Consider the following 226125-nt stretch of genomic DNA (forward strand, 5'->3'; position numbering starts at 1 on the left):
GCAATCATACCGATGCGCTTCGGGGTCAAATCGGCGAACAGGATAAACAGGCTGGTCACCAGCACGAAAGAGCAGATGAAGCTGACCTGTTCCGCCAATTCGGGCGACAGGAAACGATCGAACAACACCTTGAAAGTGGGCGAGAAAGCCGCGTCGCCGACGATACCGCCGAGGATGGCCACGGCGTTCAGGCCGATCTGCACCACGGTGAAAAAGATGCCAGGGGTTTCTTGCAGCTTGAGCACTCTGGCGGCGTTGACGTTACCTTCGTCAGCCATCAGCTTCAGTTTGATCTTGCGCGAGGCGGCCAGAGAGATTTCCGACAGTGAGAAGAACGCACTCACCGCGATCAGAAAAAGAATCAGTAAAATACTGTTTAACATAATCTATCCATACGTGCCGACGGGATGCCGGCGCTCTTGAGGAAGGGTAGTACATAGTAAAAAAAGCAGCGATAACAACCAGAAGGGAAGCTATCGGGCCGCAGAAGCGGCCCGCATAGTATAGCAGTTGCCCCACAGGGGCCGCCAGCGGTTAAAAAAGTGCCGCCGGCCGGCATCAAATCAGCCCTGCGGCGGCAGGCAAACGCCGATGCCGCCCAGCCCGCAGTAGCCTTCCGGGTTCTTGTACAGGTACTGTTGGTGATCGTCTTCCGCGTAATAGAACGGCAGAGCCGGTGCGATCTCGGTGGTGATGGCGCGCTTATCGCCCGCCGCATCCATCGCCTGCTGGAAGCGTTGCAGGCTGCTTTCCGCCTCGGCCTGCTGCTCTGGGCTCAGCGTATAAATCGCCGAGCGGTACTGCGTGCCGACGTCGCCGCCCTGGCGCATGCCCTGCGCCGGATCGTGATTTTCCCAGAACAGCTGCAGCAGCTGTTTGTAGCTGACGACGTGCGGATCGAACACCACGCGCACCACTTCGGCGTGGCCGGTCTGGCCGCTGCACACTTCGCGGTAGGTCGGGTTCGGCGTGTAGCCGCCGCTGTAGCCGGCGGCGGTGCTGTAGACGCCCGGCTGTTGCCAGAACAGGCGCTCAACGCCCCAGAAACAGCCCATGGCGAAAACTGCCACCTCCATGCCGGCCGGCACCTGAGTCATCGAGTGTTCGGTGACGACGTTGAGCGTTGCGACAGGCATTGGCGTGGTGCGGCCAGGCAGCGCGCTTGCCTTATCGACGGTTTGTGATTTATCAAAAAATGGCACCACGGTTGACTCCTGTTGTCACAGTAAGAATTGACCCTACATGGCGGCGGTTCGGTTGTATCTCACCGCGTCTTTGCCCACAATAAGCGGCAAGTTGGATTTTGTATAAGCTTAACGCAGTATTTTGAGCGCCAAAAGTGAAGAATTCGCCTGTTGCGCGGCGGTGGCAAAGCGCGGCGGGCGGCGTCCGGAAGAAGGTTGAAGAGGGCTGCCGTCATGATAGCGCGGAGTCTGCCCTGGCCCCGGAGCGAACACCATAACAGGACAGTAAAATCAATAAGGAGAACACGTGCCAAAGTACCCGGTCATGTGCTTGATATCTGTGTTGCTTGCGGCACCTGCAGCCTATGCGGCGAACGTGCGGCTGCAGGTGGAGGGGTTAAGCGGAGAGTTGGAAAAAAACGTCCGGGTGCGGCTGTCGTCGATCACGCCTGAAGAGGTCGGCACCGACGGCCGCTTCCGCGCACGGGTGGATGAGGCGGTGCGCCAGGGGCTGCGCGCGCTCGGCTATTACCAGCCAACCATCGAGTTTACGCTGGACGATCGGCCGGGGATGTCGCGTCCGGTGCTGCATGCCAAGGTCAATCCGGGCGAACCGGTGCGCATCGCCGGCGCCAACATCGTGCTGGAAGGTGGCGCGAAGACCGATGAGGACTACCTGGCGCTGGTAAAGAAGGATCGGCCGACCATCGGTGAGATCCTCAACCACGGCAAGTATGACAGTTTCAAAGGCTCGCTGACCGGCCTGGCGCTGCGCAAAGGCTACTTCGACGCCGACATGACCAAAAGCCAGCTCGGCGTGGCCGAAGATCTGCACAAGGCGTTTTGGGATATCGATTTCAACAGCGGCGAACGTTACCGCTTCGGCAAGGTGAAATTCACCGGTTCGCAAATCCGCGAAGACTATCTGCAAAATCTGGTGCCCTTTCATCAGGGGGATTACTACAGTTCGGAGGATTTGGCCGAGCTGAACCGCCGTTTGTCCGCCACCAACTGGTTCAACTCGGTGGTGGTGTCCCCTGATTTCAACGATGCCAAAGAGAACAAGATTTTGCCGTTGGACGCGCTGGTGACGCCGCGCACGCGCAACACCGTCGAAACCGGTATCGGTTATTCCACCGACGTCGGCCCGCGGGTGAAAGGCACCTGGAAAAAGCCCTGGCTCAACGATCGCGGGCATAGCCTGGAAACCAGCGCCAGCGTGTCGGCGCCGGAGCAGCAGCTGGATCTGACTTACAAGATCCCGCTGCTCAAGAACCCGCTGGAGCAGTATTACCTGCTGCAGGGCGGGCTCAAGAACGTCGATCTTAACGACACCAAATCCGTGACCTCCAAAGTGGTGGCCTCGCGCAACTGGGATCTCTCCAGCGGCTGGCAGCGGGCGATCAACCTGACCTGGCGCTGGGATAACTTTACCCAGGGCAACGTCAGCAACACCACCATGCTGCTGTACCCCGGCGTCAGCTTCAACCGCACCCGTTCGCGCGGCGGGCTGATGCCGACCTGGGGCGACAGCCAACGCTATTCCATCGACGTGTCCGACACTTCCTGGGGCTCCGGCGTGGACTTCGCGCTGATGCAGGCGCAGAACGTCTGGATCCGCACCCTGGCCGACAAGCATCGCTTTGTAGCGCGCGGGCAGGTGGGCTGGATCGAAACCAACGACTTCGACAAGGTGCCGCCGGATCTGCGCTTCTTCGCCGGCGGTGACCGCAGCATTCGCGGCTACAAGTACAAAGACATTTCGCCGCGCGGCGACGACGGCAAGCTGACCGGCGCCTCCAAGATGCTGACAGGCTCGCTGGAGTATCAATACAACGTGACCGGCAAATGGTGGGGGGCGATGTTCGTCGATTCCGGTGAAGCGGTGAACGATATCAAGCAGAGCAACTTCAAGACCGGCGCCGGCGTAGGCGTGCGCTGGCAGTCGCCGGTGGGGCCGGTGAAGCTGGATATCGCCGCGCCCGTGGGGGACAAGGACACCCACGGGATGCAGTTCTACATCGGTTTGGGGCCTGAACTATGAGCCTGGTTAAAAAGATTTGCCTCGGATTTCTGGTCATTCTGCTGTTGCTGATCGGCGGCCTGGCCTTCCTGGTGGGGACCACCACCGGTTTGCATATGGTCATCAACGGCGCGGCGCGCTGGGTGCCGGGGCTGGAGATCGCCGGCGTCAGCGGCGGCTGGCGCGATCTGACGCTGAAGGGCGTGAAGTATCAGATGCCGGGCGTGACGGTCAACGCCGGGCAGTTCCATCTCTCCCTCGATCTCTCCTGCTTTAAACGCAGCTCGCTGTGCGTCAACGCTTTGACCGCTCAGGACGTGGACGTGGCGGTGAACACCAAAGAGATGGCGCCCTCCGCGCCGGTGGAGGAGAGCAGTGAACCGACCACCAATCTCAGCACCCCTTATCCGATCACCCTGCGCCTGCTGGCGCTGAATAACGTCAAGGTCACCGTCGACGACACCGCCATTTCTCTGGCCGAGTTCCGCACCGGCGCGCAGTGGCAAGAGCGTGCGCTGACGCTGATGCCAACCAAGATCGGCTCGTTGCTGATTGCCTTGCCGAAAACGCCGCAAAATCCGTTGCCGGAAGCGGTGCAACCGGCGGTCGAGGTGGCGAAAAAGGTCGGTGAGCAGGTTACCGACGCGGCGAAACCGGCGCCGCAGCCGGAGGAGAAGCCGCTCGGCGAAACGCTGAAGGAACTGTTCGCCAAACCGCTGTTGCCGGATCTGCCGGACATCCGCCTGCCGCTGGATATCACCGTGAAAGAGATCAGCGGCGAACAGCTGCGCTTGACCGGCGATACTGACGTGCTGATCACGAGCCTGTTGCTGCAGGCCAGCACGCAGGATCAGCATATCCAGCTGGACAACTTCGACGTGAAGTCGCCGCAGGGCACGCTGTCGGTGCAGGGGCAGGCGACCCTGACCGGCGACTGGCCGGTGGCGCTGACCGCCAACAGCGCGTTGAATATCGACCCGTTGAAGGGCGAGAAGGTGAAGCTGAACATCGACGGCGGGTTGCGTGATGAGCTGAAGGTGGCGCTGAATCTGTCCGGCCCGGTCGGCGCCCAGCTCGATGTGCAAACCCGGCTGGCCGAAGCCGGCCTGCCGCTGGCGCTGACGCTGCAGAGCAAGCAGCTGAAATGGCCGCTGAGCGGCGAGGCGCAGTATCAGGTCAACGATTTCCGCCTGCGCTTTAACGGCAAGGCGACCGACTATGCGCTGTCGACGCGCGCCAATCTGAAAGGCCAGGATCTGCCGCCGGCGGTGCTGACGCTGGACGGCAAAGGCAACGTCGAGCAGTTCAAGCTGGAGCGCCTGCGCCTGGCGGCGCTGCAGGGCAATACCGATCTCACCGCGCTGGTGGACTGGAGCAAGGCCATCAGCTGGACCTCGCAATTGACGCTGAGCGGCATCAATACCGCCAAGCAGTGGCCGGAATGGCCGGCGAAACTCGACGGCAAGATCACCACGCGCGGCAGCCTGCACGGCGGCAGCTGGCAGCTGCAGGTGCCGGTGCTGCAGCTGGACGGCAACGTGAAGCAGAACAAGGTCACGGCGCGCGGCACGCTGAGCGGCAACGCCGCCGGGCAGTGGAAAATCCCCGGCATCGATCTGACGCTGGGGCGCAACCAGCTGAATGTCAAAGGACAGCTGGACGAGAAGAACTGGAACCTGGACGCCAACATCGACGCGCCGCGTCTGGACGGCGCGCTGCCGGGCCTCGGCGGCACCGCCAAAGGGCTGCTGAAGCTGCGCGGCAATCTGCAGGCGCCTCAGCTGCTGGCGGATTTGACCGCCTCCGGCTTGCAGTGGCAGGCGCTGCGCATCAACCGCGTGAAGATCGACGGCGACGTGCGCTCCACGGATCAGATCCAGGGGCAGCTGGCGGTACGCGTCGAGCAGCTGAAGCAGGACGCGCTGGAGGTCAGCCTGCTGACCCTCGACGCCAAAGGCAGCGAGAAGCAGCATCAGCTGCAGTTGAAGATCGACGGCAAACCGGTCTCCGGCCAGCTGGCGCTGCAGGGCAGCTTCGATCGTCAGCAGCAGCGCTGGCGCGGCAATCTGAACAATACCCGCTTCGATACGCCGGTGGGGGAGTGGCGCCTGACGCGCGCCATCGCGCTGGACTACCTGAACACCGCGCAGAAGATCAGCGTCGGGCCGCACTGCTGGCAGAACCCGAACGCCGAGTTGTGCGTGCCGAAGACCATCGAAGCCGGCCAGAGCGGCCAGGCCAGCGTGGTGCTCAACCGGTTCGACCTGGCGATGATCAAGCCGTTCCTCGGCCCGGAGACCGCCCTGAGCGGCGTGTTCACCGGCCGGGCCGACGTCAGCTGGAAACCGGGCGGCGCGCTGCCGGAGGCGAAGGTCACGTTGGCCGGCAACGGCGTCAAGGTGGTGCAGCAGGTGCAGGGCAATGCGCTGCCGATCGCCTTCGATACGCTGACCCTCAACGCCGGCCTGAACAACGGCCGCGCGCAGGCCGACTGGCGGATCAAACTGACCAACAACGGCCAGTTCGACGGCAATATCCAGGTGGCGGATCCGCAGGTGCGGCGCACCATCAGCGGCAATGTCAATATCACCAACATCTCGCTGGCGCTGATCAACCCGGCGCTGATGAAGGGCGAAAGCGCGGCGGGCATGCTGAACGCCAACCTGCGCCTGGGCGGCAGCGCGCAGAAGCCGCTGGTGTTCGGCCGTCTGGCGTTGGATCGGGCGAAGGTGCAAGGACACTGGATGCCGTTCGATATGACCGACGCGCGGCTGGCGGTGAATTTCAACGGCATGACCTCGACGCTGGAAGGGCTGCTCAGCACCACGCGCGGCCAGCTGAATCTGGCGGGCGATGCCGACTGGCGTGACATCAATGCCTGGCGTGCGCGCATTGCCGCCAAGGGCGACAAGCTGCGGGTGACGGTGCCGCCGATGATCCGCATCGACGTATCGCCGGATCTGGTGTTCGAAGCCACGCCGCAGCTGTTCTCGCTCAACGGCAAGGTCGACATCCCTTGGGCGCGCATCACGGTGCAGGAACTGCCGGAAAGCGCGGTGGGCGTCTCTTCCGACGAGGTGATGCTGGACGATCAGCTGAAGCCGATTCAACCGAAGACCGCCTCGATCCCGATCAACAGCAATCTGATGATCCACGTCGGCAACGACGTGCGGCTGGACGCCTTCGGCCTGAAAGCCCGCCTGAAGGGCGATTTGAAAGTGGTGCAGGACAAGAAAGGGTTGGGCCTCAATGGCCAGATTGACATCCCTTCCGGTCGCTTCCATGCTTATGGTCAGGATTTGATCGTGCGTAAAGGGCAGCTGATGTTCTCCGGCCCGCCGGATCAGCCGCTGCTCAATATCGAGGCGATCCGCAACCCGGAATCCACCGAGGACGACGTGACCGCCGGCGTGCGCGTGACCGGCCTGGCGGATGCGCCGAAGCTGGAAGTGTTCTCCGATCCGGCCAAATCGCAACAGGAAGCCCTGTCTTATCTGCTGCGCGGTCAGGGCTTAAGCAGTTCCGGCGCCGACGGCAACGCCATGACGTCGATGTTAATCGGCATGGGGGTTGCACAAAGTGGTCAACTTGTGGGTAAAATCGGCGAGGCATTCGGCGTGAGTAATTTGGCTCTGGACACCCAAGGGGTTGGCGACAATTCCCAGGTTGTCGTGAGCGGCTATGTCCTCCCAGGCTTACAAGTAAAATATGGGGTGGGCATTTTCGACTCGCTGGCCACGCTGACGTTGCGTTATCGCCTGATGCCTAAGTTGTATCTTGAAGCGGTGTCTGGGCTCGACCAGGCATTAGATTTGCTCTATCAGTTTGAGTTTTAGCGATGCGAATAATTGTCTACGGCAGTTTACGGCGCAAACAGGGAAACAGCCATTGGATGACCAACGCCCAATGGCTCGGCGAGCACGAGCTCGAAGGCTATCAGATTTATAATCTGGGCCATTACCCGGCGGCGATCCCTGGAGAGGGCACGATACATTGCGAAGTGTATCGTATTAACTCATCGATTCTGGCAGAGCTGGACGAACTGAAAAGCAACACCAAGGACTATAAGCGCGAGCTGATTCAGACGCCTTATGGGAGTGCGTGGATCTACCTGTATAAACACAGCGTGGACGGTTACCCGCGAATTACCAGCGGTGACTGGCTGAAACGCCTCGAAGATCAGTAATAAAAAAACACCGCTCAATGAGCGGTGTTTTTTCATCGGACGGCGGCGAAAATTACTTCTTGGCAGCGCGTTCGAAGGAGGCGATGATTTCCGCTTTAGCTGCGGCAGCGTCTGCCCAGCCTTCCACTTTCACCCATTTGCCTTTTTCCAGATCTTTGTAGTGCTCGAAGAAGTGAGCGATCTGGGCTTTCAGCAGTTCCGGCAGGTCGTTCACGTCTTTCACGTGATCGTACTCTTTGGTCAGCTTGCTGTGCGGTACCGCAACCAGCTTGGCGTCTTCACCGGCTTCGTCGGTCATCTTCAGCACGCCAACCGGACGGCAGCGGATCACGGAGCCCGGCTGCAGCGGATATGGGGTTGGGACCAGCACGTCAACCGGATCACCATCCAGAGACAGAGTGTGGTTGATGTAGCCGTAGTTGCATGGGTAGAACATCGCGGTGGACATGAAACGGTCAACGAACAGCGCGCCGGTTTCTTTGTCGATTTCGTATTTGATTGGATCGGCGTTGGCCGGGATTTCGATTACTACGTAGATGTCTTCCGGCAGGTCTTTGCCAGCTGGGACCAGATTCAAGCTCATGTCGGTTTCCTTTAATCATCAAACCAGAAATGGAGTGGCGGCTATTATAGCGGACTCTTTTGCGATTTCCTGCCCTTTTCATCGTCGAAAACCCAGTGTCTCTGCGCGCGGAGAATTTCCAGATTAATCCCGCCGCGGCATGAAGTTTTGCCTCCGCCTGCCGATAACTTCAACAAACAATAATGAGCCAGCAAAGCTGGCTCCGCGTTTTGCCACCCCTACTACGTCTGATCTCACTATTCTGAAGCCGGGAAGAACTCATGCTAAAAAAGATTACGGTGAAGGCTGGGCTGATCGCCCTGCTGAGCCTGATGACCATGCTGCTGATCATGGTCAGCGTTATTGGCGTCAACGCGATTAACGAAGGATCGCGCTCGATCCATACCTTAAACCAGATCCTCGGCGAAGAGCTGGGCTCGCTGGCCAACAGCTCCAACCTGACGCTGCGCGCCCGAACCGCCGCCTCGCTGGCGGTGCGCCAACGGGAGATCGGTCAGACTGATGTCTCCGACGCCACCGTGGGCCGCATCTACGGCTACCTCGAGCAGTCGAACAAGGAAATGGCGCGCTTTGTCGGCGTCGGCACCGTGACCGAGCGCGGCCGCGAACTCTCCAATCGTCTGCAAAACAGCTATCGCGCCTACCTCGAGCAGGGCGTGAAGCCGATGGCCGCCGCCATCAAGGCCGGTAAAATCGATGAGTATTACCATATTCAGGAGACCCGCATCTCTGCGTTGAGCATCGCGTTTGAAAAGGATCTCAGCGATTTCCGCAGCTTCGCCATGAAGCTCGGCGAAAAGCAGGTGTATGACGCGGAAAACAACGCCAGCACCAAGATCTCGCTGATCGTGGTGGCGGGCCTGCTCAGCGTGCTGCTGGCGGTGCTGGCCTGGTTCGCGCTGCGCGTGATCATTTTGCGCCCGTTGGATGAGTCCATCGCGCAGTTGGAACACATCGCCGGCGGCGATCTGACCCATGAGATCCGCGGCGAGGGCGATACCGAGATGGGCCGCCTGGTGCGGGCGATGCAGCGCATGCAGCAAGCGCTGGCCAATTCGGTCAGCAAAGTGCGTGACGCCAGCAGCCAGATCGACACCGGTTCACGCGAACTGGCGGCCGGTAACCTGCATCTGGCGCAGCGCACCGAAGAATCGGCCGCTTCGCTGGAAGAGACTGCCGCCAGCATGGAACAGCTGACCTCGACGGTGAAAATGAATGCCGAGAACTGCGAGCAGGCCAATCAGCTGGCGCTGAGCGTGTCCGATATCGCCAACCAGGGCAGCGACGTGGTCAGTCAGGTCATGAGCAAGATGCAGGCGATCACCGACAGCTCGCGCCGTATCGCCGACATCATCAGCGTGATGGACGGCATCGCCTTCCAGACCAATATCCTGGCGTTGAACGCAGCGGTGGAAGCGGCGCGCGCCGGCGAACAGGGCCGCGGTTTCGCGGTGGTGGCCGGCGAAGTGCGCAATCTGGCGCAGCGTAGCGCCCAGTCGGCGAAAGAGATCAAAGGGTTGATCGAAGCGTCGCAGAACCGGGTGCAGGAAGGCGAGCAGATGGTGGAGTCGGCGGCGCAGACCATGAGCGGTATCACCGGTGAAGTGGGCCGGGTGACGGCGTTGATGCGTGAGATCTCGGCGGCGACGCGCGAACAAAGCAGCGGTATCGAACAGGTGAATCTGGCGGTGGCGCAGATGGATCAGGTGGCGCAGCAGAATGCGGCGCTGGTGGAAGAGTCGGCGGCGGCGACGCGCTCGCTGGAAGATCAGGCTCAGCTGCTGGCGCAGAGCATGGCGGCGTTCAAGCTGTAAGGCGATAAGGGTTCGGCGCGGCGCCGAACCCTTGCCAGTAACGCGTTACTCGTCCGGGTTTTCGGCGATGAAGCGTTCTGCGTCTTCTACCATCGACTTGGTGCCGACGAAGAATGGCGCGCGCTGGTGCAGTTTCACCGGCGTGATGTCCAGAATGCGATTTTTGCCATCGCTGGCCTTGCCGCCGGCCTGTTCGGCCAGGAACGCCATCGGGTTGCATTCGTACAGCAGGCGCAGCTTGCCTTGCGGGTGGCTGGCGGTGCTTGGGTAGATGTAGATGCCGCCTTTCAGCAGGTTACGGTGGAAATCCGCCACCAGAGAACCGATGTAGCGCGAGGTATAAGGGCGCTGCGTCGCTTCGTCCTGCTCCTGGCAGTACTTGATGTATTTCTTCACGCCGAGAGGGAACTTGATGTAGTTGCCTTCGTTGATGGAATACATGTTGCCGCTCGCCGGGAAGCGCACTTTCTCGTGAGAGAGGCAGAACACGCCCAGAGACGGATCGTACGTGAAGGCGTGGACGCCGTAACCGGTGGTGTACACCAGCATGGTGGACGAGCCGTAAACCACGTAACCCGCTGCGACCTGGGCGCTGCCCGGCTGCAGGAAGTCTTCTTCGGTCACCGGCGTGCCGACCGGCGTGATGCGACGATAGATAGAGAAAATCGTACCGACCGAGACGTTGACATCGATGTTGGACGAACCGTCCAACGGATCCATCAATACGACATACTTGGCATTTTCAGCTCGCTCGCCGTCGAATATCACGATTTCATCTTCTTCTTCGGAAGCGATACCCGCAACTTCACCACGCGCTTTCAACGCCGCTTTCAGTTTTTCGTTCGCGTACAGGTCCAGTTTCATCTGAACTTCGCCCTGTACGTTGGACACCCCGCTGGTTCCCAGAATATCAACCAGGCCGGCCTTGTTGATGTCGCGGTGGATGATTTTGGCGCCCAGTTTAATTGCAGAAAGTAACGCGGTCAGCTCGCCGGTGGCGTGAGAGAAGTCGTGCTGTTTCTCGACGATAAATTCGCCTAACGTTTTCATGACACAATCCCTGAATCTACGGATGGATAGCGGCCTGTTAACAAACCGCCAACGTTTTCGCGTGCAGTGTAGCCCAAAGATGCGCGCCATTCATAGGCAAATCCATTTCTTCTGGACGATTCTGAGCGTTAGAATATGCCGACATTCGATGCACTCACATGAGAAACCTATGCGCATTCACATTCTTGGGATCTGTGGCACCTTTATGGGCGGGCTGGCGATGCTGGCGCGCTCACTGGGGCATGACGTCACCGGTTCGGACGCCAACGTCTATCCGCCGATGAGCACGCTGCTGGAGAACCAGGGGATCGATCTGATTCAGGGTTATGATCCCGCCCAGCTGGATCCGGCGCCGGATCTGGTGATCATCGGCAACGCCATGACGCGCGGCAACCCGTGCGTGGAGGCGGTGCTGGAGCGTGGTATCCCTTACGTTTCCGGCCCGCAGTGGCTGCACGACGCCGTGTTGCGCGATCGCTGGGTACTGGCGGTCGCCGGCACCCACGGTAAAACCACCACCGCCGGCATGGCGACCTGGATCCTCGAGGCCTGCGGCTACCAGCCCGGCTTTGTCATCGGCGGCGTGCCGGGCAACTTCGACGTATCGGCCCGCCTCGGCGGCAGCCCGTTCTTCGTGATCGAGGCCGACGAGTATGACTGCGCGTTCTTCGACAAACGCTCCAAGTTCGTGCACTACAGCCCGCGCACGCTGATCATGAACAACCTGGAGTTCGACCACGCCGATATTTTCGACGATCTGAAAGCCATCCAGAAACAGTTCCACCACCTGGTGCGTCTGGTGCCGGGCAAAGGCAAAATCATTCTGCCGGACAACGACAGCCACCTGAAGCAGGTGATGGCGATGGGCTGCTGGAGCGAACAGGAGCTGGTGGGCGAAGAGGGCGCCTGGCGCGCGCAGAAGCTGACGCCGGACGCCAGCCATTACGCGGTGTTCCTCGACGGTGAGCAGGTCGGCGAAGTGAAGTGGGCGCTGGTGGGCGAGCACAACATGCATAACGGCCTGATGGCTATCGCCGCGACTCGCCACGTCGGCGTGCAGCCGGCGGATGCCTGCCGCGCGTTGGGCGATTTCATCAATGCCCGTCGCCGTCTGGAGCTGCGTGGCGAAGCCAACGGCGTCACGGTTTACGACGATTTCGCGCACCACCCGACGGCGATCCTGGCCACTCTGGCCGCGCTGCGCGGCAAGGTCGGCGGTACGGCGCGCATTCTGGCGGTGCTGGAACCGCGATCCAACACCATGAAAATGGGCATCAGCAAAAACGATCTGGCGCCTTCGCTCGGCCGTGCCGACGAAGTGTTCCTGTTCCAGCCGCACCACATTCCGTGGCAGGTCGCGGAAGTGGCGGATGCCTGCGTGCAGCCGGCGCATTGGAGCGCGGATCTCGACACGCTGGTGGACATGGTGGTGAAAACCGCACAGCCGGGCGACCACATTCTGGTGATGAGCAACGGCGGTTTCGGCGGTATTCACGATCGCTTGCTGGACGCGCTGGCGAAAAAGCAGGAACCGAAGGTGACCTACTGATCGCTTAGCCGCATAAGCCAACCTAAGGGCCGCATTCGCGGCCTTTTTTACGCCCATAAAAAAGCCCTCGCGAGCGAGGGCAACGGGGTTCGTCGGATAGGACGACGAGAGGGTCTCTGGGAAATCGGCGTTTGCGTCAGAACTCGGCAGTGGCAGTGACGAGGGTAATCAGCTCTGCAAAGCCGTTCCCAGAGTTGTTATTTGTAAATCTCGGCGGTGGCGTGGTAGTTGCCTTCGTTACGGGCTTCGATCACGCGGTAGGCGGTCGCGCCTTTCGCGTCGGCTTTCTCCGACAACGCCTGGCGAATGTCGGTCGGCGCGCCGTCGATGCCGCTGACGGTAATGGTGCCGATAGATTGCAGATTGGCGGTCTGATCGTTAGTCACCAACTGGGCGGCAGACGCGCCGAAGGAGATGACGGACAGCAAACCGAGTGCAGCAACAGTAGTTTTCATGTTCATGATAGCGATCCTTGGTCATAACAGCCTGGAAGGGCTTGGCAGCGATTTTTATTCTTGAAGGCCGTTATGACAGCGTTTGATTCCAGAGATGTATTGCCCGTTGCCGGGTAATGCCGTTACTTATTTGTAGATTTCAGCGGTCGCGTGGAAGTTGCCGTCGTTGCGCGCTTCGATCACGCGGTAAGCGGTCGCCCCTTTGGCGTCGGCTTTGTCGGACAGTGCCTGGCGAATGTCGGAAGGCGCAGCGGCGACGCCGCTCACGGTGATCACACCGGCGGGCTGCAGTTTTGCGGCCTGGGTTGCATCAACAGATTGTGCTGCGAATGCACCAAAGGAAAGCATGGACAGAACGCTCAGGGTTGCAACGGTAGCTTTAATTTTCATCATCTCACCTCATCGTATTCTTTTATCAGTTCCAACGAACTGTGATTCAGTTCACGAAAATGAGTATACAGCTAGTAACGTGAAAAATTAATAGTTCGCTAACAGTTGCTAGTGAAACTTTAACCTCATGATCCTTATTTTTTATAACCGTAAGGAATAAAAAACGCTCATAAAACGATCTTTTGATGTTAAATTTATGTAATTTCAATAAGGTAAGTGATTTTGACCAAAAGTGCGGAAGATCACAGTGGGTACTGCTGGTTACATGGAGATGTCATGGAAATGTGTTGTTGCGGGATAAAAAAGCAGTGTTAAACGCGGTTGAAGGCTGGGAAGGTAACGCGAGGGTTAAAGAAGCGCTAACAAAATGCGGTTTACAGCCGCACTTTGTTAGCGCCAGGTTTCACAGCTCTTGTTCGAACACGCCCAAGATCGCTTCATGCAGCTTCTGAGCGGTAAAGCCGTTGGACGGGGTGACGAAAATCGTGTCGTCGCCGGCAATTGTGCCGAGGATGCCCTGGGATTTACCCAGTGAGTCGAGCAGGCGGGCGATCAGCTGTGCGGCGCCCGGGCTGGTGTGGATCACCACGACGGCATCGTTATGGTCGACGTCGAGCACCAGATTCTTCAATGGGCTGGTGGTGGTCGGCACGCCGAGTTCGGCAGGAAGGCAATACACCATTTCCATTTTGGCATTGCGCGTACGTACCGCGCCGAACTTGGTCAGCATGCGCGATACTTTGGATTGGTTAATGTTTTCGAAGCCTTCTTCTTGCAGCGCCAAAACGATCTCGCCTTGAGAACTGAATTTTTCTTCTTTCAATAACGCTTTGAACGTCTTGATCAGATCTTCCTGTTTTGCGGGATTACGCATTTTGCACCGTGGAATGTTGATAGTGGAAGTCATGATTATGCATATAGATGAATTTTTATGCAACAAAGGCCGCCCCAAAGAAAATAAAAATGACCGGACGGCGAGGAAAGGGCGGCATTTTAACAAAATCCGGCCGCGATGAATATGCCCTTTTGACGACGGAAAATCGGCCTGCGGTGGTAAATAAAATGTTATTAAAATGATGTTGTTCTGATGTTGCGTAAGGGTGTAATGTAACGGCCGGTTAACTTGCTCGTGAATAACCTCGCACTATTTTTGATTAGTGTGCGCTATGCCCTTCATGCGTAAGCGATTTAATCTAAAATGGGCGCGACAGCGGCCGTTTTATTACACCTGCAGGCAAGAATTGGCTAATTTATTGTTTTGAAAGGTGTAATAACGTAAGGTCCGTAACCAACACATTCACGGCGCTTTATATATTTAAGATAATAAAGGAGTATAGGATGAAAGTTGCAGTTCTCGGTGCTGCTGGCGGTATCGGCCAGGCCCTCGCCCTTCTACTCAAAACCCAGCTTCCTTCAGGTTCTGAACTCTCTCTCTACGACATTGCCCCCGTTACCCCAGGCGTTGCCGTCGACTTAAGCCACATCCCAACCGCAGTTAAAATCAAAGGCTTCAGCGGCGAAGACGCGACTCCGGCTCTGCACGGTGCGGACGTGGTGCTGATTTCCGCCGGCGTGGCCCGTAAGCCAGGCATGGATCGCTCTGACCTGTTCAACGTTAACGCCGGCATCGTGCGTAACCTGATTGAGCAAGTGGCGAAAACCTGCCCGAAAGCCTGCATCGGCATCATCACCAACCCGGTTAACACCACGGTCGCCATCGCGGCGGAAGTGCTGAAAAAAGCCGGCGTTTACGACAAGAACAAACTGTTCGGCGTGACTTCGCTGGATATCATCCGTTCCAATACCTTCGTGGCCGAGCTGAAAGGCAAGCAGCCTGAAGAACTGAACGTGCCGGTGATCGGCGGCCACTCTGGCGTGACCATCCTGCCTCTGCTGTCGCAGATCCCTGGCGTGAGCTTCACCGATCAGGAAGTGGCGGATCTGACCAAACGTATTCAGAACGCCGGCACTGAAGTGGTGGAAGCCAAAGCCGGCGGCGGGTCTGCAACGCTGTCCATGGGCCAGGCGGCCGCCCGTTTCGGTCTGTCTCTGGTGCGTGCGCTGCAGGGCGAGAAAGGCGTTGTGGAATGCGCTTACGTTGAAGGCGACGGCAAATACGCTCGCTTCTTCGCGCAGCCGCTGGTGCTGGGCAAGAACGGCGTTGAAGAACGCAAAGATATCGGCACCCTGAGCGCCTTCGAGCAGAAAGCACTGAACGAGATGCTGGACGTGCTGCATAAAGATATCGAACTGGGCGAGAAGTTCATCAATAACTGATCGACACCGATAGTCAGCCGATAAACGCCGCCGGACGCTGTTCCGGCGGTTTTTTTTGCTCCGCGTTCACGATTTGATGCGTGCTTTGCGATCCAGCAGGCAATCGCTGTGCGGATCGTAATAGCGGCTTGGCCAGATCTCCGAAGGGTGGATGCCTATCGCTTCGGCGATCAGCCATTCCCCCTTTGGCCACGGGCGCGACAGCGCATTGGCCAGCGTCGATGAGCTTAATCCGGCCTTGCGCGACACTGCCGCCAGCGTGGTGCCCTGCTTGCGTAGCGCCGCGATGATATCTGCCGGATGCCAATCTGGGTTCCTTGAATTCATGTTTACATTCCTTTTCTGATTAGCCAAAGTTGCGTTAGTGGTATAACTAACGGGTCATGGTTAAGCGTTTGAACAACGTGAAACGCTTATTAGGAAACAAGAATACCATTAAATTTCCTAAAAAATACCCAAGTAATTTCCAAAAAACGACATTGTCCACTATTGCCCAGAGATGATGGCTATGAAAAACGAGTGGTTTGCCGCCAAGGAACTGACAGGCATCGCAGGATTACCCTCCTCACCACAGGGAATCAATCTGATGGCCCGACGCGAAGGCTGGATCAGCCGCAGGCGTAAAGGCGTGCAGGGAAAAGCGTTGGAGTATCATATCGACAGCCTGCCTCCAGGCGTGCGTAACCTGCTGGCGCTGAAAGAAGACGGGGCGACATATGACGTAGAACGCCAGGATCCGTTGGCGGTCTGGATCGAGTATTACTACCATTTGACGGAGAGCGAGCGCGAGAAAATGGTGGCTTTCCTGATGCGGGAAGGGATTGGCGGCCTGCTGGCGCGTATCGACGAAGAGAGCAATACCTAGGCAGGCCCGCGTGGGCGGGCCTGATGAATGTATTGCGAAATTAAAATTTCTTAAAAATCGCGTTGTACCGCCAAATGGGCCAGGCCTTCCAGCGCCGTGCGGTGCTCCGAGGCCGGCAAGACCTGCAGCGCGGCGATCGCTTTGTCGGCTTCTTCCTCGGCGCGTTTGCGGGTGTATTCCAGCGAACCGCATTGCTGCATCGCCTGCAGCACCGGCTCCAACAGGTGGCGGCCGTTGCCTTGCTCAATCGCGCCGCGGATCATGTCACGCTGGGCGTCGTCGCCGTTGTGCATCGCGTGCAGCAGCGGCAGGGTCGGTTTCCCTTCGTTCAGATCGTCGCCGGTGTTTTTGCCCAGCGTGCTGCCGTCGGCGCTGTAGTCGAGCAGATCGTCGATCAGCTGGAAAGCGGTGCCGAGGTAGCGGCCATAATCTTGCAGCGCCTGTTCTTGCTCAGCGCTGGCGCCGGACAGGATCGCCGACGATTGCGCCGCCGCTTCAAACAGACGGGCGGTTTTGCTGTAGATCACCCGCATATAACTTTCTTCGCTGATGTCGGGATCGTGCACGTTCATCAACTGCAGCACTTCACCTTCGGCGATGACGTTGACCGCCTCCGACATCAGCGCCAGCACGCGCAGGGATTCCAGGCTGGTCATCATCTGGAAGGCGCGGGTATAGATAAAGTCGCCGACCAGCACGCTGGCGGCGTTGCCGAACGCTGCGTTGGCGGTGGCTTTGCCGCGGCGCATGTCCGATTCGTCGACGACGTCGTCATGCAACAGCGTGGCGGTATGAATGAATTCGATCAGGGCGGCTACGGTGACGTGCTTGTTGCCTTCGTAGCCCAACGCCCGCGCCGCCAGGACGGCGATCATCGGCCGGATGCGCTTACCGCCACCGCTGATAATGTAATAGCCAAGCTGATTGATGAGCGTGACATCGGAATTCAGCTGTTCGAGAATTGTTGCGTTCACGGCCGCCATATCTTGCGCGGTTAACTCGGTAATTTGCTCTAGGTTCATTGTGTTTTTTTCAGCTGTGTTTCTCTTCACCGCGTTGAGATCGCTGCTCACATCGGTACATGGCGGTAACTGTCCCTATGATTGTACTTGAAAAACGGTTCAGATAAACGCCACGAAAGAAACTGCGCTTTTTTTCTTCTTTTTTCTCCTTCTGGTCTTATTCTGCTCTTGTCATGCGCCGCTTTTTTGCGTAGAATTCGCGCCCTATTGTGAATATTTATAGCGCGCTCTGAACTAACACAGTCGGGCACGCGGAAAGCGGAGTTTTATATGTACGCGGTTTTCCAAAGTGGTGGTAAACAACACCGAGTAAGCGAAGGTCAGACCGTTCGCTTGGAAAAGCTGGACATCGCAACTGGTGAAGCGGTTGAGTTTGACCAGATTCTGATGATCGCTAATGGCGAAGATATCAAAATCGGCGTTCCTTTCGTCGATGGCGGCAAGATCAAAGCTGAAGTCGTTGCTCACGGTCGTGGCGAGAAAATTAAAATCGTTAAGTTTCGTCGTCGTAAACACCACCGTAAGCAGCAGGGCCACCGTCAGTGGTTCACTGACGTTAAAATCACCGGCATCAGCGCTTAAGTTAGGAGAGCGGATTAATGGCACACAAAAAGGCTGGCGGCTCGACTCGTAACGGTCGCGATTCAGAAGCTAAACGTCTGGGCGTAAAACGCTTTGGCGGCGAAGCAGTACTGGCAGGCAGCATCATCGTTCGTCAGCGCGGCACCAAATTCCACGCTGGTACCAACGTGGGTTGCGGCAAAGACCACACTCTGTTTGCTTTGAAAGACGGTAAAGTCAAATTCGAAGTTAAAGGCCCGAGCAATCGTAAATTCATCAGCATCGAAGCTGAATAATTTTTCGAGCCTTACGAAATAGATGTAAGCCCCGCAATTCGTTGCGGGGCTTTTTACATTTATGGGTTGCCTGAGGGTTGGCCCGTCAGCGTTGGCGAAGGTGATATGGATACGAAGCAGCAGGTCGGCGTTGGTATTTCTTTGGCGTTAACCACGGCGGTTTGCTGGGGCGCGTTGCCGATCGCGATGAAAGAAGTGTTGGTGGTGATGGAGCCGTTTACCGTTGTCTGGTATCGCTTTACCATGGCCGCCATCGGTTTGGGCCTGATCCTTGCGGTGCGCGGCAAGCTGCCGCCGCTGACGATGTTCCGCCAGCCGCGTTGGCTGCTGCTGTTGGCGATCGCGACGGCGGGGCTGCTGGGCAACTTTGTGTTCTTCAGCTCCTCGCTGCAATACCTGAGCCCGACGGCGTCGCAGGTGATTGGCCAGCTGTCGCCAGTCGGTATGATGTTCGCCAGCGTGCTGATTTTAAAAGAGCGCATGCGCATCACCCAGGTCATTGGCGCCCTGATGCTGATTTGCGGGCTGATGCTGTTTTTCAACGTCAGTCTGATAGAGATCTTCACCCGGCTGACGGACTACACGCTGGGCGTCATGCTGGGCGTGTGTGCGGCGATGGTCTGGGTGAGCTATGGCGTGGCGCAAAAGGTGTTGCTGCGCCGGCTGGCTTCGCCGCAGATCCTGGTTATGTTGTACACTTTATGTGCGATTGCGTTGTTCCCTCTGGCCAAACCCGAGGTGATTTTCCAGCTTAGCGGCTGGCAATTGGCGTGCCTGCTGTTTTGCGGCGCCAACACGCTGATCGGCTATGGCGCGCTGGCAGAAGCGATGGCGCGCTGGCAGGCGGCGCAGGTGAGCGCGTTGGTTACGCTGACCCCGCTGTTTACCCTGCTGTTTTCAGATTTATTGGCGCTGGCTTGGCCCCAGGCATTCGCCATGCCGACGCTGAACATCGTCGGCTATGTCGGTGCGTTTGTGGTTGTGGCGGGCGCCATGTTTTCCGCAATTGGTCACCGGTGGTGGCCGCGACGGGCAGACCCCCCCCTGGTTGCTCCTTTGAAGCAGCCCGGTGAATGATTTACGGAGACGGTAAATGAAGTTTGTAGATGAAGCAGCGATTCTGGTCGTTGCAGGCGACGGCGGCAACGGGTGCGTCAGCTTCCGCCGCGAAAAATATATCCCGAACGGTGGGCCTGACGGCGGTGACGGCGGCGACGGCGGCGACGTCTACCTGCTGGCGGACGAGAACCTTAACACCCTGATCGACTACCGCTTTGAGAAGTCTTTCCGCGCCGAACGCGGCCAGAATGGCCAGAGCCGCGACTGTACCGGCAAACGCGGTAAAGACGTCATCATCAAGGTACCGGTCGGCACGCGCGTGAAGGATCAGGGCACCGGCGAGATCCTCGGCGACATGACCCGCCACGAGCAGAAGCTGATGGTCGCTAAAGGCGGCTGGCACGGTCTGGGCAACACCCGTTTCAAATCTTCGGTCAACCGCGCGCCGCGTCAGAAGACGCTGGGTACCGCCGGCGAAGCGCGTGACCTGTTGCTGGAGCTGTTGCTGCTGGCCGATGTGGGCATGCTGGGGCTGCCGAACGCCGGCAAATCGACCTTCATCCGCGCGGTGTCCGCCGCCAAGCCGAAGGTGGCCGATTATCCGTTTACCACGCTGGTGCCGAGCCTGGGCGTGGTGCGCATGGATCACGAGCAGAGCTTTGTGGTCGCCGACATTCCGGGGCTGATCGAGGGCGCCTCCGAAGGCGCCGGCCTGGGTATTCGTTTCCTGAAACACCTGGAGCGTTGCCGCGTGCTGCTGCACCTGGTGGACATCGCGCCGATCGACGAATCCGATCCGGTGGAAAACGCCAAAGTCATCATTAACGAGTTGAACCAATACAGCGAAAATCTGGCGCAGAAGCCGCGCTGGCTGGTGTTCAACAAAATTGATGTGATTGGTGAGGAAGAAGCCGCCGAACGCGCCAAGGCGATTGTGGAAGGCATGGGCTGGGAAGGGAAGTACTACATGATCTCCGCCGCCAACCGCGAAGGCGTCAACGCGCTGTGCTGGGACGTGATGAACTTCATCAACACCCAGCCGAAAGCGATGGCGATCGAAGAAAGCGCACCGGAAAAAGTCGAATTCATGTGGGATGACTACCACCGCGAGCAAATCGCGGAAGTGGAAGCCGAAGCGGAAGATGACTGGGATGACGACTGGGACGAAGACGACGACGAAGGCGTCGAAATCATTTACCAGAAGTAATTCGGTGATAAAGGGCTCAGCAACGCTGGGCCCTTATTATTTGAGCGCCTTTTCCGGCAGCCAGCACTGGGCATTCAGGCCGCGCGCATCGCGGCGGTTTTCCAGCGTCAAACGCCCCTGGTGCAGTTGCGCGATGCGGATCACGATATTCAGGCCCAGTCCGCTGCCGCCGTAGCGTTGATCCATGCGGCGAAACGCCTGCGTCAGCTCCCCGACCATTTCTTCCTTGATTCCCGGGCCATCGTCGATGACCTGCAGCAGATAGCCGTTGTCTTGCGGCGTTAACCGCACCTGTATCGCGCCGCCTTCCGGGCCGTAACGGTGAGCGTTTTCGACCAGGTTGCGCAGCAGAAGCCGCAGCAACACCGGATCGCCGTTCACTGTGGCAGCAGCCGGCAATTGCCAGCCCAGCGTCTGCCCGCGTTGGGCGGCCATTTCGTCGAGCTCTTCGCGCAGCGGCTGGATCACATCGGCCACCCAATCGAAATGCTGATAATGGCCGCTGGCGAAGTCTTGCCCGGCGCGCGACAGCATCAGCAACTGCTCGACGGTATGCATCAGCTGATCGATGCGGGCGATCAGCGCCTGGCTGCCCTTGACGCCTTGTTTTTCCATCAATTCCAGATGCAGGCGGATGCCGGCCAGCGGCGTGCGCAGTTCGTGGGCGGCGTCGGCGGTGAACAGGCGTTCCTGTTGAATGGTGTTGTCCAACCGTGAGAACAGCTGATTGAGCGCATTGGTGACGGCCACCATTTCCTGGCTATCGCTGGTGATCGGCAGCGGCGTCAGGTTATCGGCAGAGCGCTTTTCCAGCCGCTGTTGCAGTTGGTTGAGTGGGCGGATGATCCAGCTGATAGCCCAGAATGACGCCAACAGGGTGACGATCATCATGATCAGCGAAGGCGCCAACAGCGATGCGATGGCCTCGGCGATCTCGGTATCGACGCGTTCGGTACGCACTTTGGCGGACAGGGTTTCGTCCACCAGGAAGCTGATCTGCTCCTGGCTTTCGTGCCACAGCCAGAAGGCGCTGATGAGTTGCGTGACCAGCAGGATCAGCGCCAGCATCAGCAGCAGGCGGCGGCGCATGCTGATCATGACGAGGGTTCCAGGCGGTAGCCGATGCCGCGCACGGTGCGAATGCGATCCTTGCCCAGTTTGCGGCGCAGGTTGTGAATATGCACTTCCAGGGTGTTGGAACCTAAATCATCTTGCCAGGTGTAGAGATCCTGCTGCAGGAGTTCGCGGTTGACCGTCTGCCCGGCACGCATGATCAGGCGCGCCAGAATGGCGAACTCTTTCGGCGTGACCTCCACCGGCTGCTGTTGCAGATAGACCTGCTGGCTGGAGAGATTCAACTGCAGGTCATCCACCTGCATCAGATTGTCGCTGTGGCCCTGGTAGCGCCGCAGGAGAGCGCGCACGCGCGCCTGCAGCTCAACCAGCGCGAAGGGTTTGACCAGGTAGTCGTCGGCGCCGGCGTCCAGCCCATCGACGCGGTCTTCCAGGGCGTCGCGGGCGGTCAGGATCAGCACCGGCAGATCGATCTGCTGGCGGCGCCACTGCCGCAGCAGCGCTGCGCCGTCCATGTCCGGCAGGCCGAGATCCAGGATCACCATGCTGTATTGGCTGGTGATGAGCAGGCTGCTGGCCTCCGCCGCTGTGGCGGCGCAGTCGCACACGTAGCCTTCACCGGTCAGCGCCAGCGCCAGCCCTTGTTGCAGCAGTTCATCATCTTCAACGACCAGCAGCTTCATGGCGATCCTCAGTTGTTTTGGTAAATATCCCGATACAGGCGGCTTTCGAAACGCACCAGCGGTGCGCGGCGCTGTTTCTGATCTTCCGGCGGCACGGCGTAGCCGGAGAGATACTGCACGAAGGCCATGCGCTGGCCGCTGGCGGTAGTGATGAAGCCCGCCAGGTTGTAGACGCCCTGCAGCGCGCCGGTCTTGGCCGACACCTTGCCGTCTACGCCAGCCTCATGCAGGCCGCCGCGGTAGCGCAGGGTGCCATCATAGCCGGACAGCGGCAGCATCGAGATAAAGTTCAGCTCGTTGTCGTGCTGCGCGATGTACTGCAGCGCCTGCATCATGGTCGCCGGGGCCAGCAGGTTGTGGCGCGACAGGCCGGAACCGTCGGCGATGATGGTGTTGCCCAGATCGATGCCGGCCTTCTGGCGCAGCACCTGCCGTACCGCATCGGAACCGGCTCGCCAGGTGCCCGGCACGCCGAAGCGTTCGTGGCCGATGGTGCGGAAGACGGTATCGGCGATCATGTTGTCCGATTTCTTCAGCATGATTTTCAACAGATCGTGCAGCGGCGCCGACTGGGTTTGCGCGATCACCGTGCCGGTGATGCCGGGGCGCGTCTGGCGTTTCAAATGCCCGTCGATCTGGATGTCGGCCTGCTTCAGCTCGTCTTTCAGGATGGCGCCCGCATAGCTGGCGCCGTCCTGGATGGCGAAGGCCAGCGGCAACGGCTCGCTGCGCTGCGTCAGGCAGCCGGTCAGGGTAAAGCGGTTCAGCTCGCCCGGCACCACGTCCAGCTCGCAGTACTGCGCGTCTGCGGAGCCGCGCGCCAGGGTGCGCACCTGGCTAAACATATTAACCGGATAATAGGAGGCGACGCGGATAAACGCCATGTCGCCCGGATTCGGCGCGCTGTACAGCGAGACCGAGAAACAGTTGCGATCGACAATGGCGGCAGCCGGCGGCGCGCTGAAGCACTGCGTCAGATCGTTCCACGGCCAGCCGGGCGCCTTGTCATGGCTGGCGAAGACCGAGGTATCGACCAGCACGTCGCCGCTGATTTGGCGCACGCCCTGCTTCTTCAGGACGGCCACCATATTGCGCAGGCTCTGGCGTTTGAAGGTCGGATCGCCGCTGAAGCGGGCGATCAGGTTGCCGCGCAGCACGCCGTCGCGGATATCACCCTGGCTCTCCAGCGTGGTGGTGAAACGGTAATCGGGCCCGAGTTGCAGCAATGCCGCCAGCGCCGTCAGCACTTTTTGGGTACTGGCCGGCAGCGCCATTTGCTGAGAGTGGTAATCGATTGTCGGCGCACCGGCGCCGATCTTCTGAACGACCAGGGCAAGGTTGGCCCCATCAGGCAGATATTGTGTGTACTCTTCAACCGGGGCCGCATTCGCATTCAGAACAAATGCGCAAGCCAATGCACTGACAATTCGTGAAAAACGCATAATCTCGGGATAACAGCTGGATAACGTGCCGTCATACTACGGTGCAATCAGGGAAAAAGTAAACGATGACCCTCAAGGAACTCTAGGCTAAAATGCGTATCAAAATGCAAAACCGATCTTGGCTTGGGCTCCGTTCCGAGTCAGGTTTCTTTTGTTTGTCGCCTGGAGGCGGGGGGCGGTATGCCAACCGTGTTTTCATACGAATACGTCAGGATGACGGTTATTTGAACAGGAAAGATTTAGAGGTATTTATACGATGAACCAAATTCCGATGACCTTGTTTGGCGCTGAAAAACTGCGCGAAGAGCTCGAATATCTGAAAAGCGTGCGCCGCCCGAAAATCATTGCGGATATCGCTGAAGCGCGTGAACACGGCGACTTGAAAGAAAATGCCGAGTACCATGCCGCCCGCGAACAGCAGGGTTTCTGCGAAGGCCGCATTCAGGAAATCGAAGCCAAACTGTCCAATGCGCAGGTGATCGATATCACCAAGATGCCGAACACCGGCCGAGTGATCTTCGGCGCCACCGTATCGGTGATGAATCTGGATAGCGAAGAAGAAGTGACTTACCGCATCGTTGGCGACGATGAGGCCGATTTCAAGAAAAATCTGATTTCGGTAAACTCGCCGATGGCGCGCGGCCTGATCGGCAAAGAGCAAGACGATGTGGTGGTGATCAAAACCCCAGGCGGCGACGTGGAATACGAGATCCTGAAGGTCGAGTATCTCTGATTGGGACCATTGGTCATTAATGCGCCAACGTTTTGTAAAGATAGGAAAAAGGCCGCAAGCGGCCTTTTATCTTGGTCAGGCGCATGGCACCTTTTCGTTAACCTGATGGTTATTAACGCGGTAGACTGATCTTGCGCTCTTTCGACGGGCGGTAAAGAATAAGCGTACTGCCGATAACTTGCACATTGCAGGCGCCCGTTTCACGCACGATAGCGTCGGCGATCAGGGTCTTGGTTTCGCGATCTTCAGCGGCGATTTTTACCTTGATCAGCTCATGATGCTCCAGAGCCTGTTCAATTTCAGCCAGCACCCCTTCGGTAAGACCGTTATTGCCCAGCATCACCACCGGTTTTAACGGATGCGCCAGGCCTTTCAGGTGCTGTTTTTGTTTATTATTCAGATTCATTGTCTTTTTTGCTTAAGTTGGGATTGAAAACGGTACATTCTACCGCCATCTCATGTATATCACCAAATCGGTCTTCACCGGTGTGAGTCTACGTGAGCAGCGACCCTGACATAAGACTCTTTTTATGATAGTTGGAAAACGAGATGGCTAATAAAAAGCGTTCGGCTAGCTCCAGTCGCTGGTTACAAGAACACTTTAGCGATAAATATGTACAGCAGGCGCAGAAAAAGGGACTGCGTTCCCGTGCCTGGTTTAAACTTGATGAAATACAGCAGAGCGACAAACTGTTCAAACCGGGCATGACCGTGGTTGACCTGGGCGCCGCACCGGGCGGCTGGTCGCAGTATGTGGTCACCCAAATCGGCGGTACCGGGCGCATCATCGCCTGTGATATTTTGCCAATGGATCCTATCGTTGGCGTCGATTTCCTTCAGGGCGATTTTCGTGATGAACTGGTGCTGAAGGCACTGTTGGAACGAGTAGGCGAGAGTAAGGTTCAGGTGGTCATGTCCGATATGGCCCCGAATATGAGTGGCACCCCGGCGGTCGATATTCCAAGGTCGATGTATCTGGTGGAGTTGGCGCTGGATATGTGTCGTGATGTCCTCGCACCAGGCGGAAGTTTCCTGGTGAAGGTGTTCCAGGGAGATGGCTTTGACGAGTACCTACGGGAAATTCGCTCCCTGTTTACGAAGGTTAAGATTCGTAAGCCAGACGCTTCCCGCGCCCGTTCGCGCGAAGTGTACATTGTAGCGACAGGGCGCAAACTGTAGTACCCTAACGCTGTTTGTTAACACAGTTGTAAGATGAGGTTAATCCCTTGAGTGACATGGCGAAAAACCTAATTCTCTGGTTAGTCATCGCGGTAGTGTTGATGTCTGTATTCCAGAGCTTTGGGCCCAGCGAGTCGAATGGCCGTAGGGTGGATTACTCTACCTTCATGTCCGAACTGACCCAGGACCAGGTTCGCGAAGCGCGAATCAACGGACGTGAAATTAACGTTACCAAGAAAGACAGTAACAAATACACGACCTACATCCCTGTCAACGATCCTAAGTTGCTGGATACGTTGTTAACGAAGAATGTGAAAGTTGTCGGCGAGCCGCCTGAAGAGCCGAGCCTGCTGGCTTCTATCTTTATCTCCTGGTTCCCGATGCTGTTGCTGATCGGGGTCTGGATCTTCTTTATGCGGCAAATGCAGGGCGGTGGCGGCAAGGGCGCGATGTCCTTCGGCAAGAGCAAGGCCCGCATGCTGACGGAAGACCAGATCAAGACCACTTTCGCCGATGTCGCCGGGTGTGACGAAGCGAAAGAAGAGGTGAGCGAACTGGTGGAATACCTGCGCGAACCGAGCCGTTTCCAGAAGCTGGGCGGCAAGATCCCGAAAGGCGTGCTGATGGTTGGCCCGCCGGGGACCGGTAAAACGCTGTTGGCGAAAGCGATCGCCGGCGAAGCGAAGGTGCCGTTCTTCACCATTTCCGGTTCCGACTTCGTCGAAATGTTCGTCGGCGTGGGCGCATCCCGCGTGCGTGACATGTTCGAACAAGCTAAGAAAGCCGCGCCGTGCATCATCTTCATCGATGAAATCGACGCCGTCGGCCGCCAGCGTGGTGCCGGCCTGGGTGGCGGTCACGATGAGCGCGAGCAGACCCTGAACCAGATGCTGGTTGAGATGGACGGTTTCGAAGGCAACGAGGGCATCATCGTCATCGCGGCCACCAACCGTCCGGACGTGCTTGACCCCGCGCTGCTGCGCCCGGGCCGTTTCGACCGTCAGGTCGTGGTCGGGCTGCCGGATGTGCGTGGCCGTGAGCAGATCCTGAAGGTGCACATGCGCCGCGTGCCGTTGGCTGCCGACATCGACGCCTCCGTCATTGCGCGCGGTACGCCGGGCTTCTCCGGTGCCGATCTGGCCAACCTGGTCAACGAAGCGGCGCTGTTCGCCGCCCGCGGCAACAAGCGCGTGGTGTCGATGGTGGAGTTCGAGAAAGCCAAAGACAAGATCATGATGGGTGCGGAACGCCGCTCCATGGTAATGACCGAAGCGCAGAAAGAGTCGACCGCGTATCACGAAGCGGGCCACGCCATCATTGGCCGCCTGGTTCCTGAACATGATCCGGTACATAAAGTGACGATCATTCCTCGTGGCCGTGCGCTTGGCGTGACCTTCTTCCTGCCGGAAGGGGATGCGATCAGCGCCAGCCGTCAGAAGCTGGAGAGCCAAATCTCCACCCTGTACGGCGGCCGTCTGGCGGAAGAGATCATCTACGGGCCGGAAAAAGTCTCTACCGGTGCGTCGAACGACATCAAAGTGGCGACCTCCATCGCCCGCAACATGGTGACCCAATGGGGCTTCTCCGAGAAGCTGGGGCCGCTGCTGTATGCGGAAGAAGAGGGTGAAGTGTTCCTGGGCCGCTCCGTGGCCAAGGCGAAGCACATGTCGGATGAAACCGCGCGTATCATCGACCAGGAAGTGAAGTCGCTGATCGAACGCAACTACACGCGTGCTCGCTCGCTGCTGATGGAAAACATGGACATCCTGCACTCGATGAAGGATGCGCTGATGAAGTATGAAACCATCGATGCGCCGCAGATCGACGATCTGATGAACCGCAAAGACGTGCGTCCGCCGGCGGGCTGGGACGATGCGAACAAAGGCAACAGCTCCGACAACGGCGGCACCCCGAAAGCCCCGACGCCGGTAGATGAGCCGCGCACCCCAACGCCGGGCAACACCATGTCCGAACAGCTCGACAAGTAACAACGGCTGTGTAATAACATCAAACCCCGGTACGCCGGGGTTTTTTTTTGCCCGGCGGGCAGTGAACCAGGCAACAGTAAGGTGGACCAACCATGCAGTTAACCGTGCGCGACATGACGCTCAATCTCTCCCATCCGCAGGTGATGGGCATCCTCAACGTGACGCCGGATTCGTTTTCCGACGGCGGCCGCCACAACACCCTGAACCAGGCGCTGGTGCATGCGCATGCGCTGATTTCGGCCGGCGCCACGATGATTGATATCGGCGGCGAATCGACAAGGCCGGGGGCGGCGGAGGTGAGCGAAGAGGAAGAATTGGAACGGGTCGTGCCGGTGGTGGAAGCGCTGGCGCAGCGCTTCGAGGTCTTTATCTCGGTCGATACCTCGAAGGCGGGCGTGATCCGCGAATCGGCGCAGGCCGGCGCCCATCTGATCAACGACATTCGTTCGCTGCAGGAGCCGGGCGCCCTGGCGGCGGCGGCGGAAAGCGGCCTGCCGGTCTGTCTGATGCACATGCAGGGGCAGCCGCGCACCATGCAGCAGGCGCCGCACTACGACGATCTGATCGCCGACGTTCAGGCGTTTTTCGAACACCATATCCGGCGCTGTAACGAGGCGGGGATAACAAATCAGAAATTGCTGCTCGACCCCGGCTTCGGTTTCGGTAAAAATTTGTCGCACAACTATCAGCTTCTGGCTCGGTTGTCGGAGTTTCATCGTTTTAGTTTGCCGCTGTTGGTCGGCATGTCGCGCAAATCGATGATTGGACAACTGCTGAACGTGCCGCCGGATCAACGGGTTATCGGCAGCGTGGCCTGCGCGGTGATCGCGGCGATGCAGGGTGCGCAGATTGTCAGAGTGCATGACGTTAAAGAAACCGTCGAGGCGATGCGTGTCGTCGAGGCAACACTTTCAGCTAAGGGACAGTAGAGACATGAGCGAGCGCAAATATTTTGGCACCGACGGCATCCGTGGCAAGGTCGGGGACAGCCCCATCACGCCGGACTTCGTGCTGAAGCTGGGCTGGGCGGCCGGTAAAGTGCTGGCGCGTCACGGTTCCCGCAAGATCATCATCGGTAAGGATACGCGCATCTCCGGCTATATGCTGGAGTCCGCTCTGGAAGCCGGTCTGGCGGCAGCCGGATTGTCCGCCTCCTTCACCGGGCCGATGCCTACGCCGGCGGTGGCTTATTTGACGCGTACCTTCCGCGCCGAAGCGGGCATTGTCATTTCCGCCTCGCATAACCCGTTCTACGACAACGGCATCAAATTCTTCTCGATCGACGGCGCCAAGCTGCCGGACAACGTCGAAGAGGCAATTGAAGCCGAGATGGAAAAACCGCTGACCTGCGTGGAGTCCGCCGAACTGGGTAAAGCCAGCCGCATCATCGACGCCGCCGGCCGCTATATCGAATTCTGCAAAGGCACCTTCCCGAGCGAGCTGAGCCTGAAAGGGCTGAAAATCGTGGTCGACTGCGCCAACGGCGCGACTTACCACATCGCGCCGAGCGTGCTGCGCGAGCTGGGCGCTACGGTGATCGCCATCGGCGTTGAGCCGGACGGCATGAACATCAACGAGAAATGCGGCGCTACCGATGTGCGTCAGCTGCAGGAGCGCGTGCTGCAGGAAAAAGCGCACGTTGGCCTGGCGTTCGACGGCGACGGCGACCGCGTGATGATGGTGGATCACCTGGGCAATAAGGTGGACGGCGATCAGATCCTGTACATCATCGCCCGCGAAGGCCTGCGTCAGGGGCAGCTGCGCGGCGGCGCGGTCGGCACCCTGATGAGCAATATGGGGCTGGAGCTGGCGCTGAAACAGCTGGGCATTCCGTTCGCTCGCGCCAAAGTGGGCGACCGTTACGTGCTGGAGAAGCTGCAGGAGTTAGGCTGGCGCATCGGTGCGGAAAACTCCGGCCATGTGATCTTGCTGGACAAAACCACCACCGGCGACGGCATCGTGGCCGGGTTGCAGGTGCTGACCGCCATGGTGCGCAACCACATGAGCCTGCATGACCTGTGCAGCGGCATGAAGCTGTTGCCGCAGATCCTGGTCAACGTGCGTTTCGCCGGCGATCACAATCCGCTGGAGTCCGAAGCGGTGCGCAAGGTCACCGAGCAGGTGGAAGCCGAGCTGGCCGGCCGCGGCCGGGTGCTGCTGCGCAAATCGGGCACTGAACCGCTGATCCGCGTGATGGTGGAGGGTGAGGACGAGCAGCAGGTGACCGCGCTGGCGCATCGCATCGCCGATGCGGTGAAATCCGCAGGTTAAAACAGACAGTTAGCCGCCGGGCTTGGCATCGCTGAGCCCGAACAGGCGATTGTTGGCGTTTTTTTCCGCAAACGCGCCGGCGGCTGCAAATTGCCCTTGCGCGGGTTGGCGGCTTTGGTTAGTATTCACACCCGCTTCAGTAGGCAGTTTATAAACACGCCTGCTTGATGAGTGTGAAGCATTTGGCATGCGGTGAGGCCGCAAGGATACGGGTACTACTATGTACGAAGCTCTTCTGGTAATTTTCCTGCTGATTTCAATCGGGCTGGTTGCTCTGATTATGTTGCAGCAAGGTAAAGGCGCTGATATGGGAGCCTCTTTCGGAGCAGGTGCATCAGGCACGTTGTTCGGTTCGAGTGGTTCCGGTAACTTTATGACCCGCATGACTGCTGTATTGGCGACGCTGTTCTTCGTCATCAGCCTGATTCTGGGCAACCTCAGCAGCAACCAAAGCAAGAAAGGCAGCGAGTGGGAAAACCTCGGTCAGCCGGTGAAAACTGAGCAGACAACCGCGCCGGCAGCACCTGCCAAGCCGAGCAGCGACATCCCGCAGTAAGCCGCAAAAAGTTTGTAAACGGTGGTTGTGAACTCGAAAGAACAACGGCCGTTAGCAGTAAGAATCAGTACCGAGGTGGTGGAATTGGTAGACACGCTACCTTGAGGTGGTAGTGCCCTAACGGGCTTGTGGGTTCGAGTCCCATCCTCGGTACCAAATCCCAGAGATAACTTGCAATTTTGCGATTATCGGCGTAGTATTTGCCACGTTTTCGGACGCGGGGTGGAGCAGCCTGGTAGCTCGTCGGGCTCATAACCCGAAGGTCGTCGGTTCAAATCCGGCCCCCGCAACCACTTTCCTTTAAGTGTTTATTTTCAAATACACTTTTCGATTGAAACCCGCTTTTCTCGATCAACATTTGAAAATGACACTTGCTCGAAAGTTGTACCGAGGCCGCCTAGCGGCAAACAGGGTCCAGTTGCATAAAGCCCCGATTTTTCGGGGTTTTTTGTTATTTGGCAACAGAATCACTGGGCTATTTAGCCCTTTTTTTATGTCTTGGGGGTGGGCTTGTCCACATTAGAGCAACAGTTAACAGAGATGCTTTCGGCACCCGTAGAAGCGTTGGGCTTTGAGCTTGTAGGCATCGAATTCATTCGTGCGCGCCAATCGACGCTCCGCATCTATATTGATAGTGACAACGGCATCAATGTTGATGATTGCGCTGATGTCAGCCACCAGGTCAGCGCTGTATTGGACGTCGAAGATCCAATCACGGTCGCTTACAACTTGGAAGTCTCCTCTCCTGGCCTTGATCGCCCGATGTTCACCGCAGAGCACTATACGCGTTTCCTCGGTGAAGAAGTCAGCCTGGTCCTGCGCATGGCGGTACAGAACCGTCGCAAGTGGCAGGGTATTATCAAGTCTGTCGAAGGCGAGATGATCACGGTTACTGTGGAAGGGAAAGATGAAGTGTTCGCGCTGAGCAACATCCAGAAAGCGAACCTGGTACCCCACTTTTAAAGTTTGGAAGAGGCAACTAGGATGAACAAAGAGATTCTGGCTGTTGTTGAAGCAGTTTCCAATGAAAAATCCCTTCCGCGCGAGAAGATTTTCGAAGCGCTGGAAACTGCATTAGCCACCGCAACCAAGAAAAAATACGAGCAGGAAATCGACGTGCGCGTCAGCATTGACCGCAGAACCGGCGATTTCGATACCTTCCGCCGTTGGGTCGCCGTAGACGAAGTGACGCAGCCGACGCGTGAAATCACGCTGGAAGCCGCTCAGTTTGAAGATCCGAGCATCGAGCTCGGCGGCTACGTCGAAGATCAGATCGAATCCGTAACCTTCGACCGCATCACCACCCAAACCGCCAAGCAGGTTATCGTGCAGAAAGTGCGCGAGGCCGAGCGCGCGATGGTGGTTGACGCTTTCCGTGAACATGAAGGCGAGATCGTCACCGGCGTGGTGAAGAAAGTGAACCGTGACAGCATCGCGCTGGATCTGGGCAACAACGCCGAAGCGGTGATTGGCCGTGAAGACATGTTGCCGCGCGAAAACTTCCGTCCGGGCGACCGCATTCGCGGCGTACTGTACGCCGTGCGTCCTGAAGCCCGCGGCGCGCAGTTGTTCGTCAGCCGTTCCAGCCCGGAAATGCTGAAAGAACTGTTCCGCATCGAAGTGCCGGAAATCGGCGAAGAAGTGATTGAAATTAAAGCGGCAGCCCGCGATCCTGGTTCCCGTGCGAAAATTGCAGTGAAAACCAACGACAAGCGCATCGACCCGGTCGGCGCCTGCGTAGGTATGCGCGGTGCGCGCGTTCAGGCCGTGTCGAGCGAGCTCGGCGGCGAACGCATCGACATCATCCTGTGGGATGATAATCCAGCGCAATTCGTCATCAACGCCATGGCGCCGGCCGACGTCGCGTCGATCGTGGTAGATGAAGATAACTGCACCATGGATATCGCCGTTGAAGCCAGCAACCTGGCACAGGCGATCGGCCGTAACGGCCAAAACGTGCGTTTGGCTTCCCAGCTGCTGAAACAACACCGCGGCGACGATCGTTGGGAACTGAACGTGATGACGGCGGACGACCTGCAGGCCAAGCACCAGGCCGAGGCTCATGCCGCTATTGATACCTTCACCAAGTATCTTGATATCGACGAAGATTTCGCCACCGTACTGGTTGAAGAAGGCTTCTCCACGCTGGAAGAGCTGGCCTACGTGCCGATCAAAGAGCTGTTGGAAATCGACGGTCTGGATGAAGATACGGTTGAAGCATTGCGCGAACGCGCCAAAGCTGCATTGACCACGCTGGCCCTGGCACAAGAAGAAAGCCTGGGCGACAACAAACCGGCCGACGATTTGCTCAACCTGCCGGGTCTTGAGCGCAGCATGGCCTTTAAACTGGCCGCGCGTGGGGTTTGTACGCTGGAAGATCTTGCCGAGCAGGGTGTTGACGATCTGGCTGATATTGAAGGGCTTAGCGACGAGCAAGCCGGCGAGCTGATCATGGCTGCGCGCAATATCTGTTGGTTTGGCGACAACGCGTAATAACTGTAGCAGGAAGGAACAGCATGACGACAGATGTAACCGTAAAATCGCTGGCAGCAGAGATTCAGACTCCGGTTGATCGCCTGGTACAGCAGTTTGCTGATGCAGGGATCAACAAGTCCGAGTCGGACTCTGTTACCCAGCAAGAAAAAGAAACATTGCTGGCGCACCTGAACCGTGAACACGGCAGCGCGCCGGGTAAACTCACTTTGCAGCGCAAAACGCGCAGCACCTTGAATATCCCGAGCACCGGCGGTAAAAGTAAATCGGTGCAAATTGAGGTCCGCAAGAAACGCACTTATGTAAATCGCGATACGCAGGAAGCCCAGTTGGCTGAAGCGGCAGAGCAGGCACAGCGTGAAGCGGAAGAGCAGGCACGGCGCGAAGCGGAAGAGCTCGCAAAACGCGAAGCGGAAGCGAAGCGCGCAGCCGAAGAGCAAGCCAAACGTGAGGCCGCGGAGATTGCTAAGCGTAATTCAGCGGAAAAAGAAAAAGTGACCAATCAACATACCGACGAAATGACCAAGCCAGCTCAGGCGGAAAAAGCACGCCGTGAAGCCGAAGCCGCTGAACTGAAACGCAAAGCGGAAGAGGAAGTGCGCCGCAAGGTTGAAGAGGAAGCCAAGCGCGTGGCGGAAGAAGCCCGTCGCATGGCCGAAGAGAACGGCGAGAAGTGGGCCCAGGCAGACGCGGCAAGCGCCGCGGTTGAAAGCGCCGACTATCACGTGACCACCTCTCAGCACGCCCGTGCCGCTGAAGATGAAAACGACGCCAAAGTTGAAGGCGATCGTCGCAGCCGCACCCGCGGCGGCAAAGCCACCAAGCAGAAGAAAGGCAACAAGCTGTCCGAATCCAAAGCGGATCGCGAAGAAGCGCGCGCCGTTACCCGTGGTGGTAAAGGCAAACGCAAGCCTAGCGCTCTGCAGCAGGGCTTCAACAAGCCGGCGCAGGTGGTTAACCGCGACGTGGTGATCGGTGAAACCATCACCGTGGCCGAGCTGGCCAACAAGATGGCGGTAAAAGGTTCTCAGGTCATCAAAGTGATGATGAAGCTGGGCGCCATGGCCACCATCAACCAGGTTATCGACCAGGAAACCGCGCAGCTGGTTGCCGAAGAGATGGGCCACAAAGTTATCCTGCGTCGTGAAAACGAGCTGGAAGAAGCGCTGATGAGCGACCGTGATACGGGTGCTGCGGCCGAGCCGCGCGCGCCGGTCGTGACCATCATGGGCCACGTTGACCACGGTAAAACCTCTCTGCTGGACTACATCCGCTCCACCAAAGTGGCGGCGGGCGAAGCCGGCGGCATTACCCAGCACATCGGTGCCTACCACGTAGAAACCGAGAACGGCATGATCACCTTCCTGGACACCCCGGGCCACGCCGCGTTTACCTCGATGCGTGCTCGCGGTGCTCAGGCGACTGACATCGTGGTTCTGGTGGTGGCGGCCGACGACGGCGTGATGCCACAGACCATCGAAGCTATCCAGCACGCGAAAGCGGCGCAGGTGCCATTGGTGGTTGCGGTGAACAAAATCGACAAGCCGGAAGCCGATCCGGACCGCGTTAAGCAGGAACTGTCCCAGTACGGCGTGATGCCGGAAGAGTGGGGCGGCGAAGCGCAGTTCGTCCACGTGTCCGCGAAAGCCGGTACCGGTATCGACGAGCTGCTGCAGGCTATCCTGCTGCAGGCCGAAGTTCTGGAACTGAAAGCGGTACGCAGCGGCATGGCGAGCGGCGTGGTGATCGAGTCCTTCCTGGATAAAGGCCGTGGCCCGGTGGCTACCGTGCTGGTTCAGGAAGGTACGCTGAACAAGGGCGACATCGTCCTGTGCGGCTTCGAATACGGCCGTGTGCGTGCGATGCGCGACGAGCTGGGCCGTGAAGTGACCTCCGCCGGTCCGTCCATCCCTGTGGAAATCCTGGGTCTGTCCAGCGTGCCTGCAGCGGGTGACGAAGCGACCGTGGTGCGTGACGAGAAGAAAGCGCGTGAAGTGGCGCTGTACCGTCAGGGCAAGTTCCGCGAAGTCAAACTGGCGCGTCAGCAGAAGTCCAAGCTGGAAAACATGTTCGCCAACATGACCGACGGCGAAGTGTCCGAGCTGAACATCGTACTGAAATCCGACGTTCAGGGTTCTTGCGAAGCGATCAGCGACTCGCTGCTGAAACTCTCCACCGACGAAGTGAAGGTGAAGATTGTCGGCTCCGGCGTAGGTGGTATCACCGAAACCGATGCGACGCTGGCTGCGGCTTCCAACGCCATCATCCTGGGCTTCAACGTGCGTGCCGACGCTTCTGCGCGCCGCGTGATCGAAGCGGAAAGCCTGGATCTGCGTTACTACTCCGTGATCTATAACCTGATCGACGAAGTGAAGCAGGCGATGAGCGGCATGCTGGCGCCGGAATACAAGCAGCAGATCATCGGCCTGGCCGAAGTGCGCGACGTGTTCAAATCGCCTAAGTTCGGCGCTATCGCCGGCTGTATGGTTACCGAAGGGACCATCAAGCGTCACAACCCAATCCGCGTACTGCGCGACAACGTGGTTATCTATGAAGGCGAGCTGGAATCCCTGCGTCGCTTCAAAGATGACGTTAACGAAGTCCGTAACGGCATGGAATGTGGTATCGGCGTTAAGAACTATAACGACGTGCGCGTCGGCGACATGATCGAAGTGTTCGAAATCATTGAGATCCAACGCACCATCGCTTAACGATTGCACATCTGCTTATATCTGTTTACGGGGGGCCTTTGTGCCCCCCGATTTGTCTGGAGAATCCAAAATGGCAAAAGAATTCAGCCGCGGTCAACGCGTGGCGCAAGAGATGCAGAAAGAGATTGCGATCATTCTGCAGCGTGAAGTGAAAGATCCGCGCGTCGGCATGGCGACCGTTTCCGGCGTGGAAGTGTCCCGTGACCTGGCGTACGCCAAGGTTTACGTCACCTTCCTGAACGTGCTGACCGAGAACCACGATCCGGATCTGGTCACCAACGGCATCAAAGCGTTGCAGGACGCTTCCGGTTACATCCGCACCCTGCTGGGCAAAGCGATGCGCCTGCGCGTGGTGCCGGAGCTGACCTTCGCTTACGACAACTCCCTGGTGGAAGGCATGCGCATGTCCAACCTGGTGACCAACGTGGTGAAGAACGACGCCGAGCGCCGTTCCGCCTCAGGCGATGACAAGGAGGACTGATGAGTCGCCCTCGTCGCCGCGGCCGTGACATCCACGGCGTGCTGTTGCTGGACAAGCCGCAAGGGTTGTCGTCCAACGATGCGCTGCAAAAAGTAAAACGCCTGTACAACGCCAACCGGGCGGGCCATACCGGCGCGCTCGATCCGTTGGCGACCGGCATGCTGCCTATCTGCCTGGGTGAAGCGACCAAGTTTTCGCAATATCTGCTCGATTCCGATAAACGTTATCGGGTGATCGCCAAACTGGGGCAGCGTACCGATACCTCCGACGCCGACGGTCAGATCGTGCAGGAGCGCCCGGTGAACTTTACCCAGGCGCAGCTCGACGCGGCGCTGGACACCTTCCGCGGTGACATCCAGCAGGTGCCGTCGATGTATTCGGCGCTGAAATACCAGGGCAAGAAACTCTACGAGTATGCGCGCCAGGGGATTGAAGTGCCGCGCGAAGCGCGCAGCATCACGGTGTACGAGCTGCAGTTTATCCGCTGGGAAGGGGATGAGCTGGAGCTGGAGATCCACTGCTCAAAAGGCACCTACATCCGCACCATCACCGACGATCTCGGCGAGCTGCTGGGCTGCGGCGCGCACGTGATTTATCTGCGCCGCCTGCAGGTGGCGACTTATCCGATCGCGCGCATGGTGACGCTGGAACAGCTGAATGCTTTGCTGGCGCAGGCGCAGGAACAAGCGATCGCGCCCGGCGAGCTGCTCGATCCGCTGCTGATGCCGATGGACAGCCCGGTTGAGAACTATCCGGAAGTGAATTTGCTGCCGGTGGTGGCGGGCTACGTCAAGCAAGGGCAGCCAGTGCAGGTGGCCGGTGCGCCGGCCTCCGGCATGGTGCGTATCACCGAGGGTGAAGAGCGGAAATTCATCGGCGTTGGCGATATCGCCGAGGATGGTCGCGTGGCGCCGCGCCGCCTAGTGGTCGAACATTTCGACTGACGGCGGGGCACTGCGTCGCCTTGCGATCGCACTGCGCTAAGAGTAGAATGGCGCAGCTTATGCATTGGGTTGCTGAATTAGAGATCGGCGCCTGTTTTTATTATCTATAATCTGGAGTATTACAATGTCTCTAAGTGTTGAAGCTAAAGCTCAAATCGTAGCTGATTTCGGTCGTGGTACTAACGACAGCGGTTCTACCGAAGTTCAGGTTGCCCTGCTGACTGCGCAGATCAACCATCTGCAAGGCCACTTCTCCGAGCACAAAAAAGATCACCACAGCCGTCGTGGTCTGCTGCGTATGGTTTCTCAGCGTCGTAAGCTGCTGGACTACCTGAAGCGTAAAGATGTAGCACGTTACACCAGCCTGATCGAGCGTCTGGGTCTGCGTCGCTAATCTAGCAAGTTTCAGTGGAAAGGGGCCTATTTTGGCCCCTTTCTTCTAGGAAGCATAAGCAAATCAGGTTAATGTATTACTGATGTTTCCAAACAGGTTCTTCCGTTACAGAGGTTCGCGCGGCTAATGAGAGGCTTTATCTCCCGCCTGAGATAAGGATTGTCATTAGTCGCGAGGATGTAGTGAGAAGGCAAATCGAGTCACAGGCGTGTCGAGTCGTCAATGCGATTGCGCGCCGCTAATCAAGGATATAATTTTGCTGACACCGATCATTCGCAAATTCCAGTATGGCCAGCATACCGTCACCATCGAAACCGGTATGATGGCTCGTCAGGCCACCGCCGCCGTTATGGTGAGCATGGATGACACCGCCGTCTTCGTTACCGTCGTTGGCCAGAAAAAAGCCAAGCCGGGCCAGAGCTTCTTCCCGCTGACCGTTAACTACCAAGAGCGTACCTACGCCGCCGGCCGTATCCCGGGCAGCTTCTTCCGTCGCGAAGGCCGTCCAAGCGAAGGCGAGACCCTGACTTCCCGTCTGATCGACCGTCCGATCCGTCCACTGTTCCCGGACAGTTTCCTGAACGAAGTTCAGGTGATCGCGACCGTGGTTTCCGTTAACCCGCAGGTGAACCCGGACATCGTTGCGATGATCGGTGCTTCCGCGGCCCTGAGCCTGTCCGGTATTCCGTTCAACGGCCCAATCGGCGCCGCGCGCGTGGGTTACATCAACGACCAGTACGTGCTGAACCCGACGACCGACGAGCTGAAAGAAAGCCGTCTGGATTTGGTGGTTGCCGGTACTGCCGGTGCGGTGCTGATGGTTGAATCCGAAGCGGACGTGCTGAGCGAAGATCAGATGCTGGGCGCCGTGGTGTTCGGCCACGACCAGCAGCAAGTGGTTATCGAAAATATCAACGCGCTGGTTGCCGAAGCCGGCAAACCGAAGTGGGATTGGCAGGCGCCTGCGGTCAACGAAGCGCTGCACGCGCGCGTGGCTGAACTGGCCGAAGCTCGCCTGGGCGACGCTTACCACATCACCGAAAAACAAGAGCGTTACGCTCAGGTTGACGCGATCAAAGACAGCGTGGTTGAAACCCTGCTGGCGCAGGACGAAACGCTGGACGCCGGTGAGATCCAGGACATCCTGGGCAACCTGGAGAAAAACGTGGTGCGCAGCCGCGTACTGCGTGGCGAGCCGCGTATCGACGGCCGTGAAAAAGACATGATCCGTGGCCTGGACGTGCGCACCGGCGTACTGCCGCGCACCCACGGTTCCGCGCTGTTCACCCGTGGCGAAACTCAGGCGCTGGTTACCGCGACCCTGGGCACCGCGCGCGACGCACAGAACCTGGACGAGCTGATGGGCGAGAAGACCGACAGCTTCCTGTTCCACTACAACTTCCCTCCGTACTCCGTAGGCGAAACCGGCATGGTCGGTTCTCCTAAGCGTCGTGAAATCGGTCACGGTCGCCTGGCGAAACGCGGCGTATTGGCTATGATGCCTAAACCGGAAGATTTCCCGTACACGGTTCGCGTGGTGTCTGAAATCACCGAATCCAACGGTTCTTCTTCCATGGCTTCCGTGTGCGGCGCGTCTCTGGCGCTGATGGACGCCGGTGTGCCAATCAAGGCTGCCGTTGCGGGTATCGCGATGGGCCTGGTGAAAGAAGCCGACAACTACGTGGTTCTGTCCGACATTCTGGGTGACGAAGATCACCTGGGCGACATGGACTTCAAAGTGGCCGGTAGCCGCGACGGTATCACCGCGCTGCAGATGGACATCAAAATCGAAGGCATCACCCGCGAAATCATGCAGGTGGCTCTGAACCAGGCCAAGGGCGCGCGTCTGCACATCCTGGGCGTAATGGAACAGGCTATCAGCACCCCGCGCGGCGATATCTCCGAATTCGCACCGCGTATTCATACTATCCGCATCAACCCGGATAAAATCAAAGACGTGATCGGTAAGGGCGGTTCCGTTATCCGCGCGCTGACCGAAGAGACTGGCACTACCATCGAAATCGAAGATGATGGTACAGTTAAAATCGCTGCGACCGACGGTGAGAAAGCGAAATTCGCTATCCGTCGCATCGAAGAGATCACGGCAGAGATCGAAGTGGGCCGTATCTACCAGGGTAAAGTGACCCGTATCGTTGATTTCGGCGCATTCGTCGCTATCGGCGGTGGTAAAGAAGGTCTGGTGCACATTTCTCAGATCGCCGACAAGCGCGTTGAGAAAGTGACCGACTATCTGCAGATGGGTCAGGAAGTGCCGGTTAAGGTACTGGAAGTTGACCGTCAGGGCCGCGTGCGTCTGAGCATCAAAGAAGCGATGGCGCCGGAAGCAGGTTCACCTGCGCCTGAAGCAGAATAACTGTATAGATAGTTTTACAGCTCCCCGCCACGGGGTTGGGGGCTGTTCGTATCGCGCGGGTAGGATGCCCGCGTTTTAGCAAACGGAGGACAGGACGTTCATCCAATGTTTGTCTTCGGGAGTGGGAAATGAAGCCTTTCTTGCGCTGGTGTTACGTTGCGACAGCACTCATGCTGGCAGGATGCAGCAACCATGATTGGCGTAAAGACGAAGTTTTGGCAATCCCGTTGCAGCCAACGTTGCAGCAGGAAGTGATCCTGGCGCGCATGGAACAAATTCTTGCCAGCCGGGCACTGACGGATGACGAACGCGCACAGCTTTTATATGAGCGCGGTGTGCTGTATGATAGCCTCGGGTTACGTGCATTAGCGCGCAATGATTTCTCGCAGGCGCTGGCGATACGTCCCGACATGCCGGAAGTTTTCAACTACCTGGGCATTTACTTAACGCAGGCAGGCAATTTTGATGCTGCCTATGAAGCGTTTGATTCTGTACTAGAGCTTGATCCAACTTACAATTACGCGCGTTTAAACCGGGGCATCGCACTGTATTATGGCGGCCGCTTCCCGTTGGCGCAGGATGATCTGCAGGCGTTTTATCAAGACGACCCAAACGATCCCTTCCGTTCGTTATGGCTGTATCTGGTGGAGCGAGAAATCGATCCCAAGAAGGCCGAGGTAGCGCTTCAGCAGCGCTATGACAAAGCGGACAGAGGGCAATGGGGATGGAATATTGTCGAATTCTACCTGGGCAAGATCAGCGAAAAAACGCTGATGGAACGCCTCAAGGCAGATGCAACGGATAACACTTCGCTCGCTGAGCATCTCAGTGAAACTGACTTCTATTTGGGTAAACACTACCTGAGTCTGGGGGACAAGGACACCGCTTCGGCGCTGTTCAAACTGACGGTGTCTAACAACGTTCACAACTTCGTTGAGCACCGCTATGCATTGTTGGAATTGGCGCTTTTGGGCCAAGAGCAAGACGACCTATCGGAATCGGACCAGCAATAGCTGACGAACACCTATCAGCCTGATGGACATTGGTTTTTAACCAAAGTTATCGCCTTAACGGGCGAGGGCTTTTTTGTTCGTTTTATAATCTAATTTGAGCCGGTTCACACTTTTCAATGAAAATGACTGAAAATTTTCTCGACGAGTTATGTAGACTGGCTGCCATTATTAATGAGGCACGTGTACATGACGACTGAGTTTGAAACCTCTTTTGCCGATCTGGGGCTGTCTGCTCCAATCATTTCCGCCCTGAACGATCTGGGCTATGAAAAACCATCTCCGATCCAGGCTGAGTGTATTCCTCACCTGTTGAACGGCCGCGACGTGCTGGGCATGGCGCAGACCGGTAGTGGTAAAACTGCAGCGTTCTCGCTGCCGCTGCTGCACAACCTGCAGGCAGACCTGAAAGCACCTCAGATCCTGGTGCTGGCGCCGACCCGCGAACTGGCGGTTCAGGTTGCTGAAGCGATGACCGATTTCTCCAAACACATGAACGGCGTCAACGTGGTAGCCCTGTACGGCGGCCAGCGTTACGACGTGCAGCTGCGCGCTCTGCGCCAGGGCCCGCAAATCGTTGTGGGTACCCCAGGCCGTCTGCTGGACCACCTGAAGCGCGGCACCCTGAACCTCTCCAATCTGAGCGGTTTGGTGCTGGATGAAGCCGACGAAATGCTGCGCATGGGCTTTATCGAAGACGTAGAAACCATCATGGCTGAGATCCCGGCTGAACATCAGACCGCGCTGTTCTCCGCCACCATGCCGGAAGCGATCCGTCGCATCACCCGCCGCTTCATGAAAGAGCCGCAGGAAGTGCGCATCCAATCCAGCGTCACCACCCGTCCGGACATCAGCCAGAGCTACTGGTCGGTCTACGGCATGCGTAAAAACGAAGCGCTGGTGCGTTTCCTGGAAGCCGAAGACTTTGACGCGGCGATCATCTTCGTCCGTACCAAGAACGCGACCCTGGAAGTGGCCGAAGCGCTGGAGCGCAGCGGTTACAGCAGCGCCGCGCTGAACGGCGACATGAACCAGGCGCTGCGTGAGCAGACTCTGGAGCGTCTGAAAGACGGTCGTCTGGATATCCTGATCGCGACCGACGTTGCGGCCCGTGGCCTGGACGTTGAGCGCATCAGCCTGGTTGTCAACTACGACATCCCGATGGACTCCGAGTCTTACGTTCACCGTATCGGCCGTACCGGTCGTGCGGGCCGCGCTGGCCGCGCGCTGCTGTTCGTGGAAAACCGCGAACGCCGCCTGCTGCGCAACATCGAACGCACCATGAAGCTGACCATCCCGGAAGTGGAACTGCCGAACGCAGAACTGCTGGGCGAGCGTCGTCTGGCCAAGTTCGCCGCGAAAGTTCAGCAGCAGCTGGAAAGCAGCGATCTGGACCTGTATCGCGCACTGCTGACCAAACTGCAACCGGAAGAAGAGCTGGATATGGAAACTCTGGCCGCAGCGCTGCTGAAAATGGCACAGGGCGAACGTCCGCTGATCCTGCCGCCGGATCCGGTCTTCAAGCCGCGTCAGCGCCGCGAGTTCAACGACCGTGACGATCGTCGCGGTGATCGTGGCGACCGTCGTGACAGCCGTGACGGCGATCGTCCGCGTCGCGAACGTCGTGACGTTGGCGAAATGCAGTTGTACCGCATCGAAGTGGGCCGTGACGATGGCGTTGAAGTGCGTCACATCGTTGGCGCTATCGCTAACGAAGGCGACATCAGCAGCCGTTACATCGGTAACATCAAGCTGTTCGCTTCCCACTCCACCATCGAGCTGCCAAAAGGCATGCCGGGCGAGATCCTGAATCACTTCACTCGCACTCGCATCCTGAACAAGCCGATGAACATGCAGCTGCTGGGCGATGCACAGCCGTTCGAACGTCGCGAGCGTCGTGACGGTGGCAACGGCGGCGAGCGTCGCGGCAACGGTCGTCCGTTCAACGGCGAACGTCGCGAAGGCGGCCCACGTCGCTCCTTCGGCGAACGTCGTGAAGGCGGCAACGGCGGCGAGCGTCGTGGCGGTAACTACAACCGTGACGGCAAGCCGGCGCCACGCCGTGATGACGGCGCACCGGCGGCACCACGTCGTCGTTTCGGCGACGCGTAATCGCTGATTCGCCGTTCGCGGTGAAGCGCTCTGAAAAACCAGCCTGCGGGCTGGTTTTTTTATGCCTGAAAATTGCCGTCAAACGCCCCTGAATGGCGTATCATTCATAAGGTTTTTTCTTACGGATGATATGCACGGGAGATGCCATGAGTTGGCAGCAGTTCAAATCTCAATACCTGGTGCGCTTTTGGGCGCCGCTGCCGGCGGTGATCGCCGCCGGGATCCTCTCTACCTACTACTTCGGCATGACCGGCACCTTCTGGGCGGTGACCGGCGAATTCACCCGCTGGGGCGGCCATGTGCTGCAGTGGTTCGGCCTGCACCCCGAGCAATGGGGCTATTTCAAGGTCATCGGCCTGCAGGGCACGCCGCTGGAGCGCATCGACGGGCGCATGATCATCGGCATGTTCGCCGGCTGCATCGCCGCCGCGTTGTGGGCCAACAACATCAAGCTGCGTCAACCGCAGCACCGCATTCGCATCGTGCAGGCGCTGCTGGGCGGCATCATCGCCGGCTTCGGCGCGCGGCTGGCGATGGGGTGCAACCTGGCGGCGTTCTTCACCGGCATCCCTCAGTTCTCGTTGCACGCCTGGTTCTTCGCGCTGGCGACCGCAGCCGGCTCTTACTTCGGCGCCAAATTCACGCTGCTGCCGATGTTCCGCATTCCGGTCAAATTGCAAAAGGTGAAGGCCGCCGCGCCGCTGACGCAGAAGCCTGAGCAGGCGCGCCGCCGCTTCCGGTTGGGCATGGCGATCTTCGGTCTGGCGGTGGCCTGGTCGCTGTGGACGCTGTTCGATGCGCCGAAGCTCGGCATCGCCATGTTGTTCGGCATCGGCTTTGGCCTGCTGATCGAGCGCGCGCAGATCTGCTTCACTTCGGCGTTCCGCGATCTGTGGATCACCGGCCGCACCCACATGGCGAAAGCCATCATCATCGGCATGGCGGTGAGCGCCATCGGCATCTTCAGCTATGTGCAGCTCGGTGTGGCGCCGAAGATCATGTGGGCCGGCCCGAATGCGGTGCTGGGCGGTTTGCTGTTCGGCTTCGGCATCGTGCTGGCCGGCGGCTGCGAGACCGGCTGGATGTACCGCGCCGTGGAAGGGCAGGTGCACTACTGGTGGGTGGGGCTGGGCAACATCATCGGCGCTACGCTGCTGGCCTATTACTGGGACGACCTGGCACCGGCGCTGGCGACCGACTACGACAAGATCAACCTGCTCGATACCTTCGGCCCGATCGGCGGCCTGCTGGTGACTTACCTGCTGCTGGCGCTGGCCTTCGCCGCCATGCTGTGGTGGGAGAAACGCTTTTTCCGCGCCCGGCCTGAGGCGCAGGTGGTGAATTTGAGGAGCATGCCATGAAAGAGACGACGATAGTGCCGGACTACCGGCTGGACATGCTGGGTGAGCCTTGCCCGTACCCGGCGGTGGCGACGCTGGAGGCGATGCCGCAGCTGAAGCCGGGGGAGATCCTGGAGGTGATCAGTGATTGCCCGCAGTCGATCAACAACATCCCGCTCGATGCGCGCAACCACGGCTACAAGGTGCTGGATATCCAGCAGGACGGGCCGACCATCCGCTATCTGATCCAGCGTTAACGCCGAGGCGGTGGGGTTCCCACCGCCTTTTCGCTTTTTAGCCCTTCACGATGTCGCCTTTCACGCCGGCGACGATCTCGAACGAACGCAGCCGCGCCTGATGATCGAAGATCTGGCCGTTGACCATGATCTCGTCGGCATCGGTTTCACGCAGCAGCGTTTGCAGCCCGTGACGCACCGTTTTTTCATCGCCGACGATCGACATCCGCAGCGCCTGTTCGACGCCGTACTGCTCGCCGGCGGTCCACAGCGCGTGGATGTTATCCACCGGCGGCGGCAGCGGGCCGGGCGAACCGCGGCGCAGATTGATGAACTGCTGCTGCATCGAGCTGAACAGGAAGCGCGCGTCGCGGTCGCTGTCGGCGGCGATCACGTTGACGCACACCATGGCGTGCGGCTGCGCCAGCTGTTTGGAGGGTTTGAAGTTCTCGCGGTACAGCTGCAGCGCCTGGAACAGCATATCCGGAGCGAAGTGCGAAGCGAAGGCGAACGGCAGGCCGAGCTGCGCCGCCAGCTGCGCGCTGTAGAGGCTGGAGCCGAGCAGCCAGAGCGGCACATGCAGCCCCTGGCCCGGCACCGCCTGCACCGGCTGGCCGGGCTGCGCGTCGCAGAAGTAGTTTTGCAGTTCCTGCACGTCGCGCGGGAAGGTATCCACATCGCCGGACAGGTGGCGGCGCAGCGCCATCATGGTGCGTTGATCGGTGCCGGGCGCGCGGCCCAGCCCCAGATCGATGCGGCCGGGGTAGAGCGATTCCAGCGTGCCGAACTGCTCAGCGATCACCAGCGGCGCATGGTTCGGCAGCATTACGCCGCCGGAGCCGAGGCGAATGCTCTGGGTGCCGGCGGCCAGATAGCCCAGCAGCACCGAGGTGGCGGCGCTGCCGATGCCGGTCATATTGTGGTGCTCGGCCAGCCAGTAGCGCTGGTAGCCCCAGCGTTCGGCGTGTTGCGCCAGATCCAGCGAACAGTGGAAAGCGTCGCGCGCCTTGGCCCCTTGCGGGATTGGCGATAAATCCAGTACCGAAAGCGGTACGGCAGTGTGTTCAGTCATGACATCGTCCATCAGAGAGTGGATCGCTTAAAGGGCGATTGCAGGAATCTGCATACTAAAAGGCCGAAAAAAGATGCTTTTTAGTGTTAAAAGCATAATCCAATTTATAGTTATAAAAGAGGAGATATGTGCTTGTGATATCCTCATGAGTGCAATGGTGTTTTTTGGAGCAATTTGAGACATGGAAATGATGATCCCCGCCCGCCGCTTACCGTTCCGGGAGCCGATATAATGAAAAAAAAGACGCTGTTTACCCTGTTGCTGATGATGGTGGCGATCGCATTGGCGATCCTGTTCCGCGCGCACAATCAGGATCTGTTACTGCAGGGTGAAGTGGATGCCCCCGAAGTGATCGTCGCATCCAAGGCGAAAGGCCGGGTTGTTGAACGCCTGATCGAACGCGGCGATGACGTGAAAAGCGGCCAGCTGATCATCCAACTCGACAGCCCCGAACTAATGGCGCAACTGCGCTCCGCGCAGGCGACGCGCGACGAGGCCAAAGCGCAGCTCGAGCTGTCGCTGCACGGCACCCGTGAAGAGAGCATCCGCAACCTGCGCGCCAACCTGGCGCAGGCCGAGGCGCAGTACCGCAATGCGCAAAACGACTACAACCGTAACCTGAGCGTGGCCGGCAAGGGCTATATCTCGAAGTCCGAGCTGGACGCTTCGCGCCGGTCGCGCGACACCGCCTTCCAGCAGGTGCAGGCCGCCAAGGCCAACCTGGATGAAGGCATCAACGGCGACCGCGTCGAGCAGCGGCAGCAATATGCGGCGGCGCTGCGGGCGGCGGAAGAGAACCTGCTGCAGATCCAGGCGCAGAGCGACGATCTGCAGGTGAAAGCGCCGGTGGACGGCGAAGTGGGGCCGATCCCGGCCGAAGTGGGCGAATTGCTGAACGCCGGCAGCCCGCTGGTGACGTTGATCCGGGTGCCGGACGCTTACTTCGTGTTTAACCTGCGTGAAGACATCCTGGCCCACGTGCGCAAAGGCGACAAGGTCAAGCTGCGGGTGCCGGCGCTGAAGGACAAAATGATCGACACCGAGGTGCGCTACATCGCGCCGCTGGGGGATTACGCCACCAAACGCGCCACCCGCGCCACCGGCGACTTCGACCTGAAAACCTTCGAAGTGCGCCTGTATCCGTCACAGCCGGTGGACGGCCTGCGTCCGGGGATGAGCACCTTATGGCAATGGAAAGAGTAAGGGCCGGCTGGCGCTGCTTCAGTCACGCGTTCGACAAAGAGTGTCGCGTCGCCTTTCGCAGCCCGGTGGTGCACTGGCTGAGCTGGATCTTTCCGCTGATCCTGTTTGCGCTGATCAGCAGCAACTTCTCCGAAGGCACGCTGCTCGATCTGCCGGTCTCGGTGGTGGACAGCGATCACAGCCCGCTGTCCAAATCGCTGACGCGCCGGCTGGACGCCGGTTCGCACGCCCACGTCGAGGCATACGGCGGCGGGCTGCCGGAGTCGCTGAGCCGCCTGCGCAGCGCGCAGGATTACGCGTTGCTGTATATCCCGCCGGACTTTGAGGCCAATGCGCTGTCGGGCAAACAGCCGAGCGTGGTGATGTACTACAATGCGCTGTTTTACGGCGCCGGGCTGTACTCCACCCAGGACTTCGGCGGCCTGATGAACGAAATCAACGCCAGCACCCGCAGCATCATCGCCACCGAGATGGGCAAGACGCTGCCGCCGTTGGCGGACGTGACGCTCTCCTACGGCAGCCTGTTCAACGCCAGCGGCAGCTATATCTATTACCAGCAGTTCGCCGCCACCATCCACCTGCTGCAGCTGTTCGCGGTGACCTGCATGATCTATGTGCTGGCACGCAGCAAGTCGCTGCTGCAGGCCAAGCCGTTCAGCCTGGCGCTGCTCGGCAAGCTGGCGCCGTACACGCTGTGTTTCACCACCCTGCTGATGGTGGAGATCGCGGCGCTGGTGGGCATCTTTGACGCCCGCGTCAGCGGCAACCCGCTGTTTATGCTGATGATCGGCCTGTTCTATGTGATGGCGGCGCAGAGCATCGGCCTGCTGCTGTACACCTTTACCGGCAGCACCATCACCGCCTACAGCCTGATCGGTATTTTGGTCAGTATCGCGATGACCTTCTCCGGCATGGCGGTGCCTGAGCTGTCGATGCCGCTGCCGGCGCGCATCATTTCCAACATCGAACCGCTGACCCACGCGCTGTACGCGATGTTTGACGTGTTCCTGCGGCAGGTGCACGCCAGCGCCATCTTCAGCGTGTGCGCGCTGCTGGCGGTCTATCCGCTGGTGGCCGCGCTGCTGGTGCGCAATCGCCTGCCGGCGCGGCTGGCAAAAGAGGGGAGCGCCGGATGAAGCTTTATTGGCAAACCTTCGTTAAGGTGCTGCTCGGCATGCTGGAGCGGCCGGTGTGGCTGATGCTGATCCTGTCGCTGTGCATCATGAGCCTGGTGTACGCCAACCGCACGGTGTGGGATCTGCCGGTGGGTGTGATCGATCAGGATCACAGCACCGCCAGCCGGCAGCTGATCCGCCAACTGGACGCAACCTCCAAGATCGCGATTGAAACCTACGACAGCCTGGAACAGGCGCAGCGCGATCTCAGCTGGCGCAAGCTGTTTGCGGTGATCATCATGCCGGTGGATCTGGAGAAGAAAATTCTCAGCGGGCAGAACATTGTGGTGCCGATGTACGGCGACGCCACCAACCGCCTGGCCAACGGCCAGATCCAGCAGGACGTGGTGGCGGCCTATCAGCAGCTGCTGACGCAATACAACAACGGGCTGCTGCTGCGCAGCGGCTTCAGCGAACGGCAGGCGCAGATACTGCTGACGCCGATACTGGGGCAAACGCTGGACGTGTTCAACCCCGGCATCAGCTTTGCGGCGATCATCTTCCCCGGCCTGCTGGTGATGCTGTTGCAGCACTCGCTGCTGATCGCCTGTATCCGCGTCAATATCGCCATGAAGAGCATGCCCGGCGGCAAGGCGCCGCTGGCGGCGCACCTCGGCGGGCTGACGGCGCTGCTGCCGATCTGGCTGTTCCTGTCGATCGTGCTGTTCGTGCTGTGGCCGTGGGTATTGGGCTATAGGCAGACGGCGAACATCGCCGAGCTGCTGCTGCTGACCTTCCCGTTCCTGCTGGCGGTATTGGGGCTGGGCAAGCTGGTGACCGAGTGCCTGCGCAGCGTCGAGATGATCTACCTGACGCTGGCGTTCATCACCACGCCGATCTTCTACCTGTCCGGCACTATCTGGCCGCTGCAGTCGATGCCGGCCTGGGTGCGCGCCATCTCGTACAGCATCCCCTCCACCTGGGGCACCAAGGCGATCGCCGGCGTCAACCAGATGGGGCTGTCGCTGAATGAGGTGTGGGGCGACGTCGCCATGATGCTGATACTCGGCGTGGTCTACACCCTGCTGGGCTTCGGCGTCGGCTTCTTGCGCAACAGCGTGGCGCTGCGCGGGATGTTCAGGAAACGGCGGGCGTAGGGGATAAATAAAGGCGCCATTTTCGGCGCCTTTATTATTTCGTATTATTGATATGTCTAAGGTGATTTATTTATCTGGGCGTCTGCTCTTATTTTTAATTTGATTTGTTATGTTGATTTTGATAGTTGTAATTGTCGACCTGCTTAGGGAGTTAATGGTTGACGTTAACTTTATCTATAACGTGTTATTTAAAGGATGGAATAATATTTCAACAATAAGAGCGCTTGATTTTGATGAGATGAAATTGATTGGCGGTTGTGGCGATGGAAATAACGGCGGCGATCGTGACAGGCCAAGCAGAGGTGCGCCAAACTCTTGTGCCAATCAGGTTGGAATGGGCATTATCATTGGTGCATTTGCCGGTTTTTCCGGCGGCCCGCCAGGGATGATTGGTATGGCCGTTGCCGGTGGCTTAATGGGGGCGGTCTCTTGCGCAGATAACAGCCCTGCCGGGAATAATAAGAATAACGGTGGCGCCTTGGGTGGGAATAAAAACGCCAATAGCGTTAATGGGTAATGTCGCTGGTGATGAGTAAATCGCTTTTAGAGTGTCAAAAATAGAGGGTGGGTTATGGTTAACAGACGTCTTTTAAACCCGCTATGTAATATGATTGCGCTAACGTTGAGTATGTTACTTGTCTCGTTCTCCTCACTGAGTATTATTTCATACGGAGAACATTTGGTAGATGCGGCCATCGCGGTTTTCACTTATTTTGGTATCAGAAGCTGCTGCCTGATGTGTGTAAGTTTATTCCATTGGTTCCACGGTGGAGATGAGCGCATTAATCTTGATAAATAAACAGAGCCGGCAGCGCCCGCTGCCGGCTCTATCCTCGTTAAGACACCAACTCCAGCCCCGCCACCCGGCGCCAGTAGCCGTTGCAGTCGGCGTGGTCGCTCAAGGCCAGCGGCTGCTCACCGCGCTCGTTGGCGCGGAAGGCGTCGATCTGCGCCAGCGTCTCGGCGCCCTGCGGCGACAGCCGCACGATGTCCACCAGCCCCTGCATGCTCGGCAGCTCGTTGCCGAGGTTGTAGCAGTAACCGCTCATGGTCTGGATGCCGTTGAGCACGAATACCTGCTGTTGTTCTTGGGAGCGCATCATGCGGCCCTGCGGATATTTGATGCAGCAGGTTTCGCACTCGTCCTTGCCGCGGTTCTCCGAGCGGGCGGTGAAGCAGCGCGCCGAATAGGCTAGCGGCAGATGGCCGTAGCTCAGCACCTCCACCTCGAAATCGTGGCGGAAGCCCAGCTCGTCGCACTGCGTCAGCAGGTTGGCCAGCCAGTCGCGCGACAGCTCGACCGGCATGCACCAGCGGATCATGCCCTGGCGGCGCAGCAGGCGCAGGGTATAGGCGTTGTAGCAGTTCAGCGCATGGCCGGCGACGAACGGCAAGCCGTGTTCCGCCGCCATGTTCACCGCGCCCAGATCGTTGGCTTCCAGCAGGAACTCGCCGTTCTCCACATAGCGTTTCAGCTCATTCAGCTCGGACGGCGCCTGCAGCAGCGCCAGCGTGGAGATAACCACCTGTTTGCCGCTGCGGGCGATCTCGCGCGCCAGCGCCAGCCAATCGCTGACCTTCATCTCGCGCCGTTTGGTGCAGACGCTCTCGCCAAGGTAAATGATGTCGGCGCTGCTCTCCGCCGCCTGTTGATAGAACGCCGTGATGTCGGTTTTCGGCCAGTAGTAGAGTACCGGCCCCAGTGCGTATTTCATGTTTCCTCCGGCTACTGCCATTTGCGGTGATAGGCGCCCAGCGTGGTCTGGGTGCCCTCGGACATCGCGCCCAGCGTCTCCATCCAGGCGGCGTCGGCGCGGTAGGCGGCCGGATCGGCCTGACAACGGTCGATCGCCTGGCGCCAGACGCGCGCCACCTGGCTGACGTAAGCCGGGCTGCGCTGGCGGCCTTCGATCTTCACCGAGGCGATGTTGGCGGCCAGCAGCTCTGGCAGCAGCTCCAGCGTATTGAGGCTGGTGGGCTCTTCCAGCGCGTGGTAGCGCACGTCGTCCACCAGATAGCGGCCCTTGCACAGCGTCGGGTAACCGGCGTTTTCATGGTCCTGGTAGCGGTCGATCAGCACGTCGTTCAGGCGCGACTCCATACCCTGCGGGGTTTGCTGCCAGCGCACGAAGCGCGCCGGCGAGCAGGCGCCGACGGTGTTCGGCGACTCGCCGGTCAGGTAGGAGGAGAGGTAGCAGCGCCCCTCGGCCATGATGCACAGGCTGCCGAAGGCGAACACTTCCAGCGGCACCGGGCTGGTGCGCGCCAGCTGTTTCACCTGATGCATCGACAGCACGCGCGGCAGCACCACCCGGCCCACCTCGAAGTTGCGCTGGTAGAAACGGATCGCCTCTTCGTTGGTGGCGGAGGCCTGCACCGAAACGTGGCGCTCCAGCTGCGGGTAGCGCTGGGCGGCGTATTCCAGCATCGCCAGATCCGCCAGAATCAGCGCATCGGCGCCCAGCTGGGCGGCCATATCCACCGCGCGCTGCCAGCGGGCGTAGCCGTCGGGATGGGCGAAGGTGTTGATGGCGATATGCAATTTGCGGCCGTGGCGATGCACGTAATCAACCGCTTCCTGCAGCTTTTTCTCGGTGAAGTTGAGGCCGGCGAAGTGGCGCGCGTTGGTATCGTCTTTCAGCCCGATGTAAACGGCGTCGGCGCCGTTATCTACCGCGGCCTTCAGGGCCGGCAGGTTGCCGGCGGGGCAAAGCAGCTCCATAGATTTATCCTGGCTTAGCCGTGCGCCCGGCCGGGCGCACGCTGTCTTTAAAGGTTGCCGGCGGCGGTGTTCTGCCGGCAAACGCGAATCGGGGAGGCCATTTTAGGCGAAGGGGTGCGCACAGGTTTTGATTTGGGGCAGCTTATGGCGTATTGATAAACATGGCGGTGAAATGCACTATTTGTTGATATAGACCGCTGAAGCCGCGCGCCAGTGTGGCAAAATAGCGGTAGTCCGTATTGAAAGGAGTGGATGACCGTGTTGGAACAACTACGAGCACGCCTTGTGCGCCAGGGGCCGTCGCTGCTGCGCATCCCGCTGAAATTCACGCCGTTCGCCCTGCAGCGCCAGCTGCTGCAACAGGTGCTGAGCTGGCAGTTCCGCCAGGCGTTGGCGGATGGCGAACTGGAATTTCTCGAATCGCGCTGGTTAAAGATCGAAGTTCGCGATCTGGCGCTACACTGGTTTATGACGGTAGAAAACGACAAACTGGTGGTCAGCCAGCACGCCGAAGCGGACGTCAGCTTCAGCGGCGACGCCAACGATCTGATCCTGATCGCGGCGCGCAAGCAAGATCCGGATACGCTGTTCTTTCAGCGTCGGCTGCAGATTGAAGGGGATACCGAATTGGGCCTGTATGTGAAAAATTTGATGGACGCCATCGAGCTGGAAAGCATGCCTGCGCCGCTGCGCATGGGGCTGCTGCAGTTGGCTGATTTTGTCGAAGCAGGGCTGCAGGAGGGCACGGCGTCGGCTTCCCGTGTGGCGGTATCATGCTGATCCGCGTAGAGATCCCGGTAGACGCGGCGGGCATCGATGCCTTGCTGCGCCGCGCCTTTGGCCGCGACGACGAAGCCGATCTGGTGCAGCAGCTGCGCGAAGACGGCCTGCTGACGCTGGGCGTGGTCGCCACCGACGACGAAGGCGGGGTGGTGGGGTACGCCGCGTTCAGCCCGGTAGACGTGGCCGGCGAAGACCGCCAATGGGTGGCGCTGGCGCCGCTGGCGGTTGACGAAAGCCTGCGCCGTCAGGGGCTGGCTGAAAAGCTGGTGTACGAAGGCTTGGACTCGCTGAACGAATTCAGCTACGCCGCGGTGGTGGTGCTGGGCGATCCGGCCTATTACGGCCGCTTCGGTTTCAAACCGGCCGCTGCCTATGGCCTGCACTGCCGCTGGCCGGACACGGAAAGCGCATTCCAGGTGTATCCGCTGGCGGAAGACGCCCTGAATGGCGTCAGCGGCGAAGTGGCTTTTTCGGCGCCGTTTAATCGCTTTTAACCACCGGCAACAAATACTCCAACGACAGCGGCGGGTGATTCACCAGCCGCTCTTTTTGTATTTTGCTCAGCTGTTTGACGCGGTATTCCAGCTTCAACGCCGTTGAGCGATCCCCCACCTGGCAGTGAAACGCCAATGTCAGCTCCCCTTTGCCGCGCAGCGCCTTGGCGCCTTTGCCGGCCTGATGCTGCGCCAGGCGGCGCGCCACGTCGGTGGTGATACCGGTATACAGCATGCCGCTCGGTAAACGCAGCATATAGAGGTGCCAGGGAGTGGGGGAGGTGTCGGTCATCGTATGCCGTTTTGGTGGCCAGGGTCGGCGTATGATGGCATGTTCGCCGCCACAATCCCATCCCCGGCCGCCGGTGCCTTACCGCTTTACCCCTTTTTTCCCGCCAGCTCGAAGCGCGGCGAAACGATGCCGTACAGCGTCCAGCCGAGGAAGGTGGCGATGGCGCCCCACATCATCGCTTCCTCACCGGAGCTGTAGAGCGCGTAGAAGCTGTACAGCGCGCCGATGCCGGCGATGATATTGGCGATGCGCGCCTTGTTGTCCGGCACCTTCGCCACTTTCTGAATAATGACCAGCGCCGCCATCGACAGGATGTACGGGATGATGTTGGTCACCACCGCCAGGTTCACCAACACGTTGAACTGCTTGTTCAGCGACGGGCTAATGGTCATCAGCGACAAACCGCTCTGGATGACGACGATGGTCAGCATGCCTTTAACCGGCGCGTCGGCCTTGCTCAGCCTGGAGAAGATTTTCGGGAAGAAGCCGCTGTCGGCGGAGGATTTGAACACCTGCGCGATGGTGAACTGCCAGCCGAGCAGCGAGCCGACGCAGGACATGACCATCAACGCCATGATGATCTTGCCGACCGTCGGGTTGAACATGTGGGAGAAGGCCAGCCCGAACGGGGCGGTGGAGTTGGCCAGATCCATGTTCGGCACGATGCCGGCGATCACGTTGGTCGAAACGATATAGATCACCGCCGCGCTGAGGGTGCCGCCCAGTACGGCGATCGGCACGTTGCGCTCCGGGTTTTCCACCACGTCGGTGTTGGCGCAGGCAGATTCCAGCCCCAGGAATGCCCACAGGGTCATTGAGATCGAGGCGCCGATGGCTTCGAAGGTCGGCACCTGATGCGGGTTCCAGGCGGCGACGTAGGCGCTGCCGCTGAACCAGTACCAGCCGATGACCGAGATGCCCACCACCGGAATGATCACGCCCCAGACGGTGATGCCGCTGATTTTGCCGGTGATGCGCGCGCCGCCGAAGTTGGCGACGGTCGCAAGCCACAGCACGCCGATGGTGGCGATACAGATCCCGAGCGGGCTGAGCGTGGTGTCAAACAGCTCGGTGCCGTAGCCGACGGCGGAAATGGCGATGGCGATATTGGCGATCAGCAGCGAAACGCCGTAGGTGTAGTTCGCCATAAAGTTGCCTGATTTACCGAAGGCGTATTCGGCGTAGCCGCCCATGCCGCCGGATTTACGGCTGAACATGCCGCATTTGGCGAAGGCGTAGGCCAGCGCCATCGAGCCGACGGCGGTCACCAGCCAGGAAACGATCGAAATCGTGCCCACTTCGGCCAGCTTGGTCGGCAGCATAATTATGCCGGAACCCATCATATTCACGGCGGTCAGGATCGTTAATTGCACGACCCCCATTTTATTATTGGACTTACTCATGATCATTTTCTCTTTTAGGATGCGATCCGGGCGGCGAAAATAATCGCCGCCCCGTAAGGTGATTAATTTTTCATGACGTAGCCGTAAGCGCGGTTCCAGCCGTCCTCATCCTGTTGGATATAAACGCCCTGCAATTCCGGCGCGAATCCCGGCAATAAATTGATGCCTTCTTCCAGTGCCAGGAAATAACGCTGCGCGGCGCCACCCCAAATTTCGCCGGGCACCACGCACAGCACGCCTGGTGGGTAAGGCAGGGCGCCTTCGGCGGCGATGCGGCCCTCGGCCTTGGCCAGCGACACCAATTCCACATTGCCGCGCACGAACTCGGTATTGGCGTCCTGCGGGTTCATCACCACGCGTGGGAAATAGCTTTTGCGGAACATCTCTTTTTGCAGTTCTTTAACGTCATAGCTGACGTAAAGGTCGTGCATTTCCTGGCACAGCTGGCGGATGGTGTAGTTTTTGTAGCGCTGCTGGTGGTTTTTATAGACCGCAGGCAGCACCTCGCTGAGCAATGAGTTTTGCTCGATGTGCTTCTCGAAGCGGGCGATCAGGGCCACCAGATGCTGCATCTTGGCGATGTCTTCCGCCGGCGTCAGCAGGAACAGGATCGAGTTGAGATCGCATTTTTCCGGCACGATGCCGTTTTCACGCAGGTAGTTGGCCAGAATGGTCGCCGGGATGCCGAACTCGCTGTAGCTGCCGGTGGCGGTATCGATGCCCGGCGTGGTGAGCAGCAGTTTGCACGGATCGACGAAGTACTGCGATTCGGCATAGCCTTCAAAAGCGTGCCATTTCTCGCCGGGCACGAAGTTGAAGAAGCGCAGATCGTTGGCCATCGCCGCGGTGTCATAGGCCTGCCACGGCTTGCCGTCGATTTGATCCGGCACGAACGGTTTGATCATCGTGCAGGTATCCAGCAGCATTTTGCGCGCTTCGATGCCCACGCGCACACATTCTTGCCACAGGCGCTGGCCGCTCTTGCCCTCGTGCATCTTGGCGTTGACGTCCAGCGCGGCGAACAGCGGGTAGAACGGGCTAGTGGAGGCGTGCAGCATAAAGGCGTTGTTGAAGCGCTTGTGGTTGCAGTAGCGGCTCTGCCCCTTGATATGCTTGTCTTTTTTGTGGATCTGCGAGGTCTGCGAGAAACCGGCCTGCTGTTTGTGCACCGACTGGGTGACGATGATGCCGGGATCGTTTTCGTTCAGCTCCAGCAGCAGCGGCGAGCAGTCTTTCATCATCGGAATGAACTGCTCATAGCCCACCCAGGCGGAGTCGAACAGGATGTAGTCGCACAGGTGGCCAATTTTGTCGACCACCTGACGGGCGTTGTAGATGGTGCCGTCGTAGGTGCCGAGCTGGATGATCGCCAGGCGGAACGGGCGAGCCTCGTTGGCGCGTTCCGGCGCCACTTCGCGGATCTGTTGGCGCAGGTAGCGTTCGTCGAAGCAGTGCGCGTCGATGCCGCCGATAAAGCCGAACGGGTTACGGGCGGTTTCCAGATAAACCGGCGTAGCGCCGGCCTGGATCAACGCGCCGTGGTGGTTGGATTTATGGTTGTTGCGGTCGAACAGCACCAGGTCGCCGCGCGTCAGCAGGGCGTTGGTCGCCACCTTGTTCGAGGCCGAGGTGCCGTTGAGCACGAAGTAGGTCTTGTCGGCGTTGAACACCTTGGCGGCGTGCTGCTGCGCGGCGCAAGGCGCGCCTTCGTGGATCAACAGGTCGCCCAGTTTGACGTCGGCGTTGCACATGTCGGAGCGGAAAATCGTTTCGCCGTAGAAGTCGAAGAACTGGCGGCCCGCCGGGTGTTTGCGGAAGAACTCGCCGCCCTGGTGGCCGGGGCAGGCGAAAGTGGCGTTACCCATTTCTACGTATTGCGTCAGCGTGTTGAAGAATGGCGGCAGTAGCTCGCTCTCATATTTGGCGGCGGCGGCCTCCAGCTGTTTGCCGTAGAACTGGGTATTCTTGCCGCACAGCTCAAACACGCCGTGCAGCGCCGGCAAGACGGCATTATCCAGCTCTTCTTCGCAGCAGACGGCGACGAACAGCGGAATGTTCAGGCCGTGTTCTTCGATGCGCGCCACCATGCCTTGCGCGACGTCGTCTACCGACAGCACGATGGCGGCGACGTCATTGAAATCGCTGTGATGCACATCGACAATGTCGCGTTCAGTTTCAAAGCAGCCGAGGGTTTGGGTGTTGGCGGCAATTTTTAATTTTTTCATTTTTCTCATTCTTCAGGCAAAGGCATTCCGCCGGCAAATAATTCCATTTGCCGTTAACGCCTTCACGAAAATAAAGGTGTGCGAGAACCCAGTGATGCCGAAAGGCATTAACTGTGTTCGCTGTTTTATTTATATTGGATACGCTTGGCCGAAATTAAAAATGTATTGCGCGCCCTTCCCGCTTAGCGAGAAAAAGACATTATCACCGGAGTGCGGAGAATAAAGTGAAACGCAAAGACACTCTTAACAACGGCGTAAGAGCGAGGGGGAGGGTTATCTGTAGTTGAAGAATGCGAAGCTAAAGCAGCTGCGATGAGCCATCATCATAATATGGGTTGTACGCCTGATGTGCGCCATTTTTCGGTTATTGTTTTCCATTTTCTAATCCACCTTGCTGAGTGAAAAGATGGCGCTATTTTAGCGCAAGATGCACTAAAAATCGTGATGAGAATCACATAAATGCCGGTTTTGATAAATAACTATTCACCGGTTATGCAATGTGTTGCATAAGTATCATCCAGACGCAGAGGTTGGCATGTAAATGAATTGCTAATGTTCGCGGGCCTTGAGCGCTTAATTTTAATGCCGCTCGAGAAGGAATAAAAAAAGCGGTCAAATAACCGACTGTATAACGATCAAATAAATCCGCATTGTGTTATTTATGTTATCAATCTGCTTTATGCTGGATTGGGTAAAAATTCAAATATAATGGTTTTGTATTCACATGCGATTTTTGATGATTATCGTTATTTGTGACTCGCCTCAACAACGCAGGGTAAGATGAGGCGAGTGAACAGGGAGGCGATTGACCTTGAATACCCCAGAACAACGGCAGCAGATTGCGGATTTTATCGGTAAACAACACGTCTTGACGTTGTGCGCCGGCGACGGCCTCGACATGTGGTGCGCCAACTGTTTTTACGTGTTCGACGCTGCGACGATGGCGCTGTGGCTGATGACCGAACCGCACACCCGCCACGGCGGGCTGATGCTGAACAACGGCCGGGTGGTCGGCACCATCGCGCCGAAACCGAAAAGCATCGCGCTGATCCGCGGCGTGCAGTACCGCGCCGAGGCGATGCTGCTGAGCGGCGAAGAGGCCGAGGCGGCGCGCGCGCGTTACTGCAAGCGCTTCCCGATCGCCAGGGCGATGAAGGCCTCGGTTTGGCGGCTGGATCTGCACGAGGTGAAGATGACCGACAACACCCTCGGCTTCGGCAAGAAGCTGCACTGGGCGCGGTCTATACTTTAAGTCGACGTATTGATTACAACGGGAGATCGCATGGCGCGAGCACTGTTAGTCGGCGCAACCGGGCTGGTGGGGTGCGAGTTGCTGCAGCGGTTGCAAAGCGATCCGCAGATAACGGCCATCGTGGCGCCGACGCGCACGCCGCTGCCGCCGCACGGCAAGCTGACCAACCCGGTCGGCGATGCGCTGTTCGAGCTGCTGAGTAGCCTGCAGCAACCGGTCGATCTGGTGTTCTGCTGCCTGGGCACCACCCGCCGGGCGGCGGGCAGCGCCGATGCCTTCCGCTACGTCGATTATCAACTGGTGGTGGAGAGCGCGCTGACCGGCCGCCGCTTGGGGGCGCAGCACTGTCTGGTGGTGAGCGCGCTGGGCGCCAACGCGGATTCCACCTTCCTGTATAACCGCACCAAAGGCGAGATGGAGCAGGCGCTGCGCGAACAGCGCTGGCCGCGCCTGACGCTGGTGCGGCCTTCCATGCTGGTGGGGGATCGCCCGGCGCCGCGCCTGATGGAGCGCCTCACGTTGCCGCTGTTCAGGCTGCTGCCCGGCAAATGGCGGGCGGTCGCCGCCAAAGACGTGGCGCAGACGCTGTTGCAGCAGGCGTTCACGCCGGGTGAAGGGGTCAGGGTGCTGGAGTCGGACCGGCTGCACTGCTACCGAGGCTGACGCTGAGGTGGTCGAACGCCAGCTCCAGCCCGGCGGGCAGTTCGTGGTCCAGCAGCCACAGATCGAGATGATGGCTGATGTGCGTCAGCAGCGTGCGTTTGGGCTGCAGCAACCGCTGCGTCTCCTGCGCGCGGGTCAGATCGTTGTGGTTGCGCGGCGCCTGCGGCTGAGGCGGCAGGCTGCAGTCGAGCACCAGCAGATCCAGCGCCACGTTCTGCAGATAGCCGACGGTGGCCGGCGGCAGGCCGACGGTGTCGGTCAGGTAGGCCAGCGCAGCGCCCGCCGCCTGGATCAGATAGCCGTGGGTCAGTTTGGAGTGTTGCAGCGGCAGCGGGGTGATGCGCATGCCGCCCAGTTCGACGGTGGCGAAGGGCGCCAGCGGCGGCTGAAATGCCAAAATGCCGGGGTGTTTGAACAGGTCGTCGCAGCCCTGTTCATCCGGCGGGCCATATACCGGAATGGAATTTCCGCACCCCCAACGCAAAGGAAATAACCCCTGAACGTGATCCATGTGGTAATGTGTCAGTAAAAAACGTTGAATTTGCCCCGCCGAAAACCGCCGCTCCAAAGCCGGTAATCCCGCATCCAATAAGGTCGTTTCCCCCTGATAGTTGAGCATGGCGCTGCACGCTCGCCGCCGAAATGCCGGCTCGCGCCGCGCCCGTTGGCAGATAGGGCAGTCGCAGCCGAACACCGGCACCTGCTGCGCGCCGCCGGTGCCGAGAAAGGTCAGTTGCATCGCTCCCCTCCGTTAAAGGTACTTCTGCGCAAAGCGGTTAATGTCGCGAAAATCCGCCAGCCGCGCCTGCAGCGTGGCGTGATCCCAGTGCCACCACTGGCTGCGTTCGATGCGTTCTATCAGCGCGTCGTCAAAGCGCATGCCGATCTTCTTGGCCGCCACGCCGGCGACGATGCTGTAGGGCTCCACGTCTTTGGTGACCACCGCCGCGCTGCCGATCACCGCGCCGTTGCCGACGCTGACGCCCGGCATCAGGATGGCGTTATGGCCGATCCACACGTCGTGGCCGACGGTGACGTGGTGCTCGCGCCGCCAGTCGAAGAACGCCGCGTCATCTTCCCCCAGCCCGTATTCGGAAGCGCGGTAGGTGAAGTGGTGCTGCGCGATGCGCTGGTAGGTCGGGTGGTTGCCGGGATTGATGCGCGCATAGGAGGCGATGGAGACGAACTTGCCGATAGTGGCGTAAAAGATCTGGTTGTGCCCGGCGGTGTAGGAGTAGTCCCCCATCTCCACCTCTTCCAGGATCGCATCGTCGGCTAGGTGCACATACTGGCCGAGCCGGGTGCGGTTAAGGGTCACGTTGTCGCCGATTTTCGGCTGGGCGAAGTCGTTCATGGCGTCGCGTCCTGAGTTTGTCGGGTAGAGGTCGGCAGCAGCGCCAGCAGCGCCGCCAGGGTGTCGTCGAGTGGGCCGTCGTTGTGCAGCACCCGGCAGCCGGCGGGCAGGCTCTGCTGATATTCCGCCGCCCGCGCCAGCCGCTGCTCGATCTGTTCGGCGCTTTCCCGCCCGCGATCCTGCAGGCGCTGGCGCAGGATCGCGGCGCTGACCTGCAGGCACACCGGCAGCAGCTGCGCCCCGTAGCGCTGCTGCGCCTGCGGCAGGTGGGCGCGCGAACCGTTGACCGCCACGTCGATCCCCTGCAGCAGCCAAAGATCCACTTCGATCCCGAACGCGTAGCGCTGCTGGTGGGCCTGCCAGTCGAGCGCGAACAGCCCCTTGGCGCGGCGGCGCAGAAATTCGGGTTCGCTCAGCGCAATATGATTCTCGCAGCCGGCGTCCGCCGGCCGGGTGATATAGCGGTGCGCCACCAGCGGCGCGCGGTCGGCGTCGGCCCGCAGTGCGGCCAGCAGGCTGTCCTTGCCTGCGCCGGAAGGCCCCATCAGATAGATGAGCCGCGCCATCAGAACACCTGCCTGCCCTGACGCCACACGTTCTGCACGTAAACGTGCTCGCCGTGCGGCCGCGCCAGCACCAGATCCGCCCGCAGCCCTTCGGCGAGGGTGCCACGATCCTGCAGATCCAGCGCCCGCGCCGGGTTGCGGGTGATCATGCGCACCGCCTGGGGCAGATCGTAGGCGTTGCGCTCGTCCGCTGCGAGGCGAAACGCCGCGTCCAGCAGGCTGGCCGGGTAATAATCGGAAGAGAGAATATCCAGCACCCCCAGCGCCGCCAGGTGGTGCGCCGCCACGTTGCCGGAGTGGGAACCGCCGCGCACGATGTTTGGCGCGCCCATCAGCACCTGCAGGCCCTGCTGGTGCGAGGCGCGGGCGGCCGCCTCGGTGGTGGGGAACTCGGCGATGGCGCTGCCCAGCGCGCAGGATTCGGCCACGTGCGCGGCGGTGGCGTCGTCATGGCTGGCCAGCGAGATGCGGCGCGCGCGGCAGTGGGCGGCGATCGCCTCGCGGTTCGGCGCGGCCCAGCGGGCGGACAGGGCGACCTGCTGCTCCTCGTACTCGCTCATCTGCTGGTCGTTGAGGTGGTATTTGCCCTGATAATATTCGCGATACTTTTCGCGTGAGGCGAACTGGCGCTGGCCCGGCGAATGGTCCATCAGCGACACCAGCGACACGCCCGGCTTGTCCATCAGCTGTTCGAACAGCGGCAGGGTGCTCTCGTGCGGCAGCTCGCATCGCAGGTGCAGCCGATGCTCGGCGCGGTTCACCCCGGCGCGCTGGCTGTGGATCACCGCGTCGATCATCTTCTGCAGGTTTTCCAGCCGGTGGCCGCCGTCGCGCACGTCGCCGATCGCCACCGCGTCCAGCACCGTGGTGATGCCATTGGCCACCATCAGCGCATCGTGGCTGCTCATCGCCGAATGGGCCGGCCAGTCGACGTTCGGGCGCGGGGTGAAAAACTTGTCCAGGTTGTCGGTATGCAGCTCGATCAGCCCCGGCAGCAGCCAGCCGCCGTCGCCGTCCAGCGCCTGCGGCAGCCGGCTCGGGCCGTCGGCGAAGCTGCGGATCACGCCGTCCTGCATCTCAAGCGAGCCTTGCACCACCTGGTCATCCAGCACCAGCTTAACGTTATTGACGATCATCAGAGGGCCTCCAGCGCCTGCGGCGCCTGCATGTCATAAAGCCGGTCGGCGACCTGTCGGCGGACGCCTTCATCATGGAAAATGCCGACGATCGCCGCGCCGCGCGCCTTGGCGCGTTCGATAAGCTGCACCACCGCCGCGCTGTTGCGGCTGTCGAGCGAGGCGGTCGGTTCATCCAGCAACAGGATCGGGTAGTCGACGATAAAGCCGCGCGCGATGTTTACCCGCTGCTGCTCGCCGCCGGAGAAGGTGGACGGCGCCAGCGGCCACAGGCGCTGCGGCACGTTGAGCGCAGCGAGCAGCGCTTCGGCGCGTTCACGGCACTCGACGCGCTCGACGCCCTGTTCCAGCAAGGGTTGCATCACCACCTCCAGCGCGCTGATGCGCGGGATCACCCGCAGGAACTGGCTGACCCACCCCAGCGTATGGCGACGCACCGCCAGAATCTGGCGCGCATCGGCGCTGACCATGTCCAGCCAGTCGCCCTGATGGTTGATCCAGATATGGCCGCTGTCCGGCAGGTAGTTGGCGTACAGCGAGCGCAGCAGGGTGGATTTGCCGCTGCCAGAGTGGCCGTGCAGCACCACGCATTCGCCGCCGTGGACCGTCAGATTGGCGTCGTGCAGCACCGGCAGGCGGGTGCCGTATTGCTGATGCAGCACAAAGGTTTTACTGAGATGTTCAACTCGGATTTGCATAGTCATCTGTTATCGCCTTGGGTTACGACAGCACCGAAGAAACCAGCAACTGGGTGTAGGGGTGGTGCGGATCGTCCAGCACCCGATCGGTCAGGCCGCTCTCCACCACTTCGCCCTGTTTCATCACCAGCAGGCGATGGGCCAGCAGCCGCGCCACGCCGAGATCGTGAGTGACGATCACCGCCGCCAGCTGCATCTCCACCACCAGGTTGCGCAGCAGATCGAGCAGGCGCGCCTGCACCGACACGTCCAGCCCGCCGGTCGGCTCGTCCATAAACACCAGCCTGGGGTGGGTGACCAGATTGCGGGCGATCTGCAGCCGCTGCTGCATGCCGCCGGAGAAGGTGGTCGGCAGATCGTCGAGGCGCGACAGCGGGATTTCGACGTCTTCCAGCCACTGGCCGGCCTGGCGGCGAATGTCGCCATAGTGGCGTTGGCCGATGGCCATCAGCCGCTCGCCGATGTTGCCGCCGGCGGAGACCTGCGGCCGCAGCCCGTCGAGCGGGTGCTGGTGCACCACGCCCCAGTCGGTGCGCAGCAGGCGGCGGCGATCGCTCTCCGCCATGGCGTACAGGTCGTGCTCCTGCTCCGCCTGCGGGCGGTAAAGGATCTGCCCGCGCTGCGGCGCCAGCCGCGCCGAGATTGACTTCAGCAGCGTGGTTTTGCCGGAGCCGGATTCGCCGACGATGCCCAGCACTTCACCGGGGTAGATGTCGAACGACACGTCGCTGAAGCCCTTGCCGGGGGCGTACAGGTGGGTGAGCCGGTTCACCGACAGCAGCGGAGTGGTGCTCAAAGGGGTGGAAGTCATCAGTGCTACGCCTCTTGCGAAGATTGCGCCAGCTGCTGCCGGCAGTAGTCGGTGTCCGAACAGACGAACATGCGGTTGCCCCGATCGTCGAGCACTACCTCGTCGAGATAGCTGTGGCGCGAGCCGCACAGCGCGCAGGGTTCGTCCCACTGCTGCACGCTGAACGGATGGTCGTCGAAGTCCAGGCTCTCCACCTTGGTGAACGGCGGCAGGGCATAGATGCGTTTCTCGCGCCCGGCGCCGAACAGCTGCAGCGCCGGCATCATGTGCATTTTCGGGTTGTCGAATTTCGGGATCGGCGACGGATCCATCACGTAGCGATCGTTGACCTTAACCGGGTAGGCGTAGGTGGTGGCGATATGGCCGTAGCGCGCGATGTCCTCATACAGCTTCACCTGCATCACGCCGTACTCCTCCAGCGCGTGCATTTTGCGGGTCTCGGTTTCGCGCGGTTCGATAAAGCGCAGCGGCTCCGGGATCGGCACCTGATAGATCAGGATCTGGTCTTCGCGCAGCGCGGTTTCCGGAATTCGGTGACGGGTCTGGATCAGCGTAGCCTCCGGCGTGCGCTCGGTGGTTTCCACCCCGGCGACGCGCTGGAAGAAGCGGCGGATCGACACCGCGTTGGTGGTATCGTCGGCGCCCTGGTCGATCACCTTCAGCACGTCGGCGCGGCCGATGACGCTGGCGGTGAGCTGAATGCCGCCGGTGCCCCAGCCGTAGGGCATCGGCATCTCGCGGCCGCCGAACGGCACCTGATAGCCGGGGATCGCCACCGCCTTCAAGATGGCGCGGCGGATCATGCGCTTGGTCTGCTCGTCCAGATAACCGAGGTTATAGCCGGTCAATACTTCACTCATCGCGGGCCTCCTGACGCTCGCTGTATTCCTGTCGCAGCCGCTTGAGCAGCTCCAGTTCGGCCTGGAAGTCGACGTAGTGCGGCAGCTTGAGATGGGAGACGAAGCCGGCGGCCTCGACGTTGTCGGCGTGGGCCAGCACGAACTCTTCGTCCTGCGCCGGGCCGGCGACGCCTTCGCCGTAGTCGGGGCTCTGCAACGCGCGGTCCACCAGCGCCATCGCCATCGCCTTGCGTTCGGCGCGGCCGAACACCAGCCCGTAACCGCGGGTGAAGTGCGGCGGATGGTCCTTGGGATCGACGAAGCCGTTGACCATTTCGCACTCGGTCAGCAGGATTTCGCCGATATCGATGGCGAAACCGAGCTCTTCAGGCACGATCTCCACCGAAACGTGGCCGGTGCGGATCTCGCCGGCGAACGGGTGGTTGCGGCCGTAGCCGCGCTGGGTGGCATAGCCGAGCGCCAGCAGAAAACCTTCGTCGCCGCGCACCAGCTGCTGCAGGCGCGCCGAGCGCGAGCAGGGGTAAACCGGCGGGTTGCGGGTGATGTCGTCCGGCGCGCTGCCGTCGTCCTGTTCCTCCCGCGCCAGCTGCTGGCGACACAACAGATCGAACACGTGGCTGCAGTTGTCCGGCAGCGGTTCGTCGGCCTGCGGCGCGCGCGGCGCTTCGCCTTCCGCCAGCAGCGCGAAGTCCAGCAGCCGGTGGGTGTAGTCGTAGGTCGGCCCCAGCACCTGCCCGCCGGGCAAGTCCTTGTAAACCGCCGAGATGCGCCGCTCCAGCCGCATGTTTTCGCTGGCCAGCGGCTCGCTGACCGCCAGGCGCGGCAGGGTGGTGCGATAGGCGCGCAGCAGGAAGATCGCCTCCACCAGATCGCCGCTGGCCTGTTTGATGGCCAGCGCCGCCAGCTCGCGATCGTAGATGCCGCCTTCGGTCATCACCCGATCCACCGCCAGCCCCAGCTGCTGTTCGATTTGTTCCGCGCCGAGCGCCGGCAGCGCCTCGTCGCCGCGCCGCAGCTGTTCCTGCAGCTGGTGGGCGGCCTCAATGGCTTTTTCGCCCCCTTTTACCGCTACGTACATCAGCACACCTCCACGCGGGTGGTCCGCGGGATCGCCAGCAGGCGATCGCCGCAGGTCAGCAAGATATCCAGCCCCAGCGGGAAGTGCTGCGGGCGGTTGACGAGATAATCCAGCAGCGCCGGCGGCAGGCGCGGCGCAATCAGGCGTTGGCTCTCGATGCCGGGGCCGGTCAGGCGCAGCGCGGCGCCGTTCTCCAGCTCGGCGAGCTGCACGATGACCGTGGCGCCGCATTCCGGCGAGATTTCAGTGCCGTGCGGCAACGCCTGCAGATCGGCGGCCTGAACGTGCTCATCGAACAGGGCAAAGCAGACCTCCTGCGCCGTGGCGGCCAGCGGCGCGCCGCTGTGAAAACGAATGTTTGTTAGCACTTGCTCACTTTTAAGCGCAGCGCACAGCTGCAGCGGCGTTTCCTGATCGGCCAGCGTCAGCAGCGCGGCGGTGCTGGCGGCGTTCAGCGGCGCCCAGGCCGGGCCGTTCGGCAGCGTCACCCGATGGCCCGGTTCGCTTAAGGCTTTAAGAATCAAACGGAAAGCGTACTGCGATTGGTCTATCGGTTGCTCAAAACCGGTCAATAAACTCATGGCTTAATCCCCTCGCACCAGCGTAAAGAAGTCCACCCGGCTGGCGGCGATCGCCCGGGCGCGCAGCTGGCGCTGTTCGTGCTGCAGCGCGGCCAGCGGCGCGATCAGCTGTTGTTGCAGGCGTTCGCCGTGCTCCGGCTGTTGCAGCAGCGCATCGGCCAGCGCGCACAGCTCGGCGTGCGCCTTGTCGCGCCCGGCGATGTAGCTGTAGCCGTAGCCGCCGTTGCCCAGCTGCACCACCGCGCGGGTGACCGTCATGTCCCCCAGCACGAAGCGGCGGCCGGTGGCGCCCATGCGCCCCTGCAGCTGGGCCAGGCCGATCTCCGGCGCGCGGATGCTGCGGTAACCCGGGCTGAGGTTCAGCGCCTGCCAGTGGCTGCGCAGTTGCTCGGGCCGGCTATGCGCCAGCACCGACATCCAGCGTTGTCTCGACTCTAAGGCGTGCATTCAGTGCTCCATCGTCAGTTCAATCATGTCGGCGCGGGCCAGGCTGACGGAGTATTCCGCCACGTCTTCGCCGCCGCTGCGGACGTTAAGGGTGCGCACGCACAGCAGCGGCGCGTGGGTGGCGATCTCCAGCAGCCGGCTCTCTTTAGCCTGCGCGCGGCGCGCGCTGATGCGCGTCTGGCGGCGGGCCAGCGGCTGCTGGAGGTGCTGTTCGATAAACTGGTGCAGCGAACCGCTGTGGAACTGCTGCAGCGCCGGCCACCAGTCCAGATCGGGCAGATAGTGGTCGATGACGCTCATCGGCACGCCGTTGACCCGGCGCAGGGTGCGCAGGTGGATCACCATTTCGCCTTCTTCACGCGAGAGCGCGCTGGCGACATGCCCATTGCACGGGCGCAAGACAGCGAGTAAGCGCTCACTGGTGGGGTGACTGCCCTGTTCGAACAGGTTCTGGCTGAAGCGGGTATTGGCATGCAGCGGGTAGTCGTAAGGCCGCATCAGCACCAGAATGCCGACGCCGTGGCGGCGCTGCAGCCAGCCGCGTTCTACCAGCTGATCCACCGCGCGGCGCAGGGTGTGGCGATTGACCTGATAACGCTCGGCCAGCTGCTGTTCCGAAGGCAGATAGTCGCCGCTGCGGTACTGCGTGCGCAGCTCCTGTTCCAGCTGTGCGGCGATCTGCTGATAGCGGGTGGGGTAAGTGGTCGGATGTCTAGATAACTCCATCATAATAAAAACCTCGTCATACCGATGGCGGTGCGATGAAGGCGAAAGCAGTGCGTTTCATCGGGCGTCTACCCTATGGTTTTCAAGTTGGCATCATGGTGCCGGGCGCAGATGACAATCGCGTTACGCGTCGGTGGCGAACAGATGAACTATTTTGGACAGCCCGGGCGTGCACGGGCGGCGGCGGCGCGCTATGCTGGCGCCACTGTTGACTCACTCTGGCCGCTACCATGCCGCAACCTCTGAACGCCCCTGAACACGCCCCACGCGCCTGGCCGCTGTGGAAACCGATCCTTTTTCTGCTGGTGGTGGCCGTCGGCCTCTACTACGTCAAATGGCAGCCTTACTACGGCAAGGCCTTCGTGGCGGCGGACAGCCACTCGATCGGCAAGTCGATCCTGGCCGACGGCGCCGCGAGCCCCTGGCTGGCGGCCTGGCAGTACGCGCTGGTCTACTTCACCGCGGTGTGGAAGGCGGCGCTGCTCGGGGTGCTGTTAGGCTCGCTGGTACAGGTGCTGATCCCGCGCGACTGGCTGGCGCGCACGCTCGGCCACCGGCGTTTTTCCGGCACCGTGCTGGGGGCGCTGATCGCGCTGCCGGGCATGATGTGCACCTGCTGCGCCGCACCGGTTGCCGCCGGCATGCGCCGCCAGTCGGTGTCCAGCGGCGCTGCGCTGGCCTTTTGGCTCGCCAACCCGGTACTGAACCCGGCGACGCTGGTGTTTATGGGGTTTGTGCTCGGTTGGCCGTTCGCCGCCATCCGCCTGGTGGCGGGCGTGGTGATGGTGCTGGGTATCGCCTGGCTGGTGCAGCGCGTGACCGCCAACGATCCGCAACCCGCCGCGCCGCAGCCGCCGCTGATGATGGCGCAGAGCGATGAGCAGCCGTTCCTCGCCCGCTGGGGCAAAGCGCTGTGGGCGCTGTTTTGGTCGACCATCCCGATCTACGTGTTGGCGGTGCTGGCGCTGGGGGCGGCGCGGGTCTGGCTGTTCCCGCACGCCGACGGCGCCGTCGACAATAGCCTGCTGTGGATCATCGCGCTGGCGATCGTCGGCTGCCTGTTCGTTATCCCCACCGCGGCTGAAATCCCGATCGTGCAGACCATGATGCTGGCGGGCATGGGCGCAGGCCCGGCGCTGGCGCTGCTGATGACCCTGCCGGCGGTCAGCCTGCCTTCGCTGCTGATGCTCAACAAGGCCTTCTCCGCCCGGGCGCTGTGCCTGACGGCGGCGCTGGTGGCGCTGTGCGGCGCACTGACCGGCGTGGTGGGGATGGGGTTGGTGTAACTGATTCGTGACTTGACGCTATCTCAAGGGAGGAGATGGAGATGGAACAACGGAATAAACCTGAAAGGGACGTACAGGCGATGTTGCTGGAGCAAGCGCTGCGTGAGAGGGTGGATGCCGCCTTTGAACGTTTAAGAAACGGCACCGCGGTTTACCTCAGCCATTCGGAGGCAGAAAAACGAATGGCTATATTTAAAGCGAAAATGCGGGAACGTTATCGGCGAGGGGGCTGAGGGGGATTCGTTCAGGGCAGGGCTGGCAGGTTCTACGGAAAGAGCAATATATTAGATGGTGGTCGGTTTGAGCGAGGCGCAGCTCTCAGCATGTCTACTCCACGGCATTTAAAATATCATAGAATTGATTAGCATTGTTAATTATTATCAAGGGTGGTTCATATTAACTACTCAAGCTGCAATTAGAGAGGTATCCCCATACCATCAGGTGTGGGGAGTTATAATTATTTTCTTCTATTTCTTAGTATAATCATAAATGTTAATGCGAAACCAAAAATCCCAACAAAACTAGAAATGATTTTAAGCAACAACTCTCTATTATTTAAGAGATCACTAAACAAACCACCTTGGAAAAAAGGATAAAGTACACCCATGAATCCAATTAAAATTCCATAAAGGATCATTACTCTATCTTTTAACGAGTAAAATTGTAGTTTTTTCTCGAGAGACCTGTTTCTGAAAGGTGATTGTCTTTTTGATTCAATAATACAAGATAAATCCATCTTGTTAGAAAGATTATTCCAGGATTTTATAAGTGCATCCAAGTATATTGTTGATTTCAAATCATCCCAGAAGTTACTTTGTCCAAATGTTTGCATGATATCCATATCGAAAGGGATGTTGCCAATGTGTGTTACAGAGTTGGTTGTATATTCCTTGTCTGATGTAGTCTTGTTAATTAACCTGAATATAGGGTTGCTTGTGTCATTCTGCATCTGATTGATCAGATTATCAGTCGTTATTTTTGAAATATTATCCTCTTCTTCTACACAGATGGTAATATCGCTGCATCGGTGTGAGGCTGATATTAATTCATCATATCCTGCGCGGCTATCGAAGAAAATAAAATCATATGATTTTTCATTTTTTATTGCACGCAATAACCCTTGAATGTAGTTTAGTGCATCATTTTTTGTATCTGGCATCAAATCAGAGAATTGGAGTAACTCATCCACTCTACTTACTGATGGAATTACATCGAAAGATCTGTATCGAGCGATTGCGAATTTTTTTCTACGACCTTCGAATAAACAAGGCTCACCTTTATTTATAAAAAAGTCTGCAACAGACATCTCCCATGGCTCACACAATTTTATTTTTTCATTTTTATGATAGTAAAGAAGCGAGGTTAGCCCTCTGACAAATACATCTAGGTCTATAACTAATACATTGTAACCTGCGTTACCTAGTGTTTCAGCAAGAACTGCGGTGAGTAACGTTTTACCTGTCCCGCCTTTCCCGCTTACAATGTTTATCACTTTCATACAACGTCCTTAAAACATGTGAAGGCTGCCATGATTATAAATTGAATGAAGAATGAAAATAAAACAGTCGTATATATTATATTTAGATAGTCGTCATATGAAACGATGAAGGTACCATATCTTAAGTAATAGACTGGAACGCTTATGAATGCCAGCCAGATAATCCCTAAAGATACCTTCCCCCAAAATTTGCTAACGAGGTCTTTTGCGGATTTCTTTTTTATAAAGAATGCAAAAATAATAAACACCCATAATTGTCCAGAGAAGTAAGCTGCACAGAATGCCCCTAGAACTTTGGGCGTTGCGATAAGGTAGGTGACTATTTCATCCCATAGTTTGTCAGTTTTTAACTCCACATTATCCTCAGTTTTTTTGTAGAGATTCAGTAATTAGTATTGTTCACATCAATGTGCGCAGATCATTGCACATACTAATACTACCAAAAAAAAGTATGAAAGGGAGTCCATCTGTATGTTTTTAGTGAAAGTAGCTGGTATGTACTTTGTTGTGTAAAGTATAGGACTCATCAAAGATTAATGATGCAATTAAAATGCACTGACCAGCTCCAATGGATTGTAAGCAACGTCTGCTCTTGGTTGGCCCAGAAGCACCCGTAAGATTGGTTCTATGCTGCAACTGCGACAAGTCCTTAAGCTAGGGGGAATACATGTTGAAACGTGTGTTGCTGGCTCAACGCAACCGATGCACCACCTGGTTGCTGCTGCCGCGCCAGATCAGCGCCGGGTCTTTCAAATCCTGCACGAACTTGCCATCGATCAGCACGTTGATCCTGTCCACCACCTGCATTTGCTGTGCGTCCAGCTCCGCCAGCCGGTAGCCGGTCCACAGCCAGATATCCTTGCCGGGGCACTCGGCGCGCACCCGTTTCACCAGTTGCAAGATACTCGGCACGTTGGCCGGGTGCAGCGGATCGCCGCCGGAGAGCGACAGCCCCTGGCGCGGCACGCGCGTATCGTTCAGATCGGCGATGATGCGGTCTTCCAGCGCCGGGGTAAACGGCTGGCCGGAGTTGAGCCGCCAGGTGCTTTTGTTGTAGCAACCGGGGCACTGGTGCACGCAGCCGGCGACAAACAGTGTGCAGCGGGTGCCGGGGCCGTTGACCACGTCGATTGGGTAATACTGGTGATAATTCATGTGAGGCCTGCCCATCAGGCTATTTTACTGGCCATCTTGCCTCCGGGCAGTGCTGCCAATCCTCACGTACTGCGTGTACGCTGCGGTTGGTGCGCGCTGGCCGAAGGCAAACTGGCTCGACAATCACGCCTGATGAACAGGCTTCTGCATAGGCTGCGCGGCGCTTTTCAGCCGAGCTGCCCATTACCGAGGTGTTTCACCCGGCGTTTCACCTCTTCCTGCTTACCGGCGTTGAACGGCCGGGCATCGGGGCTGCCGAGATAGCCGCACACCCGGCGGGTGACCGAGACCTTGGCCGAGTCGTGGTTGCCGCATTTCGGGCAGGTGAAGCCTTTGCTGGTGCAGGAGAATTCACCGGTGAAGCCGCATTCGTAGCACTCGTCGATCGGCGTGTTGGTGCCGTAGTAAGGCACCCGGGTGTAGCTGTAGTCCCATACGTCTTCCAGCGCCTTCAGGTTGTGCTGCAGGTTCGGGTATTCGCCGTAGCAGATGAAGCCGCCGCTGGCCAACGGCGGGTAGGGCGCTTCGAAGTCCAGCTTGTCGTAGGGATTGACCTTCTTCTCCACGTCGAGGTGGAAGCTGTTGGTGTAATAGCCCTTGTCGGTGACGCCCGGCACCACGCCGAAATCGGCGGTGTCCAGCCGGCAGAAGCGATCGCACAGGTTTTCGCTCGGCGTGCTGTAGAGGCTGAAGCCGTAGCCGGTCTCGTCTTTCCAGGCGTCGACGGCGGCGCGCAGCCGCGCGACGATCGCCACCGCTTTGGCGCGCAGCGCTTCGTCGTCATACACGTGGTTTTTGCCGCCGAACAGCGCGTTGATGGTCTCGTGCAGGCCGATGTAGCCCAGCGAAATCGAGGCGCGGCCGTGCTTGAAGATATCGGCGATATTGTCGTCGGCCTTGAGCCGCACGCCGCAGGCGCCTTCCATGTACAAGATTGGCGCCACCCGCGCCTTGATGCCTTCCAGCCGGGCGATGCGCGTCATCAGCGCCTTTTTCGCCAGCTGCAGGCGCTGATCCAGCAGCGCCCAGAAGCGCGACTCATCGCCCATCGCTTCCAGCGCGATGCGCGGCAGGTTGAGGCTGATGACGCCGATGTTGTTGCGGCCGTCGTGCACCAGCTCGCCATCCTGCTCGTAGGTGCCGAGGAAGCTGCGGCAGCCCATCGGCGTTTTGAACGAGCCGGTGACCTTCACCACCTGATCGTAGTTGAGGATGTCCGGGTACATGCGCTTGCTGGCGCACTCCAGCGCCAGCTGCTTGATGTCGTAGTTCGGATCGCCGTACTGGTGGTTGAGGCCGTCGCGGATGGCGAACACCAGTTTGGGGAACACGGCGGTCTTGCGGTTTTTGCCCAGCCCGGCGATGCGGTTTTTCAGGATCGAGCGCTGGATCAGGCGCGACTCCCAGCTGGTGCCGAGGCCGAAGCCGAAGGTGACGAACGGCGTCTGGCCGTTGGCGGTGTGCAGGGTGTTGACTTCGTACTCCAGCGACTGGAAGGCGTCGTAACACTCTTTCTCGGTGCGCGCCATGGCATAGCCTTTGGCGTCCGGGATCTGCCACTCTTCCGCCACCTGTAGGTGTTTACGGAAGCTCTCGTCGACGAACGGCGCCAGAATTTCATCGATGCGGTTGATGGTGGTGCCGCCATAAATATGGCTGGCGACCTGGGCGATGATCTGCGCGGTCACGGCGGTGGCGGTGGAGATCGACTTCGGCGGCTCGATTTCGGCGTTGCCCATCTTGAAGCCGTTGGTCAGCATGCCTTTCAGATCGATCAGCATGCAGTTGAACATCGGGAAGAACGGCGAGTAGTCGAGATCGTGGTAGTGAATTTCGCCGCGTTCATGGGCCAGCACCACGTCGCGCGGCAGGATGTGCTGCTTGGCGTAGTGTTTGGCGACGATGCCCGCCAGCAGGTCGCGCTGGGTGGGGATCACCTTGCTGTCCTTGTTGGCGTTCTCGTTCAGCAGCGCGCGGTTGCTTTGCTCGACCAGGCCGCGAATCTCCTGATTCAGGCGGCCGCGCAGCTCGCGCGCCACGTCGCGATCGTGGCGGTATTCGATATAGGCGCGCGCCAGCTGTTTGTACTCGCCGGCCATCAGCTGGTTTTCCACCGCCTGCTGGATCTCGTGGATATCGACGCGCGGCTGCTGCTCCATGCGCTGAGCGACCACGCGGGCGACGGTGGCGCAGTAGTCGGCGTCGACCACGCCCACCGCCAGCGCGGCGCGCTCGATGGCCTGCGCAATGCGCGCTTCGTCAAAAGGTACCTGGCAACCGTCCCGCTTAATCACTACTGGTTTCACGTTGTACTCCTTGTTCCCCGAGGGAGCGTTCATACCCGCCAGGCGTGGCGAGCAACCGTCAAATTTCGCTTATCCACAGGGCAAAGCCGCAGCGCGCAAGGGCTGTGGCGACGTGTGGATGATTTTGTGGATAACTACTATATATAGGTGTTCGCAATTCTTAATGCACTATATATAGATATTGGCGCGATTCTTTTGATGTAGAACAAGGAAAACGGAAGAGCGTGTGCAAGCTGAACAGTCGTCAATCGCCCGTTGGCCGATCGCGAAAATGTTCCAGCAGAAAATCGACCCAGACGCGCACCCGCGGCGGCAGATCCGCCGAGGCGTAATAAAGCCACAGCTGCACCGGGCGCGGCCAGCATTGCGCCAGCACCGGCCGCAGCGTGCCTTGTTCGAAGTGCTTTTCAACGTACCAGCGCGCCAGGTTGACGATACCGAGCCCGGCCAGCGCCGCATCCAGCAACATCTCCGGCCGGCTGACCACCAGCCGGCCGTTCAGATCCAGCGCCAGCGTTTCGCCCTGATGGCGCAGCTGCCATTTGACGTGGCGGCCGTTGCCCGGGTTGCGGTGCAGCAGGCAGTCGTGGCGCAGCAGATCGTGCGGCGTTTGCGGCTCACCGCGCCGCGCCAGATAGTCGGGCGAGGCCGCCAGCACCATATGCATCGGGTAGAGCGGGCGGGCCACCAGCCGGCTGTCGGGATCGACCCGGCTGCCGATGCCGACGTCGAAGCCTTCGCCCACCAGGTTCACCACCCGGGCGTCCAGCGACAGATCGAGATCGATCTGCGGATAGCGCGCCAGAAATTGCGGGATCAACGGCATCAGCATCTGGCGGCCGAAGCCGGGGATCATGCTGACGCGCACCACCCCGGCCGGCGCCTGCCGTTCGCCGCCGGCGCTCTCCAGCGTGGCCGCCAGCGCCTGCCACAGCGGCGCCACCTGCGCCAGCAGCGCCTTACCCTCGTCGGTCAGCAGCACGTTGTGGGTGTTGCGCTGAAACAGCCGCAGCGCCAGCTTCTCTTCCAGCGCACGGATGTTTTTGCTGACCGCCGCCGGCGTGACGCCCAGCTGGCGAGCAGCGGCGGAGAAATTTTGCGCCTGCGCGGCGGCGAGGAAGGCCGGCAGCAGGCGGTGCACGTCAAAGGGCAGCGACATAGTGGTTGATACTTTTGGTTGAAATTGAAGTGACCTTTAACAGCCTACACCCGAAGCGGCGGAAATGGAAAAATGCCCTCATCTTCTTATGACCGAGGAATCGTTATGTCGCGCATTTTAGTGTTAACCGCCCACCGCACCCCCGACGAGTCGCGCATCAACAAAGCGCTGATCGAGGCCGTACGCCCGCTGCCTAACGTGACCGTTCACGAACTGATCCGCGCGTACCCGGATTACCGCATCGACGTGGCGCGCGAACAGGCGCTGCTGCAGAGCCATGATGCGGTAGTGATGTTGTTCCCGTTTTATTGGTACAGCTCGCCGGCGATCCTCAGCGAATGGCAGGATGCGGTATTAACCTACGGTTTCGCCTACGGCAGCGAAGGCACCCAACTGTACGGCAAGCCGCTGCAGCTGGTGGTGAGCACTGGCGGCAACGCGCAGGCCTATACGGCGGAAGGGTACAACCGTTATCCGGTGCAGGATCTGCTGCTGCCGTTCCACGCCATGGCCAACCTGACCGGCATGGATTATCTGCCGCCGCATCTGGTGCAGGGTGTGTTCGACATGAGCGATGAACGCCTGGCGCAAGAGGCCGCCGGCGTGGCGGCGCTGCTGGGGAAATGGTAGGGCGCAGCGTTCGCCGCGCCCTGCGGGGTTAGTCTTCGAGCAGCCACCACACCGCTTCGAACGGCCGCAGCGTCAGCGCCTGCGGCTGGTCTGCCGAGTCGCTGTAGTTGCTCATCAGCGGGCGCCACTGGGCGGAAGGCTCCACGCCCGCCGCCGCCCAGGCCTGCGGCTCGCGGCTCAGGTTGGCCGCCACCAGCAGGCGCTGGCCGTTCCAGCTGCGCTGATAGCACCACAGCGCCGGGTGTTCCGGCGCCAGATCCTGATAGTCGCCGTGGGTCAGCAGCGGGTACTGCTTGCGCAGGGTGATCAGCTGGCGATAGGCGTAAAACACCGAGTCGAGATCGGCCAGCGCCGCGTCGGCGTTGAGCTGCGGGTAGTTCTCGGCACAGCCGATCCACGGCGTGCCGGTGGTGAAACCGGCGTGTGGCGCGGCGCTCCACTGCATCGGCGTGCGGCCGTTGTCGCGTGATTTGTCGGCCAGGATCGCCAGCAGTTCGGCATCGCTGCGGCCCTGGGCGCGCAGTTCGGCGTACATGTTCAGGCTTTCCACGTCGCGATACTGTTCAATGGCGCGGAAGCCGGGGTTGGTCATGCCGATCTCTTCACCCTGGTAGATATAAGGCGTGCCCTGCATGCCGTGCAGCACCATCGCCAGCATTTTGGCGGCCGGCAGCCGCAGTGCGCCTTCATCGCCGAAGCGCGACACGATGCGCGGCTGATCGTGGTTGCACCAGAACAGCGCGTTCCAGGCGCGGTTGTGCATTCCTTGCTGCCAGTGGCGGAAGATCTGCTTCAGCTCCACATAATCCGGCGCCGCCCGCGTCCATTTTTCGCCGCCGGCGTAGTCCACCTTCAGATGGTGGAAGTTGAAGGTCATCGACAGCTCTTCGCCGCTCTGCGCCGCGTATTGCTGGCAATGCTCGAGCGTGGTGGAGGACATCTCGCCCACCGTCATCAGGCCGCGCGGCTGAAACACCTCGCGGCTCATCTCCTGCAGGAACTCGTGGATGCGCGGGCCGTCGGTGTAGAAGCGGCGGCCGTCGCCCTGGCTGTCGGACGGGAAGTCCTGCTGCTTGGACACCAGGTTGATCACGTCGAGGCGCAGGCCGTCGACGCCTTTGTCCGCCCAGAACTGGCACACTTTCTTCAGCTCTTCGCGCACCGGCGGGTGTTCCCAGTTGAGATCCGCCTGCTCGGCGGCGAACAGGTGCAGGTAGTACTGGCCGCTGTCGGCGTGCCACTGCCAGGCGTTGCCGCCGAACTTGGAACGCCAGTTGTTCGGCGGCGTATCGCCTTCGCCGTCGCGCCAGACATAGAACTGGCGATACGGGCTGTGGCGATCCTGTGCGGCCTTGAACCACGGGTGCTCGGTCGACGTGTGGTTGAACACCATGTCCATCACGATGCGAATGCCGCGCTGGTGGGCGGCGGTGACCAACTGCTCGAAGTCCGCCATCGTGCCGTAAGCCGGATCGATGGCGCAGTAGTCCGCCACGTCATACCCGTTGTCCACCTGCGGCGATACGTAGACCGGCGTCAGCCAGATGGCGTCGACGCCCAGTTCCTGCAGATAGTCTAGCCGCCGGGTCACCCCGGCCAAATCGCCGTAGCCGTTGCCGGTGCTGTCCTGAAAACTCTTCGGATAAATTTGGTAGATGACGCCGTTCTGCCACCAGGGGGTTGGGTTGCTCATAGTTCAATACCTTTGAATCGTGACAACGAGCCTGCGCGAGCAGGCTCCTACATTCATATTGCGTGAATCAAACCGGCAGCTCGCCGCGCGCGGCCTTGCGTTTGTAGACCATGATGGTCAGCACCAGCGGGATGACGATCGCCACCAGAATCGCCAGCGAGTAAATCAGCCAGAACTGCGGCTTGATAGACAGAATGCCCGGCAGACCGCCGACGCCGATGCCGTTGGCCATCACGCCGTCCAGCCCGCAGATAAGGCCGGCGATCGCGGAGCCGATCATCGCGCACAGCATCGGGAAGCGGTATTTGAGGTTGATGCCGTACATCGCCGGTTCGGTCACGCCGAGGTAGGCGGAGATCGCCGCCGGCACCGAGATTTCACGCTCGTTGGCCTTGCGGCTGATGATGATGATGCCGAGCACCGCCGAGGCCTGCGCGATGTTGGACAGCGCAATCAGCGGCCATACCGGGGTGCCGCCCATGCTCTGGATCATCTGCATGTCGATAGCCAGCGTGGTCTGGTGCACACCGGTGATCACCAGCGGCGCATACAGGAAGCCGAACAGCGCGGCGCCCACCGGCGCGAAGCTGCCGGTCATCACCGCTTTCACCGCCCAGGCGACGCCGTCGCCGATCATGCGGCCGAACGGCCCGATCAGCGCGTGCGCCAGGAACACCGCCAGCAGCAGCGAGACCACCGGCACCACCACCAGATAGAGATAGTCGGGAACGATCTTTTTCAGCCGGGTCTCGATCCAGCCCAGCGCCATCCCTGCCAGGATCGACGGGATTACCTGCGCCTGATAGCCGACTTTCTGGATCACGAACCAGCCGAAGTTCCACACTTCCGGCGTTTGCTGGCCGAGCAGGTAGGAGTTCATCAGCTGCGGCGACACCAGGGTGACGCCCAGCACGATGCCGAGCACCGGGGTGCCGCCCATCTTTTTCACCGTCGACCAACAGATGGCCACCGGCAGGAACATGAAGATCGCTTCGCCCAGCAGCCACAGGAAGTCGTAAACGGTTTTCCACGCCGGGTGCATCTGCGCCAGCGTTTGGCCGCCGGACATCGGGATGTCGCCGATCACGTTGCGGAAACCTAGGATCAGACCGCCGCTGATCAGCGCCGGCAGCAGCGGGAAGAAGATCTCGGCGAAGTGGGAGATGGTGCGCTCGGTCCAGGTCATGTTCTGGCGCGCCGCCACCTTGGCCTGTTCTTTGTCGGCCTCGTTGACGCCGGTGCTGGCGATCAGCGCCTGATAGTAGTCGCCGACGTCGGTGCCGATCACCACCTGGAACTGCCCGGCGTTGGTGAAGCAGCCTTTGACCATCGGCAGCTCTTCGATCTCTTTCGGTTTCGCCTTATTGGGATCGTTGAGGACGAAACGCAGCCGGGTAATGCAATGGCTGACGGTGGCGATGTTCTCGCGGCCGCCGACCAAAACAATCAGGCGATCAATATCCTGCTGTTTTACTTTGCTCATTATGGGATACCTGCAGAGGTGTTGACTGAGTAATGATCAAAGCTTAGCCACTCGGCTTTTTGAATGAAATGGGAACGTTCCCGGTTTGGGGCGAGGATCACAAAATGACAAAAAATGGTCAATTTCTAATCAGGGAGTCAGGAAAGTTTGCTGGGCACCACCAGGCGGCGGATCCCCTGTTCGCCGCTGAGCTGCGCCAGCAGCTGCTGCGCGGCCAGCAGGCCGGCGCTGCCGTAGCCGAACTCCACCGACAGAGTGTCGGGGAACAGGAAGCTGAGCAGCGGGGTGTTGCCGATGGCGCACACCTGAATGGCGCGCGCCGGCTGCTGCTGCAGGTACTTGATCGCGCCGAGGGCGATGCTGTCGGAGGCGCAGATCAGCGCGCTGGTGTGCGCATCGATCACTTCGGCGGCGTGCTGGAAACCGCTCTGGTAACTCAGCTCGCCCAGCGTGGCGCGCGGCGTGAGCGTGAGGCGTTCACAGGCGTCGAGATAGGCCTGGTAGCGGCGCTGGCCGGTGGTGGCGTCGCTGAGCTGCACCCCCAGATAGCCGATATGCCGATGCCCCTGCCGGTACAGACGATCCATCAACAGGTTCACCGCGCCGGCGTCGTCGTAGCAGACGGACGAGAAGCCGTCGTATTCGCGCACCATCACCACCATTTTTTCCTGCCACGGCTTGAGCATCGCCGCGGTCAGACCGGTGAAGCCGAACAGGATCACCCCGTCGACGTTGCGCTGGCGCAGTACGTGCAGGTGCTCCTGCACCAGGCGGGTTTCGAACTGGCTCTCCATCACGATCGGGTCGAAGCCCTGTTGGTACAGCAGCGGCAGCATGGTGCGCACCGCCTGGTTCTCCGACGGCGAATCGAGACGGGAAACGATGATACCCACCACTTTGTCGCTTTGGCCGCGCATGGCGCGCGCCGACTTGGAGGGGGTAAACCCTTGCTGACGGATCACCGCTTCCACCCGTTCGCGGGTCTGCGGGCTCACGCTGCCTTCATTGTTCAACACGCGTGAGACGGTGGATTTGCCTACGCCGCTCAGGCGCGCGATGTCCTTGATGGTCAGCCGGTTTTGCATGGTTTACTTTTCGTTGAGGTGGACAGGCGTAACATAATGGCCTGTAAAACAATGCCCGTCAGCATAGCTCATTTTCCGACGCGGATCTTGATGCAAAACGGGATTGTTGCACTGCGCTGAACGGCCGCTCCTGCCGCTCTGTTTTTCCCTTTACCGGAGGTTATACCCCATATGGACCCCGACCCGACTGCTTTAGACACTCACTCGGTTCTCCGGTAAAACCTCTCCGCCTGGCGCTGCTGTTTTACCGGTGAAAAACATCACGGTAACCGGTGGCGCGCGCTTCGTCGTTCGCTCCTGCTGCTGAAAAAAAGAATAAGGATCTGCATGGGCAGAGGCTTTTTGGCGCATCCGCCATTCGCCCGGCCGATGACGATCCCCGTTTACCCGCTGCCGTGAGGCACCGGGCGACGAGGTGCGAACCATGAAACTGAAAAAACTCCCCCGTCAGCTGCTGGGCCTGTTCGCCCGCGGCCTTCCGCGCCGTTTGGTGCGCCGCGACAGCCTGCTGGACGGCGTCAGCGGCGCTGCGCGCGATATGCCTGCCGGCCTGGCGCAGCAGCGGCTGGAATGCGCCGCCGCAGAGACGATGCAGCTGTTTGAGCGTTTCCACAGCCACCCGGAAGGCATCACCGCCCATGAGGCGGAACAGGTGCGCCGGCGCTGCGGCGAGAACGTCATCGACGATCAGCAAAAAGAGGCCTGGTGGCAACACCTCTGGCACTGCTACCGCAACCCGTTCAACCTGCTGCTGACCGCGCTCGGCATGATCTCTTACGCCACCGAAGATCTCACCGGTGCCTTGGTGATCGCGCTGATGGTGCTGATCTCCACGCTGCTGAACTTCATCCAGGAGGCGCGCTCCAACCGGGCGGCCGATGCGCTGAAAGCGATGGTGAGCAACACCGCCACGGTGATCCGCAGCGATGCGCTCACCGGCAGGAGCGAGCATGTGGAGCTGCCGATCGCGCAGCTGGTGCCGGGCGATATCATCAAGCTGGCGGCCGGCGACATGATCCCGGCGGATCTGCGCGTGCTGTCGGCCAAGGATCTGTTCATCAGCCAGGCGGCGCTGACCGGCGAATCGCTGCCGGTGGAAAAATCCGCCGCGCCGCAGTCGCCGGCGGCCGATCCGCTCGACTGCCGGAACCTGTGCTTCATGGGCACCAACGTGGTCAGCGGCACCGCGCTGGCGATGGTGATCGGCACCGGCGGCAGCACCTATTTCGGCCAGCTGGCGCAGCGCGTCACCAGCCAGGATGAGCAGCCGAACGCCTTCCAGAGCGGCATCAGCAAGGTCAGCTGGCTGCTGATCCGTTTTATGCTGGTGATGACGCCGATCGTGCTGCTGATCAACGGCTACACCAAGGGCGACTGGTGGGAGGCGGCGCTGTTCGCGCTGTCGGTGGCGGTCGGGCTGACGCCGGAGATGCTGCCGATGATCGTCACCTCGACGCTGGCCAAAGGGGCGGTGAAGCTGTCGCGCCAGAAGGTGATCGTCAAACGGCTGGACGCCATCCAGAACTTCGGCGCGATGGATATTCTGTGCACCGACAAGACCGGCACCCTGACCCAGGACAAGATCGTGCTGGAGCGCCACACCGATGCGTTCGGCGCCGGCAGCGAGCGGGTGCTGCGCTACGCCTGGCTGAACAGCTTCTACCAGACCGGGCTGAAAAACCTGCTCGACGTGGCAGTGCTGAGCTGCGCGGAGCAGAATCGGCAGCCGGAGGCGCTGCAAAACTACCGCAAGGTGGATGAGATCCCGTTCGATTTCGTGCGCCGCCGCATGTCGGTGGTGGTGACCAAAGACAACGAGTATCACGAGCTGGTGTGCAAGGGCGCGCTGGAAGAGATGCTGGCGATTTGCAGCCACGTGCGCCACGAAGACGAGGTGATCCCGCTGAGCGAGGCACTGCTGGCGAGGATCCGCCGCATCACCGACGATCTCAACCAGCAGGGGCTGCGGGTGGTGGCGGTGGCCAACAAGATCCTGCCGGCGCAAACCCATGAATACGGCGTGGCGGACGAGTCGGATCTGATCCTCGAAGGCTACGTTGCCTTCCTCGATCCGCCGAAGGAAAGCACCGCACCGGCGCTGGCGGCGCTGAAACAGAACGGCGTCACGGTGAAGATCCTTACCGGCGACAACGAGCTGGTGGCGGCCAAAGTGTGCCGGGACGTCGGGCTGGAGGCCGATCATCTGCTGCGCGGCAGCGAGATCGAGCAGATGGACGACGAGCAGCTGGCGCAGGCGGCGGCGCGCACCACGGTGTTCGCCAAGCTGACGCCGCTGCACAAGGAGCGCATCGTCAAACTGCTGCGCCGTCAGGGGCACGTGGTGGGCTTTATGGGCGACGGCATCAACGATGCACCGGCGCTGCGCGCGGCCGACATCGGCATCTCCGTCGATTCGGCGGTGGATATCGCCAAGGAAGCGGCGGACATCATCCTGCTGGAAAAAAGCCTGATGGTGCTGGAGCAGGGGGTGATCGAAGGGCGCCGCACCTTCGCCAACATGCTGAAATACATCAAGATGACCGCCAGCTCCAACTTCGGCAACGTGTTCAGCGTGCTGATCGCCAGCGCCTTCCTGCCGTTCCTGCCGATGTTGCCGCTGCACCTGTTGATTCAGAACCTGATGTACGACATCTCGCAGATCGCTATCCCGTTCGATAACGTCGACGACGATCAGATCACCCAGCCGCAGCGCTGGAACTCCGCCGATCTGGGGCGGTTTATGGTGTTCTTTGGGCCGATCAGTTCAATTTTCGACGTGCTGACCTTCAGTCTGATGTGGTGGGTGTTCAAGGCCAATACGCCGGAAATGCAGACGCTGTTCCAGTCCGGCTGGTTCGTGGAAGGGCTGCTGTCGCAAACGCTGATCGTGCACATGATCCGCACGCGCAAAATTCCATTTATCCAGAGCCGACCGTCCTGGCCGCTGTGCATCATGACGCTGGCGGTGATCGCCACCGGCATCGGCCTGGTGTTCTCGCCGCTGGCCGGCTTCCTGCAGCTGCAGGCGCTGCCGCTCGCCTACTTCCCGTGGCTGGTGCTGATCCTCGCCGGTTACATGGTGCTGACCCAGTGCGTGAAAGGCTGGTTCGTGCGCCGCTACGGCTGGCAATAACCCGTTCGCCCCCTCCGGCCGGGAGGGGGCAACTGTGATCCCGTCCGCTTTTTCACCGCAACGGTTGGACATCTGTTCTGTGCTGAGTCTTTATCTACAGCGTTGGCTGTTTTCCCCTGCGCCTTTCAAGCCACCGCGTTGTTGGCTGTACGCCCGCCCCCCAGTTACTTAGCAGACCTAAGCGCCTGGGGATGCGGGCGCTTGCCGCCTAGCGGTGGTTTGAAATTCATTGGGGATATTTTGTTTTTTTCCTCTGAGGAATTTCCGATGCACAGACCTTTCCGTTATACGCTACTGGCTTCATCGTTATGGTTTTCTTGCGGCGCGCTGGCGCAGCCGGCGGGTGATTTGCCGCTGATGCCCTGGCCGCAGCAGGTGGAAGTGACGCAACCGGCGGGCAAACTGATTTTGGATCACCGGCTGTCGTTAAGCCTCCAGGGCGATGATTTGGGCGACGCGCTGCCGCGCTGGCGCCAGCGCATCGAACTGCAGACCGGCTGGACGCTGGCGCCGAGGGAAGAAGCGAACGGCGCGGCGATCAAGGTGGTGATCAAGGATCGGGTGGCGGCGCAGCCGCTGCCGGGCAGCGACGAAAGCTACCGGCTGGCGGTCACGCCGCAGGGCGCCACGCTGACCGCCAACACCCGCTTCGGCGCGCTGCGCGGCATGGAGACCCTGCTGCAGCTGCTGCAGACCGACGGGCAAAACACTTTCCTGCCATTGGTGGACATTCGCGACGTGCCGCGTTTTCCGTGGCGCGGCGTGCTGCTGGATTCGGCGCGCCATTTCCTGCCGCTGCCGGACATTCTGCGCCAGCTTGACGGCATGGCGGCGGCCAAGCTCAACGTATTCCACTGGCACCTGACCGACGATCAGGGCTGGCGCTTCGCCTCCGAGCATTACCCCAAATTGCAGCAGCAGGCCAGCGACGGCCTGTTTTACACCCGTGAGCAAATGCGGCAGGTGGTGGCTTACGCCACGGCGCGCGGCATTCGCGTGGTGCCGGAGATAGACATGCCGGGGCACGCCTCCAGCATCGCGGTGGCCTATCCCGAGCTGATGAGCGCGCCGGGGCCGTATCGCATGGAGCGCGAGTGGGGCGTGCATAAGCCGACGCTAGACCCGACCCGCGACGAGGTTTATCAGTTTGTCGACACGATCGTCGGTGAATTGGCAGAGATCTTCCCCGATCCCTATCTGCACATCGGCGGCGACGAAGTGGACGCCAGCCAGTGGCGGGCGTCGCCGTCGATACAGGCGTTTATGCAGCAGAACGGGCTGGCGGATACCCATGCGCTGCAGGCCTACTTCAACCAGAAGCTGGAAAAGATCCTCGAGAAGCACCAGCGGCAGATGGTCGGCTGGGATGAGATCTACCACCCGTCGCTGCCGCGCTCGATCGTCATTCAATCCTGGCAGGGGCAAGACTCGCTGGGCGCCAGCGCGCAGGATGGCTATCAGGGCATTCTCTCCACCGGTTTCTATCTCGATCAGCCGCAAAGCACCGCCTATCACTACCGCAATGAAATTCTGCCGCAGCCGCTGGGGGTCGAGACGGCGGTGCAGCCCGGCGAGCAGGCGCAAAGCTGGCGTTTCAGCATGCAGCGCCTGAAGGGAAGCGCGGTGGAAGGCAGCTTCACGCTGATCGAGGGCAAGCAGGGCTGGCGCGGCTTTATCGATTTCAACGGCAAGTCACGCCGCGCGGTGCACGACATCGTCTGGCGCACGCCGCAGCAGGTGACGTTCCGCGTCGATACCTGGATGGGCGACACACGGCCGGTGTTTACGCTGCAACAGGACAAGCTCAGCGGCTATACGCTGGTCGGCAACGTGCGTTACCCCACCAGCGGCGACAAGCTGGCGGCGGCGCCGGCGGGCAAGATGCCGGTGGTGCCGGACGAGAAGGGGCAGGCCAACATTCTCGGCGGCGAAGCGGCGCTGTGGGCGGAAAACGTGCGCGCGCCGCTGCTCGATCTCAAGCTGTGGCCGCGCGCCTTCGCGGTGGCGGAGCGGCTGTGGTCGGCGCAGGACGTCACCGATGAAAGCAACATGTACCGGCGGCTGGCGGCGATCGACGCCTGGTCGGTGGTGTCGGTCGGCCTGCAGCAGCACGCGGAAACGGCGCGCGAATTCACCCGGCTGAGCAACAGCGTGCAGATCCTGCCGCTGCAGATCCTGGCCGAGGCGGTGGAGCCGGCGCAGTATTACACCCGCCAGCACCTGAAGTTCCAGGCCGGCAACTATCATCAGTTCGAACCGCTGAATCGCTTTGCCGATGCGCTGCCGCCGGAGAGTGGCGCGGTGCGCGAGATGCATGCGCAGGTCGCGGCTTTGCTGAAGGATAAGCGCGATAAGGCGGCGGCGCAGGCGCTGCGCGAACGGTTGCAGCGCTGGCAGGCGAACGGCGCTGCGCTGCAGACGGCGATCGCGGGCAACCGCGCGCTGCGGGAGCTGGCGCCGGTGGCGCAGGATGTCGATGCTTTGGCCATGCTGGGCTTAACGCTGCTGGAGCGCCATCAGCAGGGCAAACCGCTGAGCCGGGCCGAAGCCGAACAAGTGCAGCGCCGGCTGGATGCGGCGGCGCAGACGCGCGACGAAGTGGTGATTGCGGCGGTGTACCCGCTGGAGGCGCTGCTGCGGGGGCTCCAGCCGCAATGAAGCGGACGGGCTCGTGTGAGCCCGGATCCCTACAGCTGCAGCGGCGGCAACTGGGTAAAAATGCTGACCAGCCCTTCGCCCCAGCCCTTGCGGATGGCGCTGAAGTACGGATGATCTTCGGTAATGCGGTATTGCCGGGCATGGCTGAAGCTGTCGCGCGGGTAGATCATCACGTCGAGCGGCAGCCCGACGGACAGGTTGCTGCGTAAGGTTGAATCCAGTGAAATCAGCGCGCATTGCATCGCTTGTTCCAGCGGCGTGTCGTAGTGCAGTACCCGGTCGATGATCGGTTTGCCGTATTTGCTTTCGCCTATCTGAAAATAGGGCGTGTCGCGGGTGGCTTCGATAAAATTGCCTTGCGGGTAGATATGGAACAGCCGCATCTCTTCCCCGCTAATTTGGCCGCCGAGCAGCAGGTTGCAGCTGAAGTCGGTGGTGCTGCCGCTTTGCTGCGCCTCGCTGTCGCGCTGGATCACCTCGCGCACCGTTTCCCCCACCAGCGTGGCGGCGTCGTAGAGGCTGGGAGCGTTGAGCAGGTTGGGGCGTTCGGCGTCCTTGCTGCGGTGCAACAGCAAACTGATGATGCTCTGGGTGGTCGCCAGGTTGCCGGCGCTTTGCAGCACCAGCGTGCGATCGCCGTCCTGTTGGAACACGTGCAGTTTGCGGAAGGTGGAAATATGATCCACCCCGGCGTTGGTGCGCGAATCGGACGCAAAGACCAGCCCGGACGACAAACGCATGGCCACACAGTAGGTCATACTACAATCCCTCAAAACAAGACCGGCACGCCGCCAACGCGCAGCGTGCCCGAAACATTTGCCATCGGCAAGCGGCTACTGGCCGGTTGGCATCATTTGTACGGCGGCGATGGCGCTCATGTCTTCGCAGCCGCCGCCCAACCGCATGCCGCGCACCGGGCAGGCGTCCAGATAATCGATGCCGACCGCCAGCTTAAGGTGCTGATTTGGCATGCGCGTATTGTTGGTCACGTCGAAGCTGTGCCAGCGTTCCTCCACCCACACTTCCGCCCAGGCATGGGTGGCGACATGGGTCGAGTCTTCGCTGTACAGGTAGCCGCTGACGTAGCGCGCCGGGATGTTCAGGCTGCGGCAGCAGCTCAGGAAGACATGCGTATGATCCTGACACACGCCGCTGCCGGCGGCGAACGCCTCGGCGGCGCTGTCTGTCACGCGCGTGGAGCCTGGGCTGTAAGGCATCTTCAGCAGCAGCTCGCCCATCAGATGTTCCAGGCCGCTCAGCACCGCCTGCGGTTGATGATAACGCAGGGCGAAGGCCTGAATGGCGTCATCGGGCTGGGTCAGCGGGCTATGGCGCAGAAATACCAGCGGCGACAGATGCCCGAGCGCCCGATCTTCGACGCCGTCTTCAATCTCCACTTCCCCGAGCACCCGAATGGTGATGGCCTGATGCGGTTCATCGAGCGTCAGCACGTGCAGTACGTTGCCGAAGGCGTCGGTGGTGCGCACCGCGTCATCCGGCAACGACAGTTGCCAGGAGAGGATGCGCTGATGCGGCGAATCCTGCGGCGTCAGCCGCAGATATTGGGTGCTGCGCTGCACCGGCTGGGCGTAGCGATAATGGGTGTTGTGCTCAATATTCAGTTTCATTGCGCCTCCAGATAAGTGTGATGGATGCTTTCGGCGATGCCGTTCACCTGGCCGAGAAAGGCGCTCAACCACTCGCCCAGGCCGATCTTGTTCAGATCCTTCATGCTGCTGAAGCGCAGCTCGGCATGCAGGGTGTGCGCCAGACGTCGCGGTTGGTTGGCGCCGCCGCCGATCAGTTCCAATTGCTGCACCATGTCGCCGACGCAGGCCAGCAGTGAACGCGGAATTTCATTGCGCAGAATCATCAGTTCGGCGATGGTCTCGCGGCTCAACGGCTGCTTGTAGATGCTGTGGTAGGCTTCGCGCGCGCTCACCGCCCGCAGCAGCGTGTCCATGCGGTAATATTCGCGCACCGGGTCGCCGTCGATGTCCATCAGCGTGTTCTTCACCTCCAGCAGACGGGCGGTGCCGTCGGCCCGCTCCAGCAGGGTGCCGAGACGGATAAAGCGCATGGCGTCGCTGCGCAGCAGCGTGCCGAACATGGCGCCGCGAAACAGATGGGCGCGCTCTTTCACCCAGTCGAAGAAGGCATCGGCGCCCACCGAGCCGATGCCCTGGCGGCGGATCAGTTTCATCTCTATCCAGGTGGCGTTGATGCACTCCCAGACTTCGGACGACAGGCTGCCGCGCACCGCGTGGGCGTTGTTCCAGCCCATTTGCAGGCAGCTGAAGATGCTGCTGTGGTTGCGGTTGTCGAGCGCGAAGAAACTGACCAGATTCGGCATCGTCAATTCCGGGTAGGCGGCGGCATACAGCTGGCCGGTGCCGGTCAGATTGAGCGGCACCTGCAGATCCTGATCGCCGCCGTCGCGGATCGGCATCATCGACAGCTTGTTGGTGACGTCCAGCACCCGGGCGATGCTTTCCGCCCGCTCCAGATAGCGGGCCATCCAATAGAGTTCACTGGCGGTGCGGCTCAGCATAGGTCGTCCTCCAATACCCAGGTGTCCTTGGTGCCGCCGCCCTGCGACGAGTTCACCACCAGCGAACCTTCCGCCAACGCCACTCGGGTCAGGCCGCCGGGCACCAGGCGGATCTCCGCGCCGCTGAGGGCGAACGGCCGCAGATCGATATGCCGCGGTGCCAGACCGTCGTTGACGAAGGTCGGGCAGGTGGACAGCGCCAGCGTGTTTTGCGCAATGTAATTCTGCGGGCGAGCCAGCAGCAGCGCACGGAATCGGGCGAGCTCGTCCTTGCTCGCCGTGGGGCCGATCAACATGCCGTAGCCGCCGGCGCCGTGCACCTCTTTCACGACCATCTGTTCGAGGTTGGCCAGCACATACGACAGTTCGCTTTTATGCCGGCACTGCCAGGTCGGCACGTTGTTGAGGATCGGTTCCTCTTGCAGGTAGAAGCGCACCATATCCGGCACGTAGGGGTAGATCGATTTGTCGTCGGCCACGCCGGTGCCGATGGCGTTGGCCAGCACCACATTGCCGGCGCGATACACCGACAGCAGCCCCGGTACGCCGAGCATCGAGTCCGGCCGAAACGCCAGCGGATCGAGGAAGGCGTCGTCCACCCGACGATAGATCACGTCCACTTTGCACGGCCCGGCGGTGGTGCGCATGAACACCGCGCCGTCCTTGACGAACAGATCGGCGCTTTCGACCAGCTCCACCCCCATCTGCTGCGCCAGGAAACTGTGCTCAAAATAGGCGCTGTTGAAGCGGCCCGGCGTCAGCACCACCACGGTGGGATCGTTGATGGGCGAGCTTTCGCGCAGCGTTTGCAGCAGGTGCGACGGGTAGCGCTCCACCGGCGCGATGCGTTGCCGGGCGAACAGTTCCGGATAGAGACGCATCATCATTTTGCGGTTTTCCAGCATGTAAGAGACGCCGGACGGGGTGCGCAAGTTATCTTCCAGCACGTAGTATTGGCCGTCGCTGTTGCGGACCATGTCCACGCCGACGATATGCGCATAGATATCGCGATGCAGATCAACACCTTGCATACAGGGTTGATACTGATCGTTGGCCAGCACCTGTTCTGCCGGAATGAGGCCGGCCTTCAGAATATGCTGCTGGTGGTAAATGTCGTGCAGGAAAGCGTTGAGCGCCTGTACGCGCTGGCGAATGCCGCGATCGAGCATCGCCCATTCGGCGGCCGGAATAATGCGCGGCACGCTGTCGAACGGGATCAACCGCTCGGCGCCGTCATCGTCGCCGTAGACGTTGAAGGTGATGCCCACCCGGTGAAACAGCAGCGCAGCCTCTTCCCGCTTGCGTTGCACGGCCTGGTGATCGGCCTGCTGCAGCCATTGCCAGTAGGCGTCGTAGTGGCCACGGTGTTTTCCCTCAGCCAGAAGCATCTCATCAAAAAACGGTGAAGCGGAAAGATTGATATTCAGCATCGTCACCTCGTCGACATTGCAGGCTGTCAATCAATCGAGCATAAAACGTGCCAAGGCGATAACGGGCGAAAATGGCGCAGAGCGGGGCTGCCGCGATGAAAAACGCCCGTTTGCGGTGCAGGTGCGGCGTAGCGACGCCTTAATATAGGGCGAAATGGCGGTGGCGGTGAGCGCTGAAGGCGCAGGGACGGCAGGCTGTCGGGGCAGAACAGAAATAAAAACGGCCAGTCTGCACTGGCCGTCATTCGCGTGCGCGTCGATTAACGACGCACGGCGATGGCTTCGATTTCGATCTTCACGTCTTTCGGCAGACGCGCCACTTCCACGCAGGAGCGGGCCGGGAACGGCGCGCTGTGCTCGGTGAAGAAGGCTTCGTACGCGGCGTTGACGGTGGCGAAGTCGTTCAGGTCTTTCACGAACACGGTGGTTTTCACGATGTCGGCAACGCTCAGGCCGGCGGCTTCGACGATCGCTTTGACGTTTTCCAGCGACTGGCGCGCCTGAGCGGCGACGTCGTCGGCGACGGCGCCGGTTTTCGGATCGACCGGGATCTGGCCGGAAGTGATGATCATGCTGCCCAGATCAACGCCCTGCACGTAAGGACCAATGGCTGCCGGGGCGAGTTCAGTGCTGATGTTACGTGACATGTTTTCTCCTGATAAACGAGGATTGTTCTATCCAGAAATCCCATTATAGGGCGTCACCGGGAGAATAACAGCGCCATCTCCCGGCGCCCATACCGGGCTTAGTCGGCCTGCAGCACCACCTGGTGCTCGAACTCTTTTTCGCAGTAGCGGCACTTCAGGTGCACTTCGCCGCCGCGCGATTTGACGCTGAAGCTCGACGCCACTGGCTCGCTGCGGCTGATGCAGTTGCCATTCGGGCAGGTCAGCACGCCGTCGATGTGGTCCGGCAGGCTAAGGGTCAGTTTGCGCACCACTTCATAGTTGTCGATGCGGTTCACCGTGGCCTTCGGCGCGTACATCGCCAGCTGGTTGGCCTGCTGCTCGGTCAGGAAGGTGTTCTCGATCTTGATCAGATCCTTGCGGCCCAGCTCGTTGGAAGGCAGGTTCAGGCCGATGGTGATGCGCTGGTCGGTGGCGGTCAGCTTGAACAGCGTCAGCAGTTTGAAACCGATCTGCGCCGGAATGTGGTCGATCACCGTGCCGCATTTGATCGCTTCGACCTGCAGTTTGTTGTCGTGAGTCATGGCGGTTCCCCCTTAAAGAGCCAAATCTGCGTTGAGCACCAGCGCCAGCAGCGCCTGGCGGGCGAAGATGCCGTTGCCCGCCTGCTGGAAGTAGTAAGCGTGCGGCGTTTTATCCACGTCGGTGGCGATCTCGTCGATGCGCGGCAGCGGGTGCAGCACCTTGAGGTTGGCGCGCGCGCCGGCCAGATCCGCGGCGCGCAGCACGAACTGCGCCTTCACGTTGGCGTACTCGGACGGATCGAGGCGCTCTTTCTGCACCCGGGTCATGTAGAGAATATCCAGCTCCGGCACCACTTCTTCAATGCTGCCGTGCAGGCTGTACTCGATGCCTTTCTCGTCCAGCATTTTCAGGATGTAGGCCGGCATCGCCAGCGCGTCCGGGGCGATGAAGTAGAAGCGGTTGCCTTCGAACTTGGCCAGCGCCTGGGTGAGCGAGTGCACGGTGCGGCCGTACTTCAGGTCGCCGACCATGGCGATGCTGAGGTTGCTCAGGCGACCCTGGGTTTCCTGGATGGTGAACAGATCTAGCAGGGTTTGGGTCGGGTGCTGGTTGGCGCCGTCGCCGGCGTTGAGCACCGGCACGTTGCCGGAGAACTCCGAGGCCATGCGCGCCGCGCCTTCCTGCGGATGGCGCATCACGATGGCATCCACGTAGGTGCTGATCACCGAGATGGTGTCGGCCAGGGTTTCGCCTTTCTTGCCGAGCGAGGTGTTGCTGCCGTCGGCGAAACCGACCACCGAGGCGCCGAGGCGGTGCATCGAGGTTTCGAACGACAGGCGGGTACGGGTCGAGGCTTCAAAGAAGCAGCTGGCGATCACCTTGTGTTTCAACAGTTCCGGCTGCGGGTTGGCTTTCAGACCGGCGGCGGTGCGCAGCACCAGCTCCAGATCCTCGCGGCTGAGATCGTTAATAGAGATGATGTGTTTGTGATACAGCGGGTTGGCCATTTTTCACTCCTCCTCGACGCGTGCCCGTGGCGCGGGACTTTTTAAGGCAAAAAAAAGCCCCTCAATGAGGGGCTTGAAACGATCGGTTTAGCAACAGGAGAAACAACGGCAGCTGGCCGCCGATAGGCAGTCGGTTTTGTCGATTGCGGCTAACAAAACAAACGTCGTTTTTCATGCTTTCTCCTGGCAAATTGTGGCGCATTATACTCGCGCTTTTCGCCACTGCAAGCGTTAAAACGCCGTTTTTTGCCGCCCCGCAATCGATTGGCCGGCGATGGCCGCCCGTCGGCTATTTGCTGACGCGATCGTAGTAGACCATGTCGGCGTTCAGCCCTTGTTGATAGCCTTTGACGTTGTCGCGCAGCACCACTTCGGTTTTGGCCTGATCGATAAACACGTACGGCGAACTGCGCTGCAGCTCCTGCTGCATGGCGGTGTACAGCGCGCGGCGCTTGGCCGGATCGGCTTCGGCCAGCGCCGCCAGCGTCTGCTGGTTCAACTGCGGGATCTGCCAGCCGTTCAGCCCGGCCACCGTGCTGCTCTTGCCGTCGTTGTAGGCGAAGGCGCTGGCGTTGGAGTGGGCGTCGAAGTAATCCGGGATCCACAGGCGGATCGCCGCCTGATGCTGCCTGGCGCGCACGCGGGAGTAAACCTGGCTGCCCGCGGCCGGCAGCAGCTCGACCTTCACGCCGGCGGCGGCGAAGCTGCCCTGCAGCGCCTGCGCGATGGTGATGAACGGCGGTTTGTTCTCCACGTCCAGCGTAAAGGCGGCGTGGGTAATCCCCGCCTTGGCCAGGATGGCTTTCGCCTTGGCCGGATCGTAGCTGAACGGGTTGGTCTCCAGCGCGCCCGGCAGCCCGACCGGCAGGAAGCTCTGATGCACGAAATATTGGCCCTTCAGCAGATCCTTCGTGATGCCCTGATAATCCACCAGATAGCGCGCCGCCTCCCAGAAGGCCGGGTTGCTCAGCAGCGGATTGGCGCCGTTGCCGGTGTTGAATACCAGGTAGTTTTGCTCGGCGGACGGGATCTCCAGCACCTTGACGCCCGGCTGGTTCTTCAGCGTGTCGGTCTGGTCGGCGCCCAGTTCGCGGGCGATATCGGCGTCGCCCTGCTGGAGCAGCAGGCGGCGGGTGGCCGGATCCGGCACGTTTTTAATGATGATGTTTTTCAGCTGCGGCTTGTCGCCCGGCGTGGTGGGATTGGCGTCCAGCACGATCGCCTGATGCGGCTGATAGACGCGCATCTTGAACGGGCCGCTGCCGGCGGAGTGCATCTTCAGCCAGGCGTTGCCGAAGTCGCCGTCTTTGACGTTGGCCAGCGCCGCTTTGCTGTCGACGATCGAGGCGATCGGCGTCGAGAGGATATTCAGCGCCACCGCCGGGCTGACGTCCGCCGTCCAGCGCAGCTGCACGGTATGTTCGTCGATCTTCTTGAGCTGCGCGTCGATGTTGTCCGGCTGCCAACCGAGCACGTTGAGGATGAACGCCGGCGATTTGTTCATCTTGACCGCGCGGCTGTAGGAGAAGACCACGTCGTCGGCGGTCAGCGGGTTGCCGGAGGCGAACGCCGCCTGCGGCCGCAGTTTCACCGTCAGCGTTTTGGCCGCCGCATCGCTTTGCCAGCTTTCCGCCAGCACCGGCGCCACCTTGGCCGGATCGTCGCGATCCGCCTGCACCAATCGTTGATACAGGCTAGGCACCGTCTGGATGCTGGAGAGTTCGTTGGCTTCCGCCGGATCGAGGCTGACGATGTCATCCAGCGATTGCACCACCACCAGCGTATTCGGCGGCGTGGCGGCTAACGCGGCTGCGGGCAGGGCGGCGAGTAAGAACAGCGGCAAGAGTTTGGCTTTCATCGGTGTATATCCCCTGAAGGCGCCACAAGGTGGCGCTGAGAACGGTTTGTTATCGTTGGTTTTTACGGCGCGGGCGCCGTCGGCCTGTCACGGTAAAACCTTTACCGGTGGTGGGCAAAGGTCAATGCGCTATTTGATATTCCTGGAATATATTAGCCGCCCTGGCCGGGGGCGCCAGGGCGGTGGAGGAGGATTGTCAGAGGGTTTCGCTCAGCGTGGCGACCAGCACCGCCTTGATGGTGTGCAGCCGGTTTTCCGCCTGATCGAACACCACGCTGTGCGCCGACTCGAACACCTCGTCGGTCACTTCCATGCCGCCGTGCAGATCGTACTGTTGCGCCATCTGCTTGCCGAGCGTGGTTTGGTCGTCGTGGAACGCCGGCAGGCAGTGCAGGAACTTCACGTTTGGGTTGCCGGTCAGCTTCAGCATCGCCATGTTGACCTGATACGGCCGCAGCAGCGCAATACGCTCCCGCCAGGTCTCTTTCGGTTCGCCCATCGACACCCACACGTCGGTGTAGAGGAAGTCGGCGTCTTGCACCCCTTCGGCGATGTCTTCGGTCAGGGTGAGCTTCGCGCCGGTTTGCTGCGCCAGCGCCTGACACTCGGCCACCAGCTCCGGCTGCGGCCAGCAGGCCTTCGGCGCCACCAGCCGCAGATCCATGCCCGCCAGCGCGGCGGCTTCCAGCAGCGTGTTGCCCATGTTGTTGCGCGCGTCGCCGACGTACGCCAGCTTCACTTCACTCAGCGCCTTGCCCGGCAGGTGTTCCTGCACGGTGAGCAGATCCGCCAGCAGCTGGGTGGGGTGGAACTCGTCGGTCAGGCCGTTCCACACCGGCACGCCGGCGTGTTGTGCCAGGGTTTCCACCAGCGCCTGGCCGTAACCGCGATACTGAATACCGTCGTACAGGCGGCCCAGCACCCGGGCGGTGTCTTTCATCGACTCTTTATGGCCGATCTGGCTGCCGCTCGGGCCGAGATAGGTCACCTGCGCACCCTGATCGAATGCGGCAACTTCGAAAGAGCATCGCGTGCGGGTCGAGTCTTTTTCGAAGATGAGCGCAATGTTTTTGCCCTGCAGCCGGCGCTGTTCCCGCCCCTGCTTCTTGGCCTGTTTCAGATCGGCCGCCAGCTTCAGCAGCGCCTGCAGTTCGGCGGGGGTGAAATCCATTAACCTCAGAAAGTGACGTTGGTAGAACGCATTGCCGGTGCTCATAGTCCGATTCCCTGATTGTGTAATTGAATTAAAATTCACTTTATATGTATGAATATTCAATTTCAACCCCGGCGAGGAAATCTTTCACGTTTATCGTGGAAGCAATGTCGGCGGTGTGTGAAAATAGAAGGAATGAAGGCCATTTGACTTGAGGATATAGGCATGGCAAACCGCGAATTGCTGGAAGAACAACGTGAAGAGACCCGCCTGATCATCGAAGAGCTGCTGGAAGACGGCAGCGATCCGGACGCGCTCTACACCATCGAGCACCATCTGTCCGCCGAGAAATTTGAGGTTCTGGAGCAGGCCGCCGTTGAAGCCTTCAAATTGGGCTACGAAGTGACCGACGCCGAAGAGCTGGAAGTGGAAGACGGTTCGCTGGTGATGTGCTGCGACGTGATCAGCGAAGTCGGCCTGAACGCCGAGCTGATCGACGCCCAGGTCGAGCAGCTGGTGGCGCTGGCGGAGCGCTGCGGCGTCAACTACGACGGCTGGGGCACCTACTTCGAAGATCCGAACGGTGAAGACGGTGAGGATGACGAAGATGGCGACTACATCGACGAAGACGACGACGGCAAACGCCACTGATTAACCCCGCTTATTCACATGGGCCGGTTCTCGCCGGCCCCTGATATCCCCGTCGTCTTTCAAGCTGCAGCGTTGTTGGCTGCACTCTCTCACCCCAGTCACTTACCTGAGTAAGCTCCTGGGGATGAGTGAGCTGGCCGCCTGGCTGCAACTTGAAATACATAGGGCAATGACGCCATGACATACCAATCTCTGCTAGCCCCGATTTTAAGCTTCCTGCACTGTGAAACTCCCGACGCCTGGATCGACGCCGCGCGCCGTCCGGAAAACCTGCAGCTATTGCTGACCGACCACCTGGTATGCGAGCTGAAAGCCGCGCAGACCGGCATGTGGCTGATCCGCCGCTACGTGGCGGACAAAGAGAGCGGCGACGCGCTGTTGGCGCTGCTGCGGCCCTACGAGGCGTTTCTGCACGAAGCGCAGGGCGCGCCGGACACGCTGTTCCGCCAGGGCCAGTTCACCCGCAAGATCCTGCCGAAAAACGGCTCGGCCTACGGCCAGGATCTGGCGGATCGCATGGTGCTGTTGATCAAGGAAGAGCTGCATCACTTCTCGCAGGTGCTGGAGATCATGCAGGCGCGCGGGATCCCGTATCGCAAGATCACCGCCAGCCGCTACGCCAAGGGCATGATCCGCGAGATCCGTACCCACGATCCGGCGACGTTGATCGACAAACTGATCTGTGGCGCCTACATCGAAGCGCGATCCTGCGAACGCTTCGCCAAGCTGGCGCCACACCTGGACGATGAGCTGAACCGCTTTTACGTCTCGCTGCTGCGATCCGAAGCGCGCCACTATCAGGACTACCTGACGCTGGCCGAGCAGATCGCCGGCGGCGACATCAGCGAACGGGTGGCGCATTTCGGCCGCCTCGAAGCTGAACTGATCCTGTCGCCGGACAGTGAGCTGCGTTTCCACAGCGGCGTGCCCTCCGCCGCCTGAGGTTGAGGCGCGCCCTTACTGCGGCGCGCCCAGCAGCAGATCCACCGCCTTTTCCGCCAGCATGATGGTCGGCGCATTGGTGTTGCCGCTGGTGAGCTGCGGCATCACCGAGCAGTCGATCACCCGCAGCTGCTCGAAACCGTGCACCCGCAGCTGCGGATCGGTCACCGCGTCCTGCGGCGACGGCCCCATGCGGCAGCTGCCCACCGGGTGATACACCGTCTTGCAGAAGTTGCGCACGAACTCCTCCAGCTGAGCGTCGTCGCGTGTCCACTCCGGCTGCGGCATCAGCAGATCTTTGATCAGCGGCTTCAGCGCCGCGGTTTGCAGGAAATCCAGGCCGAACTTCACCGCGCGCACGCTGCCGGCCAGATCGTCCGGGTGGCCGAGGTAGTTGGCGTGCAGCTTGACCGGATCGCGCGGGTTGCTGCTGCGCAGCAGCACTTCGCCGCGCGCCTTCGGCTGCAGGTAACCGACCTTGAGCGTGAAGCCGTGAATGTTCGGCAGCGGCTCGCCGGGCACGTCGTCCCAGCTGTCCAGCAGCGGCAGGAAGTGGATCTGCACGTCCGGCCGGCCGTCGCCCCGGCTGTCGGTGAAGGCGGCGCCTTCCAGCACGTTGGACGAGAGTACCCCGCTGCGAAACGCCAGCCACTGCGCGCCGTGGCTCAGCGCCTGCAGGCCGCGATCGGCGCCGAACAGGCTGATCGGCTCGCGGGTGCTGACGTTGATCGACATGTGCAGGTGGTCGTGGAAGTTTTTGCCCACCGGCAGATCCGCCCGCACCTCAATGCCCAACTGCTGCAGGTGGTCGCGCGGGCCGATGCCGGACAGCATCAGAAGCTTCGGCGAACCGACCGCGCCGGCGCTGACGATCACCTCTTTGGTGGCGCGGGCGGTGACTTCCGCGCCGCCATTCTGGCTGTAGACCACGCCGGTGGCGACGTTGCCCTCGAAGGTCAGCCGGTGCGCCAGGGCGTTCAGTTTCACCACCAGCCGCCGTTCGTCGCGCACCGCCTTCAGGTAGGTGCGGGCGGTGCTGGCGCGCTCGCCGTTGTGGGTGGTGGTTTGGTAGAAACCGACGCCGTGCTGGCTGTCGCCGTTGAAGTCGTTGCGATAGGGCAGGTTCAGCTCCTGGCCGGCGCGGATAAACGCCATGCTGAGCGGGTGGCGATAGCGATTCTCGCTGACCGGCAGCAGCCCGTTGGCGCCGTGGTAGTCGTCTGACAGGCTTTCATTGGCCTCGGCGCGTTTGAAGTAGGGCAACACCTCCCGGTAGCTCCAGCCGGCGCAGCCGTAGCGCTCGGCCCAGTCGTCGTAGTCCTGCGGCTGGCCGCGCAGGTAGATCATGCCGTTCACCGAACTGCTGCCGCCCAGCACCTTGCCCTGCGCGATCTGCATGCGGCGGTTGTTGGCGTGCGGTTCCGGCTCCGTCTCATAAGGCCAGCTCTTTTTGGCGATGATCTTGGCCACCCCGGCCGGCATCTTGATGAACAGGTTATTGTCGTCGCCGCCGGCTTCCAGCAGCAGCACCCGCGCCTGGGTGCGGCGGATCAGCTGCGCCGCCAGCACGCAGCCGGCGGAACCGGCGCCGACGATGATGTAATCAAAGGTATTTTCCGACATGACAGCTCTCCGTGCGCGATTGGGATACTGGCAGAGTAACGCGGGGGAAAAGGCGGTCAATTTGCGATCGTTAATTTATTAACGAACTTCACATTAAATTTACATATCGGTTTTTAACGTCAGTTTATCTGCTTGAAAAACGGCGTTATAGCGAGTTTTACTGATTGATTGCGATATTAATAAAAAAGGCGCAGCAAGCTGCGCCCTGATGAAGAGGCGGGGAGGATTACAGCGTTTTCAGCATGGTGACTTCACAATCGACGTGGCCGGTGGCGCCCATCGCATGGTCGATGTGTTCGAAGCCCAGATGTTCGTACAGCGCAACGGCCTGCGTCAGGCTGGCGGTGGTCTCGAGGTAACAACAGCGGAAGCCGTGCTGGCGGGCGAAATCCAGCGCCTGCAGCGCCAGGCGTTTCGCCAATCCCTTGCCGCGCAACACCGGCAGGAAATACATCTTCTGCAATTCGCAAATATCGTCTGCGCCGCCCTGCAGCGGCGCGATGCCGCCGCCGCCGGCGACCTGGCCGTCCACTTCGATCACCCAGTAAGCGCTGCGCGGCAGGCTATAGAGCTGGTACAGGGCGTCCAGGTTGGGATCGGAGACGGTATAGCCTTTATCCGCCGTCAGGCCGTGCTCGGCGGAGACTTCGCGAATGACGTGAGCAATGGCGGCATTGTCTTCCGCCGTGATGGGGCGCACCAGCAGGCGCGCCGGGGTTGCTGTTGTCATGTTTACACTCGCCATTGAAAGAGACCACGTTCGTTTTTCGTTTTTATCGCAGCGCGAAACGCGCCGGGGATTATTTCCCGGCGGCGTCCCTGCAGCAGTAATATCTTGTAATAACATCTAACCCGGCCCGGATGCAACGGCGATAAAAAAACAGCGGGGAAGACCCCGCTGTTTTCAGGCGTTGGCGTGAGCCGGTGGATTACAGCGCGGCGATGGTCGCCTGCTGTTCCTGCAGCTTCACTTTGCCTTCTTTGCAGGCCGCCAGGCGATCGCGCTCTTTGGCGACCACCGCTTCCGGCGCGCGCGCCACGAAGCCTTCGTTCGCCAGCTTGCCTTCGATCGAAGCGATTTCCGCATCCAGCTTGCCCATCTCTTTGGCCAGACGCGCGATCTCGGCGTCCTTGTCGATGAAACCGGCCATCGGGATCAGCAGCTCGGCGCCGTCCACCAGCTTGGTGACGGAGACCGGGCCTTTCTCACCGGCCGGCAGCAGCGCGATGGATCCCAGGCGCGCCAGGCGGGCGATAAAGCTTTGGTTCTCCTGCACGCGGCGCTGGGCGTCGGCGCTGCAGTTGCGCAGCAGCACGTCGAGCGCTTTGCTTGGCGCGATGTTCATCTCGGCGCGGATGTTGCGCACGGCGATGATGGTTTGCTTGATCCACTCCAGATCGTTCAGCGCCTGCTCGTCTTCCAGCGCGGCGTCGTAGGCCGGGAACGGCTGCAGCATGATGGTGTCTGCGGCTGTGCCGGTCAGCGGCTTCACGCGCTGCCAGATGGTTTCGGTGATGAACGGAATGATCGGGTGCGCCAGGCGCAGCAGCGCTTCCAGCACTGTGATCAGCGTGTGGCGGGTGCCGCGTTGTTCCGCTTCGCTGCCGTTGCTCACCACCGGCTTGGTCAGCTCCAGATACCAGTCGCAGAACTGGTTCCAGGTGAATTCGTACAGGATGTTGGCCGCCAGATCGAAGCGGTAGGTGTCCAGCGCTTCGCGGTAGGCTTTCACCGTGCGGTTGAATTCGGCCAGGATCCAGCGATCCGCCAGCGACAGCACTTTCTCGCCGCCGTTGAAGCCGCAGTCGTGCGCTTCGGTGTTCATCAGCACGAAGCGGCTGGCGTTCCACAGCTTGTTACAGAAGTTGCGGTAGCCTTCCAGGCGCTTCATGTCCCAGTTGATGTCGCGGCCGGTCGAGGCCAGCGCCGCCAGGGTGAAGCGCAGGGCGTCGGTGCCGTGCGGCTCGATGCCGTTCGGGAACTGCTTCTCGGTGCGCTTGCGGATCTTCTCCGCCAGCTGCGGCTGCATCATGTTGCCGGTGCGTTTTTCCAGCAGATCTTCCAGCGAGATGCCGTCGACCATGTCCAGCGGATCGATCACGTTGCCTTTCGACTTGGACATCTTCTGGCCTTCGTCGTCGCGGATAAGACCAGTCATGTAGACGGTCTTGAACGGCACCTGCGGCTTGCCGTTTTCATCCTTGATGAAGTGCATGGTCAGCATGATCATGCGCGCGATCCAGAAGAAGATGATGTCGAAGCCGCTGACCATCACGCTGGTCGGGTGGAAGGTTTTCAGCGCGTCGGTCTGCTCCGGCCAGCCCAGGGTGGAGAAGGTCCACAGGCCGGACGAGAACCAGGTGTCCAGCACGTCTTCGTCCTGGGTCAGCACCACGTCGGCGCCCAGGTTGTTCTCGCTGCGCACTTCTTCTTCGCTGCGGCCCACGTAGACTTTGCCGTTCACGTCGTACCAGGCCGGGATGCGGTGGCCCCACCACAGCTGACGCGAGATGCACCAGTCCTGAATGTCGCGCATCCAGCTGAAGTACATGTTTTCGTACTGCTTCGGCACGAACTCGATTTGGCCCTGTTCGACCGCTTCCACCGCCACTTTGGCCAGCGGCGCGGTGCGCACGTACCATTGGTCGGTCAGCATCGGCTCGATCACCACGCCGCCGCGGTCGCCGTAAGGCACCGTCAGGTCGTGCGGTTTGATCTCGTCCAGCAGGCCCAGATTTTCGAAGGCGGCAACCACCGCTTTACGCGCCGCGAAGCGCTCCAGGCCGCGGAACTCGGCCGGGATCTCGTTGCAGTAGTCGGTGCAGACTTCGCCCAGGGTGTTGAACACTTCCGCTTCCTGACGGATGTCGCCGTCGAAGGTCAGAATGTTGATCATCGGCAGGCCGTGGCGTTTGCCGACTTCGTAGTCGTTGAAATCGTGCGCCGGGGTGATCTTCACGCAGCCGGTGCCTTTTTCCATATCGGCGTGTTCGTCGCCGACGATGCGGATGCGGCGGCCGACCAGCGGCAGAATGATCTCTTTGCCGATCAGGTCTTTATAGCGCGGATCTTCCGGGTTGACCGCCACGCCGGTATCGCCCAGCACGGTTTCCGGACGGGTGGTGGCGACCACCAGGTAGTCTTTGCCCTCGGCGGTTTTCGCGCCGTCGGCCAGCGGGTAGCGCAGGTGCCACATGGAACCTTTGGATTCGCGGTTTTCCACTTCCAGATCGGAGATGGCGGTGCGCAGCTTCGGATCCCAGTTCACCAGGCGCTTGCCGCGGTAGATCAGATCTTCTTTGTGCAGACGGACAAACACTTCGCGCACCGCGTTCGACAGGCCTTCGTCCATGGTGAAGCGCTCGCGCTCCCAGTCCACGGAGTTGCCCAGACGGCGCATCTGGCGGGTGATGGTGCCGCCGGATTCCGCTTTCCACTGCCAGATCTTGTCGATGAACGCGTCACGGCCGTAGTCGTGGCGGGTTTTGCCTTCTTCTGCGGCGATCTTGCGCTCCACCACCATCTGGGTGGCGATGCCGGCGTGGTCGGTGCCCGCCTGCCACAGGGTGTTTTTACCCTGCATGCGCTGATAGCGAATCATGGTGTCCATGATGGTCTGCTGGAACGCGTGGCCCATGTGCAGGCTGCCGGTGACGTTCGGCGGCGGGATCATGATGCAGAAGCTTTCCTGGCTGGTATCGCCGTTCGGCTTGAAGTAACCCTGATTCTCCCAGTGATCGTACAGCTTCTGTTCGATCTGTTTTGGGTCGTATGCGGTATCGAGCTGACTGTTTGTCTTTTCCATTCTTTATCGTATTCAGTGAGTTGGCGGCGTAGCCGTGGTCAAATGGAAGCCGACGCTGCGATAGGCCTTGTAACGGTCGCGCGCCAACTGTTTCAGAGTGTCTTCGTAAGGAACGAAGTCTACCACTTCATGGAAAGCGGTAGCAAAATCGGCAAACTGCGGCAGCAGGGCGATCAGCAGATCGCGCGGGGCGTTGCCGCGCTTGCCGGGCCAGCACAGTTCCACCGGCGCGCCGTAGTGCGGCCCTTCGCCGGCCAGGTTGTGCGGCACGAATTCATGCGGCTCGCGCTGCCACAGCGCTTCGTCCAGCCGCTGGGCCTGCTCCTGGCTCTCGCAGGCGATCAGCACCCGCTTGCCGGAGCGGAAGCCGTTGGCGGCAACGGCGCAGGCCACGGCCTCATGGGCGCTGAGCGCGCCTGACGGTTCCGCGTTGTCGAGCAAATAAAACGTCGCCTGTTTCATTAAGGATCCACCGCTGCCGATAAAAAAACAGGGCACAACATGTAGGTTGCGCCCTTTTTGGGAACGGAGCAGATAACTCTACCCCTTCGCTGCTGAGAGGATTATATACCCAATAGATTTCAAGTTGCAGCTAGGCGGCAAGTTCGTTCATCCCCAGGAGCTGACATCAAGTCAGTGACTGGGGTGAACGAATGCGGCCAACAACGCTGCGGCTTGAAAGATGAAGGGTATTTAATCGTCGCCGTTCAGGCCTGCACGGTTCAGTAAGAACTGCGACAGCAGCGCCACCGGGCGGCCGGTCGCGCCCTTGGCTTTACCGGAGCGCCAGGCGGTGCCGGCGATATCCAGGTGCGCCCAGGTGTACTTGCGGGTGAAGCGCGACAGGAAGCAGGCAGCGGTGATGGCGCCGCCAGGGCGGCCACCGATGTTCGCCATGTCGGCGAAGTTGGAGTCCAGCTGCTCGTAATACTCGTCGGCCATCGGCAAACGCCAGGCGCGGTCGCCGGCCTGCTCGGAAGCGCCCAGCAGCTCGTGCGCCAGCGGGTTGTGGTTCGACATCAGGCCGGTGATGTGGTGGCCCAAGGCGATCACGCAGGCGCCGGTCAGGGTGGCGATGTCGATCACCAGCTCCGGCTCGAAGCGCTCGACGTAGGTCAGGGTATCGCACAGCACCAGGCGGCCTTCGGCGTCGGTGTTGAGCACCTCGACGGTCTGGCCGGACATGGTGGTCAGCACGTCGCCCGGACGATACGCCCGGCCGCCCGGCATGTTTTCACAGCCGGCCAGCACGCCGATCACGTTCAGCGGCAGGTTCAGCTCCGCCACCACGCGCATCACGCCGTACACGGTCGCCGCGCCGCACATGTCGTATTTCATCTCGTCCATGCCGTCGGCCGGTTTGATCGAGATGCCGCCGGAGTCGAAGGTCAGCCCTTTGCCTACCAGCACGATCGGCTTAGCGTCCGGATTTGGGTTGCCCTTATATTCCATCACCGACATCAATGATTCGTTCTGCGAACCGGCGCCGACCGCCAGATAGGCGTTCATGCCCAGCTCTTTCATCTGCTGTTCGCCGATGACGCGGGTGGTGATGTTGGTGCTGAAGGCGTCCGCCAGCTGACGGGCCTGCGAGGCCAGGTAGCCGGCGTTACAGATGTTCGGCGGCATGTTGCCGAGATCTTTGGCCGCCTTGATGCCGGAAGCCACCGCCAGGCCGTGCTGAATCGCGCGCTCGCCGCTGGTGAGCTCACGGCGGGTCGGCACGTTGAACACCATTTTGCGCAGCGGACGACGCGGCTCCACCTTGTTGCTTTTCAGCTGATCGAAGGTGTAGAGCGTCTCTTTGGCGGTTTCTACCGCCTGACGCACTTTCCAGTAGGTGTTGCGGCCTTTCACGTGCAGCTCGGTCAGGAAGCAGACCGCTTCCATTGAGCCGGTGTCGTTGAGGGTATTGATGGTTTTCTGGATCACCTGCTTGTATTGGCGCTCATCGAGCTCGCGCTCTTTGCCGCAGCCGATCAGCAGGATGCGCTCGGAGAGAATGTTGGGCACATGGTGCAGTAGCAGCGTCTGCCCGACCTTGCCTTCCAGTTCGCCACGGCGCAGCAATGCGCTGATATAACCATCACTGATTTTGTCGAGTTGTTCTGCGATAGGGGACAGGCGGCGCGGTTCGAAAACGCCGACTACAATACAGGCACTGCGCTGTTTTTCCGGGCTACCGCTTTTTACACTGAACTCCATGCACTCTCCTGAATCTTAAAGACAAAGGCGGACGCTACGGCTAGAATAATCGACTCCGTAACGATCTCCCGCCATTTGAGTTAACGGATTATGTTAACCTGAACGGCGTAAATTGCTCTGTTTTGGCGACTATAAGCAAGTTCCTATAGGACACCCAAACGGCTTGATGTTGTAATACTATTTTAGCTGTGAAGGTTGCCATATGATGAGAATAAATGGCGGATTAGCGATGAAATTATCGATTTTCCTGCAAAAAGACAAGTTTTCACAGGCGTAATAAGCGTGATCATCATAAGATATCTGGTACGGGAAACGCTCAAGAGCCAAATCGCCATCCTGTTCATCCTGCTTCTGATCTTCTTTTGTCAGAACCTGGTCAGGGTGTTGGGCGACGCGGTGGACGGCAATATCCCGACAAACTTAGTACTCTCTCTGCTCGCTCTGGGCGTGCCGAAGATGGCGCAGCTCATCCTGCCTTTGAGCCTGTTTCTCGGCTTGCTGATGACGCTTGGGCGGTTGTATACCGAGAGCGAAATCACCGTCATGCACGCCTGCGGGCTGGGCAAACGCACCCTGATTATCGCCGCCATGATCCTGGCGCTGTTCACCTCTGCGGTCGCGGCGGTGAACGTGTTTTGGGCCGGCCCCTGGGCCTCGCGCTATCAGGACGTGGTGGTGAACGAAGCCAAGGCCAACCCGAGCATCGCCGGGCTGGCGGAAGGGCAGTTCAAACCCTCGCAGGACGGCAACGCGGTGCTGTTTATCGGCAACGTGAAGGGCAGCACCTTTAACGACGTGTTCCTGGCGCAGCTGCGGCCGAACGGCAACCAACGCCCGTCGGTGGTGGTGGCCGAGCACGGCAACATCGTGCAGCAGAAAGACGGCTCGCAGGTGGTGACGCTCGACAAGGGCACCCGTTTTGAAGGCACCGCGCTGCTGCGCGACTTCCGCATTACCGACTTCACCGACTACAAGGCGGTGATTGGCCACCGCACCGTGGCGGCGGACAACACCGAATCCGAACAGATGTCGATGCAGACGCTGTGGGAATCCGACGATCCGGACGCGCGCGCCGAGTTCCACTGGCGCCTGACGCTGGTGGTGTCGGTGGCGCTGATGGCGCTGCTGGTGGTGCCGCTCAGCGTGGTGAACCCGCGCCAGGGCCGCGTGCTGAGCATGCTGCCGGCCATCCTGCTGTATCTGATCTTCTTCCTGCTGCAGACCTCGCTGCGCTCCAACGCCGGCAAGGGCAAGCTGGATCCGATGCTGTGGCTGTGGCTGGTTAACGGCGTTTACTTCGCGATCGCGCTGGCGCTGAACCTGTGGGATACCGTGCCGATGCGCAAGCTGCGCGCACGCCTGAGAGGAGCGGCCTGATGTTTGGCGTATTAGACCGGTATATCGGTAAAACGATTTTCAACACCATCATCATGACGCTGTTCATGCTGGTGTCGCTGTCCGGCATCATCAAGTTCGTCGATCAGCTGCGCAAGGTCGGCCAGGGCGAATACACCGCGCTGAGCGCCGGCATGTATACCCTGCTGAGCGTGCCGAAAGACATCGAGATCTTCTTCCCGATGGCGGCGCTGCTCGGCGCGCTGCTCGGCCTGGGCCAACTGGCGACGCGCAGCGAACTGGTGGTGATGCAGGCTTCCGGCTTCACCCGCCTGCAGATCGCCGGCTCGGTGATGAAAACCGCCATTCCGCTGGTGCTGCTGACCATGGCGATCGGCGAGTGGGTGGCGCCGCAGGGCGAGCAGATGGCGCGCAACTACCGCGCCCAGCAGATGTACGGCGGCTCGCTGCTCTCCACCAAAAGCGGGCTGTGGGCGAAGGACGGCAACGACTTCATCTACATCGAGCGCGTCTCCGGCGATAAAGAACTCTCCGGCGTGAACATCTACCACTTCAACGATCAGCGTCGCCTCGAGACGGTGCGCTATGCGGCCACCGCCAGCTTCGAGAACGGCCTGTGGCAGCTTTCGCAGGTGGACACCTCGGATCTGACCAACCCGAAACAGGTGACCGGCACCCAGACGCTGACCGGCGAATGGAAAACCAACCTGACCCCGGACAAACTGGGCGTGGTGGCGCTGGATCCGGATTCGCTCTCCATCAGCGGGCTGCACAACTACGTGAAGTACCTGAAGCAGAGCGGCCAGGAAGCCAACCGTTACCAGCTCAACATGTGGAGCAAAATCTTCTCGCCGCTGTCGGTGGCGGTGATGATGCTGATGGCGCTGTCGTTCATCTTCGGCCCGCTGCGCAGCGTGCCGATGGGCATCCGCGTGGTGACCGGCATCAGCTTCGGCTTCCTGTTCTACGTGCTGGATCAGATCTTCGGCCCGCTGAGCCTGGTGTACAGCATGCCGCCAGTGCTGGGCGCGCTGCTGCCGAGCATGCTGTTCCTGCTGATCAGCGTGTATATGCTGCTCAAACGCAAGTAGCGGGGCAAGCGGTAGTGAAGAAAGGCGTGGCCGCGGGGCCGCGCCTTTTTTGTTGGTGTGGCATGCCCCCGCCTGCGGTTTTTGTCGTGCTATAGTCACTTCAGCAGCAATGCAGGAGAGGGAGCAGGCAGCCAATGGAAGACGAATATAATCTCAGCAACATTATCGGCAAGCGCCTGGAGGCGGCATTAGGAGAGTTGGGCGATCTCCTGTGGGCGTATGTGGTCCTATCCAAAAAAGACATTGCCTGCATCTTTGGCGTCACCAACTACCCGAGTGAATGGGTAAAAAAGTACCAAGAGCAGGGATTGCAGTACATTGATCCGGTAGTGCTTACCGCCCGCAACCGCCTGACCCCGTTCGCCTGGGACGAGCAAATCATGGCCGACGCAGGGCTGCACTTTCCCGAACTGTTCGAACAGGCCCGCGAGTTTGGCGTGACGCACGGCTATACCTTCGTGCTGCACGATTACAACGACAATCTCGTCACGCTTTCCTTTGCCTTCAATGCGGAACAGAAAACGGAAGCCATTCAGGCGCTCACCGATCGTAAAGGCGACATTTCGGTATTGCTGGCCTCGCTGCATGAGTCCTATCTGGCGCTGTCCCCACTGACAGCAAAAAACGCCGCAGCCCTGGAGAGAAACGCCCGCTTTACCGACAGGGAAAACGAGATCCTCTATTGGGCCAGCGTAGGTAAAACTTACCAGGAAACGGCGATGATCCTCGGTATAAAGACCGGCACCATCAAGTTTCATATGTCCAACGTCGTCAAAAAGTTGGGGGTCACGAATGCCCGACATGCCGTGCGTCTGGGGATGGAGCTGCGGCTGATTAAGCCGGTGGAGTGACGGGCTAGTTAGCCCGTGGAATACTGAGGCAACGACTGCGCAGAACTCATCAGCCGGGATACGTCTAAAGAGAGAAAATACCGGCTGGCGAGCAGCGTCTTTCGAATCGGGAAATGACGGGCGTTAAATCGGTAGTGATTTGGCACTGAGGCGATTAACGTAAAGGCAGCAATAACGTATCGGCCCCGAACTCTGCGATATGAAATAATCACCTAGCTGAACTTATAAAGGTCTAGTAAGGGACTGTACTTTAGTCTAACTGGTTTCGCACCCCTTGAGGCGATACACTTTCCCGGTAATGTTTTGATAAAAAATACAAAAAAAAACCTGACCGCGTAGGGCCAGGTTGCCAATATTGGCCAACACCAGGGAAAATTTTCTTGCACCATCTTAAAGCTATTAACTCCGCAGAGGCAAGCGATCTCAGCTGGTTTTTAGGCATTAACCAGCCATTTTGTTAGGTATGTGCGCTATTTTCTGGTGATTTAAGATAAAACCCATCTAATAGAATTATTCTTTCTCCTTTGAGAGCACCATTCCAATTTTTTTATTTCCTGCCTGATATCTACCAATGAAAAAATAGTGTTCTCGAAATGTTGCGCAACCTCATTCTTTATTGACTGACACATTGTTATGCAATTATTTGCAGCGTTGTCATTGCGGCTGGGGATTATTTTGTTTTTGACAGGCGCTGGGTGAGGCCGTGGTTGATGGGAGAGGCAGGTGCTACCTTCCGCGTGGCGGGTTCCTGAACCTGTTTCGCTAGTTGGGCGAGCGGTTCTGGCTGGTGGGAGGGAGGGAGTTCGGCACAGGAGCCATCATTGCTCTGTGCGACGAGGCGGAATCGGATGGTATTGCGTGAGTGTGGTGCCTGATCCTGGATGCTCGTTGCAACAGCCTGTGGATGTAGCATGTTCATCACCAACGTGGTTGGGAAGGGCGCGCAGCGGTAAGGCGGGGCGGACAAACGTGTGTTGCGGCGGTTTTTTCGACACTTAACTCATTGAACAACGGATAAGTGTTGCGTGCTGGTCGCGGGAAGGTATAATTCACCCGTTTTCCGCATACTACTTCAGTGCCGAAGTGGCGAAATCGGTAGACGCAGTTGATTCAAAATCAACCGTAGAGATACGTGCCGGTTCGAGTCCGGCCTTCGGCACCATTAAGTACCGCGCGAACAAGAAGCCACCGAAAGGTGGTTTTTTTGTGCCTGGAATCTGCCCGCAGCTACTACCTGACTATTTTTACTCCGTATTGACGCATTCCCCACTCCCGTAAAAACCGGAGCTTCCCGATGCTTTAATTTGATATATCTTATTGACTTTAAATGGTTTAGTCGCGTTTCATTGAACTCTTTCGGAGCCAGGCGTTCCGGGATGGGGCCACAACAGGAAGGGGTCATGCGGGCGTTAACGCCGGGCGAAATCAATCTGGCACGCTCGGTGTTTGGCAGCACCATTTTCTATCAGAGCGTGTTGGTTCACTGCGACAGCTACCTGCCGTTTGGGCTACAGAATCAGTACACGGCGATGAGCCCGAATGGGGAGTTGTACTTTCGTAGGTCACTCTATGAAAGAGATTATGCGAGCCAGGATCCTGAAGCTCAGCATCTTTTTATTGCCTAGGTTTTTTCCCTCGGGCTATCTTTGGAAGGTAATTTATATCTAGTGCAACGCAAGATTGTAGATTAAGAATTTTTCTATTTTTGATAATGATTAAATAATAAGTGATGGATTTATTTCAAAGATAGCCATCTGGAAATATAGTGGCATTGATTATATATACATCCACTAATCTGTTCGAAAACTACTGGTTTTTGAGAAAGTGAGATGTTTTTTGCATAGGCGGTTTTTTATCATCGGCAAAGTAATATAGTAATTGTTAAGGTGTTTCTTATCTCATGTGGAGCTGGATTTTTTTTTGGAGATGGAAAAAGGTGAATATATAGTATTGAAGCCAGACTCGTTTTAATCGGGCTGGTAGGAATGATGCGAATTGGTCTTCAAGGAGTTATGGCTTTGTTGATATATACTTATAGCAGTCCACGGCTTAGATTCTAGGCGGACAGTCGATAATAAATTTATTATTTTTTCTGAATATGTGTGTGTGCTTAGTCTTTGACGTTACTATCGATGAAATTGGAAATAGCTTCTTTTTTTGACAGCTAGCTCTCTGGTGATGACAGACCTAAAGTGGCTTAGATAATTGTGTTTTTAATTCTTGATATAAAATTCATGGTTGTTTTTCATGAGGTTTAATGGAGTTAGATTATTTAGATAAGTAGCATAAAGATTATGTAAATACAGTTCAGATGTTTCGGGTTGTTAGTGTGGTTAGATTATAAAAACTGTCTCTTATTAATTAAGAGACAGTTGTATTTTATTTTATATTCATTATCTTTTCTGATTTAGCTAGGGCCTTTATTACAGTATCAAGTTCTGTGCTATAGTCAGAATCTTTTACTGCATCATCGATTGCTTCTGCCAAGTCTTTATAAAAATTCTCATCACCAGTTAATCGGTGCCAAAAATCCTTACCTACAATTACGGGGAAGTGATATTGGTTGGTTATTCTTTTATAATGAGCACTAAGCTCTGATTCTTCACCGTATATCACACCAACAATCATATTTTCAAATCCTAGTTTCAGATTATTTGTTCTTCCAAGGTTTATTACACCTCTAAAATGCCCTGCAATTGTCTCAACATCATCCTTATTTATTGTGTTAGGACCTGACTTTATCTGACAGTATTTTTTCAACCCATCTACTTGGTCTATAAACTCAATATCAATGCCGCTAGTTGTACTACCAAAGCCATCTAGAACTTCACTGGTGAAACTTTGAATATGCTGCCCAAATGATGTTGTAATTGATGTTCCTAATACACGGGGATAAATAAGTGCTTTAGCTATGCTTTCTGGAGATGAATTTCCAGTTAGGAAGTTTGATAAATAAATATTCAAAAATGGGTTTATATTAAATTCTTTTGGGTCTGTTAACTTTATAGTGTTTCTAATGTGACTTTTTGCTATTTTTTCAATAAACCAATGCTTTGATTTTTCAAGAATTTCTTCTCTTTTTTCTTTATCTAACATAGGAGCTCCATTCACATAACTAATTTTTTATGAAAAGCATACGCGAATATTATACTATTTATTATTTATAAAGTATAACTTAATTTTATCCACCTAAATATTATATCACTAAGCATATTTTATTTTAAAAATCAGAATTTACACTCTGAATTGATGGTTTATTAATATTCTGATTGAAATTGTTATAATGGTAATGTCAAGTTGTCGAAAGTTAAATGGAAGGGCTTTTAAATGAGCCGTATTTTTTATGAGTGAATTGGCTTTTAGTTATACTATTGTTCTCTAAGTCTTTATGTATGTAAGGCATCACGACAAAGTGAGCTATTCACTTTTTGTATCCTCCGACATGCTATTATTTTCTCTGAGAACTGAGGAGATTATCTTGCATCAATCCCGACTCACTGAGCATCAGGATATTGCCGTTTTGAAGTCCATCGAGGCCGCATGTATCGTTAAGAATGCTACTATAAAGCCAGCAATTACAACTGGAAAGAGAAGTTTAGCGGTATAGAAGCCTCCGATATAAAGAATGAAATACCTACCGTCACCTTAAACAGATGTTTACTGAACTCAGCCTTGAATGCCGGGCACTTAAAGACGTTATCGGAAAAGTTTTAAAACTAACGATAATGTGTAAGCTCGTCGGTTATCTGACTGTACGATTTACCATGAGCATCCGCCAATCCTGCAAGGCGTCATCGCTGACCAGGACGGTCTATTTTTGGCGCGATGAACCGGTGCTCCAAGTGTTGGCTGAGTTGGCTGAGTGCTATGGTTTTAAGACGCTACTCCGGTTACTGTACTGGTAGGGCATACTTGGCACTATAAACGTGTTCACTGTAGTTATTGCCTGCTGAAACTGAATTTTCGCCGGAAGGGAAAGCAACGTTTGCCGGTGCGAAATTTGGCTCTGCTGATCACAACGTAATCTCTGAACTAGAGCTGGTTCATCGATTTTATGTATGATTCGCTGATTCGCTGATTCGCTGATTCGCTGATTCGCTGATTCGCTGATTCGCTGATTCGCTGATTCGCTGATTCGCTGATCCGCTGATCCGCTGATCCGCTGATCCGCGTTAGGCGTTTCCGAACCTTCAATATGATGGACGACTTTCAACTGCGAGGTTCTCGTAATAGAAATCGAACTGAATATTTCGGCAGCGTGGGTGGTCAGAGTGCGGGACAGAATTGTGGCAAACCAGGATTTTTCGCTGAAACTACGAAGAGACAACGACCCGGAACTGGTCACGTTCACGCTGGCGCAGTAGGCTGAATGGTATGGCGTCATACTAGAATTTATCAAACCGGAAAGCCAACGTAGAATGACTTTATAGAACGCTTTAACAGAACGTACCGGACAGAAATTCTAGATTTTAACTGTTTGGAACCCTGAATGAAGTTTGGGAAATTATAGAATGTTGATGGGTCGAATACAATAGCGAGCTACCTCATGAGTTCTTGAAGAACCCGATACTGGAGGAGTACCGGCTAATGACCGAAAAAGTGAAACTTCAAAAATTGCGCGAAAATAAATCGGGTGTTTTTATATTAGACTGGATACTTTAAAATCGGGCTCGCATGGGCTGGAGAGCCTAGGAATACTTATACTACTGAGGAGAGATGCTAATGGTTTATTGGAAAGATTATTTAGGAGTAAATATAATTTACTCACATGTTGTAAGAATGGAAGGGTAGGAAGTCAAACCTACCCTATATGATCATCTTTTGTTTATTTTTTCTAAAAGATTCACAACAGATTTTCCAACAGCAAATGAGAGATTGACAGGGACAGCGTTTCCTATCTGCTTATATTTTGCAGAAATTGGCCCCTCAAATACCCAATCATCGGGGAATGTCTGTATTCTTGCATATTCACGCACTGTTAATGGCCTTGTTTCTTCCGGATGGCAACGTTCTGTTTGTTTCTGTGCAGGGGCACAGGTTAACGTTAGGCTTGGTTCATCCCAGGACAAGCGTCGTGCCATACCTGTTTTACCGCCACCTAAGTAAAAACTTTTGAGCATGTATTCTTTTTGGATGTCTTCAGGAAGGTCTCTCCAGTAACCACCTGGCGGAACCATGCTTAAGATCTCTGATTTTCTTTTAGGATATTTCTGCCCCTCTGATTCTGGCACGTCGCTATCGTACAGCTCTCCCTTTTTTAGGGCATCTTTAAGAGTTAATACTTTATTGTAAGATGATGGCCATTCATAATCGATGCCATCAGCAAGATCATTCCTAACAGCGATTATAATCAAACGCTCACGTTTTTGCGGTACTTTATAAAAAATAGCCTTAAGTACTCTAGGTTCAAATAACGTGTAGCCCAAATCGGCAATAATGTTTTTTATTGTTTCTAAAGTTCGACCTTCATCATGATTTAGTAATCCTCGCACGTTCTCGGCTAAAAGAATTTTTGGGTTTGTTTCCTTAACTGCTCTAGCGAATTCGAAGAAGAGAGTTCCTCGGGTGTCTTCGAAACCAAGTTTTTTTCCCGCATACGAGAATGCCTGGCACGGGAAACCACCTGCCAGTACATCGACATTGTTTCTATAAGGAGTGAAGTCTACTTTGCTGACATCACCTTCAATAACGTTCCATTCAGGTCTGTTTCTTCTTAGTGTTTTACATGCATGAGAATCTATTTCATTTAGCAAAACAGACTTTAAACCTGACTTTTCCAAACCTAAAGCCATACCTCCTGCACCAGCAAATAATTCCAATACAGTATAAGTGTTATTGCAAAATTTAGTCTCATCAGACCATTGGCTTTTAAATAGAAATTGAGCCTGTTCAAAATGTTTGAGTTGATCTATTCTATAAAAACGATAGTTATTCTCATCGTTTCGATGAGAAACTAATTTTCCTGAAGTGTCCCAACGTCTTAAAGTTTCTTTTGACACACCTAGGATGTCTGCAACTTCCGAAAGTGAAAACTCTTCCTTTAACATACTTAGTAACCACGTCAACATTAGTCATGGTTACTACTGTATGGGTTTACATGGGATTTGTCAAACATTGATCATGGTTATTAACCATAAGCGAGGCTAAAATACTGAATAAAGCTCTCTTTATCAGGGATGGAGAAGCCTTCCTGCTCAAGACGCTCATTCAAAACATACTCTATTGCGTACGGGAGAGCTGTATACAGTTCTTTAAGCGCATCAGGTCTACCAGTAACTAGCCCATAGAAACTTGCCCCATCAATAATTCGGATATTAGGATTTGAAGGGCACAATGTACCACTGCCTTTATTGGATGGAGTGAAAGGCATGTCGGATCTGACCGGTTTACGAGGAATTATATTTACAAAGTAAGCGCAATAATCCTTAAACCGGCTATGTTTTGGTGATACCAGCTCATCTAGCCCTTTGTACTTATCAGCTAAGTCACCACCAGTAACTGTTGAATATTTATTCTTCACTTCAGCGATGATTTTTCTCTCTTCATGGAGAAGGTCAACGATTCCACCAATCCCCATGTCCCGCCATCCATCCACATGGCCGAGGATTTTTTGGTGAAAGGTACCCACATGGTTCTGAATTGTCTTCTGCTGTTGCCGTGCAAGTTCGGAATTTCGCCACTCTTCATGGGATGAGAATCCCGGAGCTTCAAAAAGAGCCCCAAACGGGTCTATCACATTATTATTAAAAGTTTTCTCAGCGGTTTCTTTTTTCTTTTTTGCTTTTGTTAACAAATTTTCAACTTCGCTGAATAAGTTTTCATTGCTGATGTATTCTAGTAATGCCATCTCTTCCCTCTATCACTCTTATAATTCAATAAGTTATTGGCGTAATAATCTTTGGGGCCAATTGGCCTTGTGACTAACTACGCAGCAGCTCTCAAAACGATATCGGAACAATTCTTCTCATCATAGCGGTTGTATGGATAGATGAGAACGACCATTAAGCACGAAATTATAGGGAGCGCGGATGTTTACTATATTGAGCCCTGAATGGCTTGTTCTGACCTGCTTAGTAATGCCTTCATAAACCACATGGGGGCATCCCCGTGAGGAAGCGTTTTTCCGATGAACAGCTCATCAGTAGCCCCGCGCAGCGGAAGCAGGAGCCTCTACCCGTGAGCTTTAACATAAGCACGCCATTTCCGATATCACGCTTTACACCTGGCGCAAGAAGTATGACGGTATAAAGGTTCCCGAGGTTAAGAGCCTGAAGTCGCTTGAGGAAGAGAACACCAGGCTCAAGAAGCTGCTTGCCGAAGCCATGCTGGATAAGGAGGTACTTCAGGTGGCTCTGGGGCGAAAGTTTTGGCAACAGATAACAACAGATAAGAAGTGGGAAGTCGTAGAAGTCATGTGTGAGGTAAAGGGGCTGCCGTAATGTCGTGTCTGTAGTCTGGCTGGTTTGTTGCTGTCAACTCGTCACTATGAGACTCAGTGTTCTGCTACGGTATTTGCTATCAGCATGCATCACTGAACTGGTACTTGAACGCCGACGTTTTGATTATCGGTGCATCTGGTAATTGCCGCATCGAGTGTTTTCACTTCAGTCACAAACAGATATACCGCTAATGGCTTGGTGTTAAAACACAGGCGACGTCTTAAAGGGCTGGTAAATGAGTGGCTGCCGCTTCTGCACTCGGAAGCTCCGAACGTTGACTCGTTGATGAAATTTCTCATGGGTGTACTCGCCAGCGGCCGCCGGATTAGGAGCCTAATATGTCTCGATAATTTCCTGAAGGAGTTCCTGCCGATCACCACTGCTTTTGGGATTTCAGGTGCGTTAATGTTACAAATTCTGGATAGCATTGTGCTGCTTCGTAGTTATCCGGGGCGATGATAATAAACGTTCAGAACTCGAAAATTACCGCTCTCGCTCTGGATAAATGAGTCTTAGAGTATGGGATGGAACTGCGTTTAATTCGGCCGATTAAATTCACTTAAAATGGATTTTTCGAGCATTTTAATGTTCTGTTTTTCGATGAATGCTTGAATGAGAACTGGTTCATAGATATTATCGAAATCAGGTAGGCTATTAATGGTTGGAGGCAGGTTTGTAGAAGTTTTTGTTAGTGCTTATTTATATAATTCCATCAGGATTGGCAGAGGTGAGGTCAATTAAAAAAACAAGTAATGTGATATTAATAATTGATTTTTGGATCCGGTTATGGAAACGGCGGGGTTATCTATTTGACAGGGTTAGTTTGGCAATTTTATATTTTCATTGGTAATTATTTGATTTAACTTTTAATAAATATTTTTTCTCTATGATAAAAAATATGTTTTTTATCTGGAGAGTGACTTATAGGTGTTCGAATTATTTTTCCTTCATATTTCTCGAAATTTTCCACAACGATGCTACTTTTCAACTGTTTGATTTTATTTGATAAGACCAGCCTCAGTTTGTCATCGAAAGTGATTAACCCACGGTCAAAAGCCTTATCATGTAGGCTGGACAGGCACAATCCGTTACTCGGGTTAAGGCGTTGTTCGGTCGAGTGGCTCCAAGGTAGTATATGGCTAGCTACGAGCAATGCCGGTTCTTCTAATCCGGTGATACAGCAGCGATATTCGTACGCTTCCAATACATTCTTGCGGAACAGGTTTTGGTCTACACGTGTTTTGACTGTAGAGAGCTTATCTCTGCCACTGAAATCTTTTGGCTCCTCATCAAACTCAGGTGCGGCTGGTTTTTCCAGGTGTTCTACTGCCGTTTGGCATTGCTGATTGAATAAATCCGCATCTTGATTCATTTCTTCCCACAGCTCGCGATCGGCATTGGAAGCGCCTTTCAAACCGCTTCGACCAGATTCGATAATGTATGGATCCAAACTAGCGAGGTTAACCAGCTTCATGGCTAGTGCTGATGGCGTGCGTCCAATCAATTTTGCATAGTGGATTATTTCGGGATTTCTCGAATGAAGTTTGCCAAACGGTATTTGGCTATACAGAGTGAAAGCGATCAGTAATTCTTCTCTAGTCCAAAGTTTTGCAGCAGCCATACATCAATACCCAGCAGTTAACTCATCGATTTACCGAATGCGTTAACTATGCCAGGTAGGGAAGGAAATGCCTACCTTGATGAATGCTTTTGTTGTGATATGTCAGTCATATCTATTGGAAAAGCGTGATTGGGAAGGGCGACGAGTACAGGCATCGCCCTGATTGCCATTTACGTTAGCCGCAGGCTTCCATCTCCCGCAGCGCACGCCCATAAAGGTTACACAACGCAGGAACCAGATGCGCCGTGGCGTTGAGGTAGCGATTCATCTGCTCCCAGCCTTCGGTATCCAGCTGCGGGTGCTTTTGCAGCAAGTGGCCGAACAGTATCAGGCCGTGGCACAGACCTTCCGCCTGCTCGGCAGAGAGGGCGGCCAGGTCTAAGAGTTCTGAGGGATTGAAAGCGCTAAGATCGAGGTGGTTAAACAGTTGGCGATAGAGGGTGAGAGTGTTTGCAACGGATTCTGTAGTGGGAACCTTTGTCATGGGTGCATCTCCGTATGTCATTAGTTAATGACTATCACCAGAGACGCTAAACTCGGGTGGTAGCCCAGACGGGGTTAGCGTCACCGGGACATACGAACCGGCGCTTCTTGCGAAGCCCCCGCCTGAGCCACCATTATTTGGAGTGAACTAAAGCTGCTGCATTATTACATAATACAGCGGTAGTATGTCAGATTCGGAACGCTAACTCCGGCTGCGGATTTTGTCACAGCGAAAAAACTATAGCGTTATCAGTAAAAGGAAAAAATAATCTGTATAGAATTACAGTTTATTTACTTTTAGGATTAGAATGTACCTCGCAATTCGGCATATCATCTTTGCGTTGAATTATCAGTCATCCATTCATGGATTAAATTTATTCCTTAAAATTTATAAATATTCGAATATGATTAAAGCTAATTTCTTACTTATCGCTTTCGGTGCAGCATTACTGAGCGCCTGCGTAGGCGATCGTCTCGATCAGCGCTATGCGCCGGATATCCCTATCACCGCCCATGCTAAAGCCAATGGTGATATCTGCATCTCTCCGTCGCCAAAGGAAAATGAAAGGCAAGATACGCTCTATATCAGCGGTGATACGGATGAGAAATTGATTGAAGTGGCGAATCAGGATCTGAAAAAGGGCATTTGCGTTACCCAAGAAGATTACCCGTTTCAGGAAAATCATACCTATAGCATGAGGCTAAATTTTGTGCCGATTGAGAAGCGCAGAAACCTGCAGGATGTTTCCGGCAGGGCCTTTATTGCTCACTTCAAAGTGACAAAGCTCAATGGTGTTTACGAAATTGAAAATATCACACAGGGCAGCAGATAACGCAGGGACAAAATGAAACGGATCTTCCCCCTCGCATTTCCCTTCCTGCTCGCAGGCTGTCCGTCGATAGGCGATCGTATCCCTGTAGACAATCCCGCTACCGCCAGCCTGCGTGAGGGCAAAGTATGCATCACCGTTCAACCCCAGGGAGACGAAAAGCTCGCTGGCATCTCGATCTACCGATTGAATGAGGCGCAGAGTCGCACGTTCAAATTCTTCGAGCCGCTGCGGGATGTCGCCCCCGATCAGTGCGTCCCTGATGAGGGCTACGTATTTACGCCGGGGCAGCAATACCATTTCTCCGCGAAGCTGGTCTCCCTCAAGAAACAGCAGGCAGGTGAGTTCCCCTCTGCGCGTGAATTCGTCGCCGAATTCGTTGTGCAACAGGAAGATAATCAACTTAGGTTGGAAGCCCTCCTCACCCCACGCTAACCCCACCGCCCCAAACCTACCCCAAATCCCCCCCATTGCTGGCAATCACTTTCTTATACCACCAGAACGATTTCTTGCGGGTGCGGGCGAGGGTGCCGTTGCCCTGGTCGTCGCGGTCGACGTAGACAAAGCCGTAGCGCTTGCTCATTTCGCCGGTCGAGGCGGCCACCAGGTCGATGCAGCCCCAGGTGGTGTAACCCAGCACCGGCACGCCGTCGGCGATGGCGTCGGCCATGGCGCGGATGTGTTCGCGCAGGTAGCTGATGCGGTAGTCGTCCTCAATCTCGCCTGCTGCATTGAACTCGTCGTGTGCGCCCAGGCCGTTTTCCACCAGGAACAGCGGCTTTTGGTAGCGGTCGTACATCATGTTCATGGTGATGCGCAGCCCCAGCGGGTCGATGCCCCAGCCCCAGTCGCTGCGCGGCAGGTGCGGGTTCGCCAGCGATTTCACCACGTTGGCGGCGCTGCTGTTGTTGTCGTTCATGTCGGCGGAGGCGCAGCGCGAGGCGTAGTAGCTGAAGGAGACGAAGTCGACGGTGTGCTTCAGGATGTCGGCGTCTTCCGGTTCCATGACGATGCTGACGCCTTTCTCGCGGAAGACGCGGGCGGCGTAGGAGGGGTAAGCGCCGCGCGCCTGCACGTCGATAAAGAACAGGTTCTCGCGGTCTTTCTCCAGCGCGGCCCACACGTCTTCCGGCTTGCTGGACCACGGGTAGAAGTTGCCGCCGGCCAGCATGCAGCCCACCTGGTTGGCGGGGTTCACTTCGTGGGCGATGCGCGTCGCCAGCGCGCTGGCCACCAGTTCGTGGTGCGCGGCCTGGTATTTCACCTGTTCGGGGTTTTCGTCCGCTTCAAACACCAGCCCGGCGCCGGAGAACGGGCTGTGCAGCAGGATGTTGATCTCGTTGAAAGTCAGCCAGTATTTCACCAGCCCGTCGAAGGTTTCGAAGCAGGTGCGGGCGTAGCGGGTGAAGAACTCCACCATCTTGCGGCTGCGCCAGGAGCCGTATTCGGTCACCAGGTGCATCGGCACGTCGAAATGGCACAGGGTCACCAGCGGCTCAATACCGTATTGGCGGCACTCTTCGAACAGGCTGCGGTAGAAGGCGATGCCTTCGGCGTTGGGCGTCAGCTCGTCGCCGTTGGGGTAGATGCGGCTCCAGGCGATGGAGGTGCGGAACACGGTAAAGCCCATCTCCGCCATCAGCGCGATGTCGTCGCGGTAGCGGTGGTAGAAATCGATGGCGTCATGGCTGGGATAAAATTCGTCGTCGCGCAGGCTAAAGCGCTTCTCCAGCCCGAGTTTGACCGCCATGCGGTTGGCGCCGTGCGGGATCATATCGACGGTGGTCAGCCCTTTGCCGCCCTCGCGATAGCCGCCTTCCGCCTGGTTGGCGGCTAAAGCGCCGCCCCATAAAAATCCTTTAGGGAATGTTGAATCGGACATGCAATCCTCTGGTGTCTCATTGCGTTGCGCCGGCGGCGTTCGCCGCCGGTGCGGTTTGGCCGGGCGCGGCGGCGTTTTCCGGCAGATCCTCGAAGCCCAGCATCAGCGTGAGCGCGAACGACAGCACCACCGAGAGCGCCATCACCGCCACCACCCACACGATGCTCATCGGGTTGGCCGGATCGAAGAACTGCACGCTGGTGAACAGCCCGGGCGAGGCCATCGAATGGCTGGCCAACCCGCCGATGCCGGCGACCGCGCCGCAGACGAAGCCGCTGATCAGGCTGGCGATCAGCGGCCGCTTCAGGCGCACCGCCACGCCGTACAGCGCCGGTTCGGAAATCCCCGCCACGATGGCGGAGGCGGCAGCGGCCAGCGCGGTCTGGCGCAGCTCGCGGTTTTTGGTTTTCAGCGCCACCGCCAGCGAAGCGCCGCCCAGCGACAGGTTGGCGCCGATCTCCGAAGGCATCACCATGCCCTCTTTGCCGGTCTCGGCGATGGTCTGGATGATGGTCGGGGTAAACACCCGGTGCATGCCGGTGATCACCAGCAGCGGCCAAATCGCCCCCATAATGGCCACGGAAAGCCAGCCCAGGTAGCCGTGCACGGTGTACACCAGCGCAGAGATGCCGCTGCCGATCCAGATGCCGAGCGGCCCGATAAGCAGAATGGCGATCGGCGCGGCGATCAGCACGATCAGCATCGGCTTGAGGAAGTTCTTGGTCACCGCCGGGGTGATGCGATCCACCCCGCGTTCGATGTGCGACAGGATCCAGGTCATCACCAGCGCCGGGATCACCGTGTAGGTGTATTTCACCGCCGTCACCGGGATGAAGGCGAATTCCACCGCCTGGCCCTGCGCCGCCTTGGCCATCAGATCGATAAAGTTGGGATGCACCAGCACCCCGGCGATGGCGATCGCCAATGACATGTTGGTTTTGAACTTCAGCGCCGCCGAGGCGGCGACCATCACCGGCAGGAAGAAGAACGCGCCGTCGCCGATCACGTTGAGGATGACGAGGGTCGAGGAGCCTTTCTCGAATACCCCGGCCATATCCAGGATCATCGCCAGCAGCTTCACCATCGAGCCGCCGATGATGGCGGGGATCAGGGGCGACATGGTGCCCACCAGCGCGTCGAGAATGCCGGCGCCGATGCCTTTCAGGGTGAGCTTGCGCTTCACCGGGGCGGCGGGAGCCGCCGCGCCCGGCATGCCGAGCGCCAGCACCGCCTGATAGGCCTTGGCCACCTCGTTGCCGATGATCACCTGGCACTGCTCCCCGCTGTGCACCACGCCCAGCACGCCGTCGATGGCCTTCAGCGCCGGCGTGTCGATCCGCGCTTTGTCTTTCACCACGAATCTCAGGCGGGTCATGCAGTGGGTCACGGCCTCGATATTGCCCGCGCCGCCCAGGGCGGCCACGATGGCGTGCGAGATCTCTGCGTAGTTCTTCGGCATGGCGTGTCGTCTCTCAGATAGCAATTCGGATAGCCCAAAGGCGAATATTTACTGCCTGGGCGATCCGTCGTTCCATCCGTATGAAACGCCCATAAGAAACCGGTTTCACAAAATCATGTATTGGTGTTTTGTGGTTGGCAAGAACTATGGTTTTTGGCGTTGCGTTTTCGTGATCTGGATCGTTAGGGGTAAGCACATACCGATGTGCAGGGGCGTGAAAACGTTCCAAACGCCGGGCGTCTTGGGTAGACTGCGCTGAACCCATGGATTTTGGCGGCGCACAGATGGCAACGATACTCGAGGTGGCGAAAAAGGCCGGCGTTTCAAAGGCGACGGTGTCGCGCGTTTTGTCCGGCAGCGGCTATGTCAGCGAGGAGAAACGCGCGTTGGTGGAAAAAGCCATCGCGGAAACCGGCTATCGGCCCAACCTGCTGGCGCGCAGCCTGGCGACCAACACCACCCAAACCCTCGGCCTGGTGGTCACCAACACCCTCTACAGCGGCAACTATTTCAGCGAACTGATGGCGCAGTCGGCGCGCATCATGGAGGCGAACGGCCGCCAACTGATCCTGGCGGACGGCAAGCACACCGCCGAAGAGGAGCGGGCCGCCATTCAGTTTTTGCTGGATCTGCGCTGCGACGGGGTGATCATCTACCCGCGTTTTCTGTCGATCGCGGAAATGGACGAGATTGTCTCCCAACACCGTCAGCCGATTCTGGTGATCAACCGGCGGCTGCGGCTGAACGACAGCTACTGTATCTTCAGCGATCAGCACGCCGCCGGCGCGGCGGCGGTGGCGCACCTGATCGCGCGCGGGCATCGCGATATCGCCTTTATCACCGGCTCGCTCGATTCCCCCACCGGGCTGGAGCGGCTTTCCGGCTATAAATCCGCGCTGGCGCAGCAGGGCATTGCGGTTAACGAGGCGTTGATCGTCGAAGGAAAATGGCACGCGCAAAGCGGCGTGGCGGCGGTCGATGCGCTGCTGGCCGGCGGGCAAACGTTCAGTGCCATCGTCGCCGGCAACGACGAAATGGCCATCGGCGCGATGAAGCGGCTGGCGGAGCGTGGCGTGGCGGTGCCGGAGGCGGTATCGGTCATCGGCTTCGACGACATCCCGCTGGCGCCCTATACCGTGCCGTCGCTGTCGAGCATGAAGATGCCGGTCACCGAGATGATCCAGGAGACCATCAACCGCCTGCTGTCGATGCTGGACGGCGGCGAGCTGAGTAAGCGCCCCAGCTTCCCGGCCAGCCTGATCGAGCGCGAGTCGGTGGCGGCGGGGCCGTACGAGCGGGATTGAACCCGGAAATGCGTCCGGAGGGTTAAGGTCCAGGCTGGCCGCCTAAGCCCTCGTCACTCGGCGCAGCGATGTCATCCTGCCACCATGCTTTTCCGCGGCGGCGTTTCAGCCGTTTCCCCTTACCACCCTGAGTAATAATCTGAAAGAGCGCCCCAAGACTGCTCTTTCGAGCCGCTATACGTTATGTTATCCCCCGAAAGTTTGGCCGTTCCCACCCGCCTTTAGCGGTTGAAAGCATCGCGCTTTCTTCTGTCTCGGCATGGCTTCCTGCGTTGCGTCGGTGAACGGTTTCACTGGCCAGCCTTGCGGCCCTGCGGATGAATGGCCTGAGCATGTCGCCGTCCGGCGGCAATACCCGAGCGACCACCAGAGATTGGCGTCTGTGAGCCAAGGGCGGTAGCGTAGCCATCCGACGTTTCCGGCGACAATATCCGAACACGACGGTTGCGTGCCGACCTAAAACCAACAGAGCTGCGATGCAGCTCTGTTGGTTTTAGGGGCTTGCTCGCGGCGGCGTGGTGGGAATGTTGTTAATCGATTACCGGCAGGGTGTTTACCCAGGAAAAAGCCTTTAGCCGTTTTATGCGCATGTAAAACAATGTGGCGATGAAATGACCACGGCGTATTTTAGAGGATTCTATGAAAATTATCGTTACCGGCGGTGCCGGGTTTATTGGCTCGGCCGTTGCCCGCCATATTATCAATGATACCGCTGATCACATTTTGGTGCTGGATAGCCTGACCTATGCCGGTAACCTCGAATCCCTGGCGCCGATCGCCGATAGCGATCGTTACTCCTTCGAGCAGGTCGATATTTGCGACCGTCAGGCGTTGGATCGCGTGTTCGCCGCCTTCCAGCCCGATGCGGTGATGCACCTGGCCGCCGAAAGTCACGTCGATCGTTCTATTGACGGCCCGGCCGCCTTTATCGAAACCAACATCGTCGGCACCTACACCTTACTGGAGGCGGCTCGCCAGTATTGGCACGCCCTGGGCGCCGAGCGCAAGCAGGCGTTCCGTTTCCATCACATCTCCACCGACGAGGTGTACGGCGATCTGCACGGCACCGACGATCTGTTTACCGAAACTACGCCTTATGCGCCAAGCAGCCCGTATTCCGCCTCCAAAGCGGCCAGCGATCACCTGGTGCGCGCCTGGTTGCGCACCTACGGTTTACCGACCGTTGTCACCAATTGTTCGAACAACTATGGCCCTTACCATTTCCCGGAAAAGCTGATCCCGCTGACGATCCTGAACGCGCTGGAAGGCAAGCCGCTGCCGGTATACGGCAACGGCGCGCAGGTGCGCGACTGGTTATATGTAGAAGATCATGCGCGGGCGCTGTATAAGGTGGTCACCGAAGGCGCGGTGGGGGAAACCTATAATATCGGTGGTCACAACGAGCGCAAAAATATCGAAGTGGTGCAAACCATTTGCGCACTGCTGGATGAGCTGGTGCCGCACAAACCGGGTGATATCGCGCATTATGCGGATCTCATCACCTTTGTGACCGACCGTCCGGGCCACGATATGCGCTATGCGATCGACGCCGCCAAGATCGATGCGGAGTTGGGGTGGAAGCCGCAAGAGACCTTTGAAAGCGGCATTCGCAAAACCGTGGAATGGTATCTGGCGAACGAAGCCTGGTGGAGCCGGGTGAAAGACGGCTCCTATGCCGGCGAGCGTCTGGGGTTGACCCGTTAATCGATTTTTAAGGAAGAAGAATGAAAGGCATTGTTTTAGCGGGCGGTTCCGGCACGCGTCTCTATCCCATCACGCGCGGCGTTTCCAAGCAGTTGCTGCCGATTTACGATAAGCCGATGGTCTATTACCCGATCTCGGTGCTGATGCTGGCGGGCATTCGGGATATCCTGATCATCTCCACTCCGGAAGATATGCCCTCCTTCAAGCGCTTGCTGGGTGACGGCAGCCGTTTCGGCATCAATCTGAGTTATGAAATTCAGCCGAGCCCGGACGGCCTGGCGCAGGCCTTCCTCATTGGCGAAGCGTTCATCGGCGGTGACAGCTGCGCGCTGGTGCTTGGCGACAACATTCACTTCGGCCAGGGCTTCGGCAACAAGCTGGAGTCGGTGGTGAAGCGCAGCGAAGGGGCGACGGTTTTCGGCTATCAGGTGATGGACCCTGAACGTTTCGGCGTGGTGGAGTTCGACGATAACTTCCGCGCGTTGTCGCTGGAAGAAAAACCGGCCGTGCCGAAATCCAACTGGGCGGTCACCGGGCTTTATTTCTATGACCATCACGTGGTTGAGATGGCCAAGCAGGTGAAGCCGTCGGCGCGCGGTGAGCTGGAAATCACCACGCTCAACCAGATGTATCTGGAACGCGGCACGCTGAACGTCGAGCTGCTGGGGCGCGGTTTCGCCTGGCTGGACACCGGCACGCACGACAGTTTGATCGAGGCCTCTCAGTTTATACACACTATTGAGAAGCGTCAGGGCTTCAAGGTCGCTTGTCTGGAAGAGATCGCCTACCGAAAAGGCTGGTTGACGCGTGAGCAACTGGCCACCGAAGCCAAGCTGCTCGGCAAAACGCTGTATGGCCAGTATCTGTCGCAGCTGATCGCGGAAAAATAACCCCGGCCCGCCGTGCTTTGAACACCCGGAGCGCGGCGGGGCACTGGACGAACCTGCATATAGAGCGGATATGAGCACTGTACATATTTGTCCTCTGGATAAATTTATTCCTTCATTCATTGAATTTGTGAATGAGAAATTCGATCCCGATGAACACACGTTTTGGGTCTATGGCGATAAGGTGCGTTTCGCTTTGCCGCCGGCGGACAACGTTCACTATCTCGGGGCGGATCTGTTTGGTAACGTCAAGCCGACGTTGAAGTTGATGAAGGCCATTCAACGTCACGATCGGGTGATTCTGCACAGCTTCCACGGCATCAAGATGGCGCTGTTGCTGCTGTTGACTCCTTGGGTATTAAAAAAGTGCTATTGGTTCATATGGGGTGGTGACCTTTACCAATACCAAATCGGCAAGCGTAACTTCAAATGGCGCCTGACAGAGCTTCTCCGCCGCCCGGCCATTAAGCGTATGGGCAACTTTGTCACTTACATCAAGGGCGATTACGAGTTGGCTAAAAAGTGGTACGGCTGCACCGGCCGGTGGCATGAGTGCCTGCTGTATACCAGCAACGTATACAAGAAAAACGTCATCGATGAACGTGCGGCGGGCGAGGACGGTAAAACCACCATTCTGCTGGGTAATTCTGCCGATCCAACCAACAATCATTTTTCCGCGTTCGATATATTGGAAACGTACAAAAACGAGAATATTGAGCTCGTCGTACCGCTCTCCTACGGCAATAAACGCTATGCGGCAGAAGTGGTGGCCGAAGGCACGCGGCGCTTTGGCGAGAAATTTGTACCATTAACCGACTTTATGCCTTTCCAGCACTACCTGGCGCTGCTGGGGAAAGTGGATATCGCGGTGTTCAACCATCATCGCCAACAGGCGATGGGTAACACCATTTCCCTGCTGGGGCTGAAAAAAACGGTGTTTTTGAATCCAGGCACCACGCAGTGGGACTTCTTTCAAGAAAAGAATATCCAGGTATTGGATCTTCAAACGTTTTCGCTACGCAGCCTGAGCGCGGCGGAAAAGCATGACAACGAGCAAAAAATCGAAGCCTATTTCTCCGCTGAGAACCTTACCGCGCAGTTAAAGGCCGTCTTTACTTCCTGATGCCACACGGCACATCGCCCCGGCATGCATTCAGAATCGACAACAAGGGATAACATGATACCGTTCAACAAACCACCGGTAACCGGCAACGAAATTCAATATATCAATGCGGCGTTGGAGAATGGGAAATTGTCGGGCGACGGCCCGTTCGGCAAACAGTGCCAGAAATGGTTTGAAAACAAGCTGGGGTGCAAACACGCGCTGTTGACCCCGTCTTGCACCGCCGCGCTGGAGATCGCCGCGCTGCTGGTCGATATCCAGCCGGGCGACGAAGTTATCATGCCAAGCTACACCTTCGTCAGCACCGCCAACGCCTTCGTGTTGCGCGGCGCGAAAATCAAATTCGTCGATATCCACCCTGAAACCATGAATATGGATGCAGCGCTGGTGGCTGCGGCGATCACCGATAAAACCAAAGCCATCGTGCCCGTGCATTACGCCGGCGTCTCCTGCGATATGGATGCGATCATGCGCCTGGCCGATCAGCATAACCTGCTGGTGGTCGAAGACGCCGCGCAGGGCGTCATGAGCAAATACAAGGGCGATTTCGTTGGCGTTAAAGGTCACCTGGCGGCTTTCAGCTTCCATGAAACCAAAAACTATACCAGCGGCGGGGAAGGCGGCGCGCTGGTGATCAATGATGAGCGTTTTATCAAACGCGCCGAAATTTTGCGTGAGAAGGGCACCGACCGCAGCCAGTTCCTGCGCGGCCAGGTGGACAAATATACCTGGGTCGATTTCGGCAGCAGCTTCCTGCCGGGTGAACTGCAGTCGGCTTGCCTGTGGGGGCAACTGGAACTGGCGGATGAGATCAACGATAACCGCCTGGCGACTTGGCACAAGTACTACGCGAGCTTTGCGCCGCTGGCGGAGAAAGGGCTGCTGACGTTGCCGACTATTCCGGCGGATTGCGAGCACAATGCGCATATGTTCTATGTGAAGCTGAAGGATATTGAGCAAAGAACGCAGTTCATCGCTCACCTGAAGGCCTGTGGCGTGATGGCGGTATTCCATTATATTCCGCTGCACTCGGCGCCGGCGGGCAAGGTCTTCGGCACCTTCATCGGCGAAGACAACTACACCACCCGCGAAAGCGAGAGACTGGTTCGCCTGCCGCTGTACTACAAAATGACCGATGCCGATCAGAATAAAGTGATTGAAAGCGTTGTGAGGTTCTTTGAGTGAACGCCCGCAAGATCCTGGCGTTCGCCATCGGGCCGATCGGTAATGCCGCGCTGGGGTTGTTGACCCTGCCGGTCATTACCTGGCTGTTTTCGGCGGACGACGTAGGCCGAATCAGCATGCTGAATGTGGCCGTGTCTTTCTGCGTGCTGTTTTTCAGTTTGGGGCTTGATCAGGCTTACGTTCGGGAATACCACGGTGAATCCGATCGCGGGCAGCTGTTGAAGAACGTCGCTTTCCCCGGCTTGCTGATGATCGTAGTCATCAGTGCGGCATTCCTGCTGTTCCCCGGCAGTTTGTCCGCGTTGCTGTTCGAACAGAAAGACACGGCGATAAGCTGGCTTATCATGTTGATTCTTCTGGCGTCGTTCATCAACCGTTTCTTGTCCCTGATACTCAGGATGCAGGAGAAGGGGATGGCGTTTTCGCTCAGCCAACTGATGCCCAAGCTGATGACGCTGATCGTCATCGGCCTGTGCTATGTTCTGTTTACCCAGCATACGCTGATGCAGTTGGTGGTGGCGAACGCCGTCGGTTTTATCGCCGTATCGCTGATGCTGATGTGGTCTTCCCGGGCGGATTGGATAGCCGCGCTGCGCAGTTCGCTGGACTACGGCAAACTGAAAGCGATGCTCAAGTTCGGCTATCCGCTGATCTTGGGCGGGTTGGCGTTTTGGGGGTTAACCACTGTCGATAGGATGTTCGTGCGAGCCTATTCCGGCTTTGAACAGTTGGCTATCTTCTCGGTGGCGGTTAGCTTCGCCGGCGTGGCGAGCATCCTGCAAAGTGTGTTCTCTACTGTTTGGGCGCCGATGGTGTACAAGCTGGCGGAGTCTAACGAAGGCGGCGAACAGCAGATGGTAACCAAGGTCACGCAGTGCATGCTGATTGCCGTGGTTTGCCTGTTCAGCTTGGGCGGGCTCTTTTCCTGGCTGGTTGACTTTGTCTTGCCCGCTAATTACGTGAATGTGAAATATATTCTGGTTGCGAGTCTGGGTTTCCCTTTGTTGTTCACACTGTCGGAAACGACGGCGGTCGGCATCGGCCTGAGCAGAAAGACCGCTTACACCATGCTGGCTTCCTTGAGCGCGTTGCTCATCAACGTGGTGGCCAATGCATTGCTGGTGCCACGTTTCGGCGCCGGTGGCGCGGCGGTAAGCACCTGTCTGGCCTTCTGGGCATTCCTGATCCTGAGAACGGAATTCTCGATTATCAGCTGGAAGACCATGCCACGTTTTGAAATGTATTTCTTCACTTTCCTCTGTCTGGCGGGGGCGTCGGTTTCAGCGCTGGCAGGCGAGAAAATGAAATACGAGCTGTTTGTCTATTGGGGTGTCTTACTGGCCGTGGTGCTGGTGAGGAACCTCAGGTTCCTTAAGTCGTTCGCCAAACGATAACGCTTTCGGTCAGGCAACCCGTTGCGGGTTGCCGCCGTTTTCCCCATTTCTTTTTCTCATCATGACAGCGCGATCTCGCTGACGTCTCCTCTTGCTCAACGCAGCCGCTCCCGAATCTCCTCCTCAGGCAGATCCACACCGATAAACACCAACGTGCTCTTGCGCTCTTCCTCAGGTAGCCATTCCCGATCCCAGTCGGCGTTATACAGCCGCTGTACGCCCTGGAACAGCAGGCGGCGCGGTTCGTCTTCGATAGACAGAATGCCTTTGTAGCGCAGCAGGTTGTCGGCGTATTCCAGCAGCAGGCCTTCCATCACCTCGGAGATTTGCATCAGCGGCAGCGGGCGCTCCAGCGTCACCACGATCGAGCGGATGTCGCTCTGCGGCTGCGGAATGCGGCGGAACAGCGGGGCGGGCGGCGTCAGGTTGAGTTTGTCGTTCAGCGTAAAGCCTTCGATGTCGAACAGCACGCTCAGATCGATATCGCCGTGCGTCACCTGGTAGAGCGGCGCGCGGGCGTTCATCCGCTGCAGCCGCTGGATCAGCGCCTCGCAGTCCAGCGCCACGTCGGTTTTGGTCAACAGGATGCGGTCGGCGTAGCCCACCTGAGCCTGGGCGATGCTGAACTGGCTCAGCTGCTGCTCGGCGTGCGCCGCGTCCACCAGGGTGATGATGCCGTCCAGCAGGAAGCGCTCGCACAGGATCTCGTGCGAGAAAAAGGTCTGGGTAATCGGGCCGGGATCGGCCATGCCGGTGCATTCGATGATCAGCCGATCGAACGCCAGCTGGCCGCTGTCGACGCCGTCCAGCAGATCCAGCAGCGCGTCCGCCAGTTCGTTGGACTTGCTGCAGCAGATGCAGCCGTTGCTTAACGTGGTGATGCGGCTGGCGCGATCGCCGATCAGCGCGTCGTCGATCGGCGCTTCGCCGAACTCGTTCTCGATGACCGCGATTTTATAGCCGTGTTCGGCGTTCAGGATGTGGCGCAGCAGGGTGGTTTTGCCGGCGCCCAAAAAGCCGGTCAGGATGGTGACTGCAATGGGTTTCATACGGGTCCTTGTGACTGCGGGTTAACAGCAGCGCATGCCGCCTTTGCCGTCGCCGCCGTAGCGCGCTTGCTGGCGCTCGCGGAAAAATTCTTTATAGGTCATCACCGGCTTGTCCGGGTGGTTGTCTTTCATGTGCTGGACGTAGGTATCGTAGTCAGGCACGCCCACCAACATGCGCGCCGCCTGCCCGAGATATTTCCCCGCCTGGCCGAGATTTCCGAACATAAGCCTTCTCCAACTTTACCCTGCATCACTACAGCGCTTGCTTAAGCCTGATATTAGGGGAAGCCGGGGGATGGGGGTCCCGCAGGGATGCCCCACCTCCGGGTCGCCCCGGGTATCTCGATTGCATCGCGCCGCACGCCTGGCGTCTTGCGATGCGCAGGCCGTGCGGCTTTGGGTACTACTTAATGCTTATTATGCAGGGTATCCGTTAAATCACATCAATGCTGGGTCGAAACTTTGACCTCCCCCTCAGTTACGCCGTCGGCGGGCGCGGCCTGCGGCACCGGCACGTAAGGCGTTTCCTGGTCGGTGCGTTTCGGGTTCTTGTGCGCCGCCATCGCGGTTTTCACCCCATAGAAGATGATGCTGTACACCACCAGCAGGAACAGAATGCTCAGCCCGGCGTTGGTGTAGTTGTTCACCACGATGTGGTTCATGTTGGCGATCTGCTGGGCGCTCAGCTCGGCGCCGCCTTCGGCGATTTTGCGTTTGTATTCGCCGGCCAGGAAGAAGAAGCCTTCCAGCTGTGGGTTGTCGCTGAACAGCTTCAGGCCCAGCGCGTAGGTGGTGCAGATCAGCAGCCACACCGCCGGCAGCACGGTCACCCAGATGTATTGGGTGCGCTTCATTTTAATCAGCACCACGGTGCCCAGCACCAGCGCCACAGCGGCCAGCATCTGGTTGGAGATGCCGAACAGCGGCCACAGGCTCTTCACGCCGCCGAGCGGATCCACCACGCCCTGGTACAGCAGGTAGCCCCACAGCCCGACGCAGCCGGCGGTGCCGACGATGCCGGCCACCAGCGAGTCGGTTTTCTTCAGGAACGGCACGAAGTTGCCCAGCAGATCCTGCAGCATAAAGCGGCCGGAGCGGGTGCCGGCGTCCAGCGCGGTCAGGATGAACAGCGCCTCGAACAGAATGCCGAAGTGATACCAGAAGCCCATGTTGGCGCCCGGAATGATCTGGTGGAACACGTGGGCGATGCCCACCGCCAGCGTTGGCGCGCCGCCGGCGCGGTTCAGCACCGAAGGTTCGCCGATGTCGGTGGCGGTCTGCAGGATCTGTTCCGGGCTGATGACGAAGCCCCAGGAGCTGACCGCCGCCGCCGCGTGCACGGTCACGTCCTTCAGCGAAGCCATGATCATTGGCGCGTCTTCGGTGCCCAGGCGGTGCAGATCCGGCATGGTGATGCCCAGCGCCGCCGGCGGGGTGTTCATGGCGAAGTACAGGCCCGGCTCGATGATGGAAGCCGCCACCAGCGCCATAATGGCGACGAAGGACTCCATCAGCATCGCGCCGTAGCCGATAAAGCGCGCGTCGGTCTCATTGGCCAGCAGCTTCGGCGTGGTGCCGGAGGCGATCAGCGCATGGAAGCCGGAGACCGCGCCGCAGGCGATGGTGATGAACAGGAATGGGAACAGGGTGCCTTTCCACACCGGGCCGGTGCCGTCGACGAACTGGGTCACCGCCGGCATTTTCAGCTCAGGGTTGAGGATCACGATGCCGATCGCCAGCCCGACGATCACGCCGATTTTCAGGAAGGTGGCCAGGTAGTCGCGCGGCGCCAGGATCAGCCATACCGGCAGCAGGGCGGAGACAAAGGCGTAGCCGATCAACGTGAAGGTGATGGTGGTGTCTTTAAAGGTCAGCGCCGGGCCCCAGTACGGGTCGTGTGCCACCACGCCGCCGAACCAGATGGCGGCCACCAGCAGCACGATGCCGATGATTGACACTTCACCCACGCGGCCGGGGCGCAGGTAGCGCATGTAGATGCCCATAAACAGCGCGATCGGCACGGTGGAGCAGACGGTGAACACCCCCCACGGGCTTTCCGCCAGCGCTTTCACCACGATCAGCGCCAGCACCGCCAGGATGATGATCATGATCAGGAAGCAGCCGAACAGCGCGATGGTGCCCGGTATCGGCCCCATCTCTTTTTTGATGATCTCACCGAGCGAGGCGCCGTTGCGGCGCGAGGAGATGAACAGCACCATAAAGTCCTGCACCGCCCCCGCCAGCACCACGCCGCCCAGCAGCCACAGCGTGCCGGGCAGGTAGCCGACCTGCGCGGCCAGCACCGGCCCCACCAGCGGTCCGGCGCCGGCGATGGCGGCGAAGTGGTGGCCGAACAGCACGTTCTTGTTGGTCGGCACGTAGTTGAGGCCGTCGTTGTTGACCACCGCCGGGGTGGCGCGGCCGGCGTCCAGCTTCATCACCCTGGTGGCGATGTACAGGCTGTAGTAGCGGTAGGCCACCAGATACACCGCCACCGAAGCGACGACGATCCACAGCGCGCTGATGTGTTCGCCGCGGCGCAGCGCCACCACGCCGAGGCAGGCTGCGCCGAGTATCCCCAGCAGCATCCACGGAATGTGCTTTAAAATCCCCTCTCGTTTCATGAGGTATCCTTAATTCCAGTCTGCAAAATATGAATGAACTCATCCGCTTGTAAGAGATGTCAGAGTGGTGCGGTGAGCCGTAGCGTCTTTCCCGAGGTAAGGCGGGTTTAGGAACAGCTCATCATCGCCGGGGGTAAGGGGGGAAGACAGGCGTATTTCGCTCAGCGGTCAGATCCGCCGGGTGAACGGTTGGATTGGCGGGGTAAGCGGTTTGCTGCATAACCAACAGCCGCCCGCCAGCCGCTGTTGCCAATGCAGCACCCGCTTTAACCCGCCGGCTTTAAACCCTCGGTTTATCAGCCAGATGCCTTAACGCGGCGGTTGGCACGCATTCTGCTATCGGATTTATAACCAAAACAAGGTTTTCAATATTTGTAAATCGATAATGGTTATATGCGTGCCGCATCACGGCGCCAACGAGCAGAGGGAGAGAAGCATGTCAGCAGCAAACCACTCGCAGCAGCCTATTCAGTTCGCCTACTGGGTGCCGAACGTCTCCGGCGGTCTGGTGATCAGCAACATCCCGCAGCGCACCGGTTGGGACATCGGCTATAACCGCAAGCTGGCGCAGATTGCCGAGCGCGCCGGTTTCGACTACGCGCTTACCCAGATCCGCTTCACCGCCGGTTACGGCGCGGAGAACCAGCACGAATCGGTGTCGTTCTCACAGGCGCTGCTGGATTCCACCGAGAAACTGAAAGTGATCGCCGCGCTGCTGCCGGGGCCGTGGAACCCCACGCTGGCGGCCAAGCAGATCGCCACCATCAGCCACCTTTCGGAGGCGCGCATCGCGGTGAACATTGTCAGCGGCTGGTTCCGCGGCGAGTTCAAGGCCATCGGCGAGCCGTGGCTGGATCATGAGGAGCGCTACCTGCGCTCGGAAGAGTTTATCCGCTGCCTGCGCGGCATCTGGACTGAGCCCAGCTTCACCTTCGCCGGCGATTTTTATCGCTATCGCGACTACTCGCTGAAGCCCAAGCCGCTGGATCCGCTGCCGGAGATCTTCCAGGGCGGCAGCTCGCGGGCGGCGCGCGACATGGCGGCGCGGGTTTCGGACTGGTACTTCACCAACGGCAACAGCGTGGAGGGCATTCGCCAGCAGGTGGACGATCTGCAGACCAAGGCCAGGGCCAACCAGCACCGGGTCAAGGTGGGGGTGAACGGCTTCGTCATTGCCCGCGATACCGAGCAGGAAGCGCAGGCAGTGCTGCAGGAGATTATCGATCACGCCAACCCGGAGGCGGTGCAAGGATTCGGCCACGAGGTGAAGAACGCCGGGGCGGCCTCGCCCGAGGGCGAGGGCAACTGGGCCAAATCCTCGTTTGAGGATCTGGTGCAGTACAACGACGGCTTTAAAACCAACCTGATCGGCACGCCGCAGCAGATCGCCGAGCGCATCATCGCGTTAAAAGACGCCGGGGTGGATCTGCTGTTGCTGGCGTTTCTGCACTTCCAGGAAGAGGTGGAGTACTTCGGCCGCGAAGTGATCCCGCTGGTGCGCGAACTGGAGCGCCAGCGGGCGGCGGCCTGAGCGTTCAACCCGTTTGCAGGGTTTGCAGCAGGTGGATAAAGGCGGCGCTGAGCGGCGGCGTGGCTGGCTCATGGCGGGTAAAGACATAAAAGCGCGCGCTGATGTCGATCCCCTGCGTCGGGATTTTCTGCAGGTGCAGCTGCGGGGCGTAGTGCGCGACGACCCGATCGCTCAGCAGCGCGATATAGCCCTGCTGCCTGACCAGGCACCAGGTCGCCAGAAAGGAGTCGGTCTCGACGATCTGGCCGTGCGGCGTGTAACGCTCGGCGATCTCGCGGATGGCGGCGTGCCCCACCGAGCTGGAGCGCGGCACCACCCATTTGGCTTCGGCCGGCGGCTGCCCGGCGGCGGTCAGGTCGCCCCCTTGATAGAGCGAGAAGCGCTCGCTCTTCAGCGCCTGCATGGCTAGATCGGCGCCGCCCGCCGCGCCGTTCAGGCTGCTGACCGCCAAATCCAGCTCGCAGTTTCTCAGCCGGGCGAGCAGGCCTTCCGGGCCGTCTTCCACCACCGTCACCCGGGTATGCGGGTAGCGGCGGTTGAAGCCTTCGAGCACCTGAGGCAGGTAGCACAGCAGCGGATCGACGCTCATCCCCACCCGCAGGCGCTTCTCGCCGCCGGCGCTCATGCCGCGCAGCTCGTCAAACGCGCTGAGCAACTGATTGGTGGCGGCGTCTATCCGCCGGTAAAACAACTCGCCGACCGCCGTCAGGCGCACGCCGCGGTTGCTGCGCTCCAGCAACCGCGCGCCGATGGACATTTCCAGCTCTTTGAGCACCCGGCTGAGCGTCGGTTGCGAGACGGCCAGTTTTTTCGCGGCATCGTGCAAACTTCCGCAGTGAACGATGTCTTTGAACATCGTCAGATGAGCCAGTTTTGGCATGGTTTTCATGGTGAATCTCCCTGGAAGTGAACGGCATTAGCCGGAGCCGGCGATGCGGCTGTAATAGGCCTGTTTCATCATGCTGTCGTTCAGCAGTTTATTGATGGTCTGGTCGAGCACCGGCGTGGTGACGGAGGCCGGCATCAGCGTGGCGGTGATCTCCACGTCGTCGTCGCCAAAGGGTTCGATATCCAGATGCGAGATAAAGCAGTTTTCTCCTTGCAGCACCTGTTTGAATTTGGCCAGCGCTTCACGCTGTTCATGCTCGAAGGCAATGACGCAAATCTGGTAGGTGGATTCGCCGTTAACGTCATTGAAGGGCTGTTTGTTGACCATATTGACCAGAGGGCGCAGCAGGGTGTTGGCGGCGAGCACGAACAGCGTGGCGGCCAGCGCATCGCCGTACAGGCCGCAGCCGGCGCAGGCGCCGACCGCCGCGGAGCCCCAGAGCGTGGCGGCGGTGTTCAGGCCGCGGATGTTCATCCCTTCTTTCATGATGGCCCCGGCGCCGAGAAAGCCGACGCCGGAGACCACGTAGGAGATGACGCGCACCGCGCCGCCGCTGCCGTCGATGGTCATGGCCAGGTGGACGAAAATCGCCGCGCTGGTGGCCACCAGCGTATTGGTGCGCAGCCCGGCGGTGCGCTGGCGGAATTGTCTTTCGTAGCCGATGGCGGCGCCCAGGACGGACGCGGTCAGCAGCGTCAGCAGTGTATGAATGAAATGCATGATAATAACTCGATGTATTATCCGCTTATCATGAGACACCCGTGGCGGGGTGACTCTTGATAAACAGGTAGTTAAGTTGGCGGGATCCGTCCCGCCAGGCCAGGGCGGCGCTCAGTGCGCGGCGGCGATCTGCCGGCTGAGCGTCTCGCTGATTTTGTCCGTCAGCGGCTGCATCCCCTCGCGGGTACGCGTCTCGCGGCGCTGCGCGATGTGATAGCAGCCGTCGAGGGTGCCGGCGCCCAGCAGGAGGATGCGATCAGACATCATCACCGCTTCCTCTACGCTGTGGGTCACCAGCACGATGGAGCGGGTTTTGATCTGGCGCGTGCTCCAGATGCGCAGCAGATCGCTGCGCAGGTGTTCGCCGGTATAGACGTCCAGCGCGGAAAACGGCTCATCCAGCAACAGCAGCATCGGTTCTACCGCCAGCGCGCGCGCAAAGCCGACCCGCTGGCGCATGCCGCCGGAAAGCTCGCGCGGGTAGGCGTCGCGGTAGGGCGCGAGACCGACCAGATCGAGCATTTTCAGCGTCTGGGTTTCGACCACCTGCGGCGGCAGATCCTGCGCCTGCAGCCCGAAGGCGATATTTTGATAGACGTTCAGCCACGGGAAAATGGCGAAGGTCTGGAACACCATGTTGATCTGCGGATTCGGCCCCGAGACTTTTTTATCCCCCAGCATCACGGTGCCCAGATCCGGCGCGATCAGGCCGGAAAGTATGCGCAGCAGGGTGGATTTGCCCGAGCCGGACTGCCCCAAAATGCTGACGACCTCGTTATCGTAGAGGCGCAGGTTGATTTCATTCAGCACCAGGCGTTTTTCTTTACCGGTAGGCTGAACGCTTTTGCTGGCGTTATTAACCGTCAGCAGCGTGGTTTTTTTTACCATCATGATGTTTCTCCACTCAATTAAAAATATGAGCATGGAAAAATGGCCGATAGTTATCGCCGCGCAGGGGTAAAATAAATGCGAGCGCAAATAAGCCTGAGCGTTATCGGACTGTTAATAAGCGTATGCTGGAAGGATTAGCCTGTCAGGCGCGCCGGAGCGGCGTGCGCGGAGGCCATGCGCTGAAGGGGTAAAGCGAAGGGATGTGGTAACTGACGCATATCCTGACACTTTCAGGATGCAATGGGATGACTATTGCTCCTGTGACCTCAGCGATTCCAACAATAAAATAAACAACCAACTGTCGCCGTCCATATCATTTCCCCGTTATTTTTCGTGTGGCCATAATACGCGTGATATTGTCTGTGATTCAATGTGGTTAGGCGGAATTATCGCGGCAAAATGTAATTTAATATGAATGCGGGAAAGTTTTTCTTTATTTATTAAACGGGGCGTCAACGAAAATCATGAGAATGAATATAGGCGCTATTTTATGGAAATATAAACCTGAATTAAACGAGAGAATAACAGGGCGGGCGCAAGACAAATAATGAACCGGCCGCAGAGCGCGCTGCGGCCGGTATCGGGTCAGAACTGATACATGATGCCGGTTTCGATAATGTCGTCGGCGCCGGCGCCGACGGCGTTCTGCCGTTGCAGCAGGTTGAGCTTGTACTCCACGTAGGTCGACATATTGGCGTTGACGCTGTAGTTCAGCGCCAGATCCAGGTATTTGACCAGATCGGCGTCGCCGATGCCGGGCAGGTTACGGCCGCGCGTTTGCAGGTAGGCCACCGAGGGCGTGACGCCGGAATCGAAGTGATACTGCGCGACCGCCTCGACGGCGTCCGCGCGGGGGGCGAAGCCGGCGTAGCGATCGCCGTCGACATAGGTCATGTTTTCGGTGCGCGCATAGCTGGCCGCCAGGTAGAGGTTGTCCAGATCGTATTTCAGCCCCAGCGTCCAGGCCCGGGCGCGATCGCCGTCAGCCAGGCCGAAGCGCTGCTGCGCCAGGGTGCGCGCAGAGTTGGCGTAGGCGGCGCCAAAGTTTAGCCCCGCGCCGGTGTCGTAGGTGGCGGAAAAGGCGTAGCCATCGCCGTTTTGCGTCTGAATATCCTTCGCCCGCAGAGCGTCGTCCCCCCGATTCTTCCCCTGATATTGCAGGCCGAGATCCAGACCGTCCAACAGCCCGCCCAGGCTGCGGTTGTGGTAGGTCAGCAGGCCGTTGGCGCGGCCGGTCATGAAGTTGTCGGCCGCTTCGTAGCTGTCGTTGCCGAATTCGGGCAGCACGTCCGTCCAGCCGGCCACGTCATACAGCAGGCCGTAGCTGCGGCCGTAGTCCAGGCTGCCCCAGCGGCCGAACGTCAGCCCGGCGAAGCCCAGCCGGGTATAGCTATTGCCCGGCCCGGCGCTTTCCGCCTGATCGAGCCCCGCCTGATATTCCCATTGGCCATACCCTGTCAGCCCCTCGGCGATCTGCGTCTCGCCTTTGAAACCGAAACGGGTGTAGGAGCGATCGCCGTTATTGTCGGCATCGCTGCTGAAGTAATGCACCCCGTTCAGTTGGCCGTACAGATCCAGTTTATTGCCGTCTTTGTTGACGATTTCTGCCCCGGCGGCGGCCGCCGGCATCAGGATGACCAGCGCCATCAGTAAGCTTTTATGTTTCATTTCACTACCCTGAGTTAACGAAAATGCGGCCTTATCCGGCCGGTTGCGCCTGCGCGATTTTTTTGTACAGGCAGCTGCGGATCCGATCGGTGAGGTGCCGCAGGCTGCCCCGGTTGCGCGCCGCGCGGGGAATATTGATGCTGAATTCGTCATCGATCCGTTTGCTGGTCGCGTCCAGGATCAGCACCCGATCGGACATCAACACCGCCTCTTCGACGTCGTGCGTCACCATCACCATGGCACGCGTGCGCAGCCGGTTGTCTCCCCACAGCGCCAGCAGATCGCTGCGCAGTTTTTGCGCGGTAAAGATATCGAGGGCGGAGAAGGGCTCGTCCAGCAGCAAGACATCGGGCTCTACCGCCAACGCCCGGGCGAAGCCCACGCGCTGGCGCATTCCGCCCGACAGCTCGCGCGGCCAGGCGTGCTCATAGCCGCTCAGCCCCACCAGGCGCAGCAGCGCCCCTAGCCGCTCGGCGATCGTCTGCGGCGGCAGCTTTTGCGCCAGCAGGCCGAAGGCGATGTTGTCGTACACCGTCAGCCAGGGGTAGAGCGCGTAGGACTGAAACACCATGCCGGCGTTGGCGCTCGGGCCGCAGACCGGTTTGCCCGCCAGGGTGAGCGTGCCGCTGTCCGGCGGGATCAGCCCGGCCAGCATGCGCAGCAGCGTGGACTTGCCCGAACCGGATTGCCCCAGAATGGTGACGAACTCGCCGGCGTGCACGGTCAGCGACACGTCGCGCAGCACGGGGGTGGAGCGCTTGTTTTCGCCGATAAACGTTTTGTTCAACCGACGGGCGCTGATAATCACGTCTTGAGTCAGCATGTGGTTCCCCCTTGATCAGTCATATTTGAATTTGGTTTCCGCGATGCGATACAGCGGTTGCCAGACGAAGATGATGCACAGCGCCACCAGCGCGCACATCGCGGCACAGCCCAGTGCGGACTCCGGGTTCTTGCCGGCGTCGGTGACGACGGAAATGAACGCGCCCAGCCCGGTGGCGCTGAGGGTGGTGCTGCCCCACTGGATCACTTCGGCGGCGATGGCGCTGTTCCAGGCGCCGCCGGCGGCGGAGATGATGCCGGTCACGATATAGGGGAAGATCGCCGGCAGCATGTAGTAGCGCCACCAGCGGAAACGGCGCAGGCCGAAGGTTTCGCTGACTTCGGTGATCTGCGTCGGAATGGCGGAAACGCCGGCGATCACGTTGAACAATACGTACCACTGGGTGCCCAGCATGATCATCGGAATGGCCCACCAGCCGAGATCCTGATGATAAATGGCGATGAAGGCGGCGATCAGCGGGTAGAAAATGTTGGGCGGAATGGCCGCCAGGATCTGGATGATCGGCTGGAAGATCTTCACCAGGCGCGGATTCAGGCCGATCCACACCCCCAGCGGCGTGAAGATCGCCACGCTGAGCAGCATGGCCGCGGCCACGCGCGCGGTGGTGAGCAACATCCACTCCGGCAGCATGGCGAAGTACTGTTTGGGGAAGTATTCCCACAACTGATAGCCGAACCACACGCAGGCCAACACCACGCCGAGATACCACAGGCTGCGCCACAGCCAGTTGCCTTTGGCGGCGAGCCTGAACAGGCGGTGCAGACCGAGGGCGTACCACAGCCGCGGCAGCTTGAACAGCCACAGGTCAGCCAGCGCGCGCAGCGTGCGGCCGAGCGCCGCGCCGACGTGCGAGAAGGCCAGGCTGTTGTAAAACCACGGATTGCCGAGCGCCCGATTGGCGGTGACGTCTTCGTATTTGAAGCGGGCGGTGTAACGCACCAGCGGGCGGAACACCAGCTGATCGAGCAGCACGATGTTGGCGGCCAGCGCGACGATCGCATACAGGATCGCCGGCACGTTCTGCTGCGCCAGCGCTTCGGCGATATAGGAGCCGACGCCGGGCAGTTCGACCGAGCGATCGCCGACCGGAATGGCTTCGGAGGCCACCAGGGCGAACCAGGCGGCGGATTGCGACACCATGGCGTTCCACAGCAGGCCCGGCACCGAATAGATGAATTCCAGCCGCCAGAAGCGTTGCCACGGGTTGTAATTGAAGCTGCGGGCGGCTTCGTCCAGCTCCTTGGGCACGATGCGCAGCGTCTGATACAGCGTCAGCATCATGTTCCAGGCCTGGCCGGTAAACACCGCGAAGATGGCGGTGCACTCCAGCCCCATCACGCTGTGTGGGTAGAGGTTGAGAAAGTACACGGTCGTGAAGGTCAGGAACCCCACCAGCGGCACCGACTCCATAAAGTTGACGAAGGGCAGGATCACCCGGCGCAGCGGCGCATAGCGCGCGGCCAGCACGGCGAACACCACAGAAAACAGCAGCGACCAGGCCATACCGAGGAGAAAACGCATGCTGGTTCTGAGCGAATAATAAAGCAGGTTCCAGGCATCGAGACTAATGGCAGAGACGTTTTGTTCATTGAAGTTGCCGTGCATGTCGCCCCATGCGCGAATAAAAAAGGCAATGAAGAAAACGCCGATGGCGATAACGATAAAGTCATTTAAATAAGACTTTCTGAAAACAGATGTACCCCGGTTATTTTGCATAACGCAATACCTTATTTTTCCCATAAGAAATCCGTCGGCGCTCGGGTAATGCTCCCGGCGACATCAGATAAATACCGCCACAGCGGTTGAGACAAACGTTGTTTTCGCAGCGGGGCGATGGGCGGGCAGGCAGAGCGGGAAAGGCCGTCAGAAGGGGAGCGGTTGCCGCATTCCGTATCTTTCAGAATGCAACGTGGATGGCATTACTGAAAGGTGCCCAATAGCATTAGCGTAAAACTAAAACTTTCATCGCCCATAGGGCCCTCCTCGGTTTAAATATGGCACGGAGAGGGTAATGTGTTTTGCTAATAAAAAGCAATTGGCGGCGCGCGGTTTTTACGGTTGATATGTAACAGGATGAATATTCATTTTTTAATCGCTATATTCAGAAAATAAAATAACCTATTTTGATGGCGGTAAATGCGGTGGAAATAAATCGCAGCGAAATAAAACGGCGCGCCTGAATACCGCGCGCGCCGTAACATTAATAAACCTGCCTGCCGTTGATGCCGGCGGGGAAAATGCCGGTGGCGAAGAGATGCCCGTTGGCCTGGATCTGGTCGTCGGGCAGCATCTCCAACGGGAACTCGCCTGACAGGCAGCTGAGAAAGGCGTTGCGATCGTCCGTGGTGGTAAAGCCGATCAGATCGTAGAACAGCAGCGAAGCGATCAGCTGACGATGTTCCGGGATGCGCCGCAGCAGCGCCGCCGACGGGAACGGCAGGTGGAAGAAGAACGCGCAGGCATTCAGCAGCCCCTGCTCCTTCAACGCCTGGGCGCAGGGCAGCAGCTGGTAGTCGTCGATACAGACGATGTCGCCCGGGCACAGGTGCTCGCAGGCGATATCGGCGAAACGGCAGTTCAGCTGCCGGTAGGCGCGGTAGTTTTCCGGCGTGAAGTGCGCCTTCTCCGGCTGGTTGTGGAACACCGGCCACAGGCCGTCGTGGTAGTAGCCCTGATAGTGGCGGCGAAACTCCTCGATCGACAGCGGGAAGGTCACCTGATCGTAACCGGCGCGTTGGCGGCAACTGATCGGGCGCTGCGCGAAATTCTGCACGTCGCCGTTCCAGCCGAGCCACAGCCCCGGTTCGGCGTCGGCCGCCAGCGTCCGGCCGGCGCAGGCCAGATCCTTGCCGTCGCACTGCTTGTTGGAAATCAGCACCAAACGAGACATCGGATTCTCCTTATCAGTGCAGGGCGCGCGGGGCGTGCGCCGCGCAGTCGGCGCGCCAGGGCGCTTGCAGCACGGGCAGCGTGACGCGCAGGCCGCGCAATGCCGGATGCGCCAGGCAGCAGCGCGTCAGCCAGCTTCCCAGCCCGACGCCGCGGTATTCGGCGCTGACGAACAGCTCGCTCACCGAGGCGAAGGTGGCGTAATCGGTCACCATACGGGCGAAGCCGAGCTGGTGGCGTTTGCGGTACAGGCCAAAGCACAGGCCGTGGCGCGCCAGGCGCTCCGCCGCCGCCCGATCCGGCAGGCTGAGGAAACGCTGGATCGCCTCGATATCCAATAACTGCCGATCGGTGCTGATATGAAAAACGCCTTTGCGCCAGCAGAGCAGCGGCTGTACGGGGGCCAATTGCGGTTGCATGTTCATGATTATCCTTAGGTTAACGAATCAGTGGATGGTTACAGCATCCAGCCGAGTTCGGCGGCGGTGACCTGTTCCTCGAAGCGGCGCAGTTCGGCGCTTTTGCAGGTGTGCCACAGGGTGCAGAACGCCGGGCCGAGCAGCTCGCGCAGCGGATCGCTGTGGCGGAACAGCGCCAGCGCCTCCTGCTGGCCGAGCGGCAAGGGTGCGGCGTTGTCGCTTTCGCAGCCGTTGGCGGCGGGCGGCAGCGGCAGCGGGTGTTCCAGCCCGTGCAGCAGGCCGCCGAGCATCACCGCCAGCGCCAGATAGGGGTTGGCGTCGGCGCCGGCCAGGCGGTATTCGATGCGCTGATTGGCGCTGTCGGCGCAGGGCAGGCGCAGCGCCACCGTGCGATTGTTGTGGCCCCAGGAGGCGCGCAGCGGCACGTGCATGCCGGGGCGGAAGCGGCGAAACGCGTTGATGTTGGGCGCCAGGATCGCCATCGACGCCGGCATCAGCGCCAGCATGCCCGCCATCGCCTGCTGCATGTTGTCGCTCAGTTCACCCGGCGCGCCGGTCAGCAGGTTCTCGCCGTGCTCGTTCTGCAGGCTGATGTGAAAATGCAGCCCGCTGCCGGCGGCATGGGCGCAGGGCTTGGCCATAAAGCAGGCGTGCTGGTGATGTTGCTCGGCAATCTGCCGCGTCAGGCGCTTCAGCGCCATGATCTGGTCGCAGGCTTCCAGCACGCGCCGGCTGTGATGCAGGTTCAGCTCGTACTGGCCGGAAGCGGCTTCGGCCACCACGCCGGTCAGCGGCAGGCTTTGCAGCCGCGCGTGCCGTTCGATGTCGCTCAGCAGCGCATGGTGGCGCTCGGGCGCATCCACCGCGAAGCTCTGCGTCGGGCAGGCTTCCGCCTCGGCGGGGCGCTGCGGATCCTGCAGGTAGAACTCCAGTTCGGCCGCCACCACCGGGAAGCAGTTGCGCTCGTGCAGGCGCTTCAGCACCCGTTGCAGCACCACGCGCGGCTCCAGCTCGCAGGCGTCGCCGTCGGCGTTTTGCATCGTCAGCAGCAGCTGGGCGTGGCGTTCGGGATCGCGCGCGCAGGGGCGCAGCGTGCCGGGCACCGGCAGGCACAGCCGATCCGGCTCGCCCGCCCGCTGCCCCAGCCCGCTTTCTTCTATCACCCGGCCGTGCAGATCCAGGGCGTAGATCGACAGCGGGAAGTAGCAGCCTTTTTCCAGGCCAAAGGCTTCGGCGATCGGCAGGCGCTTGCCGCGCAGCTGGCCGTTCAGATCGTGCAGATAAATATCCAGCTGTTCGGTATCCGGATAGCGCTGCAGGTAGTGTTCCAGCTCTTTGCGGAAGGTGCGCGTCGGCGATGCGGGCAGCTCCGCCAGCAGAGGATTGAACCCGATGATATTAGAATGCATGGCGCGCTCCAGAACGAAGACCGGTCACGGCCAGAGGCAGGGATAAACGCATGAGACAACTCTCTTGTGAGGCCATAGCGGCGATGTGAAAAGGGTATCTGCGGCGGCAAAAACTGTCTGTAAAAACGCCGTAACGTTAACGGGGTGCGGAATAAAAATGCCGTAAAGAGCGCGGCGGGTTGGCCGGGTCGGCACGGTCTATACTGGCGAGATGGGCCGTAGAAGGAGAGATAACGATGAAGAGAATAGGGCTGCTTATCGCCGCGCTGGCCGCGTTCCACGCCACCGCGTCTTCCCCACAGGCGTGGGCCGAGAGCGAACGGGCGATGCGCGCCGCCTGCCTGAAAGCCAGCGGGCTAAAAAACGCCAGGGTGGAAGGGGAGATTATTCACTACGGTGATGACGTCGGCTATTCGGCGCTGTTTATCGGCGGGCGCTACCCGCAGCCGTTTATGAAAAACCAGCCGGGCAGGGAGCTGTGCTTATATCAGCGTGCCACGCAGAAGGCGGCGGTGCAGGCGGTGGAGGGAGATTAGACCGACTTCAGGAGATAGTTCAGGAGACACATGATGATTAAGAGTGCTCCTTGTAACATTAATAATCTGAAATCATTACGGATCCAATTTTTTAACCTTGGTGATGAAGCTGCTCGAACGAAATCGTAGGTTTTGGGGCTTAGCCAAACGTTGCGAGTCAGTTTTAATTTCCGGTTGTTCAAAATCCAACGAAACCACTGGGCTTTTAGTGAAACACCGATGAAGTTAAGGTTGTCCGCTATCACGACAAAAAGTGGAACAGGGTGTTTACTCACCACATAGTGTTGATAAAAGAGATCAAACTCTTTTTTATGAAGTCGATAGTAAATAAATTGGATAATAGCGATAAGAAGGAAAAGAAAGAATAGTAATACCACTAAGAGTTTTATCTCTTTTATGTAAGACTCAATATAATTGATCATTTTTATACGTTGATTTTGATGAGATAAATAAAAATACAGCCCACGGTGGTAATAATGGCTTCTACGAGCAAAAGTATAAAGTCCATCGCCAGCCACTTCTGTAGCTCAGGAGAGGCGTTTTTTTGCACGAAATCGTAGGTTTTCGCATCGAGCCAAACTTGATCCCTTATTTTTATTTTTTTCCTTTTCAGAATCCAAAGAAACCACTGTGCTTTCAATGAGGTTCCAAGCATGCCGAGGCTATCGGCAAAGGCGACGTAGGGCGGAATAAAATGTCCGCTGCCGGCGTAACGTTGATAGAAAGCATCAAACTCTTTTTTATGGCGACGGTAACCAATGAACTGGATGAAGGCGCTTAAAACCAGCAATATCAAACACGATATGACGATAAATTTCATCATTCACCTACCACTAACGTCGTCAAATAATCGGAACCCATGCCACCCAGTGTGGATCCTGCGGCGCCTCCTATAGCGGCTCCAGCGATACCACAAACGATCACACCTGTTCCTGCTGTTGCTGCACCCAACACAATTGAACAAGCTGCAATCGCAAGACCTGCACCTGCATTCCCTGCCCAAATTCCCGCCGCAGTACTTGCCGCAAAATGACTGTATCCCTTCACCGCGATCTTGGCGCACTCCTGTTCGCGACCGGTGGTGCAGGCGTTGTAGACGTCGTTGGTGGTATTCAGCCCACTCAATCCGATGCCGATCCAGCCGCCGGCTTTCATAAACTTGGCCGCCCGGCTGGCGCTGTCGACGTAGTTCGAATAACCCTTGATGGCGCCGACGCCGGCGGTGCTCCATTCATGCACCAGCGATTTACTGGAGAGCCCTAGCGCGTGTTTGATTTGCGCATACTCTTTCATATTGAGTTGAGCACGAGTAAGGCGATTCAGTAACGGTTTTAATGTACCGAACAGCCGCGCTCGTTCCACCTGAAACTGGGTGCCAATCAACGCGCCACTCGTGCGGAACTGATTTTGGTAGGTTTTTTCAATCTCGACCAGGATATTTTTGATCTGGCTGAAGTAGCGTTCTCCGGCATCCGAAGCCAGCCCGACGACCGTTTCCCCATAGCTGGTGAAGGCGGCGATAGCGGCGTAATTGCGGTGCAAGAAGGTGGAGAAATCGCTGTCACCGGCTTTCACCGCTTTGCTGGTGCGGCTCTTGGCCTGCATCAGGGCGGCGATCTGCGTAGATTGGTTATGATTGCGCGGATCGGCGACGATCAGCATTTGCCCCGGTTGAACCAGCGGCGTATCGGCATTGAGCTGCATAAAAAAGCGTACCGCTTCCGATGGCTTGCCACCGAACAGATAGTTGGCGTGTAAGGCGAGCGGGCCGGTTTGTTGGGCGATGCAATAGCCCGGTGCGATGCTGCTGGACTTCTGTTCCATGTCGAAAAGCCTCCTTATTTTTAGGAAACTTAACATTTTCTACAGGGTGGTAACAGGTTCTGGCTCACGCTCTCGATCGGAGAATCATCTGAAAATGCTGGTGCCGCTTTACTCGCCACTCCCCGCCATCTCCCGTTCGATTACCGTCGCCAGCGCCTGCGCGGCGGAAGAGAGTTGGTGCTGCGCCAGGCGGATCAGGCCCACGCGCCGTTCGATGATCGGGCCGATCAGCGGCACGCACACCGCTCCCAGCTCATCCATCTGTTGCTCGCACAGCGCCGGCACCGCGCTGGCGCCGAGGCCGTTGGCCACCATGCGCCCGACCGTCACCAACTGGTGGCTCTCAAACGCCACCTCCAGCGTTCGCCCGCTGCGGGCCAGCTCCTGCTCCAGCAGCAGCCGCACCGCCGATGGCCGCTGCAGGGTGATGAAATCCAGCGTCAGCAGCTCCTTCCAGCTCACCTGCGCCCTGCGTGCCAGCGCCGAATCCTTCGGCACCACCGCCAGAAAGCGATCGCGGCACAGCGGGGTGAAGTGCAGGGTGTCGCTCGGCTCCGGCTCGAAGGCGATACCCATCTCCACCCGGCCTTCGCGGATCATTTCAAACACCTGCTCGTTGATGACGTCGTGCACCGCCACGTTGATGCCGGCGTAACGATCGCGAAACGCCTTGAGGATCGGCGGCAGCGGGTTGCCGGCGAACGACGGCATGGCGGCGATCGCCACCTTGCCCATCTGCAGGGTGAAGCGCTGGCGCATCGCCTCTTCCGCGTTGTCCCAATCCGCCAGCAGCTGGCGCGCCATCGGGAAGAAGGTTTCGCCCTCCGGCGTCAGCGCCACCCGGCGGGTGGTGCGCAGCAGCAGCGGCCCGCCCAGCGCGTCTTCCAGCCCACGGATCGCCAGGCTGAGCGCCGGCTGAGAAATATTCAGCCGCTCGCTGGCCTGGGCGAAATTCAGAGTGTGAGCTACCGCTAAAAACGCGCGTAACTGTTTGATGCTCATTTTCATTTTGGTTGGCGTTAACTCTTTGTTAATTGTCAGTTAACGAGTAATTAATAAAAATTATAAATGAATGCGGCATAAAAACAAAATTAACAAATCATTTTTGTGACCTGAAGATGCCCTCACGCAAGCCAGGGCATTTCGCCCTGCGCCGCAACATGCAGGGGCAACGATATGGCAGGGCTCGACAAACGCGTCGGCAGCTACCAGGAAGCGCTGGCAGGCCTGACGGACAACATGACGGTGCTGGCGGGCGGCTTTGGCCTGTGCGGCATCCCGGAGAATCTGATCGAAGAGATCCGCCGGCGCGGCGTGCGCGGGTTGACGGTGGTCTCCAACAACTGCGGCGTCGACGGGTTCGGCCTCGGGCGGCTGCTGGAAACCCATCAGATCCGCAAGGTGGTGGGATCGTACGTCGGCGAAAACGCGCTGTTCGAGCAGCAGGCGCTCAGCGGCGAGCTGGAGGTGGATCTTACGCCGCAGGGCACGCTGGCGGAGAAGATCCGCGCCGGCGGCGCCGGCATCCCGGCGTTCTTCACCGCCACCGGTTACGGCACGCCGATCGCCGAAGGCAAAGAGGTGCGCGAGTTCAACGGCCGCCCTTACATCATGGAAACCGCCATCACCGGCGATTTCGCCATCGTTAAAGGCTGGAAGGCCGATCACTTCGGCAACGTCATCTACCGTCACACCGCGCAGAACTTCAATCCGCTGATGGCGACCGCCGGGCGCATCACGGTGGTGGAAGTGGAAGAGATCGTGGCGCCGGGCGAACTGGATCCGGCGGCGATCCACACCCCCGGCATCTACGTCGATCGGCTGATCCAGGGCACCTTCGAGAAGCGTATCGAACAACGCACCCTGCGGGCATAAGGAGAATTCGCATGCTTACCCGTGAACAAATGGCGCAGCGCGTGGCGCAAGAGCTGAGAGACGGTTACTACGTCAACCTGGGCATCGGCATCCCGACGCTGGTGGCCAACTATGTGCCGGCGGGCATGGACGTGATGCTGCAGTCGGAAAACGGCTTGCTGGGAATGGGCGAGTTCCCGACCGAGCAGCAGCTGGACGCCGACATGATCAACGCCGGCAAGCAGACGGTCACCGCGCGCCTCGGCGCGTCTATTTTCGATTCGGCGCAGTCGTTCGCCATGATCCGCGGCGGCCATGTCGATCTGACCGTGCTGGGGGCGTTTGAAGTGGACGTCGAAGGCAACATCGCCTCGTGGATGATCCCCGGCAAGATGGTCAAGGGCATGGGCGGCGCGATGGATCTGGTGGCGGGGGCGGAGAACATCATCGTGGTGATGACCCACGCCGCGAAGGGCGGCGAGTCCAAGCTGCTGCCGCGCTGCACGCTGCCGCTGACCGGCGCCCGCTGCATCCGCAAGGTATTGACCGATCTGGCCTACCTGGAAATTGAAGACGGCGCCTTCGTGCTGCGCGAACGCGCGCCGGGCGTCAGCGTGGCGGAGATTGTCGCCAAAACCGCCGGCCGGCTGATCGTGCCGGAGCAAGTGCCGGAAATGCGTTTCTGAGACGGGAGGTGAATGTGCAACAACGTGAAGTGGTGATCGTGGCGGCGACGCGCACGCCGGTCGGCAGTTTTCACGGCGCGCTGGCGCCGCTGACGGCGGTGGAACTGGGCACGGCGGCGGTGCAGGGGCTGCTGGCGCAAAGCGGCGTGGCGCCGCAGCAGATCGATGAAGTGATCCTCGGCCAGGTGCTGACCGCTGGCTGCGGGCAGAATCCGGCGCGCCAGACCGCGCTCAACGCCGGGCTGCCCGTTACGACGCCGGCGCTGACCATCAACAAGGTGTGCGGCTCCGGTTTGAAGGCGGTGCATCTGGCGGTGCAGGCGATCCGCAGCGGTGACGCCGACGCGGTGATCGCCGGCGGCCAGGAAAGCATGAGCCAGTCGCCTTACCTGATGGCCGGCGCGCGCGCCGGCCTGCGCCTCGGTCACGCGCAGATGGTGGACAGCGTGATCCACGATGGCCTGTGGGACGCGTTCAACGACTATCACATGGGCATCACCGCCGAGAACCTGGCGGAGAAATACGCCATCAGCAGAGAAGAACAAGACAGGTTCGCGCTGCGCTCGCAGCAGAAGGCGCTGGCGGCGCAGCAGGCCGGGCGTTTCGTGCAGGAGATCACGCCGGTGACGGTGCCGCAGCCGAAGGGCGAGGCGCTGCGGGTCGAGCGTGACCAACAGCCGCGCGACACCAGCCTGGAGGCGCTGGCGCGGCTGCGCCCGGCGTTTCGCAAAGAGGGCACGGTGACCGCCGGCAACGCCTCGTCGCTCAACGACGGCGCCGCCGTGGTGCTGCTGATGAGCGCGGAAAAAGCCGCCGCGCTGCGTTTGCCGGTGCTGGCGCGCATCGCCGGTTACGCCTCGTCGGGCGTCGATCCGGCGATCATGGGCATCGGCCCGGCGCCAGCCGCGCGCCGCTGCCTGGAAAAAGCCGGTTGGCGGCTGGAGGAGGTCGATCTGATCGAAGCCAACGAAGCCTTCGCCGCGCAGGCGCTGGCGGTGGGCAAAGAACTGGGCTGGGAGGCGGAGCGGGTCAACGTCAACGGCGGAGCGATCGCGCTGGGGCATCCGATCGGCGCGTCCGGCTGCCGCATTTTGGTGTCGCTGCTGTTCGAAATGCAGCGCCGCGAGGTGAACAAGGGGCTGGCGATGCTGTGCATCGGCGGTGGGCAGGGGGTGGCGCTGGCGGTAGAGCGCCCGTAAACAACCGAGGAGGGCACCATGCAGTCATCTGACTATGCGGTACTGGGCGCCGGGCTGATGGGGGTGGGCATCGCCACCCACTTTATTCGCCACGGCCATGAGGTGCTGCTGTATGAACCGGATCCGCAGCGCCGGGCGGAAGCGCCGGCGGTGGCGAGCGGCATTCTGGCCGAGCTGAGCGACGTCGGGCAGTTTGATCGCGGCGAACGCGACGCGGCGCTGGCGCGGCTGCGCGTGACCGGCGATCTGAACGCGGTGGTGCGTGCCCGGCTGCTTATTGAGGCGATCCCGGAACGGCTCGAGCTGAAGCATGCGCTGTATGAGCAGCTGGAAGGGCTGATCGCCGACGACGCGGTGATCGCCAGCAACACCAGCGGCCTGCCGCCAGACGAGCTGGCGGCGCGCATGACCCATCCGCAGCGCCTGCTGATCGCCCATTTCTGGCACCCGCCGCACCTGATCCCGCTGGTGGAGATCGTGCCCGGCAGCGCCACCGAACCGCGTCATCTGGCGGCGGTGCAGGCGCTGCTCGGCGAGATGGATCTTGAGGCGGTGCTGCTGGAGCGCGCCGCGCCGGGGTTTGTCGGCAACCGGCTGCAGTTTGCGGTGCTGCGCGAGGCGCTGCACATCGTCCACAGCGGCATCGCCAGCGCCGAGGTGGTGGATCAGGTGATGCGCGCCTCGCTGGGGCGGCGCTACGCCATGGTTGGCCCGCTGGAGGCCGCCGACATGACCGGGCTCCCGACGGTGGCGGACATCGCCCGCCACCTGTTCCCGGAACTGGCGACCGGCGACGAGATGATGGCGCTGGTTGAACAGCGGCTGCAGCGCGGCGATACCGGCCAGCGCAGCGGCCGGGGATTTTATCTGTGGGATGAAGCGCGCAGGGAACGCATTCATCGGCGCCGGGCGCATCAGCTGCGCTTTGCGCTGAAACCTTAATTTCGCACGCCGTACCTGACAATAACAACGATAGCGAGGTGCCTGATGAGCGTTTTGATTGCCCTGGCAGCACTGGGATTACTGATGCTGGCCGCCTACCGCGGCTACAGCGTGATTTTGTTCGCCCCGATCGCCGCGCTGGGCGCGGTGCTGTTGACCGACCCCGGCGCGGTGGCGCCGACCTTTACCGGGCTGTTTATGGAGAAAATGGTCGGCTTCGTGAAGCTTTATTTCCCGGTGTTCCTGCTGGGGGCGGTATTCGGCAAGCTGATCGAACTGTCCGGTTTTTCCCGTTCGATCGTCGCGGCGGCGATCCGCATTCTCGGCCGGCGCCACGCCATTCCGGTGATCGTGCTGGTGTGCGCGCTGCTGACCTACGGCGGGGTGTCGCTGTTTGTGGTGGCGTTCGCGGTTTATCCGTTCGCCGCCGAGCTGTTCCGCCAGAGCGGCATCCCCAAGCGGCTGATCCCGGCCACCGTGGCACTCGGCGCCTTCTCCTTCACCATGGACGCCTTGCCCGGCACGCCGCAGATCCAAAACATCATCCCGACCAGCTTCTTCGGCACCAACGCCTGGGCCGCGCCCTGGCTAGGGCTGATCGGCTCGCTGTTCATCATCGTGGTCGGCCTGCTGTATCTTGAACGCCAGCGGCGCAAGGCGCAGTTGAAGGGGGAGGGTTACGGCACCGAGCTGCTGAACGAACCGGAAACCCCGGACGATATCAACCTGCCGAATCCGCTGATCGCCATCCTGCCGTTGATTTTGGTCGGGGTATTCAACCTGGCCTTCACCCATTGGATCCCGCAGTGGTACGGCGCCAGCCACGATCTGACGCTGCCGGGGCTGGCCAAGCCCATCACCACCGATGTGGCGAAGATCACCGCCATCTGGGCGGTGGAAGCGGCGCTGGTGTCGGGTATTCTACTGGTGGTGGCGTTCGGCTTTGGCAATATTCGCGGCCGGCTGGCGGAAGGCAGCAAGACGGCGGTCGGCGGCGCAATTCTGGCGGCGATGAACACCGCCTCCGAATACGGCTTCGGCGCGGTGATCGCCGCGCTGCCGGGCTTTTTGGTGCTGTCGCAGGCGCTGTCGGCGATCCCCAATCCGCTGCTGAACGAAGCGATCAGCGTCACCCTGCTGGCCGGCATCACCGGCTCGGCCTCCGGCGGCATGAGCATCGCGCTGGCGGCGATGGCCGATAACTTCGTGGCCGCCGCCCACGCCGCGCATATCCCGCTGGAAGTGCTGCACCGGGTGGCCTCGATGGCCAGCGGCGGCATGGATACCTTGCCGCACAACGGCGCGGTGATCACCCTGCTGGCGATCACCGGCCTCAGCCACCGGCAGGCCTATGGCGGCATCTTCGCCATCACCCTGATCAAGAGCGCCGCGGTGCTGTTCGTGATCGGCGTGTTCTACCTGACCGGCATTGTTTAAAGGAGCGATACCATGAGTGTACAAGGCAAGACCGCGCTGGTGACCGGCTCGACCAGCGGCATCGGCCTCGGAATAGCGTCCGTGCTGGCCGCCGCCGGCGCGCGCGTGATCCTCAACGGCTTCGGTGAGGTGGAGCAGGCGCAAGCGCAGGTTGCCCGGCTGGGCGCCGCGCCGGGGTATCACGGCGCCGATCTCGGCGATGCGGCCCAGATAGCGGACATGATGCACTATGCCGAACGCGAGTTCGGCGGCGTGGACATTCTGGTGAACAACGCCGGCATTCAGCACGTGGCGCCGCTGGATCAGTTCCCGGTGGATAAATGGAACGCCATCCTCGCCATCAACCTGTCGGCGGTGTTCCATACCTGCCGATTGGCGCTGCCGGGGATGCGCGAGCGCCACTGGGGGCGCATCATCAACGTAGCGTCGGTGCACGGGCTGGTGGCGTCGAAAGACAAGTCGGCCTATGTGGCGGCCAAGCACGGCGTGGTGGGGCTGACCAAGACGCTGGCGCTGGAAACCGCCCGCACGCCCGTCACCTGCAACGCCATTTGCCCCGGCTGGGTGCTGACGCCGCTGGTGCAGCAGCAGATCGACAAGCGCATCGCTGCCGGTACCGATCCGCAGCGGGCGCGCGATGAGCTGTTGGCGGAGAAGCAGCCTTCGCAAGAGTTCGTCACGCCGGAGCAACTCGGTGAGCTGGCGCTATTCCTGTGCAGCGATGCGGCGGCGCAGGTGCGCGGCGCCGCCTGGAACATGGACGGCGGCTGGCTGGCGCAGTAGTGAGATTTTCCCCGGAGCGCGCAATGCGCTCCGTCGTTATTTCCCGCCTTTAATTAATTCCCTCGCGTGACGGTTTACCTGCGGCAATAATATTTTTTTGTTATTTGCTATCATTATTCCCAGATAATCACGAAGGGTTATTTTGGGTGAAACGTGCGGATTGGTTTATTTCGTGCTGCGGTTATTACATTGTTTTTCTCCGTGTTACAGGTGAACACGTTTTTGCTGAAATTAAATCCAACCTAAAATAATGGCAGGTTATGGCGTGAATTTTTATATCTTGCGTGCGCTGTTCACATCGGTTAATTATTTCTGCGTGGCTTAAGACCACCGCGTTTATAACAATAATTTTTTCGGGCAGGGGTAATAATGAGAAAAAATACAACGCCAATATTCATTGGCGGCGTCTTGCTGTCGGCGATTTCCGCCGGCGCGCAGGCCGAGATCACCATTCTGGATAAAAACCCGCAGAGCAATGTGTTGCTGGCGCCGCTCAGTTTAAAGGTGGGCGGCAGCATTCGCCCCGAGTGGATCTTCAATAACGGCCCGGAGCCGGGCTATGACAAAAACGGCCACGACGGCGGCACGCGTTTTCGCTTCAGCGGCGATTATGCGCTGACGCAGGACACCTCGATCATCGGCTATTACGAGTGGGGCGTCGATCTGGCGCACGCGCTCAGCTGGGACGGGCACTATAACGAAGACGGCAAGCGCGACTATCAGCGCCAGCTGTACGCCGGCTTCAAAGACGATCGTTACGGCACCCTGACCTATGGCCATCAATACGGCATCTATTATTCGGTGGTCGGCATCAAAAGCGACGTCTGGGATAACGATGGCCATGCGGGCGGCACCGGCATCGGTATTTCCGGCGACTATGACGGCGGCAATAAACCGAAAAACAGCATCAAATACACCAATGATTTCGGGCCGGTCACGCTGTACGCCAACTATTTATTGCCGGAAGACGATCTGCACACCGCGGATAACCTGATTTATCGTCGCAAAGGCGGCGGCGGGCTGGGCTTCGATTACAAGGTGACGAAAGACTTCACCTTCAGCGCCGCCTACAGTTATACCGATGCGAAGATCAAAGATAATCTGTACAGCGAAAAAGATTATCACCAGCAGCTGTCCGGCACCGCGTTAACCTGGCAGCCGAATAACTGGTATATCGTCGGTACCGCCAGCTACTACAAAGATTATGTGCCGAGCACCCGCCAGCGCACGCTGTCGCACTTCTTCGCCGGTGACGGCTACGGGCTGGAAGGCTTCGTCGGTTACACCTTCAATATCGACAAGCCGTTTCTCAAATCCGTCCAGCCTTATGTGGCGGCGGACTCGCTGCGGCTGAAGGGAGACGAGGCGTATCACGCCAACCACGTCTATCTTGGCGCGGGCACCACCATCGGTTACGGTCTGTCGGTGTATGTGGAGCGCACGCTGGCCAACAGCAGCGACAACGAGCCGGATTCCACCTGGATAACGGTGTTCTACGACTTCTGATTTTCACCTGCTCCAAGCCGGCGCCTGCGCCGGCTTTTTTACATGGTGATCGCACCGCCCAGGGTCTCTCCAGAGGCGTTGCGCTCCGCCAGATAGCGCGCCGGCGGTTTGCCCACCGCCTTTCTGAACATGGTGACGAAGCCGCTGGCGCTCTCGTAGCCCAAATCCAGCGCCACCGTCTGTACGCTCTCGCCCTGCGTCAAGCGCTGCAGCGCCAGCATTACGTGCAGCTGGCGCCGCCAGTGGCCGAAGCTCATGCCCATCTGCTGTTGCAAGGTGCGGCTGAGGGAGCGTTCGCTCATGCCGATGCGCTGCGCCCACTGCCCGAGGGTGGATTTGTCCGCCGGGCTGCTCAGCATGCCTTCGGTCAACTGCCGGATGCGCGCGTCGTCGGACACCGGCAGATGCAGATTCTCGATCGGCGCGGCCGCCAACTGATCCAGCAATACCGCCGTCAGACGCCCCTCGGCGCCCTGTTCGTCGTAAAGCGGCTCGAAGGTGCTGGCCTGCAGCAGCAGCTCGCGCAGCAGCGGCGAGACCGACAGCGTGCAGCAGCTTTGCGGCAGGCCGACGGCGGCATGTTGATCGACGAACAGGCAGTAGGCCTCGGTGGAGCCGGCGCCCTGGGCGTTGTGCAACACGTTGCCCGGCATCCACAGCGCGCACTGCGGCGGCACCAGCCACAGCCCGTTTTCCACTTCGCAGCGGATCATGCCGCGCACGGTGTAGATCAGTTGCGCCTTCCGGTGGCGGTGCGGCTCGACTTCCCAATCCTGCTCGAGAGTCGAACCTTGCAGGGCAAACAGCGGGCGCGGCACCTGATCGATATCCAGACAGTGGCGGGGGATCTGTACTTTCATGAGAATAGTTCTCAATTTGGCGGAATTGAAAAGTATTATGTCCTGATTGCGCAATGCGGTCTAGCGCCGGTGCCGATAAAGTAAGCGCCAGTTCTAAACCCTTTCGCGAGGAAACTGATTATGTCATTGGATACCGCCGACTTTCCGCTGGTGTGGATGCGCCGAAACGGACGCGATACCCAGGCCGAGCTGGCCGAATTCAGCGCGCTGCTGGCGCGCGCCGAGCCTTTTGTTCTGCTCACCGACCGCAGCGTCGGCGATGAAGAACAAGAACATGACCGCGATGCTCGCACCCAGGTGGCGCTGTGGAAACGTGATAACCGCGAGGCGCTGAAGCGGTGGGTGAAAGGCATGATCATGCTGGAGCCGGACGACGCCAAACGCGCGGCGGCGGAAGCATTCGCCGAATACGGCGCCAAATTCTGGGGCTATCCGGTACTGGTGGCCGCCGATGAAGCCGCAGGGCGGGTATTGGCGCAGACGTTATTGATCAAATAAGGGGAACACCATGCACCAGCAACAGGTGATTGAACAGCTGCTGGCCTGGATCGAGCAGAGCCTGGATCAGCCGCTGACGCTGGACGACATCGCCGCCAAGTCCGGCTACTCCAAATGGCATTTGCAGCGGATGTTCAAGCAGCATACCGGCCATATTCTCGGCACCTACGCGCGCCGCAGAAGGCTGACCGCCGCCGCGCGTGAACTGCGCCTGACCGGCACCAGCGTGGCCTGCATCGCCGATACTTACCAGTTCGATTCGCAGCAGACCTTCACCCGTTGCTTCCGCAAGCAGTTCGGTCTGCCGCCGGCCAGCTATCGTCGCAGCCAGGATTGGTCGAGCTATGGGCTACAGCCGCCGCTGCGCCTGACCGAAGCGCCATTGCCGCAGGCCGATATCGTGACGCTGCCCGCCATGCAGTTGGTGGGCCATACCCAGCGCCGCAGTTTTACGCTGGGGCAACTGGCGGCCTCCAAGTGTGAGCTGCGCCGCCACGCCTGGCGGCAGTTGCTGCAGCCGCAGGCGCTGCCGGAGGTGGTATACGGCCTCACCAGTCTGGAAGTTGACCGGCGCCGCCGGGGCAGCCCGCGCATGGCCTACACCGCCGCTCTGCCGGACGAAGGGGCGCCGGGAGAGCGGGTGACTATCGAGCAGGGCGAGTATGCCCGTTTCACCTACCAGGGACAGGCGGAAGGGTTACAAAACTTTATTGTCCGGCTGTATGACACCGCCATGCCGCAGATGAACGCCATTCGCCGGCCAGGGCAGGATATCGAGCGTTTCTACCCGGCGCAGGAGGGCAGTTGCCCGCTCGGTGGCGCGGCGATCCGCTGTGAATATCTGATTCCGATACGGCGGGAGGAAGCGTTGGCCGCCGCCAGCTAGGCGGCGGTTCTCGCAAAAAATCGCCGGCGTGGCGCGTCAGGTTACAAAAAATTGCGATATTACATCGGTAATGGTTCACACTTTGATTGATGTGCACATATAATGCGCATCCGGTCAAATCCCCCCTGGTTTTTCAGGCCGCAGCGCCGTCAGCTGCCGGCTGAAATTCAACGGGGCAAAGTGGCCGTAGAAACCAATACCCATAATCGCCAGTGGCCTTGACCAACACGAAGATGAAAATGAGCATTCGCGCGTTATTAACCCTGTTTACGGCACTGGTTGCATTCAGCCAGGCTGCCTTCGCCGTCGTTTACCCGCTGCCGCCAAAAGACAGCCGTTTGGTGGGCGAGAATATCCAAATCACCGTACCGGAAGACAGCAAACTGCCGCTGGAAAGCTTCGCCGCCCAGTATCAGATGGGGCTGAGCAACATGCTGGAGGCCAACCCGGGCGTGGATCCGTTCCTGCCGAAGGCCGGCAGCACCCTGACTATCCCGCAGCAGCTGATCCTGCCGGACGCGCCGCGTGAAGGCATCATCATCAACAGCGCCGAAATGCGTCTGTACTATTACCCGAAAGGCTCCAACACCGTGGTGGTGCTGCCGATCGGCATCGGCCAGCTGGGTAAAGACACCCCGCTGAACTGGACCACCACCGTGCAGCGCAAGAAAGACGGCCCAACCTGGACGCCGACCGCCAAAATGCGCGCCGAATACGCGGCTGACGGCGAGATCCTGCCTGCGGTGTTCCCGGCCGGCCCGGATAACCCGATGGGGTTGTATGCGCTGTATGTCGGCCGTCTGTATGCCATTCACGGCACCAACGCCAACTTCGGCATCGGCCTGCGCGTGAGCCACGGCTGCGTGCGTCTGCGCGCCGACGACATCAAGTACCTGTTCCAGAACGTGCCGGTAGGCACCCGCGTGCAGTTCATCAACGAACCGATGAAGGCCACCGTCGAACCGGACGGCTCGCGCTACGTGGAAGTGCACAACCCGCTGTCGGCCAACGAAGAGCAGTTGCAATCCAAGGATCCGGTGCCGTTGACCATCTCCGCGCCGGTCGGCAAAGTGCTGATGGACGCCGGCGTCAACCAGAGCGAAGTGGACGCGGCGATCAAGGCCCGTTCCGGCATGCCGGTGAAAGTGAACTGATTGCCCAGAGCTTCAGTTAACGCGATAAAAAAGACGCCTGCGGGCGTCTTTTTTTATGCTTTCAGCTTCCGCTGTTGGCGCAGTGAATTTATTGCTTCCCTATCATCGTCTTTAAAACGAAAAGCGCCGACTCATGTTGGTCTTTATTGACTCGTTCGAGATACATATTATCAATCGCGTCGGCGATGGGGCGGCTGGCTTCGAACAGCGCCTGCCCAGCAGGCGTCAGGTAAATAAATCGGCGGCGCTTATCATGCTCGCCGGCTTCCCGTTTTAATAGACCTTTTCCTTCCATGCGGCCTAGCAATTCGGCCAGCGCGGCTTTACTGCTGATCGCCGCTTCCATTAATTCGATTTGTTCAATGCCCGGCGTTTCTGAAACGGTGGCCAGAATGGAATATTGTTGTTTGCTGAGTTCAGGAAGCGATTTTTGCCATTGAGCACTATGATCCTGAAGCAGTTCGCGAATGAGGTGGAAAAAAGTATTGGCCAGCGTTCTGTTCATACATTATTCCCTGAAAGGAAAAAAGCTAACAATAATATCAATATAACAAAATAAGCCGATAAGGGATACCTGCCCGGAAAGTTGTTCGTTTACGAACAGTTACATATTGCCCACTTGTTTTATCGCTATCTCGGGACTAGATTTGATAAATCGTTCGTATACGAACTTTGTGAGGTATTGTATGAGATTAGTGATCGCGATGACGGGCGCGACCGGGGCGCCGCTGGGTACTGCGTTGCTTCAGGCGCTAAAAGACATGGAGGGCATAGAGACGCATTTGATCTTGAGTAAGTGGGCCAAAACGACCATTGAACTCGAAACAAATCTCACCGTGCATGACGTGATGGCGATGGCCGACGTGACGCACGGTTCTGCCGATCAGGCCGCCACGATCTCTTCAGGTTCTTTTCATACGGACGGCATGATCATTATTCCCTGCAGTATGAAAACGTTGGCGGGTATTCGAGCCGGTTATGCAGAAGGGCTTATTGGCAGAGCGGCGGATGTGATTATCAAAGAAGGGCGGAAGTTGGTGTTGGTTCCCAGAGAAACGCCGTTGAGCACTATTCACTTGGAAAATATGCTCGCGCTCTCGAAATTGGGGGTGTCATTGGTTCCCCCCATGCCCGCTTATTATAACCACCCCACTCATATTGATGACGTTACCGATCATATTGTCGCACGCGTGCTGGATCAATTTGGTCTTGATCATCGCCGGGCAAAGCGCTGTGCAGGACTAAAAGAAAATAGCAAAAAAACCACTGACACCGAGGAAGGTTAAATATGGCTTATGACGATCTGCGAAGTTATTTAGCGGCGCTGGATGAGGCCGGACAATTACTCGATATTACCGAGGAGGTTCAGGCGGAACCGGATATCGCCGCGGCAGCCAACGCCACAGGCAGAATTGGTGAGGGCGCCCCCGCCATTGCATTCAGGAACATTAAAGGCTTTGAACACGCGCATGTGGTCATGAACACCATCGGGTCATGGCAGAATCACGCCATAGCCCTGGGGCTCCCGCCGGCCACGCCGGTGAAGCAGCAAATCGATGAGTATATTCGCCGCTGGGATCATTTTCCCGTCTCTGCGGAACGTCGCGATAATCCGCCCTGGGCCGAGAATGAGGTCAACGGTGAGGAGATTAATCTGTTTGAGATCCTGCCGCTGTTTCGCTTAAACGATGGCGACGGTGGATTCTACCTGGATAAGGCCTGCGTGGTTTCCCGCGATCCTGAAGATCCGACCCACTTCGGCAAGCAAAACGTCGGCATTTATCGCATGGAGGTGAAGGGCAAGCGTAAGCTGGGCCTGCAGCCCGTGCCGATGCACGACATCGCGCTGCATCTGCATAAAGCAGAAGAGCGCGGCGAGGATCTGCCTATCGCCATTACGCTGGGCAATGACCCGATCATTACGCTGATGGGGGCGACGCCGCTCAAATACGATCAGTCGGAGTATGAAATGGCCGGCGCCCTGCGTGAAAGCCCGTACCCGATAGCGACGGCCCCCTTGACCGGCTTTGATGTGCCCTGGGGTTCCGAAGTCATCATTGAAGGGGTGATTGAAGGCCGCAAGCGCGAGATTGAAGGCCCGTTCGGCGAATTTACGGGGCACTATTCCGGCGGCCGCAACATGACGGTGGTGCGCATCGATAAGGTTTCTTACCGCTCGCGGCCGATTTTCGAATCCCTGTATCTGGGCATGCCCTGGACAGAAATCGACTACCTGATGGGGCCGGCCACCTGTGTGCCGCTGTATCAGCAGTTGAAAGCCGAGTTTCCGGAAGTGCAGGCGGTTAATGCGATGTATACCCACGGGTTGCTCGTCATCATTTCCACTAAAAAGCGTTACGGCGGTTTCGCGCGCGCGGTGGGGATGCGGGCGATGACCACGCCGCATGGGCTGGGCTATGTGAAAATGGTGATCATGGTCGATGAGGATGTCGATCCCTTCAACCTGCCGCAGGTTATGTGGGCGCTGTCCGCCAAGGTCAATCCGGCCGGCGATTTGGTGCAATTGCCGAATATGTCGGTGCTGGAGTTGGATCCCGGCTCCAGCCCGGCGGGGATCACGGACAAACTCATCATTGACGCGACCACGCCGGTGGCTCCGGATACGCGCGGCCACTACAGCCAGCCGGTCAAGGATTTACCAGAAACCGCCCTGTGGGTGGATAAATTAACCGCCATGCTGGCTAACCGTCATTAAGGAGTTCCTATGATTTGTCCTCGTTGTGCCGATAAACAGATAGACGTCATGGCGCATTCACCGGTCAAGGGTGTGTGGACGGTATACCAGTGTCAACACTGCCTTTATACCTGGCGTAATACCGAACCTGCTCGCAGAACGGAACGGGAGCATTATCCGCCCGAGTTTCGCATGACTCAGCAGGATATCGATAATGCGCCGGAAGTGCCGACCATTCCCCCTCTTCTGAGGAAATGAAACCGCAGGCGGGGAAAAGCCCGCCTTTTCATGGAAATACCAATGATGAAAAATGAAGACGTCGTTCTGCTTGACGCCGCCTGGCAGCCCTGCGGGACGATGCCCAAAGATCAGGTCCACACGCGGCATACGCCGCTGCATCTGGCTTTTTCATGCTACCTGTTTACTGTCGAGGGTGCAGTGTTGGTCACCCGGCGCGCGTTGAGCAAAACCGCCTGGCCGGGGGGCTGGACCAATTCTTTTTGTGGGCATCCCCTGCCGCAAGAGGCGCTGACGCAGGCCGTTATACGTCGCGCTCAGGTTGAATTGGGCACGGAAGTCGAGCAGATAATGCTGCTGAGCGACGCCTTCAGTTATCAGGCGACCGACGTGTCCGGCATCATGGAGAATGAGGTTTGCCCGGTATTTGCCGCGTATTGTAAAGGCGCTCTCTGCGCTAATCCGGATGAAGTGGCGGATTATGCGTGGGTCGATCTCAATAACTTAATGGCGGCTGTAAAATTAACGCCATTCGCTTTCAGCCCGTGGATGGTTTCTCAATTGAATACCGGTGCGATAACATCAGGTTTGAAAAAATACAGGGATGCCATAACCATAAAGAGCGCAGCGCGCGACATTAGGGACGGTGCTGTAATAAAATAAATAGCCACCGCAAGGGTGACTATTCATTCATGTTTACAGGCTGCCGCCGACCGAGGTCGAAGTGGAGCCGATCGTCTCGCGGAAATGTTTCGCGTAGTCGGCCACTTCCTGCTGCGTATGCGTCAGGCCATAAAGACCCAGCCCCACACCGCCTGCAACGCCGCCGATGATGGTGCCGACCAATTGGCCGACCGCACCGGCAATAAAGCCGCCTGCGCCTGCGGATTTGCCTGCGATCAGCGCGCCGGTCATGGCGCCGTCCAACAGCCCATCCCAGGCCGCGTTCAGATCGCCACCGCTAACGTACTGTTCTTCATATTGACTAAGTACTTTCATATACAATCCTTATAAATAAAAGGGTGACTTAGTGGGTTTAATTAAATTCTAAAATAACGCCGTAGCGCTATTTCACTTTAAAAATATAACAGCTGATATTTGATTGGCAATATTCCATTCAATGAAGGGTGTTATTTGGTTAAATATAGTCGCATTTATTTTTGGCGAGTGTTTTAAAGAGGGGGGTTGGGAATTTTCTTGGGAAAAATAGCAGATATCGCTGGGAGGTGAGAGGCAAAGCCGCCACCGGTTGGCGCAGCTTGTCACTATTTTCACATTTATTGTCTCGTCATCCGCACGGCGTTAGGCCCACATTGCAATTATTCCATTAAAAACTATCGCTAATTAATGAGTTATATCTCCGCATTTATTGCCCGCCATTGAAAAAATTCTCGCAAAAAATCTCCGCTGTGAAAATAAGATCACACAAGCGTAACAAAAGGTAAACAAACCCCTCCTATATTGGCTGCTTCGCTTTTGGAGGGAGTGTCATGCGTAACTGGAACGAACCGAAAAAGAACAAAGCGCACATCGAACTGATCCCGATGATCGACGTGATGATGTTTTTATTGGTGTTTTTCGTCTTGATCAGCCTGAACGTCATTCCGGCGCTCGGGCTGAAAACGCAGCTGCCGTCCGCCGGCAGCGCGCAACAGCTGAAACCGCAGAAGAAAGCGATCATCACGCTGGGGGCCGACGAACAGCTGCAGCTGGATGGCCAGCCGATCGCGCTCGACGCGTTGGTCAACACGCTGAAGCAACAGCAGCAGGCCAACCAGACCACCACCATCATCGTCAACAGCGATAAAGGTGTGGCGGTCGAGCGGCTGGTGGCGGTCATGGATAACCTGCGCCAGGGCGGCTTCTTCTCCGTCTCCATCGCGACACGGAAGCTGTGACATGTATCTGCTCTATCGCTCACGTCATCTTTTCAGCTGGTTGCCGGCGCTGATTGTCGCCGGTTGCCTGCTGTTCGCCAGCCAACAGGCGGCGCTGAAGATCCAGCCGCGCTACGACGAAACCGCCATTGAACTGGCGCTGGTGGAACCTGAACCGGCGCCGGAACCCCAACCGGAAACGCCGCCGGAGCCTCAGCCCGAACCGCCGCCGCCCGAGCCGGAGCCGGAGCCGGAGCCGGAGCCGATCCCCGAACCGGTGGTGCCGGCGCCGGAACCGATCGTGGAAGCCAAGCCGGTGCCGAAACCGCAACCGAAGCCCAAACCCAAACCGGTGAAAGAGAAAGCCAAACCGGTAGAGAAACCTAAACCGACGCCGGCGCCCGCCGCACCGCGCGCGCTGGTCAGCAAACCGGCGGCGCAGCCCGCACCGGCCGCCCCCGCGGCGCCGAAGGTGAACGCGCAGGCGATAGAAAACGGCTACCTGCTGGCCTTGCGCCGTGAGCTGGAACAGCGCAAGCGCTACCCGAGCGGGCGGCAGGCCTCGCTTGAGCGCCCGCAGGGCAACGTCGAGGTGTGGCTGGAGGTCGATCGCAGCGGGCGGGTGCTCTCTTCCGGCATCGCCAACAAGGCCGCCAGCATGCTGCTGAATCGCGCGGCGATGAGCAGCCTGCAAAGCATCAGTTCAGTAAAGCCGTTCCCGAGCGAGGCGTTCGCCGGGCAAACAACCAAAAGATTTACCGCGACGTTCAATTATCAGGCGCCTTAGCGCAAGGGTTAATCGTTTGATTTTTATGGGATGCACACAATGAAATCGTTTAATCGTTCTGGGATCTATCTGGCGGTGATGTCGGCGATGCTGCCGGGCGCCGCGCTGGCGGCCGACGCCACCGATGTCGGCACCATCAGCGTCAAGGGGCAGTCGCTCGGCGGCGGCATGATGGTGCAGGATGACAGCGCCAAGGCGCGCTCCACCGTCACCAAAGAGGCGATGAACAAAATGCCGTCGGCGGCCAACGCCATCGATAAACTGAAATACACGCCGGGCCTGAACGTCAACAGCAACGACGCCAGCGGCCTGAGCGGCGTGGACTACACCATGCGCGGCATGAACTCGGATCAGATCGGCCTGTCGATGGACGGCATCCCGATCAACGACTCCGGCAACTACGCGGTCTACCCGAACCTGCTGGGCGACGCGGAAAACCTGGAGGAGGTGTTCGTCACCCAGGGCTCCTCCGAAGCGGACGGCCCGCACATCGGCTCCAGCGGCGGCAACATCGGCCTGGTGACGCGCCGCCCGGCGAAAGACTTCGGCGGTTTCGTCAAGCAGACGCTGGGCAGCAACAGCCTGAGCAAAACCTTCGCCCGCCTGGAGACCGGCGAGTACAACGGCTTCAGCAACTGGCTCTCCTATTCGCACACCGAGGCGAAGAAATGGCGCGGCGAGGGGCGGCTGTACTCCGACAAGTTCGAGATGAATTCGCTGTATGAAGACGGCAACGGCAACAGCAGCAATCTGGTGATGAAGTACAACCGCCAGAACAACACCAACTACAACACCCTGAGCAAGGCGCAGTTCCAAAACGACGGCCGTGACACCGATTATGTCACCTCGCCGGAGTACAACAGCAAAGGGCAGTTGAACAAGTATTACAAGATTGAACGCAACCCGTTCGAGAACTTTACGCTGTCGTTCACCCAGAAACTGCAGCTGCGCGACAACCTGTCGCTGACCCTGCAGCCGTATTACTACTGGGGCAACGGCGGCAGCTTCAACGGCCAGACGGCGTCGGTATTGTCCAGCACGTCGGACAGAGCCGGGCAGTATGACCTCAGCAACCTGCAGTCCAACACCTATTACCGCCCGTCGTGGACCCAGACCTGGCGGCCGGGCATCACCACCAAGCTGAAATGGGACATTAACGATCAGCACAGCCTGGATATCGGCTACTGGTATGAACGCGCGCGCCAACTGCAGACTCAGCCGTTCATCAGCATCAAGGGCGACGGCAACCCGTCACAGATTTGGGGGAAACCCGGCGGTTCCGATCAGGTGAAGGACGCCAACGGCAACACCGTGCAGGGGCGCAACCAGTACACCATCACCCCGGCACAGAAAGTGTGGCTGCAGGACACCTGGTTTGCCACGCCGGACTGGACCTTCGTCGGCGGCCTGGCCTATCAGTATGTGGAGCGTAAAGGGGACAACCGCGGCAGCCTGTACAACGTGCCGGAGAAGCGCAAAGCCACCTATCACGAATTCCTGCCGAACTTCAGCGCCAGCTATAAGGTGAACCAGGAAAACCAGGTGTTCTACAACCTGACGCGCAACATGCGCACGCCGCCCAACTACGTGCTGTACAATGTCGGCGACTCGCTCAGCACCAAGCCGGAGCTGAGCTGGAACCACGAACTGGGCTGGCGTTTCCAGCAAGAGGACATGCTGCTGAGCGCCACGCTGTTCTACATGCGCTACAGCGATCGCCAAATCTCCACCACCAACGCGGCCGGCGACTACGAGATGATGAACATCGGCAACGTGGAGAACAAAGGGCTGGAGCTGGAGTGGAGCGGCCAACTGCCGCATAACTTCAACTACTACACCTCTTATACCTATACCCAATCGAAGCAGAAGAGCGACATCGTCAGCAACGGCGGGCAGCCGCTGCCGACCTCCGGTAAAGAGGTGCCGAACGTGCCGAAAAACCTGCTGAACATGACGTTGGGTTATGACGACGGGCTGTATTACGGCAGCGTCAGCGGCAAGTACGTCAGCGCATTCTACGGCGACTTGACCAACGACGAGAAGATCGGCGGCCGCACGGTGTTCGATCTGGCGGCGGGGGTGCATCTGCCGGTGGACAAGAAAATCGTCAAAAGCGCCGCGCTGCGTTTTGGCATCAGCAACCTGTTTGACAAGGAATACCTGACCTCGGTGCGCACCACCACCTTCAACGCGGCGCCCTACGGCGGCGTGAAGGCCAGCACCCCGTATTACAACGTCGGCGAAGAACGCACCTTCAGCGTCTCGCTGGAAGCCACCTTTTAACTGAACGCCCCGCTGCCTGCCGGGCGGCGGGGAAGAGGAACCCTGTATGGACGCCAATCTGTTGCACGACATTATTTTCTACGTGATGTACGCCGCGCTGGCGATCGCGCTGGTGATCATCATCGAACGCACGCTGTACTTCGCCTATACCCAGCGCCAGGCGCGCCGGCTGGAGCAGGCGCTGACGCCGGAGGTGCGCCGCGCGGCCGATCTGCCGGACGCGCTGACCCAGCGCAACAGCCTGCCGATGGCGGTGATCGCGCCGGTGCTGGCGCAGAAACACCGCGCCGGCGATCGCGAGGCGATCGGCGATCTGATCGACGCCCAGTATCTGCTGAGCAAGCCGCCGATGGCGCGCGGCCTGTGGCTGTTGGAAACTGTGGTCACCGCCGCGCCGTTGCTGGGGCTGCTGGGCACGGTGATGGGGATCATCGAAACCTTCAAGGCGCTGGCCGCCTCGGGGGTGTCCGAGCCGAGCCTGGTGTCGGCCGGGATGGGCACCGCGCTGTACGCCACTGGCCTCGGCATCGCCATCGCGCTGCTGTGCCTGGTGGCCAACAACTTCCTGCAGAGCCGCATGGAGCGCATCAACGAGCTGCTGAAGGTGCTGCTGATCCGCGCCGGTCAGCCGGCCAGCCGCCCGGAGAGCGGCAGCGGCGAACAATGGGTTGACAGCGGGGCGCCGCGCTATGCCTAATGGCCATCCAACACGGCGGCCGTTCGGCCGCCTTTATACGGCATTGTGGGGCGGTTGTTTGTTGATGTTGAGCCAGAGCGCTGCGGCGCGTTTTGCGATTCCCGGTTACGAGCTGGTGTATACCGCACCGGTAGAAACCGCGCTGCAGGCCGACGACCTGCGCAACACCGCCGAGGTGTGGCGCGAGATGTTCGACGCGGCGAAAACCCGCATCGATCTGGGGCAGTTCTACGTGGCGAATCAGGACGGCTCCTTGCTGGACGGCGTGCTGCAGCGCCTGAAGGCGGCCGGTGAGCGTGGGGTGAAAATCCGCTTCCTGCTGGAGGAGAAAGGCATCCGCAACTCCACCGCCGAGACGCTGGAGCAGCTGAAGGCGATCCCCAATCTGGAACTGCGCATCATTCCTTACCAGAAGCTGAGCGGCGGCATCCTGCACGCCAAGTATCTGCTGGTGGACGGCGAACAGGCGTTTGTCGGCAGCCAGAACTTCGACTGGCGCGCGCTGGAGCATATTCACGAAACCGGGCTGCGCATCAGCGACGCCAGGGTGGTGGGGCAAATTCAGGCGATCTTCGAACAGGACTGGCGGGCGCAGGCGCTGCTGGCGCAGGATAAGCCGGTGCCGGCGCTGCCCGATTCGCCGCCGACCGCGCCCCCGCAGGGCAACTATCTGGTGGCCAGCCCGCGCGCCTACAATCCGGCGGGCGTGCTCGATTCGCAGGCCGAGCTGCCGCGCCTGCTGGCCGACGCCAAACGGCGGGTGCGGGTGCAGGTGATGGACTACGCGCCGCTGTCGTTTGGCCCGGAGCGCAGCCGCCCCTTCTACGCGGTGATCGACAATGCGCTGCGCAGCGCGGCGGCGCGCGGCGTGCAGATCGAGCTGATGGTGGCCAACTGGAACACCAAAAAGCCGGATATCGCCTGGCTGAAGAGCCTGGCGCTGGTGCCGAACGTGCAGATCAAGGTGGTGACCATTCCGCCGGCCAGCAGCGGCTTCATCCCGTTTGCCCGGGTGATCCACAGCAAGCTGATGACCATCGATGATGAGATTGCCTGGGTGGGCACCAGCAACTGGACCGGCGGCTATCTGGACAACTCGCGCAATCTGGAGCTGGTGCTGCACAGCGCGGCGATGAGCGGGCGGTTGGACCAGCTGTATCAACAGCTGTGGGACAGCGTCTACGCCGAGCCGTTGAAGCTGGATTACGATTACCCGACGCCCAAGCCGGGCGGCGGATCCTGATAAGCAGGGCGCGGTTAATCCCCGCGCCCCGTTTTTTTATCGCCGCCAGCCGGCCTTCTCCAGCGCCGTCACCAGCTGCTCGGCGCTCAGCCCTTCCGCCCGATGGCCGTTGCCGCTGACGCTATTGGCCGCCAGCAGCGCATTGACGATCGCCTCTTCCACCGCTTCCGCCGCCGCCGCGAACAGCGCCGAAATGTAGTCGTTGTTCACCATGCGCAGCGGCGTGGTGAAATCGCCTTTATTGGCGTAGTCGGCGGGCGGCAGGCCGTCGTTGCCGGTGGCGAAGGCGATAAAGATATCGCCGCTCGAATCCTCGGTGCCGCCGCCGGTGCGGGCGATGCCGATGCTGGCGCGCTGCGCCAGCCGCGCGCACTGGTGCGGCAGCAGTGGCGCGTCGGTGGCCAGCGCCACCACGATGGAGCCCATGCCGGGATGCGGCAACTGCGGCGTGAACGGCGAGGGGATATGCCCCAGGTGGCGGCCCACCGGATAACCGCCGACCAGCAGCGACTCGCGCTTGCCGTGGTTGGCCTGCACGATGGCGCCCACCGTCCAGCCGCCCTGATCGGCGGGCAAGCGGCGCGATGCGGTGCCGCTGCCGCCCTTGAACTCATGGCAGATCATGCCGCTGCCGCCGCCGACCGCGCCTTCCTGCGGCAAGCCGCCACGGGCTGCCTGCTGCGCCTGGCGCACGTGCTCGGCCTTGACGTGAAAGCCGTTGATGTCGTTGAGCAGGCCATCGAAGGTTTCCATCACCACCGGCATATTCCAGTACACCGCGTTGTCGCTCGCGGGCAGCGCTTCGCGTTCCAGCGCGATCAGCGCATCGCGCACTACCCCCACGCTGTGGGTGTTGGTGAAGGCGATCGGGCTGGTCAGCAGCCCCGCTTCGCGCACCCATTCCAGGCCGGTGGCGTCGCCGTTGCCGTTCAGCACGTGCACGCCGGCAAAGCAGGGGGCGTGGCGGGCGGAGCCGGGGCGCGGTTCGATCACCGTCACGCCGGTGCGCACGCTGCGCCCGTCCGCCAAATCGGCATGAAGGCTGGCATGGCCGACGCGCACGCCGGGCACGTCGGTGATGGCGTTCAGCGGGCCGGGCGTGCCCTGGCCGATGGTGATGCCCAGATCCTGAGCGCGCTGCGTCATGGTTATTCTCCTTCTATTGAGGGGGCGGCGAGGGGCGCCGTCTGGCGGCCGCGCAAGTGGTTCAGCGCCAGCCCGAAGCCGATGATGCCGGCAATGATAATAAAGTCTTTCAGGCTGCTGGCGATCAAAATCGTCCACAGCACGTACAGGCAGCACAGCAGCGCCGCCAGCACCGGCAGCGGCCACAGCGGCATCAGGTACGGGTGATGGAAGTGGCGGCGACGGCGGCTGATCAGCGCCGCCACCGCCATGATGGTGTACACCAGCAGCAGCAGGATCACGGTGAACGAGGTCAGCGATTCGAGATCGGAGCAAAACGCCAGCAGCGCCGAGGGCACGCCGAATAACAGGGTGGCGATCCAGGGGGTGCCGAAGCGCGGGTGGATGATTTTCAGCGCGCGGTTGAACGCCGGCAGCCAGAAACCGTCGCGCCCGCTGGCGAACATCATGCGGCTGAACTGCGCCACGATGGCGATAATGGCGTTGAACACCGACAGATAAATCGCGCCGCTCACCACCCGCGCCAGCGTCGGGCCGCCGAGCTGGGTGACCACATAGCCGACCGGGTCGGCCTGTTTGGCCATCTCCGCCAGCGACGGCGAGCCGATCAGCAGGGCGGTGAACGGCACCAGTTCCACCAGCACCACGATGACCAGCGTCAGCATGATCGCGACCGCCATCGGTTTGCCCTGCTCGCGCATATCTTCCGCCATGTACACCGCCGCGCCGTAGCCGTTGTAGGAGAACAGCGCGACCCCGACCATGGCGACGATCAGCGGCAGCGACACCGGCGCCAGGCTGCCCTGCGCGTCCAGCATCACCGGCGCGGTGAGGATCTCCGCGCTTTGATGCGGATGGCTGAAACCGAGCCAGGCGATCAGCGCCAGCACCGCCACTTCCACCACCAGAAAGGCGCCGGTCAGCAGGGCGTTGGCCTTGATGTTGAAAATGGCGCAGGCGCCGCCGATCAGCACGGTGATCATGCCGGCGGTGGAGGCGTCGAATGAGGTGCCCAGCGCGGTATTCAGATAGGGTACGGCGCCGGTGGCCAGCACCGCCGGCACGAACAGCGCGGCGCTGAGAATAAACAGATAGGTCTGCAACCCGCACAGGGTGCCGAACAGGCGTTTGATGATGCTGTATTCGCCGCCGGCGCTGGGGTGCGCGGCGCCGAGCTCGGCATAGCACAGCGCGATGGTGGCGGCGACGCAGGCGGCGATCAGAAACGACAGAAAGGCGCCGCTGCCGGCGCTGGCGATGGCCAGCGGCGCGATGACGAAGATCGAACTGGCCGGCGTCACGCCGGACGCGGTAATCATCACCACGTCGAGGACGCTGAGATTGCCTTTGAAAGTGTGTTCAGGGGCGGACTCTTGCATGGTTAACGACTCCATTAACGTGTGAGTGAGTAATTGTTTTGCTGCACAGGCTGTACGCAGGAATCAAATGGAGCGCGCGAAATGCCGGGGAGCGTTGCTCCCCGGAAGTTTATTGTTCTTATGTGTTACCCCTGCCCCGACGGGAAGCTGAAACTGGCGCGCCGGGCGTCGCCGGAGGCCGGCCAGCGCTGGGTCACGGTCTTGCGTTTGGTGTAGAACCTGACCGCGTCCGGGCCGTAGGCGTGCAGATCGCCAAACAGCGAGCGCTTCCAGCCGCCGAACGAGTGGTAGGCCACCGGCACCGGCAGCGCCACGTTGATCCCCACCATGCCGACCTGAATGCGGCTGGAGAAGTAACGCGCCGCTTCGCCGTCGCGGGTGAACAGGCAGGTGCCGTTGCCGTATTCGTGGGCGTCGATCAAGGCCATCGCCTCCTGAAGCGACGCCGCGCGCACCACGCCGAGCACCGGGCCGAAGATCTCTTCCTGATAGATGCGCATGCCGGGCGTCACGCGGTCGAACAGCGTCGGGCCGAGGAAATACCCCTGGCTGGGGCGGCCGTCGGCGTCCGTCACGCGCAGTTCGCGGCCGTCCACCAGCAGCTCGGCGCCTTCGGCCACGCCCTGATCGATATAGCCTTTCACCTTCTGATAATGCTGTTGGGTCACCAGCGGCCCCATGTCGTTGCGGTTGTCGCTGCCGGGGCCGACGCGCATGGCGGCCATCTGTTGCCGCAGCCCGGCGATCAGCGCTTCAGCGGTGCCTTCACCCACCGCCACTACCAGCGGGATGGCCATGCAGCGCTGGCCGCAGGAGCCGAACGCCGCGCCCATCAGTGCGCCGACCGCGCCGGGGATATCGGCGTCCGGCAGCACCACTGCATGGTTCTTGGCGCCGCCCAGCGCCTGCACCCGTTTGTTCTGCGCGCAGCCGGTGTGATAGATGTGCTCCGCCACCGGCGTCGAACCGACGAAGCTGATTGCTTTGACGCGTCCGTCATGCAGCAGCGTCTCCACCGCTTCGCGATCGCCGTTGACCACGTTGAGCACCCCCGGCGGCAGCCCGGCTTCCGCCGCCAGCCGCGCGATATACAGCGCGGCGGAAGGGACGCGCTCGGAAGGCTTCAGCACGAAGGTGTTGCCGCAGGCGACCGCCATTGGCCACATCCACAGCGGCACCATCGCCGGGAAGTTGAACGGCGTGATGCCCGCCACCACTCCCAGCGGTTGAAACTCGCTCCAGCTGTCGATGCCCGGGCCCGCCTCTTTGCTGTGTTCGCCTTTCAGTAGTTCCGGCACATAGCCGGCGTATTCGATATTCTCGATGCCGCGCTGCAGTTCGCCCAGGGCGTCGCTGAGCACTTTGCCGTGCTCGGCGGTGATCAACTGGCAGACGGCGTCGGCATGCTGCTCCAGCAGATCCTTGAGCTTCATCATGATGCGCGCGCGTTTCAGCGGCGGGGTATCGCGCCAGGCGGGATAGGCCTGTTCGGCGGCGGCGATGGCGCGCTCCACCGTGGCGCGGTCGGCCAGCTGCACCTCCTGCGCAGATTGGCCGGTGGCCGGGTCGTAAACCGGCTGGCTGCGTTCGCCGCCGGCGGCGGGCTCGCCGTTGATCCAATGGGTAATGGTCATGGTTATCTCCTTATTCGGTGGCGTTGAGGGCGTCGCCGACGGCGTTGATCAACGCGTCGATCTGCGCCTCGCTGCTGATGAACGGCGGCGCCAACTGCAGGGTGTCACCGCCGTAGCGCACGTAAAATCCGCTTTCCCAGCAGCGCATCGCCGCCTCGAAGGGGCGCCGCGCCGGTTCGCCGGGCCGCGCCGCCAGCGTGATGCCGGCCGCCAGGCCGATATTGCGAATGTCGGCGACGTGTTTGGCCCCCTGCAGGCTGTGCACCGCGCGCTCGAAATAGGGCGCCAGCGCCTGCACGCGCTCCACCATCTGTTCACGCTGCAGGATGTCCAGCGTCGCCAGCGCGACCGCGCAGCTGACCGGATGGGCGGAGTAGGTGTAGCCGTGCGGGAATTCGAGCTGGTAGTCCGGCTCGCCGCCGTTCATGAAGGTGTGGTAGATCTCCGGCCGCACCACCACCGCGCCCATCGGCTGCGCGCCGTTGGTCACCTGTTTGGCGATGTTCATGATGTCCGGCGTGACGCCGAACGCCTCGGCGCCGGTCATCGCGCCGCAGCGGCCGAAGGCGGTGATCACTTCGTCGAAGATCAGCAGAATGTCATGCTGGGTGCAGATCTCGCGCAGGCGCTGCAGATAGCCGACCGGCGGCACGATCACCCCGGCGGAGCCGGAGAACGGTTCGACGATCACCGCGGCGATCGTCGAGGCGTCGCGCAGCGCGATGATGCGGCTGAGCTCATCCGCCAGCTCCACCCCCTGTTGCGGCATGCCGCGCGAAAAGGCGTTGCCGGCCAGCAGGGTGTGCGGCAGGTGATCCGCCTCGGCGCCGGCGCCGAACGCCTTGCGGTTGCCGGCGATGCCGCCGACCGAGATGCCGCCGAAGTTAACGCCGTGGTAGCCCTTTTCCCGGCCGATAAAGCAGGTTTTGCCCGCCTGGCCTTTGGCGCGCCAGTAAGCGCGCGCCATTTTCAGCGAGGTGTCCGCCGCTTCCGAGCCGGAGCCGGTGAAGAATACGTAATCCAGCCCCGCTGGCGTCAGCGCCTTGATCTGGTTGGCCAGCTCGAACGACAGCGGGTGGCCGAACTGAAACGCCGGCGAGTAATCCAGCGTCGCCAGCTGGCGCTGGGCGGCGTCGGTGATTTCCTGCCGGCCGTGCCCCAATCCGCAGCACCACAATCCGGACAGGCCATCGAAAATCTTTCTGCCGTCGTGGCTGGTGTAATACGCCCCTGCGGCCTGAGTAATGATGCGCGGCTGCGCTTTAAAATTGCGGTTGCCGGTAAAAGGCATCCAATGGGCTTCTAACCCTGCGGCATCGAGACGATTAAGCGAATAATTTTCAGCGGCCATGTTTTCCTCCGGGCAGGAAAATAAGTGCGATTAATTAAATAAAATGAGTTGTTAACGAATTGTTGTGCGAAATTGACTATGTACCGCTTGTTCTCTACTGTGAATAATCATATGTCGAAACTTACTTAAGGTTTTATGCAAGTAAAAAAGCGCGCGTTGCTGGGACAATTGTCGGATATGGATCTGCGTTTGCTGCGGGTATTCAAGGCCGTGGTCGACTGCGGCGGCATGAGCGCCGCCGAACTGGAGCTGAACATCAGCCTGTCGACCATCAGCAAGCACATCAAGGATCTGGAACAGCGGCTGGGCCTGACGCTGTGCCAGCGCGGGCGCGAGGGCTTTGCGGTCACCGATGAGGGGCTGTTGATCTACCAGGAAACGGTCAACCTGCTGGCGGCCACCGAGGCCTTCCGTCGCGGAGTGGACGAGGTGCACCAGCGCATGGGCGGGCAGCTGCACGTGGCGATATTCGACCATACGGTCAGCAATCCGCAGGCGCAGATCGGCCGGGCTATCGCGTTATTCAGCGAGCGCGCGCCGGAGGTTTCTTTGCAAATGTATGTGGAGCCGATTAATACCATTGAACGCGGCGTTATTGACGGGCAATTTCAGGTTGGGGTTATTCCCATGCACCGCAGCGCGGAAAGTTTATCTTATCATTCGTTATTCAGTGAGAGGATGTTCTTATATTGCGGCGCGCAGCATGAATTATTTTCCGGCCCCCATGAAACATTAAATTGGGATCTGCTGCACAATTATGCCTTCGCCGGATTAGGCTATCATTCGCCGAATATGGAACTGAGCCTGCAGCAACATTTGCATCGCAAGGCGACGGGGTTTGCGCAGGAGTCGATAGCGACGTTAATTCTGTCCGGCAAATACGTCGGCTTTCTGCCGGATCACTACGCGGCGTTTTTTGTGGCGCAGAACCTGATGCGGGCGATCAAACCGGCGCTGTTCCGCTATCACTGCGAATACTCCAGCGTGCTGCGCCGCTCGCCGGTGCCGCAACGGGTGGTGAAGCTGTTCCATGAGTGCCTGCTGGCGGCCCACGGAACAGCGTGACGCTTACTGCTCTTTCTTCTTGCCGAAGATTCTGATCAGCGCGCCGACCAGGATGCCGACCGCGATGCCGGCGAAGATCCAGCCGATGATGCCCATTTCCTTAACTCCTGCTAGTGCGTTGATCTGATTATATAATCATTCGACGCGAAACGCCTCTTCGATCATCCGTTGCCGCTGCGCCGGCGCATAGTCGATCCAGGAATTCTTGCTGTTGGATTTCTCCAGCGCCACCGCCAATTCCTGGCCGGAAATCGGCAAATCGTCCTGCCAGAACGGCGCGATGGCGTGGCGGGTGATGAAATCGGTCAGGTAGCTCTCCGGGCTGCCCTGCCAGTGCGGGTACAGGCGCGCGGCCAGCTCGGCCATCAGCGCGCGCTGCTGCGGCTGTTCGCTGCTTTCCAGCAGGGTGAGGAACGGCAGCAGCAGGCGGCCGCAGACCTGGCCGTGATGGTAGTCGCGCAGCGCGCCGATCTCGCCGGCGATGCCGTGAATGACCCCCAGCCCGGCGGCGCTCAGCGTCAGCCCCCCGAGGTAGGAAGCCTGCATAATCGCTTCGCGCGCCGCGTCGCTGCGGTTGAGCGCCGGCCAGGCGGCGAGGAAGTGGCGGATGCCGCTCAGCGACATATCGCGCGTCATGGCGCCGGCGGTTTTCGACAGATAGGCCTCGAACAGGTGGGTGAAGGCGTCGATGGCGCAGTAGGCCAGCACCTTGTCCGGCGCGCCGGCCAGCAGCTGCGGATCGAGAATGGCGGTGTGCGGCACGAAGTTATTATGGCGCAGCGAGGCTTTCACTTTGCTGACCTGGGTATCGGTGATCACCGCGTTCTGCGTCACCTCGCTGCCGGTGCCGGCGGTGGTGGGAATGGCGATCAGCGGCAGGGTGGCGCCGCTGATTTTGCTGTCGCCCACTTTTTCCATATAGCGCAGCGTTGGCAGCGGGTGCTCCACCAGCGCGGAGAACGCCTTGGCGGCGTCCAGCACGCTGCCGCCGCCGATGGCCACCACGCGCCGCGCCTGGCCGCGCCAGCGCGCCACCCAGGCGTCTATTTCCTGCGGCGACGCCTCGTGGCTGACGATCTCAGTGCCGATGAGCAGCGGCGTCAGCGCTTCGCGCAGGCCGGCGTACACCGGGCCGTTGAGAAAAGAGCGGCAGCTGAACAGCAGCGTCGGCTGCGGATCGGCCAGCAGCAGCGGCGGCAGCTGCTGGATGCTGCCGTGGCCGAACCAGGTCTGGCGGTTGGCGATGATATGGCTGACGGACATGAGGTCTCCTTGACGGCGTTGCGGGGCGCGATGCCACAGCATAAGCCAGCGGGCGCGGAGCGGCCACCGCTTTCCCCGCTGCGGCAACCTGTGAGTTGTTTAACATGTAAACGATCTCGTTCTTGCATTTCGGCGCGCCGGATGCTTTTTTTAACAGTACCGGCCGTCGTGCGGCCAACCCCATCCGAAATCGGTAGATTGTTAATGTATTAATAATGGCGAGGCGGGTATGGATATTCAGGTTGAACGCTTGTCTGCGGTGATCGATGCGGTGGCCAGCCCGCGCTTTTATCCCAGCCTGTTGAATTGGCTGGAAGGGTTTTTCGCCTTCGACAACGCCATCGTCTATGCCTTCGAACGCGGCCGGCCGCCGCGCTGCCTGATCAAAACCGAGCGGGAAAACAGCGATGCGGTCAACCAGATCTACCAACAGGGCGCCTACCTGCAGGATCCGTTTTACCGCGCGCTGAACGACGGCGGCGAAGGCGAGGTGCTGACGCTGCGCCAGCTGGCGCCCTGCGGGTTTTATCACAGCGACTATTACCGTAACTTTTATCGCAAGACCGGCTGGCACGACGAGGCCGGCGTGCTGCTGCAATTGACGCCGGAGCGCGGGCTGGGGGTATTTTTCGGCTCGGCGCGCCGCACGGTGGCGGTGCGTTACCCGCAGCGGGCGGATCTGCGCAGCGCGCTGACGCTGGTAAAAAGCGTGGCGCGGCTGCACGGCGAAGTGGTGGCGGCACCGGCCGAGGCCGACACGGAGAACCACGACGGCGCGCAGGCGCGCTATCTGTTGACGCCGCGCGAGCGCGAGATCGTCGATCTGATCCTCGCCGGCTGCGGTTCGCAGCAGATCGCCGACCGGCTGTTCATCAGCCTCGGCACGGTAAAAAATCACCGCAAGAACATCTACGGCAAGCTGAACATCGGCTCGCAGGCCGAACTGTTCAGCCTGCTGCTGACCGCCCCGCAGCGGCGCAGCGCGTGAATGTTAATTTTTTGTAGCGAATGTCCCTAAGGGGACATAGCGGACAATCCCACGGCTCCCGATAATCCGATGTCATGGCATAGGCAATCGGGAGTGCGACAGTGAACAACGAAATCGAGTCCTTAACCTACTACGCGGCGACCAAAAAATACGATCTGCGCTTCCCGACGCTGGAAGAGGATCTGGACGTCGACGTGGTGATCATCGGCGGCGGCTTCTCCGGTATCAACACCGCGCTGGAGCTGGCGGAGAAGGGCATCACCAACATCGCCATCCTCGAAGGCCGCTATCTGGGCTACGGCGGCACCGGGCGCAACGGCGGCCAGGTGATGGCCGGCATCGGCCACGATCTGGAGAAGATCAAACGCCACGTCGGCCCGGCCGGGCTGGAAACCATCTTCAAGATCAGCAACCTCGGCGCCGGCATTATCCGCGAGCGCATCAAGAAATATGACATCGACGCCGACTTCTGCTTCGGCTACGGCTATCTCGGCAGCAACGCGCGTCAGGAGAAGACCCTGCGCGGCTGGCTGAAGGAGTTCAGGGCGGTGGCGCCGGAAGAGGAGATCGAGCTTTACACCGGGGCGGAGGTGAAGCAGGTGGTGGGCTCCGACGCCTACACCTGCGCGCTGAAACACATGGGCGGCGGCCACGTGCATTCGCTCAACCTGTTGCTGGGCGAGGCCAAGGCGCTGAGCGGCTACGGGGTGAAAATCTTCGAGAACAGCAGCGTGCTCAACGTGGAGTACGGGCCGCGCATCACGGTGCGCACCGCCATGGGCTCGGTGCGCGCCAACAAGATGCTGTGGGCCTGCAACGGCTTTCTCAACGGCATGGAACCGCAGATCTACCGCAAGACCATCAACACCTACGCCTTCCAGCTGGCCACCGAGCCGCTGTCTGACGATCTGATCCGTCAGATCAGCCCGATCCGCGGCGCCTACAGCGACATCCGCCCGGTGATCGACTATTACCGGGTGACCAATGAGAACCGGCTGCTGTTCGGCAGCGCCACCCGCCTGATCGAATATTTCCCGTCGGATCTCAAGGCCTGGAACCGCAACCTGATGCTGAAGGTGTTCCCGTACCTGAAAGACGTGAAGATCGATCTGGCCTGGGGCGGCCCGCTGTGCTGCAGCGCCAACCTGTTCCCGCAGATCGGCACGCTGCCGGATCGCGACAACGTGTTTTATGTGCAGGGCTACTCCGGCTTCGGCGTGACGCCGAGCCACATCGTGTGCAAGGTGCTGGCGGAGGGCATGAGCGAAGGATCCGATCGCTACGATCTGATGAGCTCGATCCCGCACGTCAACATCTTCGGCAAAGACAAGCTGCGGCGAGTGATGACCACCGCCGGTAAGGTTTGGCACCAGACATCCGGCTACTGGAAAGGCCGCCGTTAACCCTCAGAGGAGAATGACATGAAACCGTTACTGCTTAAACAACCGCTGCCGGAACTGCTGGAGATCGGCAGCGTCAGCAACCTGGGCGCCACGGTGATCGCCGGCACGCCAAACGTCGGCGTGGCCAGCATCTTCGGCGAACCGACCGACAACCTGAACTGCGGCGTGTTCAGCTGCACCCGCGGCAGCTTCGTGATGGAGTACCCGTTCGCCGAGCACGCCACGGTGTGGGAAGGCAGCGCCACCCTGACCAACGAACGCACCGGCGAATCGGTGCAGTATCAGGCCGGCGATTCCTGGTTCGTCGAGAAGGGCACCCCGGTGCGCTGGGACATCACCTCGGATCGCTTCGTCAAACACTACCTCGCCATCGTCGAGGGCTGACGCCGTCATGCCCCCCTCAGCAGGCTGAATGCCGAGGGGGAGCGCCTTAACCTAACGCCCGCGCAATAAAGTCGGTTACCCGCTTGAGGATCTGATCCTTATTGGTTTCGTTAAAGCTCTCGTGCCGCCCGCCCGTGTTGATCATCCGTTCGAAATCGTCGCCCTGCAGACGATCGAGCGCGGTTTGCGTTTCGCTCATCAGTACCAGCCGGTCGTCGTCGCCGTGGATCCACAGCGTAGGCAGCGCGCCGAACCCCGGCCCGGCGTTGATGGCGGCGAGGATCCGCTGCATGGCGCGCAGGGTGGGGCGCTTGAACGGCCCGTGCCACACCAGCGGATCCTCCTGATAGGCCGCGCCAACCGCCGGATCGCGCGCCAGGGTGGCGGTATCCAGCGGCGCGTCGGGGATCGTCGGCAGCTCGGCCAGATCGGAAATCGCCGTTCTGTCGCCGAGCAGCGGGCCGGACAGCACCAATGCGCGCACCTCCTCGCCATAACGCTGCACGTAGCGGGTGGCGATCATGCCGCCCATCGAATGGCCGATCACCACCAGCGGCAGCGTCGGATACTGTTGGCGAAGATGCTCGACCACGCGCTGAACGTCGTCGACGATGGCGTCATAATCCTCGATCAGCACGCGCTCGCCCTGCGACAGGCCGTGGCCCAGATGATCGGGGCCGAATACCCGCGCCCCCTGTGCCTGTAGCGTGCGCGCCACGTATTGATAGCGGCCGAGATGCTCGCCGTAGCCGTGCACCAGCAGCGCCAGATAGCGCGGCTTGTCGTTTCCCCAGTCGTGCACGGCGATGTCGCCGTGGCGGCCTTTGATAAAGCTGACGGTTTGTTCGGACATGTTATTGTTCTCATGGTGGTAGGGTTGCCCTTCAGCGTAGCGGCTGGCGGCGAGCTTGTCAGGGGCGCCGGATGCGGCGCCCGCAGAGAGGGGATTACAGGCCGAACTGGCGCGCCAGTTCGTCGAGCGCTTCGCGCTGGAAGCGGTTGAAGGCGTCGCGCGGCTGCTGTTGCTGGATGAACTCTAGCAGCGGATCCTGCACTTCCGTGCGCACGCCGCTCAGCTGCTCCATCACCGCCAGCCCGCAGAACGGCACGTAGGATTCGGCGTAGCCGCCTTCATGCACCATCACCAGCTTGCCGCCGCACAGCCGGTCGGCGGCGTCTTGCACCAGCGCGGTCATGGCGCGGAAGCTGTCGCTGTGCAGCTGCATGCGCGCCAGCGGATCGAGCGCGTTGGCGTCGTAACCGCAGGCGACGATGATCAGCTCCGGCTCGAATTTTTCCAGCGCCGGGATAATGATGCGCCGCATCGCGTGCAGGTAGCCGTCGTCGCCGGCGCCGGCCAGCATCGGCACGTTGACATTGCAGCCTGCCCCGGCGCCTTCGCCGCGATCCTGTTCGCCGGAATAGCCCGCCGGGAAGCAACCGTCCTGATGCAGCGACAGCGTCAGCACGTCGCCGCGCTGCCAATAGATATGCTGGGTGCCGTTGCCGTGGTGCACGTCCCAGTCGAGCACCGCCACCTTGCCCAGACCGTAGCGGGCCTTGGCGCGCTCGATGGCGATGGGAATATTGGCCAGGAAACAGAAGCCCATCGATTGATCCGGCAGGCAGTGGTGGCCCGGCGGGCGCGACAGCGCATAGGCGTTATCCAGCTCGCCCTGCAGCACCGCCTCCACCGCCGCGCAGGCCAGTCCGGCGGAGAGTTTGGCGATTTCATAGCTGCCCGGCCCCAGCGGCGCCTCCTCCCCCAGCAGGCCGCCGCCGCTGTCGCTCACCTGTTTGAAGCGCTGCAGGTAGTGGGCGGGATGGATGCGCAGCAGGTCTTCTTCCGTCGCCGGTTCGGCGCTCAGCAGGGTGAGTTGGCGCGACAGGCCGGACACGTCCATCAGATTCTTCATGCGCCGCTTGGTTTCCGGCGATTCGGCGTGGCCGGCGCCCGAAGGCGGTTGCACCCAGCCGCCGACCGGCAGGGTGGTGGCGTGCAGGCCGGTGCTGTGCCAGAAACAGCGTTCATCAAACAAGAAACCGGTTGTTTTTTTCACCTTTCTCCTCCTGTTATACGGCGCGGTGCGCGCGGTGAAGCCAGCGAAATCAACAGCAGCGACAGCAGCGCGCAGCCTAGCGCGCCGAACAGCAAGGCGTTGAAACCGCCGGAATATTCGATTAAAGAGCCGGCCAGCGTCGGGCCGATGGCCATACCGCCGCCGATCACCAAGTTGATGCCGTTCATCAGCTTGCCGTCGTTATCCAGCCCGGCGACCCGCGCCAGAATGAATGGCAGCACGAAGGTCCAGGTGAATTTGAACAGCAGGGCCGCCAGGGCGAAGCGCAGCAGCAGGGGTTGGCCTGTCAGCAGCGCCACGCTGGCCAGCAGCAGGGCGTACCCCAGTACGATCAGGCGCCCGCCGCTGAAGCGCGCGCCGATCAGCGCCGCGGCGCCGGCGCCGACGATGCCGAGCAAGGTGGCGACGGCCAGCACCTGGCCGCTGTGGGCCGGCGACAGCCCGGCGCCGGCGGCGATGCCGCCGATAAAGGTCCAGACCGCGCTCAGGCTGATGTAAAAGGTCAGCACCGCCAGCACGGCGCACAGCTTGCGCGCCAGCGAGGCGGCGGGGCCGCTGCGGGCGGCGCGGGCGGCGGTAAAACCGTTGGGGAACGCCGGGATGAGCGGCAGGCAGCACAGCATGATGGCCGCCAAAATCAGGTAGACCGCCATCAGACCGAAGTGCGCGAACAGCGGCGGCAGCACCAGCAGCCCGACCGCGCCCAGCACCAGCTGGCCGAGCACCCAGAAGGCATACACCCGGCTGGGGTTGGCGGTGCCGGCGGCGCAGGTGATGCACAGGATCATCAGGGTGCCGCCCGCCAGCGAGGCGATAAAGCGCAGCGGCAGCAGCAGGGTGAAATCCTGCACCAGCGCCGAAGCCAGGTTGCCGGCGATAAACACCAGCGCCGACAGCGTAGCGACCCGCCGCCAGTTGATGCGCCCGATCCACCACCACGCCGGCAGCGTGGCCAGGCTCATGGCGCCGAGTTCGGTGGAGAACAGGTGGCCGATCTGCGCCGGGCCGAGTTGCCACTGAGTCGCGAGCTGGGCGGCCACGGCGGGGGCGGTCATCAGAATGCCCGGCGCAATGGCGGCGAAGACGATAATGGCGGTCAGCAGCCGCGGCGGGCAGGGGAGCGCCGCGCCGACGGCGGGCGCGGAAACCGAATCACTGGACATAAACCTTTTCCCCAAGCGTTGAGTAACGATGAAATATCCCGCCCGGCCCGATTGCGGGCAGGGGGAAGCCGCGCCATAAATGGCGAATATGTTCTGGCGTTATTTTCCGGCCGCCGGCAGCGGCGGCCGTTATCGGGCGTTAACCGTGAGCGAGAAAACCGCCGGCGACCAGTTCGGTGCGGTTCACCACGTCGGTTTTGGCGAAAATATTGCGCATATGGGTTTTCACCGTAGACAGCGAAATGCCCAGCTTCAGGGCGATGCGCTTATTGCTGGCGCCTTCGCGCACCATGTTGACGATCTCTTGCTCTTTGGCGGTCAACAGCTGCGCCTCGCTGTCGGGCAGCAGATCGCGCGTCGCCAGCTCGATCAGCGGCAGCACCGCGCGCAGGCGGCCGCGCTCCACTTCGGTAAACGGCGTATCGCGGATCAGCGACACACCGGCAACGATGCGCTTACGCTGGCGAATAAAAATCTCCGTCATGTCGCGCATGTCGTTCGGCAGCATAAAGTCGTGGTAATAGCGGCGGTTGCCGGCGATCGCCGCCGGGCTCATGCCGACCATGGTGATGTCCTGGCGATGGAAATTGGCCGGCTGCAGCGGATCTATCTGCTGGAAGTGGTTCAGATACTGCTGATGCGTTTTATCGGGCATGCCGTGCAGGATGTAGTGATCCGGCCGCAGGTCGCGATCGACCAGATAAAACACCCCGGCAGACACCGGGATCAGGTGCGTAATGGTCGCCAAACAGCTGTTGATAAAGGCATCGGATGCGGTGCTGTGCATGATTCGTGTTCCTCCCTTTATCGTTCAATCTGGAGAAGGTTGGCGGTCAATATATGAACGATACAAGCATAGTTGTAGCAATTTGGCAACACAATAAAAACATATTAACAACGTGAGGCCGATTGCAATAAAATACATAAATAACAAGATGACACTGCGTTAATCAGGGCTTTTTCGTTCGGATTTATCGCGATTTTCATTAATAGGTTAATGAAATAGTTCACCGCTTTTCCCGCTGAATTTACAGCGCTTTTCAATGCTTGCCTGGGTCAAGCTTTCGCCGCCCTGCGCGTGCTACAGCCGCCGCTGTCGTCGCCGTCCCTCGTTCTTAAGAACGATAGCCAGGCTTTTCCGCCGCTTTCTACACTGCGAATTGAAGATAGCGCCAGGCGGCGCCAAACGTATAAGACGAAAAAATGATGACCTTTCTCGGGCTGAGGCGTCGGGTTGTTCAGTCCGCATGACCATACAGGGGACGGACGATGCAGAAAAAAACGTTGGCGGTGGCGTTGAGCGGCGCCTTATCGGGCCTGGCTCAGGGGGCGGACGCCGATCGCCCCAATGTGCTGATCATTCTGGTGGACGACATGGGCTACTCCGACATCAGCCCGTTCGGCGGCGAGATACCGACGCCCAACCTGCAGGCGCTGGCCGAACGGGGCGTGCGCATGAGTCAGTACTACACCTCGCCGATGTCGGCGCCGGCGCGTTCGATGTTGATGACCGGCAACACCAATCAGCAGGCCGGCATGGGCGGCATGTGGTGGTATGAGAGCACCGCCGCGCAGCCGGGGTATGAAATGCGCCTGACCGACCGCGTGACCACGCTGCCGGAGCGTTTTCGCGACGCGGGTTACGCCACCATGATGGCGGGCAAATGGCACCTGGGCTATGTCGACGGCGCCAAACCGACCGATCGCGGCTTTGAGCGCGCCTTCGCCTTTATGGGCGGCGGCACCAGCCATTTCGACGACGCGAAACCGCTGGGCACCGTGGAGGCGTTCCACACGTTTTACACCCTGAACGGCAAACGCGTGTCGTTGCCCAAAGATTTCTATTCCAGCAAGGCCTATGCCGATCAGCTGGAACAGTGGATCCGTGATACTCCGCAGAATAAGCCCGTCTTCGCCTATCTGGCGTTCACCGCGCCGCACGATCCGCTGCAGGCGCCGGATGACTGGATCGCCAAATTCGACGGCAAATACGACGCCGGTTACCAGCAGGCCTATCAGCGGCGCATTCAGCGCCTGAAGGCGCTGGGGTTGATTTCCGATCGCACGCCGATGCCGACGCTGGCGCTGGATAAGGCCTGGAACGCGCTGACGCCGGAACAGCAAAAATATGAAGCCAAGACCATGCAGGTGTACGCGGCGATGATCGCTTATATGGACGATCAGGTCGGCGCGGTGCTGAATACCCTCAAGCAGACCGGCCGCGACCAAAATACGGTGATCGTGTTCGCCACCGACAACGGCGCCAACCCGGCCAGCGGCTTCTACTACGGCTCGAAGCCGGAGTATTGGCGGCAGTTCGACAACAGCTACGCCAACCTCGGCCGCAAGGGATCGTTCATCTCCTACGGGCCGCACTGGGCCAACGTCAGCAACGCGCCGTACGCCAACTACCACAAAACCACCAGCGCGCAGGGCGGTATCAACACCGATTTCATCATCTCCGCGCCGGGGTTGAAGGGCCGCGGCGGCATCGATCGCACGCCGATGGCGGTGTATGACATCGCGCCGACGCTGTATGACTATGCCGGCATCGACGCCCACAAACCGCTGAAGGCCAAACCGACGCTGCCGATGGTCGGCGTCAGCTTCAAGCGCTATTTCAGCGGCGAGGCCGACGGCGTGCCGCGCGCGACCTACGGCGTGGAGCTGCATAACCAGGCCGCCTACGTGGACGGCGTCTGGAAGCTGCGGCGGTTGGTGAAGGCCGGGCCGACGGCGCAGATGGCGCCGTGGGGGCTGTTCAACCTGCATGACGATCCGCTGGAGACGCGCGATCTGGCCGCCGCCGACCCGGAGCGGGTCAAACGGCTGAGCGAGGCGTATCGCCGCTTTGCGCAGCAGGGCATGGTTATTGAAGCCAAAGGTGCAGCGATCGACTATCTCGGCGTCGACGCCAACACCGGCGACTACATTGGCCTGGATCCGCAGACCCACAAACCGTTGCCGCAGGCGGCGCCATGAACCTGGCCCAGCTGCGCACGCAGCAGATCCCGGTAGAGAGCGAACCGCGCGCGGCGGCGCCTTTTCACCTGCTGGTGAAACCGATCGGTGCTGGCTGCAACCTGGGCTGCCGCTACTGCTACTACCCGCAGCGCCAGCAAGCGCAGACGCGCAAGATGGACGACGACCTGCTGGCGGAGTTTATCCGCGGCTACATCGCCGCCCAGCCGCGCTACAGCCGCGAGATCAACTTCGTCTGGCAGGGTGGAGAGCCGCTGTTGGCGGGGATCGGTTTTTACAAGCGGGCGCTGGCGTTGCAACGCCGCTTTGCGCCGCCGGGCGTGCGGATCAGCAACAGCCTGCAGACCAACGGCACCCTGCTGAACGATGCCTGGTGCCGGCTGTTCCGGCAGCATCAATTCATCATCGGCGTCAGCCTGGACGGCGATCGCGAGGTGCAGGACGCCCATCGGCCGGACAAGCGCGGCGGCGCCAGCTATGACGCCGCGCTGCGCGGCATCGCGCTGCTGCAGCGCCATCAGATCGACTTCAACCTGCTGATGGTGGTGCACGACGGCGTCGCGGACCGCGCCGAGGCGATCTACGATCATGCGGTGGCGATCGGCGCGCGCTATCTGCAGTTTCAGCCGCTGATGCTGGAAGGGGATGCGCCCACCGCCGGCTATGGGCTGAGTGCCGCCAACTGGGGGCGCTTCATGCTGGCGGTATACCGCCGCTGGCGCAGCCGCGGGCACGTCGGCCAGGTCTTCGTGATGAACATTGAGCAGGTCTACGCGCAGTATTTCACCCACGTCAGCCCCAGCTGCGTGCACGCCGAACGCTGCGGCGGCAATCTGGTGATGGAGCCGGACGGTCGCCTCTACGCCTGCGATCATCTGATCAACGCGCAGCACCTGCTCGGCCATGCCGATCGCCACACGCCGCTCGCCACCCTGGCGGCAAGGGCGGCGGAGATGCCGTTCGGCAAGAACAAAAGCCTGCGCCGCGAGTGCCAACGCTGCAGCGTGAAAAGCGTCTGTCAGGGCGGCTGCCCGGCGCATGTGGGCGAAGATCGCTACAACCGGTTGTGCGCCGGCTATTACGCCTTCTTTTCCGCGCTGCTGGCGCCGCTGCGCGCCTACCCGCGCAGCCCGCAGGGGGCGATGCAGTGGCGCGCCGCCGTGAGCGCGGCCGCAGGTTGAAAGCGTCTCGTCCTTAAGGACGATAGTCAGCATTTTCCTTTCCTCTCTATAGTGAGATGACCGCCGCTGGCGGTGAAAAACCTGCAAGCACCTGCATGCATCAGGCCAAAACTATAAGAGGAAATAACCATGAACCTGTCGTCGCGGTTGCACGCCCACCTGGCTCGAGGCAAGGTCGGCTTTCCCACCACCCTGGCCAGTTCGGTCGGGGTGATCATGGCCAGCCCGGTGATCCTGACGGTCACCAGCGGCTTCGGCATCGGCGGCGACACCTTCGCGCTGGCGATGCTGATCGCCTTCATCATGATGCAGGCGCAGCTCACCACTTTCTCCGAAGCGGCGGCGCTGTTGCCGACCTCCGGTTCGGTTTACGACTACATCTCCTGCGGCATGGGGCGCTTTTTCGCCATCACCGGCGCGCTGTCGGCCTACCTGATCGTGCATATCTTCGCCGGCACCGCCGAGACCATTCTCTCCGGCATCATGGCGCTGGTGAACTTCGAGCACCTCAACACCCTGATGGAAAGCCATAACGCCTCCTGGATGGTCGGCGTCGGGCTGGTTGTCGTGTTCGGCCTGCTCAACGCGTTCGGCATCGAGGCCTTCGGCAAGGCGGAGATCGTGCTGACCTTCGCCATGTGGAGCACGCTGGTGATTTTCGGCATCGTCGGGCTGCTGTCGCCGCATGCGGTGCCGCTCGAGGGCTGGTTCGGCAGCACGCTCGATCTGAACGATCCCTTCGCGGTGTTCAGCCTGATCGGCATGGCGATGTTCATGTTCGTCGGCTGTGAGCTGGTGACGCCGATGGCGCCGGAGATCAAACGCTGCGATCGGGTGATCCCGCGCGCCATGGCGCTCGGGCTGTGCGGCGTGGCGGTGTGCATGGCGCTGTACGGCGCGGCGCTCAGCCACCAGGTGGAAAACGTGGTGATCGACGCCGCCAGCGGCACGCGCCTGCTGGAAACGCCGATGGCCATCCCGGCGTTCGCCGGCCAGGTGATGGGCCAGTTCGGCAAATACTGGCTGGGCGTCGGCCTGCTGCTGGCGGGCGCGGCGACCATCAACACGCTGATGGCGGCGGTGCCGCGCATTCTGTACGGCATGGCGCTGGATGGCGCGCTGCCGCGCATGTTCGCCTATCTGCACCCGCGCTTTAAGACGCCGGTGGTCGGCATTCTGGTGGCGGTCCTGATCCCCTGCGTACATGCCTTCGCCATTCAGGGCAACCTCGACAGGATCATTCCGCTGGTGCTGGCGGCGGTGTGCGCCTGGGGCGTGGCCTACCTGCTGGTGACCTGCTCGGTGGTGATCCTGCGCCTGCGCCGCCCCGATCTGCCGCGCGCCTATAAATCGCCGTGGTTCCCGCTGCCGCAGATCGTCTCCAGCGTCGGCATCGTGCTGGCCATCGTCTACATCACGCCGCCGGGGATGAACCCGCGCGACGTCTACATTCCCTTCGGCTGGATGATCGGCCTGACCGCCGCCTATGCGCTGTTCTGGACGCTGTGCGTGCAGAAAGTGAATCCGTTCAAGCCGGTGCCGGTCGAGCAGGTGCTGGAGAACGCGTTCGCCAAGGGTGAAAACGAGGAGGCGCAGTTTGATCGGCTCACTTCCCTCACTTAATCGCGCCTGGCGGCGAGCGCCATCGGGCTATCGGCCGGGCGCCGCGCTGGATCGTCTGGCGCGCAACCTGGAACCCTACGCGTGCGAACGCCTGGCGCCGGGCCTGCTGCGGCTGACGCTGCCGCAGGGGCCGCAGATCGAGGTCAGCGAACAGGTGCAGGGGCTGTTTATGGCGCATATCGTCAGCCACCGTTTTCGGTTACAGGGCGCGTGCGCGGCGCAGCCCCCGCTGACGCTGGACGTGGTGACCGGCGGTTGGCTGCGGCGGTGCGGGGTGCGCTATCTGCTGCGCCAGCGCCATGCGGCAGCGCAGCGGGTGCTGGAAGGCCTGCTGCGCTACCCGCAGATCGGCGAGACGCTGGCGCAGCTGGATTTTCGCCGCGTGCGGCTGACGGTGAACGACGGGCGCTGGCAGGTGGATATCGAGCATTTCGCCGCGTCGGAGGTGGTCAGCCGTTTGCCGGCCGGCCGCCGCTATCTGCGGCTGGACGCCGAACAGCGGCGGCTGCTGTTGAGCAGCCTGCTGATGATCGGCCAACTGATGGAGAAGCTGAATCATGAATAGAGTGGTTGTGATTACCGGCGGTGGCACCGGCGTCGGCGCCGCCTGCGCCCGTCTGCTGGCGGCGCAGGGCGATCGGGTGTTCATCATCGGCCGCCGCCCGGAACCGCTGGCGGCGCTGGCGCATGAGATCGGCGCGCAGGCGCTGGTGGGCGACGCCGCCAGCGGCGAGAGCTGGGCCCACACGTTGCTGCCGGCCATTCTGCGCGACGCCGGGCGCATCGACTGCCTGATCGGCAGCGCCGGCGGCATGGGCTTCAAGCGTATTACCGAGATGACCGACGAGCAGTGGCAAGGGGCGATGGACAGCAACCTCAACAGCGCTTTCGCCAGCGCGCGCGCCTGCTTGCCGGAGCTGATCAAGAGCGGCGGCAACCTGCTGTTCGTCGCCTCGATCGCCTCGCTGGCCGCCGGGCCGGAGGTCTGCGGCTACGTCACCGCCAAGCACGCGCTGATCGGGCTGATGCGCTCCATCGCCCGCGACTATGGCCCGCTGGGCGTGCGCGCCAACGCGGTGTGCCCGGGCTGGGTGACCACGCCGATGGCGGACGAAGAGATGCAGCTGTTGATGGACGCTCATCAGATTTCGCTGGAGCAGGCTTACCAGATGGTCTGCCGCGACGTGCCGCTGCGCCGGCCGGCCAGCGCCGAAGAGATCGCCCGCGTCTGCCGCTTCCTCTGTTCCAGCGAGGCTTCAATCATTACCGGCGCGGCGCTGGTGGCCGACGGCGGCTCCACCATCGTCGATGTGCCGACATTGGCTTTCACTTCCCTGTAAGGAGCATTTCCATGAGTTCAGAAGCGGTATTCATTCAGGTTGGCGCGCTGGCGGAAGGCTTTGCGCCGCACAGCAATACGCTGGAACGCCAGCACGGCCTGGCGGGCACCACGCTGACGCTGCGTTTCAGCGACGGCGCGACGCAGCGCTGTCGGTTTACCGACGAGCAGACGCTGGAGTGGGGGGAGCGGCGCGGCGTCGCCTATCGCGCCACCAGCATTCGCCCCGGCGTGCTGTTCATCGATTTTCTCGATCCCGCCCGCGCCAACGCCAGCATTACGCTGGTATGCGACCGCAATCAGGGCAACTTTACCGCGGTATACGGCCAGCTGCCGGACGAAGCGCAGGCGCGGCTCGACGCCTTCAGCCGGGTGGAACAGGGGCTGCCGCTGACCGCGGTCGAGGCCGAATTCCGCTTCGGCACGCTGGATGACGCCGACGTGGCGCCGCCGGGTTTTACCGATGAGCTGATCGGCATGCGCAACATGTACACCTACAGCCCGACCGAACGTTACGAGCACATCTACCTGAACGACAACTTCTATGCCTGGCAGTGTCTGGACGGGGTGGAGAAAGGGCTGGCGGACGTCGACCGCTGTCACTACGTGAAGGTGGCGGAGCAGCTTTATCTGTTTGTCTGGCGCGAGAAGATCATTCCGACGCTGGGCGTGGTGATGATCGATCTGCAGGGCATGCGCACCGACGGCAAGATCCTCGGCTATCAGGGCAGCGATTTCAGCGCGCTGAGCAACTTTGCGGTCGGCGCCCACGCGCAGGTGCTGAACACCACGCGCCACCCGCGAGGATAGGCCGATGAACGCAACCTATGCGGCCGACGCCTTCGCCGGGCAGGCGGTGCTGGTGACCGGCGGCGCGCAGGGCATCGGGCTGGCGATCGTCAGCGCCTTCGCCCGGCTGGGCGCCGAGGTGACGATCGCGGACGTGCAGCTGCCGCAGGCGCAGGCGGCGGCGCAAATGCTGCGGGACGAAGGGCTGAGCGTGCAGGCGCTGGCTTGCGATCTGGCCGAGCCGGGGCAGATCGCCGAGCTGGTGGCGGCGGTGGGCGAGCGGCATCAACGGCTGGACGTGGTGATCCACAACGCCGCTTACTTTCCGCTGACGCCGTTCGCCGCCATCGACGCGGCCCTGCTGCAACGCACGCTGAGCGTTAATCTGATGGCGCCGTTCTTTCTGGCGCAGGCGGCGCTGCCGTGGATGCGCCGCGCCGGCGGCGGCAGCCTGCTGGTGACCTCGTCGGTGACCGGCCCGCGGGTGGCGTATCCGGGGCTGGCGCATTACGCCGCCTCCAAGGCCGGGGTAAACGGCTTTATTCGCGCGGCGGCGCTGGAGCTGGCGGCGGAGAACATTCGCGTCAACGGCGTGGAGCCGGGGATGATCCGCACGCCGGCGATGGCCAACCTGGGCGACGCGCAGGTGAATCAGGCGATCGCCGCCGCGGTGCCGCTCGGGCGGCTGGGGGAACCGGAAGACATCGCCGCGGCGATGGTGTTTCTCGCCTCGCCGGCGGCGGCCTACATCACCGGCCAGACGCTGGTGGTGGACGGCGGCGCGCTGTTGCCGGAAACGAATGCTCCGCTTGCTTGACGCAGCCACGCACCCCAGTCGCTTACTTGAGTAAGCGACTGGGGATTTACGCCTTGGCCGCCTGGCTGCAACGCCAATTAATGTGAGAATTCCGGTGGGTTAAATCACTGCTTGGCGGGATGCGCGGTGACGTTGGCGGGCAGGCTGTCGCCCAGGGTGATCAGCTCGTCCAGCAACGTCATCAGCTGGTCCATTTTCTGCCGCGAGAAAGCGGCTTCAATCTCGGCGTAGCCCTGTTCCACCTGGTGGCGCGCCACTTCATACAGATCCTGCCCCTGCTGGGTCAGCGACACGTACAGCTTGCGCTGATCGTTGACCGGCTTGAGGCGGAAGATCAGTTTGTCGCGCTCCATGCGCGACAGAATGCCGGTCAGGCTGGGGCGCAGGATACAGGTTTCCGCCGCCAGTTCGTGGAATTCGATCGAGCGGCTGTTGGCCAGCACGCGGATGATGCGCCACTGCTGCTCGGTGAGATTGTGGCTTTTCAGGATCGGGCGGAAGAACCCCATGGCGGTTTCACGCGCCTGCAGCAGGGCGATGGTTAACGATTCATGCATAAGTTTGGCCTTAGCTATCAAGGTGTTCGCTGTTACGGCGCTCGTCATGGGGGCGCCTGCCCCGCAAAGCCCGATTTGTTAATAACTTAATAGTAGCCAAAGTTACCCGCAGGGATAAAGCAAAAATGCGTGGCGCAGCGAAAAATGGCGAGAAAAATGATTAATACGTTGAATAATCACGCCAATGTTTGTTGTTTGTGAATATTTTGTTATCACGATCACAAATCATTCCAAGCGCGTTGCGTAAAAGCTGCGCAGCGTATAAAAGTAATCATTAATATATTAATGAATGCCGGTTGTCATGTTTTGCCATTGGAGGAGTTCGCATGAAAGGCACCGTATTTTCCGTTGCGCTGAACCACCGCAGCCAACTGGACGCCTGGGATCAGGCGTTTCACCAGCCGCCGTACCAGACCCCGCCCAAAACCCCGGTGTGGTTTATCAAACCGCGCAATACCCACCTCGCCAACGGCGGGGCGATCCCGTTTCCGGCCGGTGAAACCGTGCAGAGCGGCGGCACGCTGGCGGTGATCATCGGCGACACCGCGCGCAAGGTGCCGGCAGCGCAGGTGAGCCGTTATCTGGCCGGTTACGCGTTGGCCAACGACGTCAGCCTGCCGGAGAGCAGCTTCTATCGCCCGGCGATCAAGGCCAAATGCCGCGACGGCTTCTGCCCGCTGGGGGAGATGGGGCAGTTGGAGAACGCCGATCGACTGGAGATCGTCACCGAGATCAACGGCGTGGAGCAGGATCGCTGGTCCACCGCCGATCTGGTGCGCTCGGTGCCGGAGCTGATCGCCGCCATCAGCGATTTCATCACCCTGCAGCCGGGCGATGCGGTGCTGATCGGCACCCCGCACCAGCGGATAGAGATCAAACCGGGGGATGAGGTGACGGTGCGCGCCGCCGGCCTGCCCACGTTGAGCAACCGCGTCACTCAGGCAGGAGCCGCATCATGAAACATGCCCGTATTCGCCATCATGGCCAGATCGTCAACGTTCAGGTAGACGACCAGCTGCGCGTCACGCTGCCAAACGGCGAGGTGCTGCAGGAGCGTGAAGTGGAATGGCTGCCGCCGGCGCAGGGCACGGTGTTCGCCCTGGGGCTGAACTATGCCGACCACGCCAGCGAGCTGGAATTCAAGGCACCGGAAGAGCCGCTGGTGTTCCTCAAGGCGCCGAACACTCTGACCGGCCATCGTCAGGTATCGGTGCGTCCGGCCGACGTGGAGTACATGCATTACGAAGCCGAGCTGGTGGCGGTGATCGGCAAGACCGCACGCAACGTCAGCCGCGAGCGCGCCATGGAGTATGTGGCGGGTTACACCCTGTGCAACGACTACGCCATCCGCGACTACCTGGAAAACTACTACCGGCCGAATCTGCGGGTGAAGAGCCGCGATACCCTGACGCCGATCGGGCCGTACATCGTCGATCGCGACGACGTCGCCGATCCGCACCGGCTGGCGCTCAGCACCTACGTCAACGGCGAGCTGCGCCAGCGCGGCAGTACCGCCGACATGATTTTCGACATTCCGTTCCTGATCGCCTACCTGAGCGAATTCATGACGCTGCAGCCGGGCGACATGATCGCCACCGGCACGCCGAAAGGGCTGGCCGACGTGCGGCCGGGCGACGAAGTGGTGGTGGAGATCGAGGGCATCGGCCGTTTGGTTAACCACATTATCAGTGAAAAAGATTACGAGGAGAGCCTACGATGAAAACCATCAACCACTGGATCAACGGCAAGAACGTCGCCAGCAAAGAGTATTTCACCACCACCAACCCGGCGAACGGCGAGGTGCTGGCGGAAGTGGCCTCCGGCGGCCAGCTGGAGATCGACCAGGCGGTGGCGGCCGCGAAAGAGGCTTTCCCCAAGTGGGCCAACACGCCGATGAAAGAGCGCGCGCGCCTGATGCGCCGTTTGGGTGAACTGATCGACCAGAACGTGCCGCAGATCGCCGAAATGGAAACCGCCGACACCGGCCTGCCGATCCATCAGACCAAAAACGTGCTGATCCCGCGCGCCTCGCACAACTTCGAATTCTTCGCCGAGGTATGCCAGCAGATGAACGGCAAGACCTACCCGGTGGACGACAAGATGCTCAACTACACGCTGGTGCAGCCGGTGGGGGTCTGCGCGCTGGTGTCGCCGTGGAACGTGCCGTTCATGACCGCCACCTGGAAAACGGCGCCTTGCCTGGCGCTGGGCAACACGGCGGTGCTGAAAATGTCCGAACTGTCGCCGCTGAGCGCCGATCGCCTGGGCGAGCTGGCGCTGGAGGCCGGCATTCCGGCTGGGGTGCTGAACGTGGTGCAGGGCTACGGCGCCACCGCCGGCGACGCATTGGTGCGCCATAAAGACGTGCGCGCGGTTTCGTTCACCGGCGGCACCGCCACCGGCCGGCGCATCATCGAAAGCGCCGGGCTGAAGAAATTCTCCATGGAGCTCGGCGGCAAGTCGCCGGTGCTGATCTTTGAAGACGCCGACATCGAGCGGGCGCTCGACGCCGCGCTGTTCACCATCTTCTCGATCAACGGCGAACGCTGCACCGCCGGTTCGCGCATCTTCATTCAGGAGAGCATCTACCCGGAATTCGTCAAACGTTTCGCCGAGCGCGCCAACCGTCTGCGCGTCGGCGATCCGCAAGATCCCAACACCCAGGTAGGGGCGCTGATCAGCCCGCAGCACTGGGAAAAAGTCTCCGGCTATATCCGCCTCGGGGTGGAGGAAGGGGCGACCCTGTTGGCCGGCGGCCCGGATAAACCGGCCGGCTTGAGCCACGGCAACTTCCTGCGCCCGACGGTGCTGGCGGATGTCGACAACCGGATGCGCGTGGCGCAGGAGGAGATCTTCGGGCCGGTGGCCTGCCTGCTGCCGTTCAAATCAGAAGAAGACGGCCTGCGCATGGCCAACGACGTGGAGTACGGCCTGGCGTCGTACATCTGGACGCAGGATGTGAGCAAGGTTCTGCGCCTGGCCCGCGGCATCGAAGCGGGCATGGTTTTCGTCAACACCCAAAACGTGCGCGATCTGCGCCAACCGTTCGGCGGCGTGAAAGCCTCTGGCACCGGCCGCGAAGGCGGGGAATACAGCTTCGAAGTGTTCGCCGAAATGAAGAACGTGTGCATTTCCATGGGCGACCACCCGATCCCGAAATGGGGCGTCTGAGCCTCAGGCCACAATAATAACGAAAGAGATGAGAACAATGACGACAAAACTGACCACTAATGCTGTCCCTGCTCCCGACGTCGTGCGCTGTGCCTACATGGAGATTCAGGTCACGAACCTTAAAGCCGCACGCGAATTTTACGTCGATATCCTCGGCCTGGTCGTGACCGCCGAAGATGACAAAACCCTCTACCTGCGTTCGATGGAGGAGTTCATTCACCATAACCTGGTGCTGCGCGAAGGCCCGGTCGCCGCCGTGGCGGCGTTTGCTTTCCGCGTGCGCACGCCGGAAGACGTCGATCGCGCCGAAGCGTATTTCAAGGCGCTTGGCTGCCGCACCGAGCGGCGGGTGAACGGGTTCGCCAAAGGCATCGGCGATGCGGTGCGGGTAGAAGATCCACTCGGTTTCCCGTATGAGTTTTTCTACGATGTGCAGCACGTCGAGCGTCTGGCCTGGCGTTACGATCTGTATACGCCGGGCGCGCTGGTGCGCCTCGACCACTTTAACCAAATCACCCCTGATGTGCCGCGCGCCGTGGAATATATCCAGGGGCTGGGTTTCCGCGTGACGGAAGACATCCGCGATGAAGACGGCGTGGTTTACGCCGCCTGGATGCGCCGCAAGGCGACGGTGCACGATACCGCGATGACCGGCGGCGCCGGGCCGCGCATGCACCACATCGCCTTCGCCACCCATGAAAAACACAATATTTTGGCCATCTGCGACAAGCTCGGCGCGCTGCGCAAATCCGATTTGATCGAACGCGGCCCTGGCCGTCACGGCGTCTCCAACGCGTTCTATCTCTACTTGCGCGATCCCGATGGCCACCGGGTGGAAATCTACACGCAGGATTACTACACCGGCGATCCGGACAACCCGACCGTGACCTGGGACGTGCATGACAACCAGCGCCGCGACTGGTGGGGCAATCCGGTGGTGCCGAGCTGGTACACCGAAGGATCGCTGGTGTTGGATCTCGATGGGCAGCCGCAGCCGGTGATCGAACGCAGCGCGCCCAGCGAAATGGCCGTCACCATCGGCGCAGACGGTTTTTCCTATACCCGCGAGGGCGATACGGAAAAAGGTTTCAAACTTGGCAATACGCTGTAAATGCCGCTGCGCGGGCCTCGCCCGCGCCTATGCGCCGTCTGGAGAACGCTATGCCCCATTTTTACGCTGAATGTACCGACAACATCCGCCGCGAGGCGGATTTGCCCACCCTGTTCGCCAAGGTCAACGAGGCGCTGGCGGCGACCGGTATCTTCCCGCTGGCCGGCGTGCGCAGCCGCGCCATCTGGCTTGATACCTGGCAAATGGCCGACGGCAAGCAGGATTACGCCTTCGTGCACATGACGCTGAAGATCGGCCATGGCCGCAGTCTGGAAAGCCGTCAGCAGGTGGGCGAGATGCTGTTTGCGCTGATCAAGGAACACTTCGCCGCGCTGATGGCGCAGCGTTACCTGGCGCTCTCTTTCACCATGGAAGAGCTGGATCCGGTATTGAATTACAAACAGAACAATGTCCACGCGCTGTTCAACAAGGCGTGAATAAGGGGTCGTAAATGCTGGATAAAGAGCAGGTTAACCGCGCCGTGCAGCGTCTGCATCAGGCGGAAAAGAGCCGTGAGCAGATCCGTGCCCTGTCGCTCGATCATCCCGAGATCACCATTGAAGACGCCTATGCCATTCAGCGGCAGTGGGTAGAACTGAAGATCGCCGAGGGGCGCACGCTCAAAGGCCACAAGATCGGCCTGACCTCGCGCGCCATGCAGGTGAGCTCGCAGATCACCGAACCGGACTACGGCGCGCTGCTGGACGACATGTTCTTCAACGACGGCAGCGACATTCCGATCGATCGCTTTATCGTGCCGCGGGTGGAAGTGGAGCTGGCGTTCGTGCTGGCCAAGCCGCTGCGCGGGCCGAACTGTACGCTGTTCGACGTCTACAACGCCACCGACTACGTCATTCCGGCGCTGGAGATCATCGATGCGCGCAGCCACAACGTCGATCCCGAGACGCAGCGGCCGCGCAAGGTGTTCGACACCATCTCCGACAACGCCGCCAACGCCGGGGTGGTGATGGGTGGGCGGCCGATCAAGCCGGATGCGCTGGATCTGCGCTGGATCTCCGCGCTGCTGTACCGCAACGGCGTGATTGAAGAGTCCGGCGTGGCGGCGGCGGTGCTCAACCACCCGGCCAACGGCGTGGCCTGGCTGGCCAACAAGCTGGCGCCGTATGAGGTGGAGCTGGAAGCGGGGCAGGTGATCCTCGGCGGTTCCTTCACCCGGCCGGTGCCGGCGCGGCGCGGCGATACTTTCCACGTCGATTACGGCCCGATGGGCTGCATCAGCTGCCGCTTCGTCTAATAAGCAGGCTCGGCGAACCGAGCCGCAATAACCGGGCGGGGGCCACGCGCCGCGCCCGCTTGTCAGGGAGAATGCGATGTTAACCAACCACTTCAAGCGGGCGCTGCAGGAAAAACGCCCGCAGATCGGGCTGTGGCTCGGGCTGTGCAGCAGCTACAGCGCCGAACTGTTGGCCGGCGCCGGTTTCGACTGGCTGCTGATCGACGGCGAACATGCGCCCAACAACGTGCAGACGGTGCTGGGGCAGCTGCAGGCGGTCGCCCCTTACCCCAGCCAGCCGGTGGTGCGGCCGCCGTGGAACGACGCGGTGATCATCAAGCAACTGCTGGACGTCGGCGCGCAAACCTTATTGATCCCGATGATTCAGAACGCCGAACAGGCGCGCGACGCGGTGCGCGCCACGCGCTATCCGCCGCACGGCGTGCGCGGCGTCGGCAGCGCCCTGGCGCGCGCTTCGCGCTGGAACCGGGTGCCCGATTACCTGCAGCAGGCCGATGAGCAGATGTGCGTGCTGGTGCAGATTGAAACCCGCGAGGCGGTGAAAAACCTCGACGCCATTCTGCAGGTGGAAGGGGTGGACGGCGTGTTCATCGGCCCGGCGGATCTCAGCGCCGACATGGGCTTCGCCGGCAATCCGCAGCACCCGGAGGTGCAGCGCACCATCGATGACGCCATCGCGCGCATCCGCGCCGCCGGCAAGGCGCCGGGCATTTTGATGGCCAACAAGGCGCTGGCGCAGCGCTATCTGGAAGCCGGCGCGCTGTTCGTCGCGGTAGGGGTGGATACCACCCTGCTGGCGCGGGCGGCGGAAGCCCTGGCGGACGAGTTCAAACAGGGCGGGGCGCAAGCGCCTTCATCGGGAGTCTACTGAACCATGAACCACGTCGATTCGCTGCCGCCGGCCAACCCGGCGCAGCAACATAAAGCGTTAACCGCCGCCGAGCAATCGGTGATTAAAAAGTTGTTTCGGCGCCTGATTATTTTCCTGTTCGTGTTGTTTGTTTTCTCTTTCCTCGACCGCATCAACATCGGCTTCGCCGGGCTGACGATGGGCAAAGATCTCGGCCTCAGCTCGACCATGTTCGGGCTGGCGGCGACGTTGTTCTATGTCACCTACGTGATCTTCGGCATTCCCAGCAACATGATGCTGAGCCGGGTCGGCGCGCGGCGCTGGATCGCCACCATCATGGTGCTGTGGGGCATCGCCTCCACCTGCACCATGTTCGCCACCGGGCCGACCAGCCTGTACGTGCTGCGCATGATCGTCGGCATCACCGAGGCCGGCTTTCTGCCGGGCATTCTGGTGTACCTCACCTACTGGTTCCCGGCGTTCTACCGCGCCCGCGCCAACGCCTTGTTCATGATCGCCATGCCGGTGACCATGGCGATCGGCTCGCTGGTCTCCGGCTATATTCTGGCGCTGGACGGGGTGATGAACCTGAAGGGCTGGCAGTGGCTGTTCCTGCTGGAAGGCATTCCGTCGGTGCTGCTGGGCGTGGTGGTGTGGTTCTACCTCGACGACACGCCGGCCAAGGCCAAGTGGCTGACCGACGAGGAAAAAGCCAGCCTGAAGGCGATGATGGAGGCCGATAAGCTGCAGCTGGTGCAGCCCAACGGGCCGAGCAGCCACCGCGCGCTGCAGCAGCGCAGCCTGTGGCGCGAGATTTTCACGCCGATTGTGTTGATGTATACGCTGACCTATTTCTGCCTGACCAACACCCTGAGCGCGATCAATATCTGGACGCCGCAGATCCTGCAGAGCTTCAACCAGGGCAGCAGCAACGTGACGATCGGCATTCTGGCGGCGATCCCGCAGATCTGCACCATCGCCGGCATGGTGTGGTGGAGCAAACGATCCGATCGGCTGCAGGAGCGCAAGCATCACACCGCGCTGCCGTACCTGTTCGCCGCCGCCGGCTGGCTATTGGCTTCCGCCACCGATCACAGCCTGATCCAACTGCTGGGGATCGTGATGGCGTCGGTCGGTTCCTTTACCGCCATGGCGATCTTCTGGACCACGCCTGATCAGTCGATCAGCCTGGAAGCGCGGGCGGTGGGGATCGCCGTGATCAACGCCACCGGCAACATCGGATCGGCGCTCAGCCCGCTGCTGATCGGCTGGTTCAAGGATCTGACCGGCAGCTTCAACTCCGGGCTGTATTTCGTCTCGGCGCTGTTGATCGTCGGCGCCGTGCTGGTGTGGCGCATCCCGATGAAGGATTCGCGCCCGAGAGCGACGCCTTGATACGCAGACAGGCAGGATTGCAGGAGGTAATGAGGTGCGGAAAAGTACCGGTTTTATCGCCAACATCGATATTTGCAAAGAGTATGACGCGCGCTACGCCGCCGACGAGGTGCACTACGAAACCTTCGCCGGGCTGGCGGCATTCTTTGGCCGCGACATGCAGGTGCACTGGCACGACTGTTTCTTCCAGGTGCATTTTCTGGAGACCGGCAAGATAGAGCTGCAGCTCGACGATCAGCACTATTCGGTGCAGGCGCCGCTGTTCATCCTCACGCCGCCGTCGGTGCCGCATGCGTTCTTCACCGAACCGGACAGCGACGGCCACGTGCTGACGGTGCGTCAGGAGTTGATTTGGCCGCTGCTGGAGCGCCTGTACCCCGGCAGCAACCTGGCGCTCGACATGCCGGGCATCTGCCTGTCGCTGGCCGACGCGCCGCAGGAGCTGACGGCGCTCAGCCACTATTGGGCGCTGATCCGCCGCGAGTTCGCGCAGAACCTGGCCGGGCGCGAACAGACGCTGGCGCTGCTGGCGCAGGCGGTGTTCACGTTGCTGTTGCGCAATACCGCGCTGGAAGACAGCGCCAACAGCGGCGTGCGTGGCGAACTGCAGCTGTTCCAGCGCTTCAACAAGATGGTGGACGAGCGTTTTCGCGAGCACCTGCCGGTGCCGGAGTATGCGCAGGCGTTGGGGGTGACCGAATCGCGGCTCAACGACCTGTGTCGGCGCTTCGCCAACCGGCCGCCCAAGCGGCTGATCTTCGATCGGCTGCTGCGCGAGGCCAAGCGCATGCTGCTGTTCAGCGCCTGCACGGTGCATGAAACCGCCTACAGCCTCGGCTTCAAGGATCCTGCCTATTTCGCCCGTTTTTTCAATCGGCTGGAAGGCTGTTCCCCCTCGACCTACCGCGCGGCGCAACACGCCCTTTCGTAACCGCGATCACAGTTTGCCGCGAAAGCGGCAAACTGACCTGAAAAGTACCGGCGATTGCCGCAAAAGTCTCTTCTCGAAACCGGCTTTGGCAGATTCAATTAAGCAACCAAAAGAAAACATTATTTTAACAAATGGCCGACTCCACGGCCTGAAAAATGCCGATGACGAGGAAGACCCGATGAAACCAGAAGACTTTCGTGCCGACAGCAAACGCCCGTTCACCGGCGCCGAATACCTGAAAAGTTTGCAGGACAGCCGCGAAATTTACATTTACGGCGAGCGCGTAAAAGACGTCACCACCCACCCGGCGTTCCGCAATGCGGCGGCCTCGGTCGGCCAGCTGTACGACGCGCTGCACGATCCGGCCAGCCAGGATCGCCTGTGCTGGAATACCGACACCGGCAACGGCGGTTACACCCACAAGTTCTTCCGCTATGCCCGCAGCCCGGAGGAGATGCGCCAGCAGCGCGACGCCATCGCCGACTGGTCGCGCCAAAGCTACGGCTGGATGGGGCGCACGCCGGATTATAAGGCGGCCTTCGGCTGCGCGCTGGGCGCTTATCCGGAGTTCTACGGCCAGTTCGCCGACAACGCGCGCCACTGGTACAAACGCATTCAGGAAACCGGGCTCTATTTTAACCACGCTATCGTCAACCCGCCGATCGACCGCCATAAGCCGGTCAACGAGGTGAAGGACGTCTACATTCAGGTGGAGAAAGAAACCGACGCCGGCATCATCGTCAGCGGCGCCAAAGTGGTGGCCACCAACTCGGCGTTGACCCACTACAACTTCATCGGTTTCGGTTCGGCGCAGGTGATGGGCGATAATCCGGACTTCGCGCTGATGTTCGTGGCGCCGATGGACGCCGAAGGGGTGAAGCTGATTTCGCGCGCCTCCTACGAGCTGGTGGCCGGCGCCACCGGATCGCCGTTCGACTACCCGCTCACCAGCCGCTTTGACGAGAACGATGCGATCCTGATCATGGATCATGTGCTGATCCCGTGGGAAAACGTGCTGATCTACCGCGATTTCGACCGCTGTCGCCGCTGGAGCACCCAGGGCGGTTTCGCCCGGCTGTTCCCGCTGCAGGCCTGCGTGCGCCTGGCGGTGAAGATGGACTTCATCACCGCGCTGCTGCAAAAGAGCCTCTCGTGTACCGGCGTGCTGGAGTTCCGCGGCGTGCAGGCCGATCTGGGCGAAGTGGTGGCCTGGCGCAACCTGTTCTGGTCGCTGAGCGACGCGATGTGCGCCGAAGCCACGCAATGGGAAAACGGTGCCTACCTGCCGGATTCCGCCGCGCTGCAGACCTACCGCGTGATGGCGCCGATGGCCTACACCAAGGTGAAACACATCATCGAGAAGAACGTCACCAGCGGCCTGATCTACCTGCCGTCCAGCGTGCGCGACATGAACAATCCGGAGATCGACAAGTACCTGGCGCGCTACGTGCGCGGATCGGACGGCATGGATCACGTCGAACGCATCAAGATCCTCAAGCTGATGTGGGATGCGATCGGCAGCGAATTCGGCGGCCGTCACGAGCTGTATGAGATCAACTACGCCGGCAGCCAGGATGAGATCCGCCTGCAGTGCCTGCGCCACGCGCAGGGATCCGGCAACATGGATCGCATGATGCAGATGGTCGACAAGTGCCTGGCCGATTACGATCAGCATGGCTGGAAGGTGCCGCACCTGCGGAACAATGACGATATTAATCAGTTGGATAATCTGCTGAAGTAATTCAGGAGGAGGTTGTATGTCTCAGGAAAATGAACAGCGGTTGCGCTTTCGCGACGCCATGGCCAGCCTGTCGGCGGCGGTGAATATCGTCACCACCGACGGCCCGGCGGGGCGCTGCGGCATCACCGCCACGGCGGTGTGCTCGGTAACCGATACGCCGCCGACGCTGCTGGTGTGCATCAACCGCAACAGCGCGATGAACCCGGTATTTCAGGAAAATCGCAGGCTGTGCGTCAACGTGCTCAACCACGAACAGGAACTGATGGCGCGCCACTTCGCCGGCATGACCGGCGTCAGCATGGAAGATCGTTTCCGGCTGGAAGAGTGGCAGCTTGGCGCGTTGGGGCAGCCTGTATTGCGCAATACCCTGGCCAGCCTGGAAGGGGAGATCGAGCAGATCCAGAGCATCGGCACTCACCAGATGTACCTGGTGCAGATCAAGCAGATCGCGCTGAGCGAAGCCGGCAACGGCCTGATCTACTTCAAGCGCAACTTCCATTCGGTGATCCACCAGATGGCGGTGCCGGCCTGAGGCGTGGGGGCGCAGTTGGCTGCGCCCCTCATCTCAACTCTTGTTGGCCGCCAGATCGCTCACCAGGCGGTTGACCGGATCGCTCATGTTGGTGAACTTGCTCAGCTCCGAACGGGTCACCACCACGAACACCCCGACGTTTTTCGCCGGGATCATCGCCATGTAGGTAATGAATCCGCCGCCGCCGCCGGTCTTCTGAATGATGCCCGGCAGCCCGTCCTTCGGCGCCATATACACCCAGCCCAATCCCAATGCATCCGCTTGCCCCGGCACGTCCATGCCCTTCAGCGACACCAGATCGTGGCGCTGGAAGTACATGGTTTGCTCGCTGGCGGCGGTGGCTTTGCGCGGGCCGCTGGCGCTGGAGGAGAGGAACTGCTGCATCCAGCGCTGCATGTCGCGCGGGGTGGAGTAGACGCCGCCGCTGCCGGCCGCGGCGGTGGTGTCGCGACAGGCGCTCGGGCCGGCCGCCGCCACCATCAGGCGCGAGCACTGTTCGGGGCTCGGCGTCAACGTGGTGTCGACCATGCCGAGCGGCGCGGTGATTTTCTCTTTCAGCAGCGCGCTGTAAGGCTTGCCCGCGGCGCGCGAGAGCGCGTCGGCCAGCAGATCGTACGCCAGGTTGGAATACGCGGCGCGCACGCCCGGCGGCACCGTGACGTTGGCATGCGCCAGCCACTGCCAGCGCTGAGCCTTGGTCGGCCAGGTGAACACCGGCGTTTTCGGCGGCTTCTTGCCCGGCTGCTCGCGCGGCAGCGCGCTGGTGTGGGTGGCCAGGTTCAATAACGTGATCGGCTGGCCGGCGTTGTAAGACGGCACATAGGCGCCCTTGGGAGCGTACTTGCGCAGCGGGTCGGTCAGCTTGACCTGGCCTGCCGCCGCCATTTTCACCATCACTTCGCTGGTCATCAGCTTGGTGATCGAGGCGATGCGGATCAGCGAATCCGGGCGCGGGCGCAGGTTGTTGCCGGGCTTGGTGTCGCCGAAGCTGCGGTTAACCACCTGATTGCCGTCGATCACCACCAGCGCCATGCCGGTGGCGCCGCTGTTGTAGAAAATATGTTCGGCATACTGGTCGACGATTTGCGAAGCCAGCTGCGGGGGGGCGGCCTGCACGGCCAGCGGCGCGGCGCACAGGCCCAGCGCCAGCAATAAAGCGGAGACAGAGTTCTTCAACGGTCGTTATCCATTTAACAATGCAGCGGGAAAGGGCGTAATCCATCGCCCAGTGTAATGCGCCCGCCCCCCCGCTGCATGTAGAAAAAAGAGCGGTGGCGATAAAATTTTTTAACCGCCGGCGGCTTACTGCGCGCGGGCGAAAATGGCGATCACTTCATCCAGGTGCGCCTTCATCGCTTTGCGGGCGCCGCGCACGTCGCGCGCTTCGATCGCCGCCAGGATCGCCCGGTGTTCCTGCTCGGAGCGGTGCGGCATGTCGTCCGGCGTATAGTGGCGCTGCAGCACGCGGAACATGCTGCCGTAGCGGTGGCCGAGCAGATGACCGATGATGAACGCGTAAGCCGGGTTGCCGCTGGCTTGGGCGATGCGGATGTGGAACAGCCGATCGCCGGGGTGGGTGGCGGAGCCGGCGCGGTTATCGCGGCAGTTCTGCTCATAGGCGGCGCGGATGCCCGCCAGCTCCTCGTCGGTGGCGTGGCGCGCGGCCAGCGCGGCGGTCTCCGGTTCAATCAGCAGGCGGGTTTGCAGCAGTGAAAACGGCGGCAGCTCGGCGTTGAAATCCAGCTCGATATTCAGTTCGTCGTCGATCTCCGCCCACTGGTTGCGGCCGGCCTGGGCCATCACCGATTCCTGCGACGTTGGCGGCGGCGTTTGCGAACGCACGATCACCCCGTTGCCCACCTTGACGTCCACCAGGCCGATCACTTCCAACGCGATCAGCGCCTCGCGCACCGACGCGCGGCTGACCTGCAACTGCTGGGCGAGATCGCGCTCCGAGGGCAGGCGGCTGCCAGGCGGAAATTCGTTATTCTCGATAAGACGTTTGAGCTGGTCGGCTATCTGTCTGTAAATCCTTGGGTTTTCCAGTCGGGTAATCGGCATTTTTGACCTTTGACGATTCGGCGTTCAGTGATTTGGCGCACAATTATGCGACAAGGCGCTTGAGTAATCGTTATTCAAGTGTAAAAAAATGGTTAATTGAAATGTGGTTTCAAGGCTGTTTTATTAACTTCTTCCCCCAACGATAACGCGTAAAGCGTCTTTTGTCATGTTAGAGGCCTGACCTTTAATCGCCCTTAGTGGCCTGACCATTAGACCTTTAGGCCGAGGAGTCAAGATGGATTTAACCGGGAAACGCGTACTGATCACCGCCGCCGGGCAAGGGATCGGTTTTACCACCGCCAGGCTGTTCGCCGCCGCCGGCGCCGAGGTGATCGCCAGCGACATCAACCTCGAGCGCCTGCAGGGCTGCGCCGGGATCCGCGCGCTGGCGCTGAACGTCACCGATCCGGCCGCCATCGCGGCGGCGGCGGAGGCGATCGGCCCGATCGATGTGCTGTTCAACTGCGCAGGCGTGGTGCACAGCGGATCGATCCTCGATTGCAGCGAAGATCAGTGGGCGTTCGCGCTCGATCTCAACGTGACCGCGATGTTCCGCATGATCCGCGCCTTCCTGCCGGGCATGTTGGCGCGCGGCAAAGGCTCGATCATCAACATGTCTTCGGTGGCCTCGAGCGTGAAAGGGGTGCCGAACCGCTTCGCCTACAGCGCCAGCAAGGCGGCGGTGATCGGCCTGACGCGCTCGGTGGCGGCGGATTACGTCACCCAGGGCATCCGCTGCAACGCCATTTGCCCCGGCACGGTGGAATCGCCGTCGCTGCGCCAGCGCATCAATGAGCAGGCGCGCGAACAGGGGCGCAGCGAGCAAGAGGTGTATCAGGCTTTCGTCGCCCGTCAGCCGATCGGGCGCATCGGCACCACCGAGGAGATCGCCCAGTTGGCGCTGTATCTGGCCTCCGACGCCAGTTCGTACACCACCGGCACGGTGCAGATCATCGACGGCGGCTGGAGCAACTGAGCCGCCATTTTTGAGAGAGGAACGCATGAAACTTTTACGTTACGGGGAACCCGGGCAAGAGCGCCCCGGCATGTTGGATGCGCAAGGTTGCCTGCGCGATCTGTCGCAGCATATCGCCGACGTGGGCGGCGCCGCGTTATTGCCGGCATCGCTCGCCAAACTGCGCGCGCTGGACAGCGCCGCGCTGCCGCTGGTCGAGGGGCAGCCGCGCCTCGGCGCCTGTGTCGGCGGCATCGGCAAGTTCATCTGCATCGGCCTGAACTACGCCGATCACGCGGCGGAAACCGGCGCGGCCATTCCTGAAGAACCGGTGGTGTTCAACAAATGGACCAGCGCGGTGGTCGGCCCCTACGACCGGGTGGAGATCCCGCGCGGCTCGCAGAAAACCGACTGGGAAGTGGAGCTGGGCGTGGTGATCGGCCTGGGCGGGCGCTACATCAGCGAAACGGACGCGATGCGCCACGTCGCCGGTTATTGCGTGATCAACGACGTCTCAGAACGCGAATATCAAATTGAGCGCGGCGGCACCTGGGACAAGGGCAAAGGCTGCGACACCTTCGGGCCGATCGGGCCCTGGCTGGTAACCGCCGACGAGATCGCCGATCCGCACAGCCTGAACCTGTGGCTGGAGGTGGACGGCAAGCGCTATCAGGACGGCAACACCAGCACCATGATCTTCCGCATTCCGCAGATCGTCAGCTACCTCAGCCGCTTTATGAGCCTGCAGCCGGGCGACGTGATCTCCACCGGCACGCCGCCGGGCGTCGGCATGGGGCAGAAACCGCAGCCCATCTACCTGCGGGCGGGCCAGACGATGCGTCTGGGCATCGAAGGGCTGGGCGAACAGCGCCAGCAAACCGTACAGGCTTAACCGGGAGCGCCGCCATGACCACCATTACCGCACTGCGGGTTGAAGACATTCGTTTCCCCACGTCGCTGGGGCTGGACGGATCCGACGCCATGAATCTGGATCCCGACTATTCCGCCGCCTACGTGATCCTGGAGACCGATCGCGCGGATCTCAGCGGCCACGGGCTGACGTTCACCATCGGGCGCGGCAACGAGATCTGCTGCGCGGCGATCCGCGCGCTGGAGCATCAGATCGTCGGCGAGCGGCTGGAGGATATCGCCGCTGACATGGGCGCCTTCTGGCGGCGTTTCACCAGCGACAGCCAGCTGCGCTGGATCGGGCCGGACAAGGGCGCCATTCACCTGGCGACCGGCGCGGTGGTCAACGCGGTGTGGGATCTGTGGGCCAAATCGGTCGGCAAACCGGTGTGGCGGCTGGTGGCAGAGATGACGCCGGAGGAGCTGGTGCGCTGCATCGACTTCCGTTACATCACCGACTGCATCACGCCGCAGGAAGCGCTGGCGCTGCTGAAACAGCGGGCCGAGGGCAAAGAACGCCGCCTGGAGCGGCTGCTGCAGGAAGGGTATCCCTGCTACACCACCTCGGCAGGGTGGCTGGGTTATCCGGACGACAAGCTGCGCCGCCTGTGCCAGGAGGCGGTCGACGCCGGTTTCTCCTACCTGAAGCTGAAGGTTGGGCGCGATCTGGAAGACGACATTCGCCGGGTGCGCATCGCGCGTGAGGTGATCGGCCCGGATCGCCGGCTGATGATCGACGCCAACCAGGTGTGGGAAGTCGATGAAGCCATTCCGTGGGTGAAGCATCTGGCGTTCGCCAAACCCTGGTTTATCGAAGAGCCGACCAGCCCGGACGACGTGGAAGGGCATCGCCGCATCCGCGAAGGGGTAGCGCCGGTCAAGGTGGCTACCGGCGAGATGTGCCAGAACCGCATCATGTTCAAACAGTTCATCATGCGCGGCGCGGTGGACGTGGTGCAGATCGACGCCTGTCGCCTCGGCGGCGTCAACGAAGTGTTGGCGGTGATGCTGATGGCGGCCAAATACCAGTTGCCGGTCTGCCCGCACGCCGGCGGCGTCGGGCTGTGCGAATACGTGCAGCACCTGTCGATGATCGACTTCCTGTGCATCGCCGGCACCCACGAGGGCCGGGTGATCGAGTACGTCGATCATTTGCATGAACACTTTGTCGATCCCTGCGTGATCAAGGGCGCGGCCTACATGCCGCCGAGCCGGCCAGGTTACTCGATCGAGATGCATCCGTCGTCGATCGAGCAGTATCGGTTCCGCGGGTGAAGCGGGATCGCATGCCGCGCATCGATGCTCACCAGCACTACTGGCGCTACCACCCGCAGCATTACCCGTGGATCGACGAGCGGATGCGCGTGCTGCGGCAGGATTTTGGGCCGGCCCAGCTGCGGTCGCTGTTGCAGGAACACGGTTTCGACGGCGCGCTGGCGGTGCAGGCGCGTCCCAGCGAGGAAGAGACGCTGGCCTTGCTGGCGCTTGCTGAGCGGAGCGAGGGCGTATGCGGTGTGGTGGGCTGGCTGGATATCGCTTCGCCACAGCTGGCGCAGCGTCTGGAAACTTTGCGGCCTTACCGCGCGCTACGCGGGGTGCGCCATCAGGTGCAGGACGAAGCGGATCCGGCGGCCTGGCTGGCGCGGCCGGAGGTGGAACGCGGCATGCAAACGCTGCAGCGCGCCGGGTATGTATACGAGATCCTGGTGACGCACCGGGTTCTGGCGGCCGCGGCGGCGTTTGCCGGCCGCCACGACCAACACTGGCTGGTGCTGGATCACCTCGGCAAGCCGGACATCGCGCGCGGCGCGCGGCACTGGGCGCAGCAAATCCGGCCGTTGGCGGTGCTGCCGCATGTGGCCTGCAAGCTGTCGGGGCTGATCACCGAGGCGCCGGGTGGCCGGTGGCGCGCGGAAGAACTGCTGCCGTTCTTCGATGCCGCGCTGGAGGCGTTCGGCCCGCAGCGGCTGATGTTCGGCTCCGATTGGCCGGTGTGCCTGCTGGCCGGCGACTACCGCCAGGTGGTGCAACTGTGCGAACGGGCGCTGGCGACGCTGGGGGCCGCCGAGCAGGCGGCGATTTGGGGCGACACCGCCTGGCGAATTTACGGTTTAACGGAGTCTGGTTATGGATCTGTATCTGCAAGATAAGGTGGTGTTGGTTACCGGCGGCGGTTCCGGCATTGGCGCGGCGATTTCTCATGTGCTGGCCGAGGAAGGGGCGATCCCGGTGCTGGTCACCAACGCCGCGCCGGAGGCGGCGCTGCTGGCCGATTTGCAGCGGCTGCAGCCGCGCACCGGGGTGATCCTCACCGAATTGTGCGACGAGGCGGCCTGCCGCCGGGCGGTCAGCCAGACGCTGGCGACCTTCGGCCGCATCGACGGACTGGTGAATAACGCCGGGGTCAATGACGGCGTCGGGCTGGAGGCGGGGCGCGAGGCGTTCGTCGGCTCGCTGGAAAAGAACCTGGTGCACTACTACCTGATGGCGCACCTGTGCCAGGCGGCGCTGCGGGAGAGCCGGGGCGCCATCGTCAACATCGCCTCCAAGACCGCGCTCAGCGGCCAGGGGGGCACCAGCGGTTACACCGCCGCCAAGGGCGCGGTGCTGGCGCTGACGCGCGAATGGGCGGTGTCGCTGCGCCATGACGGGGTGCGGGTGAACGCGGTGGTGCCGGCGGAGGTGATCACCCCGCAGTACCAGCGCTGGCTCAACACCTTCGCCGAGCCGCAGCGGCAGATGGATAAAATCACCGCGCGCATCCCGCTCGGGCAGCGCATGACCACGCCGCAGGAGATAGCCGACACCGTGGCGTTTCTGCTCTCGTCGCGGTCATCGCACACCACCGGGCAGTGGCTGTCGGTGGACGGCGGCTACCTGCATCTCGATCGGGCGCTGACGTGAGCGGCGCGGCGGCAGGGCGGCGCCGTTTCTGTCAGGCGCTCGATCTGATTGACTCACCGGCGCTGATTGCGGAGTACCAGCAGCATCATCAGCGCATTTGGCCGGGCATCGCCGCGCATTTGCGCGAGCACGGCATTCTTGACATGGAAATTTACCGGTTGGGCACCCGGCTGTTCATGATCGTGGAGGTCAGCGCCGATTTCGACGCCGCGCGCTTTGACGCCGCCAGCCTGAACAACCCCGAAGTACAGCGATGGGAAGCGCTGATGTGGCACTACCAGGCCGCCACCCCCTGGACGCCGCAGGGCGAAAAATGGGTGGAAATGGCGCGGATTTTCTCTCTGCAACAGCAATAACGCCAACATCATCATCGCCAGACGATACGAGGGTATCACCATGCTTGCTGAAAAAAGTGCGGCCTCCGCGCAGCCGGGCGTCCCCGTGACCGCCAATCTGCGCTGGGCCTTTATCCTGGTCACCAGCCTGTTCTTCATGTGGGGGCTGTCCTACGGCCTGCTGGACGTATTAAACAAACATTTTCAGGAGACGTTGCACGTCACCAAGGCGCAGTCGGGGCTGCTGCAGGCGGCCTACTTCGGCGCCTATTTCCTGGTGGCGCTGCCCGCCGGGTACTTTATGGATCGCAAGGGTTATAAGGCGGGCATTCTGGTCGGGCTGTGCCTGTACGCGCTGGGGGCGCTGCTGTTCGTGCCGGCGGCGTCGGCCAACAGCTTCGGCGTATTCCTGTTTGCGCTGTTCGTTATCGCCAGCGGCCTGGGCTGCCTGGAAACGGCGGCCAACCCGTACGCCACGGTGCTGGGCGACGCGCAGGGCGCCGAACGGCGGCTCAACCTGGCGCAGTCGTTCAACGGCCTCGGGCAGTTTATCGGCCCGCTGATCGGCGGCACGCTGTTCTTCTCCGCCAGCCAGTCCGCCGGCGACGGCGATCAGAGCGCGGTGAAGATGACCTATGTGGCGATCGCCGCGCTGGTGTTGCTGATCGCGCTGTTGTTCAGCCGCACCCGGCTGCCGGCGATCCGCGAAGAGGAAAAACCGGTGCACGGCGTGATAGCGCAGGGATTGTGGCAGCATCCGCATTTCGTCGGCGGGGTTATCACACAGTTCTTCTACGTGGCGGCGCAGGTGGGCGTGGGGGCGTTCTTCATCAACTACGCCACCGAGCACTGGCGCGAGGTGTCTAACCAGAACGCCTCTTACCTGCTGTCGATCGCCATGATCTGCTTTATGGTCGGGCGCTTCTTCAGCACCTGGCTGATGGGGCGAGTCAAACCGGCGACGCTGCTGGCGGCCTATGCGCTGATCAACATCGCGCTGTGCGGCGTGGTGATGCTGAGCGTCGACGGCGTATCGGTGGTGGCGCTGATCGCGGTGTTCTTCTTTATGTCGATCATGTTCCCGACCATTTTCGCCCTGGGGGTGAAAAATCTGGGCAAGCACACCAAGCGCGCCAGCTCCTTTATGATCATGGCGATCGTCGGCGGCGCCATCATGCCTTACTTTATGGGGGCGCTGGCCGACCGTTACAGCACCGCGCTCTCTTATCTGCTGCCGCTGCTGTGCTTCGCGGTGGTGCTGGTTTACGGCCTGCGGCAGCGCCGCGCCTGATTCACCCCGGCGGCGAATCGGCCTTCGCCGCCGCTTTTGGCATCTGCCGCCGGGTTCCCATCAGGATGGCCAACGCCAGCAGCAGCACCAGGCCGGACAGCGCGCCGTTTATCGTCAGGCCGCCGGCATCCACCACCAGCCCGCCCACCAGTGAACCGCAGGAAATCGCCAGGTTAAACAGCGCGATATACAGCGAAGAGGCGACCTCGGCCGCATCGGGCGCCGCCTTGAGCATCCACGCCATCAGCGCAACGGAAACGCCACCGTAGGCGATGCCCCACAGCAGCAGGAAGGCGCCGCCGCTCAGCGGCGCGTGGCCCAGCAGCGGCAGCAGCAGGACGGCGAGCGCCAGCCCGAGGGCGATCAGCGCCAGGGTGCGGCGCAGCCGTTTGGCGGCGGCCTGGCCGGCGATGAAATTCCCGACGAGGCCGGCGACGCCGTAGGCGAACAGCAGCGGCCCCACCCAGCGGCTCTCGATACCGGAGACCGTCTGCAGCAGCGGACGGACAAAGGTGTAAGCCATAAAGTGACCGGCGACCAGCAAAAACGTCAGCAGCAGCCCGGTCAGCAGCCGGCGATTCGCGCGCTGCGCGGTGAACGACCTCCAGCTTATCGCCTGCGTGACCGGCAGCGGCGGCAGCACGCACACCAGCAGCAGCAGGGTCAGCGCCGCCAGAACGGCGACCGCCAGAAACGCCAGGCGCCAGCCCAGCGCTTCGCCGAGGAATACCCCGAGCGGCACGCCGAACACCGAGGCCGCCGCTACGCCGCCGAAGATGACGGACAGCGCCAATCCGACTGAGGCCGGCGGCACCAGGCGTTCCGCCAGCCCGCCGGCGATGGCCCAGATACCGCCGATGCAAAAACCCAGCAGGATGCGCGCGGCGAACAGCAGGGCCAGGGAGGTGGCGGCGGCGGCCAGCAGGTTAGCGGCGATCAGCAGCAGCAGAAAGCCCGCCAACAGGCCGCGGCGGTCCGTGCGCCGGGCGCCCAGCACCACCAGCGGGGCGAACAGCGCGGCGAACAGAGCCGGCAGGGAAATCAGCAGCCCGGCGCGGCCGATCGTCGCGTTCAGTGTATTGACGATCGGGCTCAGCAGCCCGACGGGCAGCATTTCTGCGGTGACGACGGTAAAGGTGGACAGGCCGACCGTGAAGGTGGCCAGCCACGCTTTTGCGCCGCCGTCGGCGTGTAAGGCACTCATAATGACTCTCCCAACAGATGAAGAACTTCAGTGTATCCGCGCCAAAATGGCTGATAAACTGGCCTGAATGCGCAACATTGGGGACAAATCGTGGCTAATTTACCGTCTATGCCGTTGGATAACCTGACCGACCTGCTGGTATTCATTCGCGTCGCCGACGCCTGCAGCTTCACGCTGGCGGCCGAGAGGCTGGGCATCTCCCGTTCGGCGGCGGGCAAATGCGTGACCCGATTGGAGGCGCGATTGGCGACCCGGCTGCTGCAGCGCACCACGCGCAGCGTCAGCCTGACCGAAGACGGCGCGGTGTTTTACGAGTATGCGCAGCGTATCCTGTCGCAGGCCGAAGAGGCGGAAACGGCACTCAATACGCGGCGGCAAACCCCGCGCGGGCGGCTGCGGCTGGATGTGCCGGTCTCGTTGGGGCGGTTGCATATTCTGCCGATTCTGCGGGAATTTTTGGCGCAGTGGCCGGAGGTGGACGCCGACGTCAGCTTCTCCGACGATTACAGCGATTTGGTGCGCGACGGCATCGACGTGGCGATCCGCGTCGGCGGCAGCGACGACAGCCGACTGGTGCGGCGGGTGCTCGCGCCGCACCGCCTGATCACCTGCGCGGCGCCAGACTATCTGGCGCGGCACGGTACGCCTGGGAAACCGGAAGCGTTGGGCGATCATGAGACGCTGGTCTTCAGCCATCAGGGGTTGCCGGCGCCGTGGCGCTATCGGGTTAACGGTCAACTGCACGAACAGCCGGTGCGCGGCCGGATGCGTTTCAACAACGTCGAGGCATTGCGTGATGCGGCCGTCGCCGGGGCCGGTCTGTGTCAGGTAGGAGCGTTTCTGGTCGGCGAGCAGATTGCGGCCGGCACGCTGGTGCCGGTGCTGGAGCGCTATTGTCGCCCGGGGCCGCCGATCTGCGCCGTCTATCCCAGCCGGCGCCACCTCTCCCCCAAGGTGAAACTGTTTCTGGCGGCGATCGAACGGCGCTGGCAGGGCAAGGCGATTTGGGAAAGCGCCTAGCGCGAGCGGTTCATGCCGCTTGCACGGCCAGCGTTCGCCGCATTAAGCGATAGCCGCCGGCCGCCACCAGCAGTACGACCAGGCCGGCCGTGAGCGTGACGCCAAAGCCGGCCTTGATCCCCACCGCATCGATCGCCAGCCCCGCCAGGGCGGCGCCGAGCGCCACGCCAACCCCCAGGCCGGTCACCATCCAGGTCAATCCTTCCGTCAAGCGTGAAGGCGGCACGAGGCGTTCAACTAACCCCATGGCGACGATCATGGTCGGCGCGAAAAACAGTCCGGCGACAAACATCGCCGCCGCCAGCGTTAAGACATTGTGCACCCACAGCAGCGGCAGCGTGGTGAGTGCGGTGGCGAAGGCGGCGTATAAGAACTGCCGAGGCAATGGGGACGGCAGCTTTATTGCGCCGAAAATCAGCCCGGCGAGGCAGGAGCCGCCTGCGTAAACCGACAGCACGATGCTGGCGGCGGCCGGCTGCCCCTGCTGCTCGGCGAAGGCCACGCTGATGACGTCCACGGTGCCGACGATGGTGCCCAGCGCGATCAGCGCCAGCACCAGGATCTGCATCGACGGCATGGCCAGGATGGCGCGCTGCCGCTGGTTATTGCGGGGATAAACCGGGGGCTGAGTGCTTTTTTGCCAGGCGAATGCCGAAACGCCCGCCACCAGAAGCAGCGCGGCCGCCAGAGGGCCGGCCTCAGGGAAGAGCGCAACGCTGAGCCCCACGGCGATCGGCGGGCCGACGATAAAGGCCACTTCGTCCAACACCGACTCGAATGAAAACGCCGTGTGCAGCTGCGGCGTGCCGCGATAAATTTCGCTCCAGCGGGCTCTGACCATGGCGGAGATGCTGGGCATGCCGCCCGCGAGTGCGGCGAAGACGAACAGCGTCCAGTCCGGCGCCCGATAGTGGGTGCAGATCAGCAGCAGCAACAGGGCGAGTGCGCTGACCCCGGTGGCGTAGGGCAGCACGCGACTTTGGCCGTAGCGGTCCGCCGCGCGTGCGATTTGCGGCGCGAGCAGCGCCATGGAAAAGGCGAATGTCGCTGCCACCGCACCCGCCAGCCAATAGGAGCCGCGTACCTGCGAAAGCATGGTGATGATGCCGATACCGGTCATTGAGATCGGCAGGCGTGCGATCAACCCGGCAGAGGAAAACGCCTTGCTGCCCGGTGCGCTGAACAGTGTGAAATAAGGATTTGCCATGAATAGGGTTCCTGAATGTTGGCGGCTCGGTATTCGCGCAATGCCCATCATTGACATACGCCACGTATGTTACGTTAATTGACATACATGGCGTATGTCAATTATAACGTCATCAATGGCAAGACGGGAGTGAATCCATGGCACGTAAAGCGCGCACAGAAATGATTGAAGAAACCCGGCGTAAGCTGGTGGCGGCCGCCCGTCAGCAGTTCGGCGGCGTGGGGTATGCCGAGACGGTGATGGATGAGCTTACTGCGCAAGCCGGTATGACGCGCGGTGCGCTCTATCACCATTTTGGCGACAAGAAGGGATTGTTTTTGGCCGTCGTGCAGGAAATCGACGCCGAAATGGATGCGCGCCTGGCCGACATTACCGCGAGCACGCCGGATGACTGGGAGGCCTTCGCGGGGCGTTGCCGCGGTTATCTGATCATGATGACGGAGCCGCAATCGCAGCGCATTCTGTTGCGTGATTCGCCCTCGGTGCTGGGAGCCGACTATCTGCAGGCCAGCAAGCTGGGTTGCATCACCTGGATGACGGGGGCCTTACAGGCGTTGATGGCGCAGCGGCGTATCGCTACCGCCGAACCGGAAGCGCTGGCGCATTTAATCAATGGCGGCCTGATGGATGCTGCGCTGTGGGTCGCCCATCAGCCGGAAAAAGACGTGGCGCTGGAGCAGGCCTTGGCCAGTTTGAACCTGTTGTTGAACGGGCTGCGCTCCACCTCTGCTTAAGTTTTACTGGCGGCCGCCGCGCCGTTTCGGCGGCGGCTTAAGGGTGAATGACGACGGGCTGGACGTTTTGCGCCAGCTGGATATTGTTGCGGCCGCTGTGTTTCGCCAGATAGAGCGCGGCGTCGGCTGCGCCTATCGCCGATTCGATGTCCAGTTTTTCCAGCGCGGAGATGCCGGCGCTAAGCGTCAGCGTGCCGCTGTGCTGCGGGCTGGCGCCGTGCGGGATGTTCAGTTCCGCCACGCGTTGGCGCACCCGCTCGGCCAGCTGCGCCGCGTAGCCTTCGTGCACGTTGGTCAGCAGCACCAAAAACTCTTCCCCGCCGTAACGCACCACGATATCGCGCGAACGCACCGCATCGCGGATGGCGACCGCCACCTGCACCAAAGCCCGATCGCCCATGGCGTGGCCGTAGCTGTCGTTGTAGACCTTGAAGTGGTCAATATCCAGCAATAGCACGTAATGGTGGCCGGTTTGCGGTTCCAGCAGCATAGTGATCTTATTCTCCAGACCACGTCGGTTATAAAGGCCGGTCAGGGGATCGAGCATGCTCAAATTATTGAATTTGTCCCGCTCGTTATACAGGTTGGCCACCAGCGCGTGGGTAAAGATTTCACTGCGTTTCAACATCAGGTGATGAATGGAGAAAGCGATAATAGGTAATAGCGTGGTGAATAATATCCGCAGGGTATTATGCATGCCGTCTAGAGCCAGGATCATCATTGCGGAAGGTACGGCGTGTAAACAAAAGGCGGTAAAGTTATCCGTCAGAGAAATAGCGCTGATAAAAAAGATGCTAAACAAACTAATTAATAAAAAATCTTGGTTATTCGGTAGGCAATATTGACTTTTAACGTAAATATGTGCGGCCCAGAGCAGGCCGAGTACGCTGGCGAACAGGTTGAGTTTGCACAAATATTTACGTGGCGTTTGCAGGGAAAATAGCGCCGCTACCAGACAAAATAGCGGTATACATAATAAAGGTAGGGTAAATGCGGGCGTATCCCTAAAAGGGAACAATAATGTAAATACGGAAGAGGCGGCATTCATTACCAAAAAAAGAAATAATGCCAGGCGCTGCTTGCTGTTCAGTAATTCCTGATAAGAACGGGCGTTCATACGGAGGTCACTCTTTGCAAAGTCGTTCTGTCGAATAATTAAGGTTGAGAAGCATTCCTTTGGCGCGAATATCCACTTGAATTGCATGGTTGAGGATTGTGATTATTATCATGCAAACAGGACTAGGAATTTTCTTATGTCAAATTATCATTTTTTCCTGCTGGTGTCATCTGAGTTTGGTCAGCGCAGTGAAAATGATGCAGCGGCCAAAAAAGTGTTATATGATATTGGTTATCATTATCACTTAAGGAGGGGTGTCATGCTCACTGCCATGATTGCCGCGTGCGGGCTGTGGGGCGTCAGTTGGTGCCTCGGGGATCGCCTGGCCAGCGCCTGGGGCGTTTTGCTACCTTGTGCGTTGATGCCGCTGCTGGCCTTGATCAACCTGGATATGCTGCAGTTGCGCACCCTGATCGTGATAGCGATGTTGGCCACGCTGGTGATGCTGTTCAACAGCCGGCTGCGCCACTATCTGCTGTTGCCTTCCTGCATGGCGCTGGCGGGCGGCCTGGCGGCAGTCAGCCTCAACTTCAGCTTTGGGTGAAACGCCAGAAACGGCAAAACCACGCTTAAGCGTGTTTATCATCAATGCGTTGGGATTTTTTCGAAGGAACTACTGGAGAGATCATCAATTGGTGCGAAGAGAGGGACTTGAACCCTCACGTCCGTAAGGACACTAACACCTGAAGCTAGCGCGTCTACCAATTCCGCCACCTTCGCACAGTCGATGTTGTTGCTTTGATTTATATTACGTCGCCAGCTTGGTGCGAAGAGAGGGACTTGAACCCTCACGTCCGTAAGAACACTAACACCTGAAGCTAGCGCGTCTACCAATTCCGCCACCTTCGCATCGATGCTGAGTGCAATATAAATCATGTGGTTATTTGGTGCGAAGAGAGGGACTTGAACCCTCACGTCCGTAAGGACACTAACACCTGAAGCTAGCGCGTCTACCAATTCCGCCACCTTCGCGTACCAGAAACATTACCGGAGTAACGTTACCACGGAGGCGAATTCTAGAGATTTTGGCGGGCACGTCAACAGTTATTTCCCCGCTTTGCGGGCGTTTGCTGGAAAAACAGCCATATCGCCGCTTTTCTGCTGGTCAAACAGCCAAATCAGCCAATCAATCAACACCCTGACCCGCGGCGCCAGGAAACGGCCGGGCGGATACATGATGTAAATCGGCATTGGCGGAGGCGGCGTGTCCGCCAACACCTCCACCAGCTCTCCCTGTTTCAGCCAGGGCGCCAGCGAATAGCGCGCCGCCTGAATCAAGCCCATGCCGGCGCGTGCGCCGGCGATGTAGGCGTCGGCGCCGCTGACGCTGAGCCGGGCGGGCAGCTCGCGCAGTTCCAGCTTGCCGCCGCGGCAGAATTCCAGCGGGTAATCGCGGTTGCTGGCCAGTGAAAAATACCCCACCGCGCGATGCGGCTCCAGGCTATCGATGTCAAGCGGCGTGCCGTGGGCCTGCAGATAAGCGGGGGAGGCGCAGGTGACCTGCGGCAGCTGGGCGATGCGCCGCGCCGCCAGGCCGTCGTCTTCGGTTTCCCAGGCGCGCAGCACGCAGTCCACGCCTTCGCGCAACAGATCGACGTGGGTGTCGTTGGCGCCCAGCGCCAGCGTGATGTCGGGATACCGCCGATAAAAGTCGTCCAGCGCCGGAATCACCACCTCGCGCGCCAGCGAATGGGGCATATCGATGCGCACCTTGCCGGACGGCTGCAGCTTATGCTGGCTGAACAACGTGTCCGCCTCTTCCAGCGCCCCCAGCAGCTGTACGCAGCGCTGGTAATAGAGGCTGCCTTCGCTGGTCACCTGCACCTGGCGGGTGGTGCGGATCAGCAGGCGCACGCCCAGCCGCTGTTCCAGCCGTTTCAGCGCGTTGCTGACCGTGGCGCGCGGCAGCTGCAGGCGTTCGGCCGCCCGGCTGAAGCTACCCAGTTCGACGATGCGGGTAAAAATGCGCATGGCTTGAACCTGATCCATGTCCACTCCGGATTGTTGGTGATTTTTGAACAGTGATGTGCAATCTGCATTATTTATCTTTGTCGCGTAAACAACCAGACTTTGCTGCGTTATCCATTCACCGCATGAGGGCAGCACAATGCAACAACGTAAACTCGGTTCCAACGGTCCCGTCGTCTCCGCCCTGGGGCTGGGGTGCATGGGCATGAGCGACTTCTATTCCACCGGCGCCGATCGGCAGGAGGCCATCGCCACGCTGCACCGGGCGCTGGAGTTGGGCGTCACGCTGCTCGACACCGCCGACATGTACGGGCCGCACACCAACGAAGAGCTGGTGGGGGAGGCGATCAGGGGCAAGCGGCAACAGGTGTTCCTGGCCACCAAGTTCGGCATCCTGCGCGATCCGGCGGATCCTTCGGCGCGCGGCGTCAGCAGCCGGCCCGAGTATATCCGGCGCTCCGTCGAGGGGAGCCTGCGGCGCTTGGGCGTGGAGGAGATCGATCTCTATTATCAGCACCGGGTCGATCCGCAAGTGCCGATCGAAGACGTCGTCGGCACGATGGCGGATCTGATCCGCGAAGGCAAGATCCGTCACATCGGCCTGAGCGAGGCGTCGGTCGCCACGCTGGAGCGGGCGCACAAGGTACATCCGATCACCGCGCTGCAGACCGAGTATTCGCTGTGGACGCGCGACGCCGAGCAGGGCGTGCTGGCGGCCTGCGAGCGCCTGGGCATCGGCTTTGTGCCCTACAGCCCGTTAGGGCGCGGTTTCCTCACCGGCGCTATCCGGCGGCCGGAGGATCTGGCCGAGGACGATTTCCGCCGCAGTAACCCGCGTTTCCAGGGGGAAAACTTCGCCCGCAACCTGGCGCTGGTGGAGAAGGTGAGCGAGCTGGCGGCGCAGAAGGGCGTCAAGCCTTCTCAGTTGGCGCTGGCCTGGGTATTGGCGCAGGGCGAACACATTGTGCCGATCCCCGGCACCAAACGCCGGCGCTATCTGGAAGAGAACGTCGCCGCGGCGGAGATCGCGCTGAGCGCAGCTGAACTGGCGGCGATAGAAGCGGTGTTTCCGCTGAGCGCGGCGGCCGGCGATCGCTACGGCGCGGAGTCGATGACCTATATCAACGGCTAAAAAAAAGCGCGGCCTCGGGCCGCGCTCTGTCGTTTTCCGCCAACGGAAACTTATTTCTTCTTCGGTGCGCGCGGCGGGCGGCCGACGGTCGCCTGGTACACCTTGAAGCGGCCGTTTTGCGCCAGCACTTCGTGGCTGCCGAAGGTGGCGTCCAGAATGTCCGGGTAGGGCAGGAAGGCGTTGGCGACGATGCGCAGTTGACCCCCGATCGGCAGGTGCTTCACCGCGCCGCGGATCAGCGTTTCGGCAGCGGTCAGGCTGGTCTGCAGCCCGTCGTGGAACGGCGGGTTGGAGATGATCATGTCGAAACGGCCGGTGATATCGGAGTAAACGTTGCTGACGATCACTTCGCCTTCGATGCCGTTGGCGGCCAGCGTTGCGCGGCTGGATTCCACCGCGGCGGCATTGACGTCGCTGAGGGTCAGTTTCACCTTCGGCGACAGCTTGGCCATCACCGAGGCCATCACGCCGGCGCCGCAGCCGATGTCCAACACCTTGCCTTTCATGTGTTTTTCCAGCGTCGACAGCAGCAGCGAGCTGCCGACGTCCAGGCCGTCGCGGCTGAACACGCCCGGCAGCGTTTTCACTTCCAGATCGTGCAGCTGATAGCTGTCCCACCACTCGTTCAGGTCGAACTCGGTCTGCGCGTCCAGGCGGCCGTGATACAGGCCGCAGCGGCGCGCGCTGTCGATTTTCGCCAGCGTGACGTGGCCTTCCAGCGTTGGCTCGGCGCTGCGCACGCCGCTGCGGTTTTCACCGACCACGAACACGTCCACGCCTACCGGCAACAGCGCCAGGAGGTTGCACAGTTGGAATTGCGCCTCCTGCTTGCTCTTCGGCCAGTAGTAAACCAGCGTGTCGCAGTCGGCGACGAAAGCGGGATCGACGGTCAAACCGAACTGCACGTTATCGCCCATCGTCCGGTTCAGTAACTGCCAGTGATGGTATTGCTGAGTGTGGACGCGCACGTCCGCGGCCTCGAATTGGGCCGGCAGGCTGTCCTGCAGGTCGCCGGCAAACAGCACGCGGCGTTCGATAAATTCATCACTGTGGCGCAGCATGACTTCACTGGCGGGGGTTAATGCAGACATCAGATATTGGCTCCTGGAAATGAGACCGGGGATTATAGAGCTTTGTGGCGATATGTTCGACGGGTTTGTTGGCGCGGGCTGCGCGGGTTTGTTAGCATAGCGCGGCGCATGGCAGGCATGGCGCACCACAACGGGTAGGAATCGGCATGGCATCAAAACGCGACTGGCTGTTACAACAACTGGGTATTACGCAGTGGACATTGCGCCGCCCGGGCGTGTTGCAGGGCGAAGTGGCGGTCAGTCTGCCGCCCGAGGCGCGCCTGCTGGTGGTCGCGCAGACGCTGCCCGCACCCGACGATCCGCTGTTTTGCGACGTGCTGCGCAGCCTGGGGCTGACGCCGGCGCAAACCTACAGCCTGACGCCGGAACAGGCGGCGATGCTGCCTGAAGAGACCACATGCAACAGTTGGCGGCTGGGCGTGACGGAACCGCTCGCGGTCGCCGGCGCGCAGCTACACAGCCCGGCGCTGGCCGAGCTTTCCCAAGACGCGGGGGCCAAACGCGCCCTCTGGCAGCAGATTTGTCATCATGAACACGATTTCTACCCTGACGGCGGCCGACCTGGCCACAGCCTTCACCATTGAGCAAGCCAGCCACGCCTTTCCCTGGACGGAAACCACCTTCGCCAGCAATCAGGGCGATCGCTACCTTAACCTGAAGCTGAGCGCCGACGGGGAGATGGCGGGATTCGCCATCACGCAAATCGTGCTGGACGAAGCCACGCTGTTCAACATCGCCATTCATCCGCAGCACCAGCGCCGGGGTTTTGGCCGCCTGTTGCTCAACGCGTTGATCGAACAGCTGGAGAGCCGCGGCGTGGTCACGCTGTGGCTGGAGGTGCGCGCCTCCAACCAGGCGGCGATCGCGCTGTATGAAGATCTCGGTTTCAACGAAGTCACCGTGCGCCGCAATTATTACCCGAGCGCCCACGGCCGCGAAGACGCGATCGTGATGGCGCTGCCGCTGGCGTAATCTAAAAACATCCTATTGATTGTTTTCCTCCCCTTTAACAACTGAAAAGTTGTTTCCTGATTAATTTACATCAAACAAGTTGTTTTTCGCTGTGACGACAACTAATTTGTTGTTTATTGTTGAGGAAACAATCAATGCGTTGTTTGGAGGTGGGGATGAGAAAATTATCAGAAATATCAGCGTTGCTGAAAGAAAAGCGCATTGAGTTGGGCTGGAGCCAAAAAGACTTTTTGATGAAGATTGGCATGACTCAACAGCAATATCAGCGTGTTGAATCGGGCAGCGATATGCGGATGAGCACGCTGCTACGGATATTGGCGGCGATGGATTTGGAATATGTTATCGTGCCGAAAAGGTCTGTCCGTGATGTGGAGTGCTTGCTGCAACAGACAGTGAGTCATGCACCAGAAGTGAGTAACTTACAGAATTTCGAAGAAAAACTGAAAGATCTCGAGGACTAGCGAATGAAAGGGCGGCGACAGGTTGAATCGGTGCAGGCGTTAGCCTTGATATTGCATGGGCTGCGGGTGGGCGTGCTGGCGCACTACAGCGGCGGCAGAAACATCCTGACGTTTGATCCACACTACCTCGCTTTGCCGGAGCCTGTTCGTCCCCTGTTTACGCTAAGGCAGAAGGCGCACGCGGGATATCTTGAGCAAGTTTTACAGTCATCGCAGCGCCTTCCGCCCGTCTTATCCAATTTATTGCCCGAAGGCGCACTGCGCAGTTGGTTGGCCCAGTCGTTGAAAACCCATGTGAATGAGGAGTTTCCTTTAATTGCCTGGGCCGGGGAAAACTTGCCGGGAGCGCTTGAAGCACGGCCGCTGGCCGCCAGTGATATCCCCGCTTGGGCGTTAACGTCGCGCGGAGAGCTGGAAGCCGTACAAATTGATGTTGGAGTGGCGGCGCAGAAATTTTCTCTGGCAGGGGTACAAATGAAATTTTCCTCTGTGCGCAAAGAGGGCCGCTTCAACATTTCTTCTCAGGTGGGCGCTGATAGCTGGATCATTAAAACGCCTTCAACCGTTCATCGTCATCTCCCTGAAAATGAATATACGGCAATGCGTTTGGCGCAAGCCATCGGCGTGGATATTCCCGATATTGAGCTGGTTGAGCTGACACGGCTTGAACACTTGCCTGATATTCGCTTGGCGGATGAACCCTATGCGTATGCCATTCGTCGTTTTGACCGCAGTGAAAGTGGGCGAGTGCATACAGAAGATTTTGCCCAGATATTCGAGATCTATCCACACGACAAATACCGCGGCAAAAATTACGATCAGATAGCGGCTTATCTCTATGAGTTTGGCAGTGAATCTTTAGCGGATACGCAGCAAATGGCGCGCCGTCTGTTGGCGAATATTCTGCTCGCCAATGGCGATGCTCACGTAAAAAATTGGTCCATGATCTATCCAAACCAGGCCGATGTGCGGCTTGCTCCCGCTTATGACATCGTCACTACATTGGCTTATATCCCTGGTGAGTCTGAGGTTGCGCTCAATATGGCGAAGGAAAAACGCTGGGATAGGATCTCAATGCGAACCTTCGAGCGCTGGTCCGATCGAGTCGATATTCCCTGGCCCGCAATACGGGTGCATCTCTTGGATGCCATCGACAAGGCGCGAGCTTTGTGGCCGGCATTGTTGGCGGACCTGCCGATGGCGGACGATCACAAATCGGTATTGCGTCGGCATTGGGCCGCCTTGTCCCCCGATTTCCGCCTGTGTTAGCGGGAAATCGGATCCATTGATTGTCACCGGTTGGCAAATCGGCGAAAATGCCCGGCTGTTATCTTTTATTCACCGCTTTGCCCGGCGCCGCGATCGGCGCGTTCTGATGATGTCGCAGGGCGGACTAACCGTAGAACCTGAAAACCATGTCTCCTAGTGAATTTGCCCGCGAAGTCTCCAAAAGAAGAACTTTCGCCATCATCTCGCACCCCGATGCCGGTAAAACCACCATTACCGAAAAAGTGCTGCTGTTCGGACAGGCGATCCAGACCGCCGGTACGGTAAAAGGCCGCGGCTCCAGCCAGCACGCCAAATCCGACTGGATGGAAATGGAAAAGCAGCGCGGGATCTCGATCACCACCTCGGTGATGCAGTTCCCGTACCGCGACAGCCTGGTCAACCTGCTGGATACCCCGGGGCACGAAGACTTCTCCGAAGATACGTATCGCACCCTGACCGCGGTCGACTGCTGTCTGATGGTGATCGACGCCGCCAAGGGCGTAGAGGATCGCACCCGCAAGCTGATGGAAGTCACCCGCCTGCGCGACACGCCGATCCTGACCTTCATGAACAAACTGGACCGCGACATCCGCGATCCGATGGAAGTGATGGATGAAGTTGAGCGCGAGCTGAAGATCGCCTGCTCGCCCATCACCTGGCCGATCGGCTGCGGCAAGCTGTTCAAGGGCGTTTACCACCTGTACAAGGATGAAACCTACCTGTACCAGACCGGTAAAGGCCACACCATTCAGGAAGTGCGCATCGTCAAAGGCCTGAACAACCCAGAGCTGGATGCGGCGGTGGGCGAAGATCTGGCGGCGCAGCTGCGCGATGAGCTGGAGCTGGTGCAGGGCGCTTCTCACGAGTTCGATCAGGAAGCTTTCCTGAGCGGCGAGCTGACGCCGGTGTTCTTCGGTACCGCACTCGGCAACTTCGGCGTGGATCATATGCTGGACGGCCTGGTGGCCTGGGCGCCGGCGCCGATGCCGCGCAAAACCGACACCCGCGAAGTGACGGCGGCGGAAGAGAAATTCACCGGCTTCGTGTTCAAGATCCAGGCCAACATGGATCCGAAGCACCGCGACCGCGTGGCCTTTATGCGTGTGGTGTCCGGCCGTTATGAGAAGGGCATGAAGCTGCGCCAGGTGCGCACCGGCAAAGACGTGGTGATCTCCGATGCGCTGACCTTTATGGCCGGCGACCGTTCGCACGTGGAAGAAGCCTACCCGGGCGACATCATCGGTCTGCACAACCATGGCACCATCCAGATCGGCGATACCTTCACCCAGGGTGAAGACATGAAGTTCACCGGCATCCCGAACTTCGCGCCGGAACTGTTCCGTCGCATTCGCCTGCGCGATCCGCTGAAGCAGAAACAGCTGCTGAAGGGGCTGGTGCAGCTGTCCGAAGAGGGCGCGGTGCAGGTGTTCCGCCCGATCGCCAACAACGATCTGATCGTCGGCGCGGTCGGCGTGCTGCAGTTCGACGTGGTGGTGGCGCGCTTGAAGAGCGAGTACAACGTGGAAGCGCTGTATGAGTCGGTCAACGTGTCGACCGCGCGCTGGGTCGAGTGCGACGACGTGAAGAAGTTCGAAGAGTTCAAGCGCAAGAACGAGATCAACCTGGCGCTGGACGGTGGGGACAACCTGTCCTACATCGCGCCGACCATGGTGAACCTCAACCTGACGCAGGAACGTTATCCTGACGTGACCTTCCGCAAAACCCGCGAACACTGATCAATCGGCAGGGCGCCCGGTGCGCCCTGCCAACCTCCCTCATCCTCACTCCGCTAATTAATAAAACTTCCTCACCTTTTATGCCGCAAACCGATATCGCCAGGCAGCGTTCGTTAGGCCTGCGTTTTCCGCCGCATGGTCTATCTTTAACGAGATGTCCGCACATTGCTTGAGAGTAAATCACTGTAATACGCTGATTGTTTGGTGAGTTATTCTGATGTGTTGCCGATAGGAGACAGTCTGTTTCCTTAAATATCAATGAGATGACTGTTTTACCGTTTCGTGTCACTTAGTCTGTCGTCAATAGGCGACAGTTTTTTGATTAAAAATCCAACTCAATGCTTTTTTTGTTTGATTTTTAAGGTGTTTATGGAGTTGGCACGGCGGTTGCAATATTCCTGTCGTGAACGCTTAATCGTATAGCGATGATGAAGTATTTACCGAGAGGCCGCGTGAAGGCGGCTGAAGGGTTCCGGCGCTCTGGCGCTGGGGCCCCCAACAAAAGGAAGAGATCGATGAAAAAGACCAAATTTGCACACTCGCTGATGGCTGTTGTTTTGGGTTCTGCTTTGGTGAGCGGCACTGCGCTGGCCGAAGACAGTCTGCTCAACAAGGCGTCTAACGCCGCGGACAGTGCCGGTGCCAAAATCGATAGCTCCATGAAAAAAGTTGACGGTTACATGGATGACAGCGCGATAACGGCTAAAGTTAAAAGTGCGTTGGTGGACGATAAAACCATCAAAAGCACTGACATTTCGGTGAAAACCGAAAAAGGCACCGTGATCCTGAGCGGGTTTGTCGGCAGCCAGGCGCAGGCGGAGCATGCGGTTGCGGTTGCCGGTAAGGTGGAAGGCGTCAAAACCGTCAGCGACAAGCTGCACGTGAAAGATGAAGCCAACCAGTCGATCAAATCGTATGCCGGCGACACCGCCACCACCAGCGAGCTGAAAGCCAAGCTGCTGGCCGATGACATCGTGCCGTCGCGCAATGTGAAAGTGGAAACCACCGATGGCGTGGTGCAGCTTTCCGGTGAGGTGAAAACGCAGGCGCAGTCTGAGCGTGCCGAAAGCATCGCCAAGGCTATCGACGGCGTGAAAAGCGTGAAAAACGACCTGGTGGTCAAGCCGTAATCCCGCCAGGCGCCCGTAACAAGTAACCACAAGCCGCATCTGTCGGGCCGTGAAGGCGGCCCGACGTGTACCACCAAAAAAAGAAACTGATTTGCCGTCGATGTCCCGTTGTCGGGGCGGTAGACGGCAGCGAATTTTTTCACAATGGTAAGGAGAAGCTTATGTTTCGTTGGGGCATTATCTTTTTAGTCATCGCGCTTATCGCTGCGGCACTGGGGTTCGGTTCGCTGGCGGGCACCGCCGCCTGGGCCGCCAAAGTCGTGTTCGTTGTCGGCATCATCCTGTTCCTGGTCAGCCTGTTCACCGGCCGTCGGCGCCCTTAGCCGGCCGGCATTTTCCTGCAAACTGTAACAAAGCTTAATTCCTTTTCTCACCTCGGGGAGGGCCGGCCATGAACAGCGACATCATCGTCGGGCGCTGGAAACAGCTGAAAGGTCAGGTATGGCAGGCGTGGGCCGAATGGTCCGGCAGCGATGGTGCCTGGTTGGCCGGCAGCAATGATTTCCTCGTCGGCGTGCTGCAAGAGGATTACGGAAGAGAGCGAGACGCGGTATCCTCGGAGAAAACGTCTCACTGAGGATGCCAAGTTGGGATACAGAATACCCATCACGCTCGGCAATATAGAACCGCTGGCGTCTAAACCTTTTCGACCAGGAAAAATGGCGTTGGTCTGCGAAGGCGGCGGCCAGCGCGGCATTTTCACCGCCGGCGTGCTGGACGAGTTCCAGCGCGCGGGCTTTAACCCTTTCGATCTGCTGATCGGCACATCGGCCGGCGCTCAGAATCTGTCTGCCTACATCTGTGGGCAGATGGGCTACGCGCGCCGGGTGATCACCCGTTACACCACCTCGGCCCAGTTCTTCAATCCGCTGCGTTTCGTGCGCGGCGGGCATCTGATCGATCTCGATTGGCTGGTTGATACGGCGGCGGCGCAGATGCCGCTGGCGATGGACGTGGCGGAACAGCATTTTATCGACGGGCGCGAATTCCTGCTGTGCGCCTGCCGCAGCGACGATTTCGAACCGGCCTATCTGCCGGCGCAGCGCGAACGCTGGCTGCCGGCCATCAAGGCGTCCAGCGCCATTCCCGGCTTTTACCGTCAGGGCGTGGAGTTGGACGGCGTCAGCTATCAGGACGGCGGCATCAGCGATGCGATCCCAGTGGAAGAGGCCTACCGCCGCGGCGCCGACACCATCGTGGTGATCCGCACCGTGCCTTCGCAAATGTACTACACCCCACAGTGGATGAAGCGCATGGAGCACTGGCTGAGCGACAGCAGCCTGCAGCAGATGGTGCGCATCCTGCAGCATCATGAGCAAAGCTATCACC

General features: G+C 60.0%; 212 protein-coding genes, 6 tRNA genes and 3 pseudogenes (2 of these 221 only partly in view). 124 read left to right on the forward strand and 97 right to left on the reverse strand.

From position 1 onward, the window contains the following. Together paeA and msrA are read right to left on the reverse strand one after the other, a co-directional pair. Positions 1-383, reverse strand: the beginning of a protein-coding gene (gene paeA / locus AC2CGQ_RS16845; RefSeq protein WP_004933603.1) for a polyamine export protein PaeA. 949 nt of this gene lie to the left of the window's left edge; the window shows 383 of its 1332 coding nt (coding positions 1-383); its start codon is at positions 381-383; the stop codon falls past the left edge of the window. A gap of 180 nt (positions 384-563) precedes the next feature. Next, complete coding sequence (msrA, locus tag AC2CGQ_RS16850; RefSeq protein WP_174242172.1) at positions 564-1205, reverse strand: peptide-methionine (S)-S-oxide reductase MsrA; 642 nt, start codon at positions 1203-1205, stop codon at positions 564-566. Positions 1206-1509: 304 nt separating this feature from the next. Here msrA and tamA point away from each other — a divergent pair, with 304 nt between their 5' ends. From tamA to AC2CGQ_RS16865, 3 genes are read left to right on the forward strand one after another with little or no spacing between them, the layout of a single operon-like run. Further along, positions 1510-3228: an autotransporter assembly complex protein TamA gene (gene tamA / locus AC2CGQ_RS16855; protein WP_170310347.1), complete on the forward strand. Its 1719-nt coding sequence runs from the start codon at positions 1510-1512 to the stop codon at positions 3226-3228. Next, positions 3225-7043 (forward strand): autotransporter assembly complex protein TamB, encoded by a 3819-nt coding sequence (gene tamB / locus AC2CGQ_RS16860; RefSeq protein WP_076740834.1) that lies wholly within the window; start codon positions 3225-3227, stop codon positions 7041-7043. The genes tamA and tamB overlap by 4 nt, the downstream gene beginning before the upstream one ends. A 2-nt stretch (positions 7044-7045) precedes the next feature. Next, entirely contained in the window at positions 7046-7393 is a 348-nt protein-coding gene (locus tag AC2CGQ_RS16865; protein WP_004933596.1) for a gamma-glutamylcyclotransferase family protein, read from the forward strand. A gap of 52 nt (positions 7394-7445) precedes the next feature. Here the strand turns inward: AC2CGQ_RS16865 and ppa are convergent, their stop codons facing one another. After that, on the reverse strand, positions 7446-7976 hold the full coding sequence (gene ppa / locus AC2CGQ_RS16870) for an inorganic diphosphatase (RefSeq protein ID WP_004933594.1): 531 nt from the start codon (positions 7974-7976) through the stop codon (positions 7446-7448). A 260-nt stretch (positions 7977-8236) separates the two neighbouring features. On the opposite strand from ppa, the gene AC2CGQ_RS16875 reads away from it, so the two are divergent. Next, entirely contained in the window at positions 8237-9790 is a 1554-nt protein-coding gene (locus AC2CGQ_RS16875) for a methyl-accepting chemotaxis protein (protein WP_033631621.1), read from the forward strand. A 45-nt stretch (positions 9791-9835) separates the two neighbouring features. On the opposite strand, the gene fbp is transcribed toward AC2CGQ_RS16875, so the two are convergent. Continuing rightward, on the reverse strand, positions 9836-10840 hold the full coding sequence (gene fbp / locus AC2CGQ_RS16880; protein WP_004933587.1) for a class 1 fructose-bisphosphatase: 1005 nt from the start codon (positions 10838-10840) through the stop codon (positions 9836-9838). 169 nt (positions 10841-11009) lie between these two features. Here fbp and mpl point away from each other — a divergent pair, with 169 nt between their 5' ends. Continuing rightward, complete coding sequence (gene mpl / locus AC2CGQ_RS16885) at positions 11010-12389, forward strand: UDP-N-acetylmuramate:L-alanyl-gamma-D-glutamyl-meso-diaminopimelate ligase (protein WP_004933582.1); 1380 nt, start codon at positions 11010-11012, stop codon at positions 12387-12389. Positions 12390-12586: 197 nt separating this feature from the next. Here the strand turns inward: mpl and yhcN (AC2CGQ_RS16890) are convergent, their stop codons facing one another. The 3 genes from yhcN (AC2CGQ_RS16890) to argR all read right to left on the reverse strand — a co-directional run bounded on the left by yhcN (AC2CGQ_RS16890) (position 12587) and on the right by argR (position 14108). Continuing rightward, complete coding sequence (gene yhcN / locus AC2CGQ_RS16890; protein WP_004933578.1) at positions 12587-12850, reverse strand: peroxide/acid stress response protein YhcN; 264 nt, start codon at positions 12848-12850, stop codon at positions 12587-12589. A gap of 120 nt (positions 12851-12970) precedes the next feature. Further along, the gene (gene yhcN, locus AC2CGQ_RS16895) at positions 12971-13234 is read right to left on the reverse strand and encodes a peroxide/acid stress response protein YhcN (protein WP_004933574.1); all 264 of its coding nucleotides are present in this window, start codon (positions 13232-13234) and stop codon (positions 12971-12973) included. 403 nt (positions 13235-13637) lie between these two features. Further along, a complete protein-coding gene (argR, locus tag AC2CGQ_RS16900; protein ID WP_004933572.1) occupies positions 13638-14108 on the reverse strand; it encodes a transcriptional regulator ArgR in 471 nt (156 codons plus the stop codon). A 464-nt stretch (positions 14109-14572) separates the two neighbouring features. Here argR and mdh point away from each other — a divergent pair, with 464 nt between their 5' ends. Next, the gene (gene mdh / locus AC2CGQ_RS16905) at positions 14573-15511 is read left to right on the forward strand and encodes a malate dehydrogenase (protein WP_004933569.1); all 939 of its coding nucleotides are present in this window, start codon (positions 14573-14575) and stop codon (positions 15509-15511) included. Between the two features lie 66 nt (positions 15512-15577). On the opposite strand, the gene AC2CGQ_RS16910 is transcribed toward mdh, so the two are convergent. Next, complete coding sequence (locus AC2CGQ_RS16910) at positions 15578-15838, reverse strand: helix-turn-helix domain-containing protein (protein ID WP_004933567.1); 261 nt, start codon at positions 15836-15838, stop codon at positions 15578-15580. A gap of 181 nt (positions 15839-16019) precedes the next feature. On the opposite strand from AC2CGQ_RS16910, the gene AC2CGQ_RS16915 reads away from it, so the two are divergent. Then, a complete protein-coding gene (locus AC2CGQ_RS16915; protein ID WP_015376406.1) occupies positions 16020-16376 on the forward strand; it encodes a DNA-binding protein in 357 nt (118 codons plus the stop codon). Positions 16377-16426: 50 nt separating this feature from the next. Here the strand turns inward: AC2CGQ_RS16915 and ispB are convergent, their stop codons facing one another. Continuing rightward, positions 16427-17398, reverse strand: a complete 972-nt coding sequence (ispB, locus tag AC2CGQ_RS16920) for an octaprenyl diphosphate synthase (protein WP_016929331.1) — start codon at positions 17396-17398, stop codon at positions 16427-16429. Positions 17399-17668: 270 nt separating this feature from the next. Here ispB and rplU point away from each other — a divergent pair, with 270 nt between their 5' ends. The 4 genes from rplU to cgtA all read left to right on the forward strand — a co-directional run bounded on the left by rplU (position 17669) and on the right by cgtA (position 20521). After that, positions 17669-17980, forward strand: a complete 312-nt coding sequence (gene rplU / locus AC2CGQ_RS16925) for a 50S ribosomal protein L21 (protein WP_004933561.1) — start codon at positions 17669-17671, stop codon at positions 17978-17980. Between the two features lie 17 nt (positions 17981-17997). Beyond that, on the forward strand, positions 17998-18255 hold the full coding sequence (gene rpmA / locus AC2CGQ_RS16930; protein ID WP_004933559.1) for a 50S ribosomal protein L27: 258 nt from the start codon (positions 17998-18000) through the stop codon (positions 18253-18255). 105 nt (positions 18256-18360) lie between these two features. Then, positions 18361-19332: a DMT family transporter gene (locus tag AC2CGQ_RS16935; RefSeq protein WP_016929330.1), complete on the forward strand. Its 972-nt coding sequence runs from the start codon at positions 18361-18363 to the stop codon at positions 19330-19332. A gap of 16 nt (positions 19333-19348) precedes the next feature. Continuing rightward, positions 19349-20521 (forward strand): Obg family GTPase CgtA, encoded by a 1173-nt coding sequence (gene cgtA, locus AC2CGQ_RS16940; protein WP_004933553.1) that lies wholly within the window; start codon positions 19349-19351, stop codon positions 20519-20521. A gap of 36 nt (positions 20522-20557) precedes the next feature. On the opposite strand, the gene pmrB is transcribed toward cgtA, so the two are convergent. From pmrB to dacB, 3 genes are read right to left on the reverse strand one after another with little or no spacing between them, the layout of a single operon-like run. Then, on the reverse strand, positions 20558-21619 hold the full coding sequence (gene pmrB, locus AC2CGQ_RS16945) for a two-component system sensor histidine kinase PmrB (protein WP_021504259.1): 1062 nt from the start codon (positions 21617-21619) through the stop codon (positions 20558-20560). After that, positions 21616-22278 carry a two-component system response regulator PmrA gene (gene pmrA, locus AC2CGQ_RS16950; protein WP_004933545.1) on the reverse strand — a complete coding sequence of 221 codons (663 nt, stop codon included), beginning with the start codon at positions 22276-22278 and terminating at the stop codon, positions 21616-21618. Before pmrA ends, pmrB begins: the two co-directional genes overlap by 4 nt. 8 nt (positions 22279-22286) lie before the next feature. Next, entirely contained in the window at positions 22287-23720 is a 1434-nt protein-coding gene (gene dacB / locus AC2CGQ_RS16955) for a serine-type D-Ala-D-Ala carboxypeptidase (RefSeq protein ID WP_015376410.1), read from the reverse strand. Positions 23721-23976: 256 nt separating this feature from the next. Here dacB and greA point away from each other — a divergent pair, with 256 nt between their 5' ends. Further along, positions 23977-24453, forward strand: a complete 477-nt coding sequence (greA, locus tag AC2CGQ_RS16960; protein WP_004933539.1) for a transcription elongation factor GreA — start codon at positions 23977-23979, stop codon at positions 24451-24453. 112 nt (positions 24454-24565) lie between these two features. Here the strand turns inward: greA and yhbY are convergent, their stop codons facing one another. Beyond that, complete coding sequence (gene yhbY, locus AC2CGQ_RS16965) at positions 24566-24859, reverse strand: ribosome assembly RNA-binding protein YhbY (RefSeq protein ID WP_004933536.1); 294 nt, start codon at positions 24857-24859, stop codon at positions 24566-24568. Between the two features lie 143 nt (positions 24860-25002). On the opposite strand from yhbY, the gene rlmE reads away from it, so the two are divergent. The 19 genes from rlmE (at position 25003) to yedF (ending at position 44563) form a co-directional block, all read left to right on the forward strand. After that, positions 25003-25632: a 23S rRNA (uridine(2552)-2'-O)-methyltransferase RlmE gene (gene rlmE, locus AC2CGQ_RS16970; RefSeq protein WP_004933533.1), complete on the forward strand. Its 630-nt coding sequence runs from the start codon at positions 25003-25005 to the stop codon at positions 25630-25632. Between the two features lie 56 nt (positions 25633-25688). Next, positions 25689-27620 carry an ATP-dependent zinc metalloprotease FtsH gene (gene ftsH / locus AC2CGQ_RS16975; RefSeq protein WP_004933529.1) on the forward strand — a complete coding sequence of 644 codons (1932 nt, stop codon included), beginning with the start codon at positions 25689-25691 and terminating at the stop codon, positions 27618-27620. A gap of 92 nt (positions 27621-27712) precedes the next feature. Then, entirely contained in the window at positions 27713-28549 is an 837-nt protein-coding gene (folP, locus tag AC2CGQ_RS16980; RefSeq protein WP_484593773.1) for a dihydropteroate synthase, read from the forward strand. Positions 28550-28553: 4 nt separating this feature from the next. Beyond that, positions 28554-29891 (forward strand): phosphoglucosamine mutase, encoded by a 1338-nt coding sequence (gene glmM / locus AC2CGQ_RS16985; RefSeq protein ID WP_021504256.1) that lies wholly within the window; start codon positions 28554-28556, stop codon positions 29889-29891. Between the two features lie 220 nt (positions 29892-30111). Further along, on the forward strand, positions 30112-30447 hold the full coding sequence (gene secG, locus AC2CGQ_RS16990; protein ID WP_004933519.1) for a preprotein translocase subunit SecG: 336 nt from the start codon (positions 30112-30114) through the stop codon (positions 30445-30447). A 69-nt stretch (positions 30448-30516) separates the two neighbouring features. Next, positions 30517-30603, forward strand: a tRNA-Leu gene (locus tag AC2CGQ_RS16995). Between the two features lie 60 nt (positions 30604-30663). Continuing rightward, positions 30664-30740, forward strand: a tRNA-Met gene (locus AC2CGQ_RS17000). Positions 30741-30957: 217 nt separating this feature from the next. Next, positions 30958-31410 carry a ribosome maturation factor RimP gene (gene rimP, locus AC2CGQ_RS17005; protein WP_028127574.1) on the forward strand — a complete coding sequence of 151 codons (453 nt, stop codon included), beginning with the start codon at positions 30958-30960 and terminating at the stop codon, positions 31408-31410. Between the two features lie 21 nt (positions 31411-31431). Further along, a complete protein-coding gene (gene nusA, locus AC2CGQ_RS17010) occupies positions 31432-32940 on the forward strand; it encodes a transcription termination factor NusA (RefSeq protein ID WP_004933514.1) in 1509 nt (502 codons plus the stop codon). A 23-nt stretch (positions 32941-32963) separates the two neighbouring features. Beyond that, positions 32964-35651: a translation initiation factor IF-2 gene (infB, locus tag AC2CGQ_RS17015; protein ID WP_004933511.1), complete on the forward strand. Its 2688-nt coding sequence runs from the start codon at positions 32964-32966 to the stop codon at positions 35649-35651. 70 nt (positions 35652-35721) lie between these two features. Continuing rightward, positions 35722-36132 carry a 30S ribosome-binding factor RbfA gene (gene rbfA, locus AC2CGQ_RS17020; protein ID WP_004933508.1) on the forward strand — a complete coding sequence of 137 codons (411 nt, stop codon included), beginning with the start codon at positions 35722-35724 and terminating at the stop codon, positions 36130-36132. Next, positions 36132-37076: a tRNA pseudouridine(55) synthase TruB gene (gene truB / locus AC2CGQ_RS17025; RefSeq protein WP_004933505.1), complete on the forward strand. Its 945-nt coding sequence runs from the start codon at positions 36132-36134 to the stop codon at positions 37074-37076. Before rbfA ends, truB begins: the two co-directional genes overlap by 1 nt. A gap of 124 nt (positions 37077-37200) precedes the next feature. Next, positions 37201-37470 carry a 30S ribosomal protein S15 gene (rpsO, locus tag AC2CGQ_RS17030; RefSeq protein WP_004933502.1) on the forward strand — a complete coding sequence of 90 codons (270 nt, stop codon included), beginning with the start codon at positions 37201-37203 and terminating at the stop codon, positions 37468-37470. A 256-nt stretch (positions 37471-37726) separates the two neighbouring features. Then, entirely contained in the window at positions 37727-39844 is a 2118-nt protein-coding gene (pnp, locus tag AC2CGQ_RS17035; RefSeq protein ID WP_004933498.1) for a polyribonucleotide nucleotidyltransferase, read from the forward strand. A gap of 128 nt (positions 39845-39972) precedes the next feature. Next, entirely contained in the window at positions 39973-40857 is an 885-nt protein-coding gene (nlpI, locus tag AC2CGQ_RS17040; protein ID WP_004933495.1) for a lipoprotein NlpI, read from the forward strand. A gap of 122 nt (positions 40858-40979) precedes the next feature. Then, positions 40980-41054, forward strand: coding sequence for a protein YrbN (gene yrbN, locus AC2CGQ_RS17045; protein WP_223182019.1), 75 nt, complete (start codon positions 40980-40982; stop codon positions 41052-41054). Beyond that, on the forward strand, positions 41044-42966 hold the full coding sequence (locus tag AC2CGQ_RS17050) for a DEAD/DEAH family ATP-dependent RNA helicase (protein ID WP_004933492.1): 1923 nt from the start codon (positions 41044-41046) through the stop codon (positions 42964-42966). Before yrbN ends, AC2CGQ_RS17050 begins: the two co-directional genes overlap by 11 nt. A gap of 146 nt (positions 42967-43112) precedes the next feature. Beyond that, the gene (gene yedE, locus AC2CGQ_RS17055; protein WP_004933488.1) at positions 43113-44327 is read left to right on the forward strand and encodes a selenium metabolism membrane protein YedE/FdhT; all 1215 of its coding nucleotides are present in this window, start codon (positions 43113-43115) and stop codon (positions 44325-44327) included. After that, positions 44324-44563, forward strand: a complete 240-nt coding sequence (yedF, locus tag AC2CGQ_RS17060; protein WP_004933486.1) for a sulfurtransferase-like selenium metabolism protein YedF — start codon at positions 44324-44326, stop codon at positions 44561-44563. The genes yedE and yedF overlap by 4 nt, the downstream gene beginning before the upstream one ends. 37 nt (positions 44564-44600) lie before the next feature. Here yedF and AC2CGQ_RS17065 read toward each other — a convergent pair whose 3' ends face one another. Further along, positions 44601-45614, reverse strand: a complete 1014-nt coding sequence (locus AC2CGQ_RS17065) for a luciferase-like monooxygenase (RefSeq protein WP_033633542.1) — start codon at positions 45612-45614, stop codon at positions 44601-44603. A 231-nt stretch (positions 45615-45845) separates the two neighbouring features. On the opposite strand from AC2CGQ_RS17065, the gene AC2CGQ_RS17070 reads away from it, so the two are divergent. The 4 genes from AC2CGQ_RS17070 (at position 45846) to AC2CGQ_RS17085 (ending at position 49606) form a co-directional block, all read left to right on the forward strand. Beyond that, positions 45846-46817: an HlyD family secretion protein gene (locus AC2CGQ_RS17070; RefSeq protein WP_004933479.1), complete on the forward strand. Its 972-nt coding sequence runs from the start codon at positions 45846-45848 to the stop codon at positions 46815-46817. Beyond that, a complete protein-coding gene (locus AC2CGQ_RS17075; RefSeq protein WP_015376418.1) occupies positions 46799-47953 on the forward strand; it encodes an ABC transporter permease in 1155 nt (384 codons plus the stop codon). Before AC2CGQ_RS17070 ends, AC2CGQ_RS17075 begins: the two co-directional genes overlap by 19 nt. Then, positions 47950-49089 carry an ABC transporter permease gene (locus AC2CGQ_RS17080; protein ID WP_049243041.1) on the forward strand — a complete coding sequence of 380 codons (1140 nt, stop codon included), beginning with the start codon at positions 47950-47952 and terminating at the stop codon, positions 49087-49089. Before AC2CGQ_RS17075 ends, AC2CGQ_RS17080 begins: the two co-directional genes overlap by 4 nt. A 154-nt stretch (positions 49090-49243) precedes the next feature. After that, positions 49244-49606 carry a hypothetical protein gene (locus AC2CGQ_RS17085; RefSeq protein WP_484593774.1) on the forward strand — a complete coding sequence of 121 codons (363 nt, stop codon included), beginning with the start codon at positions 49244-49246 and terminating at the stop codon, positions 49604-49606. Positions 49607-49925: 319 nt separating this feature from the next. On the opposite strand, the gene AC2CGQ_RS17090 is transcribed toward AC2CGQ_RS17085, so the two are convergent. Both AC2CGQ_RS17090 and ubiU read right to left on the reverse strand, forming a co-directional pair. Then, entirely contained in the window at positions 49926-50804 is an 879-nt protein-coding gene (locus tag AC2CGQ_RS17090) for a U32 family peptidase (RefSeq protein ID WP_411748928.1), read from the reverse strand. An 11-nt stretch (positions 50805-50815) separates the two neighbouring features. Continuing rightward, positions 50816-51811: a ubiquinone anaerobic biosynthesis protein UbiU gene (gene ubiU / locus AC2CGQ_RS17095; protein ID WP_015376422.1), complete on the reverse strand. Its 996-nt coding sequence runs from the start codon at positions 51809-51811 to the stop codon at positions 50816-50818. Between the two features lie 258 nt (positions 51812-52069). Here ubiU and ubiT point away from each other — a divergent pair, with 258 nt between their 5' ends. Next, complete coding sequence (gene ubiT, locus AC2CGQ_RS17100) at positions 52070-52591, forward strand: ubiquinone anaerobic biosynthesis accessory factor UbiT (RefSeq protein WP_049187007.1); 522 nt, start codon at positions 52070-52072, stop codon at positions 52589-52591. Then, positions 52585-53088 (forward strand): GNAT family N-acetyltransferase, encoded by a 504-nt coding sequence (locus AC2CGQ_RS17105; protein ID WP_048321240.1) that lies wholly within the window; start codon positions 52585-52587, stop codon positions 53086-53088. Before ubiT ends, AC2CGQ_RS17105 begins: the two co-directional genes overlap by 7 nt. Here the strand turns inward: AC2CGQ_RS17105 and AC2CGQ_RS17110 are convergent. The 4 genes from AC2CGQ_RS17110 to speFL all read right to left on the reverse strand — a co-directional run bounded on the left by AC2CGQ_RS17110 (position 53075) and on the right by speFL (position 57386). Further along, positions 53075-53380 carry a GIY-YIG nuclease family protein gene (locus AC2CGQ_RS17110; protein ID WP_139291246.1) on the reverse strand — a complete coding sequence of 102 codons (306 nt, stop codon included), beginning with the start codon at positions 53378-53380 and terminating at the stop codon, positions 53075-53077. The genes AC2CGQ_RS17105 and AC2CGQ_RS17110 overlap by 14 nt on opposite strands. A gap of 86 nt (positions 53381-53466) precedes the next feature. Next, positions 53467-54783, reverse strand: coding sequence for a putrescine-ornithine antiporter (potE, locus tag AC2CGQ_RS17115; RefSeq protein WP_015376426.1), 1317 nt, complete (start codon positions 54781-54783; stop codon positions 53467-53469). A 62-nt stretch (positions 54784-54845) separates the two neighbouring features. Beyond that, a complete protein-coding gene (gene speF, locus AC2CGQ_RS17120; protein WP_044029859.1) occupies positions 54846-57008 on the reverse strand; it encodes an ornithine decarboxylase SpeF in 2163 nt (720 codons plus the stop codon). Positions 57009-57281: 273 nt separating this feature from the next. Further along, the gene (gene speFL / locus AC2CGQ_RS17125; RefSeq protein ID WP_004933443.1) at positions 57282-57386 is read right to left on the reverse strand and encodes a leader peptide SpeFL; all 105 of its coding nucleotides are present in this window, start codon (positions 57384-57386) and stop codon (positions 57282-57284) included. A gap of 433 nt (positions 57387-57819) precedes the next feature. Between speFL and AC2CGQ_RS17130 the strand changes: the two genes are divergently transcribed. Continuing rightward, entirely contained in the window at positions 57820-58260 is a 441-nt protein-coding gene (locus AC2CGQ_RS17130) for a YhbP family protein (RefSeq protein ID WP_172575088.1), read from the forward strand. Between the two features lie 30 nt (positions 58261-58290). Continuing rightward, a complete protein-coding gene (locus tag AC2CGQ_RS17135) occupies positions 58291-58923 on the forward strand; it encodes an NAD(P)H-binding protein (RefSeq protein WP_484593775.1) in 633 nt (210 codons plus the stop codon). On the opposite strand, the gene phnP is transcribed toward AC2CGQ_RS17135, so the two are convergent. The 11 genes from phnP to phnF are packed head-to-tail and all read right to left on the reverse strand — an operon-like array spanning position 58880 to position 67183. Further along, positions 58880-59662: a phosphonate metabolism protein PhnP gene (gene phnP / locus AC2CGQ_RS17140; protein ID WP_015376430.1), complete on the reverse strand. Its 783-nt coding sequence runs from the start codon at positions 59660-59662 to the stop codon at positions 58880-58882. The genes AC2CGQ_RS17135 and phnP overlap by 44 nt on opposite strands. 12 nt (positions 59663-59674) lie before the next feature. Then, complete coding sequence (locus AC2CGQ_RS17145; RefSeq protein ID WP_015376431.1) at positions 59675-60277, reverse strand: DapH/DapD/GlmU-related protein; 603 nt, start codon at positions 60275-60277, stop codon at positions 59675-59677. Further along, complete coding sequence (gene phnN / locus AC2CGQ_RS17150) at positions 60274-60843, reverse strand: ribose 1,5-bisphosphokinase (RefSeq protein ID WP_021504235.1); 570 nt, start codon at positions 60841-60843, stop codon at positions 60274-60276. Before phnN ends, AC2CGQ_RS17145 begins: the two co-directional genes overlap by 4 nt. Then, entirely contained in the window at positions 60843-61979 is a 1137-nt protein-coding gene (gene phnM / locus AC2CGQ_RS17155; protein ID WP_015376433.1) for an alpha-D-ribose 1-methylphosphonate 5-triphosphate diphosphatase, read from the reverse strand. The genes phnN and phnM overlap by 1 nt, the downstream gene beginning before the upstream one ends. After that, a complete protein-coding gene (phnL, locus tag AC2CGQ_RS17160) occupies positions 61979-62683 on the reverse strand; it encodes a phosphonate C-P lyase system protein PhnL (protein WP_118892514.1) in 705 nt (234 codons plus the stop codon). Before phnL ends, phnM begins: the two co-directional genes overlap by 1 nt. Before the next feature lie 16 nt (positions 62684-62699). Then, entirely contained in the window at positions 62700-63488 is a 789-nt protein-coding gene (gene phnK, locus AC2CGQ_RS17165; RefSeq protein WP_021504232.1) for a phosphonate C-P lyase system protein PhnK, read from the reverse strand. 5 nt (positions 63489-63493) lie between these two features. Then, complete coding sequence (locus AC2CGQ_RS17170; RefSeq protein ID WP_484593776.1) at positions 63494-64348, reverse strand: alpha-D-ribose 1-methylphosphonate 5-phosphate C-P-lyase PhnJ; 855 nt, start codon at positions 64346-64348, stop codon at positions 63494-63496. Further along, the gene (locus tag AC2CGQ_RS17175) at positions 64341-65426 is read right to left on the reverse strand and encodes a carbon-phosphorus lyase complex subunit (protein WP_033631643.1); all 1086 of its coding nucleotides are present in this window, start codon (positions 65424-65426) and stop codon (positions 64341-64343) included. The genes AC2CGQ_RS17170 and AC2CGQ_RS17175 overlap by 8 nt, the downstream gene beginning before the upstream one ends. Then, a complete protein-coding gene (gene phnH / locus AC2CGQ_RS17180) occupies positions 65426-66007 on the reverse strand; it encodes a phosphonate C-P lyase system protein PhnH (protein ID WP_048325884.1) in 582 nt (193 codons plus the stop codon). The genes AC2CGQ_RS17175 and phnH overlap by 1 nt, the downstream gene beginning before the upstream one ends. A 3-nt stretch (positions 66008-66010) precedes the next feature. Beyond that, positions 66011-66454: a phosphonate C-P lyase system protein PhnG gene (gene phnG / locus AC2CGQ_RS17185; protein ID WP_484593777.1), complete on the reverse strand. Its 444-nt coding sequence runs from the start codon at positions 66452-66454 to the stop codon at positions 66011-66013. After that, positions 66455-67183 carry a phosphonate metabolism transcriptional regulator PhnF gene (phnF, locus tag AC2CGQ_RS17190; RefSeq protein ID WP_484593778.1) on the reverse strand — a complete coding sequence of 243 codons (729 nt, stop codon included), beginning with the start codon at positions 67181-67183 and terminating at the stop codon, positions 66455-66457. Positions 67184-67410: 227 nt separating this feature from the next. Here phnF and AC2CGQ_RS17195 point away from each other — a divergent pair, with 227 nt between their 5' ends. Further along, positions 67411-68466, forward strand: a complete 1056-nt coding sequence (locus AC2CGQ_RS17195; protein ID WP_085337518.1) for a permease — start codon at positions 67411-67413, stop codon at positions 68464-68466. A gap of 41 nt (positions 68467-68507) precedes the next feature. Further along, positions 68508-68699: a hypothetical protein gene (locus AC2CGQ_RS17200; RefSeq protein WP_197809528.1), complete on the forward strand. Its 192-nt coding sequence runs from the start codon at positions 68508-68510 to the stop codon at positions 68697-68699. A gap of 224 nt (positions 68700-68923) precedes the next feature. Here AC2CGQ_RS17200 and AC2CGQ_RS17205 read toward each other — a convergent pair whose 3' ends face one another. The 4 genes from AC2CGQ_RS17205 to AC2CGQ_RS17220 all read right to left on the reverse strand — a co-directional run bounded on the left by AC2CGQ_RS17205 (position 68924) and on the right by AC2CGQ_RS17220 (position 74584). Then, positions 68924-69964 (reverse strand): ParA family protein, encoded by a 1041-nt coding sequence (locus AC2CGQ_RS17205; RefSeq protein ID WP_197809526.1) that lies wholly within the window; start codon positions 69962-69964, stop codon positions 68924-68926. A gap of 690 nt (positions 69965-70654) precedes the next feature. Then, a complete protein-coding gene (nrdG, locus tag AC2CGQ_RS17210) occupies positions 70655-71119 on the reverse strand; it encodes an anaerobic ribonucleoside-triphosphate reductase-activating protein (protein WP_041037638.1) in 465 nt (154 codons plus the stop codon). 167 nt (positions 71120-71286) lie between these two features. Then, positions 71287-73425: an anaerobic ribonucleoside-triphosphate reductase gene (gene nrdD / locus AC2CGQ_RS17215; protein WP_033631650.1), complete on the reverse strand. Its 2139-nt coding sequence runs from the start codon at positions 73423-73425 to the stop codon at positions 71287-71289. A 244-nt stretch (positions 73426-73669) separates the two neighbouring features. Beyond that, entirely contained in the window at positions 73670-74584 is a 915-nt protein-coding gene (locus AC2CGQ_RS17220; protein ID WP_171453233.1) for a LysR family transcriptional regulator, read from the reverse strand. A 105-nt stretch (positions 74585-74689) separates the two neighbouring features. Between AC2CGQ_RS17220 and AC2CGQ_RS17225 the strand changes: the two genes are divergently transcribed. Beyond that, positions 74690-75214: an NAD(P)H-dependent oxidoreductase gene (locus AC2CGQ_RS17225; RefSeq protein ID WP_350984655.1), complete on the forward strand. Its 525-nt coding sequence runs from the start codon at positions 74690-74692 to the stop codon at positions 75212-75214. 28 nt (positions 75215-75242) lie between these two features. On the opposite strand, the gene treC is transcribed toward AC2CGQ_RS17225, so the two are convergent. The 3 genes from treC to treR all read right to left on the reverse strand — a co-directional run bounded on the left by treC (position 75243) and on the right by treR (position 79475). Further along, positions 75243-76907 (reverse strand): alpha,alpha-phosphotrehalase, encoded by a 1665-nt coding sequence (gene treC / locus AC2CGQ_RS17230; RefSeq protein ID WP_075685161.1) that lies wholly within the window; start codon positions 76905-76907, stop codon positions 75243-75245. A gap of 67 nt (positions 76908-76974) precedes the next feature. After that, the gene (gene treB / locus AC2CGQ_RS17235; protein WP_033631654.1) at positions 76975-78390 is read right to left on the reverse strand and encodes a PTS trehalose transporter subunit IIBC; all 1416 of its coding nucleotides are present in this window, start codon (positions 78388-78390) and stop codon (positions 76975-76977) included. 137 nt (positions 78391-78527) lie between these two features. Continuing rightward, positions 78528-79475 (reverse strand): trehalose operon repressor TreR, encoded by a 948-nt coding sequence (treR, locus tag AC2CGQ_RS17240; RefSeq protein ID WP_015376450.1) that lies wholly within the window; start codon positions 79473-79475, stop codon positions 78528-78530. Between the two features lie 424 nt (positions 79476-79899). On the opposite strand from treR, the gene mgtA reads away from it, so the two are divergent. Together mgtA and AC2CGQ_RS17250 are read left to right on the forward strand one after the other, a co-directional pair. Next, entirely contained in the window at positions 79900-82608 is a 2709-nt protein-coding gene (mgtA, locus tag AC2CGQ_RS17245) for a magnesium-translocating P-type ATPase (RefSeq protein ID WP_484593779.1), read from the forward strand. A gap of 267 nt (positions 82609-82875) precedes the next feature. Beyond that, the gene (locus tag AC2CGQ_RS17250) at positions 82876-85266 is read left to right on the forward strand and encodes a beta-N-acetylhexosaminidase (protein ID WP_484593780.1); all 2391 of its coding nucleotides are present in this window, start codon (positions 82876-82878) and stop codon (positions 85264-85266) included. Positions 85267-85295: 29 nt separating this feature from the next. Here AC2CGQ_RS17250 and AC2CGQ_RS17255 read toward each other — a convergent pair whose 3' ends face one another. From AC2CGQ_RS17255 to argF, 9 genes are all read right to left on the reverse strand, one after another. After that, a complete protein-coding gene (locus AC2CGQ_RS17255; RefSeq protein WP_015376453.1) occupies positions 85296-86024 on the reverse strand; it encodes a proteasome-type protease in 729 nt (242 codons plus the stop codon). A 75-nt stretch (positions 86025-86099) separates the two neighbouring features. Next, the gene (locus AC2CGQ_RS17260) at positions 86100-86894 is read right to left on the reverse strand and encodes a transglutaminase family protein (RefSeq protein ID WP_004933384.1); all 795 of its coding nucleotides are present in this window, start codon (positions 86892-86894) and stop codon (positions 86100-86102) included. Then, on the reverse strand, positions 86891-87817 hold the full coding sequence (locus AC2CGQ_RS17265; RefSeq protein WP_004933382.1) for an alpha-E domain-containing protein: 927 nt from the start codon (positions 87815-87817) through the stop codon (positions 86891-86893). The genes AC2CGQ_RS17260 and AC2CGQ_RS17265 overlap by 4 nt, the downstream gene beginning before the upstream one ends. Beyond that, positions 87811-89247 (reverse strand): circularly permuted type 2 ATP-grasp protein, encoded by a 1437-nt coding sequence (locus AC2CGQ_RS17270; RefSeq protein WP_049187800.1) that lies wholly within the window; start codon positions 89245-89247, stop codon positions 87811-87813. The genes AC2CGQ_RS17265 and AC2CGQ_RS17270 overlap by 7 nt, the downstream gene beginning before the upstream one ends. Before the next feature lie 260 nt (positions 89248-89507). Further along, a complete protein-coding gene (ridA, locus tag AC2CGQ_RS17275; RefSeq protein ID WP_015376455.1) occupies positions 89508-89894 on the reverse strand; it encodes a 2-iminobutanoate/2-iminopropanoate deaminase in 387 nt (128 codons plus the stop codon). Between the two features lie 98 nt (positions 89895-89992). Then, entirely contained in the window at positions 89993-90457 is a 465-nt protein-coding gene (gene pyrI, locus AC2CGQ_RS17280; protein ID WP_004933377.1) for an aspartate carbamoyltransferase regulatory subunit, read from the reverse strand. 12 nt (positions 90458-90469) lie between these two features. Next, positions 90470-91405 (reverse strand): aspartate carbamoyltransferase, encoded by a 936-nt coding sequence (pyrB, locus tag AC2CGQ_RS17285; RefSeq protein ID WP_019453297.1) that lies wholly within the window; start codon positions 91403-91405, stop codon positions 90470-90472. Between the two features lie 289 nt (positions 91406-91694). After that, positions 91695-93263 carry an ABC transporter substrate-binding protein gene (locus AC2CGQ_RS17290; RefSeq protein ID WP_484593781.1) on the reverse strand — a complete coding sequence of 523 codons (1569 nt, stop codon included), beginning with the start codon at positions 93261-93263 and terminating at the stop codon, positions 91695-91697. 196 nt (positions 93264-93459) lie between these two features. Next, a complete protein-coding gene (gene argF / locus AC2CGQ_RS17295; protein ID WP_166444780.1) occupies positions 93460-94479 on the reverse strand; it encodes an ornithine carbamoyltransferase in 1020 nt (339 codons plus the stop codon). A 162-nt stretch (positions 94480-94641) separates the two neighbouring features. On the opposite strand from argF, the gene rraB reads away from it, so the two are divergent. Together rraB and miaE are read left to right on the forward strand one after the other, a co-directional pair. Beyond that, complete coding sequence (gene rraB, locus AC2CGQ_RS17300; RefSeq protein ID WP_004933365.1) at positions 94642-95067, forward strand: ribonuclease E inhibitor RraB; 426 nt, start codon at positions 94642-94644, stop codon at positions 95065-95067. A gap of 177 nt (positions 95068-95244) precedes the next feature. Next, the gene (miaE, locus tag AC2CGQ_RS17305; protein WP_484593782.1) at positions 95245-96009 is read left to right on the forward strand and encodes a tRNA isopentenyl-2-thiomethyl-A-37 hydroxylase MiaE; all 765 of its coding nucleotides are present in this window, start codon (positions 95245-95247) and stop codon (positions 96007-96009) included. Positions 96010-96024: 15 nt separating this feature from the next. Here miaE and AC2CGQ_RS17310 read toward each other — a convergent pair whose 3' ends face one another. The 5 genes from AC2CGQ_RS17310 to pepA form a co-directional block, all read right to left on the reverse strand. Further along, entirely contained in the window at positions 96025-97632 is a 1608-nt protein-coding gene (locus AC2CGQ_RS17310; protein ID WP_484593783.1) for a GMC family oxidoreductase, read from the reverse strand. Positions 97633-97858: 226 nt separating this feature from the next. Then, complete coding sequence (locus AC2CGQ_RS17315) at positions 97859-98362, reverse strand: GNAT family N-acetyltransferase (protein WP_016929277.1); 504 nt, start codon at positions 98360-98362, stop codon at positions 97859-97861. Positions 98363-98561: 199 nt separating this feature from the next. Then, positions 98562-101438 (reverse strand): valine--tRNA ligase, encoded by a 2877-nt coding sequence (locus AC2CGQ_RS17320; protein WP_484593784.1) that lies wholly within the window; start codon positions 101436-101438, stop codon positions 98562-98564. 12 nt (positions 101439-101450) lie between these two features. After that, positions 101451-101900, reverse strand: coding sequence for a DNA polymerase III subunit chi (locus AC2CGQ_RS17325; protein ID WP_033631663.1), 450 nt, complete (start codon positions 101898-101900; stop codon positions 101451-101453). Between the two features lie 231 nt (positions 101901-102131). Beyond that, positions 102132-103643, reverse strand: a complete 1512-nt coding sequence (pepA, locus tag AC2CGQ_RS17330) for a leucyl aminopeptidase (RefSeq protein WP_004933352.1) — start codon at positions 103641-103643, stop codon at positions 102132-102134. Positions 103644-103925: 282 nt separating this feature from the next. Here pepA and lptF point away from each other — a divergent pair, with 282 nt between their 5' ends. From lptF to AC2CGQ_RS17355, 5 genes are all read left to right on the forward strand, one after another. Continuing rightward, positions 103926-105020 (forward strand): LPS export ABC transporter permease LptF, encoded by a 1095-nt coding sequence (gene lptF / locus AC2CGQ_RS17335; protein ID WP_004933351.1) that lies wholly within the window; start codon positions 103926-103928, stop codon positions 105018-105020. Next, complete coding sequence (lptG, locus tag AC2CGQ_RS17340; RefSeq protein ID WP_016929273.1) at positions 105020-106090, forward strand: LPS export ABC transporter permease LptG; 1071 nt, start codon at positions 105020-105022, stop codon at positions 106088-106090. The genes lptF and lptG overlap by 1 nt, the downstream gene beginning before the upstream one ends. 134 nt (positions 106091-106224) lie before the next feature. Then, positions 106225-106941 (forward strand): LuxR family transcriptional regulator, encoded by a 717-nt coding sequence (locus AC2CGQ_RS17345; RefSeq protein ID WP_156866140.1) that lies wholly within the window; start codon positions 106225-106227, stop codon positions 106939-106941. A 1077-nt stretch (positions 106942-108018) separates the two neighbouring features. Then, positions 108019-108103, forward strand: a tRNA-Leu gene (locus tag AC2CGQ_RS17350). Between the two features lie 214 nt (positions 108104-108317). Next, on the forward strand, positions 108318-108566 hold the full coding sequence (locus tag AC2CGQ_RS17355; protein WP_306403381.1) for a hypothetical protein: 249 nt from the start codon (positions 108318-108320) through the stop codon (positions 108564-108566). Positions 108567-109320: 754 nt separating this feature from the next. Here AC2CGQ_RS17355 and AC2CGQ_RS17360 read toward each other — a convergent pair. Then, positions 109321-110037, reverse strand: a complete 717-nt coding sequence (locus AC2CGQ_RS17360) for a PmeII family type II restriction endonuclease (RefSeq protein WP_075205157.1) — start codon at positions 110035-110037, stop codon at positions 109321-109323. Positions 110038-110419: 382 nt separating this feature from the next. Here AC2CGQ_RS17360 and AC2CGQ_RS17365 point away from each other — a divergent pair. Then, positions 110420-111603 (forward strand): annotated as a pseudogene (locus tag AC2CGQ_RS17365) (integrase core domain-containing protein). 152 nt (positions 111604-111755) lie between these two features. Here AC2CGQ_RS17365 and dcm read toward each other — a convergent pair. Together dcm and AC2CGQ_RS17375 are read right to left on the reverse strand one after the other, a co-directional pair. Then, entirely contained in the window at positions 111756-112988 is a 1233-nt protein-coding gene (gene dcm, locus AC2CGQ_RS17370; RefSeq protein WP_484593785.1) for a DNA (cytosine-5-)-methyltransferase, read from the reverse strand. An 80-nt stretch (positions 112989-113068) separates the two neighbouring features. Next, complete coding sequence (locus tag AC2CGQ_RS17375) at positions 113069-113788, reverse strand: Eco47II family restriction endonuclease (protein ID WP_306403384.1); 720 nt, start codon at positions 113786-113788, stop codon at positions 113069-113071. Between the two features lie 260 nt (positions 113789-114048). Here AC2CGQ_RS17375 and AC2CGQ_RS17380 point away from each other — a divergent pair. After that, a pseudogene (locus AC2CGQ_RS17380) lies at positions 114049-115027 on the forward strand (transposase); the annotation flags it as partial. Between the two features lie 212 nt (positions 115028-115239). On the opposite strand, the gene AC2CGQ_RS17385 reads toward AC2CGQ_RS17380, so the two are convergent. Next, entirely contained in the window at positions 115240-116001 is a 762-nt protein-coding gene (locus AC2CGQ_RS17385; RefSeq protein ID WP_049278776.1) for an HNH endonuclease, read from the reverse strand. Positions 116002-116176: 175 nt separating this feature from the next. Next, on the reverse strand, positions 116177-116485 hold the full coding sequence (locus AC2CGQ_RS17390; RefSeq protein ID WP_484593786.1) for a hypothetical protein: 309 nt from the start codon (positions 116483-116485) through the stop codon (positions 116177-116179). A 403-nt stretch (positions 116486-116888) separates the two neighbouring features. Here AC2CGQ_RS17390 and AC2CGQ_RS17395 point away from each other — a divergent pair, with 403 nt between their 5' ends. Beyond that, a complete protein-coding gene (locus AC2CGQ_RS17395; RefSeq protein WP_484593822.1) occupies positions 116889-117317 on the forward strand; it encodes a putative T6SS immunity periplasmic lipoprotein in 429 nt (142 codons plus the stop codon). Between the two features lie 12 nt (positions 117318-117329). After that, a complete protein-coding gene (locus AC2CGQ_RS17400; protein WP_484593787.1) occupies positions 117330-117749 on the forward strand; it encodes a putative T6SS immunity periplasmic lipoprotein in 420 nt (139 codons plus the stop codon). A 16-nt stretch (positions 117750-117765) separates the two neighbouring features. Here the strand turns inward: AC2CGQ_RS17400 and AC2CGQ_RS17405 are convergent, their stop codons facing one another. Both AC2CGQ_RS17405 and ascF read right to left on the reverse strand, forming a co-directional pair. After that, positions 117766-119196, reverse strand: a complete 1431-nt coding sequence (locus tag AC2CGQ_RS17405) for a 6-phospho-beta-glucosidase (protein WP_213929231.1) — start codon at positions 119194-119196, stop codon at positions 117766-117768. Positions 119197-119212: 16 nt separating this feature from the next. Further along, positions 119213-120655 (reverse strand): PTS cellobiose/arbutin/salicin transporter subunit IIBC, encoded by a 1443-nt coding sequence (gene ascF / locus AC2CGQ_RS17410; protein WP_484593788.1) that lies wholly within the window; start codon positions 120653-120655, stop codon positions 119213-119215. 284 nt (positions 120656-120939) lie between these two features. Between ascF and AC2CGQ_RS17415 the strand changes: the two genes are divergently transcribed. From AC2CGQ_RS17415 to AC2CGQ_RS17440, 6 genes are all read left to right on the forward strand, one after another. Then, positions 120940-121959, forward strand: a complete 1020-nt coding sequence (locus AC2CGQ_RS17415; protein ID WP_126180961.1) for a LacI family DNA-binding transcriptional regulator — start codon at positions 120940-120942, stop codon at positions 121957-121959. Between the two features lie 639 nt (positions 121960-122598). Further along, a complete protein-coding gene (gene rffG / locus AC2CGQ_RS17420; protein WP_033631678.1) occupies positions 122599-123663 on the forward strand; it encodes a dTDP-glucose 4,6-dehydratase in 1065 nt (354 codons plus the stop codon). A gap of 20 nt (positions 123664-123683) precedes the next feature. Beyond that, positions 123684-124553: a glucose-1-phosphate thymidylyltransferase RfbA gene (rfbA, locus tag AC2CGQ_RS17425; RefSeq protein ID WP_015376482.1), complete on the forward strand. Its 870-nt coding sequence runs from the start codon at positions 123684-123686 to the stop codon at positions 124551-124553. Positions 124554-124623: 70 nt separating this feature from the next. Next, a complete protein-coding gene (locus AC2CGQ_RS17430) occupies positions 124624-125673 on the forward strand; it encodes a TDP-N-acetylfucosamine:lipid II N-acetylfucosaminyltransferase family protein (RefSeq protein WP_033631679.1) in 1050 nt (349 codons plus the stop codon). A gap of 54 nt (positions 125674-125727) precedes the next feature. Next, positions 125728-126858 (forward strand): dTDP-4-amino-4,6-dideoxygalactose transaminase, encoded by a 1131-nt coding sequence (gene rffA / locus AC2CGQ_RS17435; RefSeq protein ID WP_021504197.1) that lies wholly within the window; start codon positions 125728-125730, stop codon positions 126856-126858. Further along, a complete protein-coding gene (locus AC2CGQ_RS17440; RefSeq protein ID WP_048325933.1) occupies positions 126855-128252 on the forward strand; it encodes a lipopolysaccharide biosynthesis protein in 1398 nt (465 codons plus the stop codon). The genes rffA and AC2CGQ_RS17440 overlap by 4 nt, the downstream gene beginning before the upstream one ends. A 95-nt stretch (positions 128253-128347) precedes the next feature. On the opposite strand, the gene yjiA is transcribed toward AC2CGQ_RS17440, so the two are convergent. The 3 genes from yjiA to AC2CGQ_RS17455 all read right to left on the reverse strand — a co-directional run bounded on the left by yjiA (position 128348) and on the right by AC2CGQ_RS17455 (position 131925). Then, positions 128348-129301, reverse strand: coding sequence for a GTPase (gene yjiA, locus AC2CGQ_RS17445; RefSeq protein ID WP_484593789.1), 954 nt, complete (start codon positions 129299-129301; stop codon positions 128348-128350). Between the two features lie 21 nt (positions 129302-129322). Next, complete coding sequence (locus AC2CGQ_RS17450) at positions 129323-129526, reverse strand: YbdD/YjiX family protein (RefSeq protein ID WP_004953088.1); 204 nt, start codon at positions 129524-129526, stop codon at positions 129323-129325. Between the two features lie 218 nt (positions 129527-129744). Then, positions 129745-131925: a carbon starvation CstA family protein gene (locus AC2CGQ_RS17455; RefSeq protein WP_038630167.1), complete on the reverse strand. Its 2181-nt coding sequence runs from the start codon at positions 131923-131925 to the stop codon at positions 129745-129747. Positions 131926-132361: 436 nt separating this feature from the next. On the opposite strand from AC2CGQ_RS17455, the gene sfnG reads away from it, so the two are divergent. Continuing rightward, on the forward strand, positions 132362-133456 hold the full coding sequence (sfnG, locus tag AC2CGQ_RS17460; protein ID WP_033631683.1) for a dimethylsulfone monooxygenase SfnG: 1095 nt from the start codon (positions 132362-132364) through the stop codon (positions 133454-133456). A gap of 4 nt (positions 133457-133460) precedes the next feature. On the opposite strand, the gene AC2CGQ_RS17465 is transcribed toward sfnG, so the two are convergent. The 9 genes from AC2CGQ_RS17465 to AC2CGQ_RS17505 all read right to left on the reverse strand — a co-directional run bounded on the left by AC2CGQ_RS17465 (position 133461) and on the right by AC2CGQ_RS17505 (position 143185). After that, positions 133461-134345, reverse strand: coding sequence for a LysR family transcriptional regulator (locus AC2CGQ_RS17465; RefSeq protein ID WP_060558478.1), 885 nt, complete (start codon positions 134343-134345; stop codon positions 133461-133463). A 27-nt stretch (positions 134346-134372) separates the two neighbouring features. Beyond that, positions 134373-135065 (reverse strand): MgtC/SapB family protein, encoded by a 693-nt coding sequence (locus AC2CGQ_RS17470; RefSeq protein ID WP_019453282.1) that lies wholly within the window; start codon positions 135063-135065, stop codon positions 134373-134375. 111 nt (positions 135066-135176) lie between these two features. Beyond that, positions 135177-135956 carry an ABC transporter ATP-binding protein gene (locus tag AC2CGQ_RS17475; protein WP_053063685.1) on the reverse strand — a complete coding sequence of 260 codons (780 nt, stop codon included), beginning with the start codon at positions 135954-135956 and terminating at the stop codon, positions 135177-135179. Positions 135957-136541: 585 nt separating this feature from the next. Beyond that, on the reverse strand, positions 136542-137624 hold the full coding sequence (locus tag AC2CGQ_RS17480; protein ID WP_099981754.1) for a porin: 1083 nt from the start codon (positions 137622-137624) through the stop codon (positions 136542-136544). Between the two features lie 31 nt (positions 137625-137655). Next, positions 137656-138447 (reverse strand): ABC transporter ATP-binding protein, encoded by a 792-nt coding sequence (locus AC2CGQ_RS17485; protein ID WP_099981755.1) that lies wholly within the window; start codon positions 138445-138447, stop codon positions 137656-137658. 15 nt (positions 138448-138462) lie between these two features. Further along, positions 138463-140184: an ABC transporter permease gene (locus tag AC2CGQ_RS17490; protein ID WP_060558479.1), complete on the reverse strand. Its 1722-nt coding sequence runs from the start codon at positions 140182-140184 to the stop codon at positions 138463-138465. A 484-nt stretch (positions 140185-140668) separates the two neighbouring features. After that, positions 140669-141358 (reverse strand): trehalose-6-phosphate synthase, encoded by a 690-nt coding sequence (locus tag AC2CGQ_RS17495; RefSeq protein WP_103687314.1) that lies wholly within the window; start codon positions 141356-141358, stop codon positions 140669-140671. 13 nt (positions 141359-141371) lie between these two features. Further along, entirely contained in the window at positions 141372-141782 is a 411-nt protein-coding gene (locus AC2CGQ_RS17500) for a GNAT family N-acetyltransferase (protein WP_015376489.1), read from the reverse strand. Between the two features lie 32 nt (positions 141783-141814). Next, the gene (locus tag AC2CGQ_RS17505) at positions 141815-143185 is read right to left on the reverse strand and encodes a glutamine synthetase family protein (RefSeq protein ID WP_033641727.1); all 1371 of its coding nucleotides are present in this window, start codon (positions 143183-143185) and stop codon (positions 141815-141817) included. Between the two features lie 236 nt (positions 143186-143421). On the opposite strand from AC2CGQ_RS17505, the gene AC2CGQ_RS17510 reads away from it, so the two are divergent. Then, positions 143422-143721 carry a hypothetical protein gene (locus tag AC2CGQ_RS17510; protein ID WP_025305145.1) on the forward strand — a complete coding sequence of 100 codons (300 nt, stop codon included), beginning with the start codon at positions 143422-143424 and terminating at the stop codon, positions 143719-143721. Positions 143722-144145: 424 nt separating this feature from the next. On the opposite strand, the gene AC2CGQ_RS17515 is transcribed toward AC2CGQ_RS17510, so the two are convergent. The 3 genes from AC2CGQ_RS17515 to AC2CGQ_RS17525 all read right to left on the reverse strand — a co-directional run bounded on the left by AC2CGQ_RS17515 (position 144146) and on the right by AC2CGQ_RS17525 (position 146553). After that, positions 144146-144544, reverse strand: a complete 399-nt coding sequence (locus tag AC2CGQ_RS17515) for a hypothetical protein (protein WP_370531232.1) — start codon at positions 144542-144544, stop codon at positions 144146-144148. After that, positions 144541-145545, reverse strand: a complete 1005-nt coding sequence (locus AC2CGQ_RS17520) for a hypothetical protein (RefSeq protein WP_484593790.1) — start codon at positions 145543-145545, stop codon at positions 144541-144543. The genes AC2CGQ_RS17515 and AC2CGQ_RS17520 overlap by 4 nt, the downstream gene beginning before the upstream one ends. A 108-nt stretch (positions 145546-145653) precedes the next feature. Then, positions 145654-146553: a LysR family transcriptional regulator gene (locus AC2CGQ_RS17525; RefSeq protein ID WP_484593791.1), complete on the reverse strand. Its 900-nt coding sequence runs from the start codon at positions 146551-146553 to the stop codon at positions 145654-145656. A gap of 168 nt (positions 146554-146721) precedes the next feature. On the opposite strand from AC2CGQ_RS17525, the gene AC2CGQ_RS17530 reads away from it, so the two are divergent. The 7 genes from AC2CGQ_RS17530 to AC2CGQ_RS17560 all read left to right on the forward strand — a co-directional run bounded on the left by AC2CGQ_RS17530 (position 146722) and on the right by AC2CGQ_RS17560 (position 153952). Then, on the forward strand, positions 146722-147420 hold the full coding sequence (locus AC2CGQ_RS17530; RefSeq protein WP_004933280.1) for a CoA transferase subunit A: 699 nt from the start codon (positions 146722-146724) through the stop codon (positions 147418-147420). 11 nt (positions 147421-147431) lie between these two features. Beyond that, positions 147432-148085 (forward strand): CoA transferase subunit B, encoded by a 654-nt coding sequence (locus AC2CGQ_RS17535; protein WP_015376496.1) that lies wholly within the window; start codon positions 147432-147434, stop codon positions 148083-148085. A gap of 14 nt (positions 148086-148099) precedes the next feature. Beyond that, on the forward strand, positions 148100-149284 hold the full coding sequence (locus AC2CGQ_RS17540; RefSeq protein ID WP_484593792.1) for an acetyl-CoA C-acetyltransferase: 1185 nt from the start codon (positions 148100-148102) through the stop codon (positions 149282-149284). Positions 149285-149302: 18 nt separating this feature from the next. Then, positions 149303-150226, forward strand: a complete 924-nt coding sequence (locus AC2CGQ_RS17545; protein ID WP_484593793.1) for a 3-hydroxyacyl-CoA dehydrogenase family protein — start codon at positions 149303-149305, stop codon at positions 150224-150226. 42 nt (positions 150227-150268) lie between these two features. After that, positions 150269-151663, forward strand: a complete 1395-nt coding sequence (locus tag AC2CGQ_RS17550) for a GntP family permease (protein WP_414946596.1) — start codon at positions 150269-150271, stop codon at positions 151661-151663. A gap of 12 nt (positions 151664-151675) precedes the next feature. Continuing rightward, positions 151676-152446, forward strand: coding sequence for a 3-hydroxybutyrate dehydrogenase (locus AC2CGQ_RS17555; protein WP_021504185.1), 771 nt, complete (start codon positions 151676-151678; stop codon positions 152444-152446). A gap of 369 nt (positions 152447-152815) precedes the next feature. Next, the gene (locus AC2CGQ_RS17560) at positions 152816-153952 is read left to right on the forward strand and encodes a porin (protein ID WP_031299792.1); all 1137 of its coding nucleotides are present in this window, start codon (positions 152816-152818) and stop codon (positions 153950-153952) included. Between the two features lie 38 nt (positions 153953-153990). Here AC2CGQ_RS17560 and AC2CGQ_RS17565 read toward each other — a convergent pair whose 3' ends face one another. Beyond that, entirely contained in the window at positions 153991-154812 is an 822-nt protein-coding gene (locus AC2CGQ_RS17565; RefSeq protein ID WP_021504183.1) for an AraC family transcriptional regulator, read from the reverse strand. A gap of 120 nt (positions 154813-154932) precedes the next feature. Here AC2CGQ_RS17565 and AC2CGQ_RS17570 point away from each other — a divergent pair, with 120 nt between their 5' ends. The 3 genes and pseudogenes from AC2CGQ_RS17570 to AC2CGQ_RS17580 all read left to right on the forward strand — a co-directional run. Next, the gene (locus AC2CGQ_RS17570) at positions 154933-155310 is read left to right on the forward strand and encodes a hypothetical protein (protein WP_172575128.1); all 378 of its coding nucleotides are present in this window, start codon (positions 154933-154935) and stop codon (positions 155308-155310) included. A gap of 10 nt (positions 155311-155320) precedes the next feature. After that, the gene (locus AC2CGQ_RS17575; RefSeq protein ID WP_033631697.1) at positions 155321-156196 is read left to right on the forward strand and encodes a helix-turn-helix domain-containing protein; all 876 of its coding nucleotides are present in this window, start codon (positions 155321-155323) and stop codon (positions 156194-156196) included. A 233-nt stretch (positions 156197-156429) separates the two neighbouring features. After that, a pseudogene (locus AC2CGQ_RS17580) lies at positions 156430-157347 on the forward strand (L,D-transpeptidase family protein); the annotation flags it as partial. 91 nt (positions 157348-157438) lie between these two features. Here the strand turns inward: AC2CGQ_RS17580 and AC2CGQ_RS17585 are convergent. Beyond that, positions 157439-157855: a MarR family winged helix-turn-helix transcriptional regulator gene (locus AC2CGQ_RS17585; RefSeq protein WP_004933256.1), complete on the reverse strand. Its 417-nt coding sequence runs from the start codon at positions 157853-157855 to the stop codon at positions 157439-157441. Between the two features lie 181 nt (positions 157856-158036). Here AC2CGQ_RS17585 and AC2CGQ_RS17590 point away from each other — a divergent pair, with 181 nt between their 5' ends. From AC2CGQ_RS17590 to idi, 4 genes are read left to right on the forward strand one after another with little or no spacing between them, the layout of a single operon-like run. Then, positions 158037-158636, forward strand: coding sequence for a non-oxidative hydroxyarylic acid decarboxylases subunit B (locus tag AC2CGQ_RS17590; protein WP_484593794.1), 600 nt, complete (start codon positions 158037-158039; stop codon positions 158634-158636). Positions 158637-158638: 2 nt separating this feature from the next. Then, entirely contained in the window at positions 158639-160066 is a 1428-nt protein-coding gene (locus AC2CGQ_RS17595; RefSeq protein ID WP_172575129.1) for a non-oxidative hydroxyarylic acid decarboxylases subunit C, read from the forward strand. A gap of 9 nt (positions 160067-160075) precedes the next feature. Next, positions 160076-160303, forward strand: a complete 228-nt coding sequence (locus AC2CGQ_RS17600) for a non-oxidative hydroxyarylic acid decarboxylases subunit D (RefSeq protein ID WP_004933250.1) — start codon at positions 160076-160078, stop codon at positions 160301-160303. Positions 160304-160345: 42 nt separating this feature from the next. Continuing rightward, positions 160346-160945 carry an isopentenyl-diphosphate Delta-isomerase gene (gene idi / locus AC2CGQ_RS17605; protein ID WP_164123179.1) on the forward strand — a complete coding sequence of 200 codons (600 nt, stop codon included), beginning with the start codon at positions 160346-160348 and terminating at the stop codon, positions 160943-160945. Positions 160946-160978: 33 nt separating this feature from the next. Here the strand turns inward: idi and AC2CGQ_RS17610 are convergent, their stop codons facing one another. Next, the gene (locus tag AC2CGQ_RS17610) at positions 160979-161281 is read right to left on the reverse strand and encodes a DUF5862 family protein (RefSeq protein ID WP_004933246.1); all 303 of its coding nucleotides are present in this window, start codon (positions 161279-161281) and stop codon (positions 160979-160981) included. A 491-nt stretch (positions 161282-161772) separates the two neighbouring features. On the opposite strand from AC2CGQ_RS17610, the gene AC2CGQ_RS17615 reads away from it, so the two are divergent. From AC2CGQ_RS17615 to AC2CGQ_RS17635, 5 genes are read left to right on the forward strand one after another with little or no spacing between them, the layout of a single operon-like run. Next, complete coding sequence (locus AC2CGQ_RS17615) at positions 161773-162180, forward strand: ExbD/TolR family protein (RefSeq protein WP_004933244.1); 408 nt, start codon at positions 161773-161775, stop codon at positions 162178-162180. A 1-nt stretch (position 162181) separates the two neighbouring features. Beyond that, a complete protein-coding gene (locus AC2CGQ_RS17620; RefSeq protein ID WP_172575130.1) occupies positions 162182-162946 on the forward strand; it encodes an energy transducer TonB family protein in 765 nt (254 codons plus the stop codon). 39 nt (positions 162947-162985) lie between these two features. Beyond that, entirely contained in the window at positions 162986-165229 is a 2244-nt protein-coding gene (locus AC2CGQ_RS17625; protein WP_118892473.1) for a TonB-dependent receptor family protein, read from the forward strand. A 46-nt stretch (positions 165230-165275) separates the two neighbouring features. Then, the gene (locus AC2CGQ_RS17630; RefSeq protein ID WP_016929215.1) at positions 165276-165926 is read left to right on the forward strand and encodes a MotA/TolQ/ExbB proton channel family protein; all 651 of its coding nucleotides are present in this window, start codon (positions 165276-165278) and stop codon (positions 165924-165926) included. Beyond that, on the forward strand, positions 165919-167169 hold the full coding sequence (locus tag AC2CGQ_RS17635) for a phospholipase D-like domain-containing protein (protein WP_351007049.1): 1251 nt from the start codon (positions 165919-165921) through the stop codon (positions 167167-167169). The genes AC2CGQ_RS17630 and AC2CGQ_RS17635 overlap by 8 nt, the downstream gene beginning before the upstream one ends. Positions 167170-167205: 36 nt before the next feature. On the opposite strand, the gene AC2CGQ_RS17640 is transcribed toward AC2CGQ_RS17635, so the two are convergent. From AC2CGQ_RS17640 to aptA, 4 genes are all read right to left on the reverse strand, one after another. Beyond that, complete coding sequence (locus tag AC2CGQ_RS17640) at positions 167206-168315, reverse strand: DmpA family aminopeptidase (protein WP_015376510.1); 1110 nt, start codon at positions 168313-168315, stop codon at positions 167206-167208. A 2-nt stretch (positions 168316-168317) separates the two neighbouring features. After that, entirely contained in the window at positions 168318-169694 is a 1377-nt protein-coding gene (locus AC2CGQ_RS17645; RefSeq protein WP_088381212.1) for an APC family permease, read from the reverse strand. Between the two features lie 125 nt (positions 169695-169819). Continuing rightward, the gene (locus tag AC2CGQ_RS17650; protein ID WP_484593795.1) at positions 169820-171328 is read right to left on the reverse strand and encodes a CoA-acylating methylmalonate-semialdehyde dehydrogenase; all 1509 of its coding nucleotides are present in this window, start codon (positions 171326-171328) and stop codon (positions 169820-169822) included. Between the two features lie 10 nt (positions 171329-171338). Beyond that, complete coding sequence (aptA, locus tag AC2CGQ_RS17655) at positions 171339-172679, reverse strand: omega-aminotransferase AptA (protein WP_099981764.1); 1341 nt, start codon at positions 172677-172679, stop codon at positions 171339-171341. A 135-nt stretch (positions 172680-172814) separates the two neighbouring features. On the opposite strand from aptA, the gene AC2CGQ_RS17660 reads away from it, so the two are divergent. Further along, entirely contained in the window at positions 172815-173744 is a 930-nt protein-coding gene (locus AC2CGQ_RS17660; RefSeq protein WP_021505270.1) for a LysR family transcriptional regulator, read from the forward strand. A 135-nt stretch (positions 173745-173879) separates the two neighbouring features. Here AC2CGQ_RS17660 and AC2CGQ_RS17665 read toward each other — a convergent pair whose 3' ends face one another. Then, entirely contained in the window at positions 173880-175007 is a 1128-nt protein-coding gene (locus tag AC2CGQ_RS17665) for an iron-containing alcohol dehydrogenase (RefSeq protein WP_021505269.1), read from the reverse strand. Positions 175008-175236: 229 nt separating this feature from the next. Between AC2CGQ_RS17665 and AC2CGQ_RS17670 the strand changes: the two genes are divergently transcribed. The 3 genes from AC2CGQ_RS17670 (at position 175237) to AC2CGQ_RS17680 (ending at position 177782) form a co-directional block, all read left to right on the forward strand. Beyond that, positions 175237-175995 (forward strand): helix-turn-helix transcriptional regulator, encoded by a 759-nt coding sequence (locus AC2CGQ_RS17670; RefSeq protein ID WP_015376515.1) that lies wholly within the window; start codon positions 175237-175239, stop codon positions 175993-175995. A gap of 101 nt (positions 175996-176096) precedes the next feature. Continuing rightward, the gene (locus AC2CGQ_RS17675; RefSeq protein ID WP_015376516.1) at positions 176097-177398 is read left to right on the forward strand and encodes an NAD(P)/FAD-dependent oxidoreductase; all 1302 of its coding nucleotides are present in this window, start codon (positions 176097-176099) and stop codon (positions 177396-177398) included. A gap of 18 nt (positions 177399-177416) precedes the next feature. Beyond that, a complete protein-coding gene (locus AC2CGQ_RS17680) occupies positions 177417-177782 on the forward strand; it encodes a cupin domain-containing protein (RefSeq protein WP_015376517.1) in 366 nt (121 codons plus the stop codon). A 46-nt stretch (positions 177783-177828) separates the two neighbouring features. Here the strand turns inward: AC2CGQ_RS17680 and AC2CGQ_RS17685 are convergent, their stop codons facing one another. The 4 genes from AC2CGQ_RS17685 to AC2CGQ_RS17700 form a co-directional block, all read right to left on the reverse strand. Beyond that, positions 177829-178635, reverse strand: coding sequence for an alpha/beta hydrolase (locus tag AC2CGQ_RS17685; RefSeq protein ID WP_021505267.1), 807 nt, complete (start codon positions 178633-178635; stop codon positions 177829-177831). A gap of 94 nt (positions 178636-178729) precedes the next feature. Continuing rightward, complete coding sequence (locus tag AC2CGQ_RS17690) at positions 178730-179842, reverse strand: class II histone deacetylase (RefSeq protein ID WP_021505266.1); 1113 nt, start codon at positions 179840-179842, stop codon at positions 178730-178732. Further along, positions 179839-181026, reverse strand: coding sequence for an MFS transporter (locus AC2CGQ_RS17695; protein ID WP_015376520.1), 1188 nt, complete (start codon positions 181024-181026; stop codon positions 179839-179841). The genes AC2CGQ_RS17690 and AC2CGQ_RS17695 overlap by 4 nt, the downstream gene beginning before the upstream one ends. Before the next feature lie 139 nt (positions 181027-181165). Next, on the reverse strand, positions 181166-181813 hold the full coding sequence (locus tag AC2CGQ_RS17700) for a helix-turn-helix transcriptional regulator (RefSeq protein ID WP_004933198.1): 648 nt from the start codon (positions 181811-181813) through the stop codon (positions 181166-181168). Positions 181814-182295: 482 nt separating this feature from the next. On the opposite strand from AC2CGQ_RS17700, the gene AC2CGQ_RS17705 reads away from it, so the two are divergent. The 7 genes from AC2CGQ_RS17705 (at position 182296) to AC2CGQ_RS17735 (ending at position 189757) form a co-directional block, all read left to right on the forward strand. Beyond that, positions 182296-184008: an arylsulfatase gene (locus tag AC2CGQ_RS17705; protein WP_015376521.1), complete on the forward strand. Its 1713-nt coding sequence runs from the start codon at positions 182296-182298 to the stop codon at positions 184006-184008. Further along, a complete protein-coding gene (locus AC2CGQ_RS17710; protein WP_484593796.1) occupies positions 184005-185189 on the forward strand; it encodes an anaerobic sulfatase maturase in 1185 nt (394 codons plus the stop codon). The genes AC2CGQ_RS17705 and AC2CGQ_RS17710 overlap by 4 nt, the downstream gene beginning before the upstream one ends. A gap of 129 nt (positions 185190-185318) precedes the next feature. Further along, positions 185319-186812, forward strand: coding sequence for an APC family permease (locus tag AC2CGQ_RS17715; RefSeq protein ID WP_015376523.1), 1494 nt, complete (start codon positions 185319-185321; stop codon positions 186810-186812). Further along, entirely contained in the window at positions 186787-187377 is a 591-nt protein-coding gene (locus tag AC2CGQ_RS17720; RefSeq protein WP_484593797.1) for a DUF3156 family protein, read from the forward strand. The genes AC2CGQ_RS17715 and AC2CGQ_RS17720 overlap by 26 nt, the downstream gene beginning before the upstream one ends. After that, on the forward strand, positions 187370-188152 hold the full coding sequence (locus tag AC2CGQ_RS17725; RefSeq protein ID WP_031300425.1) for an SDR family NAD(P)-dependent oxidoreductase: 783 nt from the start codon (positions 187370-187372) through the stop codon (positions 188150-188152). The genes AC2CGQ_RS17720 and AC2CGQ_RS17725 overlap by 8 nt, the downstream gene beginning before the upstream one ends. 11 nt (positions 188153-188163) lie before the next feature. After that, positions 188164-188961, forward strand: coding sequence for a molybdenum cofactor biosynthesis F family protein (locus AC2CGQ_RS17730; RefSeq protein ID WP_004933186.1), 798 nt, complete (start codon positions 188164-188166; stop codon positions 188959-188961). Positions 188962-188965: 4 nt separating this feature from the next. Then, complete coding sequence (locus AC2CGQ_RS17735; RefSeq protein WP_484593798.1) at positions 188966-189757, forward strand: SDR family oxidoreductase; 792 nt, start codon at positions 188966-188968, stop codon at positions 189755-189757. Between the two features lie 104 nt (positions 189758-189861). On the opposite strand, the gene hpaR is transcribed toward AC2CGQ_RS17735, so the two are convergent. Next, the gene (gene hpaR / locus AC2CGQ_RS17740) at positions 189862-190314 is read right to left on the reverse strand and encodes a homoprotocatechuate degradation operon regulator HpaR (protein WP_004933183.1); all 453 of its coding nucleotides are present in this window, start codon (positions 190312-190314) and stop codon (positions 189862-189864) included. Positions 190315-190640: 326 nt separating this feature from the next. Between hpaR and AC2CGQ_RS17745 the strand changes: the two genes are divergently transcribed. From AC2CGQ_RS17745 to hpaC, 11 genes are all read left to right on the forward strand, one after another. Continuing rightward, positions 190641-191273 carry a fumarylacetoacetate hydrolase family protein gene (locus AC2CGQ_RS17745; protein ID WP_484593799.1) on the forward strand — a complete coding sequence of 211 codons (633 nt, stop codon included), beginning with the start codon at positions 190641-190643 and terminating at the stop codon, positions 191271-191273. Continuing rightward, positions 191270-192034: a fumarylacetoacetate hydrolase family protein gene (locus AC2CGQ_RS17750; RefSeq protein WP_004933177.1), complete on the forward strand. Its 765-nt coding sequence runs from the start codon at positions 191270-191272 to the stop codon at positions 192032-192034. Before AC2CGQ_RS17745 ends, AC2CGQ_RS17750 begins: the two co-directional genes overlap by 4 nt. Then, the gene (gene hpaE, locus AC2CGQ_RS17755; RefSeq protein ID WP_033631722.1) at positions 192031-193485 is read left to right on the forward strand and encodes a 5-carboxymethyl-2-hydroxymuconate semialdehyde dehydrogenase; all 1455 of its coding nucleotides are present in this window, start codon (positions 192031-192033) and stop codon (positions 193483-193485) included. The genes AC2CGQ_RS17750 and hpaE overlap by 4 nt, the downstream gene beginning before the upstream one ends. Before the next feature lie 37 nt (positions 193486-193522). Then, on the forward strand, positions 193523-194596 hold the full coding sequence (hpaD, locus tag AC2CGQ_RS17760) for a 3,4-dihydroxyphenylacetate 2,3-dioxygenase (RefSeq protein ID WP_004933173.1): 1074 nt from the start codon (positions 193523-193525) through the stop codon (positions 194594-194596). 50 nt (positions 194597-194646) lie between these two features. Then, positions 194647-195033 (forward strand): 5-carboxymethyl-2-hydroxymuconate Delta-isomerase, encoded by a 387-nt coding sequence (locus AC2CGQ_RS17765; protein ID WP_004933172.1) that lies wholly within the window; start codon positions 194647-194649, stop codon positions 195031-195033. Positions 195034-195047: 14 nt separating this feature from the next. Beyond that, complete coding sequence (hpaH, locus tag AC2CGQ_RS17770) at positions 195048-195851, forward strand: 2-oxo-hept-4-ene-1,7-dioate hydratase (protein ID WP_004933170.1); 804 nt, start codon at positions 195048-195050, stop codon at positions 195849-195851. A gap of 76 nt (positions 195852-195927) precedes the next feature. Next, positions 195928-196722 (forward strand): 4-hydroxy-2-oxoheptanedioate aldolase, encoded by a 795-nt coding sequence (gene hpaI, locus AC2CGQ_RS17775; protein ID WP_033631724.1) that lies wholly within the window; start codon positions 195928-195930, stop codon positions 196720-196722. Positions 196723-196725: 3 nt separating this feature from the next. Then, positions 196726-198096 carry a 4-hydroxyphenylacetate permease gene (hpaX, locus tag AC2CGQ_RS17780; protein ID WP_484593800.1) on the forward strand — a complete coding sequence of 457 codons (1371 nt, stop codon included), beginning with the start codon at positions 196726-196728 and terminating at the stop codon, positions 198094-198096. A gap of 34 nt (positions 198097-198130) precedes the next feature. Beyond that, complete coding sequence (gene hpaA, locus AC2CGQ_RS17785) at positions 198131-199027, forward strand: 4-hydroxyphenylacetate catabolism regulatory protein HpaA (RefSeq protein ID WP_004933161.1); 897 nt, start codon at positions 198131-198133, stop codon at positions 199025-199027. Between the two features lie 178 nt (positions 199028-199205). Next, on the forward strand, positions 199206-200768 hold the full coding sequence (gene hpaB, locus AC2CGQ_RS17790; protein ID WP_004933158.1) for a 4-hydroxyphenylacetate 3-monooxygenase, oxygenase component: 1563 nt from the start codon (positions 199206-199208) through the stop codon (positions 200766-200768). A 16-nt stretch (positions 200769-200784) separates the two neighbouring features. Then, positions 200785-201300, forward strand: coding sequence for a 4-hydroxyphenylacetate 3-monooxygenase, reductase component (gene hpaC / locus AC2CGQ_RS17795; protein WP_004933156.1), 516 nt, complete (start codon positions 200785-200787; stop codon positions 201298-201300). Between the two features lie 33 nt (positions 201301-201333). Here hpaC and ampH read toward each other — a convergent pair whose 3' ends face one another. Together ampH and AC2CGQ_RS17805 are read right to left on the reverse strand one after the other, a co-directional pair. Beyond that, entirely contained in the window at positions 201334-202476 is a 1143-nt protein-coding gene (ampH, locus tag AC2CGQ_RS17800) for a D-alanyl-D-alanine-carboxypeptidase/endopeptidase AmpH (protein ID WP_015376541.1), read from the reverse strand. 126 nt (positions 202477-202602) lie between these two features. Continuing rightward, the gene (locus AC2CGQ_RS17805) at positions 202603-203361 is read right to left on the reverse strand and encodes a FadR/GntR family transcriptional regulator (RefSeq protein ID WP_085337470.1); all 759 of its coding nucleotides are present in this window, start codon (positions 203359-203361) and stop codon (positions 202603-202605) included. A 235-nt stretch (positions 203362-203596) separates the two neighbouring features. On the opposite strand from AC2CGQ_RS17805, the gene AC2CGQ_RS17810 reads away from it, so the two are divergent. From AC2CGQ_RS17810 to fucP, 7 genes are read left to right on the forward strand one after another with little or no spacing between them, the layout of a single operon-like run. Next, entirely contained in the window at positions 203597-204337 is a 741-nt protein-coding gene (locus AC2CGQ_RS17810; RefSeq protein WP_004933147.1) for an SDR family oxidoreductase, read from the forward strand. Positions 204338-204362: 25 nt separating this feature from the next. Then, positions 204363-205208, forward strand: a complete 846-nt coding sequence (locus tag AC2CGQ_RS17815) for a fumarylacetoacetate hydrolase family protein (protein ID WP_484593801.1) — start codon at positions 204363-204365, stop codon at positions 205206-205208. Positions 205209-205222: 14 nt separating this feature from the next. Then, positions 205223-206500: an L-fuconate dehydratase gene (locus AC2CGQ_RS17820; RefSeq protein WP_484593802.1), complete on the forward strand. Its 1278-nt coding sequence runs from the start codon at positions 205223-205225 to the stop codon at positions 206498-206500. Positions 206501-206511: 11 nt separating this feature from the next. After that, complete coding sequence (locus tag AC2CGQ_RS17825; protein ID WP_484593803.1) at positions 206512-207375, forward strand: amidohydrolase family protein; 864 nt, start codon at positions 206512-206514, stop codon at positions 207373-207375. Beyond that, positions 207353-208129 carry an L-fucose dehydrogenase gene (locus AC2CGQ_RS17830; protein ID WP_076740921.1) on the forward strand — a complete coding sequence of 259 codons (777 nt, stop codon included), beginning with the start codon at positions 207353-207355 and terminating at the stop codon, positions 208127-208129. Before AC2CGQ_RS17825 ends, AC2CGQ_RS17830 begins: the two co-directional genes overlap by 23 nt. Further along, positions 208126-208485 carry an L-rhamnose mutarotase gene (locus AC2CGQ_RS17835; protein WP_015376547.1) on the forward strand — a complete coding sequence of 120 codons (360 nt, stop codon included), beginning with the start codon at positions 208126-208128 and terminating at the stop codon, positions 208483-208485. The genes AC2CGQ_RS17830 and AC2CGQ_RS17835 overlap by 4 nt, the downstream gene beginning before the upstream one ends. Before the next feature lie 40 nt (positions 208486-208525). Beyond that, a complete protein-coding gene (gene fucP, locus AC2CGQ_RS17840) occupies positions 208526-209755 on the forward strand; it encodes an L-fucose:H+ symporter permease (RefSeq protein ID WP_004933132.1) in 1230 nt (409 codons plus the stop codon). A 1-nt stretch (position 209756) separates the two neighbouring features. Here the strand turns inward: fucP and AC2CGQ_RS17845 are convergent, their stop codons facing one another. Continuing rightward, the gene (locus AC2CGQ_RS17845) at positions 209757-210959 is read right to left on the reverse strand and encodes an MFS transporter (protein WP_015376548.1); all 1203 of its coding nucleotides are present in this window, start codon (positions 210957-210959) and stop codon (positions 209757-209759) included. Positions 210960-211067: 108 nt separating this feature from the next. Between AC2CGQ_RS17845 and AC2CGQ_RS17850 the strand changes: the two genes are divergently transcribed. Further along, positions 211068-211979: a LysR family transcriptional regulator gene (locus tag AC2CGQ_RS17850; protein WP_015376549.1), complete on the forward strand. Its 912-nt coding sequence runs from the start codon at positions 211068-211070 to the stop codon at positions 211977-211979. 10 nt (positions 211980-211989) lie between these two features. On the opposite strand, the gene AC2CGQ_RS17855 is transcribed toward AC2CGQ_RS17850, so the two are convergent. Next, positions 211990-213186 (reverse strand): MFS transporter, encoded by a 1197-nt coding sequence (locus AC2CGQ_RS17855; protein WP_021505391.1) that lies wholly within the window; start codon positions 213184-213186, stop codon positions 211990-211992. A 137-nt stretch (positions 213187-213323) separates the two neighbouring features. Between AC2CGQ_RS17855 and AC2CGQ_RS17860 the strand changes: the two genes are divergently transcribed. After that, complete coding sequence (locus tag AC2CGQ_RS17860) at positions 213324-213920, forward strand: TetR/AcrR family transcriptional regulator (RefSeq protein ID WP_015376551.1); 597 nt, start codon at positions 213324-213326, stop codon at positions 213918-213920. Between the two features lie 37 nt (positions 213921-213957). Here AC2CGQ_RS17860 and AC2CGQ_RS17865 read toward each other — a convergent pair whose 3' ends face one another. Continuing rightward, complete coding sequence (locus AC2CGQ_RS17865; RefSeq protein ID WP_015376552.1) at positions 213958-215037, reverse strand: GGDEF domain-containing protein; 1080 nt, start codon at positions 215035-215037, stop codon at positions 213958-213960. Positions 215038-215296: 259 nt separating this feature from the next. On the opposite strand from AC2CGQ_RS17865, the gene AC2CGQ_RS17870 reads away from it, so the two are divergent. Beyond that, entirely contained in the window at positions 215297-215581 is a 285-nt protein-coding gene (locus AC2CGQ_RS17870) for a DUF1435 domain-containing protein (protein ID WP_004933115.1), read from the forward strand. A gap of 89 nt (positions 215582-215670) precedes the next feature. Here AC2CGQ_RS17870 and AC2CGQ_RS17875 read toward each other — a convergent pair. The 4 genes from AC2CGQ_RS17875 to AC2CGQ_RS17890 all read right to left on the reverse strand — a co-directional run bounded on the left by AC2CGQ_RS17875 (position 215671) and on the right by AC2CGQ_RS17890 (position 217026). Beyond that, positions 215671-215757 (reverse strand) — tRNA-Leu (locus AC2CGQ_RS17875). 42 nt (positions 215758-215799) lie between these two features. Next, positions 215800-215886, reverse strand: a tRNA-Leu gene (locus tag AC2CGQ_RS17880). 36 nt (positions 215887-215922) lie between these two features. Then, positions 215923-216009, reverse strand: a tRNA-Leu gene (locus AC2CGQ_RS17885). 72 nt (positions 216010-216081) lie between these two features. Then, positions 216082-217026, reverse strand: coding sequence for a LysR family transcriptional regulator (locus AC2CGQ_RS17890; protein ID WP_015376553.1), 945 nt, complete (start codon positions 217024-217026; stop codon positions 216082-216084). A gap of 118 nt (positions 217027-217144) precedes the next feature. On the opposite strand from AC2CGQ_RS17890, the gene AC2CGQ_RS17895 reads away from it, so the two are divergent. After that, positions 217145-218137 carry an aldo/keto reductase gene (locus AC2CGQ_RS17895; protein WP_021505389.1) on the forward strand — a complete coding sequence of 331 codons (993 nt, stop codon included), beginning with the start codon at positions 217145-217147 and terminating at the stop codon, positions 218135-218137. Positions 218138-218187: 50 nt separating this feature from the next. Here the strand turns inward: AC2CGQ_RS17895 and rsmC are convergent, their stop codons facing one another. Continuing rightward, positions 218188-219228, reverse strand: coding sequence for a 16S rRNA (guanine(1207)-N(2))-methyltransferase RsmC (gene rsmC, locus AC2CGQ_RS17900; RefSeq protein ID WP_075684816.1), 1041 nt, complete (start codon positions 219226-219228; stop codon positions 218188-218190). A 146-nt stretch (positions 219229-219374) separates the two neighbouring features. Here rsmC and AC2CGQ_RS17905 point away from each other — a divergent pair, with 146 nt between their 5' ends. From AC2CGQ_RS17905 to AC2CGQ_RS17945, 9 genes are all read left to right on the forward strand, one after another. Continuing rightward, positions 219375-219812: a DNA polymerase III subunit psi gene (locus tag AC2CGQ_RS17905; protein WP_021505387.1), complete on the forward strand. Its 438-nt coding sequence runs from the start codon at positions 219375-219377 to the stop codon at positions 219810-219812. After that, complete coding sequence (gene rimI, locus AC2CGQ_RS17910; RefSeq protein WP_004933100.1) at positions 219757-220200, forward strand: ribosomal protein S18-alanine N-acetyltransferase; 444 nt, start codon at positions 219757-219759, stop codon at positions 220198-220200. The genes AC2CGQ_RS17905 and rimI overlap by 56 nt, the downstream gene beginning before the upstream one ends. Before the next feature lie 155 nt (positions 220201-220355). Further along, positions 220356-220661 carry a helix-turn-helix domain-containing protein gene (locus AC2CGQ_RS17915; RefSeq protein ID WP_019454983.1) on the forward strand — a complete coding sequence of 102 codons (306 nt, stop codon included), beginning with the start codon at positions 220356-220358 and terminating at the stop codon, positions 220659-220661. Positions 220662-220664: 3 nt separating this feature from the next. Further along, complete coding sequence (locus tag AC2CGQ_RS17920; RefSeq protein WP_306377123.1) at positions 220665-221930, forward strand: type II toxin-antitoxin system HipA family toxin; 1266 nt, start codon at positions 220665-220667, stop codon at positions 221928-221930. Positions 221931-222076: 146 nt separating this feature from the next. Next, a complete protein-coding gene (gene prfC, locus AC2CGQ_RS17925; protein WP_004933094.1) occupies positions 222077-223666 on the forward strand; it encodes a peptide chain release factor 3 in 1590 nt (529 codons plus the stop codon). Positions 223667-224181: 515 nt separating this feature from the next. Then, positions 224182-224796, forward strand: a complete 615-nt coding sequence (gene osmY / locus AC2CGQ_RS17930; RefSeq protein WP_004933091.1) for a molecular chaperone OsmY — start codon at positions 224182-224184, stop codon at positions 224794-224796. 161 nt (positions 224797-224957) lie between these two features. Beyond that, positions 224958-225119, forward strand: a complete 162-nt coding sequence (locus AC2CGQ_RS17935; protein WP_004933089.1) for a DUF1328 domain-containing protein — start codon at positions 224958-224960, stop codon at positions 225117-225119. A 68-nt stretch (positions 225120-225187) separates the two neighbouring features. After that, positions 225188-225373: a CsbD family protein gene (locus AC2CGQ_RS17940; RefSeq protein ID WP_004933086.1), complete on the forward strand. Its 186-nt coding sequence runs from the start codon at positions 225188-225190 to the stop codon at positions 225371-225373. A 10-nt stretch (positions 225374-225383) separates the two neighbouring features. After that, on the forward strand, positions 225384-226125 hold the 5' portion of the coding sequence (locus AC2CGQ_RS17945; RefSeq protein WP_031300414.1) for a patatin-like phospholipase family protein. It continues 377 nt past the right edge of the window; 742 of the gene's 1119 nt are visible here — the first part of the coding sequence; the start codon lies at positions 225384-225386; the stop codon falls past the right edge of the window.

It is taken from the genome of Serratia sp. DFXYC6 (genome assembly GCF_057196085.1).

Bases quoted from the DNA above. Each gene is read 5' to 3' on its own strand.
- AC2CGQ_RS17620 (WP_172575130.1), top strand. From the start codon at position 162,182: ATGTATCTGCTCTATCGCTCACGTCATCTTTTCAGCTGGTTGCCGGCG.
- phnM (WP_015376433.1), bottom strand. From the start codon at position 61,979: ATGATCGTCAATAACGTTAAGCTGGTGCTGGATGACCAGGTGGTGCAA.
- AC2CGQ_RS17320 (WP_484593784.1), bottom strand. From the start codon at position 101,438: ATGGAAAAGACAAACAGTCAGCTCGATACCGCATACGACCCAAAACAG.
- potE (WP_015376426.1), bottom strand. From the start codon at position 54,783: ATGAGTAAGTCCAATAATAAAATGGGGGTCGTGCAATTAACGATCCTG.
- AC2CGQ_RS17490 (WP_060558479.1), bottom strand. From the start codon at position 140,184: ATGCAAAATAACCGGGGTACATCTGTTTTCAGAAAGTCTTATTTAAAT.
- AC2CGQ_RS17480 (WP_099981754.1), bottom strand. From the start codon at position 137,624: ATGAAACATAAAAGCTTACTGATGGCGCTGGTCATCCTGATGCCGGCG.
- AC2CGQ_RS17145 (WP_015376431.1), bottom strand. From the start codon at position 60,277: ATGAACGACTTCGCCCAGCCGAAAATCGGCGACAACGTGACCCTTAAC.
- AC2CGQ_RS17825 (WP_484593803.1), top strand. From the start codon at position 206,512: ATGCCGCGCATCGATGCTCACCAGCACTACTGGCGCTACCACCCGCAG.
- AC2CGQ_RS17495 (WP_103687314.1), bottom strand. From the start codon at position 141,358: ATGTCTCGTTTGGTGCTGATTTCCAACAAGCAGTGCGACGGCAAGGAT.
- AC2CGQ_RS17585 (WP_004933256.1), bottom strand. From the start codon at position 157,855: ATGAACAGAACGCTGGCCAATACTTTTTTCCACCTCATTCGCGAACTG.
- AC2CGQ_RS17220 (WP_171453233.1), bottom strand. From the start codon at position 74,584: ATGTCGCTGCCCTTTGACGTGCACCGCCTGCTGCCGGCCTTCCTCGCC.
- AC2CGQ_RS17200 (WP_197809528.1), top strand. From the start codon at position 68,508: ATGGAACAACGGAATAAACCTGAAAGGGACGTACAGGCGATGTTGCTG.
- prfC (WP_004933094.1), top strand. From the start codon at position 222,077: ATGTCTCCTAGTGAATTTGCCCGCGAAGTCTCCAAAAGAAGAACTTTC.
- AC2CGQ_RS17505 (WP_033641727.1), bottom strand. From the start codon at position 143,185: ATGCATTCTAATATCATCGGGTTCAATCCTCTGCTGGCGGAGCTGCCC.
- AC2CGQ_RS17920 (WP_306377123.1), top strand. From the start codon at position 220,665: ATGAAAGGGCGGCGACAGGTTGAATCGGTGCAGGCGTTAGCCTTGATA.
- AC2CGQ_RS17680 (WP_015376517.1), top strand. From the start codon at position 177,417: ATGAAACCGTTACTGCTTAAACAACCGCTGCCGGAACTGCTGGAGATC.
- AC2CGQ_RS17500 (WP_015376489.1), bottom strand. From the start codon at position 141,782: ATGAACATGCAACCGCAATTGGCCCCCGTACAGCCGCTGCTCTGCTGG.
- AC2CGQ_RS17895 (WP_021505389.1), top strand. From the start codon at position 217,145: ATGCAACAACGTAAACTCGGTTCCAACGGTCCCGTCGTCTCCGCCCTG.
- AC2CGQ_RS17575 (WP_033631697.1), top strand. From the start codon at position 155,321: ATGCACCAGCAACAGGTGATTGAACAGCTGCTGGCCTGGATCGAGCAG.
- AC2CGQ_RS17265 (WP_004933382.1), bottom strand. From the start codon at position 87,817: ATGCTGAGCCGCACCGCCAGTGAACTCTATTGGATGGCCCGCTATCTG.
- hpaX (WP_484593800.1), top strand. From the start codon at position 196,726: ATGAACCACGTCGATTCGCTGCCGCCGGCCAACCCGGCGCAGCAACAT.
- hpaC (WP_004933156.1), top strand. From the start codon at position 200,785: ATGTCTCAGGAAAATGAACAGCGGTTGCGCTTTCGCGACGCCATGGCC.
- rbfA (WP_004933508.1), top strand. From the start codon at position 35,722: ATGGCAAAAGAATTCAGCCGCGGTCAACGCGTGGCGCAAGAGATGCAG.
- AC2CGQ_RS17630 (WP_016929215.1), top strand. From the start codon at position 165,276: ATGGACGCCAATCTGTTGCACGACATTATTTTCTACGTGATGTACGCC.
- AC2CGQ_RS17865 (WP_015376552.1), bottom strand. From the start codon at position 215,037: ATGAACGCCCGTTCTTATCAGGAATTACTGAACAGCAAGCAGCGCCTG.
- tamA (WP_170310347.1), top strand. From the start codon at position 1,510: ATGTGCTTGATATCTGTGTTGCTTGCGGCACCTGCAGCCTATGCGGCG.
- folP (WP_484593773.1), top strand. From the start codon at position 27,713: ATGCAGTTAACCGTGCGCGACATGACGCTCAATCTCTCCCATCCGCAG.
- AC2CGQ_RS17515 (WP_370531232.1), bottom strand. From the start codon at position 144,544: ATGATGAAATTTATCGTCATATCGTGTTTGATATTGCTGGTTTTAAGC.
- rpsO (WP_004933502.1), top strand. From the start codon at position 37,201: ATGTCTCTAAGTGTTGAAGCTAAAGCTCAAATCGTAGCTGATTTCGGT.
- AC2CGQ_RS17255 (WP_015376453.1), bottom strand. From the start codon at position 86,024: ATGACCTACTGTGTGGCCATGCGTTTGTCGTCCGGGCTGGTCTTTGCG.
- glmM (WP_021504256.1), top strand. From the start codon at position 28,554: ATGAGCGAGCGCAAATATTTTGGCACCGACGGCATCCGTGGCAAGGTC.
- dcm (WP_484593785.1), bottom strand. From the start codon at position 112,988: ATGTTAAAGGAAGAGTTTTCACTTTCGGAAGTTGCAGACATCCTAGGT.
- phnN (WP_021504235.1), bottom strand. From the start codon at position 60,843: ATGGCGCGGCTCATCTATCTGATGGGGCCTTCCGGCGCAGGCAAGGAC.
- phnP (WP_015376430.1), bottom strand. From the start codon at position 59,662: ATGCAACTGACCTTTCTCGGCACCGGCGGCGCGCAGCAGGTGCCGGTG.
- AC2CGQ_RS17315 (WP_016929277.1), bottom strand. From the start codon at position 98,362: ATGACAACAGCAACCCCGGCGCGCCTGCTGGTGCGCCCCATCACGGCG.
- sfnG (WP_033631683.1), top strand. From the start codon at position 132,362: ATGTCAGCAGCAAACCACTCGCAGCAGCCTATTCAGTTCGCCTACTGG.
- AC2CGQ_RS17470 (WP_019453282.1), bottom strand. From the start codon at position 135,065: ATGCATTTCATTCATACACTGCTGACGCTGCTGACCGCGTCCGTCCTG.
- AC2CGQ_RS17665 (WP_021505269.1), bottom strand. From the start codon at position 175,007: ATGTCCGTCAGCCATATCATCGCCAACCGCCAGACCTGGTTCGGCCAC.
- AC2CGQ_RS17565 (WP_021504183.1), bottom strand. From the start codon at position 154,812: ATGAAAGTACAGATCCCCCGCCACTGTCTGGATATCGATCAGGTGCCG.
- AC2CGQ_RS17290 (WP_484593781.1), bottom strand. From the start codon at position 93,263: ATGAAAGCCAAACTCTTGCCGCTGTTCTTACTCGCCGCCCTGCCCGCA.
- AC2CGQ_RS17735 (WP_484593798.1), top strand. From the start codon at position 188,966: ATGAACGCAACCTATGCGGCCGACGCCTTCGCCGGGCAGGCGGTGCTG.
- AC2CGQ_RS17465 (WP_060558478.1), bottom strand. From the start codon at position 134,345: ATGAAAACCATGCCAAAACTGGCTCATCTGACGATGTTCAAAGACATC.
- AC2CGQ_RS17360 (WP_075205157.1), bottom strand. From the start codon at position 110,037: ATGTTAGATAAAGAAAAAAGAGAAGAAATTCTTGAAAAATCAAAGCAT.
- treC (WP_075685161.1), bottom strand. From the start codon at position 76,907: ATGAGCAACCCAACCCCCTGGTGGCAGAACGGCGTCATCTACCAAATT.
- AC2CGQ_RS17765 (WP_004933172.1), top strand. From the start codon at position 194,647: ATGCCCCATTTTTACGCTGAATGTACCGACAACATCCGCCGCGAGGCG.
- AC2CGQ_RS17135 (WP_484593775.1), top strand. From the start codon at position 58,291: ATGGCGCGAGCACTGTTAGTCGGCGCAACCGGGCTGGTGGGGTGCGAG.
- ispB (WP_016929331.1), bottom strand. From the start codon at position 17,398: ATGAACCTAGAGCAAATTACCGAGTTAACCGCGCAAGATATGGCGGCC.
- AC2CGQ_RS17250 (WP_484593780.1), top strand. From the start codon at position 82,876: ATGCACAGACCTTTCCGTTATACGCTACTGGCTTCATCGTTATGGTTT.
- AC2CGQ_RS16935 (WP_016929330.1), top strand. From the start codon at position 18,361: ATGGATACGAAGCAGCAGGTCGGCGTTGGTATTTCTTTGGCGTTAACC.
- AC2CGQ_RS17270 (WP_049187800.1), bottom strand. From the start codon at position 89,247: ATGCTGAATATCAATCTTTCCGCTTCACCGTTTTTTGATGAGATGCTT.
- AC2CGQ_RS17650 (WP_484593795.1), bottom strand. From the start codon at position 171,328: ATGACCATTACCCATTGGATCAACGGCGAGCCCGCCGCCGGCGGCGAA.
- AC2CGQ_RS17075 (WP_015376418.1), top strand. From the start codon at position 46,799: ATGGCAATGGAAAGAGTAAGGGCCGGCTGGCGCTGCTTCAGTCACGCG.
- greA (WP_004933539.1), top strand. From the start codon at position 23,977: ATGAACCAAATTCCGATGACCTTGTTTGGCGCTGAAAAACTGCGCGAA.
- AC2CGQ_RS16915 (WP_015376406.1), top strand. From the start codon at position 16,020: ATGAAAAACGAGTGGTTTGCCGCCAAGGAACTGACAGGCATCGCAGGA.
- AC2CGQ_RS17110 (WP_139291246.1), bottom strand. From the start codon at position 53,380: ATGACCGACACCTCCCCCACTCCCTGGCACCTCTATATGCTGCGTTTA.
- pmrB (WP_021504259.1), bottom strand. From the start codon at position 21,619: ATGATCAGCATGCGCCGCCGCCTGCTGCTGATGCTGGCGCTGATCCTG.
- AC2CGQ_RS17090 (WP_411748928.1), bottom strand. From the start codon at position 50,804: ATGAAATACGCACTGGGGCCGGTACTCTACTACTGGCCGAAAACCGAC.
- AC2CGQ_RS17820 (WP_484593802.1), top strand. From the start codon at position 205,223: ATGACCACCATTACCGCACTGCGGGTTGAAGACATTCGTTTCCCCACG.
- AC2CGQ_RS17750 (WP_004933177.1), top strand. From the start codon at position 191,270: ATGAAACATGCCCGTATTCGCCATCATGGCCAGATCGTCAACGTTCAG.
- AC2CGQ_RS17545 (WP_484593793.1), top strand. From the start codon at position 149,303: ATGCAGTCATCTGACTATGCGGTACTGGGCGCCGGGCTGATGGGGGTG.
- argF (WP_166444780.1), bottom strand. From the start codon at position 94,479: ATGAGCACCGGCAATGCGTTCTACCAACGTCACTTTCTGAGGTTAATG.
- hpaR (WP_004933183.1), bottom strand. From the start codon at position 190,314: ATGCATGAATCGTTAACCATCGCCCTGCTGCAGGCGCGTGAAACCGCC.
- AC2CGQ_RS17260 (WP_004933384.1), bottom strand. From the start codon at position 86,894: ATGAAACTGAATATTGAGCACAACACCCATTATCGCTACGCCCAGCCG.
- ascF (WP_484593788.1), bottom strand. From the start codon at position 120,655: ATGCCGAAGAACTACGCAGAGATCTCGCACGCCATCGTGGCCGCCCTG.
- pyrB (WP_019453297.1), bottom strand. From the start codon at position 91,405: ATGGCCAACCCGCTGTATCACAAACACATCATCTCTATTAACGATCTC.
- phnL (WP_118892514.1), bottom strand. From the start codon at position 62,683: ATGACTATGCAAATCCGAGTTGAACATCTCAGTAAAACCTTTGTGCTG.
- AC2CGQ_RS17530 (WP_004933280.1), top strand. From the start codon at position 146,722: ATGGCAGGGCTCGACAAACGCGTCGGCAGCTACCAGGAAGCGCTGGCA.
- pmrA (WP_004933545.1), bottom strand. From the start codon at position 22,278: ATGAAGCTGCTGGTCGTTGAAGATGATGAACTGCTGCAACAAGGGCTG.
- AC2CGQ_RS17195 (WP_085337518.1), top strand. From the start codon at position 67,411: ATGCCGCAACCTCTGAACGCCCCTGAACACGCCCCACGCGCCTGGCCG.
- ppa (WP_004933594.1), bottom strand. From the start codon at position 7,976: ATGAGCTTGAATCTGGTCCCAGCTGGCAAAGACCTGCCGGAAGACATC.
- AC2CGQ_RS17080 (WP_049243041.1), top strand. From the start codon at position 47,950: ATGAAGCTTTATTGGCAAACCTTCGTTAAGGTGCTGCTCGGCATGCTG.
- AC2CGQ_RS17600 (WP_004933250.1), top strand. From the start codon at position 160,076: ATGATTTGTCCTCGTTGTGCCGATAAACAGATAGACGTCATGGCGCAT.
- AC2CGQ_RS17205 (WP_197809526.1), bottom strand. From the start codon at position 69,964: ATGAAAGTGATAAACATTGTAAGCGGGAAAGGCGGGACAGGTAAAACG.
- rplU (WP_004933561.1), top strand. From the start codon at position 17,669: ATGTACGCGGTTTTCCAAAGTGGTGGTAAACAACACCGAGTAAGCGAA.
- AC2CGQ_RS17355 (WP_306403381.1), top strand. From the start codon at position 108,318: ATGGGGCCACAACAGGAAGGGGTCATGCGGGCGTTAACGCCGGGCGAA.
- AC2CGQ_RS17325 (WP_033631663.1), bottom strand. From the start codon at position 101,900: ATGAAACAGGCGACGTTTTATTTGCTCGACAACGCGGAACCGTCAGGC.
- AC2CGQ_RS17590 (WP_484593794.1), top strand. From the start codon at position 158,037: ATGAGATTAGTGATCGCGATGACGGGCGCGACCGGGGCGCCGCTGGGT.
- AC2CGQ_RS17510 (WP_025305145.1), top strand. From the start codon at position 143,422: ATGAAGAGAATAGGGCTGCTTATCGCCGCGCTGGCCGCGTTCCACGCC.
- AC2CGQ_RS17070 (WP_004933479.1), top strand. From the start codon at position 45,846: ATGAAAAAAAAGACGCTGTTTACCCTGTTGCTGATGATGGTGGCGATC.
- AC2CGQ_RS17730 (WP_004933186.1), top strand. From the start codon at position 188,164: ATGAGTTCAGAAGCGGTATTCATTCAGGTTGGCGCGCTGGCGGAAGGC.
- speF (WP_044029859.1), bottom strand. From the start codon at position 57,008: ATGAAAAAATTAAAAATTGCCGCCAACACCCAAACCCTCGGCTGCTTT.
- phnH (WP_048325884.1), bottom strand. From the start codon at position 66,007: ATGAGTTTATTGACCGGTTTTGAGCAACCGATAGACCAATCGCAGTAC.
- miaE (WP_484593782.1), top strand. From the start codon at position 95,245: ATGACATACCAATCTCTGCTAGCCCCGATTTTAAGCTTCCTGCACTGT.
- AC2CGQ_RS17175 (WP_033631643.1), bottom strand. From the start codon at position 65,426: ATGTACGTAGCGGTAAAAGGGGGCGAAAAAGCCATTGAGGCCGCCCAC.
- AC2CGQ_RS17405 (WP_213929231.1), bottom strand. From the start codon at position 119,196: ATGTCCGATTCAACATTCCCTAAAGGATTTTTATGGGGCGGCGCTTTA.
- rimI (WP_004933100.1), top strand. From the start codon at position 219,757: ATGAACACGATTTCTACCCTGACGGCGGCCGACCTGGCCACAGCCTTC.
- AC2CGQ_RS17310 (WP_484593783.1), bottom strand. From the start codon at position 97,632: ATGTCGGAAAATACCTTTGATTACATCATCGTCGGCGCCGGTTCCGCC.
- AC2CGQ_RS17710 (WP_484593796.1), top strand. From the start codon at position 184,005: ATGAACCTGGCCCAGCTGCGCACGCAGCAGATCCCGGTAGAGAGCGAA.
- AC2CGQ_RS17485 (WP_099981755.1), bottom strand. From the start codon at position 138,447: ATGCTGACTCAAGACGTGATTATCAGCGCCCGTCGGTTGAACAAAACG.
- AC2CGQ_RS17395 (WP_484593822.1), top strand. From the start codon at position 116,889: ATGATTAAAGCTAATTTCTTACTTATCGCTTTCGGTGCAGCATTACTG.
- AC2CGQ_RS17050 (WP_004933492.1), top strand. From the start codon at position 41,044: ATGACGACTGAGTTTGAAACCTCTTTTGCCGATCTGGGGCTGTCTGCT.
- AC2CGQ_RS17375 (WP_306403384.1), bottom strand. From the start codon at position 113,788: ATGGCATTACTAGAATACATCAGCAATGAAAACTTATTCAGCGAAGTT.
- AC2CGQ_RS17700 (WP_004933198.1), bottom strand. From the start codon at position 181,813: ATGCACAGCACCGCATCCGATGCCTTTATCAACAGCTGTTTGGCGACC.
- AC2CGQ_RS17935 (WP_004933089.1), top strand. From the start codon at position 224,958: ATGTTTCGTTGGGGCATTATCTTTTTAGTCATCGCGCTTATCGCTGCG.
- AC2CGQ_RS17705 (WP_015376521.1), top strand. From the start codon at position 182,296: ATGCAGAAAAAAACGTTGGCGGTGGCGTTGAGCGGCGCCTTATCGGGC.
- AC2CGQ_RS17345 (WP_156866140.1), top strand. From the start codon at position 106,225: ATGGAAGACGAATATAATCTCAGCAACATTATCGGCAAGCGCCTGGAG.
- mgtA (WP_484593779.1), top strand. From the start codon at position 79,900: ATGAAACTGAAAAAACTCCCCCGTCAGCTGCTGGGCCTGTTCGCCCGC.
- AC2CGQ_RS17815 (WP_484593801.1), top strand. From the start codon at position 204,363: ATGAAACTTTTACGTTACGGGGAACCCGGGCAAGAGCGCCCCGGCATG.
- rraB (WP_004933365.1), top strand. From the start codon at position 94,642: ATGGCAAACCGCGAATTGCTGGAAGAACAACGTGAAGAGACCCGCCTG.
- hpaI (WP_033631724.1), top strand. From the start codon at position 195,928: ATGTTAACCAACCACTTCAAGCGGGCGCTGCAGGAAAAACGCCCGCAG.
- hpaH (WP_004933170.1), top strand. From the start codon at position 195,048: ATGCTGGATAAAGAGCAGGTTAACCGCGCCGTGCAGCGTCTGCATCAG.
- argR (WP_004933572.1), bottom strand. From the start codon at position 14,108: ATGCGTAATCCCGCAAAACAGGAAGATCTGATCAAGACGTTCAAAGCG.
- AC2CGQ_RS17855 (WP_021505391.1), bottom strand. From the start codon at position 213,186: ATGGCAAATCCTTATTTCACACTGTTCAGCGCACCGGGCAGCAAGGCG.
- AC2CGQ_RS17905 (WP_021505387.1), top strand. From the start codon at position 219,375: ATGGCATCAAAACGCGACTGGCTGTTACAACAACTGGGTATTACGCAG.
- AC2CGQ_RS16875 (WP_033631621.1), top strand. From the start codon at position 8,237: ATGCTAAAAAAGATTACGGTGAAGGCTGGGCTGATCGCCCTGCTGAGC.
- pyrI (WP_004933377.1), bottom strand. From the start codon at position 90,457: ATGACTCACGACAACAAACTGCAGGTCGAAGCGATCAAATGCGGCACG.
- AC2CGQ_RS17400 (WP_484593787.1), top strand. From the start codon at position 117,330: ATGAAACGGATCTTCCCCCTCGCATTTCCCTTCCTGCTCGCAGGCTGT.
- yhcN (WP_004933574.1), bottom strand. From the start codon at position 13,234: ATGAAAATTAAAGCTACCGTTGCAACCCTGAGCGTTCTGTCCATGCTT.
- phnK (WP_021504232.1), bottom strand. From the start codon at position 63,488: ATGACTTCCACCCCTTTGAGCACCACTCCGCTGCTGTCGGTGAACCGG.
- yjiA (WP_484593789.1), bottom strand. From the start codon at position 129,301: ATGAAACCCATTGCAGTCACCATCCTGACCGGCTTTTTGGGCGCCGGC.
- rsmC (WP_075684816.1), bottom strand. From the start codon at position 219,228: ATGTCTGCATTAACCCCCGCCAGTGAAGTCATGCTGCGCCACAGTGAT.
- AC2CGQ_RS17725 (WP_031300425.1), top strand. From the start codon at position 187,370: ATGAATAGAGTGGTTGTGATTACCGGCGGTGGCACCGGCGTCGGCGCC.
- AC2CGQ_RS17595 (WP_172575129.1), top strand. From the start codon at position 158,639: ATGGCTTATGACGATCTGCGAAGTTATTTAGCGGCGCTGGATGAGGCC.
- aptA (WP_099981764.1), bottom strand. From the start codon at position 172,679: ATGGCCGCTGAAAATTATTCGCTTAATCGTCTCGATGCCGCAGGGTTA.
- AC2CGQ_RS17745 (WP_484593799.1), top strand. From the start codon at position 190,641: ATGAAAGGCACCGTATTTTCCGTTGCGCTGAACCACCGCAGCCAACTG.
- ridA (WP_015376455.1), bottom strand. From the start codon at position 89,894: ATGTCACGTAACATCAGCACTGAACTCGCCCCGGCAGCCATTGGTCCT.
- pepA (WP_004933352.1), bottom strand. From the start codon at position 103,643: ATGGAGTTCAGTGTAAAAAGCGGTAGCCCGGAAAAACAGCGCAGTGCC.
- dacB (WP_015376410.1), bottom strand. From the start codon at position 23,720: ATGCGTTTTTCACGAATTGTCAGTGCATTGGCTTGCGCATTTGTTCTG.
- tamB (WP_076740834.1), top strand. From the start codon at position 3,225: ATGAGCCTGGTTAAAAAGATTTGCCTCGGATTTCTGGTCATTCTGCTG.
- nusA (WP_004933514.1), top strand. From the start codon at position 31,432: ATGAACAAAGAGATTCTGGCTGTTGTTGAAGCAGTTTCCAATGAAAAA.
- fucP (WP_004933132.1), top strand. From the start codon at position 208,526: ATGCTTGCTGAAAAAAGTGCGGCCTCCGCGCAGCCGGGCGTCCCCGTG.
- AC2CGQ_RS16865 (WP_004933596.1), top strand. From the start codon at position 7,046: ATGCGAATAATTGTCTACGGCAGTTTACGGCGCAAACAGGGAAACAGC.
- AC2CGQ_RS17850 (WP_015376549.1), top strand. From the start codon at position 211,068: ATGCCGTTGGATAACCTGACCGACCTGCTGGTATTCATTCGCGTCGCC.
- AC2CGQ_RS17715 (WP_015376523.1), top strand. From the start codon at position 185,319: ATGAACCTGTCGTCGCGGTTGCACGCCCACCTGGCTCGAGGCAAGGTC.
- AC2CGQ_RS17455 (WP_038630167.1), bottom strand. From the start codon at position 131,925: ATGAAACGAGAGGGGATTTTAAAGCACATTCCGTGGATGCTGCTGGGG.
- AC2CGQ_RS17830 (WP_076740921.1), top strand. From the start codon at position 207,353: ATGGATCTGTATCTGCAAGATAAGGTGGTGTTGGTTACCGGCGGCGGT.
- AC2CGQ_RS17845 (WP_015376548.1), bottom strand. From the start codon at position 210,959: ATGAGTGCCTTACACGCCGACGGCGGCGCAAAAGCGTGGCTGGCCACC.
- AC2CGQ_RS17525 (WP_484593791.1), bottom strand. From the start codon at position 146,553: ATGAAAATGAGCATCAAACAGTTACGCGCGTTTTTAGCGGTAGCTCAC.
- hpaD (WP_004933173.1), top strand. From the start codon at position 193,523: ATGACGACAAAACTGACCACTAATGCTGTCCCTGCTCCCGACGTCGTG.
- AC2CGQ_RS17415 (WP_126180961.1), top strand. From the start codon at position 120,940: ATGGCAACGATACTCGAGGTGGCGAAAAAGGCCGGCGTTTCAAAGGCG.
- AC2CGQ_RS17560 (WP_031299792.1), top strand. From the start codon at position 152,816: ATGAGAAAAAATACAACGCCAATATTCATTGGCGGCGTCTTGCTGTCG.
- infB (WP_004933511.1), top strand. From the start codon at position 32,964: ATGACGACAGATGTAACCGTAAAATCGCTGGCAGCAGAGATTCAGACT.
- rlmE (WP_004933533.1), top strand. From the start codon at position 25,003: ATGGCTAATAAAAAGCGTTCGGCTAGCTCCAGTCGCTGGTTACAAGAA.
- osmY (WP_004933091.1), top strand. From the start codon at position 224,182: ATGAAAAAGACCAAATTTGCACACTCGCTGATGGCTGTTGTTTTGGGT.
- AC2CGQ_RS17870 (WP_004933115.1), top strand. From the start codon at position 215,297: ATGCTCACTGCCATGATTGCCGCGTGCGGGCTGTGGGGCGTCAGTTGG.
- AC2CGQ_RS17520 (WP_484593790.1), bottom strand. From the start codon at position 145,545: ATGGAACAGAAGTCCAGCAGCATCGCACCGGGCTATTGCATCGCCCAA.
- nlpI (WP_004933495.1), top strand. From the start codon at position 39,973: ATGAAGCCTTTCTTGCGCTGGTGTTACGTTGCGACAGCACTCATGCTG.
- secG (WP_004933519.1), top strand. From the start codon at position 30,112: ATGTACGAAGCTCTTCTGGTAATTTTCCTGCTGATTTCAATCGGGCTG.
- AC2CGQ_RS17535 (WP_015376496.1), top strand. From the start codon at position 147,432: ATGCTTACCCGTGAACAAATGGCGCAGCGCGTGGCGCAAGAGCTGAGA.
- treB (WP_033631654.1), bottom strand. From the start codon at position 78,390: ATGAGCAAAGTAAAACAGCAGGATATTGATCGCCTGATTGTTTTGGTC.
- AC2CGQ_RS16910 (WP_004933567.1), bottom strand. From the start codon at position 15,838: ATGAATTCAAGGAACCCAGATTGGCATCCGGCAGATATCATCGCGGCG.
- AC2CGQ_RS17940 (WP_004933086.1), top strand. From the start codon at position 225,188: ATGAACAGCGACATCATCGTCGGGCGCTGGAAACAGCTGAAAGGTCAG.
- rpmA (WP_004933559.1), top strand. From the start codon at position 17,998: ATGGCACACAAAAAGGCTGGCGGCTCGACTCGTAACGGTCGCGATTCA.
- AC2CGQ_RS17085 (WP_484593774.1), top strand. From the start codon at position 49,244: ATGGTTGACGTTAACTTTATCTATAACGTGTTATTTAAAGGATGGAAT.
- AC2CGQ_RS17645 (WP_088381212.1), bottom strand. From the start codon at position 169,694: ATGCAAGAGTCCGCCCCTGAACACACTTTCAAAGGCAATCTCAGCGTC.
- hpaE (WP_033631722.1), top strand. From the start codon at position 192,031: ATGAAAACCATCAACCACTGGATCAACGGCAAGAACGTCGCCAGCAAA.
- AC2CGQ_RS17225 (WP_350984655.1), top strand. From the start codon at position 74,690: ATGTCGCGCATTTTAGTGTTAACCGCCCACCGCACCCCCGACGAGTCG.
- AC2CGQ_RS17390 (WP_484593786.1), bottom strand. From the start codon at position 116,485: ATGACAAAGGTTCCCACTACAGAATCCGTTGCAAACACTCTCACCCTC.
- yhcN (WP_004933578.1), bottom strand. From the start codon at position 12,850: ATGAACATGAAAACTACTGTTGCTGCACTCGGTTTGCTGTCCGTCATC.
- nrdG (WP_041037638.1), bottom strand. From the start codon at position 71,119: ATGAATTATCACCAGTATTACCCAATCGACGTGGTCAACGGCCCCGGC.
- AC2CGQ_RS17570 (WP_172575128.1), top strand. From the start codon at position 154,933: ATGTCATTGGATACCGCCGACTTTCCGCTGGTGTGGATGCGCCGAAAC.
- rffA (WP_021504197.1), top strand. From the start codon at position 125,728: ATGATACCGTTCAACAAACCACCGGTAACCGGCAACGAAATTCAATAT.
- idi (WP_164123179.1), top strand. From the start codon at position 160,346: ATGATGAAAAATGAAGACGTCGTTCTGCTTGACGCCGCCTGGCAGCCC.
- AC2CGQ_RS17615 (WP_004933244.1), top strand. From the start codon at position 161,773: ATGCGTAACTGGAACGAACCGAAAAAGAACAAAGCGCACATCGAACTG.
- ftsH (WP_004933529.1), top strand. From the start codon at position 25,689: ATGGCGAAAAACCTAATTCTCTGGTTAGTCATCGCGGTAGTGTTGATG.
- AC2CGQ_RS17105 (WP_048321240.1), top strand. From the start codon at position 52,585: ATGCTGATCCGCGTAGAGATCCCGGTAGACGCGGCGGGCATCGATGCC.
- rfbA (WP_015376482.1), top strand. From the start codon at position 123,684: ATGAAAGGCATTGTTTTAGCGGGCGGTTCCGGCACGCGTCTCTATCCC.
- speFL (WP_004933443.1), bottom strand. From the start codon at position 57,386: ATGGAAAACAATAACCGAAAAATGGCGCACATCAGGCGTACAACCCAT.
- mdh (WP_004933569.1), top strand. From the start codon at position 14,573: ATGAAAGTTGCAGTTCTCGGTGCTGCTGGCGGTATCGGCCAGGCCCTC.
- AC2CGQ_RS17660 (WP_021505270.1), top strand. From the start codon at position 172,815: ATGCAAGTAAAAAAGCGCGCGTTGCTGGGACAATTGTCGGATATGGAT.
- hpaB (WP_004933158.1), top strand. From the start codon at position 199,206: ATGAAACCAGAAGACTTTCGTGCCGACAGCAAACGCCCGTTCACCGGC.
- AC2CGQ_RS17640 (WP_015376510.1), bottom strand. From the start codon at position 168,315: ATGACGCAGCGCGCTCAGGATCTGGGCATCACCATCGGCCAGGGCACG.
- truB (WP_004933505.1), top strand. From the start codon at position 36,132: ATGAGTCGCCCTCGTCGCCGCGGCCGTGACATCCACGGCGTGCTGTTG.
- AC2CGQ_RS17805 (WP_085337470.1), bottom strand. From the start codon at position 203,361: ATGCCGATTACCCGACTGGAAAACCCAAGGATTTACAGACAGATAGCC.
- AC2CGQ_RS17610 (WP_004933246.1), bottom strand. From the start codon at position 161,281: ATGAAAGTACTTAGTCAATATGAAGAACAGTACGTTAGCGGTGGCGAT.
- lptG (WP_016929273.1), top strand. From the start codon at position 105,020: ATGTTTGGCGTATTAGACCGGTATATCGGTAAAACGATTTTCAACACC.
- AC2CGQ_RS17890 (WP_015376553.1), bottom strand. From the start codon at position 217,026: ATGGATCAGGTTCAAGCCATGCGCATTTTTACCCGCATCGTCGAACTG.
- AC2CGQ_RS17430 (WP_033631679.1), top strand. From the start codon at position 124,624: ATGAGCACTGTACATATTTGTCCTCTGGATAAATTTATTCCTTCATTC.
- AC2CGQ_RS17695 (WP_015376520.1), bottom strand. From the start codon at position 181,026: ATGTCCAGTGATTCGGTTTCCGCGCCCGCCGTCGGCGCGGCGCTCCCC.
- AC2CGQ_RS17685 (WP_021505267.1), bottom strand. From the start codon at position 178,635: ATGTCCGAACAAACCGTCAGCTTTATCAAAGGCCGCCACGGCGACATC.
- AC2CGQ_RS17170 (WP_484593776.1), bottom strand. From the start codon at position 64,348: ATGAGTGAAGTATTGACCGGCTATAACCTCGGTTATCTGGACGAGCAG.
- yedE (WP_004933488.1), top strand. From the start codon at position 43,113: ATGAGTTGGCAGCAGTTCAAATCTCAATACCTGGTGCGCTTTTGGGCG.
- AC2CGQ_RS17555 (WP_021504185.1), top strand. From the start codon at position 151,676: ATGAGTGTACAAGGCAAGACCGCGCTGGTGACCGGCTCGACCAGCGGC.
- AC2CGQ_RS17475 (WP_053063685.1), bottom strand. From the start codon at position 135,956: ATGATGGTAAAAAAAACCACGCTGCTGACGGTTAATAACGCCAGCAAA.
- phnG (WP_484593777.1), bottom strand. From the start codon at position 66,454: ATGCACGCCTTAGAGTCGAGACAACGCTGGATGTCGGTGCTGGCGCAT.
- fbp (WP_004933587.1), bottom strand. From the start codon at position 10,840: ATGAAAACGTTAGGCGAATTTATCGTCGAGAAACAGCACGACTTCTCT.
- yedF (WP_004933486.1), top strand. From the start codon at position 44,324: ATGAAAGAGACGACGATAGTGCCGGACTACCGGCTGGACATGCTGGGT.
- rffG (WP_033631678.1), top strand. From the start codon at position 122,599: ATGAAAATTATCGTTACCGGCGGTGCCGGGTTTATTGGCTCGGCCGTT.
- AC2CGQ_RS17450 (WP_004953088.1), bottom strand. From the start codon at position 129,526: ATGTTCGGAAATCTCGGCCAGGCGGGGAAATATCTCGGGCAGGCGGCG.
- AC2CGQ_RS17810 (WP_004933147.1), top strand. From the start codon at position 203,597: ATGGATTTAACCGGGAAACGCGTACTGATCACCGCCGCCGGGCAAGGG.
- AC2CGQ_RS17635 (WP_351007049.1), top strand. From the start codon at position 165,919: ATGCCTAATGGCCATCCAACACGGCGGCCGTTCGGCCGCCTTTATACG.
- AC2CGQ_RS17860 (WP_015376551.1), top strand. From the start codon at position 213,324: ATGGCACGTAAAGCGCGCACAGAAATGATTGAAGAAACCCGGCGTAAG.
- treR (WP_015376450.1), bottom strand. From the start codon at position 79,475: ATGCAAAACCGGCTGACCATCAAGGACATCGCGCGCCTGAGCGGCGTA.
- AC2CGQ_RS17625 (WP_118892473.1), top strand. From the start codon at position 162,986: ATGAAATCGTTTAATCGTTCTGGGATCTATCTGGCGGTGATGTCGGCG.
- AC2CGQ_RS17670 (WP_015376515.1), top strand. From the start codon at position 175,237: ATGGATATTCAGGTTGAACGCTTGTCTGCGGTGATCGATGCGGTGGCC.
- AC2CGQ_RS17385 (WP_049278776.1), bottom strand. From the start codon at position 116,001: ATGGCTGCTGCAAAACTTTGGACTAGAGAAGAATTACTGATCGCTTTC.
- AC2CGQ_RS17065 (WP_033633542.1), bottom strand. From the start codon at position 45,614: ATGACTGAACACACTGCCGTACCGCTTTCGGTACTGGATTTATCGCCA.
- ubiU (WP_015376422.1), bottom strand. From the start codon at position 51,811: ATGGAGCTGCTTTGCCCCGCCGGCAACCTGCCGGCCCTGAAGGCCGCG.
- phnF (WP_484593778.1), bottom strand. From the start codon at position 67,183: ATGATGGAGTTATCTAGACATCCGACCACTTACCCCACCCGCTATCAG.
- AC2CGQ_RS17915 (WP_019454983.1), top strand. From the start codon at position 220,356: ATGAGAAAATTATCAGAAATATCAGCGTTGCTGAAAGAAAAGCGCATT.
- cgtA (WP_004933553.1), top strand. From the start codon at position 19,349: ATGAAGTTTGTAGATGAAGCAGCGATTCTGGTCGTTGCAGGCGACGGC.
- yhbY (WP_004933536.1), bottom strand. From the start codon at position 24,859: ATGAATCTGAATAATAAACAAAAACAGCACCTGAAAGGCCTGGCGCAT.
- mpl (WP_004933582.1), top strand. From the start codon at position 11,010: ATGCGCATTCACATTCTTGGGATCTGTGGCACCTTTATGGGCGGGCTG.